Source organism: Aliifodinibius sp. S!AR15-10 (assembly GCF_031569985.1).
Lineage (GTDB): Bacteria > Bacteroidota > Rhodothermia > Balneolales > Balneolaceae > JAMQKA01.
In genome coordinates, this window is the sequence record NZ_JAMQKA010000001.1 from 1 (window position 1) to 230,686 (window position 230,686).

General features: G+C 45.7%; 187 protein-coding genes and 2 pseudogenes (1 of these 189 cut by a window edge). 110 read left to right on the plus strand and 79 right to left on the minus strand.

Annotation, left to right across the window (positions count from 1 at the left end):
• The first annotated feature begins 435 nt into the window (after nucleotides 1–435).
• Both NC796_RS00005 and NC796_RS00010 read left to right on the plus strand, forming a co-directional pair.
• Nucleotides 436–660 (plus strand): DUF433 domain-containing protein, encoded by a 225-nt coding sequence (locus tag NC796_RS00005; RefSeq protein ID WP_310681087.1) that lies wholly within the window; start codon nucleotides 436–438, stop codon nucleotides 658–660.
• Nucleotides 657–989, plus strand: coding sequence for a DUF5615 family PIN-like protein (locus NC796_RS00010; RefSeq protein WP_310681088.1), 333 nt, complete (start codon nucleotides 657–659; stop codon nucleotides 987–989). The genes NC796_RS00005 and NC796_RS00010 overlap by 4 nt, the downstream gene beginning before the upstream one ends.
• A 1-nt stretch (nucleotide 990) precedes the next feature.
• Here NC796_RS00010 and NC796_RS00015 read toward each other — a convergent pair whose 3' ends face one another.
• Together NC796_RS00015 and NC796_RS00020 are read right to left on the minus strand one after the other, a co-directional pair.
• On the minus strand, nucleotides 991–1,215 hold the full coding sequence (locus NC796_RS00015; protein ID WP_310681089.1) for an addiction module protein: 225 nt from the start codon (nucleotides 1,213–1,215) through the stop codon (nucleotides 991–993).
• 421 nt (nucleotides 1,216–1,636) lie between these two features.
• Entirely contained in the window at nucleotides 1,637–2,731 is a 1,095-nt protein-coding gene (locus NC796_RS00020; RefSeq protein ID WP_310681090.1) for a Fic/DOC family N-terminal domain-containing protein, read from the minus strand.
• A 144-nt stretch (nucleotides 2,732–2,875) separates the two neighbouring features.
• Between NC796_RS00020 and NC796_RS00025 the strand changes: the two genes are divergently transcribed.
• The 5 genes from NC796_RS00025 to NC796_RS00045 all read left to right on the plus strand — a co-directional run bounded on the left by NC796_RS00025 (nucleotide 2,876) and on the right by NC796_RS00045 (nucleotide 5,659).
• Nucleotides 2,876–3,640, plus strand: a complete 765-nt coding sequence (locus NC796_RS00025) for a hypothetical protein (RefSeq protein WP_310681091.1) — start codon at nucleotides 2,876–2,878, stop codon at nucleotides 3,638–3,640.
• Between the two features lie 153 nt (nucleotides 3,641–3,793).
• A complete protein-coding gene (locus NC796_RS00030) occupies nucleotides 3,794–4,051 on the plus strand; it encodes a hypothetical protein (RefSeq protein ID WP_310681092.1) in 258 nt (85 codons plus the stop codon).
• 42 nt (nucleotides 4,052–4,093) lie between these two features.
• Nucleotides 4,094–4,873, plus strand: a complete 780-nt coding sequence (locus NC796_RS00035; protein WP_310681093.1) for a replication protein — start codon at nucleotides 4,094–4,096, stop codon at nucleotides 4,871–4,873.
• 63 nt (nucleotides 4,874–4,936) lie between these two features.
• The gene (locus NC796_RS00040; protein ID WP_310681094.1) at nucleotides 4,937–5,224 is read left to right on the plus strand and encodes a helix-turn-helix domain-containing protein; all 288 of its coding nucleotides are present in this window, start codon (nucleotides 4,937–4,939) and stop codon (nucleotides 5,222–5,224) included.
• 78 nt (nucleotides 5,225–5,302) lie between these two features.
• Nucleotides 5,303–5,659, plus strand: a complete 357-nt coding sequence (locus tag NC796_RS00045; protein WP_310681095.1) for a hypothetical protein — start codon at nucleotides 5,303–5,305, stop codon at nucleotides 5,657–5,659.
• A 621-nt stretch (nucleotides 5,660–6,280) separates the two neighbouring features.
• Here the strand turns inward: NC796_RS00045 and NC796_RS00050 are convergent.
• The 3 genes from NC796_RS00050 to NC796_RS00060 are packed head-to-tail and all read right to left on the minus strand — an operon-like array spanning nucleotide 6,281 to nucleotide 9,480.
• Nucleotides 6,281–6,493 carry a KTSC domain-containing protein gene (locus NC796_RS00050; protein ID WP_310681096.1) on the minus strand — a complete coding sequence of 71 codons (213 nt, stop codon included), beginning with the start codon at nucleotides 6,491–6,493 and terminating at the stop codon, nucleotides 6,281–6,283.
• A complete protein-coding gene (locus NC796_RS00055) occupies nucleotides 6,474–8,294 on the minus strand; it encodes a helicase HerA-like domain-containing protein (protein ID WP_310681097.1) in 1,821 nt (606 codons plus the stop codon). Before NC796_RS00055 ends, NC796_RS00050 begins: the two co-directional genes overlap by 20 nt.
• On the minus strand, nucleotides 8,287–9,480 hold the full coding sequence (locus tag NC796_RS00060) for an SIR2 family protein (RefSeq protein WP_310681098.1): 1,194 nt from the start codon (nucleotides 9,478–9,480) through the stop codon (nucleotides 8,287–8,289). Before NC796_RS00060 ends, NC796_RS00055 begins: the two co-directional genes overlap by 8 nt.
• A 224-nt stretch (nucleotides 9,481–9,704) precedes the next feature.
• On the opposite strand from NC796_RS00060, the gene NC796_RS00065 reads away from it, so the two are divergent.
• Nucleotides 9,705–10,814, plus strand: coding sequence for a DNA repair exonuclease (locus tag NC796_RS00065; RefSeq protein WP_310681099.1), 1,110 nt, complete (start codon nucleotides 9,705–9,707; stop codon nucleotides 10,812–10,814).
• A complete protein-coding gene (locus tag NC796_RS00070; RefSeq protein WP_310681100.1) occupies nucleotides 10,811–13,249 on the plus strand; it encodes an AAA family ATPase in 2,439 nt (812 codons plus the stop codon). Before NC796_RS00065 ends, NC796_RS00070 begins: the two co-directional genes overlap by 4 nt.
• Here NC796_RS00070 and NC796_RS00075 read toward each other — a convergent pair.
• Nucleotides 13,233–14,537 carry a competence protein CoiA family protein gene (locus NC796_RS00075; RefSeq protein ID WP_310681101.1) on the minus strand — a complete coding sequence of 435 codons (1,305 nt, stop codon included), beginning with the start codon at nucleotides 14,535–14,537 and terminating at the stop codon, nucleotides 13,233–13,235. The genes NC796_RS00070 and NC796_RS00075 overlap by 17 nt on opposite strands.
• 22 nt (nucleotides 14,538–14,559) lie before the next feature.
• Nucleotides 14,560–16,377 carry a DUF2779 domain-containing protein gene (locus NC796_RS00080; protein WP_310681102.1) on the minus strand — a complete coding sequence of 606 codons (1,818 nt, stop codon included), beginning with the start codon at nucleotides 16,375–16,377 and terminating at the stop codon, nucleotides 14,560–14,562.
• 314 nt (nucleotides 16,378–16,691) lie between these two features.
• Here NC796_RS00080 and NC796_RS00085 point away from each other — a divergent pair, with 314 nt between their 5' ends.
• The 3 genes from NC796_RS00085 (at nucleotide 16,692) to NC796_RS00095 (ending at nucleotide 18,052) form a co-directional block, all read left to right on the plus strand.
• Complete coding sequence (locus NC796_RS00085; RefSeq protein ID WP_310681103.1) at nucleotides 16,692–17,012, plus strand: AlpA family phage regulatory protein; 321 nt, start codon at nucleotides 16,692–16,694, stop codon at nucleotides 17,010–17,012.
• A gap of 367 nt (nucleotides 17,013–17,379) precedes the next feature.
• Entirely contained in the window at nucleotides 17,380–17,697 is a 318-nt protein-coding gene (locus NC796_RS00090; protein ID WP_310681104.1) for a hypothetical protein, read from the plus strand.
• 40 nt (nucleotides 17,698–17,737) lie between these two features.
• On the plus strand, nucleotides 17,738–18,052 hold the full coding sequence (locus tag NC796_RS00095) for a hypothetical protein (protein WP_310681105.1): 315 nt from the start codon (nucleotides 17,738–17,740) through the stop codon (nucleotides 18,050–18,052).
• Nucleotides 18,053–18,191: 139 nt separating this feature from the next.
• Here NC796_RS00095 and NC796_RS00100 read toward each other — a convergent pair whose 3' ends face one another.
• The gene (locus NC796_RS00100) at nucleotides 18,192–18,575 is read right to left on the minus strand and encodes a hypothetical protein (RefSeq protein WP_310681106.1); all 384 of its coding nucleotides are present in this window, start codon (nucleotides 18,573–18,575) and stop codon (nucleotides 18,192–18,194) included.
• A 348-nt stretch (nucleotides 18,576–18,923) separates the two neighbouring features.
• On the opposite strand from NC796_RS00100, the gene NC796_RS00105 reads away from it, so the two are divergent.
• Nucleotides 18,924–19,544 carry a DUF1326 domain-containing protein gene (locus NC796_RS00105; RefSeq protein ID WP_310681107.1) on the plus strand — a complete coding sequence of 207 codons (621 nt, stop codon included), beginning with the start codon at nucleotides 18,924–18,926 and terminating at the stop codon, nucleotides 19,542–19,544.
• A 57-nt stretch (nucleotides 19,545–19,601) separates the two neighbouring features.
• Nucleotides 19,602–20,339: a DUF2182 domain-containing protein gene (locus NC796_RS00110; protein ID WP_310681108.1), complete on the plus strand. Its 738-nt coding sequence runs from the start codon at nucleotides 19,602–19,604 to the stop codon at nucleotides 20,337–20,339.
• Between the two features lie 128 nt (nucleotides 20,340–20,467).
• Here NC796_RS00110 and NC796_RS00115 read toward each other — a convergent pair whose 3' ends face one another.
• Nucleotides 20,468–20,851, minus strand: coding sequence for a hypothetical protein (locus tag NC796_RS00115; RefSeq protein ID WP_310681109.1), 384 nt, complete (start codon nucleotides 20,849–20,851; stop codon nucleotides 20,468–20,470).
• A 436-nt stretch (nucleotides 20,852–21,287) separates the two neighbouring features.
• On the opposite strand from NC796_RS00115, the gene NC796_RS00120 reads away from it, so the two are divergent.
• From NC796_RS00120 to NC796_RS00130, 3 genes are all read left to right on the plus strand, one after another.
• Complete coding sequence (locus tag NC796_RS00120; protein WP_310681110.1) at nucleotides 21,288–21,908, plus strand: hypothetical protein; 621 nt, start codon at nucleotides 21,288–21,290, stop codon at nucleotides 21,906–21,908.
• The gene (locus NC796_RS00125) at nucleotides 21,895–22,632 is read left to right on the plus strand and encodes a nucleotidyl transferase AbiEii/AbiGii toxin family protein (RefSeq protein ID WP_310681111.1); all 738 of its coding nucleotides are present in this window, start codon (nucleotides 21,895–21,897) and stop codon (nucleotides 22,630–22,632) included. The genes NC796_RS00120 and NC796_RS00125 overlap by 14 nt, the downstream gene beginning before the upstream one ends.
• A gap of 354 nt (nucleotides 22,633–22,986) precedes the next feature.
• A complete protein-coding gene (locus NC796_RS00130; protein ID WP_310681112.1) occupies nucleotides 22,987–23,997 on the plus strand; it encodes a hypothetical protein in 1,011 nt (336 codons plus the stop codon).
• A gap of 491 nt (nucleotides 23,998–24,488) precedes the next feature.
• Here NC796_RS00130 and NC796_RS00135 read toward each other — a convergent pair whose 3' ends face one another.
• Together NC796_RS00135 and NC796_RS00140 are read right to left on the minus strand one after the other, a co-directional pair.
• The gene (locus tag NC796_RS00135) at nucleotides 24,489–25,154 is read right to left on the minus strand and encodes a hypothetical protein (protein WP_310681113.1); all 666 of its coding nucleotides are present in this window, start codon (nucleotides 25,152–25,154) and stop codon (nucleotides 24,489–24,491) included.
• A 619-nt stretch (nucleotides 25,155–25,773) separates the two neighbouring features.
• Nucleotides 25,774–26,463: a hypothetical protein gene (locus NC796_RS00140; RefSeq protein WP_310681114.1), complete on the minus strand. Its 690-nt coding sequence runs from the start codon at nucleotides 26,461–26,463 to the stop codon at nucleotides 25,774–25,776.
• A 1,118-nt stretch (nucleotides 26,464–27,581) separates the two neighbouring features.
• On the opposite strand from NC796_RS00140, the gene NC796_RS00145 reads away from it, so the two are divergent.
• On the plus strand, nucleotides 27,582–28,853 hold the full coding sequence (locus NC796_RS00145) for an IPT/TIG domain-containing protein (protein WP_310681115.1): 1,272 nt from the start codon (nucleotides 27,582–27,584) through the stop codon (nucleotides 28,851–28,853).
• Nucleotides 28,854–29,385: 532 nt separating this feature from the next.
• On the opposite strand, the gene NC796_RS00150 is transcribed toward NC796_RS00145, so the two are convergent.
• The 4 genes and pseudogenes from NC796_RS00150 to NC796_RS00165 form a co-directional block, all read right to left on the minus strand.
• Complete coding sequence (locus NC796_RS00150; protein WP_310681116.1) at nucleotides 29,386–29,781, minus strand: hypothetical protein; 396 nt, start codon at nucleotides 29,779–29,781, stop codon at nucleotides 29,386–29,388.
• A gap of 45 nt (nucleotides 29,782–29,826) precedes the next feature.
• On the minus strand, nucleotides 29,827–32,922 hold the full coding sequence (locus NC796_RS00155; RefSeq protein ID WP_310681117.1) for a hypothetical protein: 3,096 nt from the start codon (nucleotides 32,920–32,922) through the stop codon (nucleotides 29,827–29,829).
• A 1,082-nt stretch (nucleotides 32,923–34,004) separates the two neighbouring features.
• Nucleotides 34,005–35,332, minus strand: a pseudogene (locus NC796_RS00160) (IS1182 family transposase).
• Nucleotides 35,333–36,162: 830 nt separating this feature from the next.
• Nucleotides 36,163–36,330, minus strand: a complete 168-nt coding sequence (locus NC796_RS00165; protein WP_310681118.1) for a hypothetical protein — start codon at nucleotides 36,328–36,330, stop codon at nucleotides 36,163–36,165.
• A 353-nt stretch (nucleotides 36,331–36,683) separates the two neighbouring features.
• On the opposite strand from NC796_RS00165, the gene NC796_RS00170 reads away from it, so the two are divergent.
• Nucleotides 36,684–38,408, plus strand: coding sequence for an SWIM zinc finger family protein (locus tag NC796_RS00170; RefSeq protein WP_310681119.1), 1,725 nt, complete (start codon nucleotides 36,684–36,686; stop codon nucleotides 38,406–38,408).
• A gap of 51 nt (nucleotides 38,409–38,459) precedes the next feature.
• Here NC796_RS00170 and NC796_RS00175 read toward each other — a convergent pair whose 3' ends face one another.
• Nucleotides 38,460–38,807 (minus strand): DUF3024 domain-containing protein, encoded by a 348-nt coding sequence (locus NC796_RS00175; protein ID WP_310681120.1) that lies wholly within the window; start codon nucleotides 38,805–38,807, stop codon nucleotides 38,460–38,462.
• Nucleotides 38,808–39,045: 238 nt separating this feature from the next.
• Here NC796_RS00175 and NC796_RS00180 point away from each other — a divergent pair, with 238 nt between their 5' ends.
• The 3 genes from NC796_RS00180 to NC796_RS00190 are packed head-to-tail and all read left to right on the plus strand — an operon-like array spanning nucleotide 39,046 to nucleotide 46,782.
• Nucleotides 39,046–40,485, plus strand: a complete 1,440-nt coding sequence (locus NC796_RS00180) for a sugar porter family MFS transporter (RefSeq protein ID WP_310681121.1) — start codon at nucleotides 39,046–39,048, stop codon at nucleotides 40,483–40,485.
• 21 nt (nucleotides 40,486–40,506) lie between these two features.
• A complete protein-coding gene (locus NC796_RS00185; RefSeq protein ID WP_310681122.1) occupies nucleotides 40,507–43,866 on the plus strand; it encodes a DUF5107 domain-containing protein in 3,360 nt (1,119 codons plus the stop codon).
• Between the two features lie 45 nt (nucleotides 43,867–43,911).
• Nucleotides 43,912–46,782, plus strand: a complete 2,871-nt coding sequence (locus NC796_RS00190; protein ID WP_310681123.1) for a sugar-binding domain-containing protein — start codon at nucleotides 43,912–43,914, stop codon at nucleotides 46,780–46,782.
• Nucleotides 46,783–47,701: 919 nt separating this feature from the next.
• Here NC796_RS00190 and NC796_RS00195 read toward each other — a convergent pair.
• From NC796_RS00195 to NC796_RS00240, 10 genes are all read right to left on the minus strand, one after another.
• Nucleotides 47,702–49,393: a GMC oxidoreductase gene (locus NC796_RS00195; RefSeq protein WP_310681124.1), complete on the minus strand. Its 1,692-nt coding sequence runs from the start codon at nucleotides 49,391–49,393 to the stop codon at nucleotides 47,702–47,704.
• A gap of 12 nt (nucleotides 49,394–49,405) precedes the next feature.
• Nucleotides 49,406–49,600 carry a hypothetical protein gene (locus NC796_RS00200; RefSeq protein WP_310681125.1) on the minus strand — a complete coding sequence of 65 codons (195 nt, stop codon included), beginning with the start codon at nucleotides 49,598–49,600 and terminating at the stop codon, nucleotides 49,406–49,408.
• Between the two features lie 362 nt (nucleotides 49,601–49,962).
• On the minus strand, nucleotides 49,963–51,408 hold the full coding sequence (locus NC796_RS00205; protein ID WP_310681126.1) for a c-type cytochrome domain-containing protein: 1,446 nt from the start codon (nucleotides 51,406–51,408) through the stop codon (nucleotides 49,963–49,965).
• A gap of 269 nt (nucleotides 51,409–51,677) precedes the next feature.
• The gene (locus NC796_RS00210; RefSeq protein WP_310681127.1) at nucleotides 51,678–52,598 is read right to left on the minus strand and encodes a TIM barrel protein; all 921 of its coding nucleotides are present in this window, start codon (nucleotides 52,596–52,598) and stop codon (nucleotides 51,678–51,680) included.
• A 309-nt stretch (nucleotides 52,599–52,907) separates the two neighbouring features.
• The gene (locus tag NC796_RS00215; protein WP_310681128.1) at nucleotides 52,908–54,395 is read right to left on the minus strand and encodes a DUF1501 domain-containing protein; all 1,488 of its coding nucleotides are present in this window, start codon (nucleotides 54,393–54,395) and stop codon (nucleotides 52,908–52,910) included.
• A gap of 12 nt (nucleotides 54,396–54,407) precedes the next feature.
• Nucleotides 54,408–57,155 carry a DUF1553 domain-containing protein gene (locus NC796_RS00220; protein ID WP_310681129.1) on the minus strand — a complete coding sequence of 916 codons (2,748 nt, stop codon included), beginning with the start codon at nucleotides 57,153–57,155 and terminating at the stop codon, nucleotides 54,408–54,410.
• Nucleotides 57,156–57,300: 145 nt separating this feature from the next.
• Nucleotides 57,301–58,221, minus strand: a complete 921-nt coding sequence (locus NC796_RS00225; protein WP_310681130.1) for a hypothetical protein — start codon at nucleotides 58,219–58,221, stop codon at nucleotides 57,301–57,303.
• A gap of 328 nt (nucleotides 58,222–58,549) precedes the next feature.
• The gene (locus NC796_RS00230; RefSeq protein ID WP_310681131.1) at nucleotides 58,550–62,071 is read right to left on the minus strand and encodes a VCBS repeat-containing protein; all 3,522 of its coding nucleotides are present in this window, start codon (nucleotides 62,069–62,071) and stop codon (nucleotides 58,550–58,552) included.
• A gap of 388 nt (nucleotides 62,072–62,459) precedes the next feature.
• Nucleotides 62,460–64,028 (minus strand): RagB/SusD family nutrient uptake outer membrane protein, encoded by a 1,569-nt coding sequence (locus NC796_RS00235; protein ID WP_310681132.1) that lies wholly within the window; start codon nucleotides 64,026–64,028, stop codon nucleotides 62,460–62,462.
• 55 nt (nucleotides 64,029–64,083) lie between these two features.
• Complete coding sequence (locus NC796_RS00240) at nucleotides 64,084–67,191, minus strand: TonB-dependent receptor (protein WP_310681133.1); 3,108 nt, start codon at nucleotides 67,189–67,191, stop codon at nucleotides 64,084–64,086.
• A 258-nt stretch (nucleotides 67,192–67,449) separates the two neighbouring features.
• Between NC796_RS00240 and NC796_RS00245 the strand changes: the two genes are divergently transcribed.
• From NC796_RS00245 to NC796_RS00260, 4 genes are all read left to right on the plus strand, one after another.
• The gene (locus NC796_RS00245) at nucleotides 67,450–68,352 is read left to right on the plus strand and encodes an AraC family transcriptional regulator (RefSeq protein ID WP_310681134.1); all 903 of its coding nucleotides are present in this window, start codon (nucleotides 67,450–67,452) and stop codon (nucleotides 68,350–68,352) included.
• A gap of 353 nt (nucleotides 68,353–68,705) precedes the next feature.
• Nucleotides 68,706–69,311: an energy transducer TonB gene (locus NC796_RS00250; RefSeq protein ID WP_310681135.1), complete on the plus strand. Its 606-nt coding sequence runs from the start codon at nucleotides 68,706–68,708 to the stop codon at nucleotides 69,309–69,311.
• Between the two features lie 730 nt (nucleotides 69,312–70,041).
• Nucleotides 70,042–70,794, plus strand: coding sequence for a hypothetical protein (locus NC796_RS00255; protein ID WP_310681136.1), 753 nt, complete (start codon nucleotides 70,042–70,044; stop codon nucleotides 70,792–70,794).
• Nucleotides 70,795–70,979: 185 nt separating this feature from the next.
• Nucleotides 70,980–72,248 (plus strand): serine hydrolase domain-containing protein, encoded by a 1,269-nt coding sequence (locus NC796_RS00260; RefSeq protein WP_310681137.1) that lies wholly within the window; start codon nucleotides 70,980–70,982, stop codon nucleotides 72,246–72,248.
• Between the two features lie 27 nt (nucleotides 72,249–72,275).
• Here the strand turns inward: NC796_RS00260 and NC796_RS00265 are convergent, their stop codons facing one another.
• Nucleotides 72,276–72,860, minus strand: coding sequence for a 2'-5' RNA ligase family protein (locus tag NC796_RS00265; protein ID WP_310681138.1), 585 nt, complete (start codon nucleotides 72,858–72,860; stop codon nucleotides 72,276–72,278).
• A 117-nt stretch (nucleotides 72,861–72,977) separates the two neighbouring features.
• Here NC796_RS00265 and NC796_RS00270 point away from each other — a divergent pair, with 117 nt between their 5' ends.
• The 4 genes from NC796_RS00270 to pgl are packed head-to-tail and all read left to right on the plus strand — an operon-like array spanning nucleotide 72,978 to nucleotide 77,169.
• Nucleotides 72,978–73,442, plus strand: a complete 465-nt coding sequence (locus tag NC796_RS00270) for an RpiB/LacA/LacB family sugar-phosphate isomerase (protein ID WP_310681139.1) — start codon at nucleotides 72,978–72,980, stop codon at nucleotides 73,440–73,442.
• Entirely contained in the window at nucleotides 73,439–74,842 is a 1,404-nt protein-coding gene (gndA, locus tag NC796_RS00275) for an NADP-dependent phosphogluconate dehydrogenase (protein ID WP_310681140.1), read from the plus strand. Before NC796_RS00270 ends, gndA begins: the two co-directional genes overlap by 4 nt.
• Before the next feature lie 48 nt (nucleotides 74,843–74,890).
• Complete coding sequence (zwf, locus tag NC796_RS00280; protein ID WP_310681141.1) at nucleotides 74,891–76,390, plus strand: glucose-6-phosphate dehydrogenase; 1,500 nt, start codon at nucleotides 74,891–74,893, stop codon at nucleotides 76,388–76,390.
• A gap of 50 nt (nucleotides 76,391–76,440) precedes the next feature.
• Nucleotides 76,441–77,169: a 6-phosphogluconolactonase gene (gene pgl, locus NC796_RS00285; protein WP_310681142.1), complete on the plus strand. Its 729-nt coding sequence runs from the start codon at nucleotides 76,441–76,443 to the stop codon at nucleotides 77,167–77,169.
• A gap of 88 nt (nucleotides 77,170–77,257) precedes the next feature.
• Here pgl and NC796_RS00290 read toward each other — a convergent pair whose 3' ends face one another.
• The 4 genes from NC796_RS00290 to NC796_RS00305 form a co-directional block, all read right to left on the minus strand.
• A complete protein-coding gene (locus NC796_RS00290; protein WP_310681143.1) occupies nucleotides 77,258–77,686 on the minus strand; it encodes a YtxH domain-containing protein in 429 nt (142 codons plus the stop codon).
• Nucleotides 77,687–77,755: 69 nt separating this feature from the next.
• On the minus strand, nucleotides 77,756–79,234 hold the full coding sequence (locus NC796_RS00295; RefSeq protein ID WP_310681144.1) for a pectin acetylesterase-family hydrolase: 1,479 nt from the start codon (nucleotides 79,232–79,234) through the stop codon (nucleotides 77,756–77,758).
• A 223-nt stretch (nucleotides 79,235–79,457) separates the two neighbouring features.
• The gene (locus tag NC796_RS00300; RefSeq protein ID WP_310681145.1) at nucleotides 79,458–80,498 is read right to left on the minus strand and encodes a glycosyltransferase family protein; all 1,041 of its coding nucleotides are present in this window, start codon (nucleotides 80,496–80,498) and stop codon (nucleotides 79,458–79,460) included.
• A complete protein-coding gene (locus NC796_RS00305) occupies nucleotides 80,495–81,310 on the minus strand; it encodes a UDP-2,3-diacylglucosamine diphosphatase (protein WP_310681146.1) in 816 nt (271 codons plus the stop codon). Before NC796_RS00305 ends, NC796_RS00300 begins: the two co-directional genes overlap by 4 nt.
• A gap of 398 nt (nucleotides 81,311–81,708) precedes the next feature.
• On the opposite strand from NC796_RS00305, the gene NC796_RS00310 reads away from it, so the two are divergent.
• Nucleotides 81,709–82,752, plus strand: coding sequence for an SMP-30/gluconolactonase/LRE family protein (locus NC796_RS00310; RefSeq protein WP_310681147.1), 1,044 nt, complete (start codon nucleotides 81,709–81,711; stop codon nucleotides 82,750–82,752).
• A 261-nt stretch (nucleotides 82,753–83,013) separates the two neighbouring features.
• Here the strand turns inward: NC796_RS00310 and NC796_RS00315 are convergent, their stop codons facing one another.
• Nucleotides 83,014–83,547: a hypothetical protein gene (locus NC796_RS00315; RefSeq protein WP_310681148.1), complete on the minus strand. Its 534-nt coding sequence runs from the start codon at nucleotides 83,545–83,547 to the stop codon at nucleotides 83,014–83,016.
• A gap of 436 nt (nucleotides 83,548–83,983) precedes the next feature.
• On the opposite strand from NC796_RS00315, the gene NC796_RS00320 reads away from it, so the two are divergent.
• Entirely contained in the window at nucleotides 83,984–85,024 is a 1,041-nt protein-coding gene (locus NC796_RS00320; RefSeq protein WP_310681149.1) for a DUF6340 family protein, read from the plus strand.
• A gap of 187 nt (nucleotides 85,025–85,211) precedes the next feature.
• Here NC796_RS00320 and NC796_RS00325 read toward each other — a convergent pair whose 3' ends face one another.
• On the minus strand, nucleotides 85,212–85,418 hold the full coding sequence (locus tag NC796_RS00325; RefSeq protein ID WP_310681150.1) for a hypothetical protein: 207 nt from the start codon (nucleotides 85,416–85,418) through the stop codon (nucleotides 85,212–85,214).
• A 46-nt stretch (nucleotides 85,419–85,464) separates the two neighbouring features.
• Here NC796_RS00325 and NC796_RS00330 point away from each other — a divergent pair, with 46 nt between their 5' ends.
• The 4 genes from NC796_RS00330 to NC796_RS00345 all read left to right on the plus strand — a co-directional run bounded on the left by NC796_RS00330 (nucleotide 85,465) and on the right by NC796_RS00345 (nucleotide 88,055).
• Nucleotides 85,465–86,019: a carboxymuconolactone decarboxylase family protein gene (locus NC796_RS00330; protein ID WP_310681151.1), complete on the plus strand. Its 555-nt coding sequence runs from the start codon at nucleotides 85,465–85,467 to the stop codon at nucleotides 86,017–86,019.
• 131 nt (nucleotides 86,020–86,150) lie between these two features.
• Nucleotides 86,151–86,696 carry a DUF4142 domain-containing protein gene (locus tag NC796_RS00335; protein WP_310681152.1) on the plus strand — a complete coding sequence of 182 codons (546 nt, stop codon included), beginning with the start codon at nucleotides 86,151–86,153 and terminating at the stop codon, nucleotides 86,694–86,696.
• A gap of 5 nt (nucleotides 86,697–86,701) precedes the next feature.
• Nucleotides 86,702–87,076, plus strand: coding sequence for a plastocyanin/azurin family copper-binding protein (locus NC796_RS00340; RefSeq protein WP_310681153.1), 375 nt, complete (start codon nucleotides 86,702–86,704; stop codon nucleotides 87,074–87,076).
• A 100-nt stretch (nucleotides 87,077–87,176) separates the two neighbouring features.
• Nucleotides 87,177–88,055, plus strand: a complete 879-nt coding sequence (locus NC796_RS00345) for a helix-turn-helix domain-containing protein (RefSeq protein ID WP_310681154.1) — start codon at nucleotides 87,177–87,179, stop codon at nucleotides 88,053–88,055.
• A gap of 267 nt (nucleotides 88,056–88,322) precedes the next feature.
• Here the strand turns inward: NC796_RS00345 and NC796_RS00350 are convergent, their stop codons facing one another.
• Nucleotides 88,323–88,718, minus strand: a complete 396-nt coding sequence (locus NC796_RS00350) for a hypothetical protein (protein ID WP_310681155.1) — start codon at nucleotides 88,716–88,718, stop codon at nucleotides 88,323–88,325.
• 265 nt (nucleotides 88,719–88,983) lie between these two features.
• Here NC796_RS00350 and NC796_RS00355 point away from each other — a divergent pair, with 265 nt between their 5' ends.
• Entirely contained in the window at nucleotides 88,984–89,838 is an 855-nt protein-coding gene (locus NC796_RS00355) for a hypothetical protein (protein ID WP_310681156.1), read from the plus strand.
• Between the two features lie 69 nt (nucleotides 89,839–89,907).
• Nucleotides 89,908–90,777: a DUF4382 domain-containing protein gene (locus tag NC796_RS00360; protein ID WP_310681157.1), complete on the plus strand. Its 870-nt coding sequence runs from the start codon at nucleotides 89,908–89,910 to the stop codon at nucleotides 90,775–90,777.
• Between the two features lie 153 nt (nucleotides 90,778–90,930).
• On the opposite strand, the gene NC796_RS00365 is transcribed toward NC796_RS00360, so the two are convergent.
• A complete protein-coding gene (locus NC796_RS00365) occupies nucleotides 90,931–91,539 on the minus strand; it encodes a hypothetical protein (protein ID WP_310681158.1) in 609 nt (202 codons plus the stop codon).
• A gap of 256 nt (nucleotides 91,540–91,795) precedes the next feature.
• Here NC796_RS00365 and NC796_RS00370 point away from each other — a divergent pair, with 256 nt between their 5' ends.
• Nucleotides 91,796–92,269, plus strand: a complete 474-nt coding sequence (locus NC796_RS00370; protein ID WP_310681159.1) for a hypothetical protein — start codon at nucleotides 91,796–91,798, stop codon at nucleotides 92,267–92,269.
• Nucleotides 92,270–92,379: 110 nt separating this feature from the next.
• Here NC796_RS00370 and NC796_RS00375 read toward each other — a convergent pair whose 3' ends face one another.
• A complete protein-coding gene (locus tag NC796_RS00375) occupies nucleotides 92,380–92,901 on the minus strand; it encodes a fasciclin domain-containing protein (RefSeq protein ID WP_310681160.1) in 522 nt (173 codons plus the stop codon).
• Between the two features lie 317 nt (nucleotides 92,902–93,218).
• On the opposite strand from NC796_RS00375, the gene NC796_RS00380 reads away from it, so the two are divergent.
• The 11 genes from NC796_RS00380 (at nucleotide 93,219) to NC796_RS00430 (ending at nucleotide 104,622) form a co-directional block, all read left to right on the plus strand.
• Nucleotides 93,219–93,500, plus strand: coding sequence for a hypothetical protein (locus NC796_RS00380; protein ID WP_310681161.1), 282 nt, complete (start codon nucleotides 93,219–93,221; stop codon nucleotides 93,498–93,500).
• Between the two features lie 562 nt (nucleotides 93,501–94,062).
• The gene (locus NC796_RS00385) at nucleotides 94,063–94,860 is read left to right on the plus strand and encodes a DUF6503 family protein (protein WP_310681162.1); all 798 of its coding nucleotides are present in this window, start codon (nucleotides 94,063–94,065) and stop codon (nucleotides 94,858–94,860) included.
• Nucleotides 94,861–94,899: 39 nt separating this feature from the next.
• Complete coding sequence (locus tag NC796_RS00390) at nucleotides 94,900–95,334, plus strand: nuclear transport factor 2 family protein (protein ID WP_310681163.1); 435 nt, start codon at nucleotides 94,900–94,902, stop codon at nucleotides 95,332–95,334.
• 644 nt (nucleotides 95,335–95,978) lie between these two features.
• Nucleotides 95,979–96,458 carry a hypothetical protein gene (locus NC796_RS00395; protein WP_310681164.1) on the plus strand — a complete coding sequence of 160 codons (480 nt, stop codon included), beginning with the start codon at nucleotides 95,979–95,981 and terminating at the stop codon, nucleotides 96,456–96,458.
• Nucleotides 96,459–96,520: 62 nt separating this feature from the next.
• On the plus strand, nucleotides 96,521–96,730 hold the full coding sequence (locus NC796_RS00400) for a hypothetical protein (RefSeq protein ID WP_310681165.1): 210 nt from the start codon (nucleotides 96,521–96,523) through the stop codon (nucleotides 96,728–96,730).
• 340 nt (nucleotides 96,731–97,070) lie between these two features.
• Nucleotides 97,071–97,478, plus strand: a complete 408-nt coding sequence (locus NC796_RS00405; protein ID WP_310681166.1) for a hypothetical protein — start codon at nucleotides 97,071–97,073, stop codon at nucleotides 97,476–97,478.
• A 611-nt stretch (nucleotides 97,479–98,089) separates the two neighbouring features.
• Nucleotides 98,090–99,028 (plus strand): BTAD domain-containing putative transcriptional regulator, encoded by a 939-nt coding sequence (locus NC796_RS00410; RefSeq protein WP_310681167.1) that lies wholly within the window; start codon nucleotides 98,090–98,092, stop codon nucleotides 99,026–99,028.
• Nucleotides 99,025–99,531, plus strand: coding sequence for a tetratricopeptide repeat protein (locus tag NC796_RS00415; protein ID WP_310681465.1), 507 nt, complete (start codon nucleotides 99,025–99,027; stop codon nucleotides 99,529–99,531). Before NC796_RS00410 ends, NC796_RS00415 begins: the two co-directional genes overlap by 4 nt.
• Nucleotides 99,532–99,611: 80 nt before the next feature.
• Nucleotides 99,612–99,950, plus strand: coding sequence for a hypothetical protein (locus tag NC796_RS00420; RefSeq protein WP_310681168.1), 339 nt, complete (start codon nucleotides 99,612–99,614; stop codon nucleotides 99,948–99,950).
• A 200-nt stretch (nucleotides 99,951–100,150) separates the two neighbouring features.
• Nucleotides 100,151–101,344: a hypothetical protein gene (locus tag NC796_RS00425; RefSeq protein WP_310681169.1), complete on the plus strand. Its 1,194-nt coding sequence runs from the start codon at nucleotides 100,151–100,153 to the stop codon at nucleotides 101,342–101,344.
• A 527-nt stretch (nucleotides 101,345–101,871) separates the two neighbouring features.
• A complete protein-coding gene (locus NC796_RS00430; RefSeq protein ID WP_310681170.1) occupies nucleotides 101,872–104,622 on the plus strand; it encodes an IPT/TIG domain-containing protein in 2,751 nt (916 codons plus the stop codon).
• A 465-nt stretch (nucleotides 104,623–105,087) separates the two neighbouring features.
• Here NC796_RS00430 and NC796_RS00435 read toward each other — a convergent pair whose 3' ends face one another.
• Complete coding sequence (locus NC796_RS00435) at nucleotides 105,088–106,863, minus strand: DUF885 domain-containing protein (RefSeq protein WP_310681171.1); 1,776 nt, start codon at nucleotides 106,861–106,863, stop codon at nucleotides 105,088–105,090.
• Nucleotides 106,864–107,342: 479 nt separating this feature from the next.
• Here NC796_RS00435 and NC796_RS00440 point away from each other — a divergent pair, with 479 nt between their 5' ends.
• From NC796_RS00440 to NC796_RS26695, 3 genes are all read left to right on the plus strand, one after another.
• Nucleotides 107,343–109,952, plus strand: coding sequence for a BTAD domain-containing putative transcriptional regulator (locus NC796_RS00440; protein ID WP_310681172.1), 2,610 nt, complete (start codon nucleotides 107,343–107,345; stop codon nucleotides 109,950–109,952).
• Nucleotides 109,953–110,180: 228 nt separating this feature from the next.
• Nucleotides 110,181–110,675 (plus strand): lipocalin-like domain-containing protein, encoded by a 495-nt coding sequence (locus NC796_RS00445; protein WP_310681173.1) that lies wholly within the window; start codon nucleotides 110,181–110,183, stop codon nucleotides 110,673–110,675.
• Between the two features lie 1,058 nt (nucleotides 110,676–111,733).
• The gene (locus tag NC796_RS26695; protein ID WP_409070335.1) at nucleotides 111,734–112,042 is read left to right on the plus strand and encodes an SIR2 family protein; all 309 of its coding nucleotides are present in this window, start codon (nucleotides 111,734–111,736) and stop codon (nucleotides 112,040–112,042) included.
• Here the strand turns inward: NC796_RS26695 and NC796_RS26700 are convergent.
• The 6 genes and pseudogenes from NC796_RS26700 to NC796_RS00475 form a co-directional block, all read right to left on the minus strand.
• Nucleotides 112,004–112,354, minus strand: a pseudogene (locus tag NC796_RS26700) (DNA-binding domain-containing protein); the annotation flags it as partial. The gene NC796_RS26695 and the pseudogene NC796_RS26700 sit on opposite strands and share 39 nt — an antisense overlap.
• Before the next feature lie 809 nt (nucleotides 112,355–113,163).
• On the minus strand, nucleotides 113,164–113,397 hold the full coding sequence (locus tag NC796_RS00455) for a hypothetical protein (RefSeq protein ID WP_310681175.1): 234 nt from the start codon (nucleotides 113,395–113,397) through the stop codon (nucleotides 113,164–113,166).
• 470 nt (nucleotides 113,398–113,867) lie between these two features.
• Nucleotides 113,868–114,107, minus strand: coding sequence for a DUF4469 domain-containing protein (locus tag NC796_RS00460; RefSeq protein ID WP_310681176.1), 240 nt, complete (start codon nucleotides 114,105–114,107; stop codon nucleotides 113,868–113,870).
• A 320-nt stretch (nucleotides 114,108–114,427) separates the two neighbouring features.
• Nucleotides 114,428–114,595: a class IIb bacteriocin, lactobin A/cerein 7B family gene (locus NC796_RS00465; RefSeq protein WP_310681177.1), complete on the minus strand. Its 168-nt coding sequence runs from the start codon at nucleotides 114,593–114,595 to the stop codon at nucleotides 114,428–114,430.
• 42 nt (nucleotides 114,596–114,637) lie between these two features.
• Nucleotides 114,638–114,811: a hypothetical protein gene (locus NC796_RS00470; RefSeq protein WP_310681178.1), complete on the minus strand. Its 174-nt coding sequence runs from the start codon at nucleotides 114,809–114,811 to the stop codon at nucleotides 114,638–114,640.
• A 33-nt stretch (nucleotides 114,812–114,844) separates the two neighbouring features.
• Nucleotides 114,845–115,012: a hypothetical protein gene (locus NC796_RS00475; protein ID WP_310681179.1), complete on the minus strand. Its 168-nt coding sequence runs from the start codon at nucleotides 115,010–115,012 to the stop codon at nucleotides 114,845–114,847.
• A gap of 476 nt (nucleotides 115,013–115,488) precedes the next feature.
• Here NC796_RS00475 and NC796_RS00480 point away from each other — a divergent pair, with 476 nt between their 5' ends.
• Nucleotides 115,489–115,872, plus strand: coding sequence for a helix-turn-helix domain-containing protein (locus NC796_RS00480; protein WP_310681180.1), 384 nt, complete (start codon nucleotides 115,489–115,491; stop codon nucleotides 115,870–115,872).
• Nucleotides 115,873–116,290: 418 nt separating this feature from the next.
• On the opposite strand, the gene NC796_RS00485 is transcribed toward NC796_RS00480, so the two are convergent.
• From NC796_RS00485 to NC796_RS00500, 4 genes are all read right to left on the minus strand, one after another.
• The gene (locus tag NC796_RS00485; RefSeq protein ID WP_310681181.1) at nucleotides 116,291–116,599 is read right to left on the minus strand and encodes a hypothetical protein; all 309 of its coding nucleotides are present in this window, start codon (nucleotides 116,597–116,599) and stop codon (nucleotides 116,291–116,293) included.
• 12 nt (nucleotides 116,600–116,611) lie between these two features.
• Nucleotides 116,612–118,813 (minus strand): peptidase domain-containing ABC transporter, encoded by a 2,202-nt coding sequence (locus tag NC796_RS00490; RefSeq protein WP_310681182.1) that lies wholly within the window; start codon nucleotides 118,811–118,813, stop codon nucleotides 116,612–116,614.
• A gap of 87 nt (nucleotides 118,814–118,900) precedes the next feature.
• Nucleotides 118,901–120,100: an HlyD family efflux transporter periplasmic adaptor subunit gene (locus NC796_RS00495; RefSeq protein WP_310681183.1), complete on the minus strand. Its 1,200-nt coding sequence runs from the start codon at nucleotides 120,098–120,100 to the stop codon at nucleotides 118,901–118,903.
• Nucleotides 120,101–120,330: 230 nt separating this feature from the next.
• Complete coding sequence (locus NC796_RS00500; RefSeq protein ID WP_310681184.1) at nucleotides 120,331–121,011, minus strand: LuxR C-terminal-related transcriptional regulator; 681 nt, start codon at nucleotides 121,009–121,011, stop codon at nucleotides 120,331–120,333.
• Nucleotides 121,012–121,452: 441 nt separating this feature from the next.
• On the opposite strand from NC796_RS00500, the gene NC796_RS00505 reads away from it, so the two are divergent.
• The gene (locus tag NC796_RS00505; protein WP_310681185.1) at nucleotides 121,453–121,908 is read left to right on the plus strand and encodes an OsmC family protein; all 456 of its coding nucleotides are present in this window, start codon (nucleotides 121,453–121,455) and stop codon (nucleotides 121,906–121,908) included.
• A 654-nt stretch (nucleotides 121,909–122,562) separates the two neighbouring features.
• Here NC796_RS00505 and gcvP read toward each other — a convergent pair.
• Nucleotides 122,563–125,475: an aminomethyl-transferring glycine dehydrogenase gene (gene gcvP, locus NC796_RS00510; RefSeq protein WP_310681186.1), complete on the minus strand. Its 2,913-nt coding sequence runs from the start codon at nucleotides 125,473–125,475 to the stop codon at nucleotides 122,563–122,565.
• A 370-nt stretch (nucleotides 125,476–125,845) separates the two neighbouring features.
• On the opposite strand from gcvP, the gene NC796_RS00515 reads away from it, so the two are divergent.
• The 4 genes from NC796_RS00515 (at nucleotide 125,846) to NC796_RS00530 (ending at nucleotide 129,437) form a co-directional block, all read left to right on the plus strand.
• On the plus strand, nucleotides 125,846–126,685 hold the full coding sequence (locus NC796_RS00515) for a ZIP family metal transporter (protein WP_310681187.1): 840 nt from the start codon (nucleotides 125,846–125,848) through the stop codon (nucleotides 126,683–126,685).
• A gap of 794 nt (nucleotides 126,686–127,479) precedes the next feature.
• Nucleotides 127,480–128,592 (plus strand): acyl-CoA desaturase, encoded by a 1,113-nt coding sequence (locus tag NC796_RS00520; protein WP_310681188.1) that lies wholly within the window; start codon nucleotides 127,480–127,482, stop codon nucleotides 128,590–128,592.
• Nucleotides 128,593–128,638: 46 nt separating this feature from the next.
• Nucleotides 128,639–128,842 (plus strand): hypothetical protein, encoded by a 204-nt coding sequence (locus NC796_RS00525; protein ID WP_310681189.1) that lies wholly within the window; start codon nucleotides 128,639–128,641, stop codon nucleotides 128,840–128,842.
• Between the two features lie 127 nt (nucleotides 128,843–128,969).
• Entirely contained in the window at nucleotides 128,970–129,437 is a 468-nt protein-coding gene (locus NC796_RS00530; RefSeq protein WP_310681190.1) for a hypothetical protein, read from the plus strand.
• A gap of 290 nt (nucleotides 129,438–129,727) precedes the next feature.
• Here the strand turns inward: NC796_RS00530 and NC796_RS00535 are convergent, their stop codons facing one another.
• The 4 genes from NC796_RS00535 to NC796_RS00550 all read right to left on the minus strand — a co-directional run bounded on the left by NC796_RS00535 (nucleotide 129,728) and on the right by NC796_RS00550 (nucleotide 133,516).
• The gene (locus tag NC796_RS00535; protein WP_310681191.1) at nucleotides 129,728–131,194 is read right to left on the minus strand and encodes a PH domain-containing protein; all 1,467 of its coding nucleotides are present in this window, start codon (nucleotides 131,192–131,194) and stop codon (nucleotides 129,728–129,730) included.
• Nucleotides 131,187–131,669: a PH domain-containing protein gene (locus tag NC796_RS00540; protein ID WP_310681192.1), complete on the minus strand. Its 483-nt coding sequence runs from the start codon at nucleotides 131,667–131,669 to the stop codon at nucleotides 131,187–131,189. Before NC796_RS00540 ends, NC796_RS00535 begins: the two co-directional genes overlap by 8 nt.
• Before the next feature lie 258 nt (nucleotides 131,670–131,927).
• Nucleotides 131,928–132,104, minus strand: a complete 177-nt coding sequence (locus NC796_RS00545) for a histone H1 (RefSeq protein ID WP_310681193.1) — start codon at nucleotides 132,102–132,104, stop codon at nucleotides 131,928–131,930.
• Between the two features lie 107 nt (nucleotides 132,105–132,211).
• The gene (locus NC796_RS00550) at nucleotides 132,212–133,516 is read right to left on the minus strand and encodes an MFS transporter (protein ID WP_310681194.1); all 1,305 of its coding nucleotides are present in this window, start codon (nucleotides 133,514–133,516) and stop codon (nucleotides 132,212–132,214) included.
• A gap of 156 nt (nucleotides 133,517–133,672) precedes the next feature.
• Between NC796_RS00550 and NC796_RS00555 the strand changes: the two genes are divergently transcribed.
• From NC796_RS00555 to NC796_RS00620, 14 genes are all read left to right on the plus strand, one after another.
• Nucleotides 133,673–134,257, plus strand: a complete 585-nt coding sequence (locus NC796_RS00555; RefSeq protein WP_310681195.1) for a hypothetical protein — start codon at nucleotides 133,673–133,675, stop codon at nucleotides 134,255–134,257.
• Between the two features lie 526 nt (nucleotides 134,258–134,783).
• A complete protein-coding gene (locus tag NC796_RS00560) occupies nucleotides 134,784–136,574 on the plus strand; it encodes a metallophosphoesterase (protein WP_310681196.1) in 1,791 nt (596 codons plus the stop codon).
• A gap of 15 nt (nucleotides 136,575–136,589) precedes the next feature.
• The gene (locus tag NC796_RS00565) at nucleotides 136,590–138,923 is read left to right on the plus strand and encodes a GMC family oxidoreductase N-terminal domain-containing protein (RefSeq protein ID WP_310681197.1); all 2,334 of its coding nucleotides are present in this window, start codon (nucleotides 136,590–136,592) and stop codon (nucleotides 138,921–138,923) included.
• Nucleotides 138,924–138,936: 13 nt separating this feature from the next.
• On the plus strand, nucleotides 138,937–139,965 hold the full coding sequence (locus NC796_RS00570; RefSeq protein WP_310681198.1) for a hypothetical protein: 1,029 nt from the start codon (nucleotides 138,937–138,939) through the stop codon (nucleotides 139,963–139,965).
• A 23-nt stretch (nucleotides 139,966–139,988) separates the two neighbouring features.
• On the plus strand, nucleotides 139,989–140,876 hold the full coding sequence (locus tag NC796_RS00575; protein WP_310681199.1) for an acetoacetate decarboxylase family protein: 888 nt from the start codon (nucleotides 139,989–139,991) through the stop codon (nucleotides 140,874–140,876).
• 28 nt (nucleotides 140,877–140,904) lie between these two features.
• The gene (locus NC796_RS00580) at nucleotides 140,905–141,378 is read left to right on the plus strand and encodes an anthrone oxygenase family protein (protein WP_310681200.1); all 474 of its coding nucleotides are present in this window, start codon (nucleotides 140,905–140,907) and stop codon (nucleotides 141,376–141,378) included.
• A 13-nt stretch (nucleotides 141,379–141,391) separates the two neighbouring features.
• Complete coding sequence (locus NC796_RS00585) at nucleotides 141,392–141,832, plus strand: DUF4345 family protein (protein WP_310681201.1); 441 nt, start codon at nucleotides 141,392–141,394, stop codon at nucleotides 141,830–141,832.
• A gap of 22 nt (nucleotides 141,833–141,854) precedes the next feature.
• On the plus strand, nucleotides 141,855–142,235 hold the full coding sequence (locus NC796_RS00590; RefSeq protein WP_310681202.1) for a hypothetical protein: 381 nt from the start codon (nucleotides 141,855–141,857) through the stop codon (nucleotides 142,233–142,235).
• A 26-nt stretch (nucleotides 142,236–142,261) separates the two neighbouring features.
• Nucleotides 142,262–143,920 carry a patatin-like phospholipase family protein gene (locus NC796_RS00595; protein WP_310681203.1) on the plus strand — a complete coding sequence of 553 codons (1,659 nt, stop codon included), beginning with the start codon at nucleotides 142,262–142,264 and terminating at the stop codon, nucleotides 143,918–143,920.
• 28 nt (nucleotides 143,921–143,948) lie between these two features.
• Nucleotides 143,949–144,929, plus strand: coding sequence for a peptidoglycan recognition family protein (locus NC796_RS00600; RefSeq protein WP_310681204.1), 981 nt, complete (start codon nucleotides 143,949–143,951; stop codon nucleotides 144,927–144,929).
• Nucleotides 144,922–145,668: a hypothetical protein gene (locus NC796_RS00605; protein ID WP_310681205.1), complete on the plus strand. Its 747-nt coding sequence runs from the start codon at nucleotides 144,922–144,924 to the stop codon at nucleotides 145,666–145,668. Before NC796_RS00600 ends, NC796_RS00605 begins: the two co-directional genes overlap by 8 nt.
• A gap of 154 nt (nucleotides 145,669–145,822) precedes the next feature.
• Nucleotides 145,823–146,368 carry a hypothetical protein gene (locus tag NC796_RS00610; protein WP_310681206.1) on the plus strand — a complete coding sequence of 182 codons (546 nt, stop codon included), beginning with the start codon at nucleotides 145,823–145,825 and terminating at the stop codon, nucleotides 146,366–146,368.
• Between the two features lie 20 nt (nucleotides 146,369–146,388).
• Entirely contained in the window at nucleotides 146,389–146,817 is a 429-nt protein-coding gene (locus NC796_RS00615; protein WP_310681207.1) for a carboxypeptidase-like regulatory domain-containing protein, read from the plus strand.
• Nucleotides 146,818–147,017: 200 nt separating this feature from the next.
• Entirely contained in the window at nucleotides 147,018–148,256 is a 1,239-nt protein-coding gene (locus NC796_RS00620; RefSeq protein ID WP_310681208.1) for a Gfo/Idh/MocA family oxidoreductase, read from the plus strand.
• Between the two features lie 18 nt (nucleotides 148,257–148,274).
• Here NC796_RS00620 and NC796_RS00625 read toward each other — a convergent pair whose 3' ends face one another.
• A complete protein-coding gene (locus NC796_RS00625; RefSeq protein ID WP_310681209.1) occupies nucleotides 148,275–149,678 on the minus strand; it encodes a histidine kinase dimerization/phosphoacceptor domain -containing protein in 1,404 nt (467 codons plus the stop codon).
• A 670-nt stretch (nucleotides 149,679–150,348) separates the two neighbouring features.
• Here NC796_RS00625 and NC796_RS00630 point away from each other — a divergent pair.
• The 9 genes from NC796_RS00630 to NC796_RS00670 all read left to right on the plus strand — a co-directional run bounded on the left by NC796_RS00630 (nucleotide 150,349) and on the right by NC796_RS00670 (nucleotide 161,736).
• Nucleotides 150,349–150,996 carry a response regulator transcription factor gene (locus NC796_RS00630; RefSeq protein WP_310681210.1) on the plus strand — a complete coding sequence of 216 codons (648 nt, stop codon included), beginning with the start codon at nucleotides 150,349–150,351 and terminating at the stop codon, nucleotides 150,994–150,996.
• Between the two features lie 210 nt (nucleotides 150,997–151,206).
• The gene (locus NC796_RS00635; RefSeq protein WP_310681211.1) at nucleotides 151,207–152,514 is read left to right on the plus strand and encodes a PAS domain-containing sensor histidine kinase; all 1,308 of its coding nucleotides are present in this window, start codon (nucleotides 151,207–151,209) and stop codon (nucleotides 152,512–152,514) included.
• Between the two features lie 4 nt (nucleotides 152,515–152,518).
• Nucleotides 152,519–153,169 carry a response regulator transcription factor gene (locus tag NC796_RS00640; protein ID WP_310681212.1) on the plus strand — a complete coding sequence of 217 codons (651 nt, stop codon included), beginning with the start codon at nucleotides 152,519–152,521 and terminating at the stop codon, nucleotides 153,167–153,169.
• A gap of 200 nt (nucleotides 153,170–153,369) precedes the next feature.
• Nucleotides 153,370–153,756: a hypothetical protein gene (locus NC796_RS00645; RefSeq protein WP_310681213.1), complete on the plus strand. Its 387-nt coding sequence runs from the start codon at nucleotides 153,370–153,372 to the stop codon at nucleotides 153,754–153,756.
• A gap of 472 nt (nucleotides 153,757–154,228) precedes the next feature.
• Nucleotides 154,229–154,894 (plus strand): response regulator transcription factor, encoded by a 666-nt coding sequence (locus tag NC796_RS00650; protein ID WP_310681214.1) that lies wholly within the window; start codon nucleotides 154,229–154,231, stop codon nucleotides 154,892–154,894.
• A gap of 197 nt (nucleotides 154,895–155,091) precedes the next feature.
• Nucleotides 155,092–155,460, plus strand: coding sequence for a hypothetical protein (locus NC796_RS00655; RefSeq protein ID WP_310681215.1), 369 nt, complete (start codon nucleotides 155,092–155,094; stop codon nucleotides 155,458–155,460).
• 329 nt (nucleotides 155,461–155,789) lie between these two features.
• Nucleotides 155,790–157,220 (plus strand): ATPase domain-containing protein, encoded by a 1,431-nt coding sequence (locus NC796_RS00660; RefSeq protein WP_310681216.1) that lies wholly within the window; start codon nucleotides 155,790–155,792, stop codon nucleotides 157,218–157,220.
• A gap of 56 nt (nucleotides 157,221–157,276) precedes the next feature.
• On the plus strand, nucleotides 157,277–160,252 hold the full coding sequence (locus NC796_RS00665) for a PAS domain S-box protein (RefSeq protein WP_310681217.1): 2,976 nt from the start codon (nucleotides 157,277–157,279) through the stop codon (nucleotides 160,250–160,252).
• Nucleotides 160,253–160,458: 206 nt separating this feature from the next.
• The gene (locus NC796_RS00670; protein ID WP_310681218.1) at nucleotides 160,459–161,736 is read left to right on the plus strand and encodes a GAF domain-containing sensor histidine kinase; all 1,278 of its coding nucleotides are present in this window, start codon (nucleotides 160,459–160,461) and stop codon (nucleotides 161,734–161,736) included.
• 1,503 nt (nucleotides 161,737–163,239) lie between these two features.
• Here NC796_RS00670 and NC796_RS00675 read toward each other — a convergent pair.
• Genes NC796_RS00675 through NC796_RS00685 form a run of 3 tightly spaced genes read right to left on the minus strand, consistent with a single transcriptional unit; the run spans nucleotide 163,240 to nucleotide 168,425 of the window.
• Nucleotides 163,240–163,989 carry an InlB B-repeat-containing protein gene (locus NC796_RS00675; RefSeq protein WP_310681219.1) on the minus strand — a complete coding sequence of 250 codons (750 nt, stop codon included), beginning with the start codon at nucleotides 163,987–163,989 and terminating at the stop codon, nucleotides 163,240–163,242.
• Between the two features lie 15 nt (nucleotides 163,990–164,004).
• Complete coding sequence (locus NC796_RS00680; RefSeq protein WP_310681220.1) at nucleotides 164,005–167,964, minus strand: T9SS type A sorting domain-containing protein; 3,960 nt, start codon at nucleotides 167,962–167,964, stop codon at nucleotides 164,005–164,007.
• 11 nt (nucleotides 167,965–167,975) lie between these two features.
• Entirely contained in the window at nucleotides 167,976–168,425 is a 450-nt protein-coding gene (locus tag NC796_RS00685) for a hypothetical protein (protein ID WP_310681221.1), read from the minus strand.
• A gap of 906 nt (nucleotides 168,426–169,331) precedes the next feature.
• Here NC796_RS00685 and NC796_RS00690 point away from each other — a divergent pair.
• Both NC796_RS00690 and NC796_RS00695 read left to right on the plus strand, forming a co-directional pair.
• Complete coding sequence (locus tag NC796_RS00690) at nucleotides 169,332–171,611, plus strand: tetratricopeptide repeat protein (RefSeq protein WP_310681222.1); 2,280 nt, start codon at nucleotides 169,332–169,334, stop codon at nucleotides 171,609–171,611.
• 421 nt (nucleotides 171,612–172,032) lie between these two features.
• A complete protein-coding gene (locus NC796_RS00695; protein WP_310681223.1) occupies nucleotides 172,033–173,655 on the plus strand; it encodes a sensor histidine kinase in 1,623 nt (540 codons plus the stop codon).
• Between the two features lie 180 nt (nucleotides 173,656–173,835).
• Here NC796_RS00695 and NC796_RS00700 read toward each other — a convergent pair whose 3' ends face one another.
• From NC796_RS00700 to NC796_RS00710, 3 genes are all read right to left on the minus strand, one after another.
• Nucleotides 173,836–174,963 (minus strand): GNAT family N-acetyltransferase, encoded by a 1,128-nt coding sequence (locus NC796_RS00700; RefSeq protein WP_310681224.1) that lies wholly within the window; start codon nucleotides 174,961–174,963, stop codon nucleotides 173,836–173,838.
• Between the two features lie 63 nt (nucleotides 174,964–175,026).
• On the minus strand, nucleotides 175,027–175,677 hold the full coding sequence (locus tag NC796_RS00705; protein WP_310681225.1) for an SDR family oxidoreductase: 651 nt from the start codon (nucleotides 175,675–175,677) through the stop codon (nucleotides 175,027–175,029).
• A gap of 186 nt (nucleotides 175,678–175,863) precedes the next feature.
• The gene (locus NC796_RS00710; RefSeq protein ID WP_310681226.1) at nucleotides 175,864–177,117 is read right to left on the minus strand and encodes a glycosyltransferase; all 1,254 of its coding nucleotides are present in this window, start codon (nucleotides 177,115–177,117) and stop codon (nucleotides 175,864–175,866) included.
• Between the two features lie 456 nt (nucleotides 177,118–177,573).
• Here NC796_RS00710 and trxA point away from each other — a divergent pair, with 456 nt between their 5' ends.
• Nucleotides 177,574–177,891 carry a thioredoxin gene (trxA, locus tag NC796_RS00715; RefSeq protein ID WP_310681227.1) on the plus strand — a complete coding sequence of 106 codons (318 nt, stop codon included), beginning with the start codon at nucleotides 177,574–177,576 and terminating at the stop codon, nucleotides 177,889–177,891.
• Between the two features lie 24 nt (nucleotides 177,892–177,915).
• Here the strand turns inward: trxA and NC796_RS00720 are convergent, their stop codons facing one another.
• From NC796_RS00720 to NC796_RS00730, 3 genes are all read right to left on the minus strand, one after another.
• A complete protein-coding gene (locus tag NC796_RS00720) occupies nucleotides 177,916–178,785 on the minus strand; it encodes a DUF488 domain-containing protein (protein ID WP_310681228.1) in 870 nt (289 codons plus the stop codon).
• A gap of 450 nt (nucleotides 178,786–179,235) precedes the next feature.
• Complete coding sequence (locus NC796_RS00725) at nucleotides 179,236–180,060, minus strand: aldo/keto reductase (protein ID WP_310681229.1); 825 nt, start codon at nucleotides 180,058–180,060, stop codon at nucleotides 179,236–179,238.
• Between the two features lie 254 nt (nucleotides 180,061–180,314).
• A complete protein-coding gene (locus NC796_RS00730; RefSeq protein ID WP_310681230.1) occupies nucleotides 180,315–182,249 on the minus strand; it encodes a DUF5060 domain-containing protein in 1,935 nt (644 codons plus the stop codon).
• A gap of 193 nt (nucleotides 182,250–182,442) precedes the next feature.
• On the opposite strand from NC796_RS00730, the gene NC796_RS00735 reads away from it, so the two are divergent.
• From NC796_RS00735 to NC796_RS00755, 5 genes are all read left to right on the plus strand, one after another.
• On the plus strand, nucleotides 182,443–184,377 hold the full coding sequence (locus NC796_RS00735; RefSeq protein ID WP_310681231.1) for a sigma 54-interacting transcriptional regulator: 1,935 nt from the start codon (nucleotides 182,443–182,445) through the stop codon (nucleotides 184,375–184,377).
• A gap of 237 nt (nucleotides 184,378–184,614) precedes the next feature.
• On the plus strand, nucleotides 184,615–186,030 hold the full coding sequence (locus NC796_RS00740; protein WP_310681232.1) for a selenium-binding protein SBP56-related protein: 1,416 nt from the start codon (nucleotides 184,615–184,617) through the stop codon (nucleotides 186,028–186,030).
• Nucleotides 186,031–186,040: 10 nt separating this feature from the next.
• On the plus strand, nucleotides 186,041–186,736 hold the full coding sequence (locus NC796_RS00745) for a hypothetical protein (protein ID WP_310681233.1): 696 nt from the start codon (nucleotides 186,041–186,043) through the stop codon (nucleotides 186,734–186,736).
• Between the two features lie 179 nt (nucleotides 186,737–186,915).
• On the plus strand, nucleotides 186,916–188,421 hold the full coding sequence (locus NC796_RS00750) for a SpoIIE family protein phosphatase (RefSeq protein ID WP_310681234.1): 1,506 nt from the start codon (nucleotides 186,916–186,918) through the stop codon (nucleotides 188,419–188,421).
• Nucleotides 188,422–188,525: 104 nt separating this feature from the next.
• Nucleotides 188,526–188,828: a hypothetical protein gene (locus NC796_RS00755; protein WP_310681235.1), complete on the plus strand. Its 303-nt coding sequence runs from the start codon at nucleotides 188,526–188,528 to the stop codon at nucleotides 188,826–188,828.
• 425 nt (nucleotides 188,829–189,253) lie between these two features.
• Here the strand turns inward: NC796_RS00755 and NC796_RS00760 are convergent, their stop codons facing one another.
• Entirely contained in the window at nucleotides 189,254–189,859 is a 606-nt protein-coding gene (locus NC796_RS00760) for a CPBP family intramembrane glutamic endopeptidase (protein WP_310681236.1), read from the minus strand.
• Between the two features lie 215 nt (nucleotides 189,860–190,074).
• Between NC796_RS00760 and NC796_RS00765 the strand changes: the two genes are divergently transcribed.
• The 9 genes from NC796_RS00765 (at nucleotide 190,075) to NC796_RS00805 (ending at nucleotide 200,277) form a co-directional block, all read left to right on the plus strand.
• Nucleotides 190,075–190,935, plus strand: coding sequence for a M28 family peptidase (locus tag NC796_RS00765; RefSeq protein ID WP_310681237.1), 861 nt, complete (start codon nucleotides 190,075–190,077; stop codon nucleotides 190,933–190,935).
• A gap of 752 nt (nucleotides 190,936–191,687) precedes the next feature.
• A complete protein-coding gene (locus NC796_RS00770) occupies nucleotides 191,688–192,539 on the plus strand; it encodes a CheR family methyltransferase (RefSeq protein ID WP_310681238.1) in 852 nt (283 codons plus the stop codon).
• Nucleotides 192,540–192,800: 261 nt separating this feature from the next.
• Nucleotides 192,801–194,270, plus strand: a complete 1,470-nt coding sequence (locus NC796_RS00775) for a GNAT family N-acetyltransferase (protein ID WP_310681239.1) — start codon at nucleotides 192,801–192,803, stop codon at nucleotides 194,268–194,270.
• Nucleotides 194,248–194,532: a hypothetical protein gene (locus tag NC796_RS00780; RefSeq protein WP_310681240.1), complete on the plus strand. Its 285-nt coding sequence runs from the start codon at nucleotides 194,248–194,250 to the stop codon at nucleotides 194,530–194,532. Before NC796_RS00775 ends, NC796_RS00780 begins: the two co-directional genes overlap by 23 nt.
• 15 nt (nucleotides 194,533–194,547) lie before the next feature.
• Nucleotides 194,548–195,150 carry a flavin reductase gene (locus NC796_RS00785; RefSeq protein ID WP_310681241.1) on the plus strand — a complete coding sequence of 201 codons (603 nt, stop codon included), beginning with the start codon at nucleotides 194,548–194,550 and terminating at the stop codon, nucleotides 195,148–195,150.
• Between the two features lie 3 nt (nucleotides 195,151–195,153).
• Nucleotides 195,154–196,326, plus strand: coding sequence for a M20 family metallopeptidase (locus tag NC796_RS00790; protein ID WP_310681242.1), 1,173 nt, complete (start codon nucleotides 195,154–195,156; stop codon nucleotides 196,324–196,326).
• A gap of 119 nt (nucleotides 196,327–196,445) precedes the next feature.
• Nucleotides 196,446–196,898: an isoprenylcysteine carboxylmethyltransferase family protein gene (locus tag NC796_RS00795; protein ID WP_310681243.1), complete on the plus strand. Its 453-nt coding sequence runs from the start codon at nucleotides 196,446–196,448 to the stop codon at nucleotides 196,896–196,898.
• A 105-nt stretch (nucleotides 196,899–197,003) separates the two neighbouring features.
• The gene (locus NC796_RS00800) at nucleotides 197,004–198,119 is read left to right on the plus strand and encodes a YncE family protein (RefSeq protein ID WP_310681244.1); all 1,116 of its coding nucleotides are present in this window, start codon (nucleotides 197,004–197,006) and stop codon (nucleotides 198,117–198,119) included.
• 130 nt (nucleotides 198,120–198,249) lie between these two features.
• Complete coding sequence (locus NC796_RS00805) at nucleotides 198,250–200,277, plus strand: hypothetical protein (RefSeq protein ID WP_310681245.1); 2,028 nt, start codon at nucleotides 198,250–198,252, stop codon at nucleotides 200,275–200,277.
• Nucleotides 200,278–200,976: 699 nt separating this feature from the next.
• Here NC796_RS00805 and NC796_RS00810 read toward each other — a convergent pair.
• Nucleotides 200,977–201,870, minus strand: a complete 894-nt coding sequence (locus NC796_RS00810; RefSeq protein WP_310681246.1) for a DUF72 domain-containing protein — start codon at nucleotides 201,868–201,870, stop codon at nucleotides 200,977–200,979.
• Nucleotides 201,871–202,785: 915 nt separating this feature from the next.
• Here NC796_RS00810 and NC796_RS00815 point away from each other — a divergent pair.
• From NC796_RS00815 to NC796_RS00830, 4 genes are all read left to right on the plus strand, one after another.
• Nucleotides 202,786–203,166, plus strand: coding sequence for a response regulator (locus NC796_RS00815; protein WP_310681247.1), 381 nt, complete (start codon nucleotides 202,786–202,788; stop codon nucleotides 203,164–203,166).
• An 82-nt stretch (nucleotides 203,167–203,248) separates the two neighbouring features.
• Entirely contained in the window at nucleotides 203,249–205,288 is a 2,040-nt protein-coding gene (locus NC796_RS00820; RefSeq protein ID WP_310681248.1) for a M1 family metallopeptidase, read from the plus strand.
• A gap of 141 nt (nucleotides 205,289–205,429) precedes the next feature.
• Nucleotides 205,430–207,130 carry a HAMP domain-containing sensor histidine kinase gene (locus tag NC796_RS00825; protein WP_310681249.1) on the plus strand — a complete coding sequence of 567 codons (1,701 nt, stop codon included), beginning with the start codon at nucleotides 205,430–205,432 and terminating at the stop codon, nucleotides 207,128–207,130.
• The gene (locus NC796_RS00830; RefSeq protein ID WP_310681250.1) at nucleotides 207,123–207,824 is read left to right on the plus strand and encodes a response regulator transcription factor; all 702 of its coding nucleotides are present in this window, start codon (nucleotides 207,123–207,125) and stop codon (nucleotides 207,822–207,824) included. The genes NC796_RS00825 and NC796_RS00830 overlap by 8 nt, the downstream gene beginning before the upstream one ends.
• Before the next feature lie 84 nt (nucleotides 207,825–207,908).
• Here NC796_RS00830 and NC796_RS00835 read toward each other — a convergent pair whose 3' ends face one another.
• Nucleotides 207,909–208,484, minus strand: coding sequence for an NAD(P)H-dependent oxidoreductase (locus tag NC796_RS00835; RefSeq protein ID WP_310681251.1), 576 nt, complete (start codon nucleotides 208,482–208,484; stop codon nucleotides 207,909–207,911).
• A gap of 202 nt (nucleotides 208,485–208,686) precedes the next feature.
• On the opposite strand from NC796_RS00835, the gene NC796_RS00840 reads away from it, so the two are divergent.
• Nucleotides 208,687–210,126, plus strand: a complete 1,440-nt coding sequence (locus NC796_RS00840) for an ammonium transporter (RefSeq protein WP_310681252.1) — start codon at nucleotides 208,687–208,689, stop codon at nucleotides 210,124–210,126.
• Nucleotides 210,127–210,164: 38 nt separating this feature from the next.
• Here the strand turns inward: NC796_RS00840 and NC796_RS00845 are convergent, their stop codons facing one another.
• The 3 genes from NC796_RS00845 to NC796_RS00855 all read right to left on the minus strand — a co-directional run bounded on the left by NC796_RS00845 (nucleotide 210,165) and on the right by NC796_RS00855 (nucleotide 215,648).
• Nucleotides 210,165–211,565, minus strand: coding sequence for a replication-associated recombination protein A (locus NC796_RS00845; protein ID WP_310681253.1), 1,401 nt, complete (start codon nucleotides 211,563–211,565; stop codon nucleotides 210,165–210,167).
• A 905-nt stretch (nucleotides 211,566–212,470) separates the two neighbouring features.
• Nucleotides 212,471–214,021, minus strand: coding sequence for an acyl-CoA carboxylase subunit beta (locus NC796_RS00850; RefSeq protein WP_310681254.1), 1,551 nt, complete (start codon nucleotides 214,019–214,021; stop codon nucleotides 212,471–212,473).
• Between the two features lie 13 nt (nucleotides 214,022–214,034).
• On the minus strand, nucleotides 214,035–215,648 hold the full coding sequence (locus NC796_RS00855) for a hypothetical protein (RefSeq protein WP_310681255.1): 1,614 nt from the start codon (nucleotides 215,646–215,648) through the stop codon (nucleotides 214,035–214,037).
• Nucleotides 215,649–216,031: 383 nt separating this feature from the next.
• Between NC796_RS00855 and NC796_RS00860 the strand changes: the two genes are divergently transcribed.
• Nucleotides 216,032–216,658, plus strand: a complete 627-nt coding sequence (locus NC796_RS00860; protein ID WP_310681256.1) for an ABC transporter ATP-binding protein — start codon at nucleotides 216,032–216,034, stop codon at nucleotides 216,656–216,658.
• 165 nt (nucleotides 216,659–216,823) lie between these two features.
• On the opposite strand, the gene NC796_RS00865 is transcribed toward NC796_RS00860, so the two are convergent.
• From NC796_RS00865 to NC796_RS00875, 3 genes are read right to left on the minus strand one after another with little or no spacing between them, the layout of a single operon-like run.
• Nucleotides 216,824–217,009, minus strand: coding sequence for a hypothetical protein (locus NC796_RS00865; RefSeq protein ID WP_310681257.1), 186 nt, complete (start codon nucleotides 217,007–217,009; stop codon nucleotides 216,824–216,826).
• A 17-nt stretch (nucleotides 217,010–217,026) separates the two neighbouring features.
• Entirely contained in the window at nucleotides 217,027–217,923 is an 897-nt protein-coding gene (locus tag NC796_RS00870) for an MBL fold metallo-hydrolase (protein WP_310681258.1), read from the minus strand.
• A gap of 40 nt (nucleotides 217,924–217,963) precedes the next feature.
• Entirely contained in the window at nucleotides 217,964–218,338 is a 375-nt protein-coding gene (locus tag NC796_RS00875) for a co-chaperone GroES family protein (RefSeq protein WP_310681259.1), read from the minus strand.
• A gap of 142 nt (nucleotides 218,339–218,480) precedes the next feature.
• On the opposite strand from NC796_RS00875, the gene NC796_RS00880 reads away from it, so the two are divergent.
• The gene (locus NC796_RS00880; protein ID WP_310681260.1) at nucleotides 218,481–219,332 is read left to right on the plus strand and encodes an SDR family oxidoreductase; all 852 of its coding nucleotides are present in this window, start codon (nucleotides 218,481–218,483) and stop codon (nucleotides 219,330–219,332) included.
• Nucleotides 219,333–219,361: 29 nt separating this feature from the next.
• Here the strand turns inward: NC796_RS00880 and NC796_RS00885 are convergent, their stop codons facing one another.
• The 4 genes from NC796_RS00885 to NC796_RS00900 all read right to left on the minus strand — a co-directional run bounded on the left by NC796_RS00885 (nucleotide 219,362) and on the right by NC796_RS00900 (nucleotide 221,678).
• Entirely contained in the window at nucleotides 219,362–219,856 is a 495-nt protein-coding gene (locus tag NC796_RS00885) for a hypothetical protein (RefSeq protein ID WP_310681261.1), read from the minus strand.
• A 193-nt stretch (nucleotides 219,857–220,049) separates the two neighbouring features.
• On the minus strand, nucleotides 220,050–221,252 hold the full coding sequence (locus NC796_RS00890) for a phospholipase D-like domain-containing protein (protein ID WP_310681262.1): 1,203 nt from the start codon (nucleotides 221,250–221,252) through the stop codon (nucleotides 220,050–220,052).
• Between the two features lie 25 nt (nucleotides 221,253–221,277).
• The gene (locus NC796_RS00895; RefSeq protein ID WP_310681263.1) at nucleotides 221,278–221,442 is read right to left on the minus strand and encodes a DUF1328 domain-containing protein; all 165 of its coding nucleotides are present in this window, start codon (nucleotides 221,440–221,442) and stop codon (nucleotides 221,278–221,280) included.
• A gap of 38 nt (nucleotides 221,443–221,480) precedes the next feature.
• A complete protein-coding gene (locus NC796_RS00900; RefSeq protein ID WP_310681264.1) occupies nucleotides 221,481–221,678 on the minus strand; it encodes a hypothetical protein in 198 nt (65 codons plus the stop codon).
• A gap of 204 nt (nucleotides 221,679–221,882) precedes the next feature.
• Here NC796_RS00900 and NC796_RS26705 point away from each other — a divergent pair, with 204 nt between their 5' ends.
• The gene (locus NC796_RS26705; protein ID WP_409070332.1) at nucleotides 221,883–222,038 is read left to right on the plus strand and encodes a zinc ribbon domain-containing protein; all 156 of its coding nucleotides are present in this window, start codon (nucleotides 221,883–221,885) and stop codon (nucleotides 222,036–222,038) included.
• Between the two features lie 734 nt (nucleotides 222,039–222,772).
• Here NC796_RS26705 and moaC read toward each other — a convergent pair.
• The 3 genes from moaC to NC796_RS00915 form a co-directional block, all read right to left on the minus strand.
• A complete protein-coding gene (gene moaC, locus NC796_RS00905) occupies nucleotides 222,773–223,270 on the minus strand; it encodes a cyclic pyranopterin monophosphate synthase MoaC (RefSeq protein WP_310681265.1) in 498 nt (165 codons plus the stop codon).
• 148 nt (nucleotides 223,271–223,418) lie between these two features.
• Nucleotides 223,419–224,738, minus strand: coding sequence for a lamin tail domain-containing protein (locus NC796_RS00910; RefSeq protein WP_310681266.1), 1,320 nt, complete (start codon nucleotides 224,736–224,738; stop codon nucleotides 223,419–223,421).
• Between the two features lie 669 nt (nucleotides 224,739–225,407).
• Nucleotides 225,408–226,691, minus strand: a complete 1,284-nt coding sequence (locus tag NC796_RS00915) for a hypothetical protein (protein WP_310681268.1) — start codon at nucleotides 226,689–226,691, stop codon at nucleotides 225,408–225,410.
• Between the two features lie 255 nt (nucleotides 226,692–226,946).
• On the opposite strand from NC796_RS00915, the gene NC796_RS00920 reads away from it, so the two are divergent.
• The 3 genes from NC796_RS00920 to NC796_RS00930 all read left to right on the plus strand — a co-directional run bounded on the left by NC796_RS00920 (nucleotide 226,947) and on the right by NC796_RS00930 (nucleotide 229,330).
• Entirely contained in the window at nucleotides 226,947–227,987 is a 1,041-nt protein-coding gene (locus tag NC796_RS00920) for a sensor histidine kinase (protein WP_310681270.1), read from the plus strand.
• Nucleotides 227,974–228,693 (plus strand): LytTR family DNA-binding domain-containing protein, encoded by a 720-nt coding sequence (locus NC796_RS00925; RefSeq protein ID WP_310681272.1) that lies wholly within the window; start codon nucleotides 227,974–227,976, stop codon nucleotides 228,691–228,693. The genes NC796_RS00920 and NC796_RS00925 overlap by 14 nt, the downstream gene beginning before the upstream one ends.
• A gap of 295 nt (nucleotides 228,694–228,988) precedes the next feature.
• Nucleotides 228,989–229,330 (plus strand): hypothetical protein, encoded by a 342-nt coding sequence (locus tag NC796_RS00930; protein WP_310681274.1) that lies wholly within the window; start codon nucleotides 228,989–228,991, stop codon nucleotides 229,328–229,330.
• Between the two features lie 5 nt (nucleotides 229,331–229,335).
• Here the strand turns inward: NC796_RS00930 and NC796_RS00935 are convergent, their stop codons facing one another.
• A protein-coding gene (locus NC796_RS00935; protein ID WP_310681275.1) for a hypothetical protein crosses the window boundary here: on the minus strand, nucleotides 229,336–230,686 show its 3' portion. It continues 44 nt past the right edge of the window; 1,351 of the gene's 1,395 nt are visible here — the last part of the coding sequence; its start codon lies off the right edge, out of view; its stop codon occupies nucleotides 229,336–229,338.

Sequence of the window (230,686 nt, forward strand, 5' to 3'; positions counted from 1 at the left end):
ACGCAATGCCGTCGTCTGCAAGTTGCTGTATCGGGTGTTTGCGGTGATCAAACGAGGGACTCCTTACGTGAAAATCTATCAACATCAGATAACCGAATCTTCTTGACTAAGTCTTAGAATACCAAAAAAATCGCCGCCTGAACCTGCTTCCGCTCAAAGCTGCTCTTCCTCCGCCTAAAAGAAACTCAGATGTTCACTTAGAGAGACCTACAGGCGAAAGTTGCTTTGAAGCATTAAGTAACTCTCTCCTATCCATACCGGGTTACTTTTTTAACGGCTCCGGTCGCTCAGCTTACCCATCGCTCCACCAGCTTAGGGCGGATTATTTGTTCATCTAATTACTGGCCTTTGCATAGTTATTGGTTTTGATTCCGAATCAAGGAATGATATCCGCCTTTAATTGCTTTTAAAAAGCGATAAAAATATATTAATTACATGGATTACAAAAAATACATAACGATAGAAGCCGATAAGCGAGGCGGAAAGCCTTGTATTCGCGGGATGCGTATAACCGTTTATGATGTACTCGAATATTTGGCATCCGGCATGTCGGAGGATGAGATTTTACAGGATTTTCCCGAGTTGACCAAAGACGATATCCGGGCTTGTATCGCTTTTGCAGCTAATCGCGAACGAGAGCTTACCAAAATATCCTCTTGAAGCTTCTATTTGATCAAAATTTGTCCCACCGTTTAAAAGAACTGTTAGAAGATACATTCCCAGAATCAGTTCATGTCAAAGATATTGGTCTGGAGCAAGCAACAGACTCCGTCATTTGGGAATATGCGGAAAAGCATGGATATACTATCGTTTCTAAAGATTCAGATTTTCACCAGCGTAGCTTTGTGAAGGGTTATCCACCCAAGGTAATATGGATTCAGCGGGGAAATTGTACTACAGATGATATGTACCGTCTACTGTATAAAAACAGAGAGGCCATCGAAGCTTTCGGGGATGATACCAAAAGCTCTTTCCTGGTACTTGAGTAGGTCAATCATTAAACCGCTTATTTATTTTGTCAAAGACCTCATCTCCTGGAATAGCTTTTATTTTACCATAACGTAAATCTTCCAGTCGTTTCCTGGTCTCTTTCGTCCATTTTTTATCGATCCCCGTTTCGGGAGTGTTAAGTGATCGCAATACAGAATCGGCAACCAATACCCGATCCTCAACGGGAAGAGACATTATCTCTTCAATCAGCTCTTTCGTTTTCATATAAATCTGTATTAAATGATTTTTATCTACTCGTTAATATAGCAGGAAAAAGGCTGAGAAGGATAGTGGATTGGTAATCCACTCTTAATCACAAGCTTTTTATTGCTTTTTGTTTACCTAATTCCGGACCTTTGAATTGTTGGCGGGAAAAGAGGCGGAGGTCGATGCGCGAAAAGGATAATTTCACACCGGCTCCCTCGGCCAAGCAGTTACTGGCCGTGATGGACCATTGAAATTATCCCGCGCGGCGACCCGAGCCGCCGCCCAGAATTCACCGGCCGGTGGGTTTTTGGGTACCTTTTTGTCCACACAAAAAGGTACAATGAGCATGTCTATATCATCGACATATCTCAAAAAAATGTAGATAAAACGCCAAATTTTCGACACGTTTTAGACATGTGTCGAAATCGTCGACAAGTAATCAGTACTTTTCGTTGGACAAGAGGTTATATAACGCTGTATTAAGATACAGTTTTTCACGGCCGGACTTTTTGCTTTCAAGAATCCCGATGTTTTCCAGTTCGTTCAGATAATCGCCCGCTGTTTGTCTTTGGGCAATTCCCTTATCGACAAGAAACTTAATCTTACAATATGGTTGCTCAAAAAGAAGCTCGATGAGTTCCTTGGAGTAGACCCTGTCCGGCAGCCTGGCTTTGGCTTCTTCGATTGTTTCCTCTAACAGGTTATTTATCGCTTCAATTTTAGATTTGGTTTCTATGGCTGTTTTTTCGATAGCCTCCAGCATAAACAAAATCCAGGACTCCCAATCCTCCTCTTCTGTGACTTTTCTCAGGAGTTTGTAATAATCTGCCTTACGATTGATAATATACTCACTCATATATAGCACAGGTAACGTTAGAAGCTCCTCCAATACAAGATATAGAATATTGAGGATACGTCCGGTCCGGCCGTTTCCATCATCAAAAGGGTGTATAGCCTCGAATTGATAGTGAATAACAGCCATCTTGATTAAAGGATCCAGATCGTCATTATCGCTGTAGATAAACGTTTCCAGGTTTCCAAGCAGATCCCTGATTAATTCCTCCCCCTCAGGTGGCCAGTAAATAATCTTGTTTGTATTAGGATTCGCAATAACGGTACCCGGGGTATTACGAATACCAGACTCATTCTGCTTGATGGTTTGAACGATATCGATAAAAAGATTTGTGGAAAGAGGCCGCTCATTCAATTGATTAAATCCCGCCCAAAGAGCCTGCCGGTACCGAAGAACTTCTTTGGTTTGAGGATCATAGTTTTTATCCCCTGCTGAAAAAGCTTCGTACAGTTTGTCGTTGGTCGTGATTACATTTTCAATTTCCGAACTGGCTTTAGCCTCCTGCAGGATTAGGGAGTTTATTAAAATACCTTGATTAGGTATAATACCTGCTTTCCCCTTCAGTTCCGCCAATTCTCGGTTGGCTCTGATAGCTTTTTTTAGCACAGCTGGAGTCTCTAAATCAATTGTTGGTGGCAGTTTGGGGAGGTCATTGTATGGTTTTTCAGGATTGAAGGCCATATGCAGTTATCTGCTAAATTATTAAATGCATCGATACTATCAATAGGCTTGCAAAGCATGTCGAAATATAATATTTATTTCGACATGCTTTAAATATATGTCGATAGTATCGACGTTTAAGGTTCATTCTTATAGGAGGAATAGATGCAAGAGAATAAGAAACTGTATATCGAGATACTGGCAAGTGCGTACAATACGGGCGGTTTTTTGAGAAGAAAATTACAAGGATATGTCTTCGAAGACTATCTTGAGTTGTTGGGAGAAAAAGCTGCATATATCGAAGAACTGAAAGAAAAATATCGTGGTACTACCAAAAAGCATCTAGAGAAAGATATCAAGGTGGAGAACATGCAAATTGAATATGAAAGAAAAGTTTCTAGCCTGGAAACCATTCTATTTGATCTAGACCTGAAAGAATTTGATGAATTAAATCTGAATAAAGATCGATATAAATCTGTAGAATCTGTCTATAAATACTATCGATATAAATCTGTAGAATCTGTCTATAAATACTATCGATATAAGACAGGACAAAAAAAGGATTCACCTGTCAAGGTATTTCGACTAAATAAACCGGTTCTGTATAAGATCATTGATATGATCAAGCGGCTTGGGAAGGATTTTTTAGAATTAAAAATTTTAAGGGAGGTTGAAAATCATTTAAGGTTAACAACTGAATATTACCCAATGGAAGAAAATGTAGTTAAAAAGACAGTTGATCGAGCAGCCGATGCTTGTAAAGAAGTATATTTTTCCAATACTAATATTAGCCGTGATGAACTAATCGAGAGAGTTCTAAATGAATATCACATTCAGAATTACGATCACTTATCTCCTAAGAAAACAGAAAAAAGGACAAAAAAAGCTGCCAAACAGTGGGTAAGAGATCGAAATTCAGCCAAAAAGTAAAAAAGTCTGTTAGGGTTCTGCACTTGTAAATCGACTTTATTTTCCATCTGCAGCATTTCTGCAGGTTGAGAGTGCAGACCCTACTTTGGTTTAAATTCATCAGTAGGCTACACTCATGGGTGAAAGACAAACACTAATTAAATCTTTTACCCAATGGAAGAAAAGACTTTAAAGAGAATTGAAAAGAAGTTGGACATGCTTCTCAATTCAAAAAAACATCGCATCAATGAGAAGAAATATATCACGGCACGGGAAGTTGAGGATCTTACCGGCCTTAACTATCGTACCATTCTAAACCGGTCGAACCTAGATGAAGAGCATCCCCGGTTTATCCCGTCTATCCAGTTCGGGGGAAGCCGCCGCAAATATTTTGAGCGAAAGGTAATCGAACGCATCTTCCACCTGAGCTAACAGAAGTCTATGCCGAGATTACCCGAACATATCTGCTTTACCATGATTCCAAATTTCATCTTTGATGAATTTTTGGAATTACTAACTGAGGGAGAGCTCAAGATACTACTGGCGATTTATCGTAAAACAGTCGGTTTTGACAAAACATCTGATAAAATCCCTTATAGCCAGTTGGTAAAGAGCACCGGCTTATCCAAATCGACTATTTCCAAAGGAATAAAAGGATTGGTCAATAAGAAACTGGTCAAAGTAGATCGTTCCGGAAATACCAATCGATATACGTACTGTTTACCTAAGGTTAATATGTCAAGTAGTTCGAAACCTGAACCGATGGTAGTTCAAAATTCAAACCAGCAACTAGTTCGAAATTCGAACACTCAAAAGAAAGTACCTAAAGAAACTGAAAAAAATACTACTAATAGTAGTACTGGTTTTTCCGATGAGGTATGGAAGGTAATCAATTATTGGAATGAAATTTTCTCAGATACTCTAGACCCGTCTAATGCAGTTCTTATCAGACATATTGAAAGATCCATATCACAATTTTCTGTAAACCAGATTAAAGAAGCGATTTTTAGGCGAAGTAACTGCAGCTATTATAAACGTAAAAAACCAGAATTACTTAATAAGCCTAATGCCTTCTTCCCCTACCCTGAAACTATTAGAAATGACCTAAATCGTAATACTGATATGATTTTCGATTACGACGAGAAAAATGAACGCGTATATAATAGAAAAAACAAAGATGAAGATTTTGAAATTATACGGGACATGAGAGATAAGCTAGGTCGGCCACTCTGGAAGCTTAAAAATGCTTCATGAATGACTAAAATTTCAAAAATAATAAGCACTTACTCTGAAGTGCATAACTCTAATTTATAAACCATGAAAAATTCCATACAAATTACATTTAGCGACGAACTGCTCGATGCTTTTACACAAGCAATCAAAGAAGCTGTCAAAGAGGAGCTTCCCAAATATCAGAACAGTTTCAAGAAAGACTGGCTTTCAACCGAAGAGGTGATGGAGATGTTAAAAGTTTCCAGACGGACCGTTCAAAACTACCGGGACGAAGGTAAGATTTCCTATTTCCAACAAGGGCGCAAGATACTTTATCCCAGAGAAGGGATTGAGGAGTTTCTACGCAAAAATATGATCAAAGCCTACCGTTAAAATCTGTAATTGAGGGTGACTATTTGGAGTCACCTCGTTTGTTTAACCCTTTCGTTTAACAGCTAAATTTTCTTCTACATGTCTAACAATTCCGAACATTGCTGCCTTTCCTGTGGTGTTGATATCTCAAACAAACGCATAGATGCGAAGTACTGCAGCGGCCGATGCCGCATGCGATACTGCAGAAGCCGGAAAAAAGACCAGTTGATTGAGGAGTTAGTCGAACTTTTCCGTCAGTTACCGAACCATTCCGTACAATTCACAGACAAAGGCTTTTACCTGGAAGAATGGGATGTAATAAACCGAACTACCCAAAAATGGTACCTTTCAGAGCTAAAAAGTATGTCAAATCAGCAACTAAACGGGTTAATCGAGGGCAAAAAGTGGAGATTGGCCGGTGAAAACCTGGCAAATTTACTGTTTAACCGGTCCTGATTTCAATGTTCAGAAATTTGTTAGACAATTGGCAATTGTTTAACAAAAAAGTTTTAAAAATCAGATTTTTTTAAAAAGTAAAATCCAGTCAGATTGATTTAAATGGACATTTCTTCTTCATCCAATACATTACACACTGGGGGGAGGGGTAAGAATAATCTTTAAAATTTTCTTTAAAGATCTGATAATTAGGCCGTTTGTCATACGATTTTTAACCGATGGACCATAAAAAGACATAAAAACATATAGATGTTTTTGTGGCAATGTGGTAAACCACAAAGACAGAAAGTTTGCTCATCACTTATAATCAAAAATCAGACTTTCCACTAAAACATGAATTCCGAACGTATAACGTTCTCTTTAAATCACTCCCTACTCTTCTAATAATCTGATTATTTGACTTTCCGTAATACAGTTTTCGTCATTTATAGTCCATTACCACATATGTGTTAATGTGGCTTTGTGGCAAAACACATCTGTACTAGCTAAATGTTTAACGTTTGATCGCAATGGTCAGCAGATAAGCTGCATGAACCGAGTTTGTAGAAATCTGAATTTTATAGTAACCACCATTAGAAGAGGTCGTTACTGCCAGATAAAATCCAAATTATTTCAGCTTATCTAAGCTGTTCTTTGTTGCTTATATCGATCATAAATATTTTCATTAGCATATGAGCCATGGGACTCCGCTGCCATTAATTGGTCATATTCATACTGAGGAACATCATAATATTCATATATCCTACCGTTATTGAATTCGATTTCAAGCAAAGCTCTATCTTGATCATAACCTATTGAGGCAATATTAGAAGAATCAACTGGTATTCTGTTCATCTTTATCCTCCTCTGTATTTATGTCATCTTTTTGTATCCTAATTTTAGTAACAACACTCTGATAATCATTATCACTAGCTTGGTAAGTTTTATTCCAATTTTCAACTAATTTGGGGTCATTGCTACTTGGTCTTGGTTCTACAAGTTTTATTCTAACTCTAGATGGTATTTTAATGGATTCACCGACTACAATTGCTTCACCAACTCTTAGAGATGATAAGAGCTCAATCAAACTAGACATATTATTAGGGGCAGATGCTTGAACCGTACTTTTATCTCTGCTGTTGGTTAATCTAAGAGCTATAAAAGTACCAACCTGTGCTAAAATAGTCTTTGAAATTTCAGAAGGCCTTTGTGTAATTACCATCGATCCAATACCAAATTTTCTACCTTCTTTAAATATTTTTTCAACAGCTTTTTTTGCATATCCGAATGAGTTCGTATTGAAATCTTGACTAGGTAAGTAGTTATGAGCTTCCTCATATACCATTAATAGCGGTCTATTTCGCCCTGTATATTCTTCGGATCTACCCCAGTACATACTATCAAAGATAAATCTGGTTATTAGACCTACAGAAATATCAACAAATTCGAAGGGTACACCACTAAGATCTAGGATTGTTAATCTTTTATCATTGTCTATCCAGTCACGTAGAAGTTTGTCTATATCATATTTACTATCGACATCCTTATATGGACCTGGATTAAACATGAAATCATACCGGTCATCTTTAAGTCTAGATAGTATTTTTCTTTCATAATCAAACATTGTTTGCTCTTTTGACTTAAAGGGTGCCCCTCCACCGATAGAATATGGCTCAAATTTAGCGGGTTTCAATTCTTCGGGATCGCCTTCTTCAATAAGAGCTTCATTCTCGGCTATTTGCTCAGTTTCATTATAAGTAGCATTTAGTTCACGATTGAACTTGTACCATAATTCTCTAAGATTAAAAGGGATTGGTGAATCTACTGTCACAAACTTTTCATCTATGCCACCAGCTTTTAACTTTTCACTGTTCTCTCTTTTTTTTCTTAGTATTTCTTCACGTAATCTCTTATCTGCTGGCCTTTCTTGACCTTCTGGCCTTCCCACTAAAAAGAAAGCTAGTTCATCAAAGTTCATTGTCCAAAAGGGAATGTGAAGAGGATTATCAGAGCTATTAATTTTAAAAACTTTAGCTTGATCCTTGAATGCAGCTTCATATTCGCCGTGAATATCTATTAAAACAATTCTTGATCCTGGGTAATCATTAAGGATCTTTTTTATTAAATATGCATTGGTATTTGATTTACCACTTCCAGTTGAACCCAAAATTGCAGAATGACGAAGTACTAAATCATGAATGTTAATGTTAACTGGTAGAGTGTTAGATGAGGCATGTTTCCCAATTTCAATTGTCCCATCCTTTTGATCTCCATATATGAACTTTAGGTCATTTTCTGTTACTAAATGGCCCTCATCATTTATTGTTGGGTAGGTACCTACTCCTTTTTTAAATTCTGTATTTCCTATCTGTTCACCGACAAGTTGAACTTGTAAGAATTTTTTCCCGTAATCTGGTCTTGGGTACTCTTCTTCTGGCTCATCATCAACTGTTGGGGTATTGCTTACAGATGATACAATCCCAAATAAGGTTAGGTTTCCAATTGGAAATTTGACAAATGTTCCAATCTGACCAATTTTATAGACTTTGCCGTTAATGATAGGAGCCGCCGAAGGGATTTCACTGGATATTTCAACTTCGACTCTTGTTGAGTTTACATTAATTACTTTCCCCAGATATGTGATTGAATTATTCATTTTCCTCTAACCTTGAAAGAATAGTTTCTTCATCTCCTGATGTAAGTAGTAAGAAATCGATTAATTCTTTGAAATCACCCAATTTAAGGGCTGATTCATCTTCGTCCCATACTTTATTTAGCAAGTTATTAGTGTTTTCCTTTTTCCATTCACCCAAAACACCGCTTATTATGGCTTTATTGGGCCCGTATGCAGAGAAGTTATAATAGGTATTACCCATTTCATTGATCTTCTCTAATACTGAATCATCGTAGAAAAAACCAATAACATGGAGCCTGTTATTTTGCTTTATTCCATCGAAGATTATTGAATTAATGTGATCATCTGAAAATGAATAACCGTTAATAATAAACACACCTTCACCAGATTGAAGAAATAATTTTAGCCTGTCAAAATATGAGATAAAAGGTTGTTTACGGGAGGATTCATATTTTTCTCGTGAAGGATAAATCACAATTTCTTCATAATCTTTTAGAACTTTGCCACGGCCTCCTAATCTAATTATTCTACTATTATTACCATCATCATGCTTCCAAAACCAACCCAATGATCCATGCAATTTCCAAAGTTTAATCCAAGATGTAGGTGGGGTACTTTCTTGCCGGTACTTTTCTAGACTTTCAGGTACAAAGAAAGGTTCGTCAGCCCCAATGAACCCATCAAAAAATGGTATTTTTGTACTCTCTAAAGCCTTTTCAAGTAATAAATCATAATTAGTTGTAAAAATATCCTTAGAAAAATCTCGACTTAGCCAATTAACCCAGCTTACAAATCTTTTTAATGGGTTTAGATCAGCTGAATCCTGTTCTTCAATAAGTATTTCATAAATTTTATTACACAATTTAATGTCAAGCTCTTTGGCATCTTTTCCCGAAACGCCTTTGTAATTTCTATCCTCTTTATTTCGAGTGATATTCCTTATTAATCTTGTCTGGTTTAAAATATCTTCAATATTTATATCACTTATGCCTAGATTTTCTAAATCACTATCAATCGAATTATATGTACTTTCAAAATTTGAGGTAAGTTCAGATCTGACCTTTGATGTCAGTTCACTAATATCTGAAATGCCAAGTGATTTAGAGGTACCCGCACCTAAAAAGAAACCAATTCTTTTAGTATAGGAGAGCTGATTCCTAAGTTCATTTATCTCTCTTGCTACGTCATGAAATGAAGTTGTATTCATATATAAATTAGTTTTCTCTTGTTTAAATACTAGGGATATTAAGAAGCGCTTTGCAAATTTAGATATTTAATAATAAGCCCCATGCGATGCTATATAATTAATATTAGACATTATTTCATGTCCAATTATTTTTATAGTCTCTATGAGTCAGTTAGATTTTTTTTGATATAGTACCATATAATGAAAATTCGAAAGTTGGAAAGCTAGCCGAAAATTTACGAACTATGCCTTTGAAAATACTTGCAACTGCAGACTTCCATCTAGGTCGCACCTTCCGAAATTTACCCGAGGCGCAAGACACACTTTCCGAAGCACGGTACGAAACCCTCCAAAAGACCATAGATAAATCAAATAAATTAGAAACCGATATTTTTGTTATAGCCGGCGACCTGTTTGACCGGACTTCAATGAACGTGGGAGATATTCAGAAAGCCGTCCGAGCGATAAATCAGTTTGCCGGTGAAGTGGTATTGGTCCTGCCAGGCAACCACGACTACATCACCGCCGACAGCCAGCTCTGGGATCGTTTTAAGAAAGAAGCCGAAGAACATGTATTGGTGCTGGACAAAAAAGAACCGCTTGAACTGTCGGTATTTGAACAGGAAGTAGTGATTTATCCCACTCCCTGCCATGCCAAGCATTCGGCAGAGCATGCCATCGGATGGGTAGATGAAGTAGAAAAAGACAGGGACGCCCTGCATATCGGTATTGCCCACGGAAGTATAGAAGGAGTATCCCCCGATTTTGACCAGCGGTATTTTCCTATGACCATCAATGAACTGGAGCGATCGGGCGTTGATCTTTGGCTAATGGGGCACACGCACATCACATGGCCGGAAAAGCTCGACAAACGGGATATCATATTTAATCCCGGAACACCGGAACCCGACGGGTTTTCCTGCAATCATGAAGGACGTGCTTTCCTCCATACTATAGGAGAAGACAAAGAGATAACAACTGAGATCGTTAGCACCGGAACCTACCGGTTTATACAGATGGCCGAACAGATTTCATCTACCAAAGATGTGCAGAATCTGGTAGAACAGTTTAGCAGGGATTCCTGGCAGCAAACTGTTGTGGAACTGGAAGTATACGGGAAGTTGGAGGAGGAAGCATTTGAGGCTTGGCAGGAAAACCGCTCACAAATTCGAGACTCCGTACTGGAGCTTCGCCTTGATGACGCTGAGGTCCACCGCAAGGTCACTTCCGATCAAATACAGAAAGAGTTCTCCGAAGGTTCATTTCCTGAACAACTGCTGTCCTCCTTTTCAGAGGATGAGGAAGAAGAGAAGCTGCAGATGGCCTATGAGTTGATAAAAGAGGTGCAACAATGAAGTTGTCAAAAGTATTTCTCCATCCTTTTGCCGGAATCCAGGAGAAGACGTTTGAATTTGAAGATGGACTGAACGTCTTGTTGGGGCCTAACGAAGCAGGTAAATCCACCGTATTTCAAGCCGTGATGCATGCCCTGCTGACCACTACGTCGCTGACCCGGACCAAAGTGGAAGATATCATGGGAAGCTATTTTCCTGCCATTGGCGGAGATGTTATTCGGGTAGGCCTGGAACTAAGAAATTCCGAAAATAGTGTCGTTCGTATTCACAAGATCTGGAAGAAAGGGAATCGGAATGGTAGTGCTTCTTTAAAGCTTCCTGATGGCTCCGAAATTACCGAAGAGGACGAAGTGCAAAACCAGATTGAATCTTTGCTCCCGGTTTCCCCCGCAACCATCCGTACTATTCTGCTTGCCGATCAGTCTGGCCTGCATCGGACCATGCAGGAGATGAGGCAGGAAGGCAAAGTGAGGAAAGAGCTGGGTAATATCCTCCGCCGGAACTTCATGGAAACAGGCGGCGTGTCCGTCGATCGATTCCGGGAACTGCTCGATCAAAAATATGAGGATTATTTTAAACGGTGGAATCGCCAGCAGCAGTATCCCGAAAACAATCGCGGCATCAAGAATCCCTACAAGGTCGGTACCGGTAAAGTTGTTGAAGCTTATTATAAGAAAGAGCAGCTCCGGTTGGATCTGGAAGAAGCCAGGCGTTTTGAAGATGATCTGGATTCGTTGAATGAAACATTGAGCGCCCTAGTTTTCCAGCAGGAGAAAAAGAAGGAGAAGTTTGAGCAGCTCAGTCCCTTAAAAAAAGGCATCCAGGAACGACAGCTTAAAGAGCAAACATTAGAGTCAGCCCAAGAGAAAAAAGAGCGCCTACTTCATGTAAGCAAAAAATGGCCTGTTTTTGAAGATAATATAGAGAACCTGGAGCCCAAGCTTGAGACCCACCGGAAAAAATTAGAGGAACTTCAACAAGAGCAAGAAAAGGCACAGAAAAAACAGAAGGCCGAACAGCTAAAACAACGAATTGCAAAAATTGAGCAGCTCGCATCGCAAGTAGAAGAAGTGAAGAGAGAATTAAATGAGGCAAAAAAAGTAACACAGGAGGATCTAAAAAAACTCCGAGAGCTTCAGTCAGATGTACGGCAACTCCAAACGAAAATAGAAGCAGCCAAGCTTACGGTTCATATCGAAAGTGATTCAGATCAAACCCTTCGTTATACCGAAGCCGGTCAGGATGAACAAGAAATTGAGACAAAGTGCGGGGAAGCGCTCAATCAAACGGCCTCCGGTGGATTTACCCTGAAAACAGACGGACTTATGATAAAGGTGTTTTCAGGTGAGGGAGATCTTGAGGATACGATCGAAACCCTGCAGACAAAGGAGGAAAATCTTTCACGTTATTTAGAGGACCTTGAGGCAGAGTCAGCCCAAGAGGCAGAGTCTTATGCCCAACTTTACCAAAAGAAGGAAAATGATTTGGAGCAAGCTAAAAAGGCTTATCAGAATGAGCTGGGAGATCAAAAGTTGGAGCACCTTAAAGAAAAGCTGGAAGCCTATGGGGATTTGTCCGAGGTGCGGAGCTCCGAGGAGATTACAGAGGATATTGTTGAAACCAAGACAGCGTTAAATCAGCTTAAAAAAGAAACAGAAGAGGCAGAGAGTAAGATCGAAGAATGGACCGAAAAATACGGTTCCTCCGATGAGGTCATTCTTGAACTGGCAGAAGTATCAAAATTGATCAAAGATCTGGAAAGTGATCTCGATGATCTTCCTTCCCTGCCTGAGGGATATGAATCTTCCGGAGAATTTATCAAAGAGGTGGAGCAGCTGGGTAACGATATCCAGCAGTTGAAGGAGCAAATTTTTGAAAAGAAGCAGGAACGAACGCAGCTGGAAGCAGAAGCCCCGGACACCTCATCGGAAGAGTTGCAGAAACTTCGTGAAGAAGCAGAAGCTGAGTTTGAGCGTATCAACAACCGAGCCGAAACGCTGGCCTGGGTACGCGAAAAATCTCTGGAACTGATCGAATCGATGGATAGCGACACCTACAAAGGCCTTGAAACAAGCTTCGTAAAATGGCTGGAGCTGATGGTCGGCGACCGCTTTTCTACCGTGGATATGGAAAGCGACATGCCCACTGCTTTTAAAACCAAAGAGGCAACTTCGCTGACCTACAACCTGCTTTCCCACGGGACCAAAGACACTGTAGCTTTGGCTTGGCGGTTTGCGTTATGCGAGAAGTTCCTGGAAGAAGGAACCAGCTTTATAATTCTGGATGATCCGATGGTGGACATCGATCCCGAGCGTAGGAAAGAGGTGGTGAAAGCTATAAATCAGTTCTCAGAGCAATATCAGACTATAGTCATGACTTGCCATCCGAATCATAAGGAGGAGCTTAATGGCCAAGAAGTTATTGAGATCGGCTAGTCCATAACGGTTTTTTTACAGTATATCTTGATAATTTTCGGGATAGGAATCCATCCTTGACCAGTGCATTTAAATAATTTGCGGAAACTGTAAAATAACTTGGTAGAATTGGTGCTGATGGCATTTTAATTTTGATCACCCGTTCCATTAATTGCTGAAATTTTTTGCTGTTCCATTGATTATATACATTCAAATTATTTAATCTCTTAATAAAGGGTAACACTGAATAATTTTTACTGAGCCAGCTTATTACGTTATCCAAATAGAAGCTATCTACTAGATTATCACTTGCGAAAAAATGCCTAACTAAGTGGTATTGCCAGATATGACTGTGTTCTTCCATTATCCAAACGTTTGATATGTAAGGTTTTAGATAAGATGCATTAAATTTATTTTCTGAGATTAGTTTGTTGAGCTCAAGTATCTTTTTGTACGATTTTGCTCGGAGTAATTTCACTCGATTTATTCGCCAATCCAAGTCTAAAGCTTTCTGCAATTTTTCAATATCACTCAAAAAAAGCTGAGCATTTTCTTTTTTTAAGGGGGCACATTCCTTTAAAGCTTGTTCAAAATCAGATTTGAAATCATCACCATCTTTTAAATACCAAAATGAATTAGTCACTTTTAATTCACTTGGATTATTGCTTATTCCAGAAGTGCCATTCGAGGATTCTTTCTTAGGAGTAACTAGCCATTTCCTATTATCACTTGAATTGAGAACAGCCTCTTTAAAATCTTTTTTACTGAAATTTTTGTTGATCCATTTTCTTAGATCAATCTCAAATAGAAGGTCCTCATTGTCTAAAAAATTTAAGATCTTGTGTTTTGGGGTTTTATGGGTTACTGTAATCTCAACGAATATTGGTTTTTCATTTTTAAAGAGTGCTACATCAACCCGATAATCTCTGACTGCCTTCTCTTCTTCTACAGTTTCATAGCTTAAGTTTAGATCTGAATACCTACGAAAACTATCTAACAATGAACTTGAGATCTCCTCTTTTATCCTCGAATTGATCTTAAATTCCGGAGTAGCTATCTCAGTAGAACTACATATAATTTGTTTTGCTGCTTGGTGAATTGCTGTCTCAACAGCACCCCGACAATCAGCATTATCGGTATGAGCAAAATGATGTGTTCGTATTTTTCCTTTATTACGAGCAATCAAGTCATTCTTGCATTTTGGACAAATGCAGCCGCACTTCAAACCATTTTCAACTTCATCAATATGTTTAATGACCCCATCTTTCAATGCAAATGGCAACTGCACTCTAGTTTTAGGATTGTCCATAGAAAAAATTTTAGAATTATAGCTAACTAGCTTTTAAATACTCCCAATGCTGATGGATCATCACCATGGCCAGAGTATCCAACTCACAATATTTTAGCAGTGCCTCAAAAGTTGCTTCACGTTCTTCTTCTGATACATCATCGAACTGCATACGACTCCATGCCATCATGGCCGTACCGCCCTCAGCGATCGTTTCTTCGGCCGTTTCATAATCCGGTATGCCGTAACCGATGGGATCCAGCAGCTTATAAGGACTTAAGACATTGCCTGTCCCCTCGTCAATTTTATAGAGCACTTTGTCTTTAATACTGAGTCCGCTGTACGGTTGGGAATAGATCTCCCTTAATTTAGGACTTTCATTCAGTACGGCAGGCAGCACCTCTTTAATACTGTTGGATCCTTTCATATAAGGAGAATAGTAATAATTGACCACCATCCGCTGCTGGTCGATCATCTCACGCGATCCTCCTTTGGTGATGGTCTGAATCCATTCAATGAGTTCTTCAGCATCAACCGGCTGACGTTCACCTAATAGATCGATGACATCATTGAGCACCGTATTCTCAAAGTGATGATACATAAATATGCTTCCGTTATCCCCTTCCAGACATTTCTTTAGCTCCCGAACAAAATCAAAACAGGGAAACTTTCCGGGCGTATCCTCAATCCATTCTGCAGTGTGTTCCAAGCTGCCATCCTCATAAATACTGTGACAGGAAAACTGGAAAGGGGTTTTCTTATAGGGCTTCTGTCCTTTGTGAAAGGGAATAGCCGGAGTAACAGCTTCAAAGTCAATAAAGTGAAGCGGATAGTTCCAGGTTTCCATCTCCTTGAACAGTCCGGTAAGTACCGCTTCATCTTGGGAATGACGACCACTAGCTTTCATGATTTGAACCGTTTGCCGCTGCCCGTAACTCCACTCTGTTTGCTCATAGAGTGTGTCGGGATTGGCTCTCAACATCCCCGGAATAAGTTCTTCCATGTGATATACACCCTGGTCGAGATATTTTCCCGTCCGCCGGTCGTTCCAGATATCAAATACATGCGGTTTAGCCAGCTCTTTATCGGACCAATGATGAGCTTCTCTCCAACACTCCACGAAACCACTTTTTTCGTTATCTGAAAGTTTGTCCGGAGGAATGCGATACTCGCAGTCTTTACATTTATTACCTGTAGTAACAGGATACTTCTTATCGGCCTGCAGATATTCACTGAGCGTTTGAATCCATTGCTCAAATCCGGCCGCTTCCAACTTGTGTTCTGGGTCTCGTCCGTTACAGTTTAAGATTTGATCCACATACTCACCTACATGGACTTTTCGCAGGATAGGCGTTCCAAGGTCTGCCTTGCTGACCCCTTCTTTCACCTGAACCTCACTTCGACCGTTTTCTTCAACGATTTTAAAATGTTGATGCAGCCCATCAACCGTAGCTTTCTGCGTCTTATCGATGAGCATCAGGTAGGGCTCAATTTGGTAATCGGGATAGGCTTGCCGTACCACCCATGTTTGGAACGCTACATCAAATAAGTACTCTTGCCAGTCTCTGTAAATATCATCCTTGTTCTTGTAGGTAAAGCTTTCATCCGGTGCCCAGGACTTGGATTTAACCTCAATAAGATCCAGGCGGTTATCCTTTTTCTGCAGGACATCCACCAGTATGAAACAATTCTGGTGTTTTATAGCAGCCTCATAAATGGTCACCGTTTCTTGCTGCAGTAAGGCATTAGTTTCGCTCAGGGATTTTGCCTTATCCTGCATCATCGGGATATCATGTCCACCCGGAAAGTAGAGCTTGGCCAGCTCCCCGACCTGGAGTCCGCCTTCGGCTAAAGCTTGCATGAACTCATTATCTTCCAACGTGCTTTTATACTCCTTGTGTTGTTTATAATAGAGTTTAGTAGGGCAATCAAGCGCTCTTACGAATTTGGACTTTGTTAGGTATTAAGACATAGCTTTTTAACTGTTTTTGAGGTCGCATTATTTGCAGTGTAACAATTTTATAGGTTTATAAATAAGTATAAGCAGGAGACTGACATATACTGTCATCCCTCTTTTAAATTTCCGTTCTAAGAGCCTCAAACATCAGAATTATTCATTCCTCATCCTTAATTTGGTCGATAAATCATGCCATATTCAACTAAATATACAGGCATATGGACATCGAAACTTATTTAACGGAAACCATTGAGCAAGCGGTAAGAAAAGTTATTCGAGAGGAACTCGAAGATTTTAAACAGGAAGTTGTACATGCCATTAATTCAAAAAGTTGGAATGTCACTGAGAGTGGGAATAAACCAGAAAGCAGAATCGTCAGGCCCAAAGAACTGGCTAATATGCTTTCCATGAGTATTGCTACTATTTATCGAATGCAAAATGAAGACAACCTGCCTCCCAAGATTAAGATGGGAAGTCGTGCTGTGGGTTGGCTTAGGTCAGATATTGAAGAATGGTTGATCAGTAGAAAACAAGATTGAATAGGCTTGTTCATTTTTAATCTACAAAGAATCTTGCTCCCAACCAGACAATATTTGCTATAAACTAAAGTTTATTTACAACACTAGTTAATGCGTCCGATAAGCAATAATAACAGTGCTTTAAAGAATCCCTTAAATGAGATATTGGGATATGAGGCAAATGTACGTCTTCTTCGGTGCTTGGTTGAAGCCCAAGTAACCATGAGTCACAGTGAATTGGCTGATCGGACCGGTCTGTCCCTGCCCGGTATCCACAAAGTAGTACACCGGTAGTGGCAAAAAGCAGCATATCGAGATTAGAAATGCCCATCCCCTGGCACCTACAATTAAAGAGTTGTTTAAAGCGGAGAAAGAGTACTACGATACCTTGATTGAGAATCTGAAAGAGACAATGAAAGGTCTTGAGTCAAAACCCAAATCAGCCTGGATATTTGGACAAGTTGCTCAGGGATCCGATGAGTATGGGGACCCTATTCGCATATCTCTTATAGGGGGCGTTAAGTCTATCGATAAAAATACAGATCAATTTAGAAACCGACTTCGTGACTCTGGTATTGAAAAAGAGTTTGATGTAACCATTGAAGTTAATGGTGTAACTTTTGCTGATATAGAGTCCAGACCTGCAATCGATACGAAAAACTATCATCTTACTTTGGGGAACGGATCCACACCATTATCTGGCTAGTTTAAAAGATGAAAGAAACGGTAAAAGAACTCATCAGTATTTGGACAGTCAATCTCTCATTGATTCTAAAGCTTGGTCTGAGCTTCTTAAAACGTATCCGGAAATCATTCAGCGTACGATAAAGTATCTTGAAGATCGCATTCCAGAAACCAGTTCTGGTGAGAAAAAAGAACTCCAGGAATGGAAACACATTTTGGAAAGCATGTCATTACAACGTCTGAAGAAGTTTTTAGAGTCGGATTCAGAACGTTCTACCCGATTGCGGCAATCCCTACCCTTCTGGCCTGCATTGAAGGACAGTGAACGTGCTAAGCTTAAAAAACTTAAATCTGAACAGGATCAAGTCTATGAATAGAGAACAGCTTGAACATGCAATACGGGCGGCCTGTGATGTTTTGGGTGGTACTGAGCTCTATATTTTCAGGATGGGTACCCTTAAAGAGAGGACGACTGAGAGTGACGCACACAGTCAACTCCCTTCACCGAAAGAAGCATCAGTATCCGTAGGCTATCTGTCTGCATACGCTTCTCGCTCCCGGCAGTCCGCTGTAGAAGAATCGCTGCCAGCGGTTGTTAATACGTACGAATTGACCCGGTTTGACCACTTTGACGAAGTCAAACGAGGTGATTCCAGCATTATTTAAAAACCTCATTTGGCTGGAGCCACCAAAATTTATAGCCGGGATGTCTGCGACAAGGATATTTTTGGTAAATGAACCCGTGTTTGAGGTAATTACATAATATTGTTTCTGATATTCCACAACCATTGCCGAACTGCGATGGCCGTTACAGACTTTCTTAACCTCATAAACCCCCTGGGCAAAGGTGCTGGTGATACCGATACCAATACATGCAAATATTAAGAAAATCTTCTTCATGTTATTCTCCCTGCCCTTAATTTCTGATAGGTGTGCAGAGAACTTCTCTCTGTCTTAATTTAACATCCCTCATGGTCTCTTAATTCCGTATAGGGCTTTCCCCATGGTAATACTCCAAGCGGTATGCAAATATAACTGGAGGCGATGCTGTGCAAAAAATATCGTATTAATGAACCTAACTGAATCTTTGACTGCCTTTTTCAACTACATAGATTGTGTATTTGACTATCACCATTTTTTTTAAGACTATGATGTAACAAATTGTTTTTTATACAGATAGCCTCCCTACTTTATTAAATAATTGACGGCCTCCCATATAATTGAATAATTAATTGAAGAGGAAATATTATGTCGTGGAACCTAACTGCTCGAATGATAGAATCCTGCAATTGCAATATGCTATGTCCCTGTTGGTATGGTGTAGAGGATCTTATGATTTTTGATAACGACACCTGTGATTCTCCATTTCTTTTTCTAATCGAGGAGGGAAATTCCGATGGTACGGATCTAAGTGGGTGTAAAATTGCCATGTCCAGCATATTTCCGGGACCGACCCTTTTTGATGGAAATGGAACTTCTCGCGTTTATATTGATGAGAATACAACAGCAGATCAACAAAGAGAGTTGGAAGAAATCTTCAAAGGGAAAAAGGGAGGCCCGATGGAAATAATCGGCGGACTTATCTCTGAATGGCTGCCAACGAAAATTACAGCCATAGAAGTGCAGGAAAACGGAGACACTCTTACAGCAACTATAGGGGATTTTGGTACTATAAAATCGCAATTACTCAAGAATGAGGAAGGGCAACAAATGACCATGAAAGACGTGGGGTTCACAGTAGCCCTCCAGTTTGAGGATCACATAGGACAATTAGCCCCCAGCGGCTCCAAATGGACTGACCCGGATCTTCCTCATCAGTTTGAAACACAATCCGGGGTGCAGGGCTTTGCCCAATGGAACGGCGGTTAAGTCTTTAAATAACCGGCAAAAAAATCAAATTCTGTAAATGACCTCATTCTCCGTAGTGTGAAAAAAGACCGAGTAATCGTAATTCTTGGCCTGGCAGCTATTACGGTACTGGCGTGGTTGTACATTACAAAGCTGGCATTGGAGATGAAAGTGGGGACTCCTCACATGCAATCGTGGGACCTGTATGATTTTCTCATGATGTTTATCATGTGGACAGTGATGATGATCGCCATGATGACTCCTTCTGCTACTCCCATGGTCCTCATGTTTTACAAAGTCCATATTAAACGAAAAGAGGAAAACGGAGTTTTACTGCCAACATTTATGTTTCTTGGTGCTTACCTTGTGGTTTGGACCGGCTTTAGCTTGTTGGCTACACTTGCACAATGGGGGCTCCATTCTGTTGCCCTGCTTTCCCCCATGATGGTAGCCACCAGTCCCCTGTTGGGAGGTATGCTAATTCTGGCTGCCGGTATATTCCAATTGACATCTTTAAAGCATGCCTGCCTCCGCCACTGCCGATCTCCTTTGGGATTTATACTTCAAGAATGGAGGAGCGGGATGAAGGGAACTTTTCTAATGGGGCTCAAACATGGAATCTATTGTGTGGGTTGCTGCTGGGCTCTAATGGCGTTGCTCTTTGTGACAGGCGTAATGAATCTCCTTTGGGTAGCCATCATTGCCGGATTCGTTCTGATTGAAAAAATTCTCCCGAAAAGTGATTGGATCGGTCGTATTACCGGTTTAATACTAATAATCTGGGGTATGTGGTCAATTATTGATATTGGTTTGTAGAGGGCTTTGCAAACTCAGAGTTTAGCCTTCTCGAAATCAAAATCCGAATCTCTAGAGGATGGGTACCTTTGAAGAGAATACGGCTGAAAGTGAATCACACAGTCAACCCCCCTTCACCAGCATAAGCATCAGTATCCGTAGGCTATCTGTCTGCATACGCTTCTCGCTCCCGGTAGTCCGCTGTATAAGAATCGCTGCCAGCGGTTGTTGATACGTACGAATTGACCCGGCTTGACCACTTTGACGAAGTCAAACGAGGTGATTCCAGCACTATTTAAAAACCTCATTTGGCTGGATCCATCAAAATTAATAGCAGGGATGTCTGCGACAAGGATGTTTCTGGTAAATGAACCCGTGTTTGAGGTAATTACATAATATTGTTTCTGATATTCCACAACCATTGCCGAACTTCGATGGCCGTTACAGACTTTCTTAACCTCATAAACCCCCTGGGCAAAGGCGCTGGTGATACCGACACCAATACATGCAAATATTAAGACAATCTTCTTCATGTTATTCTCCCTGCCCTTAATTTCTGATAGGTGTGCAGAGAACTTCTCTCTGTCTTAATTTAATATCCCTTATAATTCCGTATAGGGCTATTTAAGCTTCGTGTTAAAACCATCTTAAACCTTACTTGGAGACTATTGCCCATAGTTGAACAGGATTAACTATAAAAGCTAAATTGGCAAATACTCCAGCAATCAAAAGAATTCTTATTTAAAAAATGGTCAACTAGCTTAAATAAGAGCTTGGCTTCATATGATTCTAGCTAAATATTCGCATATAAAGGAGGAGGCAATTAAAAGATGGTTTGCACTGAACTACTGTTTACATTCACAAACAATAGTTTTACAGGTTCAGGGCCCATACAAGTAGTTGAAAAACAAATAAATATTTTTTGTTTCTAATAATTGTTATTATTAACAAGAAATAGAAACAAATGGTATGAATTACACCGAATTTCGTCAGGAAATGAAAGCCTTTCCGAACTTTTCAGTCCGGGAGATTGAGAAGCATTTCCCCGAATTTGATAGCCGCCGACTGGTGGAGTGGCAGAAAAAGGGCTACATCCAAAAACTTCGGAATCGCTATTACTGTTTCTCTGATCAAGAGGTGGATGAACCTTTTCTGTATTACACGGCGAACGAACTGTATCATCCTTCTTATGTTTCCCTGGAGTCAGCCTTATCACGTTATGGCTTTATTCCAGAAGGTGTATTTCAGATCACTTCCTGCACGACACTAAAAACGAATTCGTTTAATACCCCAATCGGCAATTTTACCTATCGTCATCTCAAACCGTCACTGTTCTTTGGATATCAGCTTGAGGAATGGAATGATCATCGGTACGCTATGGCTGAACCGGAAAAAACCTTAATCGATTATCTATATCTGCATCCCGAAATAAAGGAAGCAGATGATATAGAAGCTCTTCGATGGAATGCTCTAGAAATCAATAATCGAATTTCGATAGAAAAACTAAACCGGTACGAAGCCTACATCAATTCACCTGCGTTAAGTAATCGTTTGAGCACTTTAAAAACATATCTTGATGTTGCCACTTAGCGAAATCCGGCCCTATTACTCTGAAGAGCTGCATCGTTTTCCCCGCTTTATGCTCAGGGAATATCTCCAATACAAGATATTGGAAATTTTGTATGAGAGCCCGTTTGCAACGGACCTTTGCTTTCTGGGAGGCACCTGTCTCCGAATTGTACATGGGAATCGCCGTTTTTCCGAGGATTTGGATTTTGATAATATTTCCCTGGAAGAAGATGCTTTCAAAGAGGTAGCAAATGAGATTCAAAAAGGCCTTGAACGGGAGGGCTACGAGGTTGAGCTTAAAACGATGATGAAAGGTGCCTGGCATTGTCATATTAAGTTTCCGGGATTACTTTTTGATGAAGGGTTGTCCGGCCACCAGGAAGAGAAGATCCTCATTCAGTTGGATACCGAACCTCAGCATTTTGACTATGATCCCGAACAGTTCTTGCTGAACCGCTTTGAAGTATTTTCCACCATTTGGACCACACCCCCACTTCTCATGGCTCAAAAACTATATGCCATTATAAACAGGGATCGCAATAAGGGAAGGGATTTCTATGACCTGGCTTTTCTGATGGGCCGGGATATCAAACCAAACTACCAGTACTTGGAAGCCAAAGTCTCTATATCGGATCCAGAGTCTTTAAAGGAAGCCGTTTTGACCAAGTGTCAACAATTGGATATGGAAGCAAAGGCTAAAGATGTGGAACCATTTTTATTTGATGCTTCTAAGGCCCTCACATAAGAAAGTGCAGTTGATCTTCGGTCGATTGTTTTACTTTTTGTAAATGCTGTTCTACCATTACATTTTAAATCTATTTTGTATGTATCCTCGAAAGAAATATTTGGTAGCAAAATTCGGGAGTAATTTTAGGGAATGAGTTTAATTTAGACAATTAATAACTTATAAATAGTCTTGAATAAATATTATTGAATATCCTTGAGAGAGATCGAAGAAAATTATGGCTTAAGTAAAAAAATTACAGAATATCCCATTCTAAGATCAGAGGAGATAGTCACCAAGATTCTCCAGTCATACTACAACAAATTGATTTGTTCAATGACACTTTCGAAACACATATAAATTGAAGGGGAAAAAATGGCACGACGTATTTTAGGACGTATTTTATCAACAGATAATATGCAACCCCTTGAAGGTTATCGAGTGGAAGCATATGATCATGACGAGTTCGATTCAGATGATTATATGGGGAGTGATATATCAAATCAGAATGGAGATTATAGTATTAATTATAGAGGAGGACATTGGGATCCTGCACCTCACGAGTGGACTTGGTGGCGTCCAGATATATATGTTAGAATCTTAGCACCTGTTGAAGCACCAGGTGGCTGGATAAAGGTATGGCAGTCTGGAATTAGAGGTAATTGGAGACTTCGAAACGATCTAAGAATCAATGCAGTAGTAACGCCCCCTAGTGAATTAGCAAGGTCGGTGTCTGGAGTTATTACTTGGTCAAATTCAACATGGCCTGAAGTAGGTAACCCAGGTGAACCGGCTCAGGGAGTAAGAGTTCGTGCATTTGATGCAGATGACTTTCCTGATACTGATGATTATATGGGACAAGCTGTCACCAATAATGAAGGTCGATATAGAATTGGCTATAGAGGTGGACATTGGGATTGGGGTTCTGGTGGGGGTTGGAGACCAGATATACGAATCAGAGTTGACCTTCAATACGATGGAAAATGGAAAAATGTACATTGGGGTACTGTATTTTCGGATGTCAAGCACAAGGAAGGCTTAGTCTATAACGCAGAAGCGCATTTCCCCGAACCAGATGATAATGATAATCAACCAGACCTCGAGGGTACTTATTGGTCGATTAGAAATTGTAACCCAACCCTGTGGATTCGGATAAGATTCTCAAATACCAATAGATGGCGCACAATAATGCCTAGAGATAGAATCTACCTTTTTGTAGCTAAAGGTGAAACATTTACTTTCATATCCGAAACACGAGTTAGAGGAGTATGGCTATATCCAGCTACACATATTATTTCAGGTGGGGAATCGGATGGAATACAGAATGAAGAGTATTGCGTAGGACAAGGTATCACTACGGTTTTTCCTATCATTTTACCAGGATAAATGCAATTTTAGACTATTTTGAAAATTACTATAAAAAATCTGAGTTTCTTTATTTAAGGTTTAGAAAGCCTACAGAATTTATCTATTAATCAATTTTATAATTGAAGTATACCGTAAACGGTATACAATTCTCTATACAGCCTGTCAAAGAAGGCGTACACGACATCATAATTGGACAATTCCTGTCGGTTCCACCGCTCATATTACTCGTATTGTAGAGGGTTGGCGGGTAGCTGTTCGAGCAGTTCCGAATCTCGATCCGTCGGGCCACGGCCTTCACCTATCGTCTAAGGTAAAAGGATAATGCTAAAACTGATCTCCCGAATTCGGGATATTGCCGTGACCTGGGGTGCGTTACGTCTACTGGTGCATTTATAATATAACTTTGTCGGGAAGGAAGGCAGGCACTCAATTGTAACGTCCTTAAGTCATAATTACACTGGAAATATAGAAATTGAATACACAAATCTTCAATGCCGTTGAGGATGAACTTATTCTATGAATCCAAACAGTGAGTAATCTATATACATGTTATTTGTAAGGTCCGGCACACCATCCTTTTTCCGATCTGCATGGAGATAATGTTCGGCTCTATTGAGGGACATATACAGGATTCCTATCAAGTCATCTTTATTATTTTTCATCTGTTTTGTTATAATTTTACCGATAAATCTTGCTGCCTCCTTTGCAAAGGTGTATGGTGCGGTGGGCCCAGCAGATAAAAAGCCAATAATATTATCAGCAAATTTATCAAATTCCGGATCTTCTACTACTTTTTCAAAATCTTCAGCTATTTCTCTACTCTTCCGGTCTGATTCAATAGCCAAGAACATCCAGTTAAAGTCTTGCGGTATCTTTTCAGTTTGATATAAAACATAGCCCGTATCACCAAATGTTAAAATATGATCGTCTTTAACGTTTTCAATTTCAGTAAAAATTCGAGAGCTTGCGACCTTACTAACTGCTGATTTAATTATTTCTTTCTTTCGGGCTTGTTCATTCGTAACGAAATACTCATCGAATTCAGGTAGATCAACATTTTCAGTCGAAATGAAACTAAAAAGCTTTACCTCTGCCAGATCTCTCCCAAAGATTATAAATCGTCGTCCTTCTCGATTATCTTTTATTTTTAACCGGTTAATCCGAAAGTAAAACATATGATCTCCTGTTTTCTAAGACATTCGAAGTTTGCTGTTATCAACTAGAATTTTTCATTATCAATTGATCGGATAGCATGTAACTTATTTCGAAGTTCTCGAAGCCCTTTTATAAATACAGAGTCTGCACCACAAACACCCCGAGGGAATCCCTGATAACCAATTTTCTTAATACCGGCGTAAACGGGAGCTATCCATCTCATGCTTGAGCCTGTAAACGAGATCCCACTGGGCGAGATGGGTCAGAAGGGAGGAAACCATTTCGTCAACACATTCAACGGTTTGACCTGAAGCATGAGAAATGCATGCTGGTTTTCTTGACTCATACGCCCCTGCCAGATCGTAATGAGGCTAAGTATTGCAATAACTCCAGGAGTAAGCCAGAACCAACGAATCTCCTTATTTATTTTTGCGCCTCGATTTTAAGTTTCTCATCCTTAATTGACTCTTTGGTTGAACTAGTCATAACCTCTCTTTAATGTATCATTTGTAGTAAAAGTTCTTGATAATCATCTGATCGTTGAAACATCAACCAGCTAAGTTCTCATAAGATTTTTTGTGTCTCTATTAAGATTTGCGAATGCACGGATTCAGTATAGTATATATCGCATAAACCTACCTATTCTCCCCAACCTTCAGGAGATATAGAATTATAAGCGCGAATGTGAGTCGCTTTTTCCATATCTTTATCCATGTCCTTGTCAACTATGTATTTTAGTAGATAGTAGTCTTTCTGATAGATAGAAAACATACATAAATCAATTGGTGTAACCTCAGCAGAGTTAATGCTACCAATCGCTCCACCTTTTTCAAGAGCAGCCGCAGCCAGTTCTGAACAGAAGAATTTACTAAAATCCTCGACATTGTGAGTAGCAGCACTTAGCAAAGGGACATTATCCAAGGCATCGAGAGCAGATTTAACCGCTTGTGGCGTATCGTATGGCTTTTTCTCTTGGTGTAATAAGAAGTTATAAAATGCTTCAAAATTGAGTTTAGATCTGACTTCATCACTCAATGGGAGCCACCAAATCCCCCCATTATAAGTTTCTATTCGGTCACTAAGGCGACTAATTGACACGCCAGAAAATCCGTCAAGAGATGTAGATTCTATTATTTGGTTAAAATAACCGCTTTGCGGAACGTTATCTACCAATAATTTGGACTGCAAAATAATACCGACGTGTGAAACAGGCGCACGTGTAGCCCACTTTATAAGTTCTGAAAAATTGGCTTTCCCGGAAAAAGCGATTATATCACCAGGTTTCATTTGGCCTCGTACTTCTGGATACTCTTTCTTTTTACGCCCCATATAAACTCCCTTTTGTGCTATATTGACTCTCAAATATTCATTTAACCCGTTTTCAACTCTCTTTTAAGACTGATTTGATATCAAATACTGTATAATTATATCGTAATACCCAGTGGATAGAACTGCAATACCTAATTTCACTACCGATTTTTTCCTAGCTTTAATTTCGCGAGGTAATCAATAAAGAATATTGGAATTGGACAGCGAAATTTAACAGGCTTCGAAAATACTTGTCTCAAGATGAGACCTGAATTTGTTTAATACGAGATGCTCGTACAACTCTATAATTTATCGCAGATGAGAGGTTAATTCGAGCCCCGACTTCAATAGGTTTTTCAAATTCCAGTCTTATATGGTAATAACGGATTTAAATAATAAAATAAAGATCTCCAACTCTTGGGAGTTCTTATATAAGCGAACCTACCGCCCCCCGCGCGGGAGGCAATTTTATATAACTCTAAGTCTATCCCAGGCTAACAACGGGGTACTTCGAGAGGCTCATTTTCGGAAGATGCGAGTTAATTAGGTTTTTAATCAATCTCTTAAGTAAGGAAGGTCACTTCCTTCTAGCTCACTATATTACTGACGGTGGCGTCTTTGACAATCTTGGATAGGCAATGATTTTCGCATCTTATACAACCTCGGGCTCGGACCTGAACTTCCTTATAAACCCATAAACTCGGTGGACTAGGAGGATCTCCACAAATTCCATCTTACATAATTACAAATGATGCCTCAGCATCTTGTGATGATGCCAAGGGAAATCGATTTTTATCAGTAGTCTTCCGTGCTGCTCGTGCTACCGATTCAGATCCTGGAGCGTTGGAATATGTCGGTGAAATTGAAGCAAAGGGATAAAGACGTGAGTCAATACTCACTGAGGTTGAAAAATCACAATTTAATCGTCAAGAGTATCTGTCAGAATAACATAATAAGTCTGAGTTTTTAATTGTTTGCAATGGACGTAAGTGCTCCGGTTCTTGGTGTCATTATGGTGCCCGTGTACATTGCCAAATGCAACAGAGTTTGAAAATATTAAGCTACTTCCCCTTTTTCTTTAAAATATTTAACAATTTAAAACAATAAATGCTATACTTTTAACTTTGTACTTAAAAAGGATGGGGGGAGAAGATATGAATGGAGAAAGATTATTTGATCTTATCATATGGGCTTTTATTGCAGTAATGGGTTTAGTTGCTGCGTATGTTTGTTTTGGCATATTAAGTTCTGAAGCTAGCGGCCAGTATCAACAGTACTCCGTAGGTGGTGCAATTGCTGGTGCCTTAGTTTCTTGGAGCGTACTAACTACAGTATATCTGCAACTGCGAGGATCTAGCGAAGAATTAAAAGAGCTACGTAATCGAACTGAAGAACTTCAACAAAAGTTGATTCGTGGAGCTCCCCGTCCTCCTGGATTCATAACCGAAGTGGATGAAAGACAACGAATTGTCCTTGCTCGACCTGAGGTATGGCAACCCAAAGGTGGTACTATATTTGATTTGGAATTAGCTAGTGAAAAGATGGGGAAAACTGATGAATTCGCTGCTGCTTTCCGATGTTATTTTCTTCCCATCGATAAGAATTCTACTCCATCCCAAAAAAAATACTATGAAAACGAGCTGAAAGAAGCAGAAAAATATTCTGATTTAATAGTCTCTTTTAGCCATGAACTTGTTCAAATAGGTGATGAAATGGTAGGAGTCGAAAGCTTGAAACTCTTACTGCATCATTTTGTAGAGACGACAATTACCAAATCGCGTGATACTGGGCGAATTGAAAGGAATTGGCATACAATTTCAAAAGTAAGAGCAACAGGGAAAATTCATTATATTACTCCTTCTCGACTAAAAGTTAATAAGCCAGAAGAACTTTCCATCTCAGGTTTTGGATTTAGAAAAAATTGTTCTGTTTATATAAATGGAGAGAAAAGGGATACTCAATTTATTGATAATAATAATATCAAAGTGCAACTTGAGAAGGAGGATGTATCATATTCTAAAACACTAGAAATCGCTATAGAAAATCAGAATACGAGAGGATTGAAATCTGATACTTACACAGTTCAGGTTGATCATGAAATGAATTTTGATAAAACTGAAACTGATGATGAAATTGAGGACGGTTTTGATCAGCAAAGTATGGAGCAACAAGCACCTGAGGAAAGTTTTAAGAAAAAAATAACTGAAGAATCTGACTTAAATGAGAATCAAGATATACATGAAGATGTTAAAAAAACTTTAATTCAGGAAGTAGCCCGAATGCGGGTATTATGTTACCATGAGCAACTCAAAAAAATATATATTTTTGAATTTTGGGATGATATTAAAGATTTTCAAAAATCCAGTGCAGAATTCAATCGAGTACTGGCCTCAACCCGATTTTTAGAATAACTAAAAAACTTCTTCACAGACATTTTTGCAGCTTTAGCAGTCTAAATAAATTGTAAATTAACTTTGATCCTATCTACGTTCTGTTCCCATGAAGCTAAACCATACCATCGTGTTTCTATTTCAACCTCATATTGGAAGATATCTCCATCTACCCCCCCCCACTCAAAAAAATGAGTAGTTCCAGTTACGGATTTTAGATGAGACCACCACTCCATTCATAGAGTATTTTTTCTTTTTCTAATAGCTTTAACCCAAAAACCTCTAACAGATTCAAGATTGAAATAATTTGCTAGGTATATAATTTTTTATGGTAAGTAAAGAGTAGAAAGGGATATTATTGTAAATTAGGGGTGGTATCTTAGTCCATGCACATATATTATAATTGTTTTATCGCTCCGTCCAAAAAAACACCGTGCAGAACCATGTCGGTAGCCTTACTTGAATATCTATCAAGTATTTAGTGCGACTGGCACTCGCTATGTCAGAGTCGAAAGAAAGCTTTCCGGTCTTCGAACTACGTCGTTGGCTTGCCTCATTCAATCGGGCCGTCGCCAAAGAATCGGTCTATAAACCGGGTGTTCTTGGGCAGGCGCTGCGGGTCGAGCTGATCGAGCATCTCGAGGTCGAACCGGCGAGGAAGGCGCAGCAGCACTTGTTCTCCATAGCCAAATTCGATACGACCCCGCTGTGGCAGCGGCTCGTCAAAGTAGGAATTGACGCTTAGGCCGTCCTCGGCGATTTCTACGAACCGGGAACGTAGTTCACCGACTTGCACAAACGGGTCCTCGGCGCGATGCGGAAAAGAGGTACCAGTGATCTTGATGCGTACAAGCAGGCTCGGCTCTTGATTGACATTACGGAGCACGTGACGTGCTTGCCAGTCTAGTCGTTTACTTTCAATCGGGAAGTCGATTAAGTCTAAGAACATTACTGTTTCCTCCTTTTTAGGGTGTCTTTTCGCTTTATCACAGGACTACTCAGTGAACTCAACGCTGTCAATCTCCACTTCACCGGTCCCATTAGCGCCAAAATCGAACGTAAGACTTTCGATTTTCGTGAGATCTACCTGATCTGTGCCCACCACTTCGATGATGAAGACGTGCAGCGGGATACGTACGGTATTCATAGCGGACTTGGTATACTGCGCGTAATGTCGAGACTGCGGTTGCGGTATTTCCTGGAACTTGCTCACCTTGATTGAGCGACTGTTGCCCGTGGTATCATTAAGCGTCAGGTAGAGATCCTGGGGCCCTGCCGGGTTCGAAGCGCTTCCAACTTTCTGGGTAATACGGAAACTGACGGCGTTGTAGGCCGTAACATTCTGATGTGCCGACGGGACGTTGAAGCGGAGTTCGTCGGAAGTATTATCCCAGCGCAACAGCAAGCCAGATGTGTCGTGGGGGGATTGATTGTCGAGGTTGAAAAGCTCATTCTCTTGCGGGTTAGCCGGGAGCGTACTACTGTCGGTGACGGCGCCCCCTATAGTGCTAGTCTGCCAGCTCGTCGCCGTGTGTGCCTCCTCAAAGTTGTCCACTTCACTTCGCGTGGTGTCTTCGTACTGGACGTACAACTTCACAGCGCCGCCATCGGCCAGTTCGACGGCTGAAGGTACCCACTCGTCCCTGAAAATGCCTTTCCACTGGGTCTCATTCTTGAGATTCTGCCGGAAAAAGGCAGTCATATAGCCTTTGGCGACCTTCTGGTGCGCATCGGCCGAAATCAGTTTTGGCATATCGGTCGGACCGATTTTGCCAAAGTAGAGGTCCGTATCACCCCATACAGTGTTGAATCGGCCGTGCGTGGCGCCGTATACGAAGACCATGCTTTTCTTCGCTCCACTGGCGCGGTCATATAGGGCAAAGCCGGTGTTCCATGGATTGCCGCTCCCACCGGCTACGTCACCGTCCATTGCGCCGTACACGACGAGGTAGGGGGTGGCCCAGGTGCCGCCGAGGTTCTCACTGGTATACTGGTCGGTCGGGGCCAGCGAGATGACGGCATTGATGTTGTGACCGAGGCTGTCCTGATGGTTGAGCCGCGCGGCGATGGCTACGGCCTCCCCGCCCCGGCTGTGCCCCATAATGCCAATGTTATTTGCTGCGTTCGATCCAAACTTGGCATTGAGCAGAGTCAAATGTTGGAAAAGCATCCGGGCGCGGCCCGTTCCATGCATGCCGGGGTTCAAGTGAATGCTGGCGGCGATGAAGCCGCTCTTGGCTAAATGCTCCAGCAGGTAGTTGTAGCCGAGATAGCTAGTCGTGACGCTGCTATTGCCGTGTACGATTACCACCACTGGGTAGCTCGACTGTGCCGTGCTAATTTGCGAGACCATCGTCGCACCTGCCACGTCGGACGGGAAGTAGACAATGGCCCGGCGATCCACGGTGACACTGTCATAATCATCGGTAACTGTTACCGGGCCGTCGTTGTATTGAAAACTTCCACAGTTTGCAAAGGATGTATCCGTCGTCGGATCGGGTACTACACGAAAGCCGGATACAAAGTAACCATCGATGAGGTCCAGCGGCGGGTCGAAACTGTCATCCGGAGTGAATGCAGACAGGCTGGTGGCATCATTACCAAAATCCGCCACAAGGTCGTATTCTCCTTCGATTGTGGCGTTGGGCCAGAGCAGGCGATCGTTATAGTTGATACAACCGGGCTGAGTGACGAACTTTAACACAGCTGGGTTGCCACCGAGCACCGGTAGATGAGTTAAACTGGAGTCGCTGCTCCACGCCGTTGGTGGTTTGTGTTGAATCACATAAAGTGCCACTGCCTTGCCGATTAGGTTTGGATCCAGAGCGGCCGGGTCCAGTGCACCCCAGACGTCATCCCCCACTTGAAACGTATCGACGTACTGGAAATAGGGTCTGCCGCTAATATGCCGTCCACTCATAGGTTGGGTGTTGACGCAGCCACCGAGGACGGTCTTGCTCGCCATAAATTCCTCTCGGACCACCAGTCCGGTGACGGTGCGGGTCACCAAGTCGTTTTCGCGGAGTATGAAGACCTCATCGTCTTCGTAGCCGTACCGCAGCGGCCGGACAATAAAGTCGTAGGCACCCGGCGCCAGTTCGTCTGATTGTGCCACCACCGCTTGAAAGCGCCTTGCTTCGACCTCTACGTCTACAAATGCGGGTCGGCCGCCAACTAGGTGCACCGGGGCAAAAGGATCACCCATGCGCCAATTCCGCTGCCGGGGGACCATGTAAACGCGGACACGCCCTTCGAAAGGTACGTTGTAACCCGAAACGCGAGCGCTCCCCTCGTTGACTACGAAACCGTTGACTACACGGCCCTCTTCGTCCGTGCCGAGCACGAGGGGGCGGCTGAACGTGTCGGCTATGCGCACCTCGTGTTCAAAGGCTGTTTGATTTCCAGTGCCCACGGCTAGATTCAGGCGGTGTCCTTGCCATCGTTCTTGTGCCTGCTCGACCGTCAACGCTTCGTCGGTGCGGGGATCAGAGAGACCGAACTGTGGCCAGAGTACTGCTCCCTCGATGACACCGTCACGATTGCTCATCAAACGGCTTGTAAATAGCTCATCTCCATCTTCACTCTGAAGGATTACGTCGTGGGCGGTTGCCGGCTGAAGCCCCTCAATTTGGACTGTGAGCGCCTCGCCGACGTCAAAATCGGTCCTCTCGCGACCTCGATCGTCGAGCAGTTGCACGCGGCGTCGGGGTAGGAGATCGTCCAGGTCCTCACGGGGGATACGGACTTCAAATACCTCGTCTTCCCCAGCACGCCAGCGTACGGCGTCCTCGGAGGTATACAACAGTCTCTCCTCGTCTGGCGTATAGACCTTGAGGTAAATGTCAGGATTTCTATCCAGGAACTCTCGAAAGTCCCCTGACTGGCTCGAGATAGAAAAATGACCATCGTCCCCAGTGTATGCGGTTCCCATCAAGTCATCGAACAGCAAATCTTTGTCGTAGGCTTTCACGAAAAGCCCAGAGATACCAACACCAGTTTCGGCCTCATTGACCACACCACGAATTACGAACTTGATCATTGCTATTCCTCCGTTTTGTTGAGAAATGAATCGAAAAATGAGCTTATTCATCAATGACGTCCCAAAAAAGACAGATTAATGCATTATTGATAGTCTCATGATGTTCATTCCGAACTGGTCACACTGCCCCATGATCTTCCGTTGAAGACGAACAAGCCTCCATAAAGTATTCATCGCATTATCAGGACTCTTCGATGAGTCTTCGCAATAACGATGCAACCCCAGGCTGCTGCAATACCGCGAGGTCGTGCTCAGTTAAAATCTAATCAATCTAAATCGGGCTTGCCCACCCTCAGTAGAACTAATTCAAAGATCTGGCCTATGGCAGAGATCCTCAAATTATTTACACCTTTTTTGCACACTCTAAATTAAATTTACTATATATTTAAAAGTAATTATTAGAAACACACTACCTAAATTTACTATCGGATTTTTCGAATTTAATTTTACTAGCAGTTTATTCTGTACTCGATGTCGCTTTGAACTGCGTTCTAGCTATGTCTCACATACCCAATTCTGGACTACACTCATAATCGAATAAAACTTTTCAGCCCACATCATTCAATATTTAAAGGTCCGCAGGCAACACCTGGATCAAATAGGCGGGGTACTTCTTGAGGATCATTTCGGAATGATTCGAGTCATATACATTCTGTTAAAGGACTATCCTAATTAGCTTTTAAAATCATAATGTCAGCTTCTTTCGCGTTAAGTGGGTACAAAAGTTGAAAAGATTTTTTTCGAATCCCTTTCTATGTGTTTTAAACCATAATTAAATCCTTTCACCAGTGACACTCATAGTTGGTACATTAGTGGGTACACACCTGTAAAAAATAGACCTATGCAGACCATACACCCAATTATGAACTACACTCATAATCGATTGGTCGCAGGCTCAAATCCTGCCGGGCCCACTTTTCTTTTCTCACTTTTGAAAAAGTCACTTGATATAATCCTGTCACGTGACAAAAACACCCAACAAGATTTTAAATAATCAGGAACTAGGAGTTTGTCGGACTAAGTGGATATGTGGTCTTTGGTTCACCCTGTCCCCTTAACTTTTGGGGTGTCATTTGCTTGTTGTTGGTAATTATTCTGTGTTCCATTTTTAGATATTTTTCTTCCACCAGTCCTTAACCCGCTAATGCGTGCATGCGCTTCAGGTTATAGGCACATTTAACCAAATTCCACTCTCCGGCCACTTTCCTCAGCCCCCGCAGGCTAAACTGCCGGAACCCGATAGCATGTTTTATAATCCCAAAGACCGTCTCCACGGTCGCCTTCCGGGGTGGACAGCCGCCAGGCCATCTGCTCGGAGTCGGTGGCCTGTTCCGGAGGCGGCTCCGGATCGGCCAGGCGCTCGTCCCAACGCTGATTGTGTTTTTGGCGACCGGTCGCCAGGTAAGGGATTAGTTCTCGGTCGGTGGCTTCAGTGATATTCGCTTCGCTGTAATACCCGTTGTCGGCAGTAATGCGTTTGGGCTTCCCCACCTGCTCGGGCACCGCTTCCAGCTGGTTCATCATCGGTTCCAGCTCCTGTTTGTCATTCGGAGCCTGGCTGATGTGACCGGCCACGATAAGGTGACTATCCATATTCAACCGCTATCTGCCCATTCCAGGCTTGCTGCCAACCCTGGTTGCTGGTCAGCATAATCCGGGAGGCCGGGTCGGTGAAGTTGACCTGGTCTTTGGCCCGCGGGCCCGGCTTCGGGGGCTTGGGCTTGCGCCCGGGTGTCTTCTTACCGGTACGTTTTTCCTTGGCGCGGCGGACGGCCATTTTTTGCTCATATTCGGCCTGTTCGGCCTCGTAGCGAGCCTCGGCCCGCTCGGCAATCATCTTTTTGGCCTGCTTGATTTTGGCCAGCCGGTTCTGGCAGCGGGCCAACTCTTCGGGGAGCCTACCGGCTTCCTCCTCGGCCCGGTCAGCAGCCTCAGCGGCTTCCAGCAGCTCGGCCACTTCCTTGCTGAGCTGGTCTTCCAAGCCGCAGACCCGATCCCAGCTCATCGCTTTATGTTTGGAAGCGTTAGCTTTGAACTTACTCCCGTCAATACTTACATCCCCCAGATCGGTCAGTCCCATCTGGGCCGCGATCCGCAGAATCTGGGTAAACAGATCGCTCAGCGGCCCAAAAAATCGCTTGCGGAACGTGCAGATTGTGTCGTGGTCGGGATGCTGATTGGCCGCCACATACCGAACCGCCACCGACTCATAGGTGGCCGTCTCGATCTTACGGGAAGAAAACGTCCCACTTGCATAGCTATAAAACAGCAAGGCGGTCATCATTCGCGGGTGGTAGGCATCCGAGCCGCTACCGGTGTAGGAAGATTCCAGGGCCGACAGGTCCAACTCATCGACAATTTCGACGACAAACCGGGCCAAATGATCTTCCGGAAGCCACTGATCAACTGAGGGCGGTAACACATAGATGGTATCACGATCCACTAACTTAAAATTCGCCATCACAAAACAAATCCGTTTGTTTTTAAGAAGTTGCCTCAATCTAGGAAATTATGCCCGGAAAGTCCGATAGACTCCTAGGGATTGTCTACCCTACTACCGAGCTTTAAATCCATTACCTTGGAATACCCTCCCTTATCTGGCTCGTATCTGAGAACATTCAATTCCTTTACCAGGAAGGTATTTTGATAGGATTTCAACAGATAACTGGCGTAAGCTGATTTTAAAACCTCAGGCTTAAGATTTTTTGCGATGGTAAGATGGTGATTATTGAACACAGTACATTTCGCGCCCAGCCTGAGTTGTACTTTACTGCGAAGAAAAAATTCAGGGTTTTCAGCTCTTCAGATTGCTCGACATTTAGATAGATTACGTTGCTAATAAGAAAACAACCGAATCCGTTTAATTTCATTACAAACGGATCTATTTCACACAAGCTGTTTTGTAATGACAAGAACACCTTATCCTGCCTTCCAGCATTGGGAAGTGACTGATTGTGAGATTGGTTTGGAGTATCTGCTTTCATAAGAACCACACATTTGGTAAAACTCCACCTTGAGATCACTGGCATAGGCTACGATATCGGAAGGTGGAATAATGACAATCAAAAACCGAAAAGTTTGATCTTGTCGTGTTGATGAAATAAAGATTGTTCCCTCATATCGATACCATTTGTAATCATCTATTGAATGCCAACAAATTTTTTAAATACCTGATATTAAAAATGAAAATTGTTCTCTCAATGGGTCGAACGCATTGAATCATTTTTGGGATTCCTGAAAAGATATAGGTGAATTTTCCGACTCCTACAAAAAGAACGGGAGGGATATTTATTATAGTTGGTACAATCCAAATCCTGAAACAAATCTAATAAGATGAAATCCCAAAAAACTACTCTCCACATCCTTCCACGAGCGAGAGCCCAGGTTATTCCAGCTGATCAATGACAGATAGGCTCCTTCCTCCCGGCTGCCCACACTGTCGGCATAGGCTTCCAGCATTTTAACAGCATCCAGAAAACCGGTCCCTTTGAGTAGTGGTAGTAGCTGTCGACATCGTATTGTTGGACATCCGAGGGATAAGGCTTCGTGCCGTAATTGGGAAAGTTAAATGATGTGGCCTCCATGAGTCATTCAACATCTGCTAAACTCCTCACACATCCAGCGGGGTATCGGACGTGGACCGGCACAGATAAGCTCGGGGAATCTCCAGAATATTTCTATATTCGTCGTAACAAAGGTTGATGTTTCTCCAGAAATACTCAGGGATTGGCGCAAGGACTGTTTTAAATATCAGACATCATAATTACTTAAAAAGGCTCAAAAAAAGAAGCTAATAAAACAATTTAAATAGTATGAACCTGAACGACTTCGAACAACAGATCGATCCTAAAATCGTAGACAGAGGATACAACTATTTTTTCGACGACCTGGTGGATGGACCAGAACTAATTGATGAGGGGGTATGGCTGGCCACGGTCTACGGCAGCGAAAACTACCGGGTGGAGATCCAAACCGATCCGCAAAACAGCCGGGCGATTACAAACTGGCAGTGCGACTGCCCCTACGACTACGGGCCGGTCTGCAAGCATGTGGTGGCTGTCCTGTATGTGATGACCGAACGAGAACATTCGGACCCAGCTTATCTCAAAGAACAAAAGAAATCAACACCGAAAGACAAGATTCAGGAAATATTCAAAAATACCACACAGGAAGATCTGCAGGCATTTATAAAGGACTGTATAATATCAGTAGACGGTTTTAAAAACCGGTTTCTGGCCCATTTTACTGATCGTCTGGATGAAGATCCGGATCGGCAGTATCGCAGTATCATTCGCAATTACGCAAAGGCGGCGCAGGACCGGCATGGATTTATCGATTACCGTTCTGCCCCTACGCTGACACGCCCCTTGTGGGAACTAAATCAAAAGGCCAACGAGTTGCTGGACGCCGGAAAATCCGTCGAAAGTATGGCGCTCTGCCAAATCCTGGTTGAAGAAATTGCCGAAGTAATCCAGCATATGGACGATTCCGACGGGGGAGCTGGTAATGTGGTCATGCAGGCTTTTGATACACTTGACGGGATTGCAGGGGACGGTTCTTCAGAAATAAAAAAACAGTTGTTCGAATGGTGCATGCAGGAGCTCCCTCTCCAGAAATATCATGACTTCGGTTTTGAAAGCCACTTCCTGGAGTTGCTGCCGCAGCTGGTTTCCTCTCCCGAACAGGAAGAGCAATTTTTCGACCTGCTGGACCGGCAGATAGAGCGTGAGAAAGAAAGCCGGTGGCCCGACTATGGCGTGACCCAATTGATCAAGGCAAAGATCGAGTACTCCCGGAGACGGGGGAGAAAACAGGAAGTCCTGGAACTGCTGAAGACCCACAGCCGATTTCCCGACTTCCGGGAGCAGCTGGTAGACCAGGCCCTGGAAAACGAAAAGTTTGAAAGAGCTAAAAATTTGTGTCGGGAAGGTATTGACATTGCCAAAGAAAACAACCATCGCGGGATCGTCAGCCGCTGGCAGGAAAAACTCTTTCAGATCGCCAGACAGGAAAACGATGTGCCGGCAATGCGTAAGTGGGCAGAAACGCTATTTTTCGACAGCTATGCCACCATGCAGTGGTACCGTGCCTTAAAAGCCACCTACTCCAAACAGGAATGGCCTGAAAAATGCGAGGAGCTGATCGACCAGATCAAAGGTCCGGATCAGCGAGGTGGATACGGACAGGCAACCACACTGGCACAAATTTTTGCAGAAGAGGATTATACGGACCGGTTATTGAAGCTCCTGCAACTCAATACCAAGGATATATCATTTGTAGATCATTATGCCGGGATACTGAAAAAGGATTATCCGTATAAATTGCTGGACCTTTACGAGCAGGGCATCGCCGAACAGGCCCAACAGACTGGCCGGAAACAGTACCGGCAGATAGCCGGCTGGCTCAGGAAAATGAAAAAAATCACGGGTGGGGACGAGAAAGCCCTCGAACTCTTCAAACGCCTCTTGAGACAATACAACAATCGTCCAGCCATGAAAGAGGAATTTGAAAAGGCCTTTCCGGAGTGGAGTAAATAAATCAGTGGTCTTGTTCAGTACGTTTCCACCTCCAAACGGAGTTTGTATAACTCATCCCCAAAAGCAGGCCCGGGGATCTTCTTTCAGCTCATCGATAAATTCTTCCAGCCTGTCCGTTTCTGGCAGGGGATCATAGATGTGCCAGTTCATATCGGCCCGTTGCCAATAAACCTTCCATATTCTCCGCCTTCGCACCCAGGTGATTTTGGCTGCTGGAATCTCCACTTTTTCTTCAGGCTGGTTCCATCTCGGTCGTAGTGTATAAATAATGATACTCTGATTGTTGATGGTGTAACCGATGTCAAGCTTCGGGCGAATCTCTTCCGGCGGTCGTTCTTCCACTATAAAAGATGCTACCATCGGCTCCCACTGTTTTTGTTCCTCTTCTGTAAATGCCATGGTGTTATGATTCTTTAAATATCTCAAATAAAATCGAATACGCATTGAAACCTTCACCTTCAGTAAAGGCCAATGTTATACTAATATTAATACTTGGGCTTTATTCATAATATAATCTATGATAATCATAGTTTAATCTATACAATACTTTTAATTCAGCTATTACATTGATTAACGCCATTTGGGGAATGGACAATAATAGTGATTTTACATGAAGGGAAATCAAACTGTTGAAATTATGAATTCAAAATCAGTGCAAACAGAATCCCCCCTAAAAAAGGTTGAGTTCAAGTTTATTTATATCGTTGGGATCTCTCTCATATCAGCTTTGGGTGGTTTCCTTTTTGGGTATGACTGGGTGGTTATCGGTGGCGCCAAGCCATTCTACGAAGCCTATTTTGACCTTACCTCCTCCTTTGAAATTGGATGGGCTATGAGCAGTGCTCTTGTCGGATGCCTCATCGGGGCCGCTCTGTCAGGATATATCACCGATAAATATGGCAGGAAAAAGGTACTAATATTTTCAGGACTTCTTTTCACTCTTTCCGCAGTTAGCACAGCGCTTTCGGAAACCTTTTCACTGTTTATTTGGGCTCGCATTCTGGGGGGAGTTGGCATTGGGCTGGCTTCGAACGTTTCCCCAATGTATATCGCAGAAATTGCTCCAGCAAAATATCGGGGTCGGCTGGTCTCTTTAAACCAGCTGACCATTGTCCTTGGAATCTTGGCTGCCCAAATCGCAAATTGGCTAATTGCCGAAACTGTACCAGGCGATGCAACTCACAGCTACCTTCTAAATTCATGGAATGGGCAATATGGCTGGCGCTGGATGTTTGGAGTCGAAGCGATCCCGGCATTCATCTTTTTTGGCATGGCCTGGTTTGTTCCAGAGAGTCCCCGCTGGCTGGTAAAACAAAATTTGACTGACAAAGCCCGCCAGGTTCTTCAAAAAATTGGCGGACCAACTTATGCGAATAATAAACTCATTGCTGTTAAAGAAACACTTGAAAAAGAAGACCAGAAAGTATCCGTCAGTGAACTCTGGAAACCTTCCCTGCTTCCCATCTTGGCCATCGGGGTAGGATTAGCCGTATTCCAGCAATGGAGTGGTATCAATGTCATCTTCAATTATGCCGAAGAGGTATTTACCAGTGCCGGTTATACCATAACCGACATGCTATTCAACATAATAGTAACGGGTACGATTAACCTGATTTTCACTCTGGTGGCTATGCAAACCGTAGATAAATGGGGCCGAAAAAAATTGATGTTGATCGGGGCAGGCGGACTCTCCGTGACCTATCTTCTGTTGGCGTTCTTCTATTACACCCAAATACTCGGGATCCACATGCTGATCCTGGTCGTCACAGCCATTGCCCTCTACGCCATGTCGCTGGCCCCGGTAACCTGGGTTATCATTTCTGAAATATTCCCCAACCGCATACGGGGAGCGGCGATGTCAGTATCTGTCTTTGCACTATGGGCCGCCTCCCTGGTACTTACTTATACATTCCCCATTCTAAACCAGGGGCTTGGGGAAGGCCCCAAAGGGACCGCTTTTACTTTCTGCGTTTATGCAGGAATCTGTGTCTTGGGATTTATTTTGATCTACGCAAAACTTCCGGAAACAAAAGGGAAATCCCTGGAGGAGCTTGAGCAAGAATTAATACAAGAATAGAATCACACGAAAATATTTGTCATGGAAAATCAGAACTCGGTAAACGTCTGGGAAGAAACAATTACAATTCCCACTTATCCCGTGGGGCAGCCGGATACTAATCCGATGTTTTTTGAGAAACGGGTCTATCAAGGCAGCAGTGGTGTCGTATATCCCAATCCCATTATTGAAAAAATATATGACGATAAAATTGACCAGTCCTATACCGGCCTGTTCCTGGAAAACAGGTACTTGAAAATAATGGTTCTACCGGAAATCGGTGGACGTGTGCAGATGGCCTATGACAAGATTAAAGAGCGCCATTTCGTATATCACAACCAAGTTATTAAGCCTGCGCTCGTAGGTTTGCTGGGTCCCTGGATATCGGGCGGTATTGAATTCAACTGGCCCCAGCACCACCGCCCCAGTACGTTCCAACCCATTGATTATACGATTGAAGAGCATGAAGACGGCTCCAAAACGGTTTGGACAAACGAGATCGAGTTGATGTTCCATACCAAAGGGATGGCGGGATTTACCCTGTATCCCAACAAAGCGTACCTGGAAATCAATGTTCAACTTTATAACCGGACCAAACTCCCACAGACATTTTTGTGGTGGGCCAATCCTGCGGTGAGTGTGAATGATCACTACCAGTCGGTATTTCCACCGGATGTCAACGCCGTTTTCGATCACGGAAAACGGGATGTGGCCACTTTCCCTATTGCCAAAGGCACCTATTACAAAGTCGACTATTCCCCGGGCACCGATATTTCGAAGTATAAAAACCTCCCGGTGCCTACTTCCTACATGGCTATTCAGTCTAATTATGATTTTGTCGGCGGGTATGAGCATGACACTGAAGCCGGGCTCCTGCATGTCGCCAACCATCACGTGTCTCCTGGGAAAAAGCAGTGGACCTGGGGAAATGGCGACTTTGGCAAGGCTTGGGATCGCAATCTAACAGATGAAGACGGTCCCTATATCGAACTTATGACAGGGGCGTATACCGACAATCAGCCGGATTTCTCCTGGCTTATGCCACTGGAGGAAAAGGCATTCTCCCAATATTTCATGCCCTACAGGGAGCTTGGAGTGGTTAAAAATGCGACTAAAGATATACTACTCAATATCGAGCCGACCAGTGATACACAAGCAGAAATAAAAGTACATGCCACCTCCGAAATACCTGGTGCGCAGGTTAAACTGTGGATTGATGATGAGATCGCGTTCATGGACAGCTTTAATCTCAGCCCGGAATCTGTATATGAGGTAACAACGGAGCTGGACCATAAGATCACAGTTGATAATTATGTGTTGACCGTTTGTGATTCCGACGGCAGCGAACTGATTCGGTATGAACCGGCCACCAATCGGGAAGAGGAGATCCCGGAACCGGCAAAACCCGCGAAGCAGCCCGAAGAAATTGAGAGTATCGAACAACTCTACCTTACGGGCCAACACCTGGAGCAATATCGCCATGCCACTTACCGGCCTGAGCCCTATTACAAGGAAGCCCTCCGCAGAGATCCCACCGATATCAGAAACAACAATGCGCTGGGCAAGTGGTACCTGCGGCAGGGACGATTTGAAGAAAGTGAAAAATACCTGAGAAAAGCGATTGAAACGCTCACCGAACGAAATCCCAATCCCTACGTGGGCGAACCGTATTATAATCTTGGAATAAGCCTAAAATACCAGGGACGTATTGAAGAAGCTTATGCGGCTTTTTACAAGTCCACCTGGAACAGCGCCTGGCAGGACAGCGGGTATTTTTCCCTGGCAGAAATAGACCTGGCTCGCGGGGACTTTGAACAAGCCCTTGAACATATCAACTGGTCGCTGGACCGCAATGCCCGTAACAGCAAGGGATGGACGTTGAAAGCCGCCATCCTTCGCAAAATGGGGGAATATGAAGAGGCACTTGAAACTACTGAGACCGCTATTGAACGTGACCGGTTTAACCTTTCGGCCTATTATGAACAGCATTTGATCTGGGAAAAATTGGACAAAGATGAAAAGGCTGATGCAGCACTGGAGAAGTTTTTAGAGTTATCCCGAGAGTTTGTTCAAAATCTTATTGCGTACGCCCTGGACTACTCCTCAGCTGGATTATTTGATGAGGCTATATCACTGCTAAAGCATGCGATTGATGACAACGAGACTCACCCGATGGTCTTTTACTACCTCGGGGGGGGTCACCTAAAAATGGGGAAAAAAGATAAAGGCCTTCAGTTCTACCAAAAGGCCGCACAAGCAAATCCAGCATACTGCTTTCCCAATCGCCTGGAAGCCATTCCCGTGCTGCGTGATGCCATGAAACGAAACAATAAAGACGCGAAAGCTCCATATTACCTTGGCTGCCTGTTTTATGACAAGCGCCAGCACAAACTGGCCATTGATTACTGGGAGACCTCCCGAGATCGGGATAACTCATTCCCCACCGTGCACCGCAACCTCGGTATCGCCTACTTCAACAAACAGGAGGAGCCGAATAAAGCGATCCAGAGTTTTGAAAAAGCCTTTTCTCTTGATGAGTCGGACGCCCGGGTGTTCATGGAGCTGGATCAGCTGTATAAGCGCACTAACAAAGATCCACAAGAACGGCTTAAGTTCTTGGAAGAGCATATGGAGCTGGTTGAATTCCGGGATGATGTGTACCTGGAACGGACCGCACTCTATAATTTCCTCGGGGACCATCAGAAAGCTTATGATCTCATCATGGATCGAAAATTCCACCCCTGGGAGGGCGGCGAAGGAAAGGTATCCGGCCAATATGTCTACAGTTTGACCGAATTGGCAAAGATCGACATCAAAAATGGGGCATATGAAGATGCGATTGAAAAACTGCAGCAAGCCCAGACCTATCCTCCGAACCTGGGGGAAGGCAAACTGTACGGTACCCGGGAAAATGACATTTTCTACTGGATGGGAATGGCATACAATGGACTTGAGGATCATGACAAGGCCCGGGCACAGTTTACCAAGGCCACAGAAGGAGATTACCAACCAAGTCCGGCAATATTCTATAATGACCAGCCCCCCGAAATGATTTTTTACCAGGGACTGGCCTGGCAACAGCTGGATCAGCCCCAAAAAGCCAACGAAATTTTCCAACAGCTCGTGGATTACGGGAAAGAGCAGATTCACGAAGATGTGAGTATCGATTACTTCGCCGTATCGCTGCCCAACCTATTGATCTTTGACGACGACCTGGCACTCAGAAACAGCGTTCACAGTAATTTTATGATCGCATTGGGTCGGCTGGGGCTGGGAGCATTTTCAAAAGCAGAATCTCTGCTGAAAGAGATCCTGCAGATAGAGGCGATGCACTTTGGAGCCCAAACGCATTTAAAACTAATCGCCCGGTTCAAGGAGCAACTGACCCCAAATATTTCGTGAACGGTTCACTTGGTTAAAAAACATTTCAATAAAAACTTAAACGCCATGATTATGAAACAATCTGTTCCAACCATTAACCGGCTTGTAAGTTTAGGTATAGCAGCAATTTTAATATTCCTCCCCATCGGCAGTGGGCTGTTCGCCCAGGATAGCATATCACTTGCTGGTCAATGGAAGTTAAAGCTTGATAAGAATGATATCGGATTACAGGAGCAGTGGTATAACGAGCGTTTCTCCGATTCCCAGTCCATTGTTCTGCCCGGATCGATACAAGAGTATGATTTAGGGGAGAAAATATCGACTGAAACGAAATGGGTTGCCACGAGATATGAACAGTTTTTTGAGCTGGACAAATATGCTCCCTACCGGACGGACGATAATTTTAAGTTTCCTTACTGGCTGACCTCAGACACTCACTACCAAGGGGTTACATGGTTTCAGAAAGAAGTTACCATTCCTGAAAACTGGAACAACAAGCAAATAACACTGGAGCTTGAACGCCCTCACTGGGGGAGCATGGTATTTGTGAATGGTCAGAATATGGGTGCGGACAGCAGTCTTGCGATACCACATCGTTATGACCTTTCGGAGGTGCTCTCGCCCGGCACGCACACCTTGTCGATCAGGGTTGATAATAGAATATTGTATGATATCGGCCTAAACTCTCACAGCATTACCGAACATACACAGTCGAACTGGAACGGCTTGGTAGGCGACCTGCTGCTGAAGGCATCAGACCCGGTGTTTATTTCTGAAGTGCAGGTTTATCCTGATGTTGAGAATAAGCAGGCCCGTGTCAAGGTTCATATAAACAATATTACCGGGAGCCCCCAGTCGGGAAACCTGCAGCTGCGTGCCAGATCAGTAAATGCAGAAGAGGAGCAAGTTCTCCCTCCTGCCCAACAATCGTTCACTGTTTCTGAATCCGGAGTTGTTGAACTAACCTATTCGATGGGTGATGACCCGCTGTTGTGGGATGAGTTTAATCCGCAATTCTATGCGTTGGACGTCAACCTGGAAAGCGGCTCTTCTTACACAGATACCTATTCCACTGATTTCGGCATGCGCGACTTCACTGTGGAGGGCGCGCGGTTCCACATTAATGGCCGCCCAATATTCCTGCGCGGTACCCTGGAATCCGCAATCTTCCCTGAAACAGGTTATCCTGCAATGTCTAAGAAAGAATGGGCGCACCATTTTGAGGTAGCAAAACAGCATGGGCTGAACCATATCCGCTTTCACTCCTGGTGTCCCCCGAAGGCCGCTTTTGAGGCTGCAGACGAGCTCGGGATTTACCTGCAGGTGGAGGCTTCCGTTTGGGTTAATCAAGGAGCCACCCTGGGTGACGGCAAACCGGTCGACCAGTTTGTGATTGATGAAAGCAAGCGCGTCATGAAAGAGTATGGCAATCATCCCTCTTTTGTGATGTTTGCCCACGGTAATGAGCCCGGGGGTGACAATTATGAAGCGTACCTGGCTGATTTTGTCTCGATGTGGAAGCAAAAGGACAACCGCCGGGTGTACACCAGTGGTTCCGGGTGGCCGGCGATAGATGAGAACGAATTCCACGATCTACCCGATCCGCGGATTCAGCAGTGGGGCGAAGAACTTAATAGCGTGATCAACGGTACGCCCCCGAGCACGGACTGGAATTTTGAGGAAGATATCGCTGAATATGATATACCAGTAATTGGTCATGAGATCGGGCAGTGGACGGTGTACCCGAACTTCAACGAGATGTCGAAGTATACCGGCGTGCTGTATCCTCACAACTTTGAGATATTCCGGGACTTCCTTGAAGAAAACCACATGTTGCACCAGGCACACGACTTCCTGATGGCCTCGGGCAAACTGCAGGCGCTTTGCTACAAAGCCGATATCGAGGCCGCACTTCGCACTCCGGGTTATGCCGGCTACCAGATGCTGGATCTGCACGATTTTCCGGGACAGGGAACGGCGCTCGTCGGCATTTTGGATCCGTTTTGGGACGACAAGCCCTACATCAATTCGGAGGAGTTCAGCCGGTTCAGCTCTCAGACGGTGCCCCTGGCAGTTATGGAGAAACGAATTTTATCCAATACCGAAACCTTCAGGGCTGAGCTCGAGATCGCCCACTTTGCCGAACATGAAGCAGATGATATCCCGGTGCGATGGAAAATCACCAACAACCAAAACCGAATTTTGGCTTCGAGTGAAACGGTCCGGGATCTTCCCATTGGAAACAACATTAAGGCCGGAACCGCCTCCCTGGATTTGTCTTCTTTTAATGAAGCCCAAAAGCTGAATCTCTCGGTTTCCGCTGGACACCTGGGAGAGAATGACTGGGACTTCTGGGTATTCCCGGAAAACGTGGATACGGAATCATCTTCTGACATTATTGTAACTAAAACCTTGACCCCGGCTATTGAGCGCAAGCTACAAGATGGGGCGAAGGTACTCCTCCAGGTAAATGGAAAACTTAAAGAGGGTAAGGGCAAAGAAGTTGTGGGTGGATTTTCCACCGTCTTCTGGAACACGGCCTGGACCCTGGGACAGGCTCCGCATACCATGGGCGTGCTGGTTGAACCCACCGATCCGCTTTTTAAAAATTTCCCGACGGAGTACCACACCAATTGGCAGTGGTGGGATATCGTGCACGACGTGCATCCCATGGTGTTAAACGACTTCCCTGCTGACCTCACGCCAAAGATACAGATGATCGATACGTGGTTTGAGGCCAGGAAACTGGGACTTCTTTTTGAGGCAACGATTGGAAAAGGGAAACTGGTAGTCACATCCATCGATTTTGAGGATGACCTTGACCAAAGGCCGGCTGCCCGCCAGTTATACCACAGTTTGCTTGAGTATATGGAGAGCAGTGACTTCGATCCGGATACACCGGTCAACCTCAGTCTGATTGAAGAGCTGTACGAGTAAATCATTCCTGCTGAACGCCAAGATCGACCTTTCCAGCGGCTTGGCGTTCAGTTTTTTCTATAGCTGGGCGTAATTATTATTAATCTTTCATCTCCTTTCCTCAGGGCCTCTTAAGGGTGACTATAGTCAAATAGATAACGTCAGGCAGTCAAACAGGCTATGTCAGGCAGTCAAACAGGCTATGTCAGGCAGTCAAACAGGCTATGTCAGGCAGTCAAACGGCCTGCTCTGGTCGTGTTTTTTCTTAGACGAAGTGTCACCTTTGCTCCTTCAGCAATTTGGGCGGGGAGCAGGCCGTGTTTTTATGCAGTTTTATTGAACTCAGGTGGAATTAAGTAGCGCTTGCTCAAAAATCACTATGGCCCTGCTCTGGAACGTTCCCCGCTTTTATGCAAACAGGCTACGGGGATTCTCTGGACTCAGGGTGACATAACCATTTTATGTCGCCTTGTCCTTGCCGGCCTTGTAAAGTGGACCGCCCGGAAGGAAACGGAGTGAAGCATGAAGAAAAAACCTCGTCTGGTTCAAGTTTGTAACTTGGACCTTTCAACACTTGAAATGCTTTAAGGGCACAAGTTGCAAACTTGCGCCGGTTGTGAGAAGCGTAAAGAAAAAATCTGTGATTGTTTTAGCGGAACGCAGTGTTATTTACTCAGCTTGTGCTATAAAGCCTCGTGCGAAGTAGTAGCGGTGATTTTTTTGATGGGAGTTCTTTAGTCCGACTCCCGGCGGATTTTTATCACTAAAAAAATGAATACCTCAACGGGAATGGGACTCCAAAACTTACCTTCAGTTTACCAATGGAGATTTTTTTTGAAGCTGATGAGATGATAACTCAGGATTTTGACATGGCGAATTGTATTGTTAACAGAATTATACTCAAAGCTTCTGTCTTCCCCCTACCGAGCGGCAATCTATACTAGATGCCTTCGACAATTTTACGACAAATAGTCAAGCCAGTAAGGACTGGGTTTGCCGAGCCCACCGCAGGGAAGATCGATTGGTCTAATGCGTAAAGGTTCTGGAATTCGTGAAAACGACCATTGACGTTTGTGACAGAGTGCGCCGGATCGTCTCCCATCCAAAGCGTTCCCGACTCGTGGAAGGTTGAGCCAAGACTATCGCGGAATGATCCTGCTGGGCGCGGATTCGTCGTCCACTGGCCGTCGGCCTGCTGAAACTCAATCTTGGACGGATCGTCCACAAGGGCTTGGGCAAATTGGATCGCCCGTCCATCCATTTCGTCCCAAAAAGCGGCATCCTCTGCCCGCAACACCCAGTGAGCGTAAAGCTTGGGCAGGGTTTGACCCGCAACGATATCAAATTCGTATGGCGATAGATCGCACCAATAGGTGTCCGGGCTGTAAATCGGCTGATCAGGGAAGCCTTTCATTTCGCCCACGGTAAGAATACGAACCGTAATCCAATCCGATTTTTGTGCTGCGAGCATTGCTTTGAGGCTGTCGAAGTCGGGTACCATACGGTAAAGTATCGATTCGACGCGGTGAGTGTTATCCGCCGCCACCAGCACTTGGAAGTGGTAACGCCGGCCATTGCTGTCGCCCTGGACGTGGAACGCCGTGGGCTGCAGGCTGGTCCCCAGCTCAAGGCCTAGCTCCGAACGATGAACGCGGACGTTGAAATTGCTCCTCAGGTGCGCCATGAGGTTTCGACCGACCAGACCACGGGATGGTCCCTGAGGAATTGAGTTCAATACCAGGCGCGTAGTTTCCATCGATCCCAAACCCAGCAAGACGCGCGTTTGCGGGGTCACCGGGATTTCCGAGTAGTTTTGATCGCGCCCACGGGCCAGCTGGATTGCACTAACCTGGTTACCTGTAAACCGCATGCCGAACGCCCGCGCTCGCGGGACCAGCATCAGCCGCCGCGCTTGGTTGTTCACCGGCCCGGCTTCCGCAATATCACCTCGTACCGCATCAATCAGGGTAATTACGCTGCTGAAGGCGTCGAAACTATAAAGACCCGAGCTCGGGGCCTTTGATTGCGCCGCAATTGGGGCTATATCGCTGCTAAGGTCGCTGAAATTGGGGTCTGAAGCAAGCACTGCGTTAATGTGAGCACTAAATTTATCTGCCAGATCCCCGTAAATAAAATCTTCTCTCGGCGTCACTCCAATCTCCCGTTCCACCCGGTCATAGTTTTCCCGGAGGTAATTCGCGGCTTCAGTCGGCCAATTTTGAAGATCTGCCTCCGTAAGTTGGGGAGACCATTTTCCCCATCCAAGCGATTTTCCTCCTACACAGTAATAATGGCTCACCGCAGCGTGCTCGTGGGGAGCTACGTAGGGCTGGCCACTAACCGGGGGAAAAATGTCGTAGCCAATTCGCGAAAGGTTCTGAACGTGTTCTGAGATCAAGAATGGGCCAGCCTCGAGCAAAAGAATGCGCAAATGTGGTTTTTCCGCCCACAATTTAGCGGCGGTATAGCCGCCATACATGCCCGAACCGATGACAATGACGTCGAAGTGCCCGCTCGAGAGGGCTTCTTCCAGGGTATTGCAGGAGAAGCGGCCGAGAACGTCAATGGATAAATCGGTCTGCTGTATCGAAACTGGGTCGTTGGAATTGGGATAGAGTCGGTTGAGTGGCATAACTTGAGGTCTTTAGTGGTAGTTAGTGAGACGCAGCACAAACGCAGCCAGGGTTAACGATGGATTGGCGTCTTTGACCATAGTTAAGGAGTCTTCCCATGCAACTTGGTTGCCGGAAGCATACTGAAAAAGTCCGGTAAAAGCTGTATCGTTATAAAAGAAAAGATCCAATAATAATACTGTGAGGTGCTCTAAAAAATATTTCATAGCGATCTCCCATTGGTTAAAGGTAGGCCAACATCTTATCGGGGGCTATCTGTAGACTTGTTAATTACAGTTTACGAATTTAGCTGTTGTTAAACTAGGGTGAAGTTTTAAGAATGAAGTAAAAAAGGTGGCCCATGTGGAGGAAGGAGTGACAAATGATAATATGAACCGGGTTTAAAGATCACAACGACTGACTCCGGTCCATAGAGTTTGAGGTAATTCCCTTCTTTAAGCTCCAACAGCTAAAAAAACCAACTTAGGTTAAGGCGAGGTCAGCCTCTGCATTATCCCAGCGAATTTGTTCATACAAAAAGGAACACTCTGCAACGGAGAACGGCTGTGACTTTTTGAAGATACCCCAGTTATTCTACTGTATTTTCTATCCCTGCTTCTGCTACGCCAGTAGTATCACTTAACCCCAGGTTGATCTCCAGTCCCGGTAAGGCGTTTTCTAATTCCCGTGCACCCGCTTGTGTTACCCTGGTCTGCCACACAAAAAGATTTCGTAAATGTGGCAGTTCTTGCAGTTGCTTAATGCCTTCATCCGTCACGTTGGTTCCATACAAGTTCAGAAGTTCCAGGTTGGAAAGACCGGTAAGATGGGTAAGTCCTTCATCAGTAACCTCCGTATTTTGCAGATGTAGCCGTGTCAGGTTTGAAAAATCCCCCATGTCAGCAAGGGCCGTATCAGAGATGATAGAACCTCCCAGGTCAAGCCATGTTATTTGCGTTGATACTTCTTGTAAACCTGTAATCAACGAGTCAACAGACCTATTTTGCGGGACATCAACCTGCAGCCAATTACTCCCGGTTGCTACTGGTCGAATATGTATACCCTGCCTCTCCAGGTCATCCAGCACCTGCGCTTTTGCCGGCGCCACTTGGGAAGCCAGTAGCTTTTCAGCGGGACTCATATTGGCCTGTGGGTCGACCAATGTATTAAGTGCTGACTGTATCTCCTCCGAGACCTCAACCTCGGCCACTTTCTTATCAAACGGGGCTCCGCTGCTGACCCACCATTCAAGTAGATCTTTGTGAGCATCCGTTAGGGGACGCTTCCCCTCTGGTGGCATATGGTCGTCGTGCGTTTCGGGCAGAAAAATTCTACGGATCATCTCACTTTCCCTGGCATTGCCTTCCACAAATATCGGTCCGTTTTCTCCCCCCTTCAGCAGCAGTTCCCGGGTGTGTATCTGCAATTCCCCCTTCTTTTTGGTTTCATTATGGCAGGAGGTGCAGCGCGTCTCAAGGATAGGATCAACGATATCATTATAGATCTGTGCTTCCTGGATATTGGTAATCTCTTTAAAGCCTTTTTCCTCCTTTGGTGGCAGTCCGGCCACTGCCCGCAAACCGTTTGGCATGTACTGCGTCAGGTAGTCACTGCCGTGGGTCAATGAGCCTCCATAATGACCTGCCACAGCCAAGGTCAGCATCATAATCGTGAGTAGTGACAGATACGCCTTGTCCAGCATATCCGAAGGAGTTCGGTCGTGCCGCCATTTCAACAGGTATGCACATCCCGAAGCCACAGCCACCCCGATGCCCGACCACTGGTGGGTCGCCAGCATCTCTTCATTATATCCGCCAGCCTGTGCCAGCAAATACCCAAGAACAGCAGCCAGCGCAGCCGATGCCACTCCCAGCAGAAGCACAAATCCAGCCGCCGATCCAACTTTCTCAAATCGCTTGAAACGGGAAGCGATCTCAAGGATAAACGCCATTACCAGGAAGCCAATTGGCAGGTGAAGAACCAGCGGATGAAAACGGCCTAAAAAAAGTACAATGTCAGAAACTTCTTGCTCCATGTGCTATTCGAAAATATTCATCTTTTATATCGAAGATAATACTAGTACTCAATTTCGAAAGTAAGCGAAATTATCTAATGGTTGCTTTTCGCTCATTTTGTCAGGTCATCCCCCTGCACCCCCTTCGAAGGGGGACAACAGAGGCTTAATCATGATCAAAATCAACAATTTTTAACTATGCTTTTTCTGATACTAAGTACTAGCTCAAAATTCTCACCATTAACAACATATTACAATAACAAACCACAAAATTTTGTGAGAAATACGAGCTAGCTATACCGCTCCTTCCACAGATTCAACATATGCGTGTTGATCTCCCACTGGTTCCCCAGCGGTTGACCGGTATAGGGAACGGCCGGCATGTAGGTCGGTGGACCAAACTCGGGCGTCATCGTGAGTCCCTCTCCTTCATTTATCTTTCGTTTTACAACCTCGTCCCACCAACCAAAATGTGCCTCCAGGGCCTGCTCCCATTCCGGGGCACGCGGATCTGAAACTTGTGGGCCCTCTGGGTGTCCAACTCTTGAATGCACGTGATCGGTGCACTCCAACGCCAGCTCTACAGCGTCAGGCTGGTTGGCCAACAACGACTCGTGAACATTACACCAGTGTGAGATGTCCAGCGTCAGGCGAAGCCCGGGAATCTGTTCAATCAACTTCTGCGTGATGTGGGCCGCAAAAAGCATGCGCGAACGATGCGTTTCATGCGATATCCCAATTCCGCTCGACTCCTGTAGTTGCACAGTGTAATCGACAATCTTCCGGTTTTGTTCAAAGCTAAAAAAGTCGCGCCCTGAGTGACAGTTGATGAGCAATGGTTCCATCTCAGCAGCACGATCAATATTTTGCTTGAACTCGGTAAAATGTCCTTCAAAATCGTTGCTTCCGGAACCGACGAGCAATCCGATCTTCAGATCGTAATTACTGGTTACCTGAACCAGCTCATTTTGCTCTTTTCTGCTGCTGGGAAGCCACACCTCAATCCCATCGTAACCAGCCTGTTTAACAGCTTGGCAAAATTCCTCTAGTGTGTCCGGGTAGCCCCACCGCGTTGCCAGGTACGTGATTGTGAAATCATTGGGAATGGTAAAGCCGGGCTTGTTCTCTGTCTTTTTACTGGTCCCACCGACCAGCATCCCCCCGCTGCCCAGTGCTAAGTTTGAAATAAACGTTCTTCGGTCTATTGGCATGCTTCTTTATTGGTTATGAATACTTGTTTAGTGGTTATGAATACTTGTTTATTGGTTATGAATACTTGTTTAGTGGTTAAATAAAAGACTCTCAGTCCACGGACATCGATCCGGATCTTGCGGGGATAGGCAACGCTGGTTTAACTGATCTCTGTATCAACGTTTATGGCCCCTGCGAGATCCTGAGTCAAGCTCAGAATGACTGAGAGACGTTTAATTCAACCGCTATATATGTTCCTATTGTTAGGATGAACTAGATAATTTCTGTTTAGATGACCCGGAAAAAGTGAAAATACTTTGACCACTTTATTACGCCAGTATATCTTTCACCACATGACCATGCACGTCCGTAAGGCGGAAATCCCGGCCCTGGTGGAAGTAGGTCAGCTCCTCATGATTTAGGCCCATCTGGTTCAGGATCGTCGCCTGAAGGTCATGAATATGCACGCGGTCTTTAATTCCGGCATACCCGATCTCGTCGGTCTCGCCATAGGTCACTCCCCCTTTGACGCCCCCGCCGGCCATCCAAACGCTAAACGCTTCGGTATGGTGATCGCGGCCCATAAACGGCATCTCCTGTCCGTCCCGGTTCTCCTGCATCGGGGTGCGCCCGAATTCGCCCCCCCAAACAACCAGTGTCTCCTCCAAAAGGCCACGCTGTTTCAGATCTTTGATCAGTGCTGTCATCGGCTGGTCTACCTGGCGGCATTTATCCCGGAAACCAGCATCTATGCCCGTCTCCTCATTCGTTCCATGGGAATCCCATCCCCAATCGAACAGCTGTACAAAGCGTACGTCCTTTTCCACCAGGCGTCGCGCCAGCAGGCAGTTGTTGGCAAAAGAGGTTTTGCCCGGCTCAGTACCGTACATCTCATGGATATAATCCGGCTCGTCGGAAATATCCATCACGTCAGGCACCGACGTCTGCATGCGAAACGCCATCTCATACTGCGAGATACGGGTCAGGATCTCCGGGTCCCCAACCTGCTCATGTTCCTTTCGGTTGATCTCATTAATCGCCTTGATCGCCTTTTTTCGAAGATTGCGATCGATTCCGTCCGGGTTGGAGACGTAGAGCACGGGATCACCCTTGGAGCGACACTGCACCCCCTGGTAGACCGAAGGCAGGAAACCGCTTCCCCAGGCACTTTTCCCGGCACTCGGGGTTTTCCCTCCGGAAACCAACACCATAAATCCTGGAAGGTTTTCATTTTCGCTACCCAGCCCGTAGGTCACCCACGATCCCATACTCGGACGTCCCAGCCGCGGACTCCCGGTCTGCATGAGAAGTTGGGCGGGTGCGTGGTTAAACTCATCGGTATGCATCGATTTAATTATAGCAACATCATCCACAATGGTGGAAAAGTGAGGTAGCAGATCCGAAACCATAGTCCCGGACTCCCCGCGCTTTTCAAAATTTGCCTGTGGCCCCATCATCTTGGGAACCCCCTCTATAAACGCAAACTCCTTGCCTTCCAGCAGTGACTGGGGACAATCTTTGCCGTGCAGCTTCTGGAGCTCCGGCTTGTAATCAAAAAGCTCCAGCTGCGAAGGCGCACCGGCCATATGCAGGTAAATAATCCGCTTGGCTTTGGGAGCGAAATGAGGAGGTTTGGGATCCAGTGGATGCCTGCTACCCATAGTTTGAGCATTTTCACCTTCTGAAGACGAAAAGGGATTACAGCCGGTCATGGCTGCAAATGCCAACCCCCCCAGTCCCAATGAGCACTTTTTAAGAAAGTGACGTCGGGTTTGAGACTCCAGCTTCCGGTGGCGTAGTTCCTCGAAAATATCCATACTACTGTCCATTTATGATTTAGTAATAAATTCATCCAGGTTCATGATGGCGCTTGACACAATGGTCAAGGTTGCCAGTTCCAGGTCTTTTTTGCCCGTCAACTCCTCCGCAGCCTGGGGATTCTGCTCGAAATGGGCTTTGGTGTCGCGGTACAGGTTCTTTAGCTCTTCCAGTTTGCCCGTTCCGATATCCTGAAACATCGCCAGGTGGTAACCGGTCTTCAGCTGCTGTTCGGTACTCTTGGGAGCTTTCTCAAGTATTCGCTCCGCCAATCCCCGGGCAGCTTCCACATATACCGGGTCGTTCAACGTGACCAGTGCCTGCAGCGGAGTATTGGTATTGACCCGCTGTGCTACACAGACCTCCCGGCTCGGGGCATCAAAAGCGATCATGGAAGGATACGGATTGGTTCGCCGCCAGTAGGTATACAAGGCGCGCCGGTACTTATCTTCTCCTTCGCTTGTTTTCCATTCCAGCCCGCTGTACACGACCTGCCAAAGTCCGTCCGGCTGCGGTGGCATGACGCTTGGACCATACATTTTATCACTTAACAGGCCAGCCACTGCCAACGCCTGGTCACGAACCTGTTCGGCTGTCAGGCGTACACGCGGGCCGCGGGCCAACAGGCGATTGTTGGGATCAAGCTCCCTGAGATCAGGAGTAACATTTGAGGCCTGTCGGTAAGTGGCAGACATCACAATCTGCTTAAGCTGTTTTTTGATGCTCCATTCATGCTGGCTCATAAACTGCAGGGCCAGCCAGTCGAGCAGCTCCGGGTGTGACGGCAGGTATCCCTGTGATCCAAAGTCAGACACGGTTTCCACGATTCCGGTTCCAAACAATTCAGCCCAGAGACGGTTCACCGTCACCCGCGCCGTCAGGGGATTATCTTCGCTCACCAGCCAGCGGGCCAGGCCCAGGCGATTCTCAGGATATTCCTCCGGCATTGGGTTTAAGACGTCGGGAACGCCGGGCTTTACGGTATCCCCGTGGACAAGCCAGTTGCCACGCTCAAATACCCGTGTTGTGCGCTCGTGGTTGCCTTGCAGTTCTACCATAACCGGTGTCTCAATGACCTCATCGGTATTTAGCAGCGTATAAAATTTCTCGCGTGTCTCCTCATAGCCGGGTTTACCTTTGCCCGGCAGCGACTGGTGAAAGAGAACCCACTCAATCGTATTCACATACCCTTCATTACCGGGATCTTTGAACACAAAATAGAGGTCGGTCAGCCCCTCTTGGGGTGTTATGGGGATGGAAGTAATATCAAAACTACGCGGCCCGGCATCGTCCTCAATATCCCAGCGGCCGATCATCTCACCTGTAGGATCCCCTTTTCGTATCTCAACCACGCCACTGGTTTCGTCGGTCCGGTAACTGATAAACATGCGGTCTTTCCCAGTCAGGTCTACATCCTTGATGCGAGCATGACCGCCGTGCTCCACGGCCAGGTAACTGTTGGTAGAGGTAATAGTTCCGTTCTCAATCTGGTCAAATGAATGGGCGTGGATCTTCGGTTCAGCAAGACGAACCAAGTTGGCAAAATCCCGGGCTTTCTCAGTTGATTCTTGTGAATCGGCAGTCTGGTGAACCCATTTTTTAATTTCTTCCAGGCTCTGCTGGTCCTCTTCTCGTTCAAATGTCTTAAGGTTCGGAGCCTCACTGGGGACATCCTCATCGGCCGTGTTGTTGAAGTAAGCGTACGATTTGAAAAAATCTTCATGCCTGATCGGGTCATAGGGATGGGCATGGCACTGCACGCATTCCATCGTGGTTCCCTGCCATATGTTCCAGGTGGTATTCACCCGATCGATAACGGCTGCCACCCGAAATTCCTCGTCATTCGTGCCGCCCTCGTCATTGTTCATGGTATTGCGATGGAAAGCGGTAGCGATTAACTGCTGGTTCGTGGGATCGGGCAACAGGTCCCCGGCAAGCTGCTCTATTGTAAACTCACCAAACGGCTTGTCCTCATTAAAAGCTTTGATCAGCCAGTCACGGTACTGCCAGATGCTGCGGGGGCCATCCTTTTCATACCCTTTGGAGTCGGCATAGCGGGCCAGATCCATCCACATGGCTGCCCATCGCTCTCCATATCCTGGGGAGTCCAGCAGGCGATCCACCACCTTCTCATATGCATCCGGGCTATTATCTGCCAAAAAGTCTTCGAGTTCCTGCTGGGTAGGGGGAAGCCCGGTCAAATCCAGCGTCACTCTCCGCAACAGGGTCTCTTTAGCTGCTCGTGAAGATGGTTCCAGCTCACGCTCCTCTAGCTTTCGGAGTATGAAGCGATCAATGTCATTTTCGACCCAATCGGAGTCTACTTCAGGCGGCGTTACCGGCTGCGGTTTTTGATATGCCCAGTGCTTCCCCCAGTTGGCGCCCTGCTCAATCCACCGGGTTAACAGTTCAATTTTCTCTTCCGGCAACGGGTCGCCCTCGGGTGGCATTCGCTCGTCGGGGTCCGGGTGAGTAATGCGGTGGATCATCTCACTTTCTTCGGGACTTCCGGGCACTATGGCACGTTTCCCGGACTCATTCGGACTGTAGGCTTCCTCTTGAAACAGCATGCTAAACCCACCTGATTTCTTAACCCCCCCGTGGCAGGTGATGCAGTTTTTATTTAGAATCGGCTTAATATCCCTGTTATAATCTGCCGGTTCTTCGTGCGGATATAAGACATACACCCCACAAAAAAGTAGTACAATCCCGGATAACAGGTATATCCCGTATTTTTTGTCTGAAAAGATCCCTAACATGTCATAATCACTTTAATTATCTATAAATCCCATCTATCCCTTAATCTTATAAATAATAAACATATCATAAATAGATTATCCTACCATTGAGATGGACTTTTCTTCTACAATATATATTCTCGTATCATATCAGCCTTGAATAATGTCAAATTTTTGCTCTTCCACTGACCAGTGAACACTGTATTTCCCACTGATGAATCATGTTACTTTTTAACTTTGATCCCTCCCCGTTCTCTATCGCTTCTAATAAAGAATCCGTTTGGGCATTTGTCGGTTCCAACGCAACCGTACAGCTTCGTTCCTCCTTATTATCAGGCCAACCGCCATAGCATAGCCAAATCCCAAGATATGGCAATTTTGTGTTATCAAAGCTGAAAACAAGTGATTCATCTGCAGTTCGCCTGTATAGACCCGCCTTGCTGACACTCGACTCAGCAGAAAACAGCTTCATCGCAATATTTGCGTCAACAGCTTGAACCTTGGACAGATCCATGGTGCCTGCCTTGTCAATTTTAGGTGGCCAATCTACAACTTTATCCTGAAATTCCACGTTAGACCAGTAGAATGCCACCTTATCGCTGCTGTCCAGCAGAATCTCGTCATTTTCTTCTATGGAAAGGAGTGGATGGGCGGACCACAAATACTTGAGAGTTGCATCAGATTTATTCTCGAGATAATAGGTAATATTCAAACTGGAACCATTTAATGCTATCTCTTTTGTCAGAGAATAATCAAGCTTCTTCCCTTCAATCGATAACGCAATGGAATCTTCTTTTTGATGATATTTCCAAGAGCGACTCCAAAGCTCACCGTGATCTGGCAGGTCAACACTTCCATTTCCAGTTTGCAACTGGCAGGCTTTGATAGTGGGGAAACACTCATCAAAACCGTAAGCAAATCGAAGATCAAAGGGATCCCCGTAATCAGGAGTGGGCGGATCCTCTGAATGTGACCCTAACAAATATTCGGTATCGGTCTTTTTACTAAACAGGCTGACCATCTTCCCGCCTATTTCCAGGTTCAGGATTATCTTAATATGCTCATTCTCAAGCTTCTGTAAATTCAATTGATAATCTTTATATGTTTGCTGTCTAACGACAACTCGGGATAAGGAAACCCAAAAAACATTTATTTCTGTGCTGTTACTCTTTCCGGCCTTCGAAATTTTTGTTGACCGAGTGACCGTAGCTGGAGCGTAAAGAAACCATTTGTGTCTGAGATCCGCGTTCTCCAGCGGATCGAGTTAAATGGTTTTAGCGTCGGCACAGGGAACGCAACAAAAATTTCACCAGCCGGCGACGTTTTTGGTTCATTTTTTCGTCGTTTAAAAAATGAACAGTAACAAAAGCTTTTATTGACAAGTAACGTAGATTCTGGTAAATCTTTAACCGAGCTCATTTAGTTGCCTTTTCTTGCTCTCCCTGGAAATTGTACAAAGTCATCCTCTCCATGTCTTTAGGGAGGATAATCTTCCTTGTGGATTGCGACAAATACCCCAAACCGTAGTAAAGTTCTCTCTTTTCTGTACTTCCATCTCCGTAGGTAATGGTCAAATGTGATGCCGACGTGGGTGGATCCAGAACAGTACCCGGGGTGGAACTAACTGCTTCAAAGACTTTAAGAGAATCGTTATTCTGTGAAGCGATGTATATCGGCTTTCCGTTTTCTGATTGCAGGGTAATCAATCCCTTCCCATCTCCATCGACAAAAAAGCCGCTTTCCCGGTGGGAGATCGGTTTAAAACCTCCATTTCCATCGCCTGCCAGTAGAGTTCCAACCGAGGCATCCAGTCGACCGGTAATGACTTCCGGTGCATATGAATTGCCGATGGCAAGAATATCCAGCAAATGGTCCCCATTGATATCCCGGACTTCCAGGCCATACACCGGTGCCCACTGGACCCTGGCTGGCAACGGCTTGATGCTAAATTTTCCATTCCCCAGGTTTTCAATGTAACTGCTTTCGAACCGGGTCGCTTTTCGTACATAAGTATCCTCAAGCTGCTCTTTTGAGATAAAGTTTCCAAATGACGTCTGGGCATATTCTTTATAGGTTGGAAACCTGGAACGCAAAGAGGGAATTTGCTCGAGGAGTTGATCCCTTTTGTATATAGGGTATTCTGTTCCGTTCAGATAATACGTGATAATCGGATCAAGACGTCGATTTCTGTCAAAGTCTTTGGCATACACGGTTACCGGTTGAGAAGCAGAGGCCTGTAGCCTGGAATTCAGTCCCAGGTTACCTGCCACATAATCGATATCTCCATCACGGTCAAAGTCGCCCCCGGCAATACTGTTCCACCAGCCCGTGGTGTGCCCAAGGCCGGTTTGATCGGTAACATTCTCAAATTTTCCTTCCCTGTTTTTTAGAAACGTGATCTCCATGTACTCTCCCACCAAAACCAGGTCTTTCCACCCATCGTTATTGAAATCGGTCCAGAGTCCCGATGTGACCATGCCCAAGCTTTCCAGCTCCTTGGCAACTTTTCCCGTGACGTCCATAAAATCACCCTCGTTATTTCTCAATATGTAGCTCCTGGGAGGGAGTGGATACCCGGTTGACTGCGTTTTCCCAAGTGGCTGAAGCCGTCCACCAACAAACAGGTCCAGGTCACCATCCCGGTCATAATCCGCTGCCATGACAGTTGAACCGCTGGTCCGCATTTCGGGCAAAGCATCCCTGGCAAGAGTGAAGTTACCGTGCCCGTCATTCATGTAGAGACGATCTTGGTAATACTTTGATCCTTTAAAAAATTCATTGCTACCACTTGTTACATAAAGATCTTGGTCCCCGTCGGCATCGGCATCAAAAAAGAGCGGTGCCATCTCTTCACTGGTGGTGCCTTCCCCGTCAGATAATAACTTCTGACTGAACGAGCCATCTATATTCTGAATAAAAACAGTTCCACTCTGATCGTACGCCCCGGCGACATAGAAATCGTCCAGTCCATCGCTATTCAGATCGGCCGTTGCAAGTCCCGGTCCCATCTGGGAGTGCTTGTGAGGAAGCAGCGGTTGCCGGGCAAAATCGTTATAAAACTTTTCGTTGTGCTTGTAATCCAGGCCCAGCTTAGTTGTTATATCTGCAAGCAGCGGATCCGGTGATTTTGTTGTTGAAGCAGGTGCTGAGCTTGCATCGTTATAATCCACGGTTATCTGCTGGTTAACAGCGATTTTTCCCAGTCTCCCAGAATGCCCGTCCGGCCAGACTACACGCAGGGAGTCTACGCTCTTGCAATCATCCAGTCCGAAATGGATGGGATACTCCATAGATGACTGGTACCCTCGGCTGACGTTGTGATTAACAGACTGAACGACACCGTCACAGTAGAGCTTGAGCTCCGTTCCCAATCCGTAACTGTTTTTACCCGGCCCTTTTAAATTTATCCTTAGATAGTTATTCCCATCAGAATTATTCCTATAGATACCTGCCTTCTCATTTATATGATTCACAACTATATCCAAGGTACCGTCGTTGTTCAGGTCGGCGTAGGCCGCCCCGTTGGAATAAGTCGGATTCCCTGGTTTCCAGGTCTCACTTTTATCTTCAAAAGTTAAATCCCCGTTATTGCGATATATCGCATCTGTTCGCTTGTAGTCATAAATATTTTGAAGGGTTTTGCTGATCTCATTACGAGCCCGTTCCCTTCCGTACCTCCGCTCCAGGTTGATGCGCTGCCGAATCAGATCCTCATCGACAACGGCTCGCAAATATCCATTTGTTATCCACAGATCACGATAACCGTCATTGTCAAAATCGGCGGCCAGCGGGGCCCAGCTCCAGCCGGTCGCTTGAATTCCGGCATATTGACCGATCTCACTAAAGGAAAGAACTCCTTCGCGTGTGGATCCGTTATTAACCTGCAGCATATTACGCAGGTATTGCGGATGATAGCCTGCTTCCATCGACCGCTCAAAATAGGCGTAGCTCATCGGGTCAGACATCCGCCTGCGTTTCTCATAACTGGGAGAAAGCATATCCACAACCAGTATATCGATCCAGCCATCGTTGTTCATATCTGCCAAATCACTCCCCATGCTCGACAGGCTGTGGTGTTTGAGGGCTTGGGAGCCAACCTCTCTAAATGTTCCATCCTTGTTGTTGATGTACAGGTAATCATTGGCCAGGAAATCATTAGCCACATAGATGTCTTCCCAGCCATCGTTATTCAGGTCGCTGATGCCCAGGCCAAGCCCCATACCCGGATAGACAATGCCCGCCTCTTTGGTAACATCACGGAACGTCCCGTCCCCGTTACTTTGATACAGCCGGTCGTTCCCGGTACCTGACCCATCGGTGACGAGTTCTTTAATTCGGTTGGGCTGCAGCTCTTCATTGGAGTGATTAAGCAGGTATAGATCCAGGTCTCCGTCCTTGTCATAATCAAAAAAAGCAGATTGCGTAGAATAGCTCGCGTCTGCAATACCAAAATCTTCGGCACTCTCGGTAAAGGTCAGATCCCCGTTGTTGATGTACAGCCGGTTTTTCCGTTGCTCGGGTGGTGCCTTTCCCGACCTGCAGACATACAGGTCCAGGTTGCCATCACTGTTGATATCGACAAAATTAACGCCAGTGGACCACCCCTCATCCTGCAAACCGGCGGATTTCGTTATCTCCTCGAATTCAAAATCCCCCTTATTCAGGTAAAGACGGTCTGCAACCATGTTTCCAGAAAAAAATATGTCGGGCAGCGAGTCATTGTTAATATCCCCAATGGCCACACCCCCGCCATTATACAGGTAGAACAGTTCAAACATGTTAAGCGAACTGTTTTCCTCAATGTCGTTGGAAAAATGAATATTGGTCTGGTCGGGTGAGATACGCTGAAAAAGGAAGGTGGATGGGTCAGACTTCTGGCATCCTATCAATAATAGGTTGCTCAGTAGAAATAGAATGGGAAGGTAATTTTTCCGCATTTAAAGAAATAGATCTAATAACACTTTTCTCACCAGAACAACCTAACACCTTTAGGGTGTCAGAATTAATTTGGTTAAAGCAAACAAAGCCTTGGTGTCATCCCGGACCCCGTTCCAGGATCTCGCGGGGAATCGAAGCGTTGACTAGGGGTTGGTCAATAATCAACGTCTAACAACTTCACCAGATCCTGAGACAAGTTCAGGATGACACAGAGGCTTTTTTAAGCCTGAATGGATTATTTAACCATTACCTTTTTAAACAGCAACAAAATGAACAGGCAGGGACAGAAGAATATGCTCAGGGATCATGAAAATAGGTGGAACCATTAGAAGGGGATATTCCACTATTTCACTAGGTTACATCTTCTGCCCTGCCTGAAAGTTAGTTCTATTGCCAGAACGGGTGCTGTTCTACATTGGGATTGCTTTGCACCTCATCAAGTGGCAAGGGAAGCACATGATCTTGCTCACCATGCGTTCTGTTGACGTCATAAGTATTTATAAACTCATTAACATATTCGGCCAAATAGTCTTTTTTATTCCCGCCGTGCGAACTCATTCGCTTCAGGAAAGGATAGGTTTTCTGCTCGAATGCGAACTCCAATACGAACTCGTCTACGATGGCGTCCCTGAGCTCTTCTTGACTTAGCCCGGAGAGTTCTGGAAGTCCGGCTCGCTCACGCACCATATTTATGCCCAAATAGGGATCTCCATTCCCACTTTCGTTGGCCGCTTCAGAATGACCCAACAACACATCCGCATATCGGAGATAGGGCACATTTTTTTCGGTGTTGTTTTCGCTGCTAATTCCAACTTCCACCCATTTGGCAACAAATCCGCTGCCGAAAATCAGGTCATCCGGATTGTTGGGATCGGCATCATTGCTGACGACTCCGCCAAAGCGACTTAAGTTAAAATCAGCATCCTCACTCCAGCGCACCGTGGCTCCATCAACCCGCGTCGAGGGATACGACTCTATGAATGTTCCCGGAATTCGTTCATCACTTTCGTCATATTTCATGCGAAAAGCTTTTGTGCCATCCAGCCAGTGCCAGCCGACACCGCCCATGTCGGTGGGTAGGTCCGGCGGGACAAAGTGGGCGTGATGATTGGTAAACTCATCGCTGTCCACCGAGGCTGAAACCTGGGCTTCAAAGATTCTTTCGCCCATGTTTTCATGCTCGGTATCAAAATTCCAGGCAAAGTCATCGAAAAGATAATGGGGACTATTGCTCATGATGTCTTCGGCTGTTGACCTGGCCTGGTCCCACTGCTCGTCCATTAAGTAGGCTTTCATCAACAACGCTTTAGCAGCCCATCTGGTGGCCCGACCAAGGTCACTCCCGGTATATTCACTGGGCAGTACGTTTGCAGCTGACTGAAGATCCTCGAACATCATATCGAGAATCTTGCGTTTGCCATCTTCATTCGAGGCAAACTCTAATTCTGTCGTTCGCTCGGTTGTGAAAGGCACGTCATCGAAATAGCGTATCAGATTGAAGTAGTAGAATGAACGCAAAAACTTGGCTTCCGCAAGTATTCGATCTCGCAGACCTGGATCACTGGGATTTTCCATATTTTGGGCCGCCTCAATCACACCATTGGCCCTGTTGATCGCTGCATACGATAAATCCCAATAGGCAGAAATATATTCGTCAGTGGGACTCACATTCCCGGTCTGAAAATCGAGTGGACCTTTTTCCCAGCCCACCTGGTAGCCGACCAGTTCCTCAAAAACATAGCGGTTGTAGAAAAAGTTGAACCACTGGCCGCCCTCTGCCAGGTTATCATACACGCCATTCACTCCTTTTACCAGGTCATCGGAATCCTGGTAAAACGTGTCGGGGTTTATAAAGTCGGGATTTTCAATCAAATCCTCTTCACAGCCGACAAGGGAAGCTGCCAGCAGGACAGTAAACACTAAACTCAATCGAAGTGTATTCACTAAAGAATTCATAATTTTTACCTCTTCATTATCTATTTAAATATTTTTCTGACACCGAAGGGAGTCTTTAGAAATTCAGATTCAAACCAATCGTAAAGACACGGGATCGCGGATATGAGTCATAATCATCGCCGCGAATAAAGTTACTCTGCCCGCCGCTGCTCACTTCGGGATCGAAACCGGAGTAATCGGTAAGAGTCAACAGGTTTTGTGCACTGACATAAATTCGGGCTCTCTGAAGTACATTTTGACCTGTGAGACTGGAAGGAAAGGTATAACCCAACGTCACGTTTTGGACACGCAGGTAGCTGCCGTCCTCAATAAAGAAGTCCGAGTCTCTGAAGTAGTTGGCAAACTCCCGCTTGGCATCAATGATTGGCCGACTTGCATCCGTGTTGTCGGGACGCCAGGAGTCCTCCAAAATGTTGCCGATCTGGTTGATCTTTTGGATTCCATCACCGGCCTCAGCCTGTTGCAGGTTACGTACCTCGTTCCCATGCACTCCTCTAACGTAGATGCTTAAATCAAACTGTTTGAAGTTCAGAGAGGAGTTGAGTCCCCACGTTAAGTCGGGATTGGGATCGCCGATAATAACCATATCCCCTTCCGGCGTAATTCTGCCGTCGCCGTTTACGTCACGGTATTGCGGATAGCCGGGCAAGTCACTGGATAAGGAAGCGTTATTCTGGATCTTTTCCTCACTCTGGAAGATTCCGACGTAGTCAAAACCTCTCCAGACTCCCACTGGCAATCCTTCTGAAACCCAGCTACCAAACACTCCAAGGTGTCCACAGCCCGCGCAACCTGTAAAGAATGGCTGGGTTCCGCCCAGGTCTGTGATTTCATTTTCCACAATTGAGATGTTACCAGAGAAGTTCAACCTTAAATCGCTTCTGCTGATGGCAAGGTAATCTGTTGAGAATTCAAAGCCTGTATTCCCCATGGAACCGGTATTCTGGAGCATGCTTCCAAATCCCGTACTGGAGGGAATATTTACGTTGAGCAACAGGTCATCGGTGATATTATCAAAGTACTCAAACGTCAGATCGAGACGTCCATTCAGGAAACCCAGATCCAGTGCAATATTACGCATGGTCGTCTCCTCCCACCGGAGATTGGGATTCGGGATCCGGTTTTCAACCAATCCACTAGCCAACTGACCGCCAAACACATAGTTTGCTGTCGTTAATCCTGAAAGGGACTGGAACACCGGGAGTTCAGAGTTTCCTGTAACACCCCAGCTGGCCCTGACCTTAAAATTGGAGAAGAGATCAGCTAGGCCCGAGTTCTCAAAAAACGGTTCATTGTTGATACGCCAACCCAGCGCCACCGATGGGAAATTGGCCCATTTATTGTTTTCACCGAACTTGGACGAACCATCGCGACGGAACGTAAAGGTGGCCAGGTAGCGATCACTAAAATTGTAATTAATCCTTGCCAGGAACGATTGCAGGTTCCACTGCTGCCGGCTGGATACCGGAATCTGGGGATTAATCCCGTTTTGCAGGTTCACGCTTTTAAAGTTATCAGCCGGGAAATTCCTGTTCTCGACTTCGGAAAAACGGTTAACTTCTTCCTGCCAGGTATATCCTACAACAGCATCTATCGAATGATCTTCCGTCAGCTGCTTCGTATAAGAAAGAGTATTCTCATTCAGGATATTATTTATGCTCCGCTGGCCTTTTGAAAGGACCACATTCTGGTCAATACCGATATTCGTTGTTAGCGGAAAGAAGGTATCACGCTCATTGAATACGATATTGGCACCAAATCTTGAGGTCAGGCTTAACCCCTCGAGGATATCGACGGTGAGAGAAGAGTTCCCAAAAAACCGATTATAGCGGTCCTGATCCACTCCATCCTCGAGTTCGGCTACCGGGTTAATCGGAAACCGGTCATCATAGAGTGGGAAGTTATAAGCTCCATTTTCATTTCTGACTGCCGGTGTTGGATCGAGCTGCAGGGCTGAAACAATAATGCCGCCCGGTCCCTGGCTGGTCAACGCATTCTCCGATTCACCGCGCGTATACGACCAGCTGCTGTTCAACGTCACGATATCCTTGAACAGGTCGTTATCCAGATTCAGGCGCAAACCATAACGCTTGAACTGGGTATCTCTTACAATTCCCTTGTTATTATGCAAACTGGTTACAATGGCATACCGATTATCTTCGTTACCACCAGATACCGAAAGTTGGTGATCGGCCACCAGGCCTGTTCGTGATATTTGGTCAAGCCAGTCGGTACCAGCCCCCATATTTTCGATCTCCTGTTGACTATAAAGAGGAGCACCACCTTGGCTTTCCGCCAATAAATTGCGATACCGAGCATATCCATCCGCCGGCAGCATCTCAACACTGTTTGCAATGGTTTGAAATGACTGGGACCCGTTGTAGGTAACGCGGGTATCCCCGGCCTGCCCTTTTTTGGTAGTAATAATCACAACACCGCTCGCTCCCCGCGAACCATAAATTGCGGTTGCCGAGGCGTCCTTCAAGACCTCAATCGATTCTATATTGCTGAGGTTCAGTGTTGCCAAAACGTTTGTCGGAGGTCGCCCGCCGCCGGTACCCTCAGAGCTGTTGTCAGGATATATTGGAAATCCATCTACTACATAAAGGGGTTCTGACCCGGCATTCAACGAGTTGGTCCCCCGAATTCGAACCGATGTACCACCGCCGGGAGCTGAACTCGTTTGCTTGACATAAACACCGGCGACACGACCTTTTATGGCATTGTCAACGGAGGTTACGGGGACATTTTCAATAGATTCCCCTCCAAGCGACGACACCGAACCGGTCAGGTCACTCTTGCGCTGTGTCCCATACCCAACAACTAATAATTCTTCTCCAACAACAGCCTCGGATTCCAGCTCTATATTAATCTCCGTGCGGCCATTAATGGGAACTTCCAATGTTTGATAACCGACAAACGAAAAGGCCAGGGTATCCTGTAATGAAGGCACATCGAGCTCATAATTTCCTTCACTATTTGTTGAAGTTCCTATCGTTGTCCCTTTTACGACTACATTCACCCCTGGTAAATTTTCACCGCTGTTAGCATCGACAACACTACCGGTGATTGTATCTTGGGCTAATGCACCAGAACTGAATTGCCACAAAAACAGAGGTACCAAGGCGAGAACTTTCCACATTTTGTATAGATATCTTATCATGGCTATCCCTTTTTATGTTAAAATCCCGTCACTTTAAATATTGCTGCTGAACCAAGTTTTCAGGCTGATAAATCTAATTCTCCCTGTTGTTAATAAAGATCCAACTGATTCTTTATTTGCTTACCAGACACTTTTATAGTTTTTTGCTTGGCTAATAAAAAGCTTTAAAAAACTATTACTTGTGAATCAGCACTATCAACGTATATTCTATTCATGCTTTAGTAAATGGACAATATTTTGTTAAGCATAGACAATACTATGATACCCGAAGAAAGAAAACGTGAGGGATTCCTGGGACAAAAGATGGTGGTACTCCCTCAGAATGTGAGAAATGCAATCCAGGACAATCCCATTATCAACAAAATGTATGTAACTGATATCGGCTACTACCCATATGCCGACCATCATTACAGAAAAAGAGAAGAGGGATCGGAGGAGTATATCCTTATTTACTGCTTAGAAGGGCATGGATGGATTGAACTGGGAACGGAACATTATGAACTGGTTCCAAACTCCTACTTCATTATTCCCCGCAACACTGCACACAAGTATGGAGCCCGGGAGGATGATCCCTGGAGCATTTACTGGATCCATTTTGCAGGCAGTTCGGCAACACAATTTTATAAGAAATATAAGCAGTCCGATTCCTCGAATGGTAATGCGCCCCAGGTTGTACAAATTCCTTTTGAAGAGCGGCGTATTAAATATTTTAACGGGATTATCTCCCTGCTGGAGAGTGGATACAGCCGGGAGATTGTCGAGTATGTGAACATAAGCCTCTGGCAACTTCTCGCCTCATTTGTTTATAATGAATTTTTCTCTGAGATACGACATCAAAGTAATGAAACGAATATTGTTGACACCGCTATCAACTACATGAAAGAAAACCTTGACCGATCGATATCGGTGGATGAGCTTGCAGAACACCTGAATTATTCCAGTTCTTATCTTTACTCCCTGTTCAAAGAGGAAACAGGATACTCCCCTATCCACTACTTTAATCATTTGAAAATTCAGAAGGCATGCCAATATCTTAGTTTTACAAATATGAGTATCAAAGAGATCAGCTATGAACTGGGTTTTAATGATCCATTTTACTTTTCAAGACTTTTCAAAAAACTGATGGAGCTTTCACCAACTGAATACAGGGAAGAATTATAATAAGTGTACCACCTCGCCTCATTGCTGTCAACAGATACTTATAAAATTTGTTACGCAGAGTCTCATTTTAAAATAGCTGTAATAGAAAGTGTGAAATTACTCTGTTCACCGTCCGGAATTGCTCTTGGAGCAAGATAACTCCATTTTGAGAATATTTTTTAGGGAAAATACCTACATCAACTGACGACCTTTACTTACATAAATTGGAAATTATCCCTTCCAACATAACATTCTAAATATTAAGAGATATCAATATATCTTTTAACTCCTTTTAGAAGGGAGGTTCTTATGAGACTTTTCAAAAAAAATATGGACCTCAAAAAAATTATACGCTTTTCCTGGAGATTGGGATAATGATTAGTCTGTTAGTTTTTCTGGGAATAATGAAGCTGCCAATTAAAAGTGGAGGTGAGAAGAACCTGAGACTCACAGAGCAACAAGAGGCAGTAAATATGGAACAGATCGAACAAACCAAACAGAAAGAACGCCCTCCTGCTCCACCACGTCCACAAGTACCCGTAGCAGTACCAAATGATGAAGTGATAATAGATGAAATACCCAGTATCAATGCAGAATTAAATATCAATGAGGCTATCGAACTTCCACTTCCACCTCCTCCCGATCAGGAAGGAGAAGAAAATAATGAAGAGGAAGAAGATTTTTTTGTAGTTGTTGAACAGATGCCAATATTGATTGGAGGTATTCAATCACTTCAGCAAAAGATCAAATATCCAGAAATGGCCCGAAAAGCGGGAATTGAAGGACGCATAATTATCCAGTTCATTGTAAATGAACGTGGAGAAGTTGAAAATCCCCATATAATCCGTGGCATTGGGGGAGGTTGTGATGAAGAAGCCTTGCAGGTCGTCCAACAGGCTAAGTTTAAACCAGGACTGCAGCGTGGTAGGCCTGTTCGCGTTCAGTATAGTTTACCTATAGTTTTCAAACTGACGGGGTAATTCAACAAAACGGCTATGACTTCCTCCCTATTACAGCATTATGTTTAGTTGTGGTTATACAATTAAATAGTTTAACGTCAGTTCGAGATAAAATCTGTCATTGTGAGGAATTCAGCGAAATCCAGCGGCAATTTCCTATGCGTAAACAAAAAACAGATGAGGAGATCGCCGCGTCGACCGCATCGTTGAGCCAAACACCTACACCAAAGCCTCATCGCGATATCCATATCTCGAACCCAGGTTAAGCCGGACCTCCTCACGAGGGGTTTTCAATAAGTCTTGGTGAAAATCTTCTTTTTATAGATTCTCGTGCTTACCAAGACGACTATCTCATATGTAGTGAGACCATCGTCTTATACTTACCGAGACCATCGTCTCGTAGACCTTGAGACTACTATCTTAGTGCCTGTGAGACGACCGTCTCAATTAATTGAGCACCTCCTCTGAAATGCAAAAATATTTAGCGTCAGTTCGAGACAGAACCTGTCATTGCGAAGAGGATTAAGTGACCATTGGGATCCCGAAACCTTTCGGGAGGCAATCTCGGCGGGTGAACAGAAAATGGAGGGGAAGATCGCCACGTCGACTTCAAGATGGAGCCGGCTACTGCCACAGACGCCTCCTCGCGATGACAGCTATAATTTTTGTGATCCTTATATCGAGATCACGTTAGTTTAATTATATTTCCTTTATATCACTGTTAATACTATACTTAGAAAGGGAGACTATCATGATAATTACAAGTATATTGCTGGGGTTTATCTTGATACTTTTGGGATCGAGCGTAATGGCCCAGGAAGAAGAGGATCAAGAGAACGAAATGTTCAGGGTGGATTTTGTAAAGCCCAAAATTAATCAGGTCTCTGCATTTGAAGATGCATTGATAGAGCACAATAATAAGTTCCACAAAGACTTTCCTGTTTTTATCGCATTCAATGTGACAGGACAATATGCGGGGTATTATGGTGCATACATGGGGCCCCTTACCTGGACAGAATGGGAAGCCAGAGAGACTACCGAAGCCCATGACAAACACTGGCTGGATGTTGTGCTTCCACTGTGTGACCAAATTGCTGAGACACAATTCTGGAGAAGACTCCCCCGATTTGAGACTAATCCCCTGGAGGAAAGCTCTGAGAAATCAATAGTTACGGTTCTCTCGGTAGAGCAGGGAGAGTTTCCACGCTTTATGAGAACACTGGAAGAGTGGCATGAGACGAATCAAAAAAGCAAGGATTTTGATGGTAGTTATAATGTTTACACACGCTGGTTTGATAATCCTGACCAAATTGCGATCGTTGGAAATCTCGAAGAAGGATTAGCTGAATTTGATGAACAAAGGGATTTTCGTAATCGTTATGAAGAACAGCATGGTAAGCAAAACTGGGATCTGTGGCTGGATGACAGTATAATTTCAATTTCTTCAATAAACGAAGTGTTGCGAATCCATCGTTATGATTTAAGCACCAAACTAGAAGAATAAAGTATTAATAATATATCCTGTTTGGAAAGGCCTGATAATTTCAGGCCTTTCTTTTAAATCCAAATTATTAAATAGGTTAGGTAGCTCTATAAAAAAATTAGCACCTTCCGTTTGAGTTGTTTATCGTCAAAAACAGTCGGATTGTATACCAACAAATTCAACACAGCCAAACCGGGAGTATAAATATGAGACGTTACCCACTATTGATAATGGCAATAATGCTTATTCTCACTTCTTGTACCGCCAATGAATCAACAACATCTCAAAGCATCATTGGCGCCGAAGCCACAGCACGGATCGATTCGACGCTGAACAGCTTTGTTGAAACCGGGGCGGTTGCGGGAACCTCGGCCCTAATATTTGAAGATGGAGAAGAAGTGTATTTCAACGCCTTCGGTTATGCAGACCGGGGAAATCAAGTGCCCATGGACCGGAATACCATCGTGCAGATTTTCTCAATGACCAAGCCAATCACCGGCGTAGCACTGATGACCTTGTATGAAGAAGGAGCTTTCCAGCTTGATGAACCCGTAGACAAATATCTCCCGGAATTTTCTGACCTACAGGTCTTTGAAGGACTAGAGGACAATGGGGATCCGATCCTTGTTGAACCTGGGCGAGCACTGACCATCCGTGACCTCACGCGGCACACCTCCGGCTTTGCAAATGACACCGGCCAGGAATATGTAGGTCCGCTGCTGGAGCAAGCGGCGCCCATGAACAGGGAAAACACCCTCACCCAGTTTGCTGAAAAACTCGGCAGCCTTCCACTGGTATTTCATCCCGGCGAAGAGTGGTATTACGGCCCTTCCGTGGATGTGCAGGCCGTGCTGGTGGAACGACTTTCCGGGCAGCCGTTTGATGAGTATGTACGAGAGCATATCTTGGATCCACTGGGCATGAATGAGACCCGGTACTTTGTGCCGGAGGGTGACCGCGAACGGCTGGCCGCCACATACCGTTCTACAGAAGGAGACTCACTTGCCCGTGTACCGGATGAACAGGCCAAAGCCTTTAATACCAACCGGTGGCCGCTTACCCCCGGTGGCTGGGGATACACCTCCACCCTCGATGACTACATGACATTTGCGCAGATGCTCGTACACGAAGGAGAGCTAAACGGCGAACAAATTCTGAAACCTGAAACTGTGAAGCTAATGGCGACGAACCATCTCTCCGAGGATGTGACGGAACGACGATGGCTGCCCAGCAAAGGGCAGGTAGGATTCGGGATTGACTTTGCCGTGCGTCTGCGACCACCCGCATCAGCTGAGGAAAACAATGGCGTGGTTGGCGAATTTTTCTGGGACGGAGCAGCCAGCACATTGTTCTGGGTAGACCCCAAGAACGAACTCACCGCCGTTTTCTTTGTTCAGAAATTCCCTTTTGACGGCCGACTGCACAAAGATTTCCGCGATGCTGTTTACGGATCTTTTGACCAAACTGAGTTGTAATGCCGAGTCGGGGATAGGTTTAAAAAATCAGCCGCCCAGCTTCAACTCTCCAAAATCAAAATATCTCTCTTTCTCCATGTCATAACGAAGCACTTTCAAAGAGTCGACGGTAAAGTAATTTCTATAACATCTCGACAGATACGCCGACTTGGCCAACTCAAAAATATCGGGAGGAAGTTTTCTGGCAATAGTGAGATGTGAGGTATCAACCAAGTTGAAATTCTTGACCAACCAGAGTTTTCTACTCATATGGTAAAATGCCTGTTTTAAGGAGCGTAATTTGCTGGAATCTTCAACATTGAGGTAAATAACATTGCTGTTCTCAAAGCTGCCAAATCCATTTAGCTTCAACAAAAAAGGGTCTATCTCCGAGAATCCCTGCTGCAGGGTTGAGAAAACCTTATCCTGGCGCTCTTCTAACAAGGGAAAATTACAGACCGTAATATGTGGCTTGGAATACCTGCCGTGGTAAGGTCCGTATTGTTCGTAGAACTCCTTCTTCATATCATTTGTATACCCTTCTACCTCTTTAGACGGCGAGATAACGACTAAAAAGCCCGAAAGCCTGTCTCTACTATTTTGCGTAAATATTGATGCACTTTGAGTTGCCATAGCACTAAATTTAAAATATCCCGTTTCAAAGGCCAGGGAAAAATTGATACTGAGAAAATAGTTTATTTAAAACCTTTTATTACTTTGGAGTGTAACATTCATACAAATCATCCAATTATGATGTTAAGAATCGGGCTGGCAGCGGACCACGGAGGATTTGGGCTAAAAGAGAAACTCAAAGCAACTCTCGAATCATCACGGTTTGAATTGCTTGACTTTGGCGCCGAATCATTTGAAGGGAATGATGACTACCCCGACAGAATTTTTCCTCTGGCTTTGGCAATGTCCCAGGGACGTATTGACAGGGGAATTGCGGTTTGTGGAAGTGGCGTTGGGGCAGCCATCGTTGCCAATAAGCTCCCCGGGGTTAGGGCAGCGTTGATCACCGAAACGTATTCCGCCCACCAGGGCGTGGAACACGATGACATGAACATCCTGTGCATCGGGGGACGGGTGGTAGGTACCGCATTGGCAATGGAAATAGTGGAAGCCTTCCTGGAGGCCCGGTACAACGGGGAGGGACGCTTCGACCGCAGGCTAAAAAAAGTATTGGAAATCGAAAATAAATACCTGAAAAAATGAGTACCGAGAGTGTTGATTTTGGAATAGTGGGAATGGGTGTAATGGGTAAAAACCTACTGTTGAATATTGCAGACAACGGGTTCAGTGTTATCGGGCTTGATAAAGATCCCGAGAAAATTGCCCCTCTTGTGGAAACCGGGCAATCCAGTGTGCAGGCTACAACATCGGCAAACGAGTTTTTGTCGTCACTGGAGTCGCCCCGTAAAATCATGATGCTGGTACCGGCCGGGGCTGCCGTCGATGCAGTGATAGAGGAACTGCTTCCTCATTTGGATGAGGGGGATCTGCTCATGGACGGTGGAAACTCCTATTTCCCGGATACCGACCGTAGATACCAGATGCTGACAGAGAAAGGCATCCAGTATATGGGAGTGGGCATTTCCGGGGGCGAAGAAGGTGCGCGTCACGGCCCCAGTATGATGCCCGGCGGTTCCGCGAAAGCGTATGACATGGTCGGGCCCATCCTTGAGGCTGCTGCAGCAAAAGTGGATAGTGAACCGTGTGTGACTTTCATCGGGAAAAAAAGTGCCGGGAACTACGTCAAAATGGTGCATAACGGGATTGAATATGCCCTGATGCAGCTTATTTCCGAATCATACCATCTGATGAAGTCCGGCTTTGGCCTCACGGATACCGATCTAAAAGCAGTGTATGACAGCTGGGAAACCGGCGAATTGAGTTCTTTCCTGATGGAGATAACAGCCGACATTTTTGGAAAGAAGGAGGAAGACGGAAGCGACCTCATCCTTAACCGCATCCTTGACAGCGCACGGCAGAAGGGAACGGGCAAATGGACCTCCCAAAATGCGATGGATCTGCAGGTCCCGGCGCCCACCATCGATATGGCTGTGATGGTCCGGGATATGTCTGCCCACAAGAAAGAACGAATAGCAGCAGATGCTGTTTTCAAAAACGAAACGGAACCGGTCCAGGTGGACGAAGAACTTATAAAAAAGGTAGAGCATGCGTTGCACTTCTCATTTATCACTGCCTTTGCACAAGGCTTTTCCATGATTAAAGCGGCCTCGGAAGCGTATAATTACGGCGTCAACCTGGCAGATGTGGCGAAAATTTGGAGAGGGGGATGCATAATCCGGGCTGATATGCTGGAAGAATTCAGGAGAATATTCGCTGAAGATCCATCTATTAACAATATCATGGTGGATGATCGGCTGGCCGGCAAACTTGTTGAATATCAAAAAGATGCCCGCTATTGCATCAAAATAGGGTTGGATGCGCAGATTCCCCTGCCGGCAATGATGGCCTCGGTTAGTTATTTTGACCTGTACAAAAGTGGCTGGCTTCCGGTTAATCTCATCCAGGCACAGAGAGATTATTTTGGCGCTCATACGTATGAGCGAACGGACAAGGAGGGTACGTTCCACACCAACTGGAAATAGCCTGCTTCAAGCTTAACATGTAATATCACTATTCCAACAAGGAACTTTATGTTTGAATCTGTTAAAAAACCCGGTCCTACCATACTCGTAATATTTGGGGCCGCCGGCGACCTCAGCCAGCGAAAACTGGTGCCGGCCCTCTACAACCTGATGCTCGATGACTGGCTGCCTGATCAGTTTGCCATGATCGGGGTTAGCTACCATGACAAATCGGACGAGGATCTGAGGCAGAAGCTCAAGGAGGGCGTTGACAGGTTTTCCAGACGAACAGCAACCGAGAATGGCCAATGGAAAAACCTGGCCCAAAACATTACCTATTATAAAGCCGATTTTACCAAGCCGGACGCCTACGGCGGGTTGGCCCAGAGGCTGGATGAGATCGACAAAGAGTGGGGTGTGACCGCCAACCGCATTTTTTACCTTTCGGTTGCCCCGCAGTTTATTGAACCGATTACAAAAAATATCAGCCAGGCCGGCATTGCAGACAATCCCGAAAAAAGCCGATTGGTCGTGGAAAAACCGTTTGGCAGGGATTATGAATCTGCAAAAGCGCTGAATACCAAGCTCAACAAACGTTTCCGGGAAAACCAGATCTACCGAATTGACCACTACCTGGGGAAAGAGACTGTACAGAATATCCTGGCGTTTCGGTTTGCAAACGCCATCTTTGAACCCCTCTGGAATCGAAATTATATCGACAATGTGCAGATTACTGTCTCCGAAACGGTGGGCGTTGAACACCGGGGAAACTATTACGACAAATCCGGAGCATTGCGCGATATGATCCAAAATCACCTGATGCAGCTGTTGTGTATGATTGCGATGGAACCGCCGGTAACCTACAGGGCGGATGAAATTCGGAATCGGAAAATTGATGTGCTTAACGCAGTACGGCCGTACACCTCTACTGAAAAAGTACAGGCCAACACGGTGCGCGGCCAATACCGGTCGGGCTGGATCAAGGGAACAGAGATGAGTGGATACCGGGAGGCAAAAGGCGTGGATCCACACTCCAACACCGACACCTTTGCGGCATTGAAAATCCATCTCGACAATTGGCGGTGGAAGGATGTACCATTCTACATGCGTACCGGCAAAAGCTTGAAAGAGAAAAACTCGTCCATCACCATTGAATTTAAACCCGTTTCACACCAGCTTTTCCCCTGTGATGTCACCAATACAGTGCCCAACCTGTTGGTGATCAGCATACAGCCGAAGATGGGGATCAAGATCGGCATGCAGGCCAAACGACCGGGCTTGAAAATACTATTGGATCATGTGGAAATGAACTTTGACTACGAACAGTCATTTACTTCCCAGTCACCTGAGGCTTACGAAACTCTGCTGCTGGATGTGATGCTGGGCGATTCAACACTATTTATGCGGGCCGACCAGGTTGAGGCGGCCTGGAAAATCATTATGCCGGTACTTGAATTCTGGGAAAGCAATGAAGCCTCTGATTTCCCCAATTATGATGCGGGGTCCTGGGGTCCACAGCAATCAGACGCCCTGCTGGCCCGCGATGGGCGTTCATGGTTGGTTCATTAAGAAGTGATAGTATAGTTTAAAGTGTCGACACTCAATCAAACCAGAGGGGGATGTCAATGATTAAAGTATTCAAGACCAAACAGGCAGCAAGTGAAGCGATGGCCAAAGCTTTCAGAACAGTTGCTCTTGAAGCGGTGGATACACTCGGTCAGTTCACGGTTGCTCTCACAGGCGGACGTTCCCCAAGACTGTTATATGAGACCCTTCATTTATATCCCTACCGGGAAACGATACCCTGGGAGCAGACCTATGTTTTTTGGGGAGACGAACGTGCTGTCCCGTTCGATGATGAGCGTAACAATGCCAAAATGGCGTTTGACACACTACTCAACTATATCCCTCTGCCCGAAGAAAACATTTTTAGAATAAATAGTGAAATACCTCCTCAAGAAGCAGCCGACGAATACGAGACAATAATAAAAGAACATTTCAAAAATGAAGAGCCGGTGTTCGATCTAATCCTGCTTGGGATGGGCAGTGACGGCCATACCGCCTCAATTTTCCCTGGATCGGAGGTAATCCAGGAACATGAACGCTGGATAAGCACGGGCTTTAATGCCGAACAGGATACCCAGCGTATAACAATGACGCCCCCGTTGCTAAACAAAGCACGACATATATTCTTTTCTGTTTTTGGGGAGGAAAAAGCAGAAACCTTACGGGATGTCCACAAAAATAAATATAATCCCCACGTACTACCTGTACAACTGATAAAACCAGTATCAGGAGAAGTCACTTGGTTTGTTGATAAAGAAGCGGCGAAGTTTATTGATTTATAACTTTGGGAACAGCAAAACAAAAATCACCGGCAGTTCCCAATTTAACAGGCAACCCAAACTTTAAAATTTGAACCGGGCAAAGCGTACCTTAACTGTTCTTCAAGGCTTCAATCAACTCATCTTTGTTCATGCGTGAGTAACCATCCACATTCAGCTCTTTGGCCTTTTCATACAGTTCATCCTTGGTCCACTGGTCGTAAGAGGTCAGCCTTTTAGCTTCACTTACCAGCTCGTCCTTCTTATTAGAGGCATTCTTACCCAGCGTCTCCAGTTTCGCTTTGGCCAATTCGGTTCTTTTGTTAAGGTATTTCTGTAGCTCGGAAATATCTTTCCTGATATTTTTCAGATATTTGTCGCCTGTTTTACTAATCTTTTTGCGGGTAGCCCTACCCTTGTCTGGAGCCAGCAATATACCCACTATGACACCGCTCGCTACACCCGTTAACGTGGCTAATATTATCTTGCTTGAATTGTCTGTTTTCATAGCATCGGGATTTATCTCTGTTAATGTTTTCAAGGTACTTATTTACATTCCAATTCTTACCGCAATGTTCCAGTCCAATCATATTTCTCTCGTTCCATTTCTTCATCCAACCTCACTCCTGATTTCAAGCTCAACCGTCCTGATAAGTTGCATAATATCGGTGTAGGTTCGGCCCGGATGGTTATTAAACCGAACCAGTGCAGAGATGTCGTTCCCGTTATACTCCACATTGTAATCATGAAGAGCATACAGAAACGCATAATGAAGTGGAAACCGGCGCCTTGTTTCCGCAACTTCCTCTGAGGCACGAGTAATAGCACAGCGCAGGCTGAGTCCTCGAAAAGGACGGCGGCAGTTTTCATTCCTGGGATAACGGTCATTGGCATTCCACCGATCCTCCGAACTCAACAACTCCTTCATCTTTTCAAGTATTTTGATGTCAATCTCAGAGTATTTGAGCTCCGGACGACTGCAGTCAGTGCAATACACACTTTCCACCTCCTCCCCATCCAGGATGCGCTGCACCCAATCGCGGAATAACATGTTATCACTTTCAAAGAAATAATATCGAGGACTTGTAAATACGGTATGCTCGTACCCCCCGATCAGGAAGCTGCGAAAGCCCGGGTCGTGATTCCTTATTTCATTGTGGTTTTCCGTGATCAGCCCGATCACATCAGGGTTCTGGTTGCCGGCCAGGGAGAGGAAAAAACGCTGCCGCTGGTCATATGCCTGGTCTACCTGGTAGAGCTCAAGGTTAGGCAGGTTCTGGCTTGCGGCCTGGATATACAGATCTTCAACTCCCAGCGAATTCGTATCCATATCGGCAAAAGCGGTATGCTGCTGGATCACCTCACGTATATTCCAGTTTTGGAGCGCCACTCCCTGCATAGCCTCCCTGCGGTAGGCCCCTGCAGCATCACCGATACCAATCACCCTGGCGTTGAGATAGTGGTTCGCCACAACATTGGCATACAGTGGAGCCGCAACTCCCCCCGCGCTACTACCGCTCACTACCACGATATCAGGATCGGGAACGTGCTCAAAAGCCCACTCCAGGGTAGTCATGGCGTTGTCATAGCCCCGGTGGTGAACCGTAATGGTTTTTGACTTGCCCCGGTCTGACTTGTAGCTGTACTCAGTTATGTTATCTCCCAGGAACAGATCACCCGTGCAGGTGGGCACAGCCACAATCGTGTAATCTGCAAAAGGATTTTCCGGATGATTAACATTGAGAATTCCATCTACTTCCACAGCTTTAGTATTTACCTTTCCGAGCCGGTAGGTATAGGGCGTGGGATTAGTGGATGGATTACACTGGGTACCGTTCCAGCAGGCCCCTCCACCGACAAAATAGATCAACAGCTTCTCGGGTGAAGCTTCACGGGTGTAAAATTGAAACTTCGAACCCAGGGCACAGGATGTCTCGCCTCCCGGGGTATGACGCTGCCATTTGCTGCCCTCTCGTTCAGCAGCTTTGACAATCGTCGTTATAGCTTGGGAATGAGTGACCGTGGCATCACCCAACAGGATGAAAAGAAATAAAACAAAATGAACTATATGTGATGTTTTTAAACACATAACGAACGTCTCTTGATTGGGGTATAGCATGTAACATAACATTTCCTCACCTTATAATTTATACCAAACTTAATTCACAACAGGTGGGGAATACACAATTTAGAACAGGTAACAATCTGTCCTTTAACTGCATTTTACTAACGCAAGCGGTGCACTCTTTTGTACATCTGCTGCATTAAATTTGATTAAAATTTTACCTGCTAAGTGGTTTATGTGGGAAACGTTATACTGCCACCCGGCACTCGCTTTTTCCAGCTGAATTAGATGAAGAAGAATCTTCGACGTCTGCCAGCGAAAGTATTTTGGGGATGAGCTCACCGACATCGGCCACCTTATCAAGCGACAGAACCTGCCCTGATTCCAGCCACTGCCCTATCGCCTTGGACTGCCCCGGTATGGAATCCAATACCGTCACGCCCAGATCACTCATTGCTGCTGCATTACAGAGCTGTTCATACTGGTTGCGAATGGGTACTGTAAGCAGCTTTTTTCCCATGTACATCGATTCCGCGCACATCTCGAAGCCCGAGCTCGTAACTACCCCACTACAACTTTCGAAACTCTCCAGGAATCGCCGGTTGCTCACCGGGTGGACCAGTACATTTTTGTGCTTTTTGTATTGCTCACAATCGGGCGAAAAGATGTGCCACTCATAGTGATCAAACTGTTGAAACACCTCGGTCAGCACCTCGGGATCATACGCAGGCAGGTATACGGTGATGTGGTCTCGCTGCGAGGGATCGAGCTGAAGTATTTCAGAGCGGATAATCGGCGGCTCTACAAAACGGTCATACGCTTTAAAGTGAAAGCCGATGGCGTGGTCGGTCGGGGCAAAATGTTGCAGAATCGCTTCCGCCACCGTCGATCGCTTTTCGGGACGCGGCGTACTCATTGACAGGAAGGCCGCCTGGTGACTGAGCCCCACCGAGGGAATTTTCTCAGCCCGTGCGGCCCATGCAGTGACCGGCTCATAGTCACTCACCACCAGGTCATATTCCCGGATCGGGATCGACTGAATATCGGTGAGGAAGCGGATCGGACGGAGGGAGCGCAGGGTTTCCAGCACGGAAACGCCTCCATTACTGTCGTAACTCATGCTGATGCCATATTTGCGGTAACGGACTGGGCTGTCGAGGTTCAGCTTACAGTTGTATCCGCTGATCAGCACGTCCACTTCTACCTGTTTGCTCAGAACGGGCAGCAATTCTTTAGCGCGACTGATATGCCCGTGTCCGGTACCCTGTATTCCGTATAATACTTTCATCCTATAAAAGCTACTTCTTTTAAAGATTTACGAATCGGTATTTCCACTGCTTCATCCTTGTTGATAAACTTGTCCTCGTTGTACTTGTACATTGACCACTCCTGCCCGTTAAACTCAAGAGCGGTCAGGTTTTCGATCCAGTCACCGGAGTTCATATAAATGACCGATCCCCCCTCCCCTTCGAAGCCACGAATCTTGGGCTGGTGGATGTGACCGCAGATCACATAATCGTAGCCGTTCTGGATCGCCAGCTCCATCGCCGCCATCTCAAAGTCATTGATGAACTTGACCGCCTTTTTCACACTGTCCTTGATCTTCTTGGAGAGCGACACCTTGCCATAGCCCATCTTTTCGCTGAGGTAGTTGACAAACCGGTTCATCAGGATCAGCAGGTCATAACCGTGCCCCCCGATCTTGGCAATCCACTTGGTGTGCTTCATGGTGATGTCAAAAATATCGCCGTGGAAAATCCAGACCTTCTCCCCGTTCAGCTCCAGCACCAGCTTGTCTTTCACAAAGAGCGGGCCGATTTGTAAACGTGATATTTTGCGAATAACTTCGTCGTGGTTGCCGGTCAGGTAGTAGATATCAGTGCCGTTGGCCAGCATGCTGAGGAAACACTTGACCACCTGCATGTGGGAGTCGGGCCAAAAATATTTTTTGAAGTTCCATATGTCGAAAATGTCTCCATTCAGCACCAGGATGCGGGGCTCAATAGAGTTAAGGTACTGGGCCAACTCCACCGCATGGCAGCCCACCGTGCCCAGGTGGAGGTCCGAAAGTACAACAACATCAACAGATCGTTTATTCATAGGTCCGTCAATTGTTTTTCTTTAAAAAAACGAACCTGTATTACCTACCCATATCCTGCACGTTAAGTTTGAATCATCGTTTTATTACGAGATGGTTAACCGGATAGTGACTCTGTGGCGGAAGCCCCTCTGACGCACCACGTCTCTGTCGCACCACAGGTTATTGCTGGACGCGGAGCGTCCCAACAGGTCCCAACGCAGAGCATTGGGACCAAGCGTGGGGTTATTACTAAGAAATCTTATATCGAACTAACGCTAATTACATTCTCCATTTTCCTGTTGATAAAAGTAGAGTTAACTGTATTTTCCCCAATCATTGATCAGAAATTAAAAACAGAATTGGCACATAGATGCTAAGAAAAAAGCGTTGGTTACTATTATTAATTATCACAGTAGTTTTGGTCTACTTTTCTGTTTGGCCGGTCGCCATAGATCCGGTGTCCTGGGAGGCGCCTTCAAATCCCGGCTACAGTGGACCCTTTGAAACCAACGAACTGCTAAAAAAGATGGAGAAACTCCCGATAGGTGATAATCACGGACCAGAAGATCTTGCCGTGGATAGCGCAGGGCACATCTATGCCTCCACTCATGAAGGTCGCATTGTGCACCTGCAGCCCGATGGCACCGAGCCGGAGAACTGGGCCGAAACCGGCGGGCGCCCGCTGGGTATCGAGTTTGACAATAATGGCAACCTGATTGTCGCCGATGCATTTCTCGGCCTTTTGTCAATTGCAAAAGACGGCAGCATCAACGAGCTCACCACCGCGGCGGAAGGCATTCCCATCCGCTATGCCAACGACGTGGATATAGCGGAAAACGGCTTGATATACTTTACCGATTCATCGACAAAATTCAGTGCCCTGAAGTGGGGAGATACCTACGTAGCCTCTCTTCTTGATATCTTTGAGCACGGCAGCCATGGCCGGCTGCTGGTGTATAATCCTGCGGACGGGAGCACCAAAGTACTAATGGATGGGCTGAACTTTGCCAATGGCATTGCCATCAGCCGCGACCAGTCGTACCTGCTGGTAAATGAAACGGGTAGCTACCGCGTGCTGCGCTATTGGCTTACGGAGCCGCAAAAGGGTCAGTCGGAGCCCTTTCTCTCGAATCTGCCGGCCTTCCCGGACAACTTGTCAACGGGTCTAGACGGCCGTTTCTGGGTCGCACTGATATCGCCTCGCAATGCGCTGCTGGACAACCTTTCTGACAACCCTTTTCTTCGGAAAGTGATCCAGCGTATGCCCGCCTTTGTCCGACCACAGGCTGAATCCTACGGGCACATCATTGCTGTTGACGGAGATGGGAATGTTGTTAAAAACATGCAGGACCCGGACGGTGGCTACCCCAAAATTACCACTGTTGCTGAGACCAAGGACTATCTGTTTACCGGCAGCCTGGTAGCACCGACCTTGGGACGCCTTTCAAAGGATGAGTGGTGATTCTTTTTTTAAAAAAACACCGCTCCCACCTATCAAAAACACTCTCACTCTGCAGGCTCCATTCGAGATGACCTGCTGAGTAAAAAGCTCAGTTCCTGTAGACCGAAATATCAGGCCCATTTTTTACACCCACTGTAGCCTCAATGCACTCTGTGGTTTCCTCCCGTCATATCGTCCGAAAGGTAGAGGTCTTTCTAAAAAGCACTGGTGCGGTCCACCTCCACGGTGGGCTGCACCTTCCACAAGTAAGAACCAGTATTTTCAATTCAGGATGATCCTTTCCAGGTGACTAGAACCCGTGGCACTCATTACCTCTTCCATGCTGTTGATGTCAATCTTATTGTTCTGCAGGTAATCCACCGGCAGAATGGCGATCCGGAAAATCTGGTCCTGGGTATACTCAGGTCCCACCGCTTCAAGGTTCGTATCACCGGTCAAAAAAAGTTGTACGTCGGCCAGGGTATGGTCAAACCCGTACTGAAGCTCGCCGTCATCAAAAAACACAGAAACGGGCATCGGCTGCCATACGTCATTGCCGGTATCCGAATCCACTTCCCACAGCAGGTACACCATCACAATATCCGTTGGCAGTACCTCTGCATTGTTGGGAAAGGCAAAAATCTGACTGTAGTCGTTGGACCGGTTAAAGCTGGTTTGTACCTCAAACCCCTGCCCCACCGGACCGACCGGTCCCTGGGGACCTTCAGGACCACGTGGTCCTACCGGACCTTCTTTGACAATGCAGGAGGTGAGAAACAGGAAAGAAATGGGCAGTAACAAAGCAGGCATCTTCATAGGCATCCGGGTTTTGTGAATGGTTTCACCCGGAGAACGGCCAAGCCAAAAGATATATTTGTCCAAAATCGCAAATTAGCATGAATATGTGATGCGACTCATCAACCCCTCAGGGTATAATAGCAATGGAGAATCCCGATTTGTTCAAGTTCGGTAATAGAAATACATTGACATAACGCAAGTTTAGGGGTTAGTTACAAGCAATCAAGCATGCTGTCATCCTGCACCCCGATGCAGGAACTCGCGGGGAACCGTAGCGTTGTTAAGTTCGGTTTAACTACCAGCGTTCATCGACCTTGCAAGACCCTAAAACAAGTTCAGGATAACATAATAGCACTTTTTGAAACTGGTAAATGCGTTAACAAAAACCAGAGGTATGCCAGTAATATTTTAGTATCATCTTAAAAACGGCGAAATTCACACCAACAAAAATATTATGAGGTATCTCACCCTTTCCATACTGGCAGCCTGCTTGCTTTTTGTTGGCTGCAGCGCAACCGATAACCTAACGATGAGAGTACAGGAACCGGCGCCGGTGGATCTCCCTCCCCACATGGAAAAGGTCGGCATCATCAACCGCACGCTGACCGAAGATGACAGCGGAGTACTGGAAACCATTGACCGTATCTTCTCGGTGAAAGGGGCCGAGCTGGACAGCGTGGGGGCGGCTGCCGGGATCAACGGGCTGTTAAACGAGCTCGCCAAAAATGAACGGGTGCAGGTTCAATTGGTAGAAGAAGCAGACCATCTCGGGAATCCCTCCTTTGGCGTTTTCCCTGCACCGCTGGGATGGGACAGGATTAATAAAATTTGCAGCGAGCATAACCTGGATGGGTTGTTTTCTCTCGAGTTTTATGATACCGATTCAGGCATCAGCTACAGCACCCAACAGGTGACGCTTAAGGGACCGCTGGGTGTGGAAGTGCCCGCACTTGAACATTACGCCACCGTAGAGACCACCATTAAAACCGGCTGGCGAATCTATGACAACAACGGCAGAAACCTTATTGACGAATATGCGATGGGGGAAACAGCCGTTACAAGCGGCAGCGGGATAGATCCGACTGAGGCGGTAAAAGCCCTAACCGGTCGAACCGAGGCCGTTCAAACCATAAGCAGTAAACTGGGGATGGATTATGCCCAGAGCATCCTGCCGTACTGGGTGCGGGTGACCCGGGAGTATTTTGTAAAGGGCAACAACAACTTTGAGATTGCAAAGCGGAGGGCACAAACCGGGAACTGGGAGGGTGCGGCCGAACTCTGGTTGAAAGAGACGGAGAACCCTGATACCAAAATTGCCGGGCGTGCCCACTACAACATGGCGATCATTGAGGAGATCCGTGGCAACCTGGACAAGGCGATTGAATGGGCCCGGACATCCTATGAAGATTATGGCGAAAAGAAGGCGCTAGACTACCTGCGGATTCTGCAAGACCGAAGAGCCCGGGCAGAGGTTCTACGTAGGCAGCAGCAGTGAACGACTATCATATTCAGTCACCACCTAAAGGGTCTCCTCAACCGCAAAACAGATCGATATATTTCAAATTTACTGGGAAACAATAACTTCCTGTACACCCTGCGATAGAGGGAAAAGCCATTCCGTTCCTCTCGACTAGAAGGAGTGACCATCTTAAAACACTGGTGCAGTCCCCCTCACCGATAGCCTACTCCTTCCACCAGCTGATTATCACAGCTAAAAGATTCTCAACTGGTTTGGATTTTTCACTTCTTTGATGAGCAAGAAAAAAAATGGTCAGTGCTGCTGCAATACTGGGTTGACCATTCACATTAGCTTTCCGATCAGGTTTGCCCTCAAAAATTGTCCATCCATTATCAAGAATACTCCATGGTTTAGCCTTGCCAATTACCACAAATTTGATTCGTCAATAATGACAGAGAACTTTAGATCATAAAAAAATGCAACGAATTAATGCGCTAGACCCTAACACCGCAACCGGAAAAACAAAAGAACTCTTCAATGAGGTACATAATAAACTGAACAGTGTCCCCAATATGATGCGTACTATGGGAAATTCGCCTGCGGTACTGAATGCCTATTTATCATTTAATAACGCACTGAGTGAAAGCCAAATAGGCGCCAGATTGGGTGAAAAAATTGCTCTAACGGTAGCAAATGCCAACGGATGCAAGTATTGCAATGCGGCCCACAGTTATATTGCGGGAGAATTAGTCGGAATCGATGCCCAAACAATCCAGGCTGCCAGGGAGGGGAAAGCAGAAGATACCAGAACGCAAGCAGCTCTTTCTTTTTCACGGATACTGCTAGCCCAAAAGGGCAAGGTAAACGACCATGATATTGAATCTTTAAAAGATGCCGGATTCAACGATGGAGAAATAGCCGAGATAATTGCACATACCGTATTGAATATATTTACGAACTACTTCAACAATGCTGCCGGCGTAGAAGTCGACTTTCCACAAGAGGAGTTGGTTGAAACGGCCCTGGTATAACTAAATGAAGGTAAGGATATCTCGGCTCAGCATGTCCAATCTTTACATCGTCTCATCTCGAATAGGCAATGCAGCTGAAAAGGATATCCTGTTACATATAACACTACTTAAAACAACAATAGGTAAATACGATGAAAACACTAACAAAACCGGCTTTACTTGTTCTTACTGTGGCCTTTCTGACCGGTATGTCCCTTTGGGTACCGCAAGAACAGGAAGACAACACCATGCTTGATGATATGGAAATTGCTCATATCGCCTACACCGCTGGAACTATTGATATAAGCTATGCTCATTTAGCACTCGCATTTTCAAAGGACCCGGCAATACGTGAATTTGCAGAAACCATGATCCGCGATCATACTGCTGTAAATGAACAAGCCCTCGCTCTTTTAAATCGCTTAAGTGCCACACCAAAAGAGAACCCGACAAGTCAACAGCTGTTGGACGATGCTGATCAGTTCAAGAAAAAGTTGGTTCAGCTAGATGGTAAAGCTTTTGACCGCCTGTACGCTAAAAATGAGTTAGATTATCACCGGTTTGTGAATAAAACCGTGGAAACCCAGTTCATTCCGGCCGTGCAGAACCAAGAGTTCAAGGACCTGCTGCGATCTGCCTTGGCTACGTTTAAAGTACATGAGCAGCATGCAAAGAAGATAAATGAAAAGCTGAGGTAACAGGTATGGCATATGGAAACCTGGCAAGTCTTGCCATAACTACCTTGCTCCTTGTGCAGACAACATGGATTGAAGATACCGCACCCGGCCACAGGTCGGATGCGGTATCTTCATCCAACAAGCATGTTATTGAAATTACAGCATTCACATTTCAACCTGGTTACCTGGAAGTTGCAGTCGGTGATACCGTGATCTGGATTAACAGGGATATCGTCCCTCATACGGCAACGGCAATCGACGAATCCTGGAACGTCCCCGACTTTGGTCAAAACAAAAAGAGCACCCAGCTGGTTGTACAAAACAAGGGTATTCAACCATATTTCTGTCGTTATCACCCCTCAATGAAAGGTACCATTAACGCAAAAGTGGCACCCGAATAGAATACAGCTCATTGAAACTCATTATTTTCAGTAAACAGTTCAGGCCATAGTTGATCAGTTGAGAAATACAAATTGAAGCATATTCAAATCTCTCAAATTCATGCAAACTTTCTTTACTCTGACAAACCCACATAATGGTAATCTCGCATTTAAGATTTACTCGTTTGACGACGGCAGCCAATTCGACCATATACAACGTTTGAATTATTACTCCCTCGTACTGCTTACCGGGGGAAAGGGAATATTAAAAGTCGATTTTTCAGAATATGAGATTCATAAAGAGATGCTACTCTGTTTTTCGCCTTATCAACCATTTATGTTTGCAGAAGCATCAGGTTTAACTGGCACGGTTATTAATTTCCACCCGGATTTTTTCTGCATCCATAAGCATCACAAGGAAGTGGCCTGCAATGGGGTATTATTCAATAATATTTATGAGGCTCCATTCTTACATGTTACACAAAATGAGCTAAAAGAGCTGCTGGCCATTGTAAATGAACTGAAAGTTGAAATGAAAGATACCAGCTTGGCACAACACGATATACTGATATCCTATCTGAAGATTATCTTGATAAAGGCCTCCAGGATTAAAAAGGAACAGCTCGACAAAGATCAAGAACCGGAATCAGGCACGGAGCCATTTGTAGTTCAACAACTGAAGGAATCGATAGAAACACATTACAAGACCAAACACACGGCCAGTGACTATGCGGATTTGCTCAATACTTCCTATAGCACGCTAGCTAAAGTCAGCAAAAACTATTTTAACAAAACGTTAACTGATCTAATATCGGAACGTATCATCATTGAGGCCAAACGGGAGCTTTATCTTACATCAAAAGCAATTAAGAGAATCGCATATGACCTGGGGTTCAACGATGAGTATTATTTCAGCCGTTTTTTCAAAAAGAATGCCGATGTCTCGCCCCAGCAATACAGGGAAACAGTCGGTTTTGCAAGGCAGGAGCTTAACAACTAATTTTTTCAGTGGGACTTTCTTACTCCTTGACCATACCGGCCTAATGTAAATTTCGCTGGAAAAGTGAGCGCAGCCGGAGCGTTAAGAAATCATTTTGGGTAGGTCAAAAGTCAGAAGGTCTAAGGTCGAAAGGTCGGCAAGCATTCATTGGAAACGTTCCATTTCCGGCCTTGAAAAGCTGACCGCCCGGAAGGAAACGAAGTGAAGCGTAAAGAAAAAATCTGTGATTTTTTAGTGGAACGGAGTGCCCTTCAGGTCAGGTTTTACTCAGCTTGTAGTACGAAGCCTTACGCGTAGTAGTGCCGGCGATTCATTTTTTCGTTTATTTTTTTGATCGCTCAAAAAATGAACACCTACTTTTTTTCTAACCCTGTATAAGCCAGGCACCGTGCGGCACGCGTTTAGCGAGCCGGTGACAGTTGCCCGGAGGAGGTTGATGGCCCGGCGGGACGCCAGGATGCCAGATCCGACATTTGCCAGGAGGCGGCATGTGACCGGGTGGGATTTTTTATGGCTGTGCCTTTTAACACGCTCCTGCTTGTAGATCTTCACCGATCCATATTCACCTTCAATGAGTATCCTTCCCTGGGAACAGCCAGAAAAGATGACCGCTACTATAATTCCAACAAGGATTTTCAGGTATAGTTTGTTTTTAATGCTCATGGGGCTCCTCTTTATTTTCAAGCTTACTCCCAATAAGCAGATCGTGGTATCAACCATAAATCGCATATCTGTGCTATTCCTGTTCAATTCTTGGAGACCAACTCTCTGCCCATTGAATCGCCCCGTTACTAGCTGGAACTTCAGATACGTAAACGGGTATGAACACTGCAAATCAAATGGAAAGAAAAATCCTGTAACCATTAGCTGATTCGGTCGTCACACTTTTTGTCAAGCAAGAAGTTTCTAATTAAAAACCCTATTTGCAGTGAAGCTTAAAAGAATATTCTGCCCTTTAATTGCACTCGCATTTTTCGCTGGTATCCTTTCCAGCTGTGATACAACCAGTTCTGGTACCAATCCCGACCAGGGTTCGGGAAATGTAAAGCTGCAATTTAAAACTGTTAACGGCTCCCATAGTAAAGCCCTCTCGACTGACTATACGGCGTCTGACCATGATTCTGTAATTGTTGATGGATCAAACGGTTCGCTCCAACTTGATGATATACGGTTCATCGTGGGAAAATTTAAGTTCGAATATGAAGATGACGGGTGCGCTGAGGCCGATACTTCAGAGGGGCCGGATTGTGAAGAGTTTGAAGCCGAGCCTTTTTTTGTTGACCTCCCGCTGAATGAGGATACACTGAGCCTGGCCAATGACGAAATTGGAGCCGGACTATATAAGAAAATCGAATTTGAGGTCAAGGACCTGGACTTCGAGAACGAGGAAGAAGGAGAAGAACAGGAGCACCAGGCACTGGCCGACTCCATCCGATCTGAGTTCCCCGAGTGGCCGGACGAAGCCAGCATGATTATAACCGGCACCTTCACTCCCACCGATGGCGATCCTCATCCATTCAAGATATTTGCAAAAGCGGAAATTGAGATTGAGCACGAGTTCGAACCGCCCCTTGAGGTCACCGATGATAACATGCAGAAAGTCGTTTCTGTCAATATCAATCCCGCCCGGTGGCTGCAGCAGGAAGATGGAACCGTCATCAATCTTGGTAAATACGACTGGGATGAGCACGGAGAACTGCTGGAATTCAGTGCCAAATTCAAGGATAGTATTGAGGAGATAAGAGTTGACGAAGAAGAATTGGAGGACGGCGATGATGATTAATCAAACAAAAACCAACGAAGTAACCGAAAAGTAACTTGTTAATAAATTAAAACACAGAGGTAAATTTTTATGAGTATTTGGAATTCTGAATCTACTATTTACAAGGCCCTGCAAGGCCTATTTGCAGTCGCACTTATTGCTTTTATCGCCGTTTCATGTAGTGATATAAATACAAGCGGCACCCAGACCGACAAGGCTAAGCTTAATGTACATCTGACCGATGCCCCCGCCGACTACGAGGAGGTTAATATTGATGTCCAGGGACTCCGTATCCACTATACGCCTGCCACCTCGGACACCGTAGACCCAAACCCGGAACGAGACGGGAAATGGATAGATCTGCCGGTGGAACCGATGAACGTAAACCTGCTTGAACTCCAAAATGGCGTGGACACCCTGCTGGCTTCTGCCGAACTGGAACCTGGATCCTACCGGGAACTGCGGCTGATGCTGGGTGGGAATAACAATGTCGTCATTGACGGTTCTACTCACGACTTGAAAGTCCCCAGCGGACAGGCTTCAGGCTATAAAATCAAATTCAAGACCGAGCTTGAAGAAGGAGAAGAACTTGATGTAACCATCGATTTTGACGCTTCCCGTTCGGTGCACAAAGCGGGCAAGAGCGGCATGTTTATCCTTAAGCCCGTACTGAAAGCGTTTGTCAGTGAGGGCGATGACATGGAAACCGGATCCATCTCCGGAATCGTTGAACCTGTTGAGGCAGATCCCAGTATCTTCGCCACGATGGACGATGATACGGTGGCTACGGCACAGCCCGATGACAACGGCTCATTCCTGCTGCAGGGACTGGAACCCGGCGATTACGAGGTACTGTTTGATCCAGCTAATGAAGACTATATGGACACCCAGGTAAATGCCACTGTTGAAGCAGGAGAAGAGACCGACATTGGCACCATAACGCTGGAGGAAAATCAGTAATCTATTTCAGATAAAATCATTATTGAGAAGCCCGGCTCTTCGGAGTCGGGCTTTTTTATTGGACAATAAAAATTTGCCCTCAGTTACTACCGAGGGCAGATTCCAGCTTTAAATCCAGCTGCCGTTACTTCTTACTTCTAATTAATCACTTCTTTAGTGGCCATGATGAGGTCGCAACGTACCAAAAAAGACAACCCCAGGATCAATTAGTATTGCGTCTCCACTACTTAAAGCATTTTGAATATCTTCAAGACTGGTAAGCCCACTGGCAAAATCGTCAGTAAACGGAGGCTCTAGTGGAAGCTCGGATGGATCAACCACAAACAAAACTTGCCAGTTGGCAGAAAAGTTACCTTTATTACCTGGAGGTAACTGCGCAACGTGGTCATGATCTCCAATAACTGGCGAGGTACCATGCGGATTAGCCGGGTCTATTGGAGCCAGAGTATAGAGTGGGTGATGTGCATGCTCATTTGATGGAGATACCTTAGGGGAAGGATTTAGCTCACCATGTATTAAAATATCATGGGGAAACATAATTTCCCATACTTCATTATTTCCCACCCAAGTGAGTTCTATAAGTCTCTGATTGGGAGAATTACCAATATTATTACCGGCTACTATATCATCCACTTTTGATAATGATTGGCCACTATCAACTGTTGGAATCTGGTCAGAACAACCCACAAGTACTACTAACGGCAGAGTGAAGGCGAGAAATGCGAGGTACTTGTATACTTTTGAGATATGATGTGATGCCATGTCATGACTCCCTCTTTTTAATTGTTTTTTATATCTCTCAACTAGATAGATTTTAATAATCTACAAATAAACCCATTACAAACAAGTACCTAACTTGTACATCATCATGGCAAGAGAGAGAAGTTAGATCTTGAGAAAGCTATCAAACAGAAACGACCAAGACCCATTTAATAATCCTTTTCTTATTTTGTAGCCACAGTTGCATTCCGGGTTGCAGCAGCTACACCGATACCATAACAATTAAACAGATTTAAATATGTCCCCTATCACCAAACCACCGGCGTTATTCAGGGCAGCCCTATCAGGAGTTGCAGGCGGACTGGCCTGGCTCTGCGCAATGACCCTATTCTTTGGACCTGCACAGGCGATCCTGGCAAACCCGGAATACCAGAGCCAAAAGTTTTTAGCCGTATTTGGTGAAATCGAGCCATTGCCACACATCGCCGGTGCGTGGTGGATTCTCCCGGCGGGACTGCTTGCCATCGGGATCCTCTACGGCATCGTCTACCATTTTATAAGAGGGGCCTTTCACGGGAAGCCCTGGTGGAGCAAGGGATTGCAGTTCGGCCTGGTAGCGTGGGCGCTGATGGTGCCCTGGTTCGAATTTTATCTCCCCTGGAACGTCATGCACGAACCGGTCCTGCTGGTGGTGTTAGAGATGGCCGTTTGGCTGGCCGTACTGCTAACCGTTGGTCTTGCAATAGCCGCAGTTTACGAATGGAGGCACTGACAACTCCTCGAAAAGGAAGGAATAAGGGGATAACCCGTTAAGCCAGAAGGCCTAAAATAAAACCCGGTGTCAAGTACAAACACCGGGCTATTGAACCTATCCAAAGGAATTTAGTACGAGGAATCGGGGGAATCTTCCGGGGGCATGATTACAGAGTCAATAATATGAATCACCCCGTTGGAAGCCTGGATATCGGCCTTCAAAACGGTTGCCTCATTAATTTTCACATTATCACCCAAAGAGATCATAATATCGGACCCTTCTGCCGTTGCGGCCGTCATGCCATCCTTGAGTGCATCCGAGGTAACCTTGCCCGGCACTACGTGATAGGTAAGTATGCTGGTCAGTTTATCCTTGTTTTCGGGCTTTAACAAGGATTCAAGCGTACCTTCAGGTAGGCTGGCAAACGCTTCATTAGTTGGTGCAAATACCGTAAATGGACCTTCACCATTCAATGTTTCAACCAGGCCGGCGGCTTTTATTGCCGTTACCAGCGTGGATAAATTATCCGCATCGGACGCCAGTTTTACAATTTTGTTGTGATGGTCACTATCGGCTGTTTGGACCGGCATAAATGCCAATAGAAAGATACTTATCAGGATTGTGGGTATGATCAAAGTTGCAGATTTCATTATAACCTTGTGTTATTTATTCGGGTTAGTCTCATTAAATTAAATCGGATGAGATTGTTTTGGTGTTGGTTGATCCAACTGGTCAGATCTTGTGCAATCAACTGTTTTCATTGAACTTAAACAGCGACCTACATACACAAGGTTACGTTCACATGACTAGTTTGAATTGTAAGTTCATAAACATTTATTACGCCGGTTCACAGGTATGGCTACCCAGTAGGAAGTGAACCTGTAAATAGGTAGATTGTTTGAATATTCCCTTATGAAGAAAACGATGATTTGCTTCATATCTCATACTATTAAAAGGAGGAGTACTCATGGCAACAGTAATCGCTTTTCACGAGGTTAAGGATGGGAAACACTGGGCAAAAGCATGGAAAAAAGCGGCAGGGAGCCGACACGAGATGTTTGCTAAAATAGGTGTCAAAGCACGTACCTTCCGAGATGCAGACAATCCCAACACCACGGCATTGATCCTTGATGTCCCGGATATGAAAAAGTTTCAAACTTTTATGGCATCGGATGAAGCAAAACAAGCCATGAAAGAAGATGGACTCAATGTTAAGTCACTTCGCGTATTAAACGAGTTTACCCCATAGAAGCCGAACGGGCTAAACATTCTACGGTTACTTTTAGATTCTTGAGACTACCCAGTCCGCGGGGTATTGGTACGGTCCACCACCCCAGGAGGGGTTCCTGACTCAGAGAAATCATGTCGTACATCCATGATAAATTTCTACTTGATACAGCCCCAGATTCATCAATTTCTGGATGGATCCGCATTGGGGTGTCCGTTGGTTTTCTGGAGCCAAACAGTAAAATGGAATTGAATAGACCCTTGCCTGCGGCCCGTTAAGCGTAAGGTCGTTTGGCAAATCAAACATTAGCTTGCGGGCAATTACGGAGGCGATAAAATGGATGAAAAGGATTTCCCAGTGGATTCGAAGTCCAGGGGATTACAGCGTCAAGAATTGGGCATTAATACACCTTCAGTTGGCACAAGACATCAAGTGTGTCAAATCTGACGGTTTTGCCTATTCTTTGCCGATTCTGGGAATAGAATTACTTAATCTGAATTCTTAATTTTTTTATATAACATATCTTATAAACCCATTGCTATTCTACTGACGGCCTGCCTAAAACTTTTAAATAGGAGAGTCAATGACGAAAACACTTATAGGAACGATCGCTAGTATGATATTTCTGGTCACAACGATTAATTATGTCGACCGAGAAAATGAAGTGGAGGCGTTTTCTACGCAAGCAATAGAACCTATGGCAGAAAGTACTATCAGTGGATCAAAACTTTGGGAAAGGACTATCAACTATCATGACCCTAATCATAACTGGTCAAATTTCTCAGGTAAGATCCATATGGTAACCACTTTTTCCAATGGAACGTTTAGCCAGGAAGAGTTAGAGATCCATAATCCAGATGAATTCTATCAGTCGACCCTGCTCGAAGGAAGTTCGAAGGCAGTGAAAGGTGTCAAAAAAGGGGAATGCTTTAATGCTGTCAATGGTGATGAAAATGTAAACGAGGAGCAAATTAATCAGTACAATATAGGATGTGAGAGCGCCTTTTTATTCAAAGAGCATCATACCGCTCATGTTGGTTTACCCATGGAATTAAAAGTTGCGGGTCTCAAAATACAGGAGGAGTTGGTTGAGAAAGTCAATTTTGAAGGACGAGAGTGCTATGCTTTACAGTTGATCGGACAATCTGAGGAAGTGCGCCATCCCTACTGGGAAGGGATTTTTACTATGTACACTGATGTAGATACTTACGCCATGCATGGCTTCAAAAGAGAGGGGGGATTATATCCAGGTTATTTTGTTGCCGTTGGTGAGCTTGAGTTAGAGGGAATTCGGATGCCACAGGTGAAAAACTATTTTAGTTTAGAAGACAGTTCGCACTTGTTAACTGATGTATTTACATATGTCGATGCTCCTAAATAAACCAAATAAAAATTAATATTAATTAACAAGGAGAAGGTCATGAAAATCTTAACTCAAATCCTTGTCATTTTCGCACTACTTGCAGTTACGTATCCGGCAGTCGCCCAAGACGCCGAAAGCCTCAAAATACGTATCGAGGAGCATTACGCAGCGATCAACCAGGGAGATTCTGAGACGGCATTCTCGCACCATCTTCCCGAATTCTCGTACTTCAACAATGCAGGTAACCAACTATGGGAACCTGGTTTTCAAGAGACGGCAGCCCGAATGGGCATCGAACCTCAATTCGTAGATGTCCGAGTAATGATGAGACACTTCTCAGCCAAGATCTACGGCGATGTAGGAGTTGCCACGTTCTACCTAAACGGCTCGTTCGGTGACACACAAGGCACCTGGAGGGTCACCGCAGTCTGGGTTTGGCGGGACGGTGAGTGGTTGGAGGCTCATCACCACGAGTCGCGGCTTGAACCGTAAGTACTGCTCCGCATTCACTAGAACTAAGTTGGGCTTTACGGTATATGATCGTAATATGAATAATCTCATGATCAGCATCTCGTAGACTATCAATAAAATTATTGCTCAGTTGGAGATAAACAAAACGGAATTAACCAGCATCTTGCGGATTTAGGTTCCATACACTACACCCGTCGTCAGACCAGGGCTCTGTTTTATCTTCAATACATTCACAACCGATCTGATGGTGGGAAATGCCGGAGTGCTTCACTTACTCCTACATTATGCTCATCCCTATGGCCCACCACTCCTACTAAGTCCCCTCTCTTAATGCTTTGGCAAATGGTAATGTCTGCGCAGGAATTCTCTGGACTCGGAAGGCCAAGTTGCCTGGAAATAATCTCGAATAATTCATCATTCATAATTTTTCATTCTTCATTCTTAATTCCCCTCGTTTGTCTTTCCCGCTCCTCTTTATTAACTAATAGTGATTCGTCAAGTGATGGCAGCAGTTTACCCAGCACATGATGCCACTGCTCGCCATTTCTTAAAGAGATCATTCCATTGAGAAGTATACATACAACACGTTGGCCCCGCCGCTAAAATACCGGGGTATTGAGCAGAAAACATCATCAAACAAAACACAACTCATCAACAGAATAGCTATGAACTGGTTTGATTTACATGACCTCGAAAACAGGTTAATTGAAAGTAATGTCTCAGATCAAGAAGGGTTTTATTACCTGCTGGCCAATGTAATTTTATTTGGAATAGGTTCGTACGGGACTGGTGACAGCTACAATTACAACATTTTCATGTATGCTGACATGGCAATAGCGCTTTGTATCACGATTGTTGGCCTGAACCTCACATTTAAAGTGAACAAGAAGGGAGATAACCAGGATTATTTTAAACGATTCATGGCCCTGTACTTCGTAATCGGCATACGATTAGTCCTGTTTCTAGTTCTTTGCATAACACCCGCAATAATCCTCGGGTATTTCATGCTCGGTGGAGCATCATCCAACAAGACCGTTCAAGACTTTGTCTTTCTAAGCCTTTATACTGCTGTACTGATCTTTTTCTATTACTTATTAATACAGTCCTTTCAAAGGGTAGCCCAGCATAATCCCGGGGTGGAGTAATCATTTCCTGCTCGATCTTTCATATGAGCCCGTCAGATATTTCAAGCAACCAATTATTCATTATGGCATTTTTAAACATCAAAAACCTTAACACATTTCTCGTCGCTTTTATCGGCGCCTTTTTGTGGCCACTGATCAATTATCTTTTTTTCGGTGGAACCATCGATGCTATTGATGCAGTAAAGGAATCGTTTTGGATTGCCGTATTGATAACCGTTGTTATTGTTGTGACGAAACGAATTTTATACGGCAAACAAACTGCAACTGAGTAACCCCTTTCAAGATTTGCTCTTTACCTGAAGAATCCTCTCGATCCTTCCATAGCATAGCTTGGTACTGTTGATCTGCGTCGGTACTCCAGCTAGACGTTCTGTGCCCCAACACACCAATAAGGATCAGACGCGGAGCGTACGGTTCCTTCAGCTGCAGAACCAATGAAGTGAAATAAGCCCCCGATCCTCATTCCTATTTTATCTTTTTCGGCCTTTTTAGTTTCGAATTAAGCAGTTACGGAGTAATTTTTAAAAATATTCAGTTTGATTCGATGCTACTGCGCAAGCTTGTGAGACAAATGAAACCTTAACCAGCGGTTAACTATAGGAGGTCAATGGAATGAATGAAAAGACGAAAGTACTCCTCGAAGAATGGAAAGAAATTCGTGAATCGCTTCGCTACTTTGGAAACAAGCGGTTTGCCCAGCTTACAGTATTTATTGCAGGAAGTGGATTTATGTTTGATGCCTTTTTTAATCAACCAGATACAATGAGTAACTGGGTCCTTCCAATGCTTGGTTTTATATTTGGCGTTTTATTTTATTTGATGGAACGCAGCTCAGTAGACTACTGGAAAAAGTTTGTTGAGCGGAGTAAAAAAATTGAAGAAGAGATAACATATCTTCGCTTGATGACAGACCACAGACCCAGTGGCAGGGTGTTCTCGGCAACAAATGCAACCTATTTTCTATATATATCCATTAGCATTATTTGGATCGCATTACTACTGCTTTCCTTGTTTACGTAATAAAACTGTATCGTAAATATTCCTTCGGATATGTATTACTTCTAAATACTTCTTTCTAACACCTTTAATAGCAAAAGATTAAAAAAACGGAAGGTGGAACAGAAGGGAGCAACCATGGGAGACTACATCGGATACTTTTTTCAGGTGTTGTCCTTCCCATCTGGAGTTTGGATTATACAACCTTAAATAAACGGTCTTAAGCAGGAGGTTAATATTCGAAATCAGTAGATCCCAAATACTTTTTACCTAGTTAATTATAACGCAGCAATTACTTGGTGGACTTAACCCTTGATCCGGATAAGCCATCCCACCTGATTTCCACATCGATATCCATCTCATCGAACAGCATCTGATCGTCAAACTCTACAGTAGTAATTAGATAATCTTATCTACGTCATAGACAAATGAAAATACCGGTCGCGTCGCAGCAGATCACAAAGTGTACCTGCAGGCGTTTTCCCTTCCGCTGGTCATACCGTTGGACATCCGGGGGGTATTCTTAAATTAAGATAAATAATGGCATTTGTGTGAAAGGCTGATTTACTTATTATAAGTAATTTAATTTCAAGTACTTGGTATTAAATCGAGCAATTTCATCAGATGGAATTCTGATGCCTGAGAAACTACATATCAATCTATTTGGTGGGTTTTGTCTAAAATTTAATGGTGAGCAGATTGCTGATTTAGATTCTCCTCGCCTTCAGCAAATCTTGGCTTACCTTATTTTAAATCGGAGTTCTCGACAGTCTCGTCAGTATCTAGCCTTTCAGTTCTGGCCCGATAGTTCTGAAAAACAGGCTCTGGCCAACCTTCGTAACCAATTACATCTGTTACGTAATGTCTTTCCTGAAGCCGAACGTTATTTAATTGTCGATCACAAGTCTCTTCAGTGGAACACTCAAGTCACATCCATATCAGATGTAGCCAAATTTGAGGTGTCTGTAAGGCAAGCCAAACAGGTTAAAAAAGAAAAGGACACCCACCAAATAAAAGCTTTAAAGAAAGCAATAAGCCTTTACAAGGGTCCACTTTTGCCAGAATATTATGAAGACTGGATCGAGCATCACCGAGTCCGCTTGAAACATGCATATGAATCTGCCTTGCAGAAACTAATCGAATTACTGGAAAATGATAGAAATTTCGATGAAGCCATTTATTATGCAAAAAAATTCATTCAACATGATCCTCTAAATGAGACCGCATGGCGCTGGTTAATGAAACTTTATGCCAGTGATAATAACCGGGCCAGTGCCTTACAAACCTATCGTAAGTGTGCTAACGTTTTAAAGGAAGAATTTGATGTTAGGCCATCTAGGGACACTACAGAAGTTTACAAAAGGCTTCTTTCCAGTTCTGAAGAAATCGATACAAAGACTATAGAACAAAAAATAAACCATGGTAATCAGGAGAAACTTATCGATCAATACCAAGAAGAAACGGAGTCTCTTGGATCAGCTAGTGAAGATGTGGTAGAAAAAACAGAGAAGAAATTTAGCCCCAAGAAAACTGAAAACAAGATAGATTATGGCTTAAAGGAAATTACCAGCTGACACAGCTCAACGATAATGCATTCCAGTGGGCCCTTGATTCTTACCAAAAAGCAATCGAAATAGAACCAAACTATCCCCAAGCCTATGCCGGTTTAGCCTTGACATATTTACTGAAAGGGAGTTGGCATGGATTAGTCCCACCAGGCCAGGTTTATCCCAAGGCAAAGCAAGCTGCTAATCAAGCACTCACGCTAGATTCTACAGTTGCTGATGCTCATATAGCTCTTGCACGGATTCAACACCTTTATGAATGGGATTGGGAAGCTGCTGAAATAGCCTACAAAAGGGGTATTGAACTAAGTCCTAGTACCACGTTCGCAAGGATACTGTATGCAAATTTTCTTACTTCAATGGGGCGATTTCAAGAATCAATTAAAATATGTCGTCGGATACTTGAAATTGATCCTCTTTCAACTGCCGTGTATAATGAGCTGGGATTTGCCCATTGGCATGCAGGTAACAGTAAAAAGGCGATAGAGCTTATTAATGATGGCTTCAGTTAAATCCCGACTTTATCCAATCACATGGTCTAATTGCTTTAGTCTATCTGACCGAAAAAAAATTCGAAAAGGCGATTATGCATATGCAAGAAGTCGATCAGGGAAATGAGCAAGTATCATCATCAGCCATGGGCTTTAAGGGATTTCTCTATGGGAAAGTAGGTCTGACAAAAGAAGCACGGTCAATACTTTCATACCTTAATGAAGTTAATAAACGCTCCTATGTACCTCCTGCAGCATTTGCATACGTGTATATAGGACTCGGGGAATACGATGAAGCACTCGACTGGCTGGAAAAGGCCTACGAGGAGCGCGATGTGTCGATAGTTTGGATAAAAGCCAATAAGTGGATGTTTGATTATATAAGTGCTGAACCACGTTTTCAGTCACTACTAGATGACATGAATTTTCCAGACTTTTAAAGAGCACTCAGTCACCATTCAATTTTGTCTGTTCTGGTTTGCTAGCTAAGTCCAAAATTTCCAAAAACAACTTGGATTTAGCAGATGCATTGTCACTTTGAAAACGGTATATAAACGATATAAAAACGCCTCTCGATTAGCTTATGAGTATTGGAACCATTCCAGGTTCATCAATAAAAAACAAATAATCGGAGGCTATCATGAAACGATCCAGATCAAAATCAATTAAATGTAGATCGATCTTATTTTCGAATAAGTGTTTTGGACTGCTCCTAATATTTATTCTTGCTGCAGGCTGTACTGATCAAGATTCACTCACATCGTTCAGTGATCAAGATGATAAACCAAATAAGACGGAATCGTCCAGCCATCATAATTTCTTATATTCAGCCACTTCAAACTCCATCGAAGATGCTGCTCTAATTGTTGGAAATTTTACTCCCGGGGATCCTGCGAATGCAATACTTCGTTACAAAGCTTCGAACGGTGACTTCATTGATGAATTCATACCGGAGGGTAATAATGGGCTCAACGGCTCATGCTGCATAACATTCGGACCCGATGAAAACCTTTATGTGTCAAGCCCAGGTACGGGTAATGTTCTTCGCTATAATGGGATAACAGGTGAGTTCATCGATGAATTTGTTGCAGCGGGAAGCGGGGGACTAAATTTACCACTGATTACAGTTTTCGGACCGGATGGGAATCTATATGTGGGCGAATTAGTCACTGAAAAAATTCTTCGCTATAACGGAACCACTGGCGCCTTTATCGATGAGTTCATCGATCTGGAAGGTGACCCTTCGCCTCCATTTTTCGATCCTCAACTTTTTGTGTTTGGGCCCGACGGCAATCTATATGTGACCAGTACGGAGACTGGTAGAATTTTCCGTTACAATGGAACTACCGGAGCCTTCATCGATGTGTTTATTCCCAAAGGGCGCGGTGGTCTCGTCAGTCCCAATGGAGTTGTCTTTGGTAATGATGGAAAATTATATGTTACTGACAATGTGCAACACCAAGTTCTTCGCTATGACGGAAATACAGGGGAATTTATTGATGTTTTTGTGCCAGTGGGCAGTGGTGGACTGCATGTGCCTGTAGGCTTAGTTTTTGGACCTGATAGCAACCTCTACGTAGCAAATAGTTCGGGAGTTGCCGGGGATGGTAACATACTTCGCTACGACGGTAATACGGGCGAATTTATAGATGAATTTGTGTCAAACGGTGTTGGAGGAATAACCGGGCCCCGGGTGATCGAATTCAAATCTAAGATAAACGTCTGCCATCAATCTCCTAGTGGTAAAAGCAACACGCTCTCAATAGGCTACCTCTCCGCTAGTGACCATATTGAACACGGTGATGAAATCGGATCATGTGCTAATGGCGATTAAGCCAAAATTAAAATTGGCTTTATCGCTCAATGTCATAGTCATCAGATGTATAATGATTAATATCAAAATCTAATTGATATAAATAGAGTCAACGATAAAGTAGTTTCTTAACGGGGGCCAGTGAGGTCTGGAGACCCGCTTCTTCCGGAAATGAACCTCCCGAAGTACCCCCAGCGTTGACCCAGGATCTGCCCGAAAAGTTATGCAAAATTGCCTTGCCCTGGGGGGCGCTTATATATAAGATACCCCCCTGGGCTTGAAACTGAACCGTAGTATTTGTAGTGGTTCATTCATATCGATTACAGTCGTGCAGCCGGGACTATTAGAACTAACATGATCTCGAATTAAAAAGTCGTTGGACCTACAGGTAAACCTGCCAATCTAATTGCACATAACATTATAGAGGGGGCTAAAATGTGAGCATTGAAAAATTAGGTAGTGAAAAAGACCAAAATTATTGTAAGTCTTAGGTTACAATAGAGCGACCTGCCAATGCAAACCAAAATTGAGAGAAACAGGGAGTAAATATGTCCAATAATGTGCCAGAAGAGGAGTATGGATTTTTTCGTCGCATTTGGGAAGCAATTTTACGGTTAATCAGACGCCTCTTTGGGGGTGGTGCCCCTCCCTCTCCACCTGTGGGTCCTTCTATAAGTTTGATATCTCCTGACAAGGGGTACCGGGGGACCTTGGTAGCCATCCAGGGATCTGGGTTTTCGGAAACCCGAGAAGATAACAAGGTTACATTCAATGGCGTGGAAGCGGAGGTTGTTAAGGCCTCGACTACGGAGATCAAGGCTATAGTTCAGACGGGAACCCAGACAGGCGCTGTTGAAGTGACAGTCGACGGGAACACGGCCACAGGCCCGGATTTCACGGTATTACCATATCCCAACGCTGGGGCTGGAGAAGATGGTCCCCCAATATACTTTTCTGGTACCGGAGCCCCGGGAGCGGCGGGGAATGTATCCCCGACCGGAACGGCAAAAGTCCTGGTCTCCATTGTCTACCCCAGTGATCAGACGCCGGCCAATCCCACAAACCTACGACAAGATATTATCGACATTTGGGATGATGTAACCACCTTCTACGATCAGGCCAGTTTTAACGACCTGACTGTAGATATTGATATCCTATCCAGCTGGCATGAGCTTTCAGGCAACCAAGCCACCTACTACAAAGCCAATAGCGAGGCCGGGTATCCCAATATTGACTGGGGTGTCATCGATCGCCTTATGGCCGAAGCTGCGCAAGCAGCCGAAGACGATGGCTATGACCTCAATGATTACGACATGATGGCCTGTGTGATTAACCTGAATGGTACCTTCATACGGGCCTGGGGCGGGTTTAGCCGGCAAAACTTTGCCTATGAAAACAGTTCGGCCGGGTTGGACATCGATATTACCCTGGATGATCCCTTGCCCCTTTTTGTGATCGGGGAGGAAGCCGACTGGGGCCGTTGTGCCCACGAATTTGCCCATAACCTGCTGGATCAATCCGGAGCGTCCGTTACCGACCGCATCGGCGGGGTGACCCTGGGAGAGGATGTGTACAGCTCGGATCTTATTGACTCAAGTGAGGCCACCGCTGCAGATTTTGAGATGATGGGATTTCATGACGACCATCCCTTGTTTTCTGGTTATTATATGGAGCAGCTCGGATATTATGATACGTCCGATCCCGAACATATTCGAACGCTGAACTGGGACCGCAACCCTACCTCCAATGAAATTGAAATCGTCGCCCACGGTCTGAGTATTAATACCGCCGCCGACCGTTGCCACCTGGTGAAAATTAAAGTTGCCGAAGGGTTGTTTTATTACATCGAAGTGCGCCAGCGTCCCGGGAGTACCTCCCAAATATTTGATGACTCCATACCGGTAGGATCTGCGCCCAATGACGGAGGGGTTATAGTAACTCGGGTATTAACGGATACTATTAATATCAATCAACAAACTCGATTCATCACGCTCCTGCACGATCCCGTCGTTCTTAAGAACGGGGAAACGGCGGTAGATCCCGCCCGGGCGTTGACCATTAGTGTTGAAGATGACGGGGTTGCAAGCCGACCGCTGGTTTGCTCGGTGAAGGTGGAATGGGCACAGGAAATATCTGATGACCCGGACGGAAGGTTCGATCTGAACCTCGAACCGTGGGACAGCAACTGGCAGACGCCCGACATATGGGTGGATCGTGACCCGTACGGCAGTTACGATAAGTCGAACGATAGCGAGGGACGCCCGAAAGGAAACGGGGACAAGCCGCGACCGGCCGAAATCAACCGATTTTATTCCCGAATCCACAATGATGGGGCCGACGACGCCAGTGACGTGAAGGTCACGTTTTACTCGGTAGAACCTCCCGGGGTCGGTGATAATGGGAATTGGAGTCCACTTAAGACCGAAACCATATCATCGATCACGGCGGATGATTTTGAGGACATTTATGTAAACTGGGTACCAGTTGTAGATCGCCATACCTGCCTGAAGGTATATGTGCAACACCAGTTGGGGGAGATTACCGGAGGCAACAATGCGGCCCAGGAAAATGTCTTTGATTTTGAAGCCCCTGCCTCCAGCGTTCCGTCGCCTGTGAGAATGCCGGTAGCTGTTCGAAACCCATTGGACAAGCGAGTATGCGTACACCTACGCACTTCCCGGGTACCTATGGGATACTCCGTCCACTACCCCCATCGCTGGGTCTGGTTGGATCCCAAACAAGAACGCTCCTTCCCGATAATGATTATTCCAACCGAAGACTATGGGTGGTACACAGAGTTTAGAAGAAAAATTGGAATGACGACTGATATTAGCCTACAAGGCGATGTCCCGCGGATGTACGCGGATAAAGTCAGCCCCAATACCTATCCTGCATCATGGGCGTTCCCGATCGGGGGTATTACGATGAGCGTAACCCCCAAACGACGAGCCTCCATTGAGATTCAGGCCGAGAGTGAAGGGCGAACCGCTTATGTTACAGGCAACTTAACGCCACCGATGGATAATGAGCGTGTTCGTATCGACTATACCGATCAATTTGGATTCCGTAATAGTGCAGTGGTATCCACCGGGGTAAATGGCCAGTTTTCTCACCGATTCTCCCCGGAGAAAATGCAGGATGAAAATGCACGACTCGTTGAACAGGACCCAGACCATCTGCCTAAGAATCACCCCGGCACGTTCCCGGTTTGGGGAGAATACAGAATACAGGCGCATACGATTAATTCTCCCAATGCGTCACAGGCAAGCTCTAATGTGGTAAGTGTTAAACTTCAGTAAAACTAAAAGCTGATTTTTGAGATCAGTTTTCTTGAGAGGGGTTCATAGGGAAAATAGAAAGCTTTAAACCTGAGTTCGAGATAAAAACTGTCATTGCGAGGGATTCAGTGACCATCGGGAGCAATCTCGTGGCAATCTCCTAATAGTATGAACAAAAATCAGGTCGGGAGATCGCCACGTCGACTTCAATATGGAGCCGGCTACTATCAAAGACGCCTCCTCGCGATGACAGCCTTTCTCTCATTGTGCCATTCATTTTTTCGATGAGGAAAAAACGAACCTAAAAAACTCACCAGAAAATCCTAGATGTTGTTCTAACCTGCTATAAAAGCGAGGCTTGCTTTGGAACATTTCTGATTGTTGTAATCACCAGCGTGGTCAGGGCCATGTCCGCCCACTGTCGTGACCAAGCCAAAGGGGAATAATCTCCAGCAATTCTTCATTCCTAGCTTTAGTTTCGTTCCCCTATTCATTTTCTGCAATCCAGTTATTGATTTTCTCTTCAAGCAATGAAAGTGGTATGCAGCCGGTCTCGAGCACCTCGGCGTGATAGGCACGGATGTCAAACTCATCGGCAAGCCGGGTACGGGCTTTTTCGCGAAGTTCACGAATTTTTATCTGGCCTATTTTATAAGAAAGAGCCTGGCCGGGGTTCGCCATATACCGTTCAATTTCTGAAGTGATGCCCGCTTCCGATGCCGCTTCATGATCCAGGGAATACTGTATGGCCTGCTCGCGGGTCCATCCTCTGCTGTGCAATCCCGTATCTACCACCAAACGGATAGCTCGGTGCATCTCAGCACTCAGCATCCCAAAGTACTGGTACGGATCGGTATACAATCCCAGTTCCTTTCCAAGCGATTCAGCATACAGCGCCCATCCTTCCCCGTAGCCGCTGTACCAGAGGGCTTTTCTGAATTCCGGAAGCTGGTCGTTCTCCTGCGTCAGCGAAATCTGGTAGTGGTGGCCGGGAATGGCCTCGTGTAAAAACAGCGACTCGTCCCCATACACATTATACTCGGAGGCGTTGGGAACCGGGACATAGAAGATACCGGGACGAGTCCCGTCCATCGACCCCGGGTTGTATTCAGCACTTGCCGATTTCTCGCGGAAGGCTTCTGTGCGGCGTATTTCGAACGGCGTCTCGGGCTTGACACTAAAAAGAGAGTCAACGTTGGGTTTTACCCGGTCGTGTATCTCCTGGAAATGGGCGATCACTTCATCCGGGCTATCATAGGGCATCAACTCCGGGTTCGTGCGCACATAGTCGAAAAAGGACTGCAGGTCATCCTCATAACCGATCTGCTCTTTAACTTTTTCCATTTCGGCGCTAATACGTTTCACCTCATCCAGGCCCAGTTGATGAATCTCATCCGCCGTCATATCGGTGGTCGTGTACTTTTTGATCTGGTGCCGGTAATACGCTTCACCGTTGGGAATGCCGGCAATGCCGCTGGTTTCCCGGCCTGCAGGTAGGTATTCATTTTGCATAAAGTCATGCAGTTCCCTGTAGGCAGGAATAATTTTGTTGGTTATCGTGTCACGATAGGCAGCCCTCAGCTCATCCTTTTCCTGGTCTGAAAAATCATCGGGAAACTGTTCCACCGGGCTGTAAAACAGGTGGTTTTCCACATCGCCGCCATTACCCGTCATCGCCTCCATTTGTGGAATCACTTTTCGTATCAGGGATTTGGGGAGCACATATCCTTTTTTCATTCCTTCCCGCATATTTGCTTCGGCCGTTTGCAGCCACTCCAGGTACTCGTCCACACGCGAAAGCCAGTTCCGGTAATCTTCCACCGAGTTAAACGGCTGCGCATTGGTACCGCTTGCAAGCTGACCCATATACAGGTTGACAGACCACATCTGGTCGATGGGCAGATACCGGTATTTGTCGAATTCCAGGGTCTCAAGGTTGATGGTGCATTCCCATTCCAACACCGCTTTCGACATCCGCTGGGTCTCGTTTAACTGCGCATCCTCGAATGCGGACACCTTTTCCCTGTAGGTTCTGTAGTACTCCCGGAGACTGTCGGCATAATCCTGCGACAGCAGGTTGGGAAAACGATCCGTGTACCGGGCGTCGCCAAAGCTCATTGCTTCTATGGGATCAAGGCGTACCCCCTCTTCATAATAGTTCTCGAGGAGCTGTTCAAATTGAGCACCGGTACTGTCTTCGGCGGGTTCACATTGTGAGATTACCAAGGCAAGGCAGGACAAAACCAATATTTTTTTGATCATGGGACAGATTCTTGATTAGTATCAACGGCAATGCTATGAGACAGAAAATATAATATAGGCTACTGAATTGAACCACCATTGGCAAATGCCGGGAACCCACAAACACCTCCATCTACTTTATAAACCTGGAGATCGCTTCCCCTTGTGCCTTTCATTTTTCGATGAGGAAAATCCGCCGGAAGAAGGTCAAAGCAGAACCAAATGAACTTGCTAATCATCCCCCCCCTTCGGACTCCAACATTGCTTCTTAAAAATCCTTGCCTAAAGGGGGACCACTTCATGACAAATTCCTCATTCCTAATTTTTCATTTTTAATCCCCCCGTGCAGGTTTCCCGGTACTCTTTATTAACTAGTGAACTCTCATGTTATCGAAAAGGTATAACGAAAGGTAAAAGCACTCGATAAAAAATGGCGTAAATACTTAATATTTATTTAGTTATATGTAATAAATGCTTTTTGACATAATTCTATCAGTTACATGCAAAATCAGGGAGAGTTGCATATCAAGTTGTTGGGAGGTTTTCACCTTAGCTACAAGGGGGAGCCGATAAACATAACGTCATCCCGCCTCAAGCAGCTGCTTGCATACTTGCTTTTTCATTTAGAATTAAGACACTCCCGAGAACATATAGCGTTTTTATTCTGGCCTGACAGTACAGAAGAGCAGGCCCGTACCAATCTTCGCAATCTTATCTACCAGTTGCGAGGAACCCTCCCAGATGCAGACCACTTTTTAGCTATTGATAACACCACATTGCAATGGAACACCGAAAGTGCATTTTCTTTGGATGTTACTGAATTTGAATATTGCATTACGAAATCTGAGAACCATGCCGATCCCACACAGAAAATCAAATTCCTGAAAAAGGCGATTTACCTTTACAGCGGTCCCCTGTTACCGGAGTGCTATGAGCGATGGATTGAACAACCCCGCCACCAGTTGCAGCGATCATACGACGAAGCCTTAAAAGATTTGATTAACCTGTTGGAAGAAACAGGAACACTTGAAGATGCCATCCAGGTGGCTCAAATACGAGTTGCATTTGACGATCTTAATGAAAACGCCTGGCGTGAGCTCCTTCAACTCCAAATCAAAAATAACAACCACTCCAGTGCTCTGCAGACCTACCGGGAATGCGTTAAGGTTTTACAAGGAGAACTTGATGTTGACCCATCAGAGGAAACCAAGCAACTTTACCGCCAGCATCTTTGCAACGGCTCCGATGCAGGCAATGGGTATAGCAAACGTAACCAAGATGGCAACTCGAATAACACCAAATCATTGAGTTCAGAAAATGATTCTAATCTAGAAGAGGGTGCAAAAATTCATAACTCGTCAAATAAGGACGGGATAACGGATGGTAATAGCGAACCTGGCATCCTCAAAATTGTAAGCAACAGGCCATACTTGTCTTCGGGAATTCTGATATTATTGCTAGCCATTGTTGGAATCCTTTACCTGCCAGACGCCCCACCTCCCGATATCTCACTTGCCGTTCTTCCCATTCAAAGCGCGCCCCATGATACGCTGCACCAGTTAGTAGCTGACGGTTTTACGGAAGTGTTGTCAGAAAAGCTTTCTTCAACCGAACTTTACCATTCCAGCTTCTCTGTTATTCCCTACCATTATATAAATTTGTACAAGATAACGTCTTCAGGCGAAGCAAACCGAATCTTTGGAGTCCATTTTACCATTACGGGGAGCTTACAACGCTTTCCACCCAGCCTAACGTTACGACTTAATGATACGCGAGATGGTACTGTACTCGATTCAATAAATTTAGAAATTTCTTCCAACAATTTTATTTCCCTTCAAAAAAATGCAGTGGACGCCGTTCTTGAAATGGTGGATGTCAAACAGGACACTGCCATAAAACAGGCGATTGCCAAAGATTTCCCTGCGAATCCGTCTGCCTATAACTATTACTTGAGGGGGACGGCATACCTTCAGAGGACCTTGTCTGAGGAGCATATTGATTATGCTACAATGCTATTTAAAAGGGCTATCGAGGAGGATGGCTCCTTTGGCCTGGCTTATTGGGCTCTTGGCAAAAGCTATTTGTACAGACACAAAGAACTGCAGGATGAAAAGGCGCTTGAAAGAGCCAATATATATTTAGATAAAGCCGAAAAACGAACTGGTAACCAGGGAAAAATTAAAATTACCAGAGGATTTATTCATAAGGAAATGGGAGAATATGCTAAAGCAATAAATAATTTTAAAGAAGCCGTGGACTTGGTCCCCAACAAGACAACTACCTTCATTACATATACTAATGTGGCTGCTACTTACAATGAAATGGGGCAATTAAACTTGGCTGAAGCAACATATAAGGAAGCTATTACCCTAAAACCTGATTTCTGGCCAGCATATCACCACCTTGGTTACTTTTACCTGAAACAGAATCGCCATACTGATGCTTTAAAACAGTACCAGCATGTAATTGATCTCGCTCCCCATATCTCTACGGGATATACCCATACAGGGGCCGCTTTAAGTAGGAAAGGAGACCGTGAGAAAGCAGAAATAATGTTTGAAAAGGCATTTGCCATTGATTCATCTTTAGCCACCATAGCGAATTGGGCACATATCGCTTATGTACAACAGCGGTATGCCGATGCCGCTTATTACTATAAAAAATTAGTCGAACTAAACCCTCACTATTCGCCCCAGTGGCTTTGGGAACGATTAGCATTGGCCTGTGCAATGACACCAGAGCTAAAAGACAAGGCCCAGAACTATTACAAAAAGGCTATTGAAGCAGCTGAAGAAACGCTTATAGACAACCCGGACCATGCAGGGCTAATTTCTAAAGTGGGATCCTTTTATTCGCATATTGGAGATACAACAAAGGCACTCGAGTATACCAATCGAGCAATAGAGCTTGAGCTTTATGATATGACAGTCAATTTATTTGCTGCAATAACATATGAGAACCTCGGGAAGCGTGAAGAAGCACTGGATCAGTTATCAAATGCTTTGACGGTGACGGGAGGCGGTGCAATGTCTTCAATTCAGACTTCCCCCATACTAAAGGGGATAATGAAGGATAATAGGTTTAAAACGATGACCGGCCGGGATCGATAGGGTTTAATTCAACTAACAATTGTAAAAAACTTATCAATAAACGCTAAATAAACGGCCCTGAAACGCTGCAAGGTTATCTTGCACCAAAACCAGATTATAGCAGATAGTTTCAAGCTTTCTGATTCATCAAGAGAGACGTTTCATTCAGCTGAAACATGCAAAACACAACCGTTAACATTATCCGGTTCACGGGAACCGGTAATGGTTTAATTAACAAGGAGGGTAGTCATGAAGAACTTGGTTAGTATTATGTATTTTGCTTTGGCCATCTGCTTATGCCTGCAATTCAACGTAACTAATGTATGGGCACAAGATGATTTAAATGGTGCCTGGCAAGCAACTGAAGCTTGGGGAAATAATTCTGAAGATGGTGACTGGGAATTAAAGGATCTTCAACCAAGTCTATACATTTTCCTTGATGGATACTATAGTATAATGCTTGTAACGGGAGAAAAGGCCAGGCCTCTGATGAAAAAGGACGCTACCCGGTCATCAATAAGTGATGAAGAAATGCGATCTATTTTCATGCCCTTCATTGCGAATTCAGGAACTTATGAAGTTAAAGGTTCAAGTATTACCACTAAGCCGATGGTGGCTTTATGGCCTAATTTTATGGAAGGTGAATCTGATACGTTCCAATATAGATTTGAGAATGATATGCTGGTCTTGTCTGATGAAGGAGAAGATTGGAATTGGACCGCAAAGTTTAAAAGGCTTGAGTAAAGGCGATCACGGTAGATTTTGAACCTGGGTAGGTAAAGGTACTTATATATACTTTGGAAAGTTAAGTAATAAAATCAGGTGGGCACCCCCGACCCTTGCCCTTTGCTTCTTCCACCATGTTGTGCACTTTCTCCCTGAGGTTTGAAGGGTTTTTCTATTATAGTTTCACGGCTGGGGGAGATTGGCGAAATCCCATCTCTCAGCGCCAATATTTCTCAGCCCTTGGAAGCCAGAACTGTTAAGCTATAATCCCCAACAATTCTTAATTCCTAATTTTTCATTCTTCATTCTTAATTCCCCCAGTTTGTCTTTCCCGCTCCTCTTTATTAAATAGAGTTTCGTCAGGTGATGAGAGCAACAAATGAGATAAGCAGGATGAATATTATGTCAACATGTTATATCAACTGGTTTGACATAAGCTCGGACTATAATACAGTTAAAGAACCAAACCCTACCTTCACCTTGGCGTATGTTATCGCCTGCTGGATAACATTCTTATCTAATGGGTTATTTGCTATAACTGCAAGTTATAGTGCTTGGCAACGAGTCTCCAGTGTATGGTTCTTTAGTCGACTCGTGTGTTCATAGGCCCGTGAAGCTTCCACGCCGATAACCGACTTCCGGTATTGGCGGGGCAGAAATTACGATTGTAGAGGCAACTGATAGAGATTTGACCGCACTGCCTTGAACCGACAAAATGTTGAACTACGAAAACATATAATACAATGGAAGATGCTGCACTACGCAACACCCTACTTGACAAGTTCAACGAAGTTGAGACCGCTCCCTTTCTCTTCATAGGCTCCGGCCTCTCTCGGCGCTACATTGGTTTGGACGACTGGGAGGGCACTCTGCGGCATTTCGCCAAACTGACCAACCGCGACTACGAATACTACGCGGCGCAGGCTGGAAGCAAACTGCCGACGGTTGCCTCACTCATCGCTGAAGAGTTTTATGAAGTGTGGTGGCAGCATGATGACTACGCCGAACAGCGCGAGGATCTGAAGGCAGAATGCACGACTAAAAGTTCGCCGCTCAAATTCCAGATTGCCGAGTATATGCGCGAACTCGCCGATTTAGCATCAGTTCCGGACGAGTATGAAGAGGAGGTAGACGCCCTACGGCGCGTAACGGTAGACGGCATCATCACAACCAACTGGGACACTTTTCTTGAGAAGCTTTTTCCTGACTACACAGTCTATGCCAGTCAGGACGAGGTACTCTTCTCCTACCAGCACGCCGTCGCCGAGATTTACAAAATTCATGGCTGCTGCGTGGAAATGACGCAACTTCGGTTCACGCTCTTTGGGTTCTATCTTCTCTGTGGGGATCTCACTGGGCAGATCGCGCATCCGCACGCCGGATGAAAAGTTGATGTTCACCTGGTGCCGGTCGGGGTCAAAGCGATCCTCGTCCCCGTCAAACACCCCGCTGATGGACGGGCTGATATTGACCAGTGGCGTTACCACGGAGTTGCCCTGCGCCAGCAGGTTGATAATCCCCTGGGTGACCTCCTCAAAACCGGCCAACGCCTCGGCTTTGGTGATGGTGGAGCCCTCACGCGTCATATGCTCGAAGACGTCCTCCAGCGTGTAGGTATCCGGACTCTGGCTGACCGCCATATAGTCGTCCGGGTCATCGGTTATCGTGTTCTCTCTGAGATAATATTCTAAAGACATAATAATGGTTGTCTTTTTTTTTGAAAATTAGCCGGTCACTGCGGCCTCTCTGTGGGCATACCGCGTGCCGCTACCGGAGTGAAAGAATAATGTGTGAATCGGTACCCCCATCTACTTGATGAGAACCACGTTTTGTGGACTCTCTACTATATAGACCGACGAGAAGGCGATTCCTTACAAAAAAATTTAATTTTTTTTATTTCGGGGGTGGAAACGGGGGTAATATGCTTACTGGGCGGCCGGGTTTTCCGGCGAAGGCTGTTGTACTGGCGGTGGGATGGGGAGTTGCTCGGAGAGGACAGGGAGAGTCTTCATCCTGTAGTGTTGTCCATTTTTTTAGCGATAAAAAAATGAACGAAAAAAATCGCCGCATGATGAAATTTTTGTTGCGTTTCCTTCTCCTACGCTAAAACCATTTAACTCGATCCGCTGAGATACGCGGACCTCAGACACAAATGGTTTCTTAACGCTTCGGTTTCGGGCACTTTGGTCAACAAAAATTTCGAAGGGCGGGATGAAGAATTAAAAAATGTTTCAGAAACGAGCAGTATAACTAGTAAGATTGAGTCCCCCTTTGGGCAAATCATTGGTGAAAAGCATGGGGTGTTATCCGAAGCATGCACTCAGTAGTTTTAACGAAGGAGTGGGGGCTTGGGGGATGATCAGCATAGTTGCATTCCATTGCGTTGACTTCAGGTTTTACAGCAATAGATAGATGGAAATCGGAAGCATTTCTGCCTGACAAGTGGACTGGCAAGAAAAAGACTTACGACTTTAGGCCTTCAAACGTTGGGCTTAGCGTTCAACATCTAACTAACTTCTTTGGCTTTTCTAATCCCCTTAACAACAAATACAACCGGAATGATATTGGCGAAGAAAAGAGGAAGGGTAACCCAGAATGGAGTTGCTGGATTGTCGACGTGAATAATGCTAAGCAACCCGGCAAGCAATCCAAGCAAAAAAAAGCCAGAGATTATATACCCGATCGATTTTCCACTAAACGAAAGAGATCCAATTTGTACTGAATATCTATTGTTGTCCATGGTTGGAATATATTTCAACTGTTTTCAAAAAGTGAGCCTGCTACCCTGAGAATAACATACAATTATTTAGTTTGTAAGGGCCTTTACGCCATAGTAAAAGCCAACTCCAACAGCTACACCAATTTCTCCCCCGGTAAACTGTTCTCCTTTCGAAATGAGATTACCATCTGGAGATGATCCAGATAGTAAGGAAAACCGGATTGATGATTTTTAGCAAATACTCCCCCTCCACCTTTCGGCAGAGGAGGCAAGGAGCCGTTGTGGCATATAATAAGCGATGAATTGCCCCATCGCATTAGGCCTGAGGCATAAGAACCTGGAACTGTTAGTTCCTCTGACAGCGCGCCTTTCCGCACCTCCGTGGTAAACTCGAGGTTGCTTTGCACCTCCGGCCGGGCGACAGGTCGGGAAGCATGAAAATAAGCTCAGACGGCTTGTTCTGCAGCATTTTTTGGCCTACTCTCCATTCGCTACCGTCGCTGGTATTGATAAAAGAAGACGCCTTGGCTTAGGTCCTCCTCATCGAACTTCAGCAGCGCGCCGGTAATGCGGGCCCCGGCCAAGGGTGTAATGGTCTCGTCCTGGCTCCCGGTTTGACTGTCATAGTAGTGACGCAACTTCGGTTCCCGCTCGTTGGGTTCTATCTTCTCTGTGGGGATCTCACGGGGCAGATCCCGAAGCCATACACCGGATGAAAAGTTGATGTTCACCTGGTGCCGGCTGGGGTCGACGGTGTTTCAACAACAATATTAATTAGCATAATTATAGGCAGGGATAACAAACCAATACAATAATTCAAAAATCAGTAATAATAAAAGCGACCAACATATCATTGAATACTTTGTGAACTTAAATTCGCCTGATTTTCTACTATTTCTTTTTCTATTAAAGAAAAAGAAAAGACCCAAGTTTGATACAAATATCGGAAGATAGAAAAGAAATAAATTTTCTAGATAATCCATTTTCTGTTTATAAAATAGAAAGAGTGAGCAAACTTACATAGTTGCTCACCCTTGTTTTTAACTATAGATTAACCACAATCCGCTTTACCATCAGCATATCCTACTGCAGCGGCGCCTGCCAAAACCGCAGCATATATTCCAGCAACGGCTCCGATTGTAGCTAATACTCCAATTCCACCATTAATATTTTTAAGCTCTGACTCTTCAAGAGATTCCAAATCGACTTTAGGATTCATAATGATTGTTCTTAATTTAAAATTATTATTAAATAATAACTATTAACAGCCGCATGCTGAGTCATATCCTTGTTGATAAGCACCTCGGACTGATTTTACTATAACTCCGGCAGCATAGCCCAAAATATAGCCAATATCTCTTGTCACACTACCACCATTGATTTTTCTTAAATCAGAGGTATGCAACTCAGTAACTTTTGAGGTTATTAATTCCATAATTTAGTAATATTGATTTAATTTGAGTTTTAGTTATTGTGTAGCATCTTGATACCCTTCTACTATTCCCGAATAGTATTCAAAAGTTCTAAGCATAATACCAAGACCTATTGGAGGCATAAGATATCCACCATTAATTTTTTTTTGTTCATGCAGTTCAAGTTCTTTTACTTCATTTTTAATCAAAAATAATTCTTTCATAGAAATATATGTTTTGTGTTGATGTTATAAACTTATGAGAAATCAAATACTTCTCACTGAACAAATAAATACAGTGACTCATTTTTTTCTATTTCTCTCCCGTTAAACTGCTTTTCTTGAGAATTTGTCAGTTCTTCAAAACCCACAATAATTTTACCCTGCTACTCATAAACATAGCTTTGCCTGTAATGGACATAGGTAATAGGGCAGTCAAACTCTTCCTTAAGCTCCCGTAAAAACTTATATAGCAAGCGTTCAGAGATGTCTAGCCGGTCCGCGAGCTCCTCTGGAGGCCCGGTGCTCTTTCGGCATATCAAGGCGTCTAGTGGAATAATTAATTACTAAACTAATTACCTCGTATTATCGGTAATGGTACAAACACCCCAACCGATATCCGTGAGTGATTCCCAGCGTTGGGGATTGCTGGTGATGAGTCGCTCGCAAACGATCCAAAAATATGCTCCCAGCGTGCTCAAGTGATTTTATTGAGCGATCAAGGACTAACCTTAGACCAAATAATCTCCCGTATCGGATTGAGTCGGACCTCGGTCAACAAGTGGCGGCAACGATTTCACAGCGATGGACTCGCAGGCTTGCAAGATCGGCTCCGCAGTGGGGTGCCTGTCCAAATTAGTCCCCAGCAGTGGGCTTTGGTGATCCAAAAGGCGTGCGAGAAACCCGACGGCGGCTATACCAACTGGTCCCAGCAGCGTATCGCCGACCAGGTGGGCATCTCCCAAGGTATGGTTCATCATATTCTCAGGGAGGCGGATTTAAAACCTCATAAGACCGACTACTGGTGCGAGAAGAGCCCAGATCCGGAGTTTGAGGCGAAAATGCTGGCTATTGTAGGCTTGTAATATGCCTATTGTCGTGGAAGTGGCGCAGCACGGGCACGCGGATCCCTGGGCGTAATCTTCTGGGTGGGGATGTCGCCGGCCACCTCGTGCAGCCGCAGTCCGGGCGAAACGTTGATGTTCACCTGGTGCCGATCGGAATCGAAGCGATCCTCCTCCCCGTCAAACACCCACTGATGGACGGCTGATATTGACCAGTGGCGTTACCACGGAGTTGCACTGATTTTAGAATAAATTACCAAGAAATTCTTCAATAGTGTCCCAATTTGAAAACACTAAATAGAACAATATAAATGAGATGAAAAATACAACGGCTTTCTTAGGACCATCAAAAAAAAGAAAAAACGCATCTTTATTTGTTTCTTGCATTAATTGGTATTAGTTCTATTGGCCATATGTCTCAATTATAACGAATCACTCTTCACTGAAGAAATAAATACAGTGACTCAATTTTTTCTATTTGTCCCCCGGCAAACTGTTTTTCTTCAGAATTAGTCAGTTCTTCAAAGCCTACAATAATTTTACCCTGCTCTTCATAAACATAACTTTGCTTATAATGATCGTAGGTAATAGGACAGTCAAATTCTTCCTTTAGCTCCCGTAAAAACTTATATAGCCAGCGCTCAGAGATGTCTAGCCGGTCCGCGAGCTCCTCTGGTGGCCCGGTGCTCTTTCGACGTATCAAGGCGTCTAGTCGTCGGATCCTGGATAAATACTTACGTAATGACATGGTATAATGAGTTTAAGTTGAGATATTTAATTCAGAAAGTGATTTCCCATTCAGAATAGGAAACTGTTTTTGCCAAAGATTATAGTATGCGTCTTCTCTCTTCATTAATTCTTTGTGGTCACCCTGTTCAACAACCTTACCTTCATCCAATACACAAATTTTGTCGGCTTTGAAGACTGTAGTTAATCGGTGTGCGATGAGTATAATTGTCTTTCCCTGGTTAGTGAGCAGATCTATCATACGTTGTACGTATTGCTCAGATGATGAGTCCAATGAAGATGTGGCTTCGTCAAGGATCAGGATCTCTGGTTCCTTATACAATGCCCGTGCAATGGCAATCCGCTGTTTCTGTCCCCCCGATAGACTGGCCCCGTTTTCACCCAGGTAAGTCTCAAAACCATTCGGCAGGTTTTCAATAAACCCCATGATGCCCAGCTGCTTACAGATAGCAATAATCTTCTCCATGTCTGGTTCAAACTTGCCGACGGCAATATTGTCTATAACAGTACCGGCAAAGAGATCGATCTCTTGTGGGACTACAGATATCGTATCTCGCAGACTTCGATTCGTTACATACTCCAGGTTGATATCACCAATCAACACACGGCCCTCATCAAGCGGATAAAGTTTTTGCAAGATATTAATGATTGTTGTTTTACCGGATCCACTTTCTCCCACAAAAGCCGTTACTTTCCCCTTGGGAATAGTAATATCAAAATCTTCAAACACCGTAACTCGAGATCCATAGCGAAATTTAACATCCTCAAAACGTATATCTCCAATTAATTCGGGAGTCAATTCTACTTGATCACCTTCCCTTTCCTTTTCAAGATCCATAATTTCAAAAAGGCGATCCGCTGCAATCAACGCATCCTGGATTGTTTTATTCATACCGATCAGCTTGCTAGCAGGACCAGTAAAATAGCCAATGACGGCATAGAACGACATTAATTCTCCGGTGGTAATTACATTATCCATAACGTAGGCAGCCCCAAGCCAAAGTAGAAGGATGGTGAAGAGCCTGGAGGTGAATTCTGAAGCGTTACTGGAAAAAACAGAATTCAACCCCGACCGGTAAATTGAATTAAGCAACTTCACAAAACGACTTTCGGTTTTAATATTGGCATAATCCTCCAGTCCAAACTGTTTAATTGTGGTTACCGAATTAAGTGATTCCACGAGTTGTGATTCAAGGTCCGCAGCATTTTCCATCACCTTGCGTTGCGTCTTCTTGTTGATCTTGTTAGTTATAAAATAGACAAGAGCGTATGCAGGAATAATAGCCAGCATCACCAACCCAAGCTTCCAGAAATAGGTAAACATCAGGCAAAAAGAGAATAGTACGACAAAAATATTTACCGCCAGGTTGATAGAGACATCATTGATAAATGTTCGAATTTTTACGGCATCATTGATACGGGATATAATTTCTCCCACCCGCATGGTGTCAAAAAAACGTTGAGGGAGCCTCAACAGATGTTTGTAATAGCCAAGGATAAGACGTGCATCAATTAGCTGACCGGTTTTAAGTGTGAAAACGGTCTTTGTTGCCCCGATAAAGACCTGAAGCAGGAGCAGTACCCCCATCCCGATCCCAAGTAGATTGAGGAGATTATCGTTACTGTCTGGAATCACATGGTCCAAAATAAGCTGAACGAAAATGGCCGTTGAGAGCCCAATTATAGTAAACATCGCGGCCCCAAATAATGCCTGTAGTAGTACTTCTTTGTGTGGTTTGAGCAAGTACCAAAGGCGACTCAATATGGAGACTTTCTCATTCCCTGGTTTGAAATCTTCTTCAGGCATCAGAAGGACCAAAACACCCGTCCATTGCTCTTTAAAATCCTGGTGACCAATTTTGTGAAGTTCCCCATCCATTGGATCCATGACAAGGATATGTGAATCCGTTGCTTCATAAATAACTACATAGTGATGTAAGGCTTCTTTGACTACAACATGTGCAACGGCCGGAGTTGGTATTTCAAATAGACTTCCAAATTCTCCCTTGACCCCTTTTGCCGTGAACCCCAACTCTTCCGCAGCTTCTATCATGCCTAACACATTCGTTCCTTTCTTGTCAGTTGAGGCATATTGCCGAATACGCGCAATAGGTAACTGCAAATCATAATGAGCCGCTATGGAAGCTAAACATGCTGCTCCACAATCTGTTATGTCATGCTGCTTGATGCCTATCTTGCGCTCTTTAAACCACATCGTACTACTTTTAAAGTTTGATTTCTCATGATGAGCATATGCAGGACTTCACTATGTCCTAAATATTTATCAGATATTATCCTTGATTCACAAGGAAGCTTGTTGCTTCTCCTCTGTCTGTCCCTTTTGATTCCAATTTGGATTTAGCCAGTCATTAACATTTTCATACAACAACTGAAAGAGACTCCGACGCGTAACGGTAAACCTGGCTTGCATTGTCATTCCTTTTTTCAGGCTTCCCCGATATCCACTCTCCAACTCCAGATATGTTTTATCAAGCCTGCTTTTAACAATAAATACTGATTGGTTATTTAATACTGTTACGTCGTTCGAAATTTCGCTTATCTCTCCAGTAATGATGCCCCATTGATTAAAATCATAGGCTGATATTTGAAAGCGTGCCTCCATCCCTTCTTTAAGTAACCCAATATCCTTTGGCTTCACATAACATTCTGCAATCAATCCTGTATCTGGTGATATTTCAGCCAATACTTGATTTGGTGAAACAAAACTACCTTCATAAATGCCCTGCATATTCTGTATAGTCCCCGAAATGGGCGCTTTTATGAGATGTTGGCTTTGCTCTTTTTTGAGTTGCTCAGCTTCTGATTGTAATTGTTGTAGTTCATCTTGGTATTTAATTTGATCTGCCTGCCATTCATTACGCTGTCTTTCAATCAGTAACTGCAAATCATTACGGGCTGACTGCAGATTAAAACTGATCTGTTCAAATTTTGCCTCACTGAGAACTTTGCGTTGATACAACTTTTTATCCCGATTAAACTTTTCCCTGATGTTATTTATCTCCTGAAAAGCGTCTCGTACCTGTTGTGTAAATTGTAAAAATGAATGGTTGTATTTCGGTGTTAGAAGATTATACGATTTATATACTTTGGTGGAATCAAAATCACTTAATTGAGATAAATCATTTAAATACTTTTTTACTTTAATCTGCCTTCGCCTATTAAAAAGCAATTTTTCTTCGATCAGGGGAGCAGCAATTTCGGCAAGCTTATCTCCCTTCCCTACCGAGTCATCTTCACCGATATAAAGGTTTCTTATCTTCCCCGACACCAAAGACGTTAACTTGTTTCGTTCTGTTATAGGTTTGATAACCCCTTGACTTCTGACACTCACATCTACATATATCAGCGGTAATGAGGATAAAGCGGCAAGGATAAAGAGTACGGTAGAACTGTATATAATTTTAGTCTTGACAGAGTGTTTCTTGAAATTAGCTTCAGCTGAATTTTTTACGATTTCATCTGGAAAAAGTTGCCTATCCATCGTCTATAATCAACTCTTAATTTTTTTATGAAATGTTCTTATCTAAATCAAAACTTTGTATCCCACTCATATGAATAGTTTTCATAAAAGACACTCTCTTTCAAGATTTTAATAAGGCCACCACTTTTGAAGCGTTTCCTTCTCTCAGGTAAATTTTATTAAGTGACCATTTTTTTTTCAGCATTTACAAGCAAAATAGAAGGTGTGTTAATGTAAATAGCTAGCTTTAGTTATTTTAAATTTAGCTTCTGGAAAAGTTGATGGTTTTGATAGAGAGAGAGTAGAGTTAAAATTGCATCCCTCTTGTTGTAGCAAAATTTATTAAGTCGAAAAATCCCATCTAGTTTTAGTTTCCTCATTACATTTTTCCGATGGTTATAAATAGTATGAATACTCCGATTCCAAATTTCAGCGATCTCTTTTGCTTTTCTACCCTCCATGACTTCTTTCATAATCTTCAACTCTGTTTTTGTCAGATACTTTGCCAATCCGTGTTGAAGCAGTTGTTCTTGTTGAAGAATTCTAGATTTACAGATAAACTTTAAAATGCTTGGACTCAATGAATATTCATTGCCATTCAAGCCCTTTATAGTCTTCAAAAACCCTTTTACTTCTTCATTTCTACAAATATAGCCTGCCTGATTTTCTAACAATTCAAAAAACAGATACATCTGTTTCAAATATCCTATTACTGCTATACTCTCGTAGGTTTTACAAATATTTTTTATTTCGCTTTTATCCAAAACCGCCAAATAATTAGCATCTAAGAGCAGAACCAGTTCATTACTACCTTCCCCCCTTTGTAAAAAAGCTGTTTTGCTTATTACGTTTACTTGAAACCCCATATTTCTTAGAAATAATGATAAGCTTGCACCCTCAATTTTACTGTGATGAATAAGATGAATCTGCATCTCTTCTCTTTTTTTAATAGCTAATTTTAATTGGGATAGCTTCTCTTTTAAAAGCCAACGTTAATAGTTAAGAGAAATGGCATCCCCGGAGTGTTACAAATTTTTCTAAACCTGGAAATGACTGCCTAAGTCATAAATCACAAGGATTCTTAAATTTTGAATTGTTACTGTTGAATTAAGAATTGTTCAACATTAGGAATAAGAAATAGCACCCTGGAAAACCGAAGCATTTCTGTTCGACAAGGTACTGGCTAAAAATTCACTCAACACTTTACCATAGGCTAGAATTTGAATCATGCCTGTAACCTTACAACCCGTACTTTCGGACCTTCGACCTTAGACCTTCTGACTTTCGACTCAGCCAAAAGTAGCAAACTCGGAAATATCAATTAGGATTCTTATCCTTTTACTCAATTACCTTGATCAATAAGAAAAAAATCTATGGCAGAAGACAACAACAAAAAGAAGATTGTACACGGCTACCTACCTGACGAAGAAACCTATACTGTTACCTTGAACGCGGGGAAGCACGAGCTGATGGGCGACGAACCGGAATCAGTGAAGGGCGGCAAGGACAAAGGCCCCGATCCCTACGACTACCTGCTGATGGCGCTGGGGTCGTGCACCCTCATGACGGTGAAGATGTATGCCCGGCACAAGGAGTGGCCGGTGGAGGATCTATATGTGGAGCTCCGCCATAACAAGCGCCACGACGAGGACTGCGAAAACTGCGACGATCCCAAAAGCCGAATCGACTTTATTGAGAAAGAGCTTATCGTGGAGGGCGACCTTAGCCAGGAGCAGATCGACCGGTTGTTGGAGATCTCCAACCGCTGCCCGGTGAACCGCACGCTGCTCGGGGATATCAATATTGAGGGGTCTATCACGCATAAGTAGCCGTATTGAAGCCAACAGGCTACAATTAAGGAGCCTGTTTCCTCTATAATTCATTTTTTTAGTGATAAAAAAACGAATCAAAAAAATCACCGCCTGTAGTAAATTGTCGCTGCGTTCACTCCACTCCGCTAAAACCATTTAAACTCAATCCGCTGAAAAACGCGGATCTCAGACAAAAATGGTTTCTTAACGCTGCGGCTCCGTTCTCTTTTCCAGCGAAATTTACGTTAGGGCGGAGGGAAGGGAATGTTGAATGATAAATTATGAATGTTGAATTCAGGGGGACCAATATTCAACATACAACCTTCAACCTTCAACTTTCAACCTTGGACGTTGGACCTTACGACCTTTAATCAACAGTTCAGCACCTCAACAATTTTTCACCCGTTGTGAGAGAATTACACCCCCGAGCCTGGACTTTTTCTCTCATGAAGTCGTTGATGATATCCTGGTTTATGAACAACGCTTTTGTTCCTTACGAGATCCCGCATCGCAGTGCGGGATGACTGAGAAATGATTGATCCGTTGCGAGGGAGTTGGCGTGCTAGAAAACCATCACTAGCGCGGTAATTCATTCCCGCGCAAATAGTGGCAACAGATTACTTTCACCAGCAGCCTATCCAATCCAATCGGTGCAAATCTGTGGCCGGAAATTCATTCGACGGCCGCGGGTTCTTGTCCCTCGGAGTAAGCCTCCAGGGGCACGCAGCTACACATCAGGTTGCGGTCGCCATAGGCATCATCTACGCGGCTTACGGCCGGCCAGAACTTGTCAAACCGCAGGTAATCGAGTGGGAATACGGCACGCTCCCGGTCGTAGGAACGGTCCCAGGTGTTGTTTAGGGCCACACGCATTGTATGGGGAGCATTGCGCAGCAAGTTCTGTTCCTTGTCGGCACGACCTTCTTCTACTTCACGAATCTCTTCGCGGATCGAAATCATCGCCTCGCAGAACCGGTCCAGCTCCTCTTTCGTTTCACTCTCGGTCGGCTCAATCATCAGCGTGCCGGGCACGGGGAACGACATCGTGGGCGCATGGAAGCCGTAGTCCATCAGGCGCTTGGCCACATCCACCGAATCGATGCCCGCCGACTGTTTGAACGGGCGCAGATCGACGATAAACTCGTGGGCCGTGCGGCCACTTTTGCCGGTATACAGCACCGGGTAGTGATCCTTCAGGCGCTCTTTCAGGTAGTTGGAGTTGAGGATCGCCACCTGTGTTGCCCGCTTCAGTCCATCGGCGCCCATCAGCTTGATGTATGCGTAGGAGATCGTGAGGATGCTGGCACTGCCCCACGGTGCTGCCGATATCCCGTGAATTGCTTCCAACCCTCCGGAAGGCACCACGGCGTTGGTCGGCAGGAAGGGCGCCAGGTGGTCAGCAACGGCGATGGGGCCCATGCCGGGTCCGCCGCCGCCGTGCGGAATGCAGAATGTTTTGTGGAGATTCAGGTGGCAGACGTCGGCCCCGATCTCGGCAGGACTCGTCAGTCCCACCTGGGCGTTCATGTTGGCACCGTCCAGGTAGACCAGTCCGCCGTTTTCGTGGATCAGGCTGCAGATCGCTTTGATATCCTCTTCAAACACCCCGTGCGTCGAGGGATACGTGACCATCAGGGCAGCCAGTTTCTCTTTGTTTGCCTCCACCTTCTCGCACAGGTCATCAAGATCGATGTTACCGTGTTCGTCACACTTCGTCACCACCACCTCCATGCCCGCCATGACGGCGCTGGCCGGGTTCGTTCCGTGTGCGGAATCGGGCACAATCGTCACGTTGCGGTGCTCCTCCCCCCTGTTGCGGTGATAGGCCCGGATCGTCATCAGTCCTGCGTATTCACCCTGGGCCCCGGAATTGGGTTGCAGTGAAACGGCATCCAGACCGGTAATCTGCTTCAGCTGCTTCTTCAACTTCTTGAACAGCAGGTGGTAGCCCTCCGCCTGGTCTTCCGGGGCAAACGGGTGCAGCTTGGCAAACTTCGGCCAGCTCAGGGGAATCATTTCTGCCGTGGCATTGAGCTTCATGGTGCATGAGCCGAGCGAGATCATGGAGTGTACCAGCGAAAGATCCTTGTTCTCCAGCTTCTTCAGGTATCGGAGCATCTCGTGCTCGGAGTGGTACAGGTTGAACACCGGGTGTTCCAGATAGGAGCTCGTCCGGAGTAAAGCTTCGGGATAGTTGACCTCTACCTGTTCGGCCAGCCCATCCAGATCTGCCTCGACGTCACCGCCGGTGGCCTTGGCAAAGATATCCAGCACCTGGGCCACGTCATCCAGGTCCTTAACCTCGTCAAACGAAAGGCCGATGCAGCCGTCATCATAGTAACGGAAATTCACCTGCTGTTTCAGGGCCTGTATCTGTATCGACTGCTGCTGCTCCAGTGACATGCAGACTTTCAGCGTATCGAAATAGTGATCGTTCTCAATGGTAAAACCAAGCTTTTCCAGCGCCTTGTGAGCGATCTTGGTAAAGCCATGAATCCGCTCTGCTATGCGGCGGAGTCCTTCGGGCCCGTGATATACGGCATAGAAACCGGCCATCACCGCCAGCAATACCTGTGCCGTACAGATGTTGGAAGTCGCCTTCTCGCGCCGGATATGCTGCTCCCTCGTCTGCAGGGCCATCCGGTAGGCGGGGTTGCCTTCGGCATCCTGGGTCACCCCGATAATACGTCCCGGTACTTTGCGCTGGTATTTCTCGAGCGTGGCAAAGTAGGCGGCGTGGGGCCCTCCGTAGCCCATCGGGATGCCGAAACGCTGAGTGGTGCCTACCGCTACATCCGCCCCCATCTCACCGGGCGGCGTCAACATTGTAAGACTTAGGAGGTCAGAAGCCACAACGGTCTTCACTTCGTGCTCATGGGCTGCGGCAATAAGGTCGCTGTAATCATAGATTTCACCATTGGTGGCGGGATACTGCAGCAGCATGCCAAACAGCTCCGGATCCGAGATGTCAATATCATTGTGATCGCCGATTACCAATTTAATATCCTGTGGCTCTGCCCGCCCTTTCAGCACGTCAATGGTCTGCGGATGGCACAGCTCCGAAACAAAAAACTTGTCCGCCTGCTTTCGCTTGTTCCCACGCCGGGAGGAGTAGAGCATCGACATCGCCTCTGCGGCGGCAGTTCCCTCATCCAGCAGCGAGGCGTTCGCCAGTTCAAGGCCGGTAAGATCGGAAACCATGGTCTGGAAATTGATCAGCGCTTCAAGCCGGCCTTGCGCAATCTCCGCCTGGTAGGGCGTATATGAGGTATACCAGCCGGGATTTTCAAGTACATTGCGCTGGATCACATTCGGGGTCAGGGTCTCGTAATACCCCATGCCGATGAAGGACTTGTAAATTTCATTTTTGGAGGCCAACGCCCGGAACTGCTCAAGAAAGCGGTATTCACTCATCGGCTCATCCAGCTCAAGTTGCTTCGTCAGCCGGATGTCGGCGGGGACCGTCTCATCCATAAGCTGATCGAGGGACTCTGCCCCTATTGCGGTTAGCATCTCCTTGACTTGTTCATCGTCGGGACCGATATGGCGGTGCCAAAACCGCTCTTTATCAAAATTGATACTCATTCAACTGCTGTTTTTTGGATAAAAAAAGTTTGGTAAGAGTGGTAACAAATTCCTGTTGCTGTAGGTTCTTTTAAATATCTGACCACTTGCCTAAGATTGCTGTATTGAAAGCACGAAAGGTAAGTAAGATGAAGGTAAAATTACAGGGATGATAAGTAATGAGCGATACGTAATGTGTAACTCATGATATGCGATTCATTTTGTATTCTGCATCAGACATTAAACAATTAAAACTTCAACCGGCGAAAGCCCCTTATATCCCCAGAAGAATCAGGGACCTGAAGACTTTTTAGCTAAGGCTAATATTTTTTTTATTTCTAGTAACCTTTTCTTATTCTTTCCATTCATTTAATCAGAACAACAGATACCGATGCTAGACTTTATTGAATTACAAGAGTGGTTTCTCTCAATAGGCCCAATTTACCAGAGTCTCATGGGCGGACTTTTTACCTGGGGTTTAACCGCACTGGGCGCAGCACTGGTGTTTTTCTTTCGCACTATCAATCAAAAAGTGCTTGATGCGATGCTCGGTTTTGCTGCCGGCGTCATGATCGCTGCAAGTTTTTGGTCGCTGCTTTCCCCTGCCATCGAAATGTCGATTGCACAAGGGGTTATATCGTGGCTGCCGGCGGTCATTGGTTTTCTTGCCGGCGGCGTTTTTTTACGGATTTGTGATGCTTACATCCCCCACCTGCATATCGGTTTCCCGATGGAGGAGGCGGAAGGGGTACAAACATCCTGGCGACGAGCGATTCTGCTGGTATTGGCTATCACAATTCACAATATCCCGGAAGGATTGGCCATCGGTGTTCTGTTTGGTGCAGCTGCTTCAGGAATTGAAGCTGCCGGCGGGGCCACCGTTGGGGCGGCTATTGCTCTGGCTATCGGAATCGGCATCCAAAACTTCCCGGAAGGCACTGCTGTTTCTGTTCCACTGAGACGAGAGGGCGTATCGGTCAGGAAAAGTTTTTGGTACGGCCAACTGTCGGGTTTTGTAGAACCGGTGTCTTGTGTTATCGGGGCAGCCGCCGTTTTGTTGGTCAAACCTATCCTCCCCTATGCCCTGGCATTTGCGGCGGGTGCCATGATTTATGTAGTCATTGAGGAGCTGATTCCAGAGTCTCAACTCTCTGGCAATACGGATATCGCAACGATGGGCACTATGCTTGGGTTCAGTATCATGATGCTGCTGGATGTAGCGTTGGGCTAATATCATTTATTACCATTAACGCGTTACGTCGTTGGGAAATACCACTCAGTCATCCTGGACGTTTAGTCCTAAGCTTGACTCAAGGATCTGGTAACGACGACGTTGATGTTGAACTGAAATAGAATCAACGCATATCCCCTTGTGCCTGAATGCTCCCTGCACTGGAATTACGGGGGTTTGGGTTAGGACTGAAAATCCTTCTCCTTTCCAAACATTACCTCCTTTTCTACGAGAAAGCTGATTTGTCATCTACAATTGGAGTACCTTCAAGGACGTTGTCAACTATTCGTTGTGGTGCAGGGCATCCCCTGGCCCCTTCCAGGAATGATGTGAGCCATGTAAGAAATATTCCCCCTTCGAAGCGGGCCAGGGGGATGTAGCCAATATTGAAACAGTTTCACCATAAAACTGTATGGGCAACCTATTTCCCGACAGCTATACAAAAGGCTACTGCCACAGCCAGACGCTTGCAGCCCGTGGGGAGAGCAGCACATCCCCCTTTTCTTCGTCTAGAGCCGAATTCATTTCCCCCTTCGAAGGGGGAATTTCGTACTAGTACAATACGACCAGCTATACTCGCCTCAAAAAACAGGTAAACTCGCTCGCTATAGTATTTTTGAAACTCTAACGTTTGCACTGAAAATGCAGGGTTTTAAACCCCGTTCTGGGACCATCAAAAAGAAAGAGACTGAAAGCTTTCCAAAATAAAAATGATCTTCTGAAATTTTATTTTGTCTCTTTTATGCCTTTATTAACACTTACAGTAATCTTTAATAACGGCTGATGAGTATTGAATGGGTGTAACCAGAGTTTCTTTTGAAAAAGGTAAAGGCAGAGGTTTCGCCAGAGACCTTAAAAAGCGAGTTAACGAATACTTCGAAAAAAACGACCTCTCTAAAAATGCAGATGCTGGCATGGTGGCCAAAACCATCATCTTGCTGACGGTCTATTTCGGGGCGTACGGGCTCATCCTGACGGGGTGGTTCTCGCCGCTTCAGATGTTGGCCTACTGCCTGGTGATGGGAGTCGGAATGGCGGGCATCGGATTTTCTATCTCACATGATGCCCTCCACGGGGCCTATTCCTCCAACAAGTGGGTCAACAAAATACTCGGCCTCAGCTTCGACCTGATGGGCGCCAACGGATACATCTGGAAAATTACCCACAATGTAATTCACCATACCTATACCAATATCTATGAACATGATGAGGACCTGGAAGTAGCTGAATTTATCAGGCTCTCTCCCAATGCCGAACACAAACCGATTCACCGCTTTCAGCATATCCTTGCCTTTTTCGCCTACAGCTTTGCCACCCTGTTCTGGGTTTTTGTTAAAGACTACTGGTATTTCCTGAAACCCGACCTCGGTCCATATGAAAATAAGACACATCCTGTTTCTGAATGGATCATCCTTATTGTAACAAAACTGCTCTATTACAGCTACATGCTGGTCATCCCCTACCTGATACTGCCGATCACCTGGTGGCAACTGGCGATCGGGTTCCTGGTCGTACACTTTACGGCCGGTGTTATCCTTGGCATCATTTTCCAGCTGGCTCATGTAGTGGAGGGAACCGATCACCCGGAACAAAATAAAGAGGGTAACATCGAAAATGCCTGGATGATACACCAGATGGAGACGACCGCCAATTTTGCCCACGAAAACAAATTGCTATCCTGGTATATTGGCGGATTAAACTACCAGATTGAACACCATCTTTTTCCCAAAATATGCAGTGTGCACTACCCGGAAGTGAGCAAAATTGTACGCGAAGTTGCCGAAGAATATGGAGTACCCTACAACTACAATGAATCGTTCCTCAAAGCGGTCCGATCTCATTATCGCACTTTGAAACTTTTCGGCAAACATAAAGATGTGCCCGCTGAACATATCCCATCGTATTAATGTTTTAGTTATATTGAATACAGATCTGGAATAAAACAGGGTTATTATGAGTAATAAACTCAAGACCATTTCGAAGGATCAATTGGAATCTTTTATTTCGGAGAAGGTTAGCGAATACATTGGGGAAGAATGCAATTGTGAGGTATCCAACCTGAGTGTACCCAATATTGACAGTGAAGCACATATAGCACTGCACGACGACCGGGATATTACGTTTGATGTGAAGCTTTCCTACGAAGAATCTGCCTAGGATCAGGCTTCGACAAACCCGGTACAGGTTGACCATACCCCTGCAGGAGAGAACAAATTGATTGGTATGAGTTTGTGTATGGTTTGGTGACATTTGCATCAACATCAATAAACGGGAGGGGATCAAGATGACACTAAATATACTCCAGGCTGCTTTAGCTGGTATAGCGGGAGCAGCAATCATGGCTATCTTCATCTATATATTCAAAGCAGCTGGTTTTAACCTCGATATTCCATGGCTGCTCGGTACCCGGTTCGTACCGATTGAAAAGCGGAGTAAAGCCTATACTGTTGGCATAATTCTTCACCTGTTACTGGGGGCGTTCTGGAGCATTTTCTATGTATTCTCGCTGATCGCCATGGCTGTTATCCCCAATTGGCCAGCGGGTATCATGTACGGGGTATCACATGCTATCTTTATCGGTGCCATGATTGGAATTCTTGCCTCAGAACATCCACACATTGGGGAAGGAAAGGCGATGAGCGATCCCGGCATGTTTGGACACCTCTGGGGGGTCGGTGTTTCTGTAGAATTGCTGGTCGTTCACGTCATCTACGGCGCTTCCACACTCTGGATCTATCACAACCTCATGTAGGTTCGGATAACGGAGCCTGATGTTTCGTTCGTAACTTTAGAATATGGGTTTTTGCCCTATGTTTTGCCTCTTTTTAGTGCCCCCCTCCCCGAAAGTGTTCGGGACAAGCTTTGTTCTTCCTCTAAGGGATTAGGGGAAGAGACGCGTTGATTGGCAATCAATTTAGTGAAAACGTTCCTCTCCTTACTAATTATTAGGAGCCTGTCCCGACTACTGTAGGTGAGTGGGTTAACATAGGGCAGTTAGCCAATTTGTTTAAGACTCACTTTATATATATAGTCAATCCACAACTAAAAGGCAGGAAGCGTAGCCGGGGTTTCCTCTTTCGGTATCGCCCGGGAATCCGTGTGCACAGAGGGCCATTGCCACAGCTGATGTACTTGATCTGCATCGAGGTCGCGAACGGTAAACTGGTGTCCTTCACTACCAGAAGCTACGGTCACGGTAAAATCGGCAAGCTGTCTCCTGTTTTGGAAGGGATTAGCGCTGGTGCTTACCGTTTGTACCCGGTAGCGCTTTAGGATAACCGTATTACGGCTGAGCAACCTGTACCGCAGGATCATGGTGTTTTCGTTGGCCCCTATCGCCGCATCTTTGTACTGCATATATCCCAATAGCACGGCCAAAAGGACAAGCCCCATTGGATAGTAACCAAACGGCAGCAACAGCCAAAGGGGTACAATAATCAAGAGTGACGTCAGGACTGACCGGAAAATATAGCGCCGCAATGATTTTTGTGGCGGACGTAATGTATAGCTCTGTTCGGCATATTCCGGGAGAACGCTTTCAATAAATTCGGTCACCTTTTTCCTGGGTAAAAGCGGGAACAGTGTCACGGACTTGCCTCCCTCATCGCCATAACCGGCACTATCCAGTTTCAGCGTGACATAGCCCAGCGGCTGACGCATCAGCTCCTCCTTCACCTGTATCGCCTGCACCCGATTGTATGGGATTGTCAACTGCTTTCTCTCAAATATTCCGTGAGAAATGATAAGCTCATCCTCCTTCAACCGAACGGCAAAATTGCCGTAGGTGATGACGGTGCCCAGAAAAGACAGAATCCAGGAAACCACCAGGATAAAGATGATAGAACTGACGATCAGCGTCGTACTGGCGGTTGTGGGAATGACGGACTCCAGGTAGCGTACCATCTGCTCCTCAGAAACCACCTGGTCCACTTGTGAAAATACCGTACCGACAATGGAGAGCGCCACCCCCAGTCGGCCAGAAGTGCTGGCTGCAATCACCAGGTCTTTAGCTCCAAGCCTGTAAACCTTGGTCGGTTGTTCTTCATCTTCTTCCTCGGCAACGGGCTTGCCGTTTTCCTTGCGCAGTTTTTCTCTCAGCTCTTTTGCTACTTCCTGGGTAACGGCACTGATTTTAGCTTCCTTGGAACTGCTTCCGGCAGTCTTTACCTGTACCTCCACCAATCCAAACAAACGCTGCACGATGCCGGAGGTAATATCAATAACCTGGATGCGATCCTTCGAGATGTACAGCTTTTGCCGCATCAGCACGCCCTGTTCAATCACGAGCTGATCTTCCTCGATTCGGTAAGAAAACCGAAGCCACGAGAGTATTCCCCAAACCAGCAATACCACGATGGTACCCAGGATCCAGGTAACATTGATCAGTGTTTCGCTGTCGCCACCACCTCCGACAAACAGGATAAGCAGGATGGTGATAAAGTTGCCCCGTATGATCTCGAGCACCTTCGTGATCGCTGCGACAGGATGTTGTCGACGGGATTCAAACATCTTCTTCGGCTAGCCGGGCAAAGTTAGAAATTTGATTGCGCACTTCATCTGCGGTCTCGTCATCGAGAGCAGGAATTTCGTGTGTGGTGGCCGCGGTCGTAATCGCAACGCTTGACAGGCCGTACTTACGCAAGATGGGCCCCTGCCGGGTATCGACGTGCTGCACGCGCTTTACCGGGATCAGGGTACGCTGTATAATAAAAATACCGCGCCGCAGGTCCACTTCGTGCTCATCGATCTGGTAGCGCCACCGCTTCCAGCGAAGGCTCGGCATAACGGTAGTAGCAAGTATGGAAATAGTTAGCGCCAGGACCCCGACAAGCGCATCTGTCCACCACGGCGGTCCACCTCCCTGCAGAGTAAGTAACACCAAAATTGCAGTTATAAACCAGAGGACCACCGCCCATATGATGCCGCTCAGGCGCCAGGCCTTTATTGCAGTTTCGGGTAAACGATGCTCTGGTTCGGATCTCACAATGCTATCTTCAATAATGCCCTGGGAGTTAATTGTGACTGAAATTACGAGTTATTCGTTTAAAAAACTGTCGGTGTAAGTATTCACATAATCTTTCACAGATGAAAACGTAATCCCAAATATTTTCTTTTACTGACTTTTCCCGGATACAAAATTTCTTGATTTAAGCCTTTCGCTAGATGCACGAGTCTCAAAGGCATAAACAAAAAAAAGCCACACGGCTCTGGTGTGGCTTATAATAAATGAAAAAAGAATCGACTATGAACGATTTTTTATATCCTGGATTTCCAGTCGGATATCCTGTGCTATTTTTTTTACCTCTTGCAGACCTTTACGTGCACGGGTTCCGGCTGCTTTATTCCCTTTGGAATAGAACTTAGTCATATCTCCTTCGATGCCGTTAATAAGGTTTTTTATATCATCAAATCTACTCATGTTTTTCTCCAATTAATTTTATAGTTCAGAGGATACGCTCTATTGTGTTTGTTCAACGGGTAGCCGTTGAAATATATACCGGCTAATTTATGACTTTAATTGATAATTCATGCATTATTTTCACTTTCTAATGTTTTGGTGGGTGTCACCTCTGGAACGCCAAGCATTAATACCATCCCGATTATAAAAAACAGGACGATAATACTCATGCCGATTCGCTGGCTTCCGGCCAAATATGAGAGCCATCCCACCAAAATGGGTCCCACAAACGCTGTTACTTTGCCGGAAAGCGCGAAAAGACCGAACATTTGATTGCGCAAATTTTCCGGGGCTATCCGTCCCATATATGTCCTGCTGGCGGCTTGCACAGGTCCAACGAACACGCCGAGCAGCAGACCGAATACCCAAAACCACAACTCGGCCCTGACCAGCAGCACCATTGAAGTTGTCAAAATGAGCCCTGCCAGTGCGTACAAAATCGTCTTTTTACTCCCTAGCCAGTCATCGATCCAGGCGAAGAGGGCTGCCCCCAGACCCGCCGTCAGGTTCAACCCTATGCCGAATATCAGCACATCACGCTCAGTCATGTCAAAGGTCCCCGCCGCATAGATGCCGCCAAAGGCGAACACCGTGGCAAGTGCATCGATAAAGATCATACGAGCCACCAGGAATCGCACAATTGGCTTGTACTGTTGCACATTTTTAATCGAGGTCTTGAGCTGCTTCCACCCGTTGCGAACCGCTTTGCGCATTCCGACCGATCTGTGCTCCAGGTCTGGCGTTGAAGTAAAAAGGGGGATTGAAAACAACAGGTACCATACTGCCACCAATACAAAAGTAGCCCGCACTCCTTCCGCCTGGCTGGGGTCCAAACCAAAAGGAGGTACATCCACCTGGATGAAGAGAAAAAGGGAGACGACGAGGCATACCAATCCACCAGCGTACCCTAATCCCCAGGCCCAGCCTGACCAACGCCCCATACGCTCATTTTCTACAAGCGTAGGAAGCATTGCGTTGTAAAAAATGATTGCTGCCTCAGAGCCCACTGTACCCAAAAAGATAAGCACCAGGGCAAGCAGCAGGAAATTATTGGAGGGCTCCACAAACCAGAGAAGTCCTGTTGCCAGGATACAGAGCAGACTGAATCCAAAAATCCAGGGTTTTCGACGTCCGGTTTGATCGGCAATAGAACCGAGAACGGGTCCCAAAACAGCGATAACCAGCCCAGCGGCTCCAATTGTGTTTCCCCAGTACGCGCTCCCCGATGCATCGTTCTCTGCTATGGAGGAGACAAAATAGGTAGCAAAGACAAATGTCTGAATTACTGCAAAAAAAGCACTGTTAGCCCAATCATAAAGTGCCCAAGAAAATAGCGCCCATTTTGAAACCTTTCCATCCCGAACATCATTCATAGAGTAGAAGTTTGATTAGAATCAGCAAATGCTCTCGAAGTATGATTTTAAAAGCACTGAAATGCAAGCTTTTCTATTTACTGTAGACAAATGCTTTATTAATTTGTATTACAATAGAATAACTTGGTAAGCATCTTCACTTAAAACCTACTAGCTATGACCTCCAAAACACGTGACTACATATATGTTTATGACGAGGAGAGTCATAAAATTATCGTCATTGACGGTGAAACCGGTGAAAAAATTGACCAAAAAGAAGACCGTGTGACCTCTATTCTTTCCTACTTTAAAGAGAACGGAGAGATAGAAAAGTTGAAGAAATTTGCAATCTGGTGTGCCCACAAAACCAATCAGAAATTGAAACCGATACAGGCCAAGATGCTTGACCTGGCTGAAAAGTCGATCTACGGGAAAGCAGACCAAGAGCAGCTCGAGCAACTATATCAAGAGACCGAGGGAACAGCGATAGCCACTGACACCGTTGGCCTGCAACATGGGTCTGCTAACGCACCGGCGTTCCTGGCTTCCCGCGAATGTATCAATCCGGATCCCTACCAGGGAGCGCAACAGGCTGCCCGTTTTCACCGCCTGTGGGCTGAGCTTATTGAAGAGGAAAAAAACAAAGACAGCGGTACAGAAAAGGGGTACCTTCGCCAGATAAAAGTAAAAACATCCCAAAAAAACATCCTTGATGTCGAACAAAAACAGATCGATTACCTGCTCGACTTAATGAATGGGTAACATTTTTCGCCTCTCTGGTTTTCCAGATAATTTTCTGACGACTAAACTATACTCCGCTCAAAATTATCCTATTAAATTATTACAAAACAATAACTTACCTTAAAAAATAATAGGATTTTAATCGTCAATTTTTAAAATTGTAACAACTTCATTCCACAAATCTCATGTCTGAAAAGAAATTTAAAAAAATTTGTAAGGAATGGCTTTGGCAACGGTCTATTATTGTAGAGAGTTATTAGCTGAGAGTAAAAATCGTCTGGAACCTGGATAGATTGTTGCCAGATCCTGATGTGACATTCAAAGCGTTGCAATTAGTTCAAAATAAGTAAGACTAACCAACAGGGATGGAACGTATAAAACCGCATGGGGTGATTATCTGTGATTGACGTAAAAATTGATTCTATCAAGCCATCTACTATTTCTATTCTCTCAAACACGGTTGAAATATTCCCCGTGTCACTGAGCGGGTCTAGGGGTATCAATTCTTTACACATCCTTGAAAATAAAACGAACAGCTGTCACTTCTATGAATGAGTCAAGTCCAAACATTGAAAACGAGCGTATAAAAAAACTGTTGCAATTTGAGCAACAACGGATGGTCGACTGGTATAGCCCAAGCCAACTGGCCACAACGGGATTGCGGGCAGTTATCTCTGCCGTCTTTGGAAACTATGCTGATAAACGGGAGCTTCAGGCTGCCCTGTCGCGGAACCAAGAGGCACAGAAACCGTTTGATTTTTCTGATCGCAGTGAGCTTTGGATCGATTACGTATCTGATCTTGGTTCGGGGTGGGACTCCACGTACAGCGTCGCCTACCTGTTGGGACGCCGTAATTTAACGGTTGCTGATTCAGCTGGAGAACATCATGACCTGAAGCGGGGCAACATTTTGGTAATGGGGGGTGATGAAGTGTACCCCACAGCAACAGCCCAGGAATACAAAAATCGACTGGTGGCACCCTACACGTCATCTCTGTCGCGGGTGGATGAGAAGGACGATCCCCCGACCCTTTTTGCCATCCCGGGAAATCACGACTGGTACGACGGACTTTCGAGTTTCCTCAAGCTCTTTTGTCAACAGCGGTGGATCGGCGGGTGGAAGACCCGGCAGACACGAAGTTACTTTGCCGCAAAATTGCCGCATAACTGGTGGCTCTGGGGCATTGACATTCAACTCAGTTCCGATGTGGACAAGCCGCAAATCGACTATTTTGACCAGATGTGCAAGCAAGCCTCGGCGGGTGACCGCGTTATCTTGTGCACCTCCGAACCAGTTTGGGTTTACCAGCAGTATCAACCCGATGACAAGCCCTACAAAAATCTGCAATTTTTCACCGAACGTTATACTGAAAAAGCGGACAACAAGCTGGATTTCCGCCTGATGCTTACCGGGGACATGCATCACTATACCAGTTTCAAAAATATGGACAAGGAAGATCCTGACTGGAAAATTACGGCAGGTGGGGGCGGTGCATTCACCCACCCAACCCACCAGGTTCCCGACGCCCTTCAATTAGAGGAGGGGAAATATGAGAAAAGCCAGGCGTTTCCGGATGGAAAAGAGTCGCGGCGAATGGCACTCAACAATTTAAAATTCCCCTTTATCAACTTTCGATTTGGAGCATTGTTTGGTTTTGTATACCTGCTCTTCGGGTGGTTCATGGGAGCTCGCAAAATGGATGGAGCCACCGGCTCAGAGTCCGTTTTGCAGCTACTCTCAGGATTTGGTCTGAGTGACATGGGACTAACAATAAGTACTCTTGGAGAGCTTTTGGGGGGTAGCCCCGGCCTGGTACTGTTCCTGGCATTTCTGTTTCTGGGCATCCTCGGTTTTGCCGATACGAACCGAAAAAAGCCCCTCTCTTCATGGATCGCAGGAGCCATTCATGGATTTGTGCAGGTTATACTATTGCTTTCGGCAGTTTGGCTTACGTCATTCGTCGTTTTTGGTGAGATCGGCTTGTCCATAAACAGCTTGGCCGGCATCCTGCTGAGTGCAGCATTACTGGCCCTTTGTGGCTGGCTCTTCAGTGGTTTTGCTATGGGCCTCTACCTGACTGTGGTTACACTGCTGTTGCGAACTCACGAAACCGAAGCCTTTTCATCTTTTCGAGGCGAGAACTATAAGAATTTTGTCCGCCTGTACCTGGACCAGAATGGACTCAAAATCTATCCGGTTAAAATCCCGACCGTGTACAAGCATTGGGTGAAAGCCAAAGCAATTAAAGAAGGAGAAGACCCATGGTTTATCCCGCAATCGGGAGATGACCTGGAATACGGGCTGATCGAGAACCCTATCACCATACCTTCAAAATAAATAACGGAGATCGATATGGAACGGTTGTCATCACCAATAGAGCAAATTAAAGAGCATTATGAAGTTGTCGTTGTTGGCTCAGGGTATGGAGGCAGCATCAGTGCCTCCCGGATGGTGCGGGCCGGGCGCTCGGTGTGCCTGCTGGAGAAAGGCCGCGAAATTCATCCGGGAGAGTATCCCGACAAGGAGACCGAAGCTCACAAAGAGATGCAGATGGATATCGAGGGTAATCACATCGGGTCCGAGACCGGGCTCTACGACTTTCGTTTCAATGAGGATATCAACGTGTTCCAGGGTTGTGGCCTTGGTGGCACCTCACTGGTGAATGCCAACGTTTCGCTCCCGCCCGAGGAATGGGTGTTGGACGAAGACGAGTGGCCGGAGCCGCTGCGCAACGACCGAAAAACGCTGGCAGAATGTGTGGGACTCGCCAGGGAGATGCTTCAACCGGTTCCCTACCCCGAAGAATGGCCGACTCCGGCAAAGCTCAAATCGATGGAGCTGTCGGCCACCCAGTGGGAAGGAGAACCATTTTATCGTCCTCCAATCAATGTGACATTCGAAGATGGGAAAAATAACGCCGGTGTAGAGCAAAAAGCGTGTACCGGTTGTGGGGACTGCGTTACGGGCTGTAACTATTCCGCAAAAAATACAACGTTGATGAATTACCTGCCCGATGCCAAACGACACGGTGCTGAAATCTTTACCGAGGCCGCCGTCGACCGTGTGGAACGGCAGGGGGAAAAGTGGGTGGTACGCTATAAAACGATGAACACCGGGCAGGAAAAGTTTGGTGACCAGACCAGCTTCGTTACGGCGGATATTGTGATCCTGGCTGCCGGAACGCTTGGAACGGGCCAAATCATGCTTCGCTCAAAAAAGGAAGGGCTACCGCTCTCCGATATGCTGGGCAAGCGGTTTACCGGGAATGGTGATTTTTTGGGATTCGGGTATAATAACGATGTGCGAGCCAATGCGATCGGGATGGGCCACAAAGAGCCAGATCCTGAAGACCTGGTTGGTCCGTGTATTACGGGTATTATTGATCTGCGGGATGAACAGTATACTGAGGGGAAAAATACCAACGGTATGGTGATTGAAGAAGGCGTGATTCCGGGGGCACTCTCCGCTTTTGTACCCTCCCTCCTGTCCTTTGCCTCCAAGTTTACCGGCGATGACACCGACAGTGGTTTCCGTGATTTCATGCGCGAGTTGTGGCGACGGATTGTATCACTTTTTGGGGGCGCCTATCGCGGGGCTGCCGAGCACACGATGACCTACCTGGTGATGACCCATGATGACGGGCAGGGAAAACTCTTCCTGAAAGATGGGCGCATTCGCATAGACTGGGATGATGTGGGACACCAGAGTATCTTCCAAAAAGTAAGTGACAATCTGCGGAAAGTGACGGACCTTCTCGGCGGGACCTATATCAAGAATCCGACCTGGAATAAACTTTTTAAACATCGGCTGACTACCGTGCATCCTCTCGGTGGTTGTATTATGGGCAATGATGCCGAGCGTGGAGTGGTCAACCACAAAGGACAGGTTTTTGCGGGAGACAGTGGCAGCGATGTACACAAGGGGCTTTACATCAGTGATGGCTCCATCGTCCCGCGAACGCTTGGCGTTAATCCCCTGCTGACGATATCGGCCCTGACCGAACGCAATTGTGTATACATGGCGAGGGACCACGGGTGGGAGATCGACTATAGCCTGAAGGGCAAAGTAAAAGAAAAAACTCCAGATATTAATACACCCGGCATCCAATTCACGGAACGGATGAGTGGCTATTTTGCTCGGAATGTAAAAACCTACCAGCAAGGGTATGAGAAGGGCGAAGCCAAGGATTCCACTTTTGCTTTTGTACTCACCATTCGCTCCAACGACCTGGAAAAGATGCTCCATGACCCACAACACGAGGCCGAAATGTTTGGCACGGTTCAGGCTCCCGCCCTTTCCGATGATGATCTTAGCGTTTCCGAAGGAACGTTCAATCTCTTTGTTAAAGATCCCGAAGATGATAACATACGGTATATGCGGTACCGGATGAAACTGAGATCGGAAGAGGGCCAATCATATTACTTCGAGGGGCACAAAAAAATTCATGACGATCCCGGTTTTGATATCTGGGAAGATACAACAACGCTTTTTATTACGGTTCACAAAGGTGAAGACGACAGTGCCCCGGTACTGGGTAAAGGGATGCTCAAAATCAAGCCGGATGACTTTCGCAAACAGATCGGCACCGTTGAAGTCAGCGGCGTTTCCCGGAATCTTGACAAACTCAAATATCAAGGCAAATTCCTGAAATTTTTCTCTGAAAATATAGTCGATGTGTATATCTGAAAGGAGGTATACCATGAAATCAAACTACATAGAACAAACAATTCCGTTTAAAGCGGGTGATGATCTGCAGTGTAATCTTGTGAATGTGAAAGCAGAAGAACGCCCTCCCAAGGGTCCGGTCCTGGTGGTCCATGGTGCTGGAGTGCGCGGCAACATTTTCAGGGCGCCCGTAGAGACAAACTTTGTCGATTTCATGGTGCAACAGGGCTACGACGTGTGGTTGGAAAACTGGCGTGCCAGTATCGATATCGGGCCGAACGAATGGGACCTGGATCAAGCCGCAAAACATGATCATCCCAAAGCGGTGGAAAAAGTGGTGGAAGAGACCGGGTATGACGAAATAAAAGCGGTTATCCATTGCCAGGGCTCCACCAGCTTCATGATGTCGGCCGTGGCGGGACTCGTACCCCAAGTCAAAACCGTGGTCAGTAACGCCGTGTCGCTCCACCCGGTAGTACCCGATTTCTCCCGCTTTAAGCTAAACGTTGCCCTCCCCCTGGTCGCGCTCGGTACGCGATACCTGAATCCACAATGGGGGAATGAAGCAGAAGGAGTATTTCCCAAAATCATTCACGCCCTGGTGGAAGCGACCCATCACGAGTGTGATAACGGCGTCTGCAAAGAGGTCAGCTTCACGTATGGCAGTGGCTTCCCCGCCCTCTGGAGGCATGAAAATTTAAACGACGCCACCCACGAGTGGCTGCGCCAGGAATTTGCGGAGGTACCGATCCGCTTCTTCAACCACATCAAAAAATGTATAAAACAAGGCCACCTGGTGTCGTTTCAAAAGGATAAACAACTGCTGGATGACTATGTCTCAACGCCTCCAAAAACCGAGGCCCGCTTCTCATTCTTTTCGGGGGAGAAGAACCTTTGTTTCCTGCCCGAAAGCCAGATTCGCACTCATGAATATTTTGACAAACTGGAGCCCGGCCGACACACCCTGCACCTGCTGCCCGAATACAGTCACCTGGATGTCTTTATGGGGAAAAATGCGGCTCACGACCTTTTCCCACTGATTGCGGAAGAACTCGAAAAATAACACAAGAAAACGAGGATCGATTTATGGGAGTACCGAAACGAATCAAACGATACGAGGGACAACATGCGCTTGTCGACGGCATCCCCTATGTGATGCCGATTAGCTGCGTGGATTCACCGGCCCTCTTCGCGGGTTTCCAGATCAATGCAGACAAAGCTAAAAAATTTCTCCCGGGGAATGAGCTCCATCCCTTTCGGCTCTGGAATGGCAAAGGGCTGCTGCTGATCACCGTGATCAACTACCTGGAAACCAGTATTGGCAAGTACATCGAGTTCAGTATTGCTATTGCGTGCACCCATGGACGAAAACCGGCGCCCCGAATGCTTCCCGGCCTGTTTATGGGGCACTACGGAACCGGGCAGTATGTGATTGACCTGCCGGTGAGTTCTGAAATTTCGGTGAAGGGCGGAAAAGGAATCTGGGGGATGCCGAAGCACCAGGCTAAGCTGGACTATGAAGTGACGGATGAAATCGTCAGCAGCCAGTATGAAAAGGATGAGCAATTCGCTATGCGCATTGAAATTGACCGTCCTTCGAGGACCTGGATTCCGATCAACGTGGGTGCCACCAACTACTGCCAGTTCCGCAATATGCTGATGGCCTCTTACATCTATTTTAAAGGGAAAGCAGGTATGAACCTTTTCGGCAACGCCAATGCGCGGCTGTATATCGGGGACCATCCCAAAACGGCGCCCCTGCGCGAGCTCGAAATTGACGGCGACGCACTCCTCACCATGTTTATCCCTGAAGCAAACGGGATCCTGGATGACCATATGGAAACCTGGTTTTTAATCCATGATGAACCGCCCGAAAAAATGCCTGAGGGGCTGGAGAGCGTAGTTAACCTGGGCCTTGACGAAGAATGGCTTGAACCACCGTCAGAAACAGATTACGAACGATACAGAATTTAACTATTCGCTAATCCAAACAGGAGCAGGTATGAAGAAACTATTATTAAAGATTAACAAGGGCATTTTGTTCGCTTGTGTATCGATGTATTTCGGTACGGGATGGTCACTCGTATTTTTCCAGTTCCCCTCGGCCGAAGGTCTCACTCCCGACACCTACTATGACCAGTTTGTACCCCAGGTGACCCGGGCCACCGACTTCTTTACGATCATGACGATGGTAATGATGGTATCAGCGATTATCATGATCATAGAACACTGGAAATCGGTGAAAAAATGGTTCCCGATTGGCGTCCTTGCTGGAGTAATTGTAGCAACGCTACTGACCATGACCTACATTTTTCCCTATAACGAGCAAATGTCGGAAGGTATTAGCCAGATGGCTCAACTGCAGGAGGTGTTAAGCAAATGGATGCGTCTGAACGTTGTACGGGTCTCCATCTGGACGTTTGAATGGCTATGCATGCTGCTCTATTTCCTAATCGATTTCAAAGAAGACCGATAATGGTAATAGGAACATGGAATTTTATCCCGACATGAAATTCGCAGCCTATTTTTTCTTCTACTGCTACATCGGCCTGGTGCTTATTGCCGGATTCTGGGGCGCGTTCCTGGGAGCCGATTTTGATCACCAGATGCTATTCAACCTGGACACCGGCACGCTATCAGAATATACTCGAACCAACATGTTGAGCCAATACCGCTTTTTGCGGGCTATGGAATTCGGCTATGGGCTCTTCGCAATCACATTTAGAAAAGAAATATTCTCTATCCAAAAGTACAACCGGTTGTTCCTAGCCATCATGCTTGCGGGAGTACTTGCCCGGGTGGTGTCCCTGGTGGATGAGGGCTCACCGTCACTATTATTCTATTTCTTCCTGGTATTTGAATTTATCGGGGTGATCGTCATCTACCTGTACTTCAACAAAAAGTCCAAAGCAACAGTAGCTAGTAAATAAAAACTAACTAATCCTGGAATCCATGGTCTATCGCAATTATCTGAAAATTATTCTAAAAATAATCGCTGTTCTCACCATTATCAGCGGGCTGGTTCAAATGTTTGTGCCCGACTTTGTTCTTGGCATGATCGGTGGGGAGATTACCGGCTCCACGCTGCACTTTTTTGGCATCATAGGCATGTTTATGGTGATGTTTGGTGGACTCCTGCTTCATGCCCTCAGTGGCGACCGAAAGCTGCCGGTGGCCGTGCTCTGGTGTGGCTTACAAAAATTTGGAGCTGCGGTGGCCGTAAGCCTGGCCGTGGGTCGCGGACTGTTATCATGGCTTGCACTCGGGGTAGCAGGTTTCGACCTATTATCGGGCGTGCTAATTATGATGCACTGGTATGCAATTAACAAATGATGTTAACCTGACAAACAACCTGGATTATGAATTCACCAGAACACACGGTTGCCGGAACTCCTCCTGAACGTTACAGCGGTCCCAAACGCTCTTTGGTGCTGGCCGGTGGCGGCATGCGAGTAGCCTACCAGGCGGGCGTAATCCGGGCGTTGCTGGAAGAAGGACTTTACTTCCACCATGCGGATGGCACTTCCGGGGGGACCATGAACCTGGCGATGCTGCTTTCCGGGCTCACCCCGGAGGAGATGGGAGATCGCTGGCGGACGCTTGATGTCAAGAAATTCGTATCCATGCTGCCGTTCGAGGAATATTTGCGCCTCCACAAAACGAAAGGGATGGGAGATGCCGACAGCATCATCAACAATGTCTTTCCCCATCTGGGTATCAACGTGGATAAAATTCGTGCTGCGAAAGGAATGGAGGGTACATTTAACGTATGCAACTATACCAACAAGACCAACGAAGCAATTCCTCATACGGAAGCTGCCCTGGAACTGCTGGTCGCGGGGATATCGCTGCCCATTTTTATGCCGGCCGTGGAGTACCAGGGCAATGAGTACATCGATTCGGTTTGGATCAAAGACGCAAACCTTATGGAAGCAGTTAAACGGGGTGCCGAAGAAATTTGGCTGGTGTGGTGCATCGGGAATCACGGGGTGTATAAAGACGGCTTTTTCGACCAATATGTGCATATGATCGAGATGAGTGCCAACGGGGTGTTGTTTGAGGAATTTGATCGCATTTATGAAATAAATGAACGCATTAAACGGGGAGATTCTCCCTATGGACAGACGCAGCCGATCAAGCTCCATGTTATTAAGCCGGAATATCCGCTTCCCCTGGATCCTGATTTCTTTTTCAATCGAATTGATGCCTCTACCCTGGTAAGCATGGGCTATGCTGACACCTCACGTTACCTGGCGGATTATGACCAAGAAGGCATTGCCTTTACCCCGGCCGCCACGCGCATGAAAGATCCCGAGCCAGGCATCGCTTTTCGCGAAAAGATGGAGGGCTGGTTTAGCCTTGATGCTAACGACCCTGAGGAGGGAGCTTGCAAGGGGGAAGAGCAAAACAGCCGCCTTTCGCTAAACGGTTCCATCTACATTCATGACCTGCGAGAATTTATGCAGGATGCAAGGCACAGCGGCACCATGGCAGGCCATATAAATTTTGCCCCGTTCGATGATTTTCTGCCGGCCAAAACCGGCGTATTCAACCTGTTTGTAGAACACAAAGACCCGGAGACCGATATAAAGTGGATGATCTATGAAATGGAATTTGAGCACGAGGGGAAGCCGTACTACCTGGCTGGGAAAAAAGAGGTGCGGGATGATCCGGGCTTCGACCTCTGGGAGGACACCACCACATTAAACGTCCAGCTGCATGAAGGGAGTGATATCAATGGACCGGTTGTCGGTGCCGGAGTCCTCAAATTGTCCAAAGAGGAACTCGTTAAATTGCTCAGGACATTGCACCCTATTAATGCTCAGAGTAGTGCCGAACGTTTTAATCTTGTGGCTAATTTTGGAGCATTCTTTCTGGGAGAATTGTGGGAGACTTACAAAAATATGAGAATTCGTGGGCCAAAAGGGTTTTCATGGCCCCGTTATTCAAAACCTATAGCAATAATAGTTGCATTAGCGGGCCTCACGTTGCTGGCTTATTACCTTTTTTTCGCATAATTAATTCAAAAAAAATTAGGCAGTTATTATGGCACTGGAGATAAAGAAAGATTGGGAAATGCCGGATGCGGAATATTTCCATACAGCAAACAAAAAGACGGGAATCTGTGTCCATCACACGGTTGGCGGCACGGCTCGATCAACTTTTAACTGGTGGAATCAAGACTCGAGCATGGTGGGCACGGCCTTTATCATTGATCGGGATGGCTCGGTTTACAACGTTTTTGATCCCAAATGCTGGGCATGGCAGTTTGGGCTGCCGTGGGACTACGAAGACAAGATCGCATTTGAAAAACGGTTCATCGGTATAGAGCTGGCCAGCGAGGGTGGACTGCTGGAGGATAGTGGCAAGTTTTACTGTTTCGACCGCATCTCCCCAAAAACCGAAAAGCCGGAGGCGGAGGTCTTTGATGCCGGCTCCAATTACCGCGGGTATCGCTACTTTGACCGCTATGAACCGGCGCAGATCGATTCGCTTGTGGAGCTAATCAATTATCTCTGTGATGAGTATGATATTCCGCGCCGGGTGCAGGCCGACCAAACAAAGTATTTCGGCGAAAAGCTGAAGGATTTCGAGGGCATCATCGGTCACACAATGGTGCGAAAAGATAAATCCGATCCCGCACCGGTACCTGAACTGTGGGAACGACTGATTAATGAATGCAACCTGGAGACGGTTGGAGATCAAGAGGTTGATAATAGAAGTGGTAATGGAGATACTGAACCAAGTGAAGCTATGGGACAACAAGAAATTGACGAGCTATTTAATCACAATGTCCGTGAACTCAACAAGATGGATGTGGCTGCCGGCAGCATGGTAAAAGGTCTGATCATGGAGCTGGAACGGGGCGACCGCAACACCTACATCAAACTCAGGGATGCCGAAGAGGATGGACATACTATCTGCTATGACTTCCTGGAAGGCGACAAGAGCCTGGTGAAAAGAATCGGGGGTGCCCTGGGGTTCAAAAAAGTAACAAAGGATACGCTGGAGGTTCGCCATGGATAGTTTAAAAACGGGACTTATCATTGTAAGCATCATTGCCGGGTTGCTGGCGATGGGGATGTCATACTTCCTGGGCCGCCAGATCAACCAGGAGGAGATACAGCGGGCCCAGCTCGAAATGCAGCAACTGCGGGCGTCACGCGATTCCATAAAAGCGATTGCGGCACTCAAAGATTCGCTGCAGTCGATGTTAAGCCAAGAGGTGAAGCAGCTGCAGTCGGAGGCTAATAGGCTGCGGGGCGAAGTACAGAATCTGGAGGAGCAGCGCAAAGAAGATCAACTGACCGTCCGTACTATCCGGAAGAAAGAGGAGCTGCAAAATCGCCTGGTGAAGACGTTCCCGGAGATGGCACAATCGGACTGGGGCGTAACAGATGTCTACAACGAAGAACATGATGTGAGCGTAGAATACCTGCTTGTGCCGCTCTGGTTCAGCGAAACGTTTATCATTGACCATCAAAATTCGGAGTCCTACAAAAAACAGCGTGATAAACTTTTTGCGGTAGATTCACTGCATCAGCAGGTGGATGTGTTGCAGGACAGCCTTTTTGTGCTAGAACGCCAAAAGGCGGAAGCCTATAAAACGGGTTATGATGATGCCTATTCCAAATATGAAGATCTGAATGAAAAGTACATCAACCTGCTGGAAAAGCCACCCTCGGTTAACCTCGGCCTCCCCAAGTGGGGAGTTATCGGCGCCAGTGTGGGAGCCGGGGTATTAATTGGAACCCAAATAAAATAGTTGGCAATGATGATTTAATCATTCCCTTTGGTTGGTTATCAAAATTTAAAAAACAGCTTTATATACGGGCGACAGACGGCTTGTGAGTTATTCGGGGTTGGGATCTGATACATCCGATTCCTCTTAATCATAACCGCAGGTAAATACTTGAGCCATGATTCAACCATTCTTTTTAAAGCTGATTTATATCGGAGTTGTACTACTTGTATCGTTAATTCCCGCCTATCTGCTATATCGAACATTACCAGGCGATGCAAGAGCAAAAGGAACCCTCAAAGGCATAAGGTTTAAACTGGGCGGTGCTTTTGCGGGCTATTTTGTCCTCGTACTAACCATCTTTGTGTTACTTCCACCTGAAATTGAATCTGCCCAAAAGGCTGAGAACAATCAATATGCACTATGGACACTCCACGCAGATTACCGTTTTTCAGATGACAGTGGATTTGGGAATCTACTCAAAATCGAAACGGACAGAGAAAATCCTGAAACGGATAACGGTCGCCTCAAATATCGTCTGGTTGGACAAAAAGTGAACGGTGAGTGGAAATTCCCGGATATTTATGTAGGACATGAAAATTATAGAAATGAAGACATCTTTTTAGACAGGCTCAGCAGGAAGAGAGATAGTATCAGAGTCAATCGCGAAGAAAAGACAATCAAGGTTACTAAACCGATCATTCTAAAGAGAAAAAATCAATAAAATCATTAGGAGGAAAAACAATGTTTTTCACAAAAGATGCTATAAATAGTTTGTCTTTAACAATATTGGTATTGTTATTTGTGCCCACAATTTTCGGGTTCAAACCAGAAACAGAGAATAACTCAGTAGTAGCTAAAGAGAGCAATACTGTTGTTTCCCCTTTATATATCCAGGATGCATATCATGGAACTATCAAATTTGAGATGAAGGATGGTTCTCACATTACTCCTTTTGGCGTGGAGGTGATTGTCAAAAACGGAGACAAGGTCGTCGAAAGAGTATCGACTAATAACAGTGGAGAATATTACCTGGAGAACCTGGAAACGGGTGAATATAAAATGACGGTTCAACACAAAGGATCGACCATATATTCTGATTCCCTGGTTATCACGCCGTCGACACCGGAAAACTTGGGAAGCACCATCATCGACATTCAAAATATCGAATAGAGACGGGGTATCTTTAAACTGCCTCATTTAGAGATCACAGGCTTAAGTCGGGTTCCCGAACCAAGCTGTCCTCCAGCTTTTCCCGGCAAGTAGTTTCATTATAAAAGCGTTACCACTTGCCGCTTGTCGCTGAGTTTGTTACCATCGAAAATCAATTGTTGATTTGTAATTAGGGAACAAGCTCAAAATCGGGAGAATATATGTTAAAGATCGGATTCGTGGGATCGGGATTCATTTCACAATTTCTAGCTAAATCGATGCTCTCTGTCCGGGACCTTGAACTGGCGGGAGTGCTCAACCGAGGCGGTGCCGAGGAGCTGGCCTCATTTGCCAGGGGGCAGAACCTTGGTGACTGCCAAGTCTATGACTCTATCAGGGAGCTGTGTCAAAACTGCGATGTCATTGCCATATTTGCTCCCAACTTTGCGCGTGTGGAAATTGTGGAGCAAATTGCCGATGCCGTAAAAAGTGGGGTGGAACTAACGGGGGTTATTGCTGAAAAGCCACTTGGGCGCACCGTTGAAGAAGCGCGCCGCCAGGTAACCCTTGCGAACGAATGCAACCTGCTGACAGCCTATTTTGAGAACCAGGTGTTTATGCCGGCCATAACAAACGCCCTGCAACAACTTGAACCGCAACAGAAGGCGATGGGGCCGTTGACCCTGGCACGAGCAGGTGAGGAACATGCAGGTCCACACAGCAGTTGGTTTTGGGATCCGCGCAAGCAGGGCGGCGGAGTTCTTTCCGATATGGGCTGCCACAGCATTGCGGTTGGATGGTATGTGCTTACCCCGGAAGGACAACCGCTTGACTTCCTGGAACCTGTGGCCGTTTCTGCGGATACCTCCCTGCTAAAGTGGGGACAGCCAAAATACCGGGAAAAACTCAAATCAAATTTCGGAGTCGACTATGAACAGTTTCCTGCGGAGGATTTCGCTACAGGTATCGTTACCTTTCGCAACCCGGAAACCGAACAGCGGGTTAAAGCCCAGTTTACGGTCTCCTGGATGTATGATAAGCAGGGGCTCCGCCTAAACCTGGATGCGCTCGGTCCGGGCTATGCGCTGGAGATGAACTCCCTGGACTCCCCTTCCGAAATATTTATCGGGGATGAGGCTGCCGAAGCGATCGCGGATTCTGAACTTGCCCTGGAGAAGTCGACAGCATCGCGCGGTCTGCTAACCATACAACCCAATGAAGCTGACCTGTACGGCTATACCGGCGAACTGGTAGATATGCGGGACCGTTTCAATGAAGGCCGGGATGCGACCTTAAGTTGGGAGTATGGTCTGCAGATTACACGCCTGGTGCAAGCGGCCTATCTAGCCGCAGAGCGCGGAGAAACGCTTGATCTTACGGATCCCGAAGTTAATGAAGAGCTTGAAAGCTATAAATCCTTGATCGCCCAGGGCAAGGGAGCGGATATTCTGTATCCATAGGAGTTCTTCCTTGAAATATCAGTTGAAATCGGCGGGAATATTGAACGCAAAGTGAGCGCCTTCTTTATTCTTGACATCCATTTCTGCGTCTAGCTGACTTCGGAAGGTGTCGACGAGCATCAGGCCCAGCGAGTTCTGCATCTTTTCACGATAGTTTTCCGGCAGCCCCTTCCCGTTGTCTGCCACTACCAGATGGTAATCTTTTTCACGTTTTTTGAGACGTATTTCCAGCATTCCCCCATGGTTATTAAAAGCGTGTTTAAAGGAGTTGACAACAAGCTCATTGATTAGCAGTCCACACGGAATTGCCTGATCGATATCGAAGTGCACATCATCGATATCAAAGCGCAGTGTTATGTCGGAATCGCTACCGGCAAATGTTGATTTCAAACTCTCCACCAGTTCTTCAATATAGGTTTTCATCCCGATATCAGTCACCTGGGTCGTCTGGTAAAGTTTATCGTGCACAAGAGCCATGGACTGTATTCTGGACTGGCTATCACGAAGCACCTTTTGGGCCTCCTCGTTTAACGAGCTGTCCATCTGCAATTCAATAAGGCCAGAGATAATTGCCAGGTTATTTTTTATACGATGATGGATCTCTTTGAGAAGAATATTTTTTTCTTCCAACGCCTTACTAATCTCCTTTGTCTTGGTTTTTACCCTCATTTTCAGTGAGATAATCCAGCCAATCCCCAACAAGGTGATAATGATACCGATTACTCCTGCCAGGATCAGGGCATACTGGGTAATGCCAAGTGTTTTAAGATCAGCCGGGGTACGCAAAAATATTTTGTAGACCCCTTCCTTTAGGTTATCCGGGCTGTAGACACTCAAAACGCCGGTGATATCTACCCGGTCCCCTACACTGAGAGTTTCAAAATCAAACTCCTGGTAATTATGGTGAAAATTAGAGACGTAAACAAAAATGGACTGTGCCAGGCTGTCGGACGGTGTAATTGTAATATACTTGCCGTTATATCTCGTACCCTTGCCGGTGATGGTTCCCTCTCCTCCCACCAGCATCCCTTCATACCTGGGCATATCGGCAAGAGCTTTTTTGATGGGAACCCGGGGCAGCGGCTCTGACCCTTCATACACCTCGTACTCAAGTACATTAATCTCTGTCAAACCAAAGTATTGCTGAACCACACCCCTTGCTACAATACTGTCACCGGGGGCAAATGGAGTTTCAACTGAGTTTGAGAAAATAGAAAAGCCCGATGAATCATTCTGAATAAAACACTGCAGGTACACCTCATGCAGAAGACCGGTACCTATATTGGCTCTACCCGTGACCTTTACAGTGTCCCCCAGCAGGTCAATCTGACCATCACCATCAGCATCGGCTCTTATCTCGTAGAAAGTTGTGAAATCAGAATTGGCAGATGACTGAGCAAAGAGCGGAGAACGCCCTGCCACAGTATAAAATCCAGAAAATAAGATTATAATAGTCAGAACCTGCTTGTACGTAATTTTACCAGAACAATATATCATCAACTAAACGTCTGCTTTTTGCTATAACCAACCAATTATACTTTGATTACTGTTATACCCAAAATTTTTCATCCAATTAAACAACTTCGTATAGCCGGGATTCATTCACTTTTTTGCGGTAACAAGTAATATTGGTTAATTTTGCAATGCTTTAAAGGGATTTTGTTTTGAAATCAGAGATGAGTAACGGTCCCCATAATAAGTCAGCAGTAAAAGGCCTGTTCTAATATTAACAGAAAAATAGATTGGTCAGTTAATCCACAAAGTGAGATACCACAATAGGCTTTTCTACCTACTTTAAAATTTAGGTGTTTTACGTGTTTCGGTTTTGTAGTCATTTAAAGAATATAGTCCAGACTCTTCAAGCAGTACTTTAACAACTTGATTTCTGAATAAGATACAACACAGAATTTGTGTTTGGCAGCATTTATGAGGGGCTAGAAAGTGCCACACAAGTAAATAGATCTCACAACAAAAAGGCCATTGAAAAGTAGCTCAGAAGCGGCTCAAAGCACTCTATACCCGCCTGGCAGGCTACCTATTTATCATCAGATCAGAAGAGTTGTGGCCGGCAACGATACGATCAAAAATTAACATGCAAAAGAAGAATATACTGGTAGCAAACTTTCACAAAATTTTTAGAGATGGTATTATATCCATGCTCGAAGCTACCGAGGAGTTTAACGTACTGGAGGCAGCATCTCAAAAAAAAGTGATCGAATTATGTAAAAAGGAAACAGTTGATATAATCATCCTCGACAACAAAAGCTCTGTAATAAAAAGTATACCCCTCATCAGTAAAATAACATCAGACTTCCCCAGTACCAGGGTTCTTACTTTGCTGACCAATATAGACCGGGCTAATATCAGGCAGCTGCGCCAGGAAGGGGCTTCTGGATATCTGTTGAAAAAATCGGGACGTGAGGAATTACTGCAGGCGGTTAATACGCTCCTGGATGGTTCCACCTATGTCTGTGATGAAATTACCCTTTCGGTTATGCGAAACCTGGATGGCAATTCTTCCCCCCCGGAGACTCAACAAGAAACACATTCCCTTACCGATCGTGAGCTGGAGGTGCTTGCACTCATCGTAAATGAATACACCAATCCCGAGATTGCGGAAAAGCTTTCGATAAGTGTACGGACGGTGGATGCTCACAGGCGTAACTTATTACAAAAAACCGGAGTCAGGAATACAGCCGGCTTGGTGCGCCATGCTTTAAATAAAAATCTGCTGGATTAATTCCCACCATTCTCTGTTTGTCTTACCTCAAGAAAGGCTTGTTAACCACGTTGAATTCTCTTAAAATTCCATGTGTGGGAATGGTGACATGTATGCAGCCTTGGCTGTATAGGTGGAGATAATATTGTTGTGGCGACAACCTGCATTTATCACCTGTAATCTCCATCAATTACGTTTATGCAGTTACGCCACTTCTCTGTGAGGGAGGCTATGATGCCTAAAAAACTGACAGCATTTTCCATAACCTTTATTTACCTGGTTGTGGCTACCCTCTGGATCGCTCTTACCGATTTTGCCCTTGGTTATTTCATTTCAGATCCGGGACCCCTGACCATTTTTCAAACCTATAAAGGGATCGCATACATTATTGTCACTTCGGTGGGATTGTACTGGCTTATCAAGAAGCATGACAAGCAGCTGAATATTAAAGAGGAGAAAATTAAAAAAAACATAGACATCCAACAGAGGGAACGTAAATATGCGGAGCAAAGGCTACAAGAGTCAGAAAAGAAATACAGGCTTCTTTTTGAGCAAAATCCGCAGCCGATGTGGATTTACAACCCTGAAACCCTGGCATTTGTCGAGGTTAATCAAGCAGCAATCTCCCACTACGGATACACCGAGGAGGAGTTCAAGAACATGACGATTAAAGATATCCGCCCCGAAAGTGATATCCCGGCCCTTCAAAAAACACTTACTGAAGTAATGGGTGAACACAGATATGGACAGGAATGGACTCATCAAAAAAAAGACGGAACCGTCATCAGCGTGAGTATCTCTTCAGGACCAATCGAATTTGAGGGAAATCAATTTCGATTGGTGGTGGCCAAGGATATTACAGAACAAAAGAAAGCGGAAAAACAGCTGCTTAATTCTCTTATTGAGGGAGAAGAGCGGGAACGTAAACGCATTGCCAAAGAGCTGCATGATGGACTGGGGCAATATCTAAGTGCTTCAAACATGAATTTTGAGGCGATCAGGGAGGATATCGCCGACCTGCCGGAGAAACGGGTTAAACAGTTTCAAAATGGAATTAATTTACTCCAGGCCGCTATTGGGGAGACGCGCAACATAGCCCACAACCTCATGCCAAGTGCGATAGAAGATTATGGTCTTGAACTGGCTGTGCGTGCACTGGTAGATCATCTACGGAAAAGCAGTGATATTACATACAGCTACAGTTCCAAGCTGGAAGGATTAGCGCTCAAGCAGCAAACCCAAATTAACCTTTACCGGGTCATCCAGGAAGCGCTGAGCAATGCGGTTAAACACTCCCAATGCCAAAAAATATCTCTGCAACTTTATAAACATGATAATATCATAACCTGTATGATTGAGGATGACGGTGTAGGGTATAACATTAACAGCTCTACAGAAAACCGGGGAATGGGAATCAGGAGTATGAAAACCCGGATTGACACTCTGTCCGGAGATATCGAATTTAATAGTGTCCCCGGTAAAGGGATGTCAATACTGCTTGAGCTACCCGTATCATCAAATATTAAAACCCAGGAGTAGCACCATGGCTACAATTCAAATCATGATTGCTGATGACCACAAAATCATTAGGGACGGCATCAAATCCATGCTGGAAAACAAGCACGGTTTTGATATTGTTGCTGAAGCCACCGATGGCGAAGAGGCGATTGCACAGTGCGCTGACACGGGGATTGACCTCATCATCATGGATGTCAATATGCCGGGGAAAAATGGAATCGAAGCAACCCAGCATATCAAGAGAAAATATCCCGAGATCAAAATATTAGCCCTGACTATGATGAAAGAGGATGAGCATATTCGCCAAATGATACAGGCCGGGGCTTCGGGTTATATTTTGAAAAATTCGGGTAGTGACGAGCTTGTTGAAGCAATTGAAAAGGTAATGGACGACAAACACTACTTCAGCAGCGATGCCACCTACTCTGTTATGATGGACCTGGTGGAAACGGGAGGCAAGAAAAAAAAGTCGGGGGATCCCACTGATCTTACCGACCGTGAGCTGGAAGTGCTTGAGCTTATCACTCACGAATACACCAACCAGGAAATTGCCGAAGAGCTTACCATCAGTGTCCGAACGGTTGACGCACATCGACGAAATATACTGCAAAAAACAGGTGCCCGTAATGCGGCCGGGCTGGTCCGTTTTGCTTTGGAAAACAATCTGTTCGACTAAATACACCTAGGTGCATTTACCTACTTTAATTTAGCATATTCCCTCTATACCACCCTTCCCGTGGAATACCTACATTTAATTTTGCTTACAACTGTCGGGGGTGAGCTTCCAACCTCGCAGTTCATAGTTTTTATCCTGTTCAAGCTGCGCAGAGCTCGGTATCAACCTTATTAGAACGGACCGATTTATTAATTGAAATAATGATGAAAATTCTACTCATTGGTGAAAAAAATGAACTAAATGATACAGTCGTGGATGTTCTTTCCACTCAGCCCGATTTCAGTGTCGAAAGTTGTCCCCCTTCAACATTTCCCGAAAAGTTGGGCAATGGTGCAGCGAAAGACCTCGATATTCTGATTGCCGATCTGACAGCTTTTGATACAAAACCTGTGGAAACGATAATCAATCTTAAAAAACTTGGGCTGGATTGCGCGCTTCTTGCCGTTCATGTTTACACCTCCGCTCATTTTATAGAACCTTTGCTAAAGGCCGGTGCCCAAGGATACCTGCCCTCGGCCACAACAAAAAAAGAGATGATGGAAGCTATTGAGAAACTGTCCCATGGGGATAAATACCCGTTATTTTAACTTATCCCCTTCTTCTTGCCCATTCAGACAAGCTTATCAAGCCTATTCTGCTTAACCCCCAGTGTAATGTTTTCTGCATAGCTTAAAGAATAAAAGAACTGAATTTAACAGGTACCTCACTGGTGGGAACTCTAAGTTTTAATGAGACTAAGAAACTAAAAGACACCCTTAAACAAGGAGGTCGCAAGCTGGTAAAACCGACTCTTTGCTAAGTTACCTCATATGGCCTTCTGGACCACTAGCATAAACCTTATAAATATACCCATCTGAAAAAAAGAAAGGATCATTTATAAATACATCGCTATACTAGGGTAAATACTGATTAGTGATTTAGGTTGTTTACCCTATGTACATTTTCTTTCAAATGGCTTACCCTTTCTAAGATACAATATTAAAAAGATTAAGAGGTTTGCACCTGCAAGAAACTGTAGGATGCTAAAATTATTTCATCTACTATTTTATATATTATTATATGTTGAAAGGTACAGCTAACATACTCATTGCAATCAAAGAGCAACTCATTGCAGAAGGGATCAAGGCTTTACTTGAACGTAAGCTTGACTGTAATAATTTTCTGTCTGAAATAGAAAATGAGGAGCAGTTGCTGGCATTTTGCAAAAAGAAAAACATAGATATTATCATACTTGACATGGACTGTCGGGAGATAAGTTGTGCTCATTTTATTCAACAACTGTCTTCCAGGGAAGCTAAGGATGTTCCGGTATTGCTTATTACCAAAGGGGATAATAAACGTGAGCTGCAAAAAGCCGTCGCTGCAGGTGCCAAAGGAGTGGTGCTAAAAAGTTCAGGGATTGACAACCTGTGTAAAGCACTCCAAAGCATTAAAAAAGACGGGTACTTTTTCTGTGACAAAGCGGTCTATAAACTTGTCCACAACTACATTGACAGCAATGAGACGAATATTGACAGCAAGGGTGAGCTTTTAACTGATCGAGAACTTGAAGTCCTGGAATTGATCTGCCAGGAATTTACCAATCGCGAGATTGCTGAAAAACTACAAATAAGCGTTCGAACCGTTGATTCCCACAGAAGCAACCTCCTGAAAAAAACCGATTCAAAAAATACTGTAGGCCTGGTTAAATATGCCTTTAAAAACAATCTTGTCGATACCTCCTGATTCACCGACCGGCCAGTGAAAAGCATTTCTTTGGTTTGGCATCTATTTCTCTTAACATGGGTACTATATAAATATTTACTCCGCTTATTATATGTTGCACTTGTTTGGCTAGTTCCACTCAAGGCTTTTATCGCCGTCATTCAAATAAGTCACCTCTATTAACGACGGTAACCAAAGTTGTATTCATTACCAAGATTATGCCCATACTATTTATTGGGAAAACAAATTTAAGAAATGATTCTATAAAAGAGCTTATACGGGCCAGGGATGGTAATGACGTCAATCACATTGATCCTCAACAACTAACCGCATTTGTCAATAAGAACAGTGGTAATAAAAATCGTTATCAAACTATAATCATAGATTTGCATTCCTTTGCGTTACCCCCTTTAAAAGTCATTTCCCTTATCAGAGACTCTGTTAAAATTAAGCGTTTAATTGTTATAAACGGTCCGGGCCAAGAATCAAAATTGGAACCGATTATTAAGAACCGAACAAATTATTATCTGCCCCATAATTTTGAAATTGAGGAATTATTCAAGGCATTGGAAAAGCAGCTCCAGTAACAATTAAAGAGGGCCTTGAAAAACCGGTATTTTCTTCAGGTCAAAGCCTGATCGAATTCGGAACCGAAGTTTATAACCCATAAAAAAAGATTTCGAATTCGCGAAAATGCCAACATTGGGCAACACAACAGTTTTGCAAAGGCCTCTTAAAGTACCTATGAAATAATCTCTTCCTCGTAGGTGAAAACACCCCCTTTAACAATTAGGTTGTTTGTCTGATTCTAACTTCTGAAATAATCCTTACACTTTCTCGTGATTAGAAAAGGGGAAGATCTACAGACTAATCTACCAAATGGCCATCTCCCCTTGTCATTAAAATAAAAAATCAGATGCATCATAAGATATCTACAGGCATTCGGGGGCTGGATGAAATTTTACTCGGTGGTTTTATACCCAACCGCTCCTACCTGCTGCAGGGCGGACCCGGCAGCGGAAAATCAACGATCGCTTATCACTTTTTACAACAAGCGGCATCAAACGGTGATAAGGCACTGTTCATAACGCTCGGAGAACCGGCCGAAAATGTTAAAGAAAATGCGAAACAAGTTGGCATAGATCTTTCGGAAGTAGAATTCCTGGATCTCACGCCCAGTGCCAACCTGAGTGAAGCTGCTAAAAGCTATAATGTATTCACTTCCACAGAGGTTGAACAACAGCCCATAATTGAGGCGATCACGGATGCTGTTGAAAAGCATAGTCCCAAACGGGTCGTCTTTGACTCCATCACCATGCTTCGTTTTTTAAACCGGGATGCTTTTCAGTATCGCAATCTCGGCCTCTCTTTAGTGAAATATATCGCCCAACAAGAAGCCACCATGCTGATCATTTCCGAATCAGCTGAACATGTTTCAGATCAGGATTCCGTATTCTGGGTGGACGGGGTTATCAACGTTCAGTATTCTCCGGGTTGGCGAAAGCTGGAGGTGTCCAAATACCGGGGGTCAGACTTTATGCAAGGTACACACGCTTTTAAAATTTCGGGAGAAGGGTTGGAAATTTACCCCCGCCTGCAGCCGAATAAATATGAACGGCATTTTGAAGAGGAAGTTCTTTCCTCCGGTATTGATGAAATTGACAACCTGCTTTACGGAGGCCTTGAAAAAGGAACAACGACCCTTATCACCGGGGCCAGCGGGGTTGGCAAAACCAACCTGGGAATCCAATTTATGAAGGAGGCGGCTTCCCGTAACGAACGCTCAGCAATATACACCTTCGAGGAGTCAAAAGAGCTGATCCGCCGCCGTTCCAATGCGATCAATATCCCGGTCGACGAAATGATCAGGGAGGGTAATTTAAAAATCGTTCCGGTAGAACCGCTCTCATATTCTCCGGATGAATTTGCCAGTATGGTCCGCAAAGATGTGGAACAAAATGACACCCGCATGGTCATGATTGATACTATGGGAGGTTACGGCCTGGCAGTCAGGCAGGAAGATACGCTGGAACGGCTGCACTCTCTTTCCGTTTATCTCCAAAATATGGGGGCGACCACGTTACTGATTAATGAATCCCAGGATATTACGGGCAACTTGTCGACGACGAGTATCAATGCCAGCTACCTGGCCGATAATATTATTTTCCTGCGCTACCTGGAGATCAATGGCGAAATGAAGAAAGCAATCGGTGTACTAAAAAAACGGTTGAGCGATTTTGAAAAATCGATCCGGGAGTTCGTGATAACCTCTGAAGGTATAAAAGTAGGTCAACCTCTGACGAACCTGCGTGGCATCTTAAGCGGCGTCCCCGAATTTATTAAATAGCTACAATATGCAGTATATCACAAAAAAGTATGTGGCCTTCAACTGAACATTTTACTATGACAGCCTGCCGGGAGGAGAGCCCTGTCATTCTGCTGGCTGTGGCCAATAGTGAAGACCGCAGGTTGATTAAAAAATATCTGGGCGACGATTACGTCGTAACGGTGCCGGATGGCCTAATTATAGAACAAGCGTTCGATATCTGCATCGTGGATGACGCAATCATACAGCAAAATCGTAATGTTTTCCTTGCACATAAAGAAGAGGCAGCCCCGCTATTTCTCCCAATTTTGCTGTTATCAGACAACAAACGGAGGGTCAGATCCAACGCAACAGTGTTGGAGTTTGTGGATGACGTGATTCATATCCCGATCACCACGAGCCTGTTAAAGTCACGGATACAGCAACTGCTTCGTACCCGCCAGTACTCGTTAAAACTGAACCAAAAAAACCAACAGCTCGAGGAAAAGAACCGGCAGCTCCGTATTTACGAACAGGCTATCAACTCTACAAATGCCGGTGTCTTAATAACCGATGCCAACAAAGAGGACAACCCCATTGTCTTTTGCAACGAGGGGTTTAAAAATCTCACCGGGTATTCTGAAGAGGAAATCCTGGGACGAAACTGCCGATTTCTACAGGACCACGATCGCAGTCAGGAATCGATTAAAGAGATACGCTCAATTATAGATTCCGGTGACCAGGGAAATGTAATCATAAGAAACTACCAGAAAGATGGAACACTGTTTTGGAATGAACTGAGCATAGCTCCCATCACCGACAAAAATGATACAATCACCCACTTTGTGGGAATACAAAGAGATATCACACAGCTTATAGAGACCCAGCAAAAGCTGCAGGAAGAGAAAGAGCGGTATCGCCTGATTACGGAAAATTCCACGGATATGATCTCACGCCATGCCCCGGATGGCACCTATCTCTACGTTACGCCGTCATCGGAACAGCTCATTGGGTTTACCCCCGATGAACTAGTGGGGAAAAATGCCTATGAATTCTTTCATCCGGATGATATTCCAGAAATCGCTCAAAAACACAGCTTCATTTCCGCCAGCTCAAATTCAAACCCAATAACTTATCGTATTAAAACCAAAAGTGGCAGTTACAAATGGGTGGAAACAGCCAGCCGTACGGTATTGGACCCGCAATCAGAACGTTTGATAGAAATTCAGGCCAGCACCCGGGATGTCTCTGAACGCAAGGAGTATGAACATAAACTGGAAAAAGAGCGAAACCTGTTCAAAAAACTAACCCAATCCAGCCCGATCGGCATCGCCATTATTGCAACTGACGGGCAGATCTCTTTTGCCAACAACAAAGCAGAGCAGATTCTGGGCCTTACCAAAAGTGAAATTAAAGAGCTTACCTACAACGACCCAAAATGGAATATAACCGGGCTTGACGGTGAACCCTTTCCCGTAGAAAAGCTCCCTTTCCGGCAGGTTATGGATACCGAAGAAGCTGTATATGATGTGCGGCACGCCATTGAATGGTCCGATGGGCAACGAAAGCTTTTGTCAATCAATGCGGCACCGCTCACTGGTGCTGACGGGAGTATTGAAGGGGTTATTGCCTCACTGATCGACATCACAAAGCAAACAAAGCAGGAACGAAAGCTGAAAGAAGAACAAGAGTTCATCAGCACTGCTATTGAAAGCCAGCCGGGCATCTTCTTTCTGGTAAATGAAGAGATGGATTTTGTGCTCTGGAATAATGCCATGGAACAAGAACTTGGGTACAGTGGTGAAGAAATTGAACAGATGCACCCGCTGGAATTTTTCAAAGATACTGACCACTCTCTCATCCAATCCAAGATTGATGAAACTTTAAGATCCGGTAGTGCTGAAGTTGAGATAGAAATCATCAGTAAATCGGGGGAACCCATCCACTACTTTATAATGGGCACTAAACTCAAACGGGAGAATGGTACATTTATCATTGGGTCGGCGGTTAATACAGAAGAACGCGTTCGGGCGGAACGCAAACTCAGAGAAAGCGAACAGCGATGGGAGCTGTTGATTCAAAAGGATCCTAATATGGTGTTGTTGTCTGACAGGGATCGAATAATCAAGTTTATCAATCCTGCAGGCACGGAGCTGTTTGGCAAAGAAGATCCGGCAGAACTTATCGGCCGGCCCTGGTCAGATTTTCTCACCCTTGAAGATCAAGAGCTTAACAAGCAAAGAATAGAACGTGCCTACCGTGGAGAACACCTTGAACCCCATGTCTTTAAAGTTAAGACATGGGACGGGCGCGACCTCTACCTTGAACTACAGGGCGTTCCTATAGAATATCAAAATGAAAAGGTCATAATGACTGTGGGGCAGGATGCAACTGAGCGAATTAGGTACGAAAAAGAGCTTGAGCAATCGCTGGCAGAAAAAAACACCCTCCTGCAGGAAGTACATCACCGGGTAAAAAACAACCTGGCTGTCGTTTCCGGTCTGCTGGAGATACAAGCTGGTGATGTCGATAATGAGGAGATGAAAGAGGTATTAATGAATAGCCAGATGCGCATTCAATCCATTGCAAACGTGCATGAGCTTATCTACCAACAGGATGAACTCAACTATATAGATTTCAGCTCCTATATCCAACGACTGACAAAATCAACAGAGTCAATATATTGGAACAGGAAACTGGATCTTAAATTCAAGCTTGACCTGGAGCCGGTGATGATCAGCCTGGACCAGGCGGTACCCTGCGGAATGGTCCTCAATGAGCTGATCACCAATTCCATCAAACACGCTTTTCCCAGGCAAAAGGAAGGTACCGTTTCAATCGAACTCAGGAAGAATTCCAAAGAAGAAAAGGTACACATTGTCTTATCCGACAATGGGGTAGGAATTCCAGACACATATGATCTGAAAAAAGAAAAAACGATGGGGAGCACGATAATTGCTCTTCTTACACAACAACTCAAAGCCGACCTTAAATATTCGGGAACAGATGAGGGCTCCAGGTTTGAGCTTTCATTTTACAAAAAGGGATATTCGGGACCGCTGAAAAAGGTATAACAAATGAGCATTTAGAAGAATGGAAACTTTAGGAGGTTTAAACAATGCGGAATAATTGAAATCGGAATCCAATTTAATAGTTAATTACACGGAAACCATAATCCAGGGTAGAACCGCTGAACGCGTTAGTTAACAGTAAAAGTCAGTTTATGTTTTAACAATGTATAAGTATAAGTGACGGCGAAATAACATAAATCTACAGACTAATGGATGACCAACAGCATAGCAACGGGACCGAAAAAGCACCGATTCCCGGGGACGAACTGGAACGGGTGTTAAATTTAAGTGAGCTAGATCTCGACTACGGTAACCTCCAGGACAGCTTAGAAGACCTGAACAAACTAGCCGCTCATGTAGCGGGAACACAGATTTCGCTGGTCAACCTTATTGACTCCTACACGCAATGGTCAGTTTCCAACTATGGCATAGAGACCGGACAGTTACCCCGTGAAGAATCTGTCTGCCAGTATACAATTTTACAGAATGAGCAGTTCGAAGTTCCCAGTCTCAAAGCTGACGACCGTTTCAAAACTAAAGAGTATGTCGTCCATTCGCCCAACCTGGAATACTATTTTGGTATTCCCCTGACCACTCAGGAAGGCCATAACATCGGGGCGCTTTGCGTGTTGGATACCGAAACCAAGGAATTAACTCCTGAAAAAATCGAGTTGCTCAAAATAATAGCCAAGGAGATTGTAACGCGCCTCGAATCTATACACAAAATCAACGACCTGAGGCAAACGCTCAAAAACATTTCTGATCTCCCCAGAAAAGTACTCCACGACATACGGGGACCTGTGGGAGGGATAGTAGGACTTGCAGAAATAATAAAGAGTGAAGCCCAGGAAAAGAACTTCGATGACATCCTCGACCTTATCGACCTGATTAACAAAGGTGGACGGTCGGTACTGGAACTGGCCGATGAGCTGCTGAGTGCAAACTCCCAAAATGGCTCGAATAAAACGACAAAACCCAAGAAGTATGAATTTTCTACCATTCAACTCAGGGAGAAACTCCAGGAGCTCTTTGCTCCCCAGGCGACAGCTAAAGATGTTGAACTCAAAATCACATCCACAGGAGACCACCAAAAGCTCCCTTTCCCCAAGCAAAAGCTGCTTCAGATAATCGGAAATCTTATCTCAAATGCCATCAAATTTACCCAGAAAGACGGCCGGGTGTCTGTGACCCTACACCTGCAGGTAGCTGATGAAAAGCTATCAGACCATTCTCATCAGCTGCAGATAGTTGTCCGAGACGACGGGGTGGGTATGAGTCCCGAGCAAATCAAAAAGATTCAGGATGACACACAAAATCTGAAAAACGAATCTACAGAAGGAACTTTCGGAGAGAAAGGTTATGGGTTTGGAATCCAGCTTGTAAAACATCTTGTCAAAACGCTGGACGGTAAGCTGGAAGTTAGATCTCAAAAAGGCGAAGGGTCTACTATCAAAGTTTCAATCCCGATGCTACTGAAAAATGGCTGACCCTGGTTCACATTTCATCATTTGAATCAGGATGGGCTGGATTAAAGGATTAACAGGATTACTTCCTTACATCTTGCTCATCCTCCAATCCCGAAAATCCCGGTTCCAATTCTCATTCAACCTCATATCAGCCCAAACTCTACAACAACCTGTCCAGCCCCTCGCGAAGTCCACCCCTGGACTACGCAGAAACTTCGCGTAGACTACGCAAAAGTCTCGCGCAGGGTACGCAAAGGCATCGCGTAGGGTAGGCAGAGGCTTCAGAAACACCAAGCACTAATAATACGAGCCCTCCGAGTTGGTTACACGCAAAACCCGCTGTCGCAGGAAGGTGGACGCGTTGAAAGGGTTTACGAGGTTTTTTTAGATTTATGGCACTACCGGTTCAAGTTTGTAATCTGGACCGATAAAACACCAATCCAGTTGATAGCTCGTATGGCACAAGTTGCAAACTTGCGCCAGATAAGGGATCCCCAATCCAAGGTGTCGGCCAGCTGAATCAACGGGTGCCGGGGGTTGCAAACTTGCGCCAGATAATAGATATAAAACTGTGCTTTCCAAACGAATTCAGTCGCATAAGCAAAACCACCACCAAGGGCTCAATTTAGTTCAAAGAGTTTCCCTCCTTAATTATTAGGAGCCTGTTCCGACCACTGTCAAAAAGGGATTCAAGGGTGGGTCAACAGAAGGCTACAAATCAAATCCAAGTAAACCCAAGCAAATCTACCCTCATATTCCGGGTTCCCAAACCTTTATTCCGGAGTATCATACCGTCACCTTGTCGCCGCCCTTAGAGCCTTCCAGGGCCTATATAGTAAAGTAGACCACTTCAGGGTAGTGAAGCAGGGTACTTCAGGGAGGTAAAGTTACCTACTTCAGGGTAGTGAAATGGCCAACTTCAGGAAGGGGAATTAATGCGACAAAATGTCGCTCTGTGGCTGCAGCCATGTCCGGCGCGCTACGTCCAGGGCTCCAAATCTAGTTGACACGGAGCGTCGATTTCCTTCAGCCGCAGAAATTCTGAGTAAACGCTCTCCCAACGGTGGACTGATTTGGTTATTCAAAAAAGGAATACCGATGACGATGAAGGGAACTGTAACTTTTTGAGCAAGGAATCACTAATTAGGGCTTCCTCAGACCCTGTTTAACTAATGCTAGTCAATGGGTTCGTGGATTTTATATGCCAGCCTAGTGCAAGGTTTTCTCATCTGTAATCGAATTTCCCTGCATTTCACCAAGCCCATGAACAGTCTGGCACCCCCAATTTAGCACGAAGCTGTTAACGCAATTTGGTATGTTCATTTTTTGTATGACCAAAAAACGAACCAAAAAAGTCACCAAAAAATCCCAGATATTCTCGTTTTTGGGGATACCAGAGACCATCGCTTTTTTGCTCCGTTCGCTTTTAAACAAATTTATTGCAGGGATTTTCTGGACTTTGAGAGAGCCATCGTCCGGGAGTTATGTTTTTTCAAGCATGAATCAGACTTTTTTGAGTAAGGCCTAATTACCAAGCTCATACTCTATCAGCAGCGAATCTGCCTCCCCCGCTGCTATTGAGAGCTCATTAACTGCCCTCATATCGACCTCGATTGCAGCGTCATCATTGCGCAGCATGAGCGAACCGTTGAGTACGGTGATATCCAGATCCCATGAAATATGCAGGGAATCGGTCTGGCCGGGCTGTAGCTGTAGGTTCCAGGTGAGGGTTCCGGCTGTAGTGCTGCGAAAATCCCAAAAAAGGTCCTTCTCATTTCCAAAATAGGCGTGCAACGATTCTACAGGCGGTGGTGGCGGTGCTTCAAAATCCAGATCATCTATTCCATCGGAGGCATCTTTACTCTGTCCAAATCGCAGCGTATTCAGCGTGTCCGTGGTATCGGCAACCATCACAGAGGCCTCGTAATCGGAACTCGTAGCCTCAAAATTGACTGTTAAATCGGTATCTTCTTCGATCGTAAATTCCAGCGGATTGTCGGTTGATTCTATATCACCAGTCCAGTCAACAAATCCAAAACCGTTGCTTGGGATCGCTTCCATTTTCAATGGCTCCCCGGTGGGATAGGTGCCAGAACTATGCGAAACTGAACCTCCATCTTCAGGATTTATCGTCACATTCAACCGCACTGTTGTTACGGGCTCTTCCATGTTGCCCTCGTCATCATCATCTTCGTCACCACCGGATCCACCGATAGAACAGCCTGCAAAGAATAGACAGGCAAACAGGAAATAACATGAGATATAATATTTCATAGCAATGATCCCGTATTACTTGATTAAGGTCATTTTGCGAACTTTGTAGAAATCACCGGCCTTAATACGCACAAAATAAGTGCCACTGGAAAGGCTCGAGGCGTTGAAGGTGACCGAATATTTCCCGGGATTCTGTACCTTGTTCACCAGGGTCTGCACCTTCCGACCCACCAGGTTATACACCTCCATGCTGACCATTCCCTTTGTCGAGAGCTGGTAGTCAATGGTGGTACTAGGGTTAAAAGGATTCGGATAATTTGGTGAAAGCTCATTGGTTAATGGTATCTCTCCCTCATTCAACCCTGCCAGGATCAAGCGGTCATAGGATCGGTCGACTGTTACCGGTTCTCCCGGCCGGAGATCAAAATGAATCTCCTCCCCTTTATTAAACCCGATCAAACGGTAACTCCTGTCATTTGGTACGCTGGGGCCGACCTGCACCTGTATTGGATAAGCGGAGGTAGTGACCTTGATTTCAGTTTTATTTTCATCGACAACACTGTATCCCTGCTCGGTACGGACGTCTATAACCGGTTCCGGGGCCTGGGGCGGCATCAGGAAATACTGCTTTTCCTCCCGGGAAAGCCCCTCCCGGCTAACCAACAACGATGTGTTCACCCCGTTCCTCGAAAACAGGAGCGCATCAAGTCCTCCCCGTGGTGTGCTTTTGGTAGTGCCGGCCAGCAACTTGTTCAATTGGGATGAACTGCTGGTATCAACTTCTAACGTCACAAAACCCTTACTCTGTGCGTGAATAAAATAACCGCCGGTGGGGGCAAGCACCTGCGCATCCTGGTAGCTGTTGTTGGCAAACTCTTTAACAGGCGTAGTGCTCAAAATATCGTTCGGGTCCTGTATTTCACTCACCGAGATCGTGTCGCCAATCCCGGAAACCAGGTTCCAGCCCTGCCTGAGCTTCAGGTCCAGTTGTGTAGGAGCCGTGCCCGCGTATACAATGCTATCTTTCTCAGTATGCTTGCTCCAGTATCCTCTTCCCCGCTCCATCCGGTTTACAATTTCATACACACCCTCAAATCCAATCAAGTCGATCCCGTCGGGAAGCTGTGCATCGCCACTTTCCAGTAGCGGTGATCCGACTAATCGCCAAGTGGCATCAACCGTCTTTATTTCCCGAAAAGCAGCGATCGGGCGGCTCCGATCACTCTCAAAGGCCTCGTTGTCCAAGGCAGTGAGGGCGTAATAGGCGGAATGCTTGCTGGTATCAGCATCTTGCAGTGAGGTAGCGGATACCTGCTCTTGAAATAACGTTAACTCGCTGGGTTCCTGTCCTTTGTAAACGTTATACCCCGTAATATCAATTTCCGGGTTACTTTCCCACGATAGTTCAATCGATTCGGCAGTAAAGGTGGCCACTAATCCATCGGGTACACCCGGCGGCCCGGGAGAGGAAAGCTCTCCTTGATATTCACCAAGGAAAATGCCGCGCCCGTGACTCCCAACCGCAACCATGCCATCGGTATACCGGGATGTCACAAACTCAGTCACGGTGTTGCCCAGTCCATTGGCCGACTCCTGTCCCCAGCTCGTGTTTCCGCCATCCAAAATATCCGTTGAAAAGAGTCCTATGCTTGTGCCCACCATGTAAATGGTACTGCTTCCCGTTGGCATAATAGTAGCACTTCGCAGTGAGGGTCCCTCTCCGCTTCCTGATTCTTCATTTTCCAGGTTCCCCTCTACCGCTGTCCACGTTTCACCGCCATCTGTTGTATGAAAAAGCCCGGTAATACTATAATTGGACATGACGACAAGCGCCTCATTTCCATCCGTGGGATTTAACGCAATATCATGAACGTATGCGCCCGACTGCGCCGCATCAATGGAGATATCAGTGATATTAAACCCACCGCTGGCATCGGTGGCTTTAAACACTTTGGGTTGGGAGGAACCAGAAGAAGCCGCATAATACAATACATCCGTGGGCCTCCGGCTCACCTCCAGCGCAGAAATCAAATACTGGTTGGATATATCCAGATCCACCGCCTGCCATCCCGAAGTAGCACCTCCAGAATTTGAATTAATAATTTCATCAACAGTGGTATTCACCCAGATTCGCGGGGTGCCCTGCTTGTCTTGTGTCGGCGACATCACATCGGGGTAATACATGATAGACTCATCAGCAGGATCTAAAGCATAGGGATGAATAAACAGCTGGTTTTGGGCTCCCCGGGGATGAACGTAAGCTTCAAAGTTGTAAGTATCCGTTTCATCGAGGTCATAACGCAGCGTCCTCCCCAATTGTGAAGAGGTAAACAGGTGGTTGTCTGTAATTGCAGCATAAGCCCCATCACCGCTGGAAATATCCCGTGAGTCGCCATCCTGGTTCATACTACCATCCAGCACAAAATATGGTGATCCATTGTCTTGCGTGCCGCCCACCACCGAAGGGTTTTCCGGATCATTGGGAATAGCAACCGTGTAGAATTGTGACGTCACATATCCCTCGTCGCGATCTGTCCAATTTACGGCACTTGCTGTTATATCATCGGTATAACTCAAGCCGCCGTCATGCCCCGACCACACGTTGTTGGGGTCGTTGGGATCGAAGGCCAGGATATGCTGATCCGGGTGGTGGTTGGAATATTGCGACACATTATTAACTTTGGCGTATCCCCCGATCCAATATTTATCCTTTTCTGACGCGTCATCTTCCCCATCATCATTAGAATCGAGGGGAGCGGTTGCAAACCCGTCGGTGGATCGAAACAGGTTAACACCGCCCACAAAGACGAAATTAGGATTGTCTGGCTTGACCCGCACCACCATGTTATATCCCCCCTGCACATTTATGCCGCCCACGGGTTCACCAAAATTGGGAATGTTGGCTGATCGATCCTCGGTAGAGGCTGTGTCGGTGTCCGACGTATTCAGCGTAAATTTGTGGAAGCTGACCTGCTGATTATCCCCGGAACCTTTGTGAGTGAATACATAAAAGATGGAGGGATCAGACGGTGCAAAAGCGGCCACGCTCCGCCGGTGTGCGTTGGGAAAAGAATTGGGGGTCACATATGTCCATGAGTCTCCATCATCGGTAGAAAAATATACTCCAGGGTCCTCAGTACCAGGTCCCGCTTCCGAGACAACGGCCACCAATTTGCCATTTGGGCCCACATTCACATCAAAGTAGGTTGCCCCTTCACCCAATACGCGGCTCCATGTTTGTCCCCCGTCGGTAGAACGGTATATGCCGAATCCATTACTGGCGATAAAGATTGATCCCGACACAGGGCTCACCACAATTCGGCTTATATAGTCAAATTGGCTGTTATAGAACACATCACTGTCGCCAACAATCTGCTGCCAGCTTTCGCCATTATCGGTTGACTTATAAACGCCGGTCCCGTGATAGAAAGCCCGTGAGCCCTGGTCGCGGGCTGAATTGCCGAGAAATTCCCCGGATGCATAATACCAGGTATCCAAGTTGTTGGGATCTTGGGCCAGGTAGGAAACGCTCATATTCTGGCTGGGATCGGTCTTCATCTCCCAGGTATCTCCCCCATCGGTCGATTTCCATATGCCCCCGGAAACGCCTCCGGCTATGATAATATTTGAGTTTCGCTGATCTATGCCCAGTGCACGAGTACGCCCGCCGACATCCACCGGCCCCACTCCGTGCCACACATAATCGACGGCGGCAGTGGTGGCTTTTGAACGGCCGGGAACCGTGCTGCCACGAACCGGAAGCTGCTTCGCAAAATTCAGCTCCCGCGACCTGATGTCTTCGGGAATGCGGTTGGTGGCTGGATCGCGTAGCAGACGAAAGAAATATTCACTGCGAGCAGCATTTGTTTCCGCCCGGTTCATCTCCAGTGCCTCAACCAGCTCATTTCCTTCTTTTGATTCCTGGAGACTATCTTGTGTTTTTGACCTGTTTATCTCACTGATGTATATCCATGAAATGAAGGCTGCCAGGCAGACGACCAGCATCCACAGCAGTGCTTGTTTAAGTATCCTCATAAGCGTACCCTTTATTGCTGTTGCTCAAAAATCTCTACCAGGCTCCAGTTTGACGATGCATCCGGCCCCATAACCTGCTGGTGATTTATCAGGCAGACGAGCTCTTTTTTTTGGGCCTGTTTGCGTGGATCTGAGGGAACATTTTTAAAATAGTTGGTAGCATTGATCTCAAGCTCATTCCCAATAGCCAACGGCGGTGTTGCCGAGCCATATCCCAACACCTCGTTGATCGTTAGCACCCACATAATACTTTCATCACCCCGTTCTGTGTCGATTGCTTTAATTTCTGCCACCCTGACCAAGGCAGTACCCGGGGCAAGACGATCGGTATTGGGCAAATCCACGGGGGCGGGATCGGAAGGTTGATCTTCGGAGGTAGTCTCTTCCTGTTTATCGACCTTTTTGGAAGAACTGCAGCTTATCCCCGGCATGCTCAAAATGCAAAGACAGAGGGCAAACATACCTGGATATATAACTATTCTTTTGTTGGATAATCCCAATTGTACTCCGTTAAAATATTAAGCTTACGCTCACAAGCTGAATTCACCCTTTTAAATCAAGTAATAGATTATTCCCTAGTTTTAAAAATTAATCTGTCAAGAGGCTTCATTCTTATTTGAATGTTCATTTTTTATTCGGCGGACTGAAATAAGTTGCTGAATAGTAGTGAGGAAAAATGAACACCGCTATTAGAAATTATCTCAAATAGAACAACAAGGAGACTTCATCGATATGAGGTATCCATTTTTTTAGCGATCAAATCCGCCGGTAGTCGGACTAAAGAAATGAATCAAAAAAATCGCCGCCGGAGTAAATTGTCGCTGTGTTCGCTCTGCCTCCGCTAAAACCATTTAAACTCGATCCGAAAAACACGGATCTCAGACAAAAATGGTTTCTATACGCTTCGCAACGCTCTCTTTTCCAGCGAAATTTACGTTAGGGCGGTAAGAATGGCTTTTACCTTATGACTTTTTAACTTTAGGACCTTAGACCTTTGTCCAACAACTCAACACCTCAACACCTCAACACCTCAACGTTTCAACAACATTCAGATGGTAACCGCAGAGAAACGCTAAGGCAACACAAAGAACCACAAAGGTTTCTCTTTGGGTAACTCTGTGCTTTCTCAGGGCCACTCTGGGTTATAATTATTCCAAATCCTGGATACTATCTTCGACTTCCGATCTTCATTTTCTTCCAAAGATAATTTCTCCAGGCGCTAACAGGGTATTTTGTTACCAATAATTTGCATAAACTATGGCATAAATAGATTCACAGGCTTGTTCTTGGATTAAGTGGACAGCCTTTATACTCGAATGATAAATGAGAGAATGTACCGGTACCTTCCACTTATAATAATCGCTGTTATGGAGTGTAGCTCACTTTATGCGCAGACAGTGCACATCGACAGCCTTAAATCCGAACTTAAGAATGTAAGCGGTATCCCGGCGGTGGAAATACTCTCCGAGCTGACGGAGGCGCTTCAACGAGATCACCCAGCGGAAGCGATAAGCTATGCAGAAGAGGCCCTCTCAATCCTGAGAAATACTCCCAATACCGACCTGGAAGTTGATATCCTCTTCCATAAAGCATGGGCGCACTACGCTCGTAATGAATATGACTCGGTATGGGTCCACGCCAACCTTATTACAAAACTTGCCAATACTGCGAAACGCGACGAGTACCTGGTACGTGCTCTTCTGCTTGAGGCACGTATCCTTCGTTATAATGGAGCATACGCTGACGGGATCGCTCTTTTGGACAGTGCCATCGCCTTGAACATTGAGGCGAACAATTTTCTGCAACCACTCATTTTAAATGAAATGGGATCCATATTGCGGCGACAGGGGAAAACCGAAGAAGCCCTGGACTATCACAGCCGGGCCCTGGAAATCATGAAACAGCTAAACGACCACGAGGGACTTGCGACGACACTAGGATATATCGGAATTATCCATGATGTAAGGGGACATTATGCTGAGGCGCTCCGTGCTCACCAGCAGGCCCTGGAGCTGCGAGAAAGCCTGGGTGATAAGAAAGGGGCGGCAGCATCACTTACCAATATCGGCATTGTCTACCAAAAAGTCGGAAAGTATGAGGAGGCACTTGATTTCTATGACCGCTCGCTGGTCGTTTGGAATGAGCTGGAAATGCCGGATCAGATCGCCTCCACATTGAATAATACAGGTGCTGTTTATGAACTACTGCAAAATTATGAAGAGGCTCTGAAATATTATCAGAAAGCGCTGGCCATTTGGAAAGAACGCGGTAATTCCTACAGCATCTCAATTGCCCTGAGTAATGTCGGGTCGGTCCAGATGTATCTTGGGGATTATATCTCTGCCCTCGAATATCAAAACGAAGCCTTACACAACCGGGAAACGCTCGGGGATAAGTATGGCGTAGCCAATACGCTGCTCGACATATCAGAAGTGTATCTTGAAAAAGGGGAACCAGACTCTGCCCTGGTGGCGGCTGAACACAGTTTGGCGCTTTCGGAAGAGATTGGGAGCTGGTCCCTAATCCGGGATACCTATGAAATGCTGTATACCATTTATGAAAGTAACGGGGATTACGAAAACGCTCTCACGCACTACCGAAATTTCAGGATGGCACAAGATTCGATCTTTAACTCTGAGAGCCAATCGGTGATTGCAGAGTTGCAGGAGCAATACCGCACGCGGCAGCAGCAACAGCGCATTGAACTGTTACAGCAGACGCAAGAGGTGCAAACCCTGTGGCTGGCTGTCCTTGTTGGAGGCATCCTGCTGGTGAGCGTGATACTGATCCTCCTCTACAACCGATTCAAGTTGAAACAACGGGCACACGATGCCCTGCAGCAGGTGCATCAAACGGAAATCGAAAAAGCGACATTACGCACCGAGGCCGCCGAGGCGATGTCGAACTACCTGCAGGCCGAAAATGAACGGCAAACCCAGGAGCTGGAAGCGGCCCGAAACCTGCAACTCTCTCTGCTGCCTTCCGAGATACCACAAACGTCGATTGCCACAATTTCGGCTTATATGCAGACGGCAGCTGAAGTGGGTGGCGATTACTATGACTTTTTTAAGAGTGATGACGGCACACTGACAATTATTATCGGTGACGCCACCGGTCACGGCACGAAGGCCGGCACCCTGGTTACAGCAACAAAGAGCTTGTTTACCCTGCTGGCTAATGAGGATAACCTGATCTCCATTTTACAGCGATGCTCCGAGGCTATTAAAAAAATGAACTTGCCCAAGCTCTATATGGCCCTGGGGCTTATCAGGCTGAAGGGCAACAAAGCTGAGCTTGTAGGTGCCGGCATGCCTCCCGCCCTGCTGTACCATGCCAACGAAAACACCATTGAGCAGATACCGCTTAAAGGGATGCCGTTGGGTAGCGTCTCCGATTATCCGTACCGGCAAACCACTGTAGAAATTGCGAAAGACGATATCCTGCTTCTGGCCACCGACGGACTCCCGGAACTGGTAAATGAGCTTGGCCAAATGTTTGGCTACGACCGGATGCCTGAGGTGCTGGCTGAAATAACAGATGAAACCCCGGACAAGATCATTGATCATTTCCGGCAGCAGGCAAAAAAATGGCTGAACGGTGGGCTCCAAGATGACGATATGACGTTCGTGGCATTAAAAATAAATTAGCGTCAACTCGATATAAAAACTTGTCTAAAAGAGGGATTCAGCGACCATCGGGACCCCGACAGTTGTCTGGGAGGCAGTCTCCCGATTAGATAAATAAAAAACGAAGATCGCCACGTCGACTTCATCGTGGAGCCAACAGGTATCACCAAAGCCTCCTCGCGATGACAGTTATTATTTTGAGTTAGTCTTAACTCAAGTTATTGCAGATTATAGCATGATAACTCAACTGCTCAAAGTGTTAGGACCTAACCTATTTTCTCCGCACAAAGTCCGTTCCTTCTGCCCCACATTTTATCTCTCCAGATTACTTTAAAATTTTGTGAACAGAGGAGTTAAGAGAATTAATAAACATTAGAGTTTTTTAATAATAAACAGTATTCTTTCAGTAGGGAACTGAAAGATAAAAACAATCAATTCGACGTTGACCTCTCGGGACTATCAAAAAAGCGACACATACACCTGGCAACCACTGCCATTAGACTACCTGCTGGCAAATAATTCGACTTTCAGCCTGCGGGTGCTAGCGATAGTGGGCCTTTGGATATTGGCGATTGCCGGTGCACTGGCAGCAACCATTTCACTATTGCCAGACACCCGAATGGTAATCGGGGATGAAAGCACGGAAGTGATCAATTTCTTCCTGTTCAATCCCGCCCTGATTATAGGACTTTTGCTTTTTTACTGGTTTGGCTTTGAGTGGGGATTTATACCGGTATTTTTGAGCTCTTTTATTATTGCATTTCACTCCAACATGGAATGGACGTGGGCGCTGCTGTTTGGAATTGCTTTTGTTTTGGGCATGGCCATACTGGCCCTGGCATATCAAAGCTTTAAAATTCCCTACAGCCTCCGGAGTCTCAAGAGTCTTGCATTCTTTATCTCGGTTTCTTTCATAGCAGCGGTCAGCAGTTCCCTGGGCTCTTTTATATGGAGCCTGTCCCATCAACTGAGCGCACTGGACACGTTAACCATCTGGAAAGGATGGTGGAGCGGTAGTTTCCTGCAATCGGTCCTTTTCATCGGCCCGCTTTTGTTCTTTTTCACCCCGCTGATGGAACACGTGAAGCACCAGTGGTTCGAAATACCGGAACAGCAACCGGTTTCATTGAAATGGGTGTATGGAGCTGTAATTTCTGTTACTGTTGTGCTGGTCATCTTTATTTTATCCGGTAAAATCCTGGGTGAGCTGCGTGTCGAAGAGGTCATGACGGCCACCAGCAACATCACCCTTGTCTCAGTGATGGGAGCGCTCGAATCCTTTGAAATTATCTCGTGGATTTCAATGGGACTTATTATCGTCACGGGATACGGCGCCATCCACCTTATAAGCGGATGGAACCGCAACCTGAACAAGGAAGTGGACAAGCGGACAGCAGAACTCAACGAGAGCCAGGAAAAACTTAAAAATTCGTTGGAGGAAAAGGAGTTTCTGCTGAAAGAAATCCATCACCGCGTAAAAAACAACCTGGCGCTGGTGGGTGCCCTGCTTGAGCTGCAGGAGATGACAAGTGATGCCGATCAAAATCCTGAACTGCTGCGGACCTCGCGCTCCCGGATAAAATCGATGGCTCTGGCATATGAAGCACTGTATCAGAATGAAGATTTCTCCAATATCAGCATCAGTGAATTTATACAGCGAATCGCCAACCTCACGCACTCCTCGTTTGCCCCTCCCGGCAACTGCATTGAACTCAACTTCAACCTTGAAGATGCCCGGCTGGATATGAAGCGCTCTATCTCACTTGGATTGCTGCTAAATGAGGTATTAATCAATGCCTACAAACACGCCTTCAAGGGACAGGAGCAGGGCGAAATCCTTATTGAAAGCAGCATCACCGATGGGCAAATGACCTTAAATATATGCGATGACGGTGTCGGTCTGCCAGATAGTTCAGCCGCTTCCTCTAGATCCCTGGGGATGAAGCTGATTAAAAAAATGGCCAAGCAGATTGCGGCTGACCTTGATATTTCCAGTAGCTCGCAGGGCACCACCTACTCCCTGACATTTGAGACAGAGGAGGTACAAGAAGTCTGTCGGACTTAGGAAATTATAACGAAAAATTGTCAGTTTGAGACAGATTCCGAGGTCTTTTGCGGCGAATAGCGGCCTATTTAAGGAAAAAGAGCTCGAAATCTGGTCTGCCGGCTGGCGGACGGCTTTGCAGTAGGTTTAGCTAAGTCCGACAGACTCCTAGCCCGGATTTCTCACCAAGAAGTTTGTTCCTCAGCAAGTCAGATCTCTCCGATAAGTTCTTCGCCTTTTATGCTGCTCGTTCTCATAACTGTTCCACAGGGCCTGGATCGCTTTGTTGTCCTCCAGCTCGGGATTTGTCTCCACCTCTTTGATACCGCGCCGGTTGAACATCTCATTCATCTCTTTAAAAATGATCGAGGTCAGCCCTTTGTTTTGGTATTCCGGCTTGATCCCGATGAGGTAAAAAGCTGCTCGCTGATGAAAAAAGCGAGCCCAAAGAAGATGCAGCCAACCCAATGGAAAAAGGCGACCATTGGCACGCTGCAGTGCCTTGGTAAATGAAGGCATGGTGATGGCAAAAGCCACGATCTCGCCCTCGCTGTTGGCCACGCAGTTGATGAAATCGGGGTGCAGGTAGCGAAAATACTTTTGTTTGTAGTAAGCAATCTGCTCCGGACCGATCGGCACGTAGGTGCTGAGTCCGCTGTAGGTCTGGTTAATGAGCTCAAAGATTTTATCCACATGCTCCAGGATTTCGTGCTTATTGTTGAACCGGATCACCTGCAGATCATAGCGATTCAGGATAAGGTTTGAAAACCGTTCTACTTTCTCTGAAGGACCTTCTTCCGGAATTTTAATTTTAAACTCTACCCATTCCTTTTCGGCAGCAAATCCCAGTTCCTCAAAATGCTGGTGATAATACGGCAGCGAGTACCAAGTGATCATGGTGTTAAGCTCCTCAAAGCCTTCAACCAGCATACCGGCCTTGTCCATGTTAGAAAACCCGACCGGACCTTCCATAAATTTCAGGCCATGCTGCCGACCCACCTTCTCCACTTCCGCAATCAGGGCCTCTGTCACCTCCAGATCGTCGATGGCATCGTACCAGCCAAACCGGATTTTGGGCTTGTTTTGCTCGTTCACTTCCAGCCAGTTTATGATGGCTGCTATACGACCTACCGGCCTGCCATCACGATAAGCCATAAAAAAATGAGCATCGGCATTGCTAAACACCGGGTTTTTCTTGCGGTCAAATGTTTCCAGTTCTTCCCTGATAATCGGGGGTGCCCAATAGGGATTATTATTTAGGAGCTTAAAGGGAAACTCAACAAATTTTCGAAGCCCCGACTCCGAGGTCATCTCTTTAATTTCGATCATAAGTTATTGTACACTCGTTGATAACAAATAGGACAACTCAAGACATTGCCTGTGAATTAAGTATTATTGTTTTGTAACCGATACTTCCCTTACGGCCTCCGGTATCGATTGTTCTCCGGAAACCAAATCTAACTGCAGGCCAGCCGTTTCGGGCGTCTCAAGCACTTCGGCCAGCACGGCAGCCACATCAGCGCGTGGGATCTCGCCTCGTTCAAGCTCCTGTGCCAGCGACACTTTGCCCGTGCCTTCTTGGTCCGTTAGCCGCCCGGGCTTAATAATTGTATAATCCAAGCCGCTGTTGCGTAGCGCTTCGTCAGCTTCTTCCTTGGCTTGCAGGTAGGTTCGGAAAACCTCGTTTCCCCGCGGGGTATCGGTCCCCATGGCACTTATCATCACGTAACGATTGATACCATTTTTCTTTGCCGCATTAATCAGCTTAATTGCCCCGTCACGATCTACAGTCCACTTCCGTGCAACTCCACTGCCCGGCCCCGCACCTGCAGCAAACAGGACAGCGTCGACATTCCCAACGGCTTCAGAAATATCCGCGGTTTCTTCAATATCGCAGATCACCGGCTCGGCACCAACTTCGCGCAGATCCTCAGCTTGTTCCTCTTTCCGGATAATACCTCGTACCTCGTGCCCTTTCGCTTTCAAAATAGGATGAAGCAGCATTGCTATGCTACCGTGACCACCAACAATCGTAATTTTCATAACAGTTTACTTTTAAATAGTCATTACAATTAATGCGTTGAGTGATTTAGGATTATCTCTCAGACATCCTGCACCCCGATGCAGGATGTCTGAGAGGTTCTATTGTAAATTATAGCTTCATAACTCAATCGCTCAACATGTTACAATTAATCTTGTCACCTAAAATCGGCCTATAACATCAGTCTTTCAAGATGACTTAGAACGATTCTTTTCCTCTATCCATTTCGACATATACCGGGTGCTGGCCATGGTGTGGTGCATCAGCATATGACCGGTAAAGTTTTGCAGCCTATGGCTCTCCAGGTTACGACCCATACTCTTCACTCGTTCGATTAAGTCCAACTCAAAATCATCTTTCTGAAAGCGACTGTTGACAATATCAATACCCTGCTGTTGCGATTTTTCCCAGCTGGTTTTGTCAGAGTACAAATGCACAGCTTCTGCCGAAATTTCAACAGGGTTGTTCACAACGACGGCATTCCACTCCAAATCGCCATTTATTCCCTCAGCCCCGATACTCGTTGTTATGCACGGTGTCCCGCTCTGCATCGCTTCCACCAACTTTCCCTTGAGTCCGGCCCCGAATCGCAGCGGCGCCAGGCAAACACGACCTTTGCCCAGGATCTCTTTCGCATCTTCCGCTCGGCCCTCAATATAAAATCCTTCTCCTGGCATGTGCAGGTCTGTTACTTTTTGGGATGGATACGCCCCGTAGATATGCAGTTCCGCTGCCGGCAATTCCTTTCGAATCAGCGGCCAGATTTTTTCTTTCAGGTATCGCACCGAATCCCAGTTGGGCGGATGCCGAAAATTGCCAATGGTGACGAAATGTTTCCGCTCTTCAAATGAGGGCCATCGTTCAGTGGTTTTCTCATCAATAGTATCCATCAGGAACGGCAGGTAGTGCAGCAGCGATTTATCAACACCGAAAAGATCGGTCAGCAGCTCCATTTCATATTCGGAGATCATCAGCGTAAGATCGCATCGATAAATACTTGCGATTTCTCTGTTGGCGACATCAGAAGCGAGCAGATCGCGATCTGAAAAATCACTGCCCTGTTTAACCGCTTCATGGCGGGTGCGGCGCAGACAGTGCAGGTCTTCCGTATCCAGGATGCGAAGGGCATCGGGCGCATGCTCGGCAACCCGCCACCCGAACTGCTCCTCCACCACGAAACGGTCAAACATCACGATATCCGGCTGCAATTCTTGTATGAAGCTATCAAAAGTAGAGCGGTTGATTTCGACTGCCTCCGTTTTAATCCCCCGTGTTTCTAGGTCTGCCATATGCTCACTCTCTGCAGAAGAACTGGCAAATGTGATCTCCCACCCGGCATCCTGAAAGATGGAGATCAGCTGCATCATACGGGTGCCCGCAGCAGAGGAGCTGGGCTCCGGCCACACATATCCAATGATCAGTATTGTTGGAGTTTCTTCCATTATTCTCGGGCAATTATTTTGGTGGATAAATCGATTCCAAACTTAAGGTTTTAACATGATATTGTAAGGTATTTCCCGGAAAAGAATGTAGTTGTACTTAAGGACCAGGAAGGTATCACAATCTGTCGCTTGCCCTACAAAACCGTGCAGGACAGCACGTATCCTGGTATGGGATCAATGCTATCCTGGTGTCGGATACGTGGCATCCTGCAATAGGATACATGGCATCCCGCAGTAGGATACGTGGCATCCCGTGGTGGGATAAGGCACATCCGATGAATTCACGCCTCACGAAAAAAGACAGGTGACAAAAGCAAAGCTCCGGAAGAAAAGTAATAAATTGATATCGTTATACAGAAAGGGACTGGTTACTATTCCTTAATAAAGTGTCACGTTGTATATTATTGGAACGCCAAAAACGTTATTCTTTACAAATTCTCAACAAATTTTGGAATCATGGAGACGAAGAAAAAATCGAGCAAATTTATGGAGCTCATCAACGGGGATACGCCGGTACTGGTTGATTTTTACGCCGACTGGTGCGGCCCTTGTAAAATGATGAAGCCGATTCTCAAAGATCTAAAGAAGAGGCTGGGTGATAAAGTGACGATCATCAAGGTTGATGTGGATTCCAACCAGCAGGCAGCCATGAAGTATCAAATTCGGGGTGTACCCACGTTAATCCTGTTTAAAAATGGAGAAATCAAATGGCGACAGTCGGGTGTTGTGCAGGCAGCACCGTTGGAAAAGATTATTAATAATCACCTGAATTGACAGTCACAGGTTATTGGGAAACGCTCATAAATGCTCCACAGGTATTTCAAATGTTGACTCAAGACGGTTGGTAATCTTATGACGGTGGCAGTCTTTCGGATCCTTTTCGTAGCAGGTCAACGCCACGCGCTGGTATTCCCGGTATAGGCCATATAGCTTCTCCAGTTGCTGAGTTCTTTTTGGTAGAATTGTTTCCTCGTATTCTCTGAACAATTCTTGGTATTCGGCCCGGGTATCGACATCCTTTCTCTTTTCTTTGGCGATCCCAAGTTCCGGCACGTGCATGAATGTGATGTCCAGCTCATCACACATCTCCTGCAGCTGGCTTTTAGAAAAACCGAACTTCCTGCTCATCGAGTTTTTACGAACGTCAACCAAAAGTCTCACATCATTTTGCAGCAGCCGGTTCATGTAGGTCTCCGCCTTGATGCCCTCGTAACCGATGGTGTAAATCTTCTGTTCTCTGTTTACTGGTCGCGATTGTTCAACCCGTTTTCGAACCTCCTCTTCCAACGCCTCCGGATCACTTCGGATCGCATAAAATGGGAATTCCCGGCAAATATCGTTAAAGAGTTTATGGTAGGATTCGCCCTCGTATTGATCATACAAATCGACCAATATATCCTGATCGTCACCCTTTAATTCCTCTCGGTAATCCTGTTCGGTTAGTACAACCCAATCATCCTTATCCTCTAACAACTCATACTTAATCATTGTACCTTTGTCGGATTCCGCCTGGAATGAGAACGGTCCCTCTGTGCCGGGCACAAACTCGTATGCCGGATCTTTTTGACGCCTGGTAAAAAGGAAGAGTAAATACTGGAATCGCGTGGGAGAAAGCTCCCGACCAAAGGTTTGAAGTAGTGCTACTATGGCTTTTCTGCGGTAGTACATAGGTGTAGGAGTTAATTCTTTTCATCCAACTTAGCCTAATTGAAGATAATATTTCAACAAGATTACTTGCGGATTCCTAAATAATCCATCACGCCCTTCCGTGATGATTTCGAGTTTTCAAATTGTTGATCGAGGTTTAAAGGTCCTAATGTCGAAGGTCAAAAAGTCTAAGGTCCAATAGTCATAAGGTAAAAGCCACACTTACCGCCCTAAGTAAATTTCGCTGGAAGAGAGAGCACAGCCGAAGTGTTAAGAAACCATTGATTCGCGGAGGTTCAGCGGAACGAGTTTAAATGGTTTTAAAGTAGGCAGTGCGGACGCAGCGACAATTTACTCCGGTGGCGATTTTTTCGTTCATTTCTTTAGTCCGACTACCGGCGGATTTGATAGCTCAAAAAATGAACAACCGGATTGACAACAGTAACCCCTCACTACTGGACCACCTACTTATTAAAACTTCTCAATAAACTGCACCATCTTTTCACGACCTTGCTCGTCCGGCAGCCGACCGTACCCCGCACCCATGTTGTCTACAAGGTGCTCCGGATCGGATGTGCCGGGAATTACGCAGGTTACCGCCGGATGGGAAAGGATATATTTCAGGAAAAACTGCCCCCAGCTGTTGATGTCATAATCGGCAGCCCACTCAGGCAAATCCCGTCCACTCACTGCACCAAACAACGAACCGCCCTCATACGGCCTGTTGATGATGACTGCCACACCGTTTTCCAGTGCGGTATCCAGCAGACTCTGCTCGGCATTTCGTGTTCGAATTGAATAATTAAACTGGACAAAATCGATATCCTCTGACCGGATAATCTGCTCCAGCCGATCATGCGCGGAAGTAGTATAGTGCGTTATCCCGATATATCGTATCCTGCCATCCTGTTTCCAGTTTTTCAAGGTCTGCAGGTGCGTTTGCCAGTCAAGCAGGTTGTGAATCTGCATCAAGTCGATGGTGTCGCGCCGCATCTTCTGCATCGAGGCCTGTATCTGGTTGATGCCGGACTGCCGCCCGCTGGTCCACACCTTGGTGGCATAGAAAAACTGGTCGGCAATGCCCAGCTCAGTGGAGAGGTCCCCAACGACTTCTTCAGAATTGCCGTACATCGGGGAAGAGTCGATCACTTCCCCACCGTGCTCTGCCATCAGCCGCAGAACTTCTTTAAGTGGTTTGCGTGCAGTGGAGGATTCGCCAACATCAAATTGAATCCAGGTGCCCAGCCCAACGACAGGCAGCTCTTCTCCACTCGATGGGATTGCACGTTTTCTCATAGCTTGCCCCTGGGTGTAGTTCGACAGGGTCGTTAAAGGAGCGGAAACTAATCCCATTCCCGTTAGGCCCATCATTTTAAGTAATTTCCGACGTGAAATTAACTGTTTCATTAATTACTTGTCTTGGGATTTCCCTTTCAAATTAACCACAGAGTTACACAGAGAAGACACAAAGGTTAAGTTTATTCATCTTTGCGATTCTTAGTGACTTCTTTGTGCTGCTTCGTGAAACAACCAGGAACTGTTTAAAATTATTACTCTTCTACTTTTATCTTCGCTCCCCAATCAGTATTCGGGCGTCCCTCCCCTTCGGGGAAATCCGGGATCCGAAGCATGCCTTTCTCATTAGATTTAAGACTAATAACCTCTTTCCACGTTCCATCAACCGGGTTAAACCACTGGAAAAGATACGTTGTATTGGGATCAAATCCACTTACTGTGGGCAAGGCTGCATCGTTTTCGAAATATAGCAGGGCAAAATTATTATCCGGGGTTTTCATCATAAACGACCAGCCATCCAACCCTTCTTCCGGGCTCCCCTCTGCTTTCCGGGGTTGAATCTGATCGTTTGCCAGCCGCAACTCCTTGTACCTGTCTCCCTCCGACAGCATGAACGCTTTCAGGTGCTGCATATACGTGCCCGATTCATACTGCAGAGCCTCCCAAATATGGGGTCGCGCCCCGTCGGGTTCACCGGTGGTGGTAATGTCATACGAAGCTGTACCATGGACATGCCCCGACAGTCCACCGGAGAGCACTGAGCCATACATCTGCGCCCGGGCGAAATAATTGTCGCGAGCTGAGTTGGCAGGTGGACGTTCCCCCGCTATTGTCGTCAGGCTGTGGTCCCACCCCGTATAGTACGGTTCAAAATTGATCGTGGGGTAAGGGGGCTCCAACTCAAATATATTTTCCTGGTACTCGTACACTCCGTGGTGACGCGGGTTATTACCCACGCTGTGCATGGTCAGCCAGGGTACTTCATCCCCGTGCTTAAACTGCAGGTAGGTAGAGTTATTGATCAAGGTGGTGTGCGGCTGCCCAAATGGAAGCGGCCCGTATTCTTTTAGATGATACGTAAGCGCTTCGTTGAACTGATCGGCTGTCAGGCTGTAGTCGTCGGGAATCCAGTCCAGATGAATGCCGCTGAAAATCATATTATAAGCACCATACCGTGAGACCAGGTATTGCACAAACCGGGCATAGGTCTCATTGAAATCGAAATAGGCATCCCACGAGGGGCCGACATCCCTGCGCACTGTTTCCAGCAATGGCACAATGCCCTGGGCTGACAAATACTCCATTTTCTTGTCCAGACTCTGGAAATATTCCGGGTTAATCCGATTAAAATTGGATACCCCGTCATACTTTTCCGACATCTCGAACGGCAGGTTGCCATATTCATCGCGCATATTTTTGGCGGTGAAAGAGCCCCAGTAGCTGGACCCGCCCGAGGCGTCCTGCCCCCTGCCTCCCGACACATCGTACCCAAACTTTTCCCACGCATTCCTGAGGTAGACGCCGTTGGAATCGGCATACGTGCTGGGATTGATATCGGAATCCCAATTCGGGAAACAGGAGATCATGCTCACGGAGTTGTACCCCATTTTTTTGCGATACTGCACAGCGTCCTCAAATCCAATTCCGGGACCAGGTTCATACTGTGCAGGAGGCTTTGCATCCCGAAACGGGAGCCGCCATGTTGCTCCGGCCAGCCAGGTATCTCCAGTCAGGAAAAATGGTGTACCATCGGCATACTGCAGTGCATGACCATTCGGCGTTGCCCGGATAAACCCATGGCGATTGGGATTCTCTGCCTTCTCTTCTACTGTCCACTGGTGGGCATAAAACGTACCGGAATGACCATTAAGTCCGTCATCACCCGGCTGATTAGATTTGCTTGTCCAGGTCCATTTTCCAGGCTTGGTAGCTACAAGGCGTACCTTATAGGTATTTTCCCCATCCCAGAACCCATAAACCTGCTTTGAGAAATTCGGTCCTTTTAGCTCTACCCAAAGTCGTACATCAGTATAATAGTTTTCATACTCCAGCTCCGCCTCCAGGGTGATCTCAATCATCTCCCACACATGGACATCCGAAGAATCTGGATTAGCAGCAATTCTTGAATTAGCGCATAACTGGAGAATCACAAAAAGGTACACAACGAAACTCTTGGAACTGAAAACCATGGTAAAACTGAATTACTTATTAGTGTTGCGATCAACAAACAGGAACTACCTTCTACCTCGAAAATTTAAATATATGAAATTGGTTGAGTGGCAACATAAGGAAATTGTTCGAGGGTGTATTTCTTCTATTCCAAAAGTGCCGTACCTTGCAATGCTGATAAGCCCAACAAAAACAATCACTAATGGTTGACTCATGGGCCCCAAAGAACAACATGATGACCAACCCTTCGAGGAACAAGAGGCGCTCCGGACGATTCTGCAGGGGACGGCTGCCCACACAGGTAAAGAATTCTTCCGGGAACTTGTTAAACGTCTTGCCAAGGCCCTGCATACAGAAAGTGCATGGGTAACCGAGTTTATCGAAAAGGAGCAAAAATTACGAGCACTGGCTTTCTGGATGGGAGATCGCTTTATAGAGGGATATGAATACGATGTACCAGGAACCCCCTGTGAAGTTGTCTTAGAAAAGAAAAATATGCTTCATGTCCCGAAAAATGTAGTCAACCTCTTCCCACAAGATCCCGACTTGAAAAAATACAGTGCGATGAGCTACCTGGGAGCACCTCTCCTTAACCTCGATGGCAGTGTACTTGGAAACCTCGCGGTCATGGACACCCATGAAATGCCGGAAAAATATCGAAATGTTGCACTGTTCAAAATTTTTGCTGATCGCGGGGCTTCTGAACTACGCCGCATCCGGGCAGAGCAGCGTCTCAGAGAAAGAGAGGGGCAGCTCAGCCGCCTTTTCGACAGCGCTATGGACGCCATTATAGAAATTAAACCTGATCTCACCGTTACCCAGGTCAACCGGGCCGCACTTGACCTCTTTGAAGACAGGGATCCAGATAAAATGCTGGGACAGTCTTTTGAAGACTACCTGGCACCTGAGTCGGCTGTTAAACTAAAAAATCTCTTGCAAGGGTTGCGTAATCGCCCATTGGGACAACGCTACCTTTGGATTCCGGGCGGACTCAAAGCGGTATGTGAGAGGGGAAATTCATTTCAATTTGAGGCCACCCTTTCCTGCTATGAACACGACAGAAATCCGTATTGCATCCTAATACTCAGGAACATTACGGATCGCGTAGAAGCTGAAAAAAGGATTGACGTGCTCTCGGCGGAATCAGAATATCTGCGGGAGGAGTTAGAGCTGATTCACAATTCTGATGAAATAATTGGTCAAAGTCCATGCATGGTAAAAGTGTTTGATGAAATAAATCAAGTGGCAGGCACCAGTGCCACCGTGTTGATATCAGGAGAAACCGGGACCGGGAAAGAGCTTGTCGCCCGGGCAATCCACGGTAAGAGCAGAAGAAGTGACAAACCGTTAATCAAGGTGAATTGTGCAACCATCCCGGAAACGTTGATTGAAAGCGAATTTTTTGGCCATGAGGAGGGTGCTTTTACCGGCGCCACCGAACAGCGAAAGGGACGCTTTGCCCTTGCCGACGGGGGGACCATATTCCTGGATGAGATCGGTGAATTGCCCATGGGAATGCAACCAAAACTGTTGAGAGTGTTACAAGAGGGTGAGTTTGAAGCGGTGGGATCCTCCCAGACCCAAAAAATTAATGCGCGGGTCATTGCCGCTACCAATCGTGATCTAAAAAAAATGATTCGGGAGGGAGACTTTCGCGCCGACCTCTACTATCGGCTGAATGTATTTCCCATGGTTATACCTCCACTCAGAGAGCGCGGCGAGGATATCCTTCTACTTGCTCAAGCTTTCATCGGACGATATTCCCAGCAGTTCGGTCGCAAGATGAAGCCATTGACATCGGGCGATAAAAATCTACTGCGGTCGTATGACTGGCCGGGCAATGTACGGGAACTACAAAATATTATTGAACGGGCTGTCATTACATCACAGGACGGTACCCTCAACTTGGCCAACATACTTTCCGGTGGATTATATGCTGAAGAAACGAATGCTTCTCAAACTTTTCCGGACCGTATTCTTACCGCGGAAGAACTCTTACAAGAAGAACGGCAAAATATGATCCGTGCCCTCAAGGCTACCTGTTGGAAAGTGGCCGGCAAGGAAGGGGCGGCTCAACTGATTGGCGTCCCTCCCTCCACCTTCAGTTCCCGCATGAAAGCACTCAATATCAAGCGACCCTCAGAGTAGCCGTTATTAGCCGGATCAGACCATCTGCTGTGGCAACAACAGCTAAACATTTTCACGAAATCTGGTAACGAGATTTCGTAAGTAACGACATCTCGAAATGCCCTCCTACCACAATAGATCCCCTAAGCTGTTGTTTCCCAATATCTTATGGCCTCCCCATCTTTTTGGCATGGTTTCTGGAATATGTATTACAGCTGTTAAAACCAATCAAAACAAATCAAAAAAAGGAAAATTATCATGGCAAAATGGAAACCTGATGAAACGTTTTATACCTCGCCACAAATGGCGATGGAGGCACCGGAGGAAGAAGTGGCCTATGTTGCAATGTTTAACCCGAAGGGCTCGGGAGAAAAAGACGCAATTGGGGTGGTCGATGTCGATCCCAAATCAAAAAACTATGGTCAGCTTATTTCGAAAGTGGAGTTCCCGGACTCGGATAATGAGCTGCACCATTTCGGTTGGAATGCCTGTAGCTCTCACCTCTGCGGCTATGCCCCTCATGCCCATGTGGAACGACGATACCTGATTGTTCCAGGAATAACATCTTCGCGTATCCATATCATCGATACCAAGCCGGACCCGCGAAATCCCAAGTTGATCAAAGTAATAGAACCGGAAGAAATAAAGGAAAAAGCCGGCTATTCCGCCCCTCACACCGTGCATTGTGGGCCCAATGGCATTTACCTTAATGCTTTGGGTTCAGCTGATGGCGATGGCCCGGGCGGCATCTTTATGCTCGATCACGACACATTTGATATAATCGGCCCATGGGAACGAAAACGTGGTGACCAATACCTTTCATATGACTTTTGGTGGCACCTCGGCTACGATACTATGATTACCAGTGAGTGGGGAACACCCAACATGGTATCGAAAGGCGTTGACCCAGAGTTGTTACTTAACGGAAAATACGGGCATTCCCTCCACATCTGGGACCTGCGCAGCCATGATCACGTGAAAACACTGGATCTGGGCTCTGAGCAACAGATGGTGCTGGAACTTCGGCCCGCCCATAATCCTCAAAAAGCCTATGGATTTGCAGGAGTAGTACTCTCACTTGAGGACCTCTCCGCGTCGATCTTCCTGTGGTACCGCGAGGGTCATAACGGGGAAGCTGAATGGAAGACAAAAAAAGTGATCACAATTCCAGCTGAACCGGCCGAGGCAAAAGATCTGCCTCCACTGCTCCAGGGATTTGAAGCCGTACCGCCACTGGTAACAGATATCAACCTGTCGCTCGACGATCGCTTCCTCTATGTATCGTGCTGGGGTACGGGTGAACTACGCCAGTATGATGTTAGCGACCCGCACAATCCGAAATTTACGGATTCACTGCACATTGGTGGTATCGTCCGTCGTGCCGCACATCCTGCTACTCCTGATGTTCCGCGCAATGGTGGACCACAGATGGTGGAACTCAGCCGAGACGGTCGTCGTATTTACCTTACCAATTCGCTTTATGGCCCATGGGATGCGCAGTTCTATCCCGACGGGATCAAGGGGTGGATGACGAAGATAGATACCAAGCCCAAAGGTGAAATGCGATTCGATGAGTCGTTCTTCATGGAGTTTGATGAGCTGAGACCACACCAAGTCAGACTTCAAGGTGGAGACACCTCTTCAGACTCGTTCTGTTATTCCAATAAAAACTAATCCCAATATCATGTTTTCTGAACTGCTGTTTACTTTTGTTATTCTCTTGGTCCTGGGCCTCTTTCATGGCATCAACCCGGGAATGGGATGGCTGTTCGCCGTGAGTTTGGGATTACAGGAACAACGCAGGGCGGCCGTTTGGTCTGCCCTGCTTCCCCTGGCCCTCGGTCATGCTTTGGCCATCGGTGTTACGCTATTGCTGGTCGGCATTATTGGACTGGTAATCCCTTTTGAGATCCTGAAATGGATTGTAGCTGCCATCCTGATCACATTTGGTATCTACAAGCTGATTCGCAACCGGCATCCCCGATATGGCGGTATGCAGGTCAACTTTCGCCAGCTCACGATCTGGTCATTCCTGATGGCATCGGCCCATGGTGCTGGCCTTATGGTATTGCCGTTTCTATTCAGTGATATGACAACCGGCTCTGCAATGGCTTCATCCCATATGCACGGTCATGAAGCGGGTGTGATGGTGGATCATGCCAGCCATGCCACCGTTTTATCGAACCTGCCCACAGAGCCGTTGATCGGTATACTTGTAATACTGGTTCATACCATCGGCTATCTCCTCATTATGGGAATTATCGCCGTTATTGTATACGAAAAGCTGGGACTGCGACTGCTTAAATCGGCATGGTTTAATATCGACCTGATCTGGGCAGCAGCCCTAATACTTAGCGGAGTGCTTGTGCCACTGATTTAACCTCCAATTAGGTTGATATCTTCATTGACCAAAACTCACATATAAAAACGTTGTAACCTTATGTTATTACAATCGTTATAAGTGATTCATTTATTTTCATCCGCAAAAAAATAATAGCGGGTATTAATGGCAAAAGTTGTAAATTACAATTTGCGCGGAAAATTAATCGCGCCGAAAAAATGAAGTTCAATTTTCATAATAACAGGAAAAACGGCAGGGAAATTGCAGAAAAAGCTCCTTCAGCGCTGCACCCCGTTACATTATCTTTCAAAGATGCTGATCTAAACCAAGCATTTGAGAAATATACTACGCTGCACTCCCTCAGTTTTGTTCGGACTTCTCTTTCGCTTGCTATCGGACTTTATGTTGTATTCGGGTTTCTTGATCCTCTTATCACACCTGAAATACTTTCGGAACTAATTGTTATACGGGTCATCAACTGCATTATTTTTGCAGGTGTTATTTACTTGACATACACCGACTGGGGTTTGAAGAATTTTCAGTTCATGATGAGTATGGTTTTGTTGGTGGCCGGACTTGGACTGGTTAGCATTATTGCGCTCCTTGAAATTACCGCAGGATACCATCACTTTGCTGGCATCATCCTTGCCATTATGTACGCCCATGGACTGCTGAGACTCCGTTTTATATACGCTTCCATAATCACATGGTTTGTTATCCTGGCCTACATCACCGCAATAATGTACTTGGCTATCACTCCTTTTGAAGTCTTCATAATCAATATTTTCTTCCTCCTCTCCGCCAATATTATGGGGATGATTGCGAGCTACTGGCTTGAGTACTACATGAAAGCGGGTTACCTAAACGAACAGATAGTTCATGAAAAAAGTGATCAACTAAAAGTGGAGTATGATCGAAAAAGCAACGAACTGGAATCTGCTCGCAGATTGCAGCTGAAAATGCTGCCGCAAAAATTCCCCTACTGCCCCAATTATGAATTCGCCTTTTCGATGAAAGCGGCTTCTGAAGTCGGAGGCGATTACTACGACTATCACAGAACGGAAGATGAGGTATTGACCTTCGGCATTGGTGATGCCACCGGCCACGGACTGCAGGCCAGCGTGATGGTAACGGCAATCAAACTCCTGTTTGCAGAACATGCTGTCAACAGCGAATTAACCGACTTTTTAAAACGGGCTTCCCACTCTATCAGCTTAATGGACTTCCGCAAGCTCTACATGGCTTTTGCAATCGGACGGCTGCGCGACAACACCCTTGAACTGGGCGGTGCGGGGATGCCCCCTGCCCTTATTTACCGCTACAAGACCAATTCTGTAGAACAGATCCCGTTGAAAGGCTTACCCCTGGGTAGCAAAGCAGAATTCCCCTACAAAAAAGTCACTACTGAAATTGAACCGGGCGATGCGGTTATGTTTATGACGGACGGACTTCCGGAGCTCTTTAACCGGAATGGTGATATGATAGGTTATAAGCATGTGGCCAAAATATTTGCAAAAGCTGCTCACCTTGACCCTGACAGTATACTCAATCATCTCAATACCGTTTCTGAATCATGGCTGAACGGTCATTCCCAAAATGACGACATGACCTTTTTCATCTTCAAACGCCGGCTCCCTGTCACCCACACCCAGGAAATAAAGGATCCAATACCAGATGAAAGTGAAGAGTTGATGATCCGGGAAGAGCTGATACCAAATAACTAGGGGCGGCAGTGGACTAAGAAACGGTCTGCGAAAAAAAAGAGAGTTTTAATTATCATTTTGGAGGCCTATTCCCCTTGTGGCTTCCATTTTCTTAGCGAAAAAAAATGAATGAAAAAAATCGCCGCTACTACTTCGCACAAGGCTTCGTAGCACAAGCTGATGAAATTTTTGTTGCGTTTCCTCCTCCCACTGTCGGGATAAAACCATTTAAACTCGAGTCGCCGGTAGTCGGAGACACTCCGCTGAAAAACGCGGATCTCAGACACAAATGGTTTCTTAACGCTTCGGCTGCGCTCTCTGTTCCAGCGAAATTTACCTTAGGGCGGATGGTTGAATTAGGAATGAAAAATTATGAATTAGGAATTGTTCGCGACTATGTAATCCTTCCACGCCTGGAAGCTTTATAGCAACAGATGAAAAATCGAAGCATTTCTGTTTGACGAGGGTGCTGGCAAATGCCCTACCCAAAGATTTGGCAGTTCCGCCCTAAATCAGTGTAGCGATGGGTAAGCGGGGGACTGAAGCCGTTAAGAAAGAAACCTTGGCGAAATGGTTCTTAGAATTTGTGGACTTTCCAAATCTCTGGGTTTTTGAGTGACTCGGAATTAAAATATCTTGGTTTCTTTTAGGCACAGGGAGACCCGCTTTGAGCGAAACAGATTTCAGGCGGCCGCTTTTTTGTCGGTTTTTGGCGGATCAAAAATCGACAGCTACTGGATATCACATAGGGTCTTAATATCCTTGTGGTATGTATATTTTAAATGATTTAATCCACCGGGAGTCGAACTAAAAAAACGGCCTTCAAATGTCATACATTGGGTAGACACTTAATTTAATCAGTCAATTTCTTTGTCACCTGGTAGAGCATAATCATATCGTAGATGGCGTGCGCGGTCATCGCGGCGATTAACCCGGCATACTCATAAACGTAACCGAGCCCCATGCTGAGACCGAACATCATCACCCCAAAAGCAATGTGACCCAGCTTTTGAAACTTGAAATAGCCGTGGAGCCCCACAAAAATGAGGGACGTTACCCAGATACCCAGCAACGGCTGCATGGCACCCCGAAAAAGAAACTCCTCCCCCGCCCCGGCAAACAGGGACAACTGTGTTCGATCGAACAGGCCTAACCGGGTGTTGGAAAGTATCCGGACGATGTAAAAGTCATCCAACACCCCGGAGATTGGCGGCCGGTCCATCAGGTAGGAGATAATACCCGCTCCCACGATTCCACTCCCGGTTCCAATGGCTAGCTGTGTTGAGACAGAAAAGCCGTGATCAAACGCACTTTCTACTCCCATGTCCCGGAAGAAATAAAATATCAGCCAGCCAACCACCACATACACCAGGGCAGATATCACCGAAAGCACCAGCAGATTTCCCGGTAGTTCTGAATTGATCTCTTGCTGATTATTGGCATCTATTTCTTCTTTCATATCTGGGATACAGGCTTGGTCTTATTCAAAGTACCTCTGTTAATGCATTTACCGGTTGAGTATAGAGGAGTAAAATGCAATCTTCCTTTATTGCAGTCATTTTGCACATACTTGCTTTAACCGGTAAAAGTATCTGTTCATTAATAATAAGACAATTGTCAGACTACAACCCAAGATATTGGAAAGCGTCAGTTCGATCTAAGTATGAGGCATAGATGAAAACCGATCCACAACGTCTTAGAAAACATGTTGCCACCCTTTGCAATGAGCTGGGTCCCAGGGATGCCGGTCACCCGGAGAATATGGACCGCGTGGCAACCTACATACAAAACCAGTTTGAGCTGTATGTGGAAACCGCACAACAGCAGCCCTATTCGGTTGACGGCTTCAGGGTTAGAAACGTCCGGGCATTCATGGGACCAGATACGAAAGAGCAAATCGTGGTTGGAGCGCATTACGATGTAGCCGGGCCCTACCCCGGTGCCGATGACAATGCCAGTGGTGTGGCAGGCCTGCTTGAGCTGGCGCGGTTGTTGTCAGATGATGAGTTAACATTAAAAGTTGAACTGGTTGCGTATCCCCTTGAGGAACCGCCCTATTTCTATACTCGCAAGATGGGGAGTTTTGTGCATGCAAAATCCCTTAAGGATCAAAATATAAACGTGAGGGCAATGCTGGCGCTGGAGATGATCGGGTACTTCAAGGATGATGAGGGGAGCCAGTCCTATCCACTCTTTCTACTCCGGCCATTTTATCCGTCTGTTGGTAATTATATTGCGGTGGTTGGGAAGCTATTTCAACGAAAACTTGTGCGCTCGGCACGAGAGGCGATGAGGCGTGCCACTCCCCTGCCGGTTGAATCGATCAATGCTCCCCGCCTGCTGCCCGGCATCGCCCTGTCCGATCATCTAAACTACTGGTGGGCAGGATACCCTGCAGCCATGATCACCGACACCGCATTTTATCGCAATCCCCATTACCACACAGCACATGATACGCCGGATACATTGGATTATGAACGCATGGCACAAGTTGTTAATGGGGTGAGGGCAGCCGTTATTGAGCTTTCCCGGTAAACAGGAACTTCTTGTTACTATATGTTACACCTTGAGACGATTATCTCATGGCATTGAGATATATATCTCATACTCCCTGAGACGACTATCTCATTCTCTCTGAGATAACTATCTCGGATACCTTGAGATACCTATCCTAATTCTTTCGAGACGACTATCTGAATCAGGATATCCTCACGAGGAATTTAACCAGGTGTGTACTGGTGATTTAGAAGAGTAATACTGCGAATTAAAAGCGAGGGTATAGCTATCTTTAAGTCGCCCCTGGTCTTGGATTTATTCGCCGCCGCAGTTAAATATTTGCTTGGCACCGTCACTCGGCAGTACTCCAAACTGACGCTCTGCGTCCATATTGATGCGGAACGCCAGGTTTCTTGACTTGGGGAAAATGGCAGTACAGTGTTGGGGTACGGTGCACCGTGCCCGTACATACTTGCCTTTACTATCCAACCTCAGTTCGATATAAAATCTGTCGTTGCGAGGGATTGCGCGACCACCGGGGGAAAATTAGAACCGGGATTTACAGAATTAGAGGATCTGCAGGATGGTAATGTATACCTGAGAAGGAATCCCGAAAATCTTTTAATCCTGCCCATCCCGTTTCCAAGTATGAAATGTAAAATCAACTGATTTTACATACAAGGTAATCGCCCATTCTAAAAGTCTCCTCACGATAACAGTTATTATTTAGTATTTCTATATCGATCTTAGGTTATCTACTATCTTAGATATATTGAAATGAATATCTAATATTGCGTCAAGTTTCATATCTGATCCCGAAAACCATGGTTCCCAACAGCGACATCAAATTCCTGCAATGGGCACTGCCCCGCATGGGATACCGCTGGGAGGGCTTTCGAAAACCCCGGAACCAGGTGTTAAAACGTATTCGGGAGCGCATGCAGCAGCTCGGCCTCTCGGGCGGTTATCCTGAATTCAAGGAGTACCTGGAATCACACCCCGAGGAATGGAAGCAGCTCGATCGGCTTTGTGACGTCACGATCAGCAAATTTTTTCGGGACCGTAAGGTGTGGGAATTTCTCCGGGATCACGTGCTATATGAGATGCTAAAGAAACACGAAGCTAAATCAGTTAATTTATGGTCTGTTGGCTGCTGCAATGGAGAAGAGCCGTACACTCTGGCGATGATCAGCGAGCAGTTAACAGCGAACAGTGACCAACAAAAGAATATATCGATCCTGGCTACTGATCGAAATGCTGAAGTGTTGGAGCGAGCCAGAACAGGACGGTACCCTTCGGGGGCGCTGAAGGAGTTGACGGAGGACGAAATTACCACATTTTTTCATGAAACAGGTGGGAAGGATGATGAGGATTTTGAGATAAATGAGTTTCTAAAGCAGCAGATCTCATTTGAACTGCGGGATATCCAGTACTCCTTGCCGGACCAGGTTTTTGATATCATCCTCTGCCGCAACCTGGTGTTTACCTACTTTACGCAAGAGCGGCAGCTTCAATTTTTACAGCTGTTAAAGCCCCGTTTAGCTAATGAGGCATTTCTTGTCATCGGCAGTAATGAAGAATTGCCCAAGCTGGGGTGGCTGGAAGCAGTGAGCAAGACCCATAGGGTTTATGGTAGATACTAGAGAGTAGTGGTTCCTGGCAGGCCTGGAAGTAGTGGGGAAAAAACCTACATGGCTTCTGGGAATATCCTATTATCTCATTTTTGGGAAAAAAGGTATTCTAACAATCAAGAGCGAGGTTCTGCGGGAAAACAACAGGAAGCTGCTTATGAAACGAGGTCTCTACAATAGTTATATCCCTATTCTGATCAGCCTGTCATTTCTTACTTTGCTGCAATTAAATATTCTGGCTCTGCATTGTTTATTCATCATTTGAGGTCCAAAATGGAAGCCTATTTATACCTGGAAGCACATATTAAAGCGATTGAACCGGTTACGGACTTCACCTATCGGTGGTGTACCGCCATGGGTATGCACCGGGACGAAGCAGCCCAATTCACGTTGGCCGTTGATGAATTGCTGACTGATATGATCCTCTTCGCATATCCCGAGGATGTGGGATATGTTGAAATATGGTATCGATATTCATTGCCGCAGTTGGAGATTATCATCCAGGAATCCGGTGAGCCTTTTGACCCTGAAAATTACCGGTACTCCCCTGACAAAGTCCTGGCAGAAGGAGATTTTACCGGTGCCGGTTTAGAGCTGGTTCGCAAGCTTACAGATCATTTCTTGTTCCTGAACCGGGGTCGTGATGGTAAAGAGTTCAGATTGGCCAAACAGTTGTCAGAAAAGGATTACTCCGATATTCAACAATATATCGATGGCATTCCATCAGAGGCTGAAGAGGAAAACTTTTCTTATACGCTAATGCCCGTCACAAAGGAGGATGCCGAAGATATAGCCAAGCTTATCTATCGATCCTACGATTATTCCTACAGTAAAGAGGACCTCTACTTCCCAAAACAAAATGAAATGGCGATCGAACATGGAAAAAAATTCGGCACTATCGTGCGGACTACACAAGGGCGCCCGGTGGGATATTTTACCGTCATTAAAGCTTCTGATTCCCTGATCGGCGAAGTTGGAGAAGCCGTAGTTTCGCCACCCCACCGTAAACGTGGCCTGATGAAGCGCATGATGAACGAGTTGATCAATATGAGTAAGAAAAGAGGCATCATGGGCTTATATGGTCTCGCATTGACGGTTCATACCATCAGCCAAAAAGTTAACCAGGCTTTTGGATTTCACAGTACTGCTCTGCTGGTTGCCATTACGCGGGGATCAAAGCACAAGGAATTTATTACTGACAACTCTCAGCCAAAGTCAATCCTGGTAGACTTCCTGCCGCTGAATAAAAATTGGAACCCGTCGGTATTTCTACCTGATAGATACCATTCTTTTTTACAGAAGCAGTACCGCCAGTTTCAGGTACCGCTGGATATACGAGAAGCTTCAGACTACTGGCCGGGTAATCCTGGTAAGACAGAAATGCAACTGAGCTTCACTTATAAAAACAAAACGGCCAAGATTGTGGTCAGCAACATAGGGGACCGTTTTATATCCTCTGCCGAAAGTATGATGCGCAGCCTTGAGGAAGTCGATTTACATGCCATTTGTATTGACATTCCCCTGGAAAATTCCCCAAATAATGAGGCCGTGGAATGGCTCCACAGAAATAGATTTATCTTTGGGGGATTGATGCCCATGATCCACAAAGAAAAAGATTACCTGCGACTGCAAAAAATCCTGGTTCCAATCAACTTTGACCTTATCCAGGTCCATTCAGAAACAGCTGAGGAGCTGAAGAATTTCATATCGGAGGAATACCATGCATTACCACAAGAATACTAACCGGCTGACTGTAGAACTGCAGGGAAATTTTAATCTGGATGTCGTCCGAAAAATTGAAAACCTCCCCCTTGAACAGAAGGATCTATATATCGATCTCGAACAGTCCAGATTTGTTGATACGGAAGCAATTATATTTTTACACAAACTCATTCAGAATCAACAGGTAATTCGATTGAAGAATCCACCTAAACTATTCTTCGAAGCGTTGCGTATTCTCGGCTTACACAAAGTTTGGGATCTCAAAAACATCGTAGAGCGGTAATAAACAGGCATCATTATGGAAAACATGAATAACAATCTCGTTTCACTAGACTTAAGCTCCTTATGGGACCGGATCTTTACTGTAAACCCTCTTGTGATTATCGGTTCAATGGATGATGAGGATACGCCAAATTTTGCACCTAAACATATGGCCTTTCCAATAGGCTGGGATAACTATTTTGGTTTTGTCTGTACCCCCAATCACAGTACCTACTCGAATATCAAAAAATATGAAGAGTTCACTGTAACCTACCCGAAGCCCGATCAGGTTACATTTACCAGCCTGACGGCCACACAGCGCCGGCAGGATGATACAAAGCCAGAGCTCGAGACTATTCCCAGATTCCAAGCCTCTGAAGTAAACTCATATTTCCTGGAAGAGGGATATTTCTATCTCGAATGTAGTTTAATGGAGATTATTGACGGGTTTGGGGTAAATAGTCTTATTGTGGGTGAAGTGATTAAAGCGTATGCAGATGAAGATTATATTCGGAAAAATTCCAGGGATGACAACGATCTAATTTATAGTCACCCACTTCTTGCCTATCTGCATCCGGGTAGATTTGCAATTGTGGATGAATCACAAGCATTTCCTTTTCCAAAAAAATTCAAGAAGTAAACCATGGTAGATCAAAAGATGGCGAAATGTATATTGACGGCCTGCCGGGAAGAGGAGGAGTGGTTTCTGGATCTACTTCGAGCGTTGGTACGCATTGAGACCCCGCCCCATGAACCCAAAAGACACAGAACGCTTTTAGAAAGGCTTGGCAAGGAACTGGATATCCTCAACTACAGATACTCAATCTACCCGGCCAGCAACAGCGGCGGGCAACTGTTGGCCCGGGGGCCGGAAAAATCACCAAACGGGTATCAACTTATGCTTGGTCACATAGACACAGTGTGGCCCGCCGGCACACTGGTTGACATGCCGTTTAAACAGGAGGATAACCAGGTTTGCGGACCCGGAATTTATGACATGAAAGCGGGCGTAGTGATGATACTAACTGCTTTAAAGGTAATCCAGAATCTTGATCTGACTCCCGATCTCCAGCCTGTGCTTTTTATAAATTCAGACGAGGAAACCGGTAGCAGAGACTCGAAAAGAAGGATCAGACTATTGGCAAAAATTATGAAGCGGGCATACGTACTTGAGCCGTCATTAGGCCCAGAGGGAAAAATTAAGACCCGCCGCAAAGGAGTTGGGCATTTTGTGATCAAGGTGAAGGGAAAATCCTCTCATGCTGGCCTGGAACCAGAAAAAGGCAGAAGTGCAATATTGGAGTTATCGTATTTGATCCAACAACTTTTCGAGCTCAATGATCCAGAGAATGGAATTACTGTTAACGTGGGGAGAATAGACGGAGGTATAAGAACAAATGTGGTGGCTCCCGAAAGCTCAGCAGATGTTGATGTGCGGGTATTAACAAAAAAGGATGCCCGGAGTATTGAAAAAGCAATTCGGGGTCTTAAAAGCTCTACTCCCGGTGTTTCAGTAAATATTTCAGGGGGATTTGGAAGGGAGCCGATGGTTCAAAATAAACAGAACCTAAAATTGTGGCAAAGTGCCAGGGATTCAGCAGCTGTCCTGGATATCAAGCTTAAACAAGGCTCCACCGGAGGAGCTTCCGATGGGAATTTAACCAGCCAGTATACCGCCACCCTCGATGGGCTTGGAGCTGTTGGTGAAGGAGCACACAGCCCGAATGAAAAAATATTCCTGGAGGAAACCATTCAGCGTACGGCGCTTTTCGTGCTGCTTTTGTTGCTTCCAGATTTGACTTCACAACATCCCTAAAAAGTGTCCCATCCAACAAATTTCGATCTGGTGTGAAAATGTGCTAAAATTATCAGCTCGAATTTCTTGGTGAGAAAACCGGACTAAATCCTGATATAACTTTTTAGGTAACGCATAAAATGCAGCTAAAAATACCTCCTGCCATAATGATGCTTTTCTTTGGTGGTATAATGTGGACCATCAATAACTTTTTTGATCCTTGGACACTATCTGTCCCCGGTAGCAGCTGGCTTGCACTGATCTTTTTTGTCTTCGCCATAATCTTCGGTGTGAAACCATTGATTCAGTTTGCAAAAAAAAAAACGACCATCCATCCCCATACGCCAGACAAAGCCAGCTCATTGGTAAGTACTGGCATTTACAGGCTCTCCAGGAACCCGATGTACCTGGCCCTTTTATTCCTGCTGATCTCCTACGGTTTTTATCTCGATAACCTTACTACCTTGCTGCCACTCCCCTTCTTCGTGTTGTATATGAATCGCTACCAGATTATTCCTGAAGAAGAGGCACTGACCAAAAGGTTCGGTGAGGAATACAAGAAATATAAATCGGAGGTTCGACGTTGGCTGTAATCTCAGACTTCAACTTTCCCTGGAATAAAATTGGGAACGAACTACATTTTGTAGACATTCGATTAAGTGATAGATTCCGATTTCATTTGAAATGTAACACTAATCATGATGATGAAAACCTCTCCTTTAAAATGGCTGTGTATTGGAGTAGTAGCCATTTTCTTTACGTGCTCTGCTTTTAACATGGCGCTGGCCCAAAAACACTGGGTCTATGTGGCGGCAGAATCTGATGATGAAGTTGCCTTGGTTTCCTTTGACGCGAAAACAGGCCATGGAGTGGTGGAGGATGTTGTAAAAGTGGGCGAATATCCCACAGAGAATGAAGGTCCGCACGGGATCAATATTTCGCCGGATGGCAGGCATTGGTACCTGTCGGTGGCCCATGGCAATCCCTACGGCTGGCTCTACAAGTTTACCACCGCCGATAACAAGTTTTTGGGGCGCACACAGCTCGGCCTGTTTCCCGCCAGCATGGAGATTTCCACCGCAACCGGGTTGCTCTATGTCGTTAATTTTAACCTGCACGGTGACATGGAACCCAGCATCGTTTCTGTTGTGGATCCCCAAGCGATGGAAGTCGTTAACGAGATTACAACCGGCATTATGCCGCACGGTTCGCGGATCAGCAGCGACGGGCGGTGGCAATACCATGTATCAATGATGACTGATGAGCTGATAGAGGTAAACACGCTCAAGATGGAGGTCTCACGTCGCCTGAATGTAGCCCCGGGAGATAAAACAGGGACGGTGCAACAGGCTAGTCACACCACCCACAAAAAGCCCGTAGCAAAACCGACCTGGGCCGATCCCCATCCGAACAAACCGTTTGTTTATGTAGCCAATAACGGATCTGATGAAGCGGTGGAAGTAAACACGGACTCCTGGAAAATAACCCGTCGCTTTCAAACCGGGAAAGCTCCCTATAACCTGGAAGTGAGCCATGATGGGAAACTTCTCGTTGTCACCTACAAAGGGGAAGGGGCGACCGGCATATGGGATCTGCAAACAGGAAAAGAGCTGGCGAAAATAAAAAACAGTCGGCTTGTGACCCACGGCGTTTCGATCTCACCAGACAATACTTACGCTTTCATTTCAGTGGAGGGAAAAAATGGGGAACCGGGTTCGGTAGATGTGATTGACCTCCATAAGCTGGAGCTTGCTGAAGTGATCGAAGTGGGTAAGCAGGCCGGCGGCATCATTCACTGGAAAATGAGCAATTAATGTTTTACCGATTTAACCATCTTCTTTTTAGTTATCCAGAAACCATATATTACGCCAACTTTCAACTACATACACAAACAAAATTAACAATGAGCACCATATCTTGCTCAGCAAATAACGTTTTACAGGAATGACCTTTCAGATTGCATCGCATCGCCGTTTTTCTATTGTATTCCTCCTGCTTTTAATTCCCTTTTCCCTGTTAGCACAAAACCAGGAAAACAGCGGGAAAATTGTGGTGGAACCTTCCCAAATTTCCATGGAAATCGGAGAGGAGTTAACGCTCCAAGCCACAGTGTATGACTCCCTTGGAAATGCCACACAGGATACGGTGATCTATTATTCACGGGCCCGGGCTTCAGTATCTGTGACTCCGGAGGGGCGAGTCAAGGCGTTTGAACCCGGTACTTTTGAGATCGTCGCTGTCGCTGCCACTGGTACTATGCGGCTCACACAAATTGTTCCGGTGAAAGTAGCCTATCCCCCACTTAAAACGATAACGCTCAGCGGCATTCCAGACAATATATATGCCGGTACCTCCCTGCCCCTCAGCACCACCGTCACCGACGCGCGGGGTGAAACCCGAACGGACGTGGAGGTCAGGCTTTCGAGCTCCAACGAGTCTGTTGCCACCATCAATCCGTTTGGAGAGCTAAAAGCTCAAAAACCGGGCCGTTTCACACTGACGGCCACAGCCGATACCCTCTCCCGCACATGGACGCTGAACGTGAAGAAAAATCCGGTTACCAAGATTGAACTGGAAACTGATGCTACAGAAGTTCGCACCGGAGATGTGGTCCATCTGGCAGGCCGACCGTTAAATTCAAGCGGAGAAATGGTGGAGGACGCTCCTGTTACCTATTCCTTTGTCCACAACACCAACGACGACCAAGCAGAGGGGGCTGCGGGCAAGATTAGCAACGAGGGACGGTTCGTTGCCAATATTCCGGGACTCTTTACGCTTATTGCCAAATCGGGCTCTCATGTAGCCGAACAGACGATACGCGTGACTCCGCGTAATGTACAAAAAGAAATTTCGGTGGTAGGACATGGAAAAGTACTCGACAAGCACACATCTGACCTGTGGGTTTGGGAAGGCGTTGACGGACGGGATTATGCGGTCACCGGTACTTGGAGCGCTGCCGGAGAGGCCTATTTTTGGGATGTCACCGAGCCATCCAATATGCAGATAGTTGACACTGTTACGGTTGATGCTCGGACTGTCAACGATGTGAAGGTCTCAGAGAACGGCCGGATCTGCGTGCTGACCCGTGAAGGTGCATCCGACCGGAAAAATGGCATTGTAATCCTGGACGTGAGCGATCCGCATAACGTAACGAAGATCAGTGAGTATAATGATGGACTAACGGGCGGCGTTCACAACGCTTTTATCTGGAATGATCACGTTTTTGCGGTTAACAATGGCCGCCGCTATGATATCATCAATATTGAGGATCCCGCTAATCCCAAAACGGTGAGCCGGTTTGAACTGGATACTCCTGCTCACGCGGTCCATGATGTGTGGGTGGAAAACGGTATCGCCTACTCATCGAACTGGAGTGACGGGGTTCAGATCGTGGATGTCGGGAGTACCACGCAGGCCAACTCACCGGAAAAGCATGATGCCGGCGTGGGATCCCCGGGCAATCCCGTCAAGCTTGGCAGCTACACCTATCCCAGTGGCTGGAACCATGCGGCATTCCCGTTTAAAAGCCAGTCGACAGGGGACTTCTATGTTGTGGCTGGTGATGAAGCGTTTCCCAATGGCCTCTACATCCAGGATACGCCGACGATTCCCGCCGGATGGATCCATTTCATCAAATTTGAGAATGGCTGGGACAATCCCCGCCAGGTAGCACGATACCAAGTTCCGGAAGCGGGCACGCACAACTTCTGGATCAAAGATGACACCCTGTACGTCGCATACTACAATGCCGGGCTGCGGGTGGTGGATATCTCTGGTGAACTGATGGGCAATCTTTATGAGCAGGGACGTGAAATCGCCAAGTTTCGGCCGATGCACCACGAAGCGATTGTTCCGAATGCCGCCATGTCGTGGGGACCGCAACCTCACAAGGGATATATCTTTGTTTCAGACTGGAATTCAGGGTTGTGGGCCCTGAAGCTGGAGGAGGATCAGGAGCGGAAGTCGCGTTGATTTTAAAATTGCCTCTACTCTGAATAGTAGGGTTAGTACCTCTACCGGTTCTCAGCCTTTTTAAGAAAGATCCCCGACTCTGACCTTTCTAGATGATGGTTTGGGTGATAGGATTATATTCTTGAAAGCAGACAAACAAAAATCAGGCCTCTCCTCAGTCGTCATTTCGACTGTAGGGAGAAGTCTTCCCCGAAAAGGTCTCTGCTTTAAAATGGCATATCCCTCCTTAAATAATTAGGGCATTCTCAGATTCCTGTTAAGTAGTTAAGTATATGACATTCAGTAATTTAATGACTTCTATTTGCCAACCAAGTGCGGGGCTTTTCTTGGCTCCCAAGCAAATTCCATACATTTGGAGTAATCTTTTGGGTGATCTGGGCGCCTAGAACACAGGTTAAAGCTTTTCTCACGAGTCGGTATGTTCATTTTTTCAGTGACGAAAAAACGAACCAAAAAAGGTCACCAGAAAATCCCAGATGTTGTTCTAACCTGCTGTAAGACGGAGCTTGCTTTGGAACATTACTAATCTTTGCTACCAGTTACTGCAAGGATTTTCTGGACTTGGTGCGCTGCCAGAGGTACCTGAATTTATCCTCCCTGATCTGGGATCTACGGGTGGTTGCCCGGAACACCGCCAACCAAGAAAAAGACTACCGTTACTTTTTGAGGATTACTTAATTTACCCAGAACCAGCGAACCTCAAAAAAGGCCCTGCTGCCCGCCATCGAGCCAGTTTGGCACTTTGAGATCTGAGCCAAGCTTCTCATTCAGATTTTTAATAAAGTGAGCAGCCAGCTCCGGAGAACGGCGCTCATCATTCTGGTGCACAAAAAAGTGGATATGTTCCAGCCCCTGATCGGTCCAGCTTTTCAGCCGCTGCACCCACTCATCCAGTCGCGTGAAGTCGGTGGGATGGTTGGCTCCCACATAGCGGACAAATGTCTCGTTATTGGTCAGGCGCATATGCAGCAGGTCGCGCCGGCCAGCCGTATCCACGATTACATTTGCCACGTTGTTTTCCTCCAGCAGTTGGTACAGGTCCCCTGCTACGTCAGGATCATTAAACCAGTCGGTATGACGAAATTCAGCGGCAAGCGGTATCCCATCCGGCCATCCCTCGATAAAGGTCACAACACGGTCAAAAAATTTGGGCCTGAACTTTCCCCTCAACTGAAGAAAAACGGTGCCCAGCTTCTCCTCGAAATGAACAACGCTGTCTATGAAATCATCCCGGGCCTCCTCGACCCCGTTCAACCATTTGAAATGGCTCACCCGCTGGTTGATCTTTGGGAAAAACCGGAAATGATCGGGTACTTTGTTGTACCATTCCCTGACTTGGTCTTCCGGGAAGTTGCGATAGAAAGTCGCATTCATCTCCACCGAATTGAACTGTGAACCATAATATTCCAGTTCATCACTGGTGCCTTTGGGATAAAAATTCTTCAGGTCCTTCCGATTCCATTTTGCGCATCCAACAAAAATTTCAGGATCACTGTCTCCACCCTTTTTGGAAAGAACGTTAGATGTGCCGGGATGATCATCTGGCAGGGAAAAATCAATTGAACCAGGGTCTTGAACTCCACCAAATTTCATAAAATGTCTCTTTCTGTTTCAAGTTATTGCTTTAGCTTTTGGGCAAAAGGTATCCATATTTTTTCACTTTTCCTGACTAATCCTCTCCTATTCTTTAAGAGTTTCTAACGTTAAACCGGGTACTATTAAGGCTTTTTAACTTCGGATTCGGAAAAATATCTCTAGATTCGAAGAGACACTTAAAAAATGCTTTTGGTTTTTTCGGGTACAACATGTTTAAACACTTCACGCAACTGCAGCGGATATTTCTATTTACGCTGGGCTGCTGGAGAGATTCCTGCTGGGAAGAGATTTCCGAACTTCGAATGCCGGGAAAATAATACCCAAAGAGCAAGCATGGTAAACAGGAACTAGTTAAACAAGAGAATGCTTTACGATTCATATTCCCGCACTTCATATATCGTATTTTTCTTTGTCTTTATCGGTGTTTTTGCACTGGTCAGCTCTTCAGCTTCTGGGCATGAACTCGATCATTCTACTTCCATAGACAATTTAGTGGTTAATCAAGTGGAACCTGCATTGCATACAAATTCTGACTGTAACTAAGAATCAGCAGTGCATCGGCGCAAACTCGTTCTGTATCAGGAGACGCACTACAACAGGGTAAGAATATCAGTTTTTTTAACCCAGAAAACCCAACTCAGACTGCATCCCACAAATAAAACATAGTGTCATATAGCGGAAGTTAATTTATATTTGCCGTAAGTAGCTATTCTTTCACTGCTTACCTTGGAATGGCGGGTTACTCAGAGATAGAAATAATGATTTAAATTGAAATACTTTCGGGGTCAACTACGAGTTTTTATGTAAAATCGCTATTTTTGTGCGATATGCTGGATTTTTGTCAAATTTAAATTGACAAAAATAATCTTCTTACTATCTTATCAGTCGAATTAAAAATTGATTTAGCTCTGTATGGGAAATAAACAGAAGAAAGTTCTCATTGTTGAAGATGATCTTATTCTAAACTTACTTTATGAAAGTTATCTTGAGCGGCTTGACTTTCAGACAGAGGGGGAATTGGTGTACGGAAAAACGGCAATAGAGGCAGCAAAAAATATTGACCCTGATCTCATTATCATGGATATATCGCTTGAAGGGGATATCGATGGTATCGATGCAATGCTGGAAATTCGAAAGTTTTCTGATGTGCCTGTCATCTACATTACGGGGAACTCCGATCCCTATCATGTTGAGCGTGCCAAAGAAACGAATTACCTGGATTACCTTACAAAGCCAATTGAATTTGACGACCTGAAAAAATCAGTTGAAAAACATTTCAACAAAGTCAGCTAATTGCCCACGTTTTAAAATAAACTTTTCATCTCTTCTTTCTGTTCCTATTAAATCTAAAATCCAGATCTGATTTATATTTACGATGATATTATCTCCTAAAAAACCTCTCTCCTACTGTATCGCATTACTTGTATTCACGGTTGGCTGTGCCACCGTTCAACCCAGTAGCGATCAGTCCGATACTGCAACATCCGAACAGGCCCGGCAGTCTGCAACCGGTGATACTACTTCACCTTATGAACTCGACCGTCCGGTGCCCAATTCAATAGGTTTTGAGATTCCTTATCCATACAAGCGCTCAGTTCGCCGGGGAACGCGAACCCCGATGGGAACACCCGGAGAAAATTACTGGCAGCAGAGGGTAGACTATTCCATGGATGTGGAGTTGATTCCCGATCAGAAAAGAGTTGCTGCTCAGGGTCGCATCACCTATCACAATAATTCACCCGACTCACTAAACGCCATTGTGCTGGAACTCGCTCAAAATGTGCATGCAGAAGGAGTACCACGCAAAGAAACGGTGGAAGTAACCGGTGGTCTTAATATTGAAAATGTAACCGTTGGCGGTCGCGAGCTAAAAGAGATCACCATGCAGGGACAACGGGGCTATTATATTGATGGCACTCGCATGTTTATCGCTACTCCATCTGCCATTGGTCCGAATACCACTGAAAATATTGAGATTGAATGGTCCTTTACTGTGCCACAACAGGGAGCCGGCGGCAGAATGGGCTACAGTAATGACAACCTGTTTTTTATCGCTTACTGGTACCCGCAGATATCTGTGTATGACGATGTGTTCGGGTGGTTTACCGACCGGTTTAAAAATAATGCAGAATTTTATCACGAATTCGGTGATTACGAAGTGAACATCTCTGCTCCTGAGCAGTGGCTTGTCACCTCTACCGGGACACTGCAGAACGCCGGAGAGGTGCTGACGTCATCCATAGCGAAACGCTACAATGAAGCCCAGTCCAGTGACGAAGTTGTATCCATTGTAGACAGTAGTGACTTTGGAAGTATTACAAAAACATCTGACAGTGGTAAAATGACCTGGTCATTCCAGGCCGAGAACATCAAAGACTTTGCTTTCAGTGCAACCAAGCAATCGGTTTGGGAAGGAGCCCGGGCTTCTGTGGGAGATCGCGATGAGGATGGCCAGGAGGACTACACATTTGTGGACGCAGTTTACCGGCTTTCGGCGCCAAAATGGGATAAGGCGGTAGAATATGCCCAGCATTCGATTACGTTTTTATCGGAGTATACCGGCATGAGTTATCCCTGGCAGCACATGACCTCGGTCGAAGGTGGCGGCATCATTGGAGGAGGTATGGAGTTCCCGATGATTACGCTGATTGGCCCATATAACTACCAGCCGCAGGAGAGTCTCTATTACGTAATAGCACATGAATTTGCCCACATGTGGGTGCCCATGATTGTGAGCACCAATGAGCGGCGGTTTAGCTGGATTGATGAAGGGACGACAACGTTTAACGAAAATCAGGCGCGCAAGGATTACTTTCCCGAGTCCGGCAACCCCGAAATCAATGAATTTAACTCCTATGGCAACATTGCCGGCAGCTATCTGGAAGGCCCGATTATGCGCTGGTCCGACTATCACTATCCCGGACCCGCTTTCGGTGTTGCCTCTTATCCCAAACCGGGAACCGGCCTCGTAATATTGCGCGAGCTGCTTGGAGAGGAGACATTCAACAAAGCGTATCGCACATTCCTTGACGAGTGGAAATACAAGCACCCGTACCCCTGGGACCTGTTCAATATTTTTGAGGCGGTTAGCGGAAGAGACCTGGACTGGTTCTGGCGCAGCTTCTATTACGAAACCTGGATCCTGGACCAGGCTGTTGGGGAGGTATCGGAAACGGGTAACGGCACCAAAATTATCATTGAAGATAAGGGACAAATTCCTCTTCCGGCGACCGTTGCCATTACATTGAGCAATGGAAACACCCTGACCCGAACTATTGATGTGGAAACGTGGCTTGATGGGGCGACTTCTGCTGAACTGCTCATCAATACGGATTCCCCGGTAACTGAAGTCCAGATCGATCCCGATTATAAATTCCCGGATGTCAACAGGGCCAATAATTCCTGGAAGAAATAAAATTTCGATTATATAAACAGCGTTAGCAGAGGGGCATTGTTAAAATGTCCCTCTTTTTTTCTCTCAAAATATTCTATGATGAAATAATTTGTTTACATTTGATAAATATAGACGTTACTTTATTTTTCAAAACGTTCGCTTATGTTAAAGAAATACCTTTCATTGCGGTGGGTTTTACTGGGTACGGCCATTTTAGCCATTCTTGGCCTAACGGCTATGAATGTATTTTCTCTTTATCGATTACATCAAACTACCATTCAGTCTGATCTTGAAAATAAAAAGCTTCAGATATCGGAATTTAGTGATAAGATTCACCACCGTTTCTATGCTCCCTATCGCGGTGTAGGTAAGCTTGAGATTGAACATATTCAGCAAGAGTTTGAGCAGACAGGTCAATTCCCGCAGGAATTTAAAAAGTTTATTGAGCAGGCAGCTTCTGATTCAATTTTTACGGACATCTATTTTAAAACCCACGAATGCCGGGCTTGTCAAAAAAAGGCCAGTTTGCTGAGGTATGACAAAGCCGAACACAAATTCACACCCACCGATAACTATTCAGAGTTTGTCTGTGACGGGATGGGAATCGCCCGCACCAGGATGAAGGTATTGGTCAACGAATACCGGTATAACAATAAGGCCATTTTTGATTCCCATTACAGCATGACCCTGGCACTTATCAACCTCAGTGAGCAACAAGTGTTTGGGTATCTGACCATGTTGATTGACCAAGACTACCTAGTGAATGATTATCTTCAAAAAGAGCTGGTAAACCGTTTTGGCAAACCGGACTCCAGTGGGGTAGTCGTATGGTTGCGTGATTGGACGAAGGATGAAACGGTGGCCAGTAGTGACCATTCCCGCACCTATCACGATGGTAAAATACAGTACAAGCAGCGATTTCCGGATTTTTTCGGAAACTGGATATTGAAAGTTGCATTTACTGAAAGTCCCACTATTGCCGCTTCCAAAGCCTCCCTGATCAAGAATTTTGTGGTCCTTTGTGGCGCAGTGATAATTCTGCTGGGGGCTATAGGGTTTATATTTGTGACTGCCCAAAAAGAACGAGCCCTTGCTGAACGGCAGGCGGGCTTCCTGGCAAATGTGACCCATGAACTCAAAACTCCGCTCGCTGTAATGCAGGCGGCAGGAGAAAACCTGGCCGATGGACGTGTTGACAACAGGGAGCGTCTTAAATCGTATGGACGACATATCCACAGTGAAGCCCTTCGCTTGAAACGCATGATCGAGAAACTGCTGGATGTGGCCAAAGCTGATGCAGGTCAATCAATCATTGAACCCAAGGCGGCGAATCTGCGCCATCTTGTGGAAAGGTATATCGAAAATCATCGGAATTATATCGATAGTAAAGGATTTACCCTGGATGTTGACATTGAGGAGCCCCTGCCGCCCGTTATGATTGACACAGATAGCTTCAATACCATTATTGGCAACCTAGTTGAGAATGCAATAAAATATAGTGAAGAAGAAAAATACCTGGGAATAAGAGTAATCAACCAAAACTCCCAGGTCACATTGTCCATTATAGACCGGGGAATTGGCATTCCTAATAATGCAACCAAACACATTTTTGAAAAATTTTACAGGGTAGAGGATTCACTAACAGCCCAGAGCAAGGGCCACGGATTAGGTCTCTCCATTGTAAAAAACCTTGTTGAGTTGAATGGAGGACAAATCCAGGTTAAAAGTGAGATGGGAAGTGGATCCCGGTTTATTGTAAAATTTCCTATTATAGCTGGTCATACCCAAAAAAACACTACCAAGACGGCAGACGAATTATCTCAGCAAAACCCCAAAAAGGAAGATCAACCTCAGTATGTCTGATAATCCCAAAAAAATTGTAATTGTAGAAGACGAGCCCAGCCTTATATTCACCTTGCAAGATACTCTTGAGAATGAAGGGTATGAAGTGTTTATAGCTGAGGAGGGCGAACAGGCGATTGAAATCGTAAAAAAGGAAAATCCGGATTTAATGCTGCTTGACCTTATGCTACCCGGCATGAGCGGTTATGAAGTCTGCAAAAAAGTCCGCAATATGACCTATACATTCCCCATTATCATTCTCACGGCCCGCGACCAGGAGATTGATAAAGTGACCGGGCTTAACATTGGGGCAGACGATTACATGACCAAGCCATTTGGGGTAAAGGAGCTGCTCGCACGCATCCAGGCCCGCCTCCGGCGATCGGAGACCTATTCAAAAGCCAAGCCAATCAATGACCTGGAGCTGGATCCGGTAACGATCGATCTTAAAAATGCAAAGGCGATACACCCGGAAGAGGAAAACGAGCTTACCACAAGAGAAGTTGAACTGATTCGCTATCTTGCAGCCCATGCAAATGAACCCGTCTCCCGCGATGCGCTGCTGGAAAATGTATGGCGATATGAGCACAGCACAAACACGCGGACAGTAGATGTGCACATCTCAAAGCTGCGTTCCAAGATTGAAGAGCATCCCGATGATCCGCGATACCTGGTGACCCTCCACGGGGTGGGATATATGCTTAAAATTGAGTGATTGAGTGATTGAAGGATTGAAGGATTGGGGAATGGAGTTTGAAGGGTGATATTTAAATAAAATGAATAATCAACTCCTGATCGCTCAATCATTCAGCTCCTCAAGGGCACCTTCACCTTTCAGGTTAGAAATGTACTCAACAAAATTATGGATCTGGTTTTCCAGCAATTGTTGCTGAAATGAATCTTTGATCCCTTCCCGTTCATCAAAATTATTGTTAACCCTGGGTATATGAACACGTTCGGGAAAGATATATGCATTCCGGTAGCTGAAGACCTGCTGCAGTTGCTCTACTGCCCGTAGCGCTCCAAAAGCTCCATCCGCCTCACCCACAAAACAGACCGGCTTCTTTTCCAGCCCACTGGGATACGGAAGATAATCAATCATAAGCTTCAGAATCCCCGGGTACCCCCCGTTGTATTCCGGAACAACCACACAGAGCCCGTCGGCATCCAAAAAACGCTGAGTAAAATTGTCAACTTCTTCAAGTTTTTTCCCATAGGGACCGCCACTAACCTCCTGCAACGGAAAATTGCGCAAATCAATTATTTCGGGGATAACATCCGAATGTTCTTGGTACTTCTCCTTGAGGTATTTTGATACCCGTAATGCATTGGAATTTGGACGATCTGTGCCACTAATAATATTGAGCTCAATCATTGCTACCTAATCTGATTATGCTGAAAAAAAGTATACCAAATTCAAATGAAAATAATTCCATCTTAATTATTTAACATTTTCTTAATGAGCACCTCAATTGATAAGTCTAATAAAAATATTTTACTAAAATAATTTTGCAATTTTATTTATTTACCTTATTATATTCTTCGAAAATCAATCGATACCTAATTATTTTAAGTAAATGCCAAAATCATCAAAAATAATAATCCTTTTACTTCTGTTCGCCGGGTTACCTGGTTTGCTCTTGGCCAATCCAGCCGACATCCTGGTACAGGAAACTATAGAAGCTTCAAATGATAAAACTTTTGTAGATCTGCTCTGGATTATGGTAGCCGGTTTTTTGGTATTCTTTATGCAGGCAGGATTCGCACTGGTTGAAACTGGATTTACCCGGGCTAAAAATGTAGCAAACATAATGATGAAGAATCTGATGGACTTTGGACTTGGTACCATCTTCTTCTGGATCTGTGGATTTGCCATCATGTATGGCACGGATATGTTTGGACTATTTGGAACTTCAAATTTTTTCCTTTCTGACGCTATCACCCCTGACGGCGAGCTCGATGCCTGGATGTATGCCAACTGGTTTTTCCAGGCCGTGTTTGCCGCTACCGCTGCAACTATTGTTTCTGGGGCTGTTGCTGAACGAACCAAATTTACGGCATATATCATCTATACCGTTTTTATCACTGCCTTTATATATCCTGTTGTTGGACACTGGATCTGGGGTGGTGGCTGGCTGGCCGATCTCGGATTCTATGACTTTGCCGGATCCACCGTGGTGCACAGCGTTGGCGCTTGGGCTGGACTTGTGGGAACCATGATGCTGGGACCGCGTATCGGACGTTTTGTAAATGGAAAACCCAAGAAGATTGCCGGGCACAGTATGGCACTTGGAACACTTGGTGTTTTCATTCTGTGGTTAGGCTGGTTTGGATTTAATCCCGGTAGTACACTCGGTGCGGATCTGTCTATGGCACGCATTGCCGTAACCACAAACCTTGCCGCTGCAGGTGGAGCCGTAGCAGCGATGGGGGTTGCCTGGTTAAAGCTTGGCAAACCCGATCTGGGTTACACCCTCAATGGTGCACTGGCAGGACTAGTTGCTATTACGGCTGGTTGCGCGGTTGTATCACCGGCTTCGGCCTTGATTATCGGTGCCATCGGTGGAGTAATCATGATCTATGGAAGCAGTCTTCTTGAAAAAATGAAAATCGACGATCCCGTAGGAGCAATTCCAGTACACGGTTTGGCAGGTGTGTGGGGAACTATTGCTGTAGCCTTGTTTGCCCAGGCGCCTTTTTCAACCTTCTCAGGCTTGTTCTTTGGTGGATCTGCAACTCAACTTTTAGTACAGGTGCTGGGCACGATTGTAGTCTTTGCATGGACTGTCGTCACAGCATTCCTGGTGTTCAAAACAATTGAGGTCTTTCACGGTCTGCGTGTGAGTCCCGAGGAAGAGCTGAACGGGTTGGACAAATATGAGCACGGCATGCGTGCCTACCCAGACTTCTTCGGTGTAAATGATGCCCGTGAAATGATGGATCTCGACGCTGAACAGGAAATGAGTTTTATCAACAATCCCATCCTTTCCGTTGATATAGAAAACACCAGCTCTTAATTCCCGGGAGCTGGTAATTTCCCCCATAGCAGGGCCGGCTACCCTTCCCGGTCCTGCTTCCCACCTCTTCGATCTTCTCTTACCTTTTCCCTGATCTTTTCCAACCGCTGCCAAAGCTTTCCTTCTCTTCCGATATTACCCGGCTCATACCAACCACTGCCTTCTAAATCATCCGGCAGGTACTGTTGCTCTGTCCAGTTGTTGGAATAAGAGTGGGGATACCGGTAATCATCTGAGGCGTTCTTTTTATCAAGATAACGGGCCTCTTTGGAGTTGGCCGTTTTATCCTTAAGGTGTGGAGGCACCCCTTTTGTGCCACGGTTTTTTATTTCGCTTTGTACTGAAAATATGGCCCCGGTACTGTTGCTTTTGGGAGCCAGTGAAAGATAGATACAGGCATGGGCCAAAAAATACATTCCCTCGGGCATTCCACATTTCGTAAATGCCTCGTGAGCTGAATTAACCATCGATAGCGCGTGGGGATCGGCCATGCCTACATCTTCAGAAGCCAAGATCAGCATTCTGCGGAAAATAAAGTTGGGATCATCCCCCCCTTCCAGCATTGACACCATCCAGTAAAGAGCAGCATCGGGATCGGAGCCGCGCATCGACTTAATAAACGCCGAGGCATAGTGGTAATGCTCATCCCCTGTTCCCTGGTATCGCACATTGCGCTTCTGGATGCACTCTTTGGCGATCTCAAGGTCGATATGGATCTTACCCTCCTCGTCGCGGTCACTGGAAAGCACTGCCACTTCAAGGGCGTTCAATGCATTTCGGATGTCTCCCCCAGCATAATCGGCCAGGTGGTTCTTTGCGTCATCAGTGACTACCACCTTCTTATTTCCAAGCCCACGCTCCTTGTCCGTCAGGGCCCGGTCGATCATTGTTTTAACATGCTTTACCTGCAGGTCATAGAGCTCGAAAAGCTGGCACCGAGAAAGCAGCGGATTTACGAGCGAGTAGTACGGATTTTCGGTCGTTGCACCGATCAACGTAATGACGCCCGACTCCAGATGAGGCAGCAGGGCATCCTGCTGGGCTTTGTTCCAGCGATGGATCTCATCGACAAAGAGAATCGTCTTCTTCCCGTTCATCTGCTGAATTTTCTGGGCGTGCTCCACCACCTGCCGCAGATCTTTGATGCCATCCAACACCGCATTGAGGACTTCAAACTTGGCGTTGATCTCCCGTGAAATCACATGAGCCAGGGTGGTTTTCCCTGAGCTGGGGGGACCGTAAAAAATTAGTGAGCCGATAACACCGCTCTCAATCATGCGACGTAGCATTTTCCCCTCTCCCACGATATGATCCTGACCCACAAATTCATCCAGAGAGTGGGGACGCATCCGAGTGGCCAGTGGCTCATGAGGATTCACCACAGATTGCTTCTTCCCGGTGTCAGGGCTGGTTTCTTTTTCTTCTTCAAAGAGATTCATGTAGAGCGAAGATAAAATTATTCACGCGTGACAATGCGTAAAATCTAAGCTTTTCTCGGCTCAAAATTAAGTTTTTTAAAGTGTAGATCACTGTGATGAAATGGAACTATTACACAGAGTTGCACAAAGAGTCACAAAGTGCTACAGAGAAAGAACCTTGGCTACACGAAAATTGGATAAATTAGCCCCTATTTACTCTCTGCTTTTTAGGACCCGGGGCGGTTCAAGTACTAGACTACTCTGTGTCATGGAGTAGTCTGCTCCGTCTCCCGTAGTAGACTACTCCGACGTATGTAGTAGACTATTCCGTTGCTCGTAGTAGTCCTCTCCGAAGCGCGTAGTAGTCTAGTACGAAACAAGTAGTGGCCCACTACGTCAATTGGAGTAGTCTACTACCGACACTTCGAGTAGTAAGCTACGAGCAACGTAGTGGTAAGGTCTTAACTGAGTGTATTATTACACAAGTTTCATAAAAAAGTAACAGAGCTTTACAATGAAATGGCCTTGGTTTCTGTCCCCTGGCATTGGAAATACCAGGCTAGTAACTCTACGAGGCTGTCCAAAAAGTCCAAACCAGGAAATGGGTGGCTTAATAATTATGGTAATATCAATCTCCCTCAACTTTGCCAAGGCTTCGCTGAGCAAGCTAAATCCCTCTACCGCCAGTAGTCGGTCACGGCTCCAAAGCCTGTCCCAAATACCTTCGGAGAGGGACTTCAAAAGTGTCTTTATGGCATCCCGAGCAAGATCGTAATCCAAGAGTTCCTCACCGACAGCAGTAGGTGCAGGCTCTTGGAGAAGAGCCTGTCCGCCCACTGGTGTGAAGGACAGGAGGATTGACCGGTCGATTGGAACCAGATATGTGTGATCCCAATTCCAAATTCTTCATTCTTAATTTTTAACTCCTAAAGGGGAAGGTTATCGTGTTTTTTCTGGGGTATGGAATCGACTTTATTCTCTGAAAACTCCATCGCTTTTATTAACCGCTGCCGGGTTTCGTTTGGAAGGATCACATCATCAAGATAACCGCGCTCGGCGGCTTTGTAGGGGTGAGCAAACTGTTCTTTATAGTAATCAACCAACTCCTGCTCCTTGGCCTCCGGGTCGTCGGCATTTTCGATCTCCTTGCGAAAGATAATTTCCACCGCTCCTTTGGGCCCCATCACGGCAATTTCTGCAGTAGGCCATGCCACGTTGAAGTCAGCACGGATATGTTTCGAGTTCATCACGTCATACGCTCCGCCATATCCTTTGCGTGTGATAACGGTCATCTTGGGCACGGTCGCCTCGCAGAATGCATACAACAGCTTCGCGCCGTGTTTTATGATGCCGCCCCACTCCTGGTCGGTGCCCGGCAGAAATCCCGGCACATCCTCAAACACAAGCAGTGGAATATTGAAGGCATCGCAAAAACGAACGAAGCGCGCGCCCTTCACAGAAGCATCGATATCAAGCACACCAGCCAGGGAGAGCGGCTGGTTTGCCACAACGCCAATGCTGCGCCCATCGAGATGAGCAAACCCAACGACGATGTTGTCGGCATAATGCTCATGAACCTCCATAAACGAGTCGCGGTCCACGATGCCCGTTATCACATTCTTGATATCGTAAGGCTTGTTTGGGTTGTCGGGGACAATCCCATCGAGTTTCTTTGCTTTGGCAGGATCGGGATCTTTCGGATCCCTCCCAGGTGGTTTCTCCTCACAGTTGAGGGGCACATAATCCATCAGCCGGCGGATGTTCTGCAGGCAGATGGCATCGTTCTCTTCAGCAAAGTGAGCTACGCCCGACTTCGTGCTGTGTGTGCTCGCTCCGCCGAGCTCCTCAGAGCTAACCTCCTCATGCGTTACCGTTTTAACAACATTCGGACCAGTGACAAACATGTAACTGGTGTTCTTCACCATAAAAACAAAATCGGTAAGTGCCGGGCTGTAAACCGCGCCTCCGGCACAGGGTCCCATGACGGCCGAAATTTGCGGGATTACGCCGGATGCCATGCTGTTACGCCAAAACACTTCTGCATAGCCGCCGAGCGATGAAACTCCCTCCTGTATGCGTGCACCACCGGAATCGTTCAGACCGATCAGGGGGATGCCATTCTTCATCGCAAGGTCCATTATCTTGCAAATCTTCTCAGCATGCGTTTCGGAAAGTGAACCCCCAAACACGGTGAAGTCCTGGCTGAATACGTACACCGGGCGGCCCTTAATTTTACCCTGCCCCGTCACAACACCATCACCCGGAAACTTTTTTTCATCAAGACCAAAGTCGGAACTTCGGTGGGTCACAAAAGCATCGATTTCTTCAAAAGAATCATCATCCAGCAACAGGTCAAGTCGCTCGCGGGCGGTCAGCTTACCCTTGTCGTGCTGCTTTTGAATCCTCCTTTCGCCTCCTCCCTGTAACGCTTCCCTTCGCTTTTGTTTAAGCTCCTCAACTTTCTCTTGTTTACCCATCAGATCCCGTTGGCTAGTTAGATTCCGTAATTTCTATGAAGTAGCTCTGGAGCCGGTCCGTAAAGTCGACCGCCGCCTCAGAATACATATCCACCATATTCCGCCTGAACACTTCCTTCTCGATATATTGACTGGCTCTTGGCCAATCGTCCTTTGACACTATCTCCCGCAGCGCTTCATCGTACGCTTCATCCGCGCCCCGAAATATCTCTTCAATAAACCACTCCCTGTCATCATGGAGCAGCTTTACCAGGCGCTCATACTCCTCCTCATTTTGATCTTCCTGGGTCAGATCGATTAACGGTTCCTCTTCCCCCGGCTCGTCATATCCTCCCACCAGTGTTTCCTGTTCCACTTGCTCCTCTTCATCAGGACTTACAAACCGTTTCCATATCGGCTCATTTTCACCCGTTTCTTCCGGGGTTTTCGACTCCTCGTTTAGTGGAGATTCCGGAACTTCTTCAACTTCGTCAGCCTCCTCCTCAACTTCCTCTTCAAACTGTTCTTCTGCCTCTTCCGCGTTATCTTCACTTTCAGCCACAGACTCCTCTTTCGCGGAAGTCTCTATTTCAATCTCCTCTTCATCAGCCACAAATTCGGTCGTATCTGCAGTGTCATCCTCTACCGGTTCATCTGAAAAAAATTCATTTAGTGCACCATCGGTTTCTTCCTCTTCTACTTCAACCTCTTCATGTTCATCTGTTTCGGCTTCCTCTTCTCCACTGTAGAGTACATTCAGACCAGATATTTGATCTTCTGTTTCCTCTCCTTCACTGCCAACTTGGGTAATCTCTGTTTCATCGCCTTCAACCGTCTTTTTAAGTCCCTCCCAACTGTTTGAATAGGGGTTCTCTTGAGGAGATTGTGGAGCTTGATCAAACAATTCATTCTGTTCATCATCTTCTGCCGGCAGGTCGGGTGAGGAGAGGACTTCAATGAATTCAGAACGATTCAGTGTTTCGTTCATTATGTCAAAGCGCCGGGCCACCCGCATCATCTTCTTGTCTTCAAAGAAAAGCCGAAGCAAACTAGAGTCGATCTGTTCATCCAGAAGGATAAAGAGTGGTTCCAGCATCTGGGCCCAATTCAGCGGAGAGTATCGTGCTGTCAGCTTCTGATCAGCCTGTAGTATGATCTGGGAACATTTTTCCTTACTAAGTTCATTCAGGCCCCTTTTTTCCATATAACGTGGAATGAGAGTGGCAAAATGAGGATACACCACGATGGCATCCATTCGGTCTATCACATCATAATATCCCAATACATCAGAAGCCCCGAAGATTACATCCGGGAGGTTCTTGCGCGGCTGCACCAGTATATCCATAATATCACTGATAGCTGTTTCCACGACCGGCGCAGTATAGCTTTTGGGCAGACGTGCCTGGGCCCTGATCGCGCTCACAAACTGATCCCAAGCCTCCCGTACAGTCTCGGACTGCATGTCAGCCCACTCTGTTTCAGGAAGGATGATAGATTCCGCCAAATTCCGACGTAATTCCACCTGGATGCGCTTAATTACAAATCTTGGAAATCCACTCTGCTGCAGATCACTAAGCTTGTACGTTCCCCTCTCATCCGGTAGCTGATCAACTAATCGCTCTGTTATATGCTTAATTATTCGTTCCATAAATCAAGTTTGAATATATAGTCTCAGTGCAGGCTACACAACCTTGTTCACCATACAACGATTTTTACCACAAACCAAGGTAAATCACAATCAGCAAATTATAAATCATAATTTTCAAATTACCAGCTGCGCCAATTATACTGTTCAAAAATTATGCTAATACATAAATCAGCATCTTTTTAAACAACGCTCCAAATGGAAAAACCTTATATTCAGATATTTTGAACGCGATTAGCGGTTGAGTTATAAAGCCAAAAGTTCCAACAGAACCGCTCAACGCGTTATATTGATTAATTCTTTACATAGATTCCGAAAACAGGAGGGTAAACAATCACGTTGAATTTATGATTTGTGATTTATTTCACCCTTGTTACCTTTGACCCATGTTTTCCCTGGAAGTTGATAGTTTATACAAACAGTTTGGTGCAACGAAAGTGTTGAGGGATATCTCCTTTTCGTTTGGCACCGGTGTGATGGGCATTGGCGGGCCTAACGGGTCGGGAAAATCTACCCTGCTGAAGTGCCTGGCGGGACTGGTTCGCCCGACACAGGGTGATATAACCTGGAAACGAGATGAATCCAGACTTAACCCAAACAATTTGAAAGCGCATCTTGGTTACATTGCCCCATATATCAACCTCTACCACGAGCTTACAGTCAAGGAAAACATGGATTTGATCCTGCAGCTGCGTAAGAAAACGATTGAGGATTCTGCCAGGAATGAGCTATGGTGCAGGCTCAAGCTTTCCGATCTCCGGGACAAATATTTTGGAGATCTTTCGACAGGACAACAACAGCGAGCACGGCTGGCGTGCATGCTCAGTTACAATCCCTCCATCCTCTTTCTCGATGAGCCGGGGGCCAACCTCGACGAGCAAGGTCGAAACGCCATTCGTGATATTTTGAGGAACTTCAGGGAAGGGGAAAAAATGGTTCTTCTGGCGTCTAACAATCCCGATGAGCTGGCCCTGGCCGATCGTGTTTTTTCGGTAAACGGCGGCCCTAACTAGCAACTAGTGTCGTGTCAACATTACTGCTTCGGGTTAGATAGAACACGGATAACGCGGATTCTATGGATTTTCGCTGATGATATTATACATCTGAGGATATCCTTTCGAATCGGTGTCATCTGCGTTCTGTCAGGAAAAGCCCGAAATTCCAGGCTTGACATATCACTAGTCCAAATTACACTGCTCACCACGGCAACATTCTTCCACATTGATGCCGCATTTTGCACATTGACCATGCCCGTGTACCCAAACCAAGGGTGCCTCTGCCCCGCAGTAAATGCACTGGCGCGGCTCACCAGCACTGCTATTTTTCTGATTCAACTCTTGGATTTCAGATTCTTTCTTCTGCATGTAATCGCTGTGTAGTTTTACATCTCCTTCGCTTCTGCATAGACCACTTCAAGATTTTGAGACAAGGTCCACCAGTCGGCGTACTGAAACTGGGGAAAAGCGTCCAGCTTTTGCAGGTTAACAATCTCTTCTTTTGGGCGGTCTGCCGCTATACCGTCTTCAACGTATTCAACCATGGCAGCCAGATAATCACGCATAACGGCTACATCATCTCGATTGCCGGTGACACCGAACTCGGGGTGCCCGTGACCAAAAATATAGATTGCATCCGATGGGTACTCATCCATGGCCGTTTCCAGAACCGTAATCCAGTTGTGGATGGAGGCACCGGCCGGCCGGTCGGTATAGGGATTCATCCGGTTGAATACGAGGTCACCCATGTGAGCGATATTGGCATTCTCAAAATAAATGATCGCATCACCGCTGGTGTGAGCCGGCCCGTAGTGAGCCACATGGATCGTTTCTCCGCCCAATTCCATTTCCCAGGAATCCGAAAACAGTGTGCCTGGATAGCCGGCATCAGTTTCACTGTCCTCACTGTTCTGCTTCATGAGTTTAGGCACATTCCGGTGAGCTACCATCTGCTTGGCTTTCCCTTTGAACACGGGGTTCCCACCTGTATGATCGCCGTGATGGTGGGTGTTGATGAGGAGGTCCAGACCATGGGAAGTGCGCTTTTGCAGACCAGCCAGGCAGTTCTTAGCCGTCTCAGGGAACTGGGAGTCGACCACAACCAGTACATCATCCGTTGCCAGCCACCCTATCGTGCCCCCTCTTTCCGTAAAATAGCCAACATTGCGACGCAGGTCATTAAAGGTACCGGCGAAATTGTCGGCGGCCCAGAGTTTTTGAAAAGGCAGGGCTGCTCCAACTGCAGCCAGTGACGAACGTGTAAGAAATTGACGGCGATCCATATGGCGGTGGTTTTGTGAAAATTACATTTAAGACTAGGTTTTAACGAACTTCGTGACCTTCCCTGATCAACAGCAGAATAGCCCCGTGCGGCACGATAATATACTCCTCATTTTCGAACTCTATTTCGTGTGCCTGGCTTTGCAGATAGATTGCAAGGTCTCCTTCTGCAGCCTGCATCCCGATATAGCGGGTTTCACTGTTGTCTTTCCATGGTTCATCCAGCTCTTGGGAAGGTATCGGGTAGCCCGGCCCCGTTTTGATGACATATCCACTTTGGATTTCCTCTTTTTCCTGCACCGTGGCGGGCAAAACAAGTCCACTTTTGGTACGTGCTTCCATGTCACGGGGCTTAATGAGCACCCGGTCGCCAACGACAATAAAATTATCTACCGAATTAAGATAATCCTGAATCATGTTACTTTCTGTTATTGCTTAGATTTATCTACTTTAAACCTGTTATGAACTATTTTCGTTTACAAACCGTACGCTATCATCTGCAGATAACATAACGTTTTATTTACAGGTAAAATGTTGAATGCGAATATAGATGCTTTTTATGGACATGTCGAATAAAGTGTGCATGGTTACCGGTGCAAATTCCGGAATTGGCAAAGAAACGACCAAAGAGCTTGCTAAGAAAGGTGCTTTCGTAATAATGTTATGCCGTAATGAGGAAAAGGCGGAAGCTGCGCGAGAAGAAATTATTACGGACACGGGCCATACCGGAGTTGAGATTCTGCTGGCTGACCTGTCGTTGCAACATGATATTCGCCGGGCGGCAGAGGAGTTCCGGGAGAAGTTCGATGCGCTTGATGTGTTTATTAACAATGCCGGGATGATTGCCTCAGAGCGGCAAGAAACTCCGGACGGGATCGAGACTACGTTTGCAGTAAATTACCTGGCTCCTTTCCTGCTCACCAACCTGTTACTGGATCCGCTGAAAGCAGCTCCAAGTGCCCGTGTGGTAAATGTCTCATCGGAAGCACATCGCACGGCCGCTCGTGTCTTTGACATTACTGACCTGCAGCTAAAGAAAAATTTCAGCCCGATGAAAGCGTACGGGCTCTCTAAGCTCTGCAATATTATGTTCACCCAGGAGCTGGCAAAACGGACTGCCGATACGGAAATCACGGTAAATGCCCTGCATCCGGGGGTAGTGCATTCACGCCTTACCAGCGAAGCAAGCTGGGGTATGTACCTGTTGTTCATGCTTGGAAAACCGTTTATGCAATCCCCTGCAGGAGGTGCGAAAACATCGGTCTATCTTGCCACATCGGAAGAAGTAAAGGATATCAGTGGCCGGTATTTCAAGAATAAAAAAGAAATTGCTCCCGCTGATATCGCTTTTGACGACACGCTGACGGAGCAACTTTGGAAAGTCAGTGAAAATCTGACCGGATTAGGGTGATATCATTCCTGAAATCGAGATAGTAACAATTACCAGAATATAATCGCCTTTTTAAATTTAATTTTACGAGCTCGCCAGATCAGCTTTTTCAACTTTTCTTTGTCCAGGTCAAACTGTTCCAGTTCATATCCCAGGTCATCGAACAATTGTTCATACTCAAAAATACCCAGGTGATTCAGAAATACTTTGAGCTGTCCGCGGTCATATTCACGGTAATTTTGTTCAATAATTTCCAGTATATGATCCCATTTTCCCGGATTCACCGAGAGTTCCAGGGATAAACCTGTAGCATTATCGACGTTATCACTCTTCAGGCACATATCGAGTCGTTCGGCCAGTTCATGGGGTACCGGTTCCACTCTCATCACTTTTGGCCCGCGCTTTTTCCCGTTGGCCTTGGGGAAGAAGCTTTTCCACATTTCATTTGTTGAAGGATGATGATAGTATGCTTCCCATTTATCATCGTCTTTGCGGAGCTGGACCATCTCGTTAATCAGGGCAACTTGCCTTTTGTAGTCGAGCACATACATGGTTCAGGAGGTTTGTATTAGAGTTTAGCCATCCTTGACTCTTCAAGGTTATAATAACAGATAATGACAATTAATCTTCAAACGGATAATTGGCAACCTGTTATTTTTCTTGCAGATGATAACCGTTGCGTTATCTGGGTCCATATTATTTAAATACATAAAATCGCAACTTGTTCCCAATAGAAAACTAAATTTGCTGTTTAAATAGATTTGTAACGGTTTCCAGGCTTCTCCGGAACAAGCTTCTTCTTTTCCAGAGCGATTCCTCAACTTTATCACAATCCCCCAGATCCATCCTAAAATGCTTGTTTAGCATTTCAGACAGTTTAGGGTCGATAACTACAAGATTTATTTCATCATCTTTGAGCATCGAACGGTGATTAAAATTGGCTGAACCGATACAGCTCACTGCATCATCAATGCATATAATCTTGGAATGCAGCATTGTTTTCTGGTAATACCAAAGGGTTACCCCCGCGTCCAGCAGTGGCTGGAAGCTGTCTTCGCCTGCAATTTTGGCCACCCGTTTGTCGATATGCCTGCCCGGCATCATTATATCGACCTTCACTCCTTCGCGGGCCTTTTTCTTCAGGAGGTCCACAATCACCTTATGGGGATTGAAATATGCTGTGGTGATCTGAATACGTTCGCGAGCCATTGAAATCAGGGTGTGATACAGCATCACAATGTCACTCCATCGCACCGAGGCCGAGGTTCGAACCACCTGGACGGCGGCTCCTTCCGAGGATGCATCTGTTTTCCACGAATTCCAATCCCTGTCGACCAGCAGGGGGCGCCCTGTTTCAATCCAGTTTTCCATAAATGCGGCGTGCAACCCGAATACCGCTTCCCCTTCTATCCTGAAATGTGTTTCCCGCCATTCATCCGGGTTTCGGGCATCTCCTTCCCACTCTTCTGCTATACCCACGCCCCCCGTAAAGCCGATTTTGTTGTCACAGATAAGGACTTTTCGATGTGTTCGGTTGTCGGTTTTCCATATTTTCCACTGTGTAAAAGGCCGGAACCATTCGATTTGGACACCACTTTGATCCATTTTTTGGTACAGTTCATCCGGCATAAAAGCGGCCCCAAAGCTATCCAGTATTACCCGTACCTCAATCCCTTCGCGCGCCTTCCGGGATAGCGCTTCCGCAAAACGAACGGCGATATCACCGCTCCAGTAGACAAACGTGAGAAAATCAATCGTGTGCTCCGCCTCGTCAATCGCCTTCAGCATGGCGGGGAAAATCTCATCCCCGTTTTTCAGTACCTCAATGGCATTCTGGTTGGAAAACGGGATGCCCAGTGAGCTTTCCAGTACCTGTTGGTATGCCTGTAATTTGCCGATTGCAAAAGACCGATCTTCTGCGGTTCCGCCTGCTTTCCTCATATTTCACAACAGAATTCAGATCAACTCAAATGCTTGCTCTTCTACCAAAGATAAGTGAAATCAAAAACAGCACAATAAAAACGTAGAACAAGATTTCAGCAATTCCTGCTGCTGTTCCCGCGATACCTCCAAACCCAAGAATAGCGGCTATAATTGCAATGATAAAAAAAGTAATGCTCCATCGTAACATAAGGCACCTCCAAAGATAGACTTGAATTATAAAACGAATTACTTCGATTGTAACAATACGACACCCAGAAGCATTACAACCGCAGATATGATGACGGGTGTAATGTTACCCTGACTCACAACCACATCCATTCCGAGGAAACCGAAGCTCTCTGAGTTATTGATATAGTTTATGCCGGTATAGATTAAAGCAGCCAAACCACCAATTGTTAATACAGATCCAGTTACTTTTTTCATTGTATTGCCTTTCTTATTATTTGTTTTTTGTAATATGATGGTGGTTGTTTTGTTCCCTGTCTCTCTGTTCCAGAATAAAATATCACTTAATAAATATATGACTTTAATAGACTTAACCACTATTCCAACAAAAAATATTTCTAAGTTTGAGTGGGTTTTAAAAGCTTTGAATGTCCCAGCTATTAGATCAAGACCTTAAAAGTCATGGATAAGAAAGAATGTCCCGGATGTGCAATGGACGTGGATGCCGACGCCGAGGTCTGTCCCATTTGTGGATATGAATTCCCGAGTCAGCCTCTCAGTGTACAGATAGTGGCGTGGGTGATGATAATTCTCTTGATTCTATGGTGGGTGTTGTAGATCGTGTCCTGGTCAATACTCTGTCATCTCGGAAAGAGATGCGCGCTTCGTACGTTCATCGGGATATTCAGCTGAAAGTTCTGCTGTATTTCCTCTTCTCACAAATTCTTAAGCTAACGTCAGTTCGAGATAAAAAACTGTCATTGTAAGGAATTCAGCGAAATCCAGCGGCAATTTCCTATGCAAAAAACGGATAAGGAGATCGCCGCCCGACCGCATCGTTGAGCCAAACACGTACACCAAAGCCTCATCGCGATATCCATATATTGAACTCAGGTTAAGCCGGGCCTCCTCACGAGGGGTTTTCAATAAGTCTTGGTGAAAATCTTCTTTTTATAGATTCTCGTGCTTACCAAGACGACTATCTCATATGTAGTGAGACCATCGTCTCATACTTACCGAGACCATCGTCTCACAGACCTTGAGACGACTATCTCAGTGCCTATGAGACGACCGTCTCAATTAATTGAGCATATCCTCTGAAATGCAAAAATATTTAGCGTCAGTTCGAGACAGAACCTGTCATTGCGAAGAGGATTAAGTGACCATCGGGATCCCGAAAACTTGCGGGAGGCAATCTCCCGGCGGGTGAACAGAAAATGGACGGGGAGACCGCCGCGTCGACTGCAAAATGAAAGTCCACTACTATCAAAGACGCCTCCTCGCGATGACAGCTATAATTTTTGTGATCCTTATATCGAACTCACGTTAAGCTATCAAAGCCTGTAGATCATCTATCTGCTAAAATCTGTTTTGCCTCCTGATTTATGCTCGAGCTGGATATCAGTGATCCTGATATCGTGTGACATCGCTTTGCACATGTCATAGATCGTGAGTGCCGCTGTAGAGACGCCGGTTAGGGCTTCCATCTCAACCCCGGTTTGTGCACTGCATTTCACCGTACACCGGATATGGAGTTCGGGTTCTACCGGCTTAATATCGATATCAATTTTTGAAATTGGGAGTTGATGGCACAATGGGATCAGCTCAGAAGTTTTCTTAGCAGCCTGAATACCCGCGATTACCGCCGTTTGCACAATACTCCCTTTTTTGCTAACCAAGTCGTTGGTTGTAATTTCATCAAACACTGCCCGGGGCAGCACCACTTTTCCGGAAGCAGTTGCTTTGCGTGATGTGACCTGCTTACCCGAAACGTCCACCATTTCGGCATCACCACTTTCTGAGATATGCGATAGTTCGCTTTTTGATGCTTTGTCGTTCTGATTACCCATGTCTACACAATGTTTTTGAAGCTTCCGTTAGCAATATTTTATGAAGTAAACGCCAAATTACCATTTCTAAAATGGGATGCAAAAGGATAAAAGAGTCTGTTTCTCAATCATTGATTCAAGTAACGTTAACGGGTGGGAGTCGTTCATTTCAATTGGCAAAAATGATTTCTCCCTCCGTTGAGCCACTGTATTGGAAGCGATCAACAACTTCATTGGAAGGATTGATCAAAATAATTTCATCTCCGTCATTATTGAGACTCATCGCCATCCCGTTTCTAATAAACTTCAGTGTTGAATGAGGTTCAATATGCTGTTCAAGTGACAATGTCCATACTTTTCCACTCCGATCTCGTAGAAACCATCCCGAAAGCGGTATTGTGTCATCACTGGTATTTTTGATTGTCACCAGCTCAAGCTGCCTGTCTGGGCCTATAGGATTTGGCAAAAGGCTCTCGATTTTGAGGGGACTTTTCTCCCCAGCCCTCTTAACAGGAAAATGCATCTCTTGATCACGGTATCGTACTGTTATTATTGTAGTTTCGTTATCAACGGCAACTTCTATGGTCCCATCTTGGTCCACAGATTCGAGATCTGCAATAAACTCATCGGCCGTATTCGCCCCCAATCTGCCTTGGTAATACTTGTTTGTCTGGAACACCGCCGGTTGTGGATCCAGCATTTTAAATTTATTAAGAGTTGTGGCCCTCGGATGCATATAGCCAGCATGATTCCCATTTGAAATGACCACCACTGTCGGGCGTAGATCCTCCAGCAACAGCCAGGAGGAACTGGTGTGAGAACCGTGATGATTCGCCTGGTAGACGTCCACACTAGTTACAATATCACGGTGTGCAATTTTATCTTCTGTTGTCACCCCGATGTCTCCAGCGATAAAATACTTGAACTCCCGGAACTGCAGGAGCAGGGCCAGGCTCATGTCGTTTTCATAAACTGCGGGAACCGGATCAACCTCTCCCAGAACCACGCCACCGGAAGCTATGCAGGTTACATCAATTTCCTCATCAAAGGGGATAGACATACCCCGCGTGAGATGAGTTGCCCTGTGCCCAACGAACTCATAGTAATCCTGAAAACTTGCCTGGTTTCGTTTGGAATCGCTGATAAAATCTTTGTCTCCCCGGTCATATGTCCGCCTGATGTGAATGTTAAAATCTCGTACCAGCTCATCAACTCCTCCATAGTGGTCTTCGTGATAGTGCGTATTCACAAACACATCGATAGTGTCTATCTGCAGTTCTTGTAGAATGGAATTAATCCTGGCCCCATGCCCGTTTTTCCCGCTGTCCACGAGCAGTGTTTTATTATTTGGGGAAACAAACAGTGTGGCATCCCCCTGCTCTACATCAATATGGAATATCTTGAGAGGTTGAGCAGCACTTACTCCAGGTATCCATAAAAACGATATTATGGCCAGTATAAGTGGATTTATGTAGACTCTTGATCTCATTGTTTAACCTGTGGACCACTACAACCAGTTGTAAGTAGGTATGCCTGTAAATAATGGTTTTCCCCAATCAAAAGCTATAACTGGGAAGTGTTACTTGCTCCTGGTGAATTTGTTGAGGCAGTGGTAGCAATAGGATAGCAGTGACTGCAATCTAGAGGCATTTTTTAGGTTTAAACAAGAAAGGCTCGATCAACTTAAGCCACGGTTCAGTAACATCCAAAATATGACATAATAATCACGATTAATTACATATACCTCCATTTAATTGGTCATTGAATCCAGACAACTCCGTTTAATTTTGCTAAATTATCCCATTCAAACAGATGAGAAGTATTACAAGATCAGATAAAATTGAGCGTTGGCCCCATTCCGGCCCTTTGAGCATACCCGTTCATATCCTTTTCACCAGTTTTTCTAGGTTGTTGACATTTTTTCGGATTTCTATGGGTTTATATGACCTAAGATGAGGTTAATCCGGTAAAATATCAGTTTTTTAAGGTTTTTAAATACAGATAAACTGGTATCGAATTATAAACGGCAAGGTAACCACTTTTATCGGGAGGGAGGCCAAGAACTCTTGACTTTTGCATGGCTGATGGCATTGGCCATCTTCTCGGCGCCAGCGTGAGATCAATGTCCCTTGCAAAACATCAATCGCTCAGCTAGTAACTAGTCCATTCTCGGATTCACAATATTGTTGTAGATTGAACCAAATGTATAGCTAACCCCAATTGTTGCGCTCATTGAATAGTCTGTTGCCAGGGCTCTCTGCCGTAAGATAATTTCTTCCTCCGTCAAATCCTGTTTGGAAAGTGATAACTGGTCGTTGATAAGGGAGTACTCAAACCCAAAATCTACCGAGAGACCCCGGTACACCCTAAACTCGACCGAACTTTCAAACTCCAGGCGATTTTTGCTAACGTCATGCATGTAATGACTTCCCTGTAGTGAAGCATCAATCGAGCCCCATGTTTCGGTTATTTCAAACAGGGCTTCCAGCTCCTGCTCCAAGAGCCGTTCCTTCTTTTTATTGAAAATTGTCGTGTCGCGGTACTGCTGGAAGGATGGTGTAACCCGGTATTGAATGCGCAGCTCACGCCTGCTGTATTCCCGGTATGGAAAAATATTATACTCCAGCGTAGGACTTGCTCCGGCCTCAAGCTTAATGTTGTTGTAAGATGAAGAGGCCACCCGGGAGGTCAGCCCCGCCGACCAGTGTTCACCTAGGCTTTTCGCCGCAAATCCCGTAAATGACTTACTGGTCGAAGTACTGATAATATCCCGCTTATCGTCAAACTTGAATTTTTCTTTCTCTATATCGTAATCCAACTGAAGGTCTATTTTCCATTTGGGTGTGACCCGTGTGGCATCTAAGTCCCAGGCAATATCATAGGACTGCTCGCGCTCCTCGGCGTCATAATCAACTTCCACATCAGTTTCAAACACCCAGTTATTCCATTTATCGTGATTTTTTTGCTGAGACTCGTTGTCCGGCGGACTAAAACTGAGATCAAAATGATTGATCAGTGAGCTGTTTTTCAGGTAGGGGAACAGCCCCAGATTGACGTAGCGCAACAGCCCCGCCCGTTCTTCATTGTCGCTATCTGATTTGGCTGACGTGTAAAACAGTGTATCCGTTTGAGCTTGCAGGCTGTCTTTCCCAATGAATTTCAAGGTGTACTCTTCTCCCCCGCTTGCTGTCCCGGCATCCGTAATTAAAAGATGGATACTGGCATCACTGGGATTCCGAACAAAGTTAACGAAATTAATTTCGGACCGAAGGTAATCCTCGTAACAGTCTGAGCAATCCAAGTATACATTCAGCATCTCATATTTCTTCTTGGAAACACCATCTTGCGCCGTCAAGGGGCTTATGCAACCAACAAATACCAATATGCTGGTTAATTGCGTAACCTTCTGCAGTAGCTTGTTATTTACTAAAATCCGTTTCATTTATATGACCTGACATTTATAGTCGTATCTTGTTGGAAGCCACAAGTAAATGAGGAATAACGAGGGGGCAGAAAATATTCGACCAACGAGTGAGGAAGTGCTATAAAAAGCTTATTTAACCAAAAGGAACGTTTGTAGATAGGTGTATGCAGTTCATACCAGGAAAGCTGTTGTTCATCCTTTCTTTTGTCGATTTACCGCAAATTAAAGTATTATTTACCCTCTCATGTGGGACCAGAAAATCAACGATAAAGTATGCAGATCAAAAAAAGAATCAGGGATATCGCTTTTAGCGAAATCAGTATTTTCATCTTCTTGTGGGTACTCTACATGATAGCGCCGGTCGAGCTGGAAATGAGTTTCGAAGATTTTGAACTAGATTTTGACAAGATGGCCATGGTCTGCTACTACATGTTGGTCGTGGGTATCAATAATTTTGGGTTGATCCCCCGCTACCTCTCTAAAGGCCGCCCCTATCTGTACCTGGCCATCGTTTTGGCTACACTCGCGCTGTTCAGCTATGTAGATGATACAATGATGGAGTTCCTGTTCCAGGGTGACAGTGATCTGAGCTGGGCATGGTCTGGTGTGCGCAACTCATTTGCCCAGATGGGGATCCTGACCATTTTTTTCGGGAGCTTTAAACTGGTATGGGATTATCAAACACAGAAACAGAGAATGAATGCCCTGGAAAAAGAGCGGGTTGAAAGCGAGCTGAAGTTTCTGAAATCCCAGATTAATCCCCATGTGCTGTTCAACCACCTGAACAGTATTTACTACTACACTATGGAAAAATCTGAGAAAGTGCCGGAGATGGTGCTCAAACTCTCCGATGTAATGCGCTACATGCTGTATGAAGCTAATGAACAGTTTGTCCCGCTGGAAAAGGAGATTGAGTATATCGAAAATTTCATCGAGCTGGAAAAAGTTCGACATGAAGGGCGCGGACGAGTTATGTTCAACGTTGCCGGACCGGTTGAGGGGAAACGTATTGCCCCGCTGCTGCTGATCTCCTTCATTGAAAACAGTTTTAAACACAGCCATCAAACACAAACAGATGATATCCTGATTATTATCAATATCAACCTAGAGGGAGATTGGCTGAATTTCACCGCCGTCAACAACTGGTCTCAGACCGACCAGGAGAAACTGGAGGGGGAGTCGGGTATCGGGCTGCCCAATGTCAGGAAACGACTTGCCCTGTTGTACCCGGATCGGCACTCACTGCAGATAAACAGGGACGAGGAGCTGTTCATTGTTCACATGCGAATTAAGTTGACCCATGCAAACGATTAAGTGTCTCATACTTGAGGACGAAAAACCGGCCCAGGGCGTACTGAAAAAGTATATCGGGGATGTGCCATATCTTGAGCTGGCGGCTGTTCATGCGAATCCACTGGACGCGATGGAGATGCTGCAGTCGAAATCTGTGGATCTTATCTTTTTGGATATCAACCTCCCAAAAATATCGGGTCTCAACTTTTTGAAGTCGCTCAATGACCCTCCCGAAGTCATCATTACCACCGCCTACTCCGAATATGCCTTGGAGGGCTTTGAGTTAAACGTAGCTGATTATCTGCTAAAACCTATTTCATTTGAACGGTTTCTGAAAGCGGTTTCCTCCCTAAAAACGGGAGGCCAACAGGTAGAAGAACCGGAAGAGATCACGCAAGAGAACGCCGGAACCAAGTCATTTACCTTTGAAAAGGCGGATAATGTCATCTACAAAATTGATTACCAGGAGATCAGGTATATCGAGTCAGACCGTGACTACGTACGCCTCTTCATGGATGAACGGAAACTCATGTTTCGCCAGTCCCTGAAATACTGGGAGGAGATTCTACCTGAGCACAACTTTGCACGAGTACACAAATCATACATCCTTAACATAGCACAGATTACTCGAATAGTGGGTAACCGCGTGTACCTGGGAGATGACGTCATCCCCATCGGACGCAGTTACAAGGATGATTTCATCGCCAAAATTAAGGATTGTAGCTAATGTAATCGTCAACGCTCTACATTGATGTGTACTAAAATACCAAAGATCTAAACTTGATATAGCTAGCTAAAGGAACCTCCTCTATCTGTTACCTTTGCATTTTAATGCGTAATCAAAGCCGGAAGTAACTTACTGATACACAGATCGGAAAATCCATACTGCAAACAACTGCATAACATCAATCCGGATTATTTATGAAAGCAGTTCAGTGGTGTAACCCGTGTTTTTACAAGCATTTATATTCATAAAAGGGTATAATGCTTTAGAAGCAAACGCCGGGTTAAACCCTATGAATATGAAATGGTTGCTACTTTTATTCACCCTACTTCCATCGGTCCTGCTAGCACAAGAATACGAGGTCGAGCATCGATGTCAAGGGAATAACACACATGCGATGGTCGTTGAATACAATGATATGTACTACATCGTCGTGACTCCCCAGTATTTTCAACACGACTGGACAATTCGGCATCTAAATGGAATCAGCCTCGGCGGTCACGGGACGCTTCAGTATTCAACCAACGCAACCAACTCCAATGAAATGCATGTGAATATCATCTCACGCTCCAAGTGGAAGTATTCCGGCCTGACAGGAGCGATAAATGTTTGTAGAGAGGTTGCAAAGGGCAATTATTAATCCATTTAATCAGAATTGACAAGGCTGTCCAAGTATTTTTCGAGCATGGTGTACCCATCGTCAGCAACATTATTTCTATCAGAAGCGTCATCGGGATCCAGACCATTTTCCTTTTCCCACTCATCAGGTATCCCGTCATGGTCGCTGTCGGTTGGAGCAGGGGCACTCTCCAGTTCCGGCCAGCCGCCGACCTCTTCCTGTGAGTCAATAATACCGGTTTTCTGTGACGGATCAATCACGGAATGCTCCTGTTCGTATGCGTCACCTTCATACGTGGCATAGCCGTTGCGGACTTCGTCAATAATCCGCGTGTCTACGGCATCGCGTTTGGGCACTACGACTCCTGCCTGCTCAAGAACAGATTGGTAGGCCTCTTCGGCGGTTTGCTCGTCGATAGCCATCGCCGGCCAAGGTTCATCAAGCCGTAAGAACTCATCGCCGTCCACGCCCAGCCAATTATCGGCTGTAACGTCGGAAGCGTTAACCACAAAATTCTCGGCAACATACCAACTTCCTTCGTCCCCGCTTCCACGCGATGAAGGTTCCGCAATACGGTCTCTGACTCCGCTCAGTGTTGCAGGACCGGGCTTATAATAGTTGGCTACGATATTAATCGTGGAGAAATCGAATTCAGAATTTCCCGGCTGTTGTGCTTCTCCACCATACACGCTGTTATATCCCCAGTTGTAGATCACGTTATTCCGGAAATCGACGTGCCCGGACCCCGAGGCGAATCGGGGATTACGACTCTCATTATGTGCGATCAAGTTATGATGGTACGTACTGTAGTTGTCTCCCCAGATAGCGCCGAATTTATGCCCCTCCCCGTCGCCAATGGCCTCCGAAATGATGGAATACTGAACTGTTACGTTGCTGTTGTGATAGAAAGAGAGCACCTCATCTTTGCCCCAGCTTGCCGACACGTGATCCAGAATGATGTTCTCGTTGTACCTTCCCCCAACCGCATCGCCGGCACCCCCTTGACCGCCTTCGCCGTCGTATCTTATCCGGATATAACGAATAATGACGTCATCGGCGCCAATGCCGAGAGAACCTTTAATCGTAATCCCATCCCCGGGAGCCGTCTGCCCGGCAATGGTAATGAACGGATTTTCGATACTCAGGTCCGATTCCAACTCGATGGTTCCCGAAACTCTGAATACAACTGTTCTCGGTCCCTCCGCCTTAACGGCTGCACGAAGGCTACCTTTCCCGGAATCATTCAGGTTGGTTACTTCATATACATCTCCGCCACGCCCCCCTTCCGTATATTTCCCGTATCCTTCTGCAGTGGGGAAAGCAAGTTGCTGAGAATAAAGGTCACCAGCATGGCAAAGCAGGAAAACAGCGCATGTT

Coding starts and splice junctions, on each gene's coding strand:
- NC796_RS00240 (WP_310681133.1), bottom strand. CDS start 67,191: ATGATAAGATATCTATACAAAATGTGGAAAGTTCTCGCCTTGGTACCT.
- NC796_RS00195 (WP_310681124.1), bottom strand. CDS start 49,393: ATGCCACTCAACCGACTCTATCCCAATTCCAACGACCCAGTTTCGATA.
- NC796_RS00060 (WP_310681098.1), bottom strand. CDS start 9,480: ATGAATACAACTTCATTTCATGACGTAGCAAGAGAGATAAATGAACTT.
- NC796_RS00215 (WP_310681128.1), bottom strand. CDS start 54,395: ATGGATATTTTCGAGGAACTACGCCACCGGAAGCTGGAGTCTCAAACC.
- NC796_RS00705 (WP_310681225.1), bottom strand. CDS start 175,677: ATGAAAATTACGATTGTTGGTGGTCACGGTAGCATAGCAATGCTGCTT.
- NC796_RS00810 (WP_310681246.1), bottom strand. CDS start 201,870: ATGAAATTTGGTGGAGTTCAAGACCCTGGTTCAATTGATTTTTCCCTG.
- NC796_RS00165 (WP_310681118.1), bottom strand. CDS start 36,330: ATGCTGGAAGCCTATGCCGACAGTGTGGGCAGCCGGGAGGAAGGAGCC.
- NC796_RS00785 (WP_310681241.1), top strand. CDS start 194,548: ATGGAAAACATGAATAACAATCTCGTTTCACTAGACTTAAGCTCCTTA.
- NC796_RS00860 (WP_310681256.1), top strand. CDS start 216,032: ATGTTTTCCCTGGAAGTTGATAGTTTATACAAACAGTTTGGTGCAACG.
- NC796_RS00880 (WP_310681260.1), top strand. CDS start 218,481: ATGGACATGTCGAATAAAGTGTGCATGGTTACCGGTGCAAATTCCGGA.
- NC796_RS00315 (WP_310681148.1), bottom strand. CDS start 83,547: ATGAAGATGCCTGCTTTGTTACTGCCCATTTCTTTCCTGTTTCTCACC.
- NC796_RS00730 (WP_310681230.1), bottom strand. CDS start 182,249: ATGGTTTTCAGTTCCAAGAGTTTCGTTGTGTACCTTTTTGTGATTCTC.
- moaC (WP_310681265.1), bottom strand. CDS start 223,270: ATGGGTAATCAGAACGACAAAGCATCAAAAAGCGAACTATCGCATATC.
- NC796_RS26705 (WP_409070332.1), top strand. CDS start 221,883: ATGGATAAGAAAGAATGTCCCGGATGTGCAATGGACGTGGATGCCGAC.
- NC796_RS00570 (WP_310681198.1), top strand. CDS start 138,937: ATGAAATCAAACTACATAGAACAAACAATTCCGTTTAAAGCGGGTGAT.
- NC796_RS00665 (WP_310681217.1), top strand. CDS start 157,277: ATGACAGCCTGCCGGGAGGAGAGCCCTGTCATTCTGCTGGCTGTGGCC.
- NC796_RS00505 (WP_310681185.1), top strand. CDS start 121,453: ATGGCAGAAGACAACAACAAAAAGAAGATTGTACACGGCTACCTACCT.
- NC796_RS00615 (WP_310681207.1), top strand. CDS start 146,389: ATGTTTTTCACAAAAGATGCTATAAATAGTTTGTCTTTAACAATATTG.
- NC796_RS00435 (WP_310681171.1), bottom strand. CDS start 106,863: ATGATCAAAAAAATATTGGTTTTGTCCTGCCTTGCCTTGGTAATCTCA.
- NC796_RS00470 (WP_310681178.1), bottom strand. CDS start 114,811: ATGGAATTAATAACCTCAAAAGTTACTGAGTTGCATACCTCTGATTTA.
- NC796_RS00220 (WP_310681129.1), bottom strand. CDS start 57,155: ATGTTAGGGATCTTTTCAGACAAAAAATACGGGATATACCTGTTATCC.
- NC796_RS00170 (WP_310681119.1), top strand. CDS start 36,684: ATGAACCTGAACGACTTCGAACAACAGATCGATCCTAAAATCGTAGAC.
- NC796_RS00050 (WP_310681096.1), bottom strand. CDS start 6,493: ATGAACAGAATACCAGTTGATTCTTCTAATATTGCCTCAATAGGTTAT.
- NC796_RS00900 (WP_310681264.1), bottom strand. CDS start 221,678: ATGAAAAAAGTAACTGGATCTGTATTAACAATTGGTGGTTTGGCTGCT.
- NC796_RS00565 (WP_310681197.1), top strand. CDS start 136,590: ATGGAACGGTTGTCATCACCAATAGAGCAAATTAAAGAGCATTATGAA.
- trxA (WP_310681227.1), top strand. CDS start 177,574: ATGGAGACGAAGAAAAAATCGAGCAAATTTATGGAGCTCATCAACGGG.
- NC796_RS00145 (WP_310681115.1), top strand. CDS start 27,582: ATGGGGGGAGAAGATATGAATGGAGAAAGATTATTTGATCTTATCATA.
- NC796_RS00645 (WP_310681213.1), top strand. CDS start 153,370: ATGATGAAAATTCTACTCATTGGTGAAAAAAATGAACTAAATGATACA.
- NC796_RS00610 (WP_310681206.1), top strand. CDS start 145,823: ATGATTCAACCATTCTTTTTAAAGCTGATTTATATCGGAGTTGTACTA.
- NC796_RS00690 (WP_310681222.1), top strand. CDS start 169,332: ATGGAGTGTAGCTCACTTTATGCGCAGACAGTGCACATCGACAGCCTT.
- NC796_RS00865 (WP_310681257.1), bottom strand. CDS start 217,009: ATGCAGAAGAAAGAATCTGAAATCCAAGAGTTGAATCAGAAAAATAGC.
- NC796_RS00020 (WP_310681090.1), bottom strand. CDS start 2,731: ATGGCCTTCAATCCTGAAAAACCATACAATGACCTCCCCAAACTGCCA.
- NC796_RS00805 (WP_310681245.1), top strand. CDS start 198,250: ATGACCTTTCAGATTGCATCGCATCGCCGTTTTTCTATTGTATTCCTC.
- NC796_RS00380 (WP_310681161.1), top strand. CDS start 93,219: ATGGCAACAGTAATCGCTTTTCACGAGGTTAAGGATGGGAAACACTGG.
- NC796_RS00855 (WP_310681255.1), bottom strand. CDS start 215,648: ATGGAACGAATAATTAAGCATATAACAGAGCGATTAGTTGATCAGCTA.
- NC796_RS00890 (WP_310681262.1), bottom strand. CDS start 221,252: ATGAGGAAAGCAGGCGGAACCGCAGAAGATCGGTCTTTTGCAATCGGC.
- NC796_RS00115 (WP_310681109.1), bottom strand. CDS start 20,851: ATGAAGAAGATTGTCTTAATATTTGCATGTATTGGTGTCGGTATCACC.
- NC796_RS00590 (WP_310681202.1), top strand. CDS start 141,855: ATGGTCTATCGCAATTATCTGAAAATTATTCTAAAAATAATCGCTGTT.
- NC796_RS00025 (WP_310681091.1), top strand. CDS start 2,876: ATGCAAGAGAATAAGAAACTGTATATCGAGATACTGGCAAGTGCGTAC.
- NC796_RS00105 (WP_310681107.1), top strand. CDS start 18,924: ATGTCGTGGAACCTAACTGCTCGAATGATAGAATCCTGCAATTGCAAT.
- NC796_RS00330 (WP_310681151.1), top strand. CDS start 85,465: ATGCAACGAATTAATGCGCTAGACCCTAACACCGCAACCGGAAAAACA.
- NC796_RS00255 (WP_310681136.1), top strand. CDS start 70,042: ATGATAATTACAAGTATATTGCTGGGGTTTATCTTGATACTTTTGGGA.
- NC796_RS00490 (WP_310681182.1), bottom strand. CDS start 118,813: ATGTGGTTTAAAGAGCGCAAGATAGGCATCAAGCAGCATGACATAACA.
- NC796_RS00500 (WP_310681184.1), bottom strand. CDS start 121,011: ATGCAGATTCATCTTATTCATCACAGTAAAATTGAGGGTGCAAGCTTA.
- NC796_RS00710 (WP_310681226.1), bottom strand. CDS start 177,117: ATGGAAGAAACTCCAACAATACTGATCATTGGATATGTGTGGCCGGAG.
- NC796_RS00295 (WP_310681144.1), bottom strand. CDS start 79,234: ATGTGTTTAAAAACATCACATATAGTTCATTTTGTTTTATTTCTTTTC.
- NC796_RS00245 (WP_310681134.1), top strand. CDS start 67,450: ATGATACCCGAAGAAAGAAAACGTGAGGGATTCCTGGGACAAAAGATG.
- NC796_RS00650 (WP_310681214.1), top strand. CDS start 154,229: ATGTTGAAAGGTACAGCTAACATACTCATTGCAATCAAAGAGCAACTC.
- NC796_RS00575 (WP_310681199.1), top strand. CDS start 139,989: ATGGGAGTACCGAAACGAATCAAACGATACGAGGGACAACATGCGCTT.
- NC796_RS00605 (WP_310681205.1), top strand. CDS start 144,922: ATGGATAGTTTAAAAACGGGACTTATCATTGTAAGCATCATTGCCGGG.
- NC796_RS00135 (WP_310681113.1), bottom strand. CDS start 25,154: ATGTTTTACTTTCGGATTAACCGGTTAAAAATAAAAGATAATCGAGAA.
- NC796_RS00915 (WP_310681268.1), bottom strand. CDS start 226,691: ATGAAACGGATTTTAGTAAATAACAAGCTACTGCAGAAGGTTACGCAA.
- NC796_RS00895 (WP_310681263.1), bottom strand. CDS start 221,442: ATGTTACGATGGAGCATTACTTTTTTTATCATTGCAATTATAGCCGCT.
- NC796_RS00620 (WP_310681208.1), top strand. CDS start 147,018: ATGTTAAAGATCGGATTCGTGGGATCGGGATTCATTTCACAATTTCTA.
- NC796_RS00035 (WP_310681093.1), top strand. CDS start 4,094: ATGATTCCAAATTTCATCTTTGATGAATTTTTGGAATTACTAACTGAG.
- NC796_RS00015 (WP_310681089.1), bottom strand. CDS start 1,215: ATGAAAACGAAAGAGCTGATTGAAGAGATAATGTCTCTTCCCGTTGAG.
- NC796_RS00250 (WP_310681135.1), top strand. CDS start 68,706: ATGATTAGTCTGTTAGTTTTTCTGGGAATAATGAAGCTGCCAATTAAA.
- NC796_RS00085 (WP_310681103.1), top strand. CDS start 16,692: ATGGACATCGAAACTTATTTAACGGAAACCATTGAGCAAGCGGTAAGA.
- NC796_RS00445 (WP_310681173.1), top strand. CDS start 110,181: ATGAAGAACTTGGTTAGTATTATGTATTTTGCTTTGGCCATCTGCTTA.
- NC796_RS00120 (WP_310681110.1), top strand. CDS start 21,288: ATGAATTACACCGAATTTCGTCAGGAAATGAAAGCCTTTCCGAACTTT.
- NC796_RS00375 (WP_310681160.1), bottom strand. CDS start 92,901: ATGAAATCTGCAACTTTGATCATACCCACAATCCTGATAAGTATCTTT.
- NC796_RS00930 (WP_310681274.1), top strand. CDS start 228,989: ATGAAATGGTTGCTACTTTTATTCACCCTACTTCCATCGGTCCTGCTA.
- gcvP (WP_310681186.1), bottom strand. CDS start 125,475: ATGAGTATCAATTTTGATAAAGAGCGGTTTTGGCACCGCCATATCGGT.
- NC796_RS00395 (WP_310681164.1), top strand. CDS start 95,979: ATGAACTGGTTTGATTTACATGACCTCGAAAACAGGTTAATTGAAAGT.
- NC796_RS00150 (WP_310681116.1), bottom strand. CDS start 29,781: ATGTTCTTAGACTTAATCGACTTCCCGATTGAAAGTAAACGACTAGAC.
- NC796_RS00370 (WP_310681159.1), top strand. CDS start 91,796: ATGTCCCCTATCACCAAACCACCGGCGTTATTCAGGGCAGCCCTATCA.
- NC796_RS00700 (WP_310681224.1), bottom strand. CDS start 174,963: ATGATCGAAATTAAAGAGATGACCTCGGAGTCGGGGCTTCGAAAATTT.
- NC796_RS00475 (WP_310681179.1), bottom strand. CDS start 115,012: ATGAAAGAATTATTTTTGATTAAAAATGAAGTAAAAGAACTTGAACTG.
- NC796_RS00845 (WP_310681253.1), bottom strand. CDS start 211,565: ATGAATCTCTTTGAAGAAGAAAAAGAAACCAGCCCTGACACCGGGAAG.
- NC796_RS00200 (WP_310681125.1), bottom strand. CDS start 49,600: ATGAAATATTTTTTAGAGCACCTCACAGTATTATTATTGGATCTTTTC.
- NC796_RS00405 (WP_310681166.1), top strand. CDS start 97,071: ATGAATGAAAAGACGAAAGTACTCCTCGAAGAATGGAAAGAAATTCGT.
- NC796_RS00675 (WP_310681219.1), bottom strand. CDS start 163,989: ATGAAATATTATATCTCATGTTATTTCCTGTTTGCCTGTCTATTCTTT.
- NC796_RS00775 (WP_310681239.1), top strand. CDS start 192,801: ATGGAAGCCTATTTATACCTGGAAGCACATATTAAAGCGATTGAACCG.
- NC796_RS00850 (WP_310681254.1), bottom strand. CDS start 214,021: ATGGGTAAACAAGAGAAAGTTGAGGAGCTTAAACAAAAGCGAAGGGAA.
- NC796_RS00920 (WP_310681270.1), top strand. CDS start 226,947: ATGCAGATCAAAAAAAGAATCAGGGATATCGCTTTTAGCGAAATCAGT.
- NC796_RS00300 (WP_310681145.1), bottom strand. CDS start 80,498: ATGAAAGTATTATACGGAATACAGGGTACCGGACACGGGCATATCAGT.
- NC796_RS00485 (WP_310681181.1), bottom strand. CDS start 116,599: ATGTCATTACGTAAGTATTTATCCAGGATCCGACGACTAGACGCCTTG.
- NC796_RS00140 (WP_310681114.1), bottom strand. CDS start 26,463: ATGGGGCGTAAAAAGAAAGAGTATCCAGAAGTACGAGGCCAAATGAAA.
- NC796_RS00640 (WP_310681212.1), top strand. CDS start 152,519: ATGGCTACAATTCAAATCATGATTGCTGATGACCACAAAATCATTAGG.
- gndA (WP_310681140.1), top strand. CDS start 73,439: ATGAGTACCGAGAGTGTTGATTTTGGAATAGTGGGAATGGGTGTAATG.
- NC796_RS00360 (WP_310681157.1), top strand. CDS start 89,908: ATGAGTATTTGGAATTCTGAATCTACTATTTACAAGGCCCTGCAAGGC.
- NC796_RS00005 (WP_310681087.1), top strand. CDS start 436: ATGGATTACAAAAAATACATAACGATAGAAGCCGATAAGCGAGGCGGA.
- NC796_RS00815 (WP_310681247.1), top strand. CDS start 202,786: ATGGGAAATAAACAGAAGAAAGTTCTCATTGTTGAAGATGATCTTATT.
- NC796_RS00925 (WP_310681272.1), top strand. CDS start 227,974: ATGCAAACGATTAAGTGTCTCATACTTGAGGACGAAAAACCGGCCCAG.
- NC796_RS00425 (WP_310681169.1), top strand. CDS start 100,151: ATGAAACGATCCAGATCAAAATCAATTAAATGTAGATCGATCTTATTT.
- NC796_RS00840 (WP_310681252.1), top strand. CDS start 208,687: ATGCCAAAATCATCAAAAATAATAATCCTTTTACTTCTGTTCGCCGGG.
- NC796_RS00345 (WP_310681154.1), top strand. CDS start 87,177: ATGCAAACTTTCTTTACTCTGACAAACCCACATAATGGTAATCTCGCA.
- NC796_RS00210 (WP_310681127.1), bottom strand. CDS start 52,598: ATGCCAATAGACCGAAGAACGTTTATTTCAAACTTAGCACTGGGCAGC.
- NC796_RS00125 (WP_310681111.1), top strand. CDS start 21,895: ATGTTGCCACTTAGCGAAATCCGGCCCTATTACTCTGAAGAGCTGCAT.
- NC796_RS00410 (WP_310681167.1), top strand. CDS start 98,090: ATGCCTGAGAAACTACATATCAATCTATTTGGTGGGTTTTGTCTAAAA.
- NC796_RS00070 (WP_310681100.1), top strand. CDS start 10,811: ATGAAGTTGTCAAAAGTATTTCTCCATCCTTTTGCCGGAATCCAGGAG.
- NC796_RS00600 (WP_310681204.1), top strand. CDS start 143,949: ATGGCACTGGAGATAAAGAAAGATTGGGAAATGCCGGATGCGGAATAT.
- NC796_RS00820 (WP_310681248.1), top strand. CDS start 203,249: ATGATATTATCTCCTAAAAAACCTCTCTCCTACTGTATCGCATTACTT.
- NC796_RS00515 (WP_310681187.1), top strand. CDS start 125,846: ATGCTAGACTTTATTGAATTACAAGAGTGGTTTCTCTCAATAGGCCCA.
- NC796_RS00055 (WP_310681097.1), bottom strand. CDS start 8,294: ATGAATAATTCAATCACATATCTGGGGAAAGTAATTAATGTAAACTCA.
- NC796_RS00230 (WP_310681131.1), bottom strand. CDS start 62,071: ATGCGGAAAAATTACCTTCCCATTCTATTTCTACTGAGCAACCTATTA.
- NC796_RS00190 (WP_310681123.1), top strand. CDS start 43,912: ATGATTATGAAACAATCTGTTCCAACCATTAACCGGCTTGTAAGTTTA.
- NC796_RS00630 (WP_310681210.1), top strand. CDS start 150,349: ATGCAAAAGAAGAATATACTGGTAGCAAACTTTCACAAAATTTTTAGA.
- NC796_RS00455 (WP_310681175.1), bottom strand. CDS start 113,397: ATGGACAACAATAGATATTCAGTACAAATTGGATCTCTTTCGTTTAGT.
- NC796_RS00680 (WP_310681220.1), bottom strand. CDS start 167,964: ATGAGGATACTTAAACAAGCACTGCTGTGGATGCTGGTCGTCTGCCTG.
- NC796_RS26695 (WP_409070335.1), top strand. CDS start 111,734: ATGCGCGAACTCGCCGATTTAGCATCAGTTCCGGACGAGTATGAAGAG.
- NC796_RS00655 (WP_310681215.1), top strand. CDS start 155,092: ATGCCCATACTATTTATTGGGAAAACAAATTTAAGAAATGATTCTATA.
- NC796_RS00175 (WP_310681120.1), bottom strand. CDS start 38,807: ATGGCATTTACAGAAGAGGAACAAAAACAGTGGGAGCCGATGGTAGCA.
- NC796_RS00390 (WP_310681163.1), top strand. CDS start 94,900: ATGAAAATCTTAACTCAAATCCTTGTCATTTTCGCACTACTTGCAGTT.
- NC796_RS00320 (WP_310681149.1), top strand. CDS start 83,984: ATGAGGTATCTCACCCTTTCCATACTGGCAGCCTGCTTGCTTTTTGTT.
- NC796_RS00750 (WP_310681234.1), top strand. CDS start 186,916: ATGAAGTTCAATTTTCATAATAACAGGAAAAACGGCAGGGAAATTGCA.
- NC796_RS00795 (WP_310681243.1), top strand. CDS start 196,446: ATGCAGCTAAAAATACCTCCTGCCATAATGATGCTTTTCTTTGGTGGT.
- NC796_RS00800 (WP_310681244.1), top strand. CDS start 197,004: ATGATGATGAAAACCTCTCCTTTAAAATGGCTGTGTATTGGAGTAGTA.
- NC796_RS00790 (WP_310681242.1), top strand. CDS start 195,154: ATGGTAGATCAAAAGATGGCGAAATGTATATTGACGGCCTGCCGGGAA.
- pgl (WP_310681142.1), top strand. CDS start 76,441: ATGTCAATGATTAAAGTATTCAAGACCAAACAGGCAGCAAGTGAAGCG.
- zwf (WP_310681141.1), top strand. CDS start 74,891: ATGTTTGAATCTGTTAAAAAACCCGGTCCTACCATACTCGTAATATTT.
- NC796_RS00555 (WP_310681195.1), top strand. CDS start 133,673: ATGACCTCCAAAACACGTGACTACATATATGTTTATGACGAGGAGAGT.
- NC796_RS00180 (WP_310681121.1), top strand. CDS start 39,046: ATGAATTCAAAATCAGTGCAAACAGAATCCCCCCTAAAAAAGGTTGAG.
- NC796_RS00835 (WP_310681251.1), bottom strand. CDS start 208,484: ATGATTGAGCTCAATATTATTAGTGGCACAGATCGTCCAAATTCCAAT.
- NC796_RS00065 (WP_310681099.1), top strand. CDS start 9,705: ATGCCTTTGAAAATACTTGCAACTGCAGACTTCCATCTAGGTCGCACC.
- NC796_RS00465 (WP_310681177.1), bottom strand. CDS start 114,595: ATGAATCCTAAAGTCGATTTGGAATCTCTTGAAGAGTCAGAGCTTAAA.
- NC796_RS00595 (WP_310681203.1), top strand. CDS start 142,262: ATGAATTCACCAGAACACACGGTTGCCGGAACTCCTCCTGAACGTTAC.
- NC796_RS00580 (WP_310681200.1), top strand. CDS start 140,905: ATGAAGAAACTATTATTAAAGATTAACAAGGGCATTTTGTTCGCTTGT.
- NC796_RS00400 (WP_310681165.1), top strand. CDS start 96,521: ATGGCATTTTTAAACATCAAAAACCTTAACACATTTCTCGTCGCTTTT.
- NC796_RS00305 (WP_310681146.1), bottom strand. CDS start 81,310: ATGAATAAACGATCTGTTGATGTTGTTGTACTTTCGGACCTCCACCTG.
- NC796_RS00420 (WP_310681168.1), top strand. CDS start 99,612: ATGCAAGAAGTCGATCAGGGAAATGAGCAAGTATCATCATCAGCCATG.
- NC796_RS00265 (WP_310681138.1), bottom strand. CDS start 72,860: ATGGCAACTCAAAGTGCATCAATATTTACGCAAAATAGTAGAGACAGG.
- NC796_RS00270 (WP_310681139.1), top strand. CDS start 72,978: ATGATGTTAAGAATCGGGCTGGCAGCGGACCACGGAGGATTTGGGCTA.
- NC796_RS00335 (WP_310681152.1), top strand. CDS start 86,151: ATGAAAACACTAACAAAACCGGCTTTACTTGTTCTTACTGTGGCCTTT.
- NC796_RS00870 (WP_310681258.1), bottom strand. CDS start 217,923: ATGGATCGCCGTCAATTTCTTACACGTTCGTCACTGGCTGCAGTTGGA.
- NC796_RS00830 (WP_310681250.1), top strand. CDS start 207,123: ATGTCTGATAATCCCAAAAAAATTGTAATTGTAGAAGACGAGCCCAGC.
- NC796_RS00235 (WP_310681132.1), bottom strand. CDS start 64,028: ATGAATTCTTTAGTGAATACACTTCGATTGAGTTTAGTGTTTACTGTC.
- NC796_RS00260 (WP_310681137.1), top strand. CDS start 70,980: ATGAGACGTTACCCACTATTGATAATGGCAATAATGCTTATTCTCACT.
- NC796_RS00780 (WP_310681240.1), top strand. CDS start 194,248: ATGCATTACCACAAGAATACTAACCGGCTGACTGTAGAACTGCAGGGA.
- NC796_RS00825 (WP_310681249.1), top strand. CDS start 205,430: ATGTTAAAGAAATACCTTTCATTGCGGTGGGTTTTACTGGGTACGGCC.
- NC796_RS00735 (WP_310681231.1), top strand. CDS start 182,443: ATGGGCCCCAAAGAACAACATGATGACCAACCCTTCGAGGAACAAGAG.
- NC796_RS00745 (WP_310681233.1), top strand. CDS start 186,041: ATGTTTTCTGAACTGCTGTTTACTTTTGTTATTCTCTTGGTCCTGGGC.
- NC796_RS00130 (WP_310681112.1), top strand. CDS start 22,987: ATGGCACGACGTATTTTAGGACGTATTTTATCAACAGATAATATGCAA.
- NC796_RS00185 (WP_310681122.1), top strand. CDS start 40,507: ATGGAAAATCAGAACTCGGTAAACGTCTGGGAAGAAACAATTACAATT.
- NC796_RS00520 (WP_310681188.1), top strand. CDS start 127,480: ATGGGTGTAACCAGAGTTTCTTTTGAAAAAGGTAAAGGCAGAGGTTTC.
- NC796_RS00875 (WP_310681259.1), bottom strand. CDS start 218,338: ATGATTCAGGATTATCTTAATTCGGTAGATAATTTTATTGTCGTTGGC.
- NC796_RS00495 (WP_310681183.1), bottom strand. CDS start 120,100: ATGGATAGGCAACTTTTTCCAGATGAAATCGTAAAAAATTCAGCTGAA.
- NC796_RS00525 (WP_310681189.1), top strand. CDS start 128,639: ATGAGTAATAAACTCAAGACCATTTCGAAGGATCAATTGGAATCTTTT.
- NC796_RS00535 (WP_310681191.1), bottom strand. CDS start 131,194: ATGTTTGAATCCCGTCGACAACATCCTGTCGCAGCGATCACGAAGGTG.
- NC796_RS00205 (WP_310681126.1), bottom strand. CDS start 51,408: ATGGAGCAAGAAGTTTCTGACATTGTACTTTTTTTAGGCCGTTTTCAT.
- NC796_RS00075 (WP_310681101.1), bottom strand. CDS start 14,537: ATGGACAATCCTAAAACTAGAGTGCAGTTGCCATTTGCATTGAAAGAT.
- NC796_RS00725 (WP_310681229.1), bottom strand. CDS start 180,060: ATGAGAAAACGTGCAATCCCATCGAGTGGAGAAGAGCTGCCTGTCGTT.
- NC796_RS00660 (WP_310681216.1), top strand. CDS start 155,790: ATGCATCATAAGATATCTACAGGCATTCGGGGGCTGGATGAAATTTTA.
- NC796_RS00080 (WP_310681102.1), bottom strand. CDS start 16,377: ATGCAAGCTTTAGCCGAAGGCGGACTCCAGGTCGGGGAGCTGGCCAAG.
- NC796_RS00545 (WP_310681193.1), bottom strand. CDS start 132,104: ATGAGTAGATTTGATGATATAAAAAACCTTATTAACGGCATCGAAGGA.
- NC796_RS00040 (WP_310681094.1), top strand. CDS start 4,937: ATGAAAAATTCCATACAAATTACATTTAGCGACGAACTGCTCGATGCT.
- NC796_RS00755 (WP_310681235.1), top strand. CDS start 188,526: ATGAATGAAAAAAATCGCCGCTACTACTTCGCACAAGGCTTCGTAGCA.
- NC796_RS00385 (WP_310681162.1), top strand. CDS start 94,063: ATGACGAAAACACTTATAGGAACGATCGCTAGTATGATATTTCTGGTC.
- NC796_RS00430 (WP_310681170.1), top strand. CDS start 101,872: ATGTCCAATAATGTGCCAGAAGAGGAGTATGGATTTTTTCGTCGCATT.
- NC796_RS00760 (WP_310681236.1), bottom strand. CDS start 189,859: ATGAAAGAAGAAATAGATGCCAATAATCAGCAAGAGATCAATTCAGAA.
- NC796_RS00560 (WP_310681196.1), top strand. CDS start 134,784: ATGAATGAGTCAAGTCCAAACATTGAAAACGAGCGTATAAAAAAACTG.
- NC796_RS00350 (WP_310681155.1), bottom strand. CDS start 88,718: ATGAGCATTAAAAACAAACTATACCTGAAAATCCTTGTTGGAATTATA.
- NC796_RS00045 (WP_310681095.1), top strand. CDS start 5,303: ATGTCTAACAATTCCGAACATTGCTGCCTTTCCTGTGGTGTTGATATC.
- NC796_RS00100 (WP_310681106.1), bottom strand. CDS start 18,575: ATGAAGAAGATTTTCTTAATATTTGCATGTATTGGTATCGGTATCACC.
- NC796_RS00685 (WP_310681221.1), bottom strand. CDS start 168,425: ATGTTTGCCCTCTGTCTTTGCATTTTGAGCATGCCGGGGATAAGCTGC.
- NC796_RS00365 (WP_310681158.1), bottom strand. CDS start 91,539: ATGGCATCACATCATATCTCAAAAGTATACAAGTACCTCGCATTTCTC.
- NC796_RS00585 (WP_310681201.1), top strand. CDS start 141,392: ATGGAATTTTATCCCGACATGAAATTCGCAGCCTATTTTTTCTTCTAC.
- NC796_RS00440 (WP_310681172.1), top strand. CDS start 107,343: ATGCAAAATCAGGGAGAGTTGCATATCAAGTTGTTGGGAGGTTTTCAC.
- NC796_RS00670 (WP_310681218.1), top strand. CDS start 160,459: ATGGATGACCAACAGCATAGCAACGGGACCGAAAAAGCACCGATTCCC.
- NC796_RS00030 (WP_310681092.1), top strand. CDS start 3,794: ATGGAAGAAAAGACTTTAAAGAGAATTGAAAAGAAGTTGGACATGCTT.
- NC796_RS00340 (WP_310681153.1), top strand. CDS start 86,702: ATGGCATATGGAAACCTGGCAAGTCTTGCCATAACTACCTTGCTCCTT.
- NC796_RS00550 (WP_310681194.1), bottom strand. CDS start 133,516: ATGAATGATGTTCGGGATGGAAAGGTTTCAAAATGGGCGCTATTTTCT.
- NC796_RS00155 (WP_310681117.1), bottom strand. CDS start 32,922: ATGAATAAGCTCATTTTTCGATTCATTTCTCAACAAAACGGAGGAATA.
- NC796_RS00530 (WP_310681190.1), top strand. CDS start 128,970: ATGACACTAAATATACTCCAGGCTGCTTTAGCTGGTATAGCGGGAGCA.
- NC796_RS00635 (WP_310681211.1), top strand. CDS start 151,207: ATGATGCCTAAAAAACTGACAGCATTTTCCATAACCTTTATTTACCTG.
- NC796_RS00720 (WP_310681228.1), bottom strand. CDS start 178,785: ATGTACTACCGCAGAAAAGCCATAGTAGCACTACTTCAAACCTTTGGT.
- NC796_RS00765 (WP_310681237.1), top strand. CDS start 190,075: ATGAAAACCGATCCACAACGTCTTAGAAAACATGTTGCCACCCTTTGC.
- NC796_RS00910 (WP_310681266.1), bottom strand. CDS start 224,738: ATGAGATCAAGAGTCTACATAAATCCACTTATACTGGCCATAATATCG.
- NC796_RS00740 (WP_310681232.1), top strand. CDS start 184,615: ATGGCAAAATGGAAACCTGATGAAACGTTTTATACCTCGCCACAAATG.